190 protein-coding genes and 5 pseudogenes are annotated in these 201,854 nt (G+C 68.0%); 72 read left to right on the forward strand and 123 right to left on the reverse strand.

All coding sequences use genetic code 11. From position 1 onward, the window contains the following. Positions 1-390: 390 nt before the first annotated feature. The 3 genes from ACZ5CR_RS10045 to thyX all read right to left on the reverse strand — a co-directional run bounded on the left by ACZ5CR_RS10045 (position 391) and on the right by thyX (position 4,074). Entirely contained in the window at positions 391-2,076 is a 1,686-nt protein-coding gene (locus ACZ5CR_RS10045; protein WP_468855541.1) for a ribonuclease J, read from the reverse strand. Positions 2,077-2,222: 146 nt separating this feature from the next. Then, complete coding sequence (gene dapA, locus ACZ5CR_RS10050; protein ID WP_468855543.1) at positions 2,223-3,122, reverse strand: 4-hydroxy-tetrahydrodipicolinate synthase; 900 nt, start codon at positions 3,120-3,122, stop codon at positions 2,223-2,225. 211 nt (positions 3,123-3,333) lie between these two features. Further along, entirely contained in the window at positions 3,334-4,074 is a 741-nt protein-coding gene (gene thyX, locus ACZ5CR_RS10055) for an FAD-dependent thymidylate synthase (RefSeq protein ID WP_453538642.1), read from the reverse strand. A 191-nt stretch (positions 4,075-4,265) separates the two neighbouring features. Between thyX and ACZ5CR_RS10060 the strand changes: the two genes are divergently transcribed. Beyond that, positions 4,266-4,505, forward strand: coding sequence for a hypothetical protein (locus ACZ5CR_RS10060; protein ID WP_468855545.1), 240 nt, complete (start codon positions 4,266-4,268; stop codon positions 4,503-4,505). 144 nt (positions 4,506-4,649) lie between these two features. Continuing rightward, complete coding sequence (locus ACZ5CR_RS10065) at positions 4,650-5,210, forward strand: hypothetical protein (protein WP_468855548.1); 561 nt, start codon at positions 4,650-4,652, stop codon at positions 5,208-5,210. A gap of 1 nt (position 5,211) precedes the next feature. Here ACZ5CR_RS10065 and ACZ5CR_RS10070 read toward each other — a convergent pair whose 3' ends face one another. The 5 genes from ACZ5CR_RS10070 to rpsO all read right to left on the reverse strand — a co-directional run bounded on the left by ACZ5CR_RS10070 (position 5,212) and on the right by rpsO (position 10,851). After that, complete coding sequence (locus ACZ5CR_RS10070) at positions 5,212-5,664, reverse strand: hypothetical protein (protein WP_468855551.1); 453 nt, start codon at positions 5,662-5,664, stop codon at positions 5,212-5,214. 30 nt (positions 5,665-5,694) lie between these two features. After that, a complete protein-coding gene (gene dapB, locus ACZ5CR_RS10075) occupies positions 5,695-6,447 on the reverse strand; it encodes a 4-hydroxy-tetrahydrodipicolinate reductase (RefSeq protein ID WP_468855553.1) in 753 nt (250 codons plus the stop codon). Positions 6,448-6,477: 30 nt separating this feature from the next. Next, positions 6,478-7,857: a M16 family metallopeptidase gene (locus ACZ5CR_RS10080; RefSeq protein WP_468855554.1), complete on the reverse strand. Its 1,380-nt coding sequence runs from the start codon at positions 7,855-7,857 to the stop codon at positions 6,478-6,480. Continuing rightward, a complete protein-coding gene (locus ACZ5CR_RS10085) occupies positions 7,854-10,070 on the reverse strand; it encodes a polyribonucleotide nucleotidyltransferase (protein WP_468855557.1) in 2,217 nt (738 codons plus the stop codon). The genes ACZ5CR_RS10080 and ACZ5CR_RS10085 overlap by 4 nt, the downstream gene beginning before the upstream one ends. Positions 10,071-10,563: 493 nt before the next feature. Beyond that, positions 10,564-10,851 carry a 30S ribosomal protein S15 gene (gene rpsO / locus ACZ5CR_RS10090; protein ID WP_383273224.1) on the reverse strand — a complete coding sequence of 96 codons (288 nt, stop codon included), beginning with the start codon at positions 10,849-10,851 and terminating at the stop codon, positions 10,564-10,566. Positions 10,852-11,185: 334 nt separating this feature from the next. Here rpsO and ACZ5CR_RS10095 point away from each other — a divergent pair, with 334 nt between their 5' ends. Continuing rightward, entirely contained in the window at positions 11,186-11,515 is a 330-nt protein-coding gene (locus tag ACZ5CR_RS10095) for a DUF397 domain-containing protein (RefSeq protein ID WP_468855559.1), read from the forward strand. A 158-nt stretch (positions 11,516-11,673) separates the two neighbouring features. On the opposite strand, the gene ACZ5CR_RS10100 is transcribed toward ACZ5CR_RS10095, so the two are convergent. Further along, positions 11,674-13,158 (reverse strand): outer membrane protein assembly factor BamB family protein, encoded by a 1,485-nt coding sequence (locus ACZ5CR_RS10100; RefSeq protein WP_468855561.1) that lies wholly within the window; start codon positions 13,156-13,158, stop codon positions 11,674-11,676. A 567-nt stretch (positions 13,159-13,725) separates the two neighbouring features. Between ACZ5CR_RS10100 and ACZ5CR_RS10105 the strand changes: the two genes are divergently transcribed. The 6 genes from ACZ5CR_RS10105 (at position 13,726) to ACZ5CR_RS10130 (ending at position 23,565) form a co-directional block, all read left to right on the forward strand. Beyond that, entirely contained in the window at positions 13,726-17,121 is a 3,396-nt protein-coding gene (locus ACZ5CR_RS10105; RefSeq protein WP_468855563.1) for an SCO5717 family growth-regulating ATPase, read from the forward strand. A gap of 389 nt (positions 17,122-17,510) precedes the next feature. Beyond that, positions 17,511-19,400, forward strand: a complete 1,890-nt coding sequence (locus tag ACZ5CR_RS10110; protein WP_468855564.1) for an ABC transporter substrate-binding protein — start codon at positions 17,511-17,513, stop codon at positions 19,398-19,400. A gap of 3 nt (positions 19,401-19,403) precedes the next feature. Further along, a complete protein-coding gene (locus tag ACZ5CR_RS10115) occupies positions 19,404-20,486 on the forward strand; it encodes an ABC transporter permease (protein ID WP_468855566.1) in 1,083 nt (360 codons plus the stop codon). Beyond that, on the forward strand, positions 20,483-21,430 hold the full coding sequence (locus ACZ5CR_RS10120) for an ABC transporter permease (protein ID WP_468855569.1): 948 nt from the start codon (positions 20,483-20,485) through the stop codon (positions 21,428-21,430). Before ACZ5CR_RS10115 ends, ACZ5CR_RS10120 begins: the two co-directional genes overlap by 4 nt. After that, entirely contained in the window at positions 21,427-22,476 is a 1,050-nt protein-coding gene (locus ACZ5CR_RS10125; RefSeq protein ID WP_468855571.1) for an ABC transporter ATP-binding protein, read from the forward strand. The genes ACZ5CR_RS10120 and ACZ5CR_RS10125 overlap by 4 nt, the downstream gene beginning before the upstream one ends. Before the next feature lie 54 nt (positions 22,477-22,530). Further along, positions 22,531-23,565: an ABC transporter ATP-binding protein gene (locus ACZ5CR_RS10130; protein ID WP_468855573.1), complete on the forward strand. Its 1,035-nt coding sequence runs from the start codon at positions 22,531-22,533 to the stop codon at positions 23,563-23,565. 82 nt (positions 23,566-23,647) lie between these two features. On the opposite strand, the gene ACZ5CR_RS10135 is transcribed toward ACZ5CR_RS10130, so the two are convergent. The 10 genes from ACZ5CR_RS10135 to ACZ5CR_RS10180 form a co-directional block, all read right to left on the reverse strand. Then, positions 23,648-24,595 (reverse strand): bifunctional riboflavin kinase/FAD synthetase, encoded by a 948-nt coding sequence (locus tag ACZ5CR_RS10135; protein WP_468855575.1) that lies wholly within the window; start codon positions 24,593-24,595, stop codon positions 23,648-23,650. A gap of 115 nt (positions 24,596-24,710) precedes the next feature. Beyond that, positions 24,711-28,457 (reverse strand): serine protease, encoded by a 3,747-nt coding sequence (locus ACZ5CR_RS10140; protein ID WP_468855577.1) that lies wholly within the window; start codon positions 28,455-28,457, stop codon positions 24,711-24,713. A 285-nt stretch (positions 28,458-28,742) separates the two neighbouring features. Next, positions 28,743-29,651 carry a tRNA pseudouridine(55) synthase TruB gene (truB, locus tag ACZ5CR_RS10145; RefSeq protein WP_468855579.1) on the reverse strand — a complete coding sequence of 303 codons (909 nt, stop codon included), beginning with the start codon at positions 29,649-29,651 and terminating at the stop codon, positions 28,743-28,745. Next, positions 29,648-30,109: a 30S ribosome-binding factor RbfA gene (rbfA, locus tag ACZ5CR_RS10150; RefSeq protein ID WP_468855581.1), complete on the reverse strand. Its 462-nt coding sequence runs from the start codon at positions 30,107-30,109 to the stop codon at positions 29,648-29,650. Before rbfA ends, truB begins: the two co-directional genes overlap by 4 nt. Positions 30,110-30,141: 32 nt before the next feature. After that, positions 30,142-30,435, reverse strand: coding sequence for a DUF503 domain-containing protein (locus tag ACZ5CR_RS10155; RefSeq protein ID WP_453538697.1), 294 nt, complete (start codon positions 30,433-30,435; stop codon positions 30,142-30,144). A gap of 139 nt (positions 30,436-30,574) precedes the next feature. Then, a complete protein-coding gene (infB, locus tag ACZ5CR_RS10160; RefSeq protein WP_468855584.1) occupies positions 30,575-33,778 on the reverse strand; it encodes a translation initiation factor IF-2 in 3,204 nt (1,067 codons plus the stop codon). Between the two features lie 145 nt (positions 33,779-33,923). Continuing rightward, positions 33,924-34,214 (reverse strand): YlxR family protein, encoded by a 291-nt coding sequence (locus ACZ5CR_RS10165; RefSeq protein WP_468855587.1) that lies wholly within the window; start codon positions 34,212-34,214, stop codon positions 33,924-33,926. A gap of 184 nt (positions 34,215-34,398) precedes the next feature. Then, positions 34,399-35,397, reverse strand: a complete 999-nt coding sequence (nusA, locus tag ACZ5CR_RS10170) for a transcription termination factor NusA (RefSeq protein ID WP_389908781.1) — start codon at positions 35,395-35,397, stop codon at positions 34,399-34,401. A gap of 2 nt (positions 35,398-35,399) precedes the next feature. Then, positions 35,400-35,900, reverse strand: a complete 501-nt coding sequence (rimP, locus tag ACZ5CR_RS10175; RefSeq protein WP_468855590.1) for a ribosome maturation factor RimP — start codon at positions 35,898-35,900, stop codon at positions 35,400-35,402. Beyond that, positions 35,897-36,091 carry a hypothetical protein gene (locus ACZ5CR_RS10180; RefSeq protein WP_468855592.1) on the reverse strand — a complete coding sequence of 65 codons (195 nt, stop codon included), beginning with the start codon at positions 36,089-36,091 and terminating at the stop codon, positions 35,897-35,899. Before ACZ5CR_RS10180 ends, rimP begins: the two co-directional genes overlap by 4 nt. 107 nt (positions 36,092-36,198) lie before the next feature. Between ACZ5CR_RS10180 and ACZ5CR_RS10185 the strand changes: the two genes are divergently transcribed. The 3 genes from ACZ5CR_RS10185 to ACZ5CR_RS10195 are packed head-to-tail and all read left to right on the forward strand — an operon-like array spanning position 36,199 to position 38,141. After that, positions 36,199-36,732, forward strand: a complete 534-nt coding sequence (locus tag ACZ5CR_RS10185) for a hypothetical protein (protein WP_468855595.1) — start codon at positions 36,199-36,201, stop codon at positions 36,730-36,732. Continuing rightward, on the forward strand, positions 36,729-37,196 hold the full coding sequence (locus ACZ5CR_RS10190; protein ID WP_468855597.1) for a ferritin-like domain-containing protein: 468 nt from the start codon (positions 36,729-36,731) through the stop codon (positions 37,194-37,196). The genes ACZ5CR_RS10185 and ACZ5CR_RS10190 overlap by 4 nt, the downstream gene beginning before the upstream one ends. Before the next feature lie 51 nt (positions 37,197-37,247). Then, positions 37,248-38,141 carry an aminoglycoside phosphotransferase family protein gene (locus tag ACZ5CR_RS10195; protein WP_468855600.1) on the forward strand — a complete coding sequence of 298 codons (894 nt, stop codon included), beginning with the start codon at positions 37,248-37,250 and terminating at the stop codon, positions 38,139-38,141. Positions 38,142-38,303: 162 nt separating this feature from the next. Here ACZ5CR_RS10195 and ACZ5CR_RS10200 read toward each other — a convergent pair whose 3' ends face one another. From ACZ5CR_RS10200 to ACZ5CR_RS10245, 10 genes are all read right to left on the reverse strand, one after another. Beyond that, entirely contained in the window at positions 38,304-39,998 is a 1,695-nt protein-coding gene (locus ACZ5CR_RS10200) for a proline--tRNA ligase (protein WP_468855602.1), read from the reverse strand. 106 nt (positions 39,999-40,104) lie between these two features. Beyond that, complete coding sequence (locus ACZ5CR_RS10205) at positions 40,105-40,650, reverse strand: GNAT family N-acetyltransferase (protein ID WP_468855604.1); 546 nt, start codon at positions 40,648-40,650, stop codon at positions 40,105-40,107. A 61-nt stretch (positions 40,651-40,711) separates the two neighbouring features. Continuing rightward, positions 40,712-41,560 (reverse strand): GNAT family N-acetyltransferase, encoded by an 849-nt coding sequence (locus ACZ5CR_RS10210; RefSeq protein WP_468855606.1) that lies wholly within the window; start codon positions 41,558-41,560, stop codon positions 40,712-40,714. Positions 41,561-41,832: 272 nt separating this feature from the next. Continuing rightward, complete coding sequence (ispG, locus tag ACZ5CR_RS10215) at positions 41,833-42,990, reverse strand: flavodoxin-dependent (E)-4-hydroxy-3-methylbut-2-enyl-diphosphate synthase (protein ID WP_468855609.1); 1,158 nt, start codon at positions 42,988-42,990, stop codon at positions 41,833-41,835. Positions 42,991-43,153: 163 nt separating this feature from the next. Beyond that, positions 43,154-44,455, reverse strand: a complete 1,302-nt coding sequence (locus tag ACZ5CR_RS10220) for a M50 family metallopeptidase (RefSeq protein ID WP_468855611.1) — start codon at positions 44,453-44,455, stop codon at positions 43,154-43,156. Continuing rightward, entirely contained in the window at positions 44,452-45,708 is a 1,257-nt protein-coding gene (gene dxr / locus ACZ5CR_RS10225; RefSeq protein WP_468855615.1) for a 1-deoxy-D-xylulose-5-phosphate reductoisomerase, read from the reverse strand. Before dxr ends, ACZ5CR_RS10220 begins: the two co-directional genes overlap by 4 nt. Positions 45,709-45,965: 257 nt before the next feature. Beyond that, the gene (locus tag ACZ5CR_RS10230) at positions 45,966-47,912 is read right to left on the reverse strand and encodes an acyl-CoA dehydrogenase family protein (RefSeq protein WP_468855618.1); all 1,947 of its coding nucleotides are present in this window, start codon (positions 47,910-47,912) and stop codon (positions 45,966-45,968) included. A 224-nt stretch (positions 47,913-48,136) separates the two neighbouring features. Continuing rightward, a complete protein-coding gene (locus tag ACZ5CR_RS10235) occupies positions 48,137-49,582 on the reverse strand; it encodes an aldehyde dehydrogenase family protein (RefSeq protein WP_468855621.1) in 1,446 nt (481 codons plus the stop codon). 184 nt (positions 49,583-49,766) lie between these two features. After that, positions 49,767-51,368: a PucR family transcriptional regulator gene (locus ACZ5CR_RS10240; protein ID WP_468855622.1), complete on the reverse strand. Its 1,602-nt coding sequence runs from the start codon at positions 51,366-51,368 to the stop codon at positions 49,767-49,769. Positions 51,369-51,574: 206 nt separating this feature from the next. Then, complete coding sequence (locus ACZ5CR_RS10245; RefSeq protein ID WP_468855623.1) at positions 51,575-54,022, reverse strand: ATP/GTP-binding protein; 2,448 nt, start codon at positions 54,020-54,022, stop codon at positions 51,575-51,577. 301 nt (positions 54,023-54,323) lie between these two features. Here ACZ5CR_RS10245 and gabT point away from each other — a divergent pair, with 301 nt between their 5' ends. Both gabT and ACZ5CR_RS10255 read left to right on the forward strand, forming a co-directional pair. Then, entirely contained in the window at positions 54,324-55,658 is a 1,335-nt protein-coding gene (gene gabT / locus ACZ5CR_RS10250; RefSeq protein WP_468855625.1) for a 4-aminobutyrate--2-oxoglutarate transaminase, read from the forward strand. A 550-nt stretch (positions 55,659-56,208) separates the two neighbouring features. Then, the gene (locus ACZ5CR_RS10255; RefSeq protein ID WP_468855627.1) at positions 56,209-56,799 is read left to right on the forward strand and encodes a phosphatase PAP2 family protein; all 591 of its coding nucleotides are present in this window, start codon (positions 56,209-56,211) and stop codon (positions 56,797-56,799) included. On the opposite strand, the pseudogene ACZ5CR_RS10260 reads toward ACZ5CR_RS10255, so the two are convergent. The 8 genes and pseudogenes from ACZ5CR_RS10260 to ACZ5CR_RS10295 all read right to left on the reverse strand — a co-directional run. Next, a pseudogene (locus ACZ5CR_RS10260) lies at positions 56,787-57,794 on the reverse strand (chitinase); the annotation flags it as partial. The gene ACZ5CR_RS10255 and the pseudogene ACZ5CR_RS10260 sit on opposite strands and share 13 nt — an antisense overlap. A 310-nt stretch (positions 57,795-58,104) precedes the next feature. Continuing rightward, a complete protein-coding gene (locus tag ACZ5CR_RS10265; protein ID WP_468855629.1) occupies positions 58,105-58,605 on the reverse strand; it encodes a hypothetical protein in 501 nt (166 codons plus the stop codon). 141 nt (positions 58,606-58,746) lie between these two features. Further along, the gene (locus ACZ5CR_RS10270) at positions 58,747-60,165 is read right to left on the reverse strand and encodes an NAD(P)/FAD-dependent oxidoreductase (protein WP_468855632.1); all 1,419 of its coding nucleotides are present in this window, start codon (positions 60,163-60,165) and stop codon (positions 58,747-58,749) included. Positions 60,166-60,200: 35 nt separating this feature from the next. Then, on the reverse strand, positions 60,201-61,004 hold the full coding sequence (locus tag ACZ5CR_RS10275) for an ABC transporter permease (RefSeq protein WP_389908841.1): 804 nt from the start codon (positions 61,002-61,004) through the stop codon (positions 60,201-60,203). Next, a complete protein-coding gene (locus ACZ5CR_RS10280) occupies positions 61,004-61,936 on the reverse strand; it encodes an ABC transporter permease (protein ID WP_468855635.1) in 933 nt (310 codons plus the stop codon). The genes ACZ5CR_RS10275 and ACZ5CR_RS10280 overlap by 1 nt, the downstream gene beginning before the upstream one ends. Then, the gene (locus tag ACZ5CR_RS10285) at positions 61,933-63,093 is read right to left on the reverse strand and encodes an ABC transporter ATP-binding protein (protein ID WP_468855638.1); all 1,161 of its coding nucleotides are present in this window, start codon (positions 63,091-63,093) and stop codon (positions 61,933-61,935) included. The genes ACZ5CR_RS10280 and ACZ5CR_RS10285 overlap by 4 nt, the downstream gene beginning before the upstream one ends. A gap of 64 nt (positions 63,094-63,157) precedes the next feature. After that, the gene (locus ACZ5CR_RS10290; protein WP_468855641.1) at positions 63,158-64,402 is read right to left on the reverse strand and encodes an ABC transporter substrate-binding protein; all 1,245 of its coding nucleotides are present in this window, start codon (positions 64,400-64,402) and stop codon (positions 63,158-63,160) included. A 62-nt stretch (positions 64,403-64,464) separates the two neighbouring features. Beyond that, complete coding sequence (locus ACZ5CR_RS10295) at positions 64,465-65,967, reverse strand: gamma-aminobutyraldehyde dehydrogenase (protein ID WP_468855643.1); 1,503 nt, start codon at positions 65,965-65,967, stop codon at positions 64,465-64,467. Between the two features lie 205 nt (positions 65,968-66,172). Here ACZ5CR_RS10295 and ACZ5CR_RS10300 point away from each other — a divergent pair, with 205 nt between their 5' ends. Continuing rightward, positions 66,173-66,724 carry an NADAR family protein gene (locus tag ACZ5CR_RS10300; protein ID WP_468855645.1) on the forward strand — a complete coding sequence of 184 codons (552 nt, stop codon included), beginning with the start codon at positions 66,173-66,175 and terminating at the stop codon, positions 66,722-66,724. A gap of 140 nt (positions 66,725-66,864) precedes the next feature. On the opposite strand, the gene ACZ5CR_RS10305 is transcribed toward ACZ5CR_RS10300, so the two are convergent. Then, positions 66,865-67,293: a DUF4190 domain-containing protein gene (locus tag ACZ5CR_RS10305; RefSeq protein ID WP_468855647.1), complete on the reverse strand. Its 429-nt coding sequence runs from the start codon at positions 67,291-67,293 to the stop codon at positions 66,865-66,867. A gap of 436 nt (positions 67,294-67,729) precedes the next feature. Between ACZ5CR_RS10305 and ACZ5CR_RS10310 the strand changes: the two genes are divergently transcribed. From ACZ5CR_RS10310 to ACZ5CR_RS10325, 4 genes are all read left to right on the forward strand, one after another. Further along, complete coding sequence (locus ACZ5CR_RS10310) at positions 67,730-68,818, forward strand: adenosine deaminase (RefSeq protein ID WP_468855649.1); 1,089 nt, start codon at positions 67,730-67,732, stop codon at positions 68,816-68,818. A 33-nt stretch (positions 68,819-68,851) separates the two neighbouring features. Next, entirely contained in the window at positions 68,852-69,550 is a 699-nt protein-coding gene (locus ACZ5CR_RS10315; RefSeq protein WP_468855652.1) for a glycerophosphodiester phosphodiesterase, read from the forward strand. Positions 69,551-69,580: 30 nt separating this feature from the next. Further along, on the forward strand, positions 69,581-69,748 hold the full coding sequence (locus tag ACZ5CR_RS10320) for a hypothetical protein (RefSeq protein WP_468855655.1): 168 nt from the start codon (positions 69,581-69,583) through the stop codon (positions 69,746-69,748). 277 nt (positions 69,749-70,025) lie between these two features. Continuing rightward, positions 70,026-71,288 carry a serine hydrolase domain-containing protein gene (locus ACZ5CR_RS10325; RefSeq protein WP_468855657.1) on the forward strand — a complete coding sequence of 421 codons (1,263 nt, stop codon included), beginning with the start codon at positions 70,026-70,028 and terminating at the stop codon, positions 71,286-71,288. Here ACZ5CR_RS10325 and ACZ5CR_RS10330 read toward each other — a convergent pair. Together ACZ5CR_RS10330 and ACZ5CR_RS10335 are read right to left on the reverse strand one after the other, a co-directional pair. Beyond that, positions 71,254-71,928 carry a class F sortase gene (locus tag ACZ5CR_RS10330; RefSeq protein WP_468855659.1) on the reverse strand — a complete coding sequence of 225 codons (675 nt, stop codon included), beginning with the start codon at positions 71,926-71,928 and terminating at the stop codon, positions 71,254-71,256. The two genes, ACZ5CR_RS10325 and ACZ5CR_RS10330, sit on opposite strands and share 35 nt — an antisense overlap. Next, positions 71,925-72,755 carry a hypothetical protein gene (locus ACZ5CR_RS10335; protein WP_468855661.1) on the reverse strand — a complete coding sequence of 277 codons (831 nt, stop codon included), beginning with the start codon at positions 72,753-72,755 and terminating at the stop codon, positions 71,925-71,927. The genes ACZ5CR_RS10330 and ACZ5CR_RS10335 overlap by 4 nt, the downstream gene beginning before the upstream one ends. A 224-nt stretch (positions 72,756-72,979) precedes the next feature. Between ACZ5CR_RS10335 and ACZ5CR_RS10340 the strand changes: the two genes are divergently transcribed. After that, the gene (locus ACZ5CR_RS10340) at positions 72,980-73,468 is read left to right on the forward strand and encodes a hypothetical protein (RefSeq protein WP_468855664.1); all 489 of its coding nucleotides are present in this window, start codon (positions 72,980-72,982) and stop codon (positions 73,466-73,468) included. A gap of 156 nt (positions 73,469-73,624) precedes the next feature. On the opposite strand, the gene ACZ5CR_RS10345 is transcribed toward ACZ5CR_RS10340, so the two are convergent. The 3 genes from ACZ5CR_RS10345 to ACZ5CR_RS10355 all read right to left on the reverse strand — a co-directional run bounded on the left by ACZ5CR_RS10345 (position 73,625) and on the right by ACZ5CR_RS10355 (position 79,144). After that, positions 73,625-74,815 carry a polyamine ABC transporter substrate-binding protein gene (locus ACZ5CR_RS10345; protein ID WP_468855667.1) on the reverse strand — a complete coding sequence of 397 codons (1,191 nt, stop codon included), beginning with the start codon at positions 74,813-74,815 and terminating at the stop codon, positions 73,625-73,627. An 82-nt stretch (positions 74,816-74,897) separates the two neighbouring features. Beyond that, positions 74,898-77,522 (reverse strand): MXAN_6230/SCO0854 family RING domain-containing protein, encoded by a 2,625-nt coding sequence (locus tag ACZ5CR_RS10350; RefSeq protein ID WP_468855670.1) that lies wholly within the window; start codon positions 77,520-77,522, stop codon positions 74,898-74,900. Positions 77,523-77,704: 182 nt separating this feature from the next. Then, complete coding sequence (locus ACZ5CR_RS10355; RefSeq protein ID WP_468855672.1) at positions 77,705-79,144, reverse strand: gamma-aminobutyraldehyde dehydrogenase; 1,440 nt, start codon at positions 79,142-79,144, stop codon at positions 77,705-77,707. A gap of 161 nt (positions 79,145-79,305) precedes the next feature. Between ACZ5CR_RS10355 and ACZ5CR_RS10360 the strand changes: the two genes are divergently transcribed. The 6 genes from ACZ5CR_RS10360 to ACZ5CR_RS10385 all read left to right on the forward strand — a co-directional run bounded on the left by ACZ5CR_RS10360 (position 79,306) and on the right by ACZ5CR_RS10385 (position 85,202). Further along, a complete protein-coding gene (locus ACZ5CR_RS10360) occupies positions 79,306-79,818 on the forward strand; it encodes an Lrp/AsnC family transcriptional regulator (RefSeq protein ID WP_249592806.1) in 513 nt (170 codons plus the stop codon). Further along, positions 79,803-81,188: an aspartate aminotransferase family protein gene (locus tag ACZ5CR_RS10365; RefSeq protein ID WP_468855675.1), complete on the forward strand. Its 1,386-nt coding sequence runs from the start codon at positions 79,803-79,805 to the stop codon at positions 81,186-81,188. The genes ACZ5CR_RS10360 and ACZ5CR_RS10365 overlap by 16 nt, the downstream gene beginning before the upstream one ends. A 200-nt stretch (positions 81,189-81,388) precedes the next feature. Then, positions 81,389-82,234, forward strand: a complete 846-nt coding sequence (locus tag ACZ5CR_RS10370; protein WP_468855677.1) for an ABC transporter ATP-binding protein — start codon at positions 81,389-81,391, stop codon at positions 82,232-82,234. Beyond that, positions 82,216-83,382 carry a hypothetical protein gene (locus tag ACZ5CR_RS10375; protein ID WP_468855680.1) on the forward strand — a complete coding sequence of 389 codons (1,167 nt, stop codon included), beginning with the start codon at positions 82,216-82,218 and terminating at the stop codon, positions 83,380-83,382. Before ACZ5CR_RS10370 ends, ACZ5CR_RS10375 begins: the two co-directional genes overlap by 19 nt. A gap of 179 nt (positions 83,383-83,561) precedes the next feature. Further along, positions 83,562-83,966, forward strand: a complete 405-nt coding sequence (locus tag ACZ5CR_RS10380; protein ID WP_468855683.1) for a VOC family protein — start codon at positions 83,562-83,564, stop codon at positions 83,964-83,966. A gap of 66 nt (positions 83,967-84,032) precedes the next feature. Beyond that, positions 84,033-85,202: an LOG family protein gene (locus ACZ5CR_RS10385; RefSeq protein WP_468855686.1), complete on the forward strand. Its 1,170-nt coding sequence runs from the start codon at positions 84,033-84,035 to the stop codon at positions 85,200-85,202. Positions 85,203-85,470: 268 nt separating this feature from the next. Here the strand turns inward: ACZ5CR_RS10385 and ACZ5CR_RS10390 are convergent, their stop codons facing one another. The 4 genes from ACZ5CR_RS10390 to rlmN all read right to left on the reverse strand — a co-directional run bounded on the left by ACZ5CR_RS10390 (position 85,471) and on the right by rlmN (position 90,662). Next, entirely contained in the window at positions 85,471-86,499 is a 1,029-nt protein-coding gene (locus tag ACZ5CR_RS10390; RefSeq protein ID WP_468856176.1) for an ABC transporter ATP-binding protein, read from the reverse strand. Between the two features lie 29 nt (positions 86,500-86,528). Continuing rightward, complete coding sequence (locus tag ACZ5CR_RS10395; RefSeq protein WP_468855687.1) at positions 86,529-88,217, reverse strand: ABC transporter permease; 1,689 nt, start codon at positions 88,215-88,217, stop codon at positions 86,529-86,531. Beyond that, entirely contained in the window at positions 88,193-89,287 is a 1,095-nt protein-coding gene (locus tag ACZ5CR_RS10400) for a thiamine ABC transporter substrate-binding protein (protein ID WP_468856180.1), read from the reverse strand. The genes ACZ5CR_RS10395 and ACZ5CR_RS10400 overlap by 25 nt, the downstream gene beginning before the upstream one ends. A 268-nt stretch (positions 89,288-89,555) precedes the next feature. After that, the gene (gene rlmN, locus ACZ5CR_RS10405) at positions 89,556-90,662 is read right to left on the reverse strand and encodes a dual-specificity RNA methyltransferase RlmN (protein WP_468855689.1); all 1,107 of its coding nucleotides are present in this window, start codon (positions 90,660-90,662) and stop codon (positions 89,556-89,558) included. A gap of 344 nt (positions 90,663-91,006) precedes the next feature. Here rlmN and ACZ5CR_RS10410 point away from each other — a divergent pair, with 344 nt between their 5' ends. Continuing rightward, on the forward strand, positions 91,007-91,246 hold the full coding sequence (locus ACZ5CR_RS10410; protein ID WP_468855692.1) for a hypothetical protein: 240 nt from the start codon (positions 91,007-91,009) through the stop codon (positions 91,244-91,246). Further along, positions 91,243-91,464, forward strand: a complete 222-nt coding sequence (locus tag ACZ5CR_RS10415) for a LexA family protein (RefSeq protein ID WP_468855694.1) — start codon at positions 91,243-91,245, stop codon at positions 91,462-91,464. Before ACZ5CR_RS10410 ends, ACZ5CR_RS10415 begins: the two co-directional genes overlap by 4 nt. A gap of 159 nt (positions 91,465-91,623) precedes the next feature. Here ACZ5CR_RS10415 and ACZ5CR_RS10420 read toward each other — a convergent pair whose 3' ends face one another. The 4 genes and pseudogenes from ACZ5CR_RS10420 to ACZ5CR_RS10435 all read right to left on the reverse strand — a co-directional run bounded on the left by ACZ5CR_RS10420 (position 91,624) and on the right by ACZ5CR_RS10435 (position 95,649). Then, positions 91,624-93,600: a restriction endonuclease gene (locus ACZ5CR_RS10420; protein ID WP_468855697.1), complete on the reverse strand. Its 1,977-nt coding sequence runs from the start codon at positions 93,598-93,600 to the stop codon at positions 91,624-91,626. Positions 93,601-93,941: 341 nt separating this feature from the next. Then, entirely contained in the window at positions 93,942-94,586 is a 645-nt protein-coding gene (locus ACZ5CR_RS10425; RefSeq protein ID WP_468855698.1) for a YdcF family protein, read from the reverse strand. Next, a pseudogene (locus ACZ5CR_RS10430) lies at positions 94,583-94,924 on the reverse strand (UTRA domain-containing protein); the annotation flags it as partial. The gene ACZ5CR_RS10425 and the pseudogene ACZ5CR_RS10430, both read right to left, overlap by 4 nt. 338 nt (positions 94,925-95,262) lie before the next feature. Next, positions 95,263-95,649: an ATP-binding protein gene (locus ACZ5CR_RS10435; RefSeq protein WP_468855700.1), complete on the reverse strand. Its 387-nt coding sequence runs from the start codon at positions 95,647-95,649 to the stop codon at positions 95,263-95,265. Between the two features lie 321 nt (positions 95,650-95,970). Between ACZ5CR_RS10435 and ACZ5CR_RS10440 the strand changes: the two genes are divergently transcribed. The 10 genes from ACZ5CR_RS10440 (at position 95,971) to ACZ5CR_RS10485 (ending at position 102,776) form a co-directional block, all read left to right on the forward strand. After that, positions 95,971-96,825, forward strand: a complete 855-nt coding sequence (locus tag ACZ5CR_RS10440; RefSeq protein WP_468855701.1) for a helix-turn-helix domain-containing protein — start codon at positions 95,971-95,973, stop codon at positions 96,823-96,825. An 11-nt stretch (positions 96,826-96,836) separates the two neighbouring features. Continuing rightward, on the forward strand, positions 96,837-97,037 hold the full coding sequence (locus tag ACZ5CR_RS10445) for a DUF397 domain-containing protein (protein ID WP_468855704.1): 201 nt from the start codon (positions 96,837-96,839) through the stop codon (positions 97,035-97,037). A 148-nt stretch (positions 97,038-97,185) separates the two neighbouring features. Continuing rightward, positions 97,186-97,392, forward strand: coding sequence for a hypothetical protein (locus tag ACZ5CR_RS10450; RefSeq protein WP_468855706.1), 207 nt, complete (start codon positions 97,186-97,188; stop codon positions 97,390-97,392). After that, positions 97,376-97,900 (forward strand): DUF6879 family protein, encoded by a 525-nt coding sequence (locus ACZ5CR_RS10455; protein ID WP_468855709.1) that lies wholly within the window; start codon positions 97,376-97,378, stop codon positions 97,898-97,900. Before ACZ5CR_RS10450 ends, ACZ5CR_RS10455 begins: the two co-directional genes overlap by 17 nt. Then, the gene (locus tag ACZ5CR_RS10460) at positions 97,884-98,720 is read left to right on the forward strand and encodes a Scr1 family TA system antitoxin-like transcriptional regulator (RefSeq protein ID WP_468855711.1); all 837 of its coding nucleotides are present in this window, start codon (positions 97,884-97,886) and stop codon (positions 98,718-98,720) included. Before ACZ5CR_RS10455 ends, ACZ5CR_RS10460 begins: the two co-directional genes overlap by 17 nt. 115 nt (positions 98,721-98,835) lie before the next feature. Next, on the forward strand, positions 98,836-99,108 hold the full coding sequence (locus ACZ5CR_RS10465) for a hypothetical protein (RefSeq protein ID WP_468855713.1): 273 nt from the start codon (positions 98,836-98,838) through the stop codon (positions 99,106-99,108). A 49-nt stretch (positions 99,109-99,157) separates the two neighbouring features. Continuing rightward, on the forward strand, positions 99,158-100,234 hold the full coding sequence (locus tag ACZ5CR_RS10470) for a radical SAM protein (protein WP_468855714.1): 1,077 nt from the start codon (positions 99,158-99,160) through the stop codon (positions 100,232-100,234). 4 nt (positions 100,235-100,238) lie between these two features. Further along, complete coding sequence (locus ACZ5CR_RS10475; protein ID WP_468855717.1) at positions 100,239-100,469, forward strand: hypothetical protein; 231 nt, start codon at positions 100,239-100,241, stop codon at positions 100,467-100,469. Between the two features lie 75 nt (positions 100,470-100,544). Further along, a complete protein-coding gene (locus ACZ5CR_RS10480) occupies positions 100,545-101,357 on the forward strand; it encodes an aminoglycoside phosphotransferase (RefSeq protein WP_468855720.1) in 813 nt (270 codons plus the stop codon). A gap of 138 nt (positions 101,358-101,495) precedes the next feature. Continuing rightward, complete coding sequence (locus ACZ5CR_RS10485; protein ID WP_468855721.1) at positions 101,496-102,776, forward strand: VanZ family protein; 1,281 nt, start codon at positions 101,496-101,498, stop codon at positions 102,774-102,776. A 138-nt stretch (positions 102,777-102,914) separates the two neighbouring features. Here ACZ5CR_RS10485 and ACZ5CR_RS10490 read toward each other — a convergent pair whose 3' ends face one another. The 5 genes from ACZ5CR_RS10490 to rpsB form a co-directional block, all read right to left on the reverse strand. Then, positions 102,915-103,982 carry a phosphatidate cytidylyltransferase gene (locus ACZ5CR_RS10490; protein ID WP_468855723.1) on the reverse strand — a complete coding sequence of 356 codons (1,068 nt, stop codon included), beginning with the start codon at positions 103,980-103,982 and terminating at the stop codon, positions 102,915-102,917. Positions 103,983-104,016: 34 nt separating this feature from the next. Beyond that, entirely contained in the window at positions 104,017-104,574 is a 558-nt protein-coding gene (frr, locus tag ACZ5CR_RS10495; protein ID WP_351165429.1) for a ribosome recycling factor, read from the reverse strand. 148 nt (positions 104,575-104,722) lie between these two features. Continuing rightward, positions 104,723-105,484, reverse strand: a complete 762-nt coding sequence (gene pyrH, locus ACZ5CR_RS10500; RefSeq protein ID WP_389908935.1) for a UMP kinase — start codon at positions 105,482-105,484, stop codon at positions 104,723-104,725. A gap of 186 nt (positions 105,485-105,670) precedes the next feature. Continuing rightward, entirely contained in the window at positions 105,671-106,507 is an 837-nt protein-coding gene (gene tsf, locus ACZ5CR_RS10505) for a translation elongation factor Ts (RefSeq protein WP_389908938.1), read from the reverse strand. A gap of 94 nt (positions 106,508-106,601) precedes the next feature. Further along, on the reverse strand, positions 106,602-107,552 hold the full coding sequence (rpsB, locus tag ACZ5CR_RS10510; RefSeq protein ID WP_468855724.1) for a 30S ribosomal protein S2: 951 nt from the start codon (positions 107,550-107,552) through the stop codon (positions 106,602-106,604). 291 nt (positions 107,553-107,843) lie between these two features. Here rpsB and ACZ5CR_RS10515 point away from each other — a divergent pair, with 291 nt between their 5' ends. Further along, entirely contained in the window at positions 107,844-108,506 is a 663-nt protein-coding gene (locus ACZ5CR_RS10515) for a murein hydrolase activator EnvC family protein (RefSeq protein ID WP_468855725.1), read from the forward strand. Between the two features lie 157 nt (positions 108,507-108,663). On the opposite strand, the gene ACZ5CR_RS10520 is transcribed toward ACZ5CR_RS10515, so the two are convergent. From ACZ5CR_RS10520 to ACZ5CR_RS10575, 12 genes and pseudogenes are all read right to left on the reverse strand, one after another. Then, the gene (locus ACZ5CR_RS10520; RefSeq protein ID WP_468856183.1) at positions 108,664-109,221 is read right to left on the reverse strand and encodes a TetR/AcrR family transcriptional regulator; all 558 of its coding nucleotides are present in this window, start codon (positions 109,219-109,221) and stop codon (positions 108,664-108,666) included. Between the two features lie 132 nt (positions 109,222-109,353). After that, positions 109,354-110,196 (reverse strand): RNA polymerase sigma factor WhiG, encoded by an 843-nt coding sequence (gene whiG / locus ACZ5CR_RS10525; RefSeq protein ID WP_468855727.1) that lies wholly within the window; start codon positions 110,194-110,196, stop codon positions 109,354-109,356. 338 nt (positions 110,197-110,534) lie between these two features. Next, the gene (gene dprA, locus ACZ5CR_RS10530; RefSeq protein ID WP_468855729.1) at positions 110,535-111,713 is read right to left on the reverse strand and encodes a DNA-processing protein DprA; all 1,179 of its coding nucleotides are present in this window, start codon (positions 111,711-111,713) and stop codon (positions 110,535-110,537) included. Next, a pseudogene (locus ACZ5CR_RS10535) lies at positions 111,710-112,228 on the reverse strand (magnesium chelatase subunit ChlI family protein); the annotation flags it as partial. The gene dprA and the pseudogene ACZ5CR_RS10535, both read right to left, overlap by 4 nt. Positions 112,229-112,276: 48 nt before the next feature. Beyond that, the gene (locus tag ACZ5CR_RS10540) at positions 112,277-113,500 is read right to left on the reverse strand and encodes a hypothetical protein (protein ID WP_468855732.1); all 1,224 of its coding nucleotides are present in this window, start codon (positions 113,498-113,500) and stop codon (positions 112,277-112,279) included. Between the two features lie 78 nt (positions 113,501-113,578). Continuing rightward, complete coding sequence (locus ACZ5CR_RS10545) at positions 113,579-113,998, reverse strand: hypothetical protein (protein WP_468855734.1); 420 nt, start codon at positions 113,996-113,998, stop codon at positions 113,579-113,581. After that, a complete protein-coding gene (locus ACZ5CR_RS10550) occupies positions 113,995-116,106 on the reverse strand; it encodes a hypothetical protein (RefSeq protein ID WP_468855736.1) in 2,112 nt (703 codons plus the stop codon). The genes ACZ5CR_RS10545 and ACZ5CR_RS10550 overlap by 4 nt, the downstream gene beginning before the upstream one ends. Beyond that, entirely contained in the window at positions 116,103-117,932 is a 1,830-nt protein-coding gene (locus ACZ5CR_RS10555; protein ID WP_468855737.1) for a hypothetical protein, read from the reverse strand. The genes ACZ5CR_RS10550 and ACZ5CR_RS10555 overlap by 4 nt, the downstream gene beginning before the upstream one ends. Positions 117,933-117,979: 47 nt before the next feature. Then, positions 117,980-119,428 carry a tyrosine-type recombinase/integrase gene (locus ACZ5CR_RS10560; RefSeq protein WP_468855740.1) on the reverse strand — a complete coding sequence of 483 codons (1,449 nt, stop codon included), beginning with the start codon at positions 119,426-119,428 and terminating at the stop codon, positions 117,980-117,982. A gap of 107 nt (positions 119,429-119,535) precedes the next feature. Next, a pseudogene (locus tag ACZ5CR_RS10565) lies at positions 119,536-119,661 on the reverse strand (ATP-binding protein); the annotation flags it as partial. A 131-nt stretch (positions 119,662-119,792) separates the two neighbouring features. Continuing rightward, positions 119,793-120,512, reverse strand: a complete 720-nt coding sequence (locus ACZ5CR_RS10570) for a 5-formyltetrahydrofolate cyclo-ligase (protein ID WP_468855742.1) — start codon at positions 120,510-120,512, stop codon at positions 119,793-119,795. A gap of 17 nt (positions 120,513-120,529) precedes the next feature. Further along, a complete protein-coding gene (locus ACZ5CR_RS10575; RefSeq protein WP_468855744.1) occupies positions 120,530-121,696 on the reverse strand; it encodes a helix-turn-helix transcriptional regulator in 1,167 nt (388 codons plus the stop codon). Between the two features lie 222 nt (positions 121,697-121,918). Between ACZ5CR_RS10575 and ACZ5CR_RS10580 the strand changes: the two genes are divergently transcribed. The 5 genes from ACZ5CR_RS10580 to ACZ5CR_RS10600 are packed head-to-tail and all read left to right on the forward strand — an operon-like array spanning position 121,919 to position 123,780. Continuing rightward, positions 121,919-122,245 carry a hypothetical protein gene (locus ACZ5CR_RS10580; RefSeq protein ID WP_468855746.1) on the forward strand — a complete coding sequence of 109 codons (327 nt, stop codon included), beginning with the start codon at positions 121,919-121,921 and terminating at the stop codon, positions 122,243-122,245. After that, positions 122,242-122,616 carry a hypothetical protein gene (locus tag ACZ5CR_RS10585; protein WP_468855749.1) on the forward strand — a complete coding sequence of 125 codons (375 nt, stop codon included), beginning with the start codon at positions 122,242-122,244 and terminating at the stop codon, positions 122,614-122,616. The genes ACZ5CR_RS10580 and ACZ5CR_RS10585 overlap by 4 nt, the downstream gene beginning before the upstream one ends. Next, positions 122,613-123,200, forward strand: a complete 588-nt coding sequence (locus ACZ5CR_RS10590) for an ATP-binding protein (protein ID WP_468855751.1) — start codon at positions 122,613-122,615, stop codon at positions 123,198-123,200. The genes ACZ5CR_RS10585 and ACZ5CR_RS10590 overlap by 4 nt, the downstream gene beginning before the upstream one ends. Before the next feature lie 24 nt (positions 123,201-123,224). After that, complete coding sequence (locus tag ACZ5CR_RS10595) at positions 123,225-123,560, forward strand: hypothetical protein (RefSeq protein WP_468855754.1); 336 nt, start codon at positions 123,225-123,227, stop codon at positions 123,558-123,560. Beyond that, positions 123,541-123,780 (forward strand): hypothetical protein, encoded by a 240-nt coding sequence (locus tag ACZ5CR_RS10600; RefSeq protein WP_468855756.1) that lies wholly within the window; start codon positions 123,541-123,543, stop codon positions 123,778-123,780. Before ACZ5CR_RS10595 ends, ACZ5CR_RS10600 begins: the two co-directional genes overlap by 20 nt. A gap of 231 nt (positions 123,781-124,011) precedes the next feature. On the opposite strand, the gene ACZ5CR_RS10605 is transcribed toward ACZ5CR_RS10600, so the two are convergent. Both ACZ5CR_RS10605 and ACZ5CR_RS10610 read right to left on the reverse strand, forming a co-directional pair. After that, positions 124,012-124,614, reverse strand: a complete 603-nt coding sequence (locus tag ACZ5CR_RS10605) for a TetR/AcrR family transcriptional regulator (protein ID WP_468855758.1) — start codon at positions 124,612-124,614, stop codon at positions 124,012-124,014. A gap of 644 nt (positions 124,615-125,258) precedes the next feature. Continuing rightward, entirely contained in the window at positions 125,259-126,158 is a 900-nt protein-coding gene (locus tag ACZ5CR_RS10610; protein WP_468855761.1) for a helix-turn-helix domain-containing protein, read from the reverse strand. 110 nt (positions 126,159-126,268) lie between these two features. Between ACZ5CR_RS10610 and ACZ5CR_RS10615 the strand changes: the two genes are divergently transcribed. The 4 genes from ACZ5CR_RS10615 (at position 126,269) to ACZ5CR_RS10630 (ending at position 127,759) form a co-directional block, all read left to right on the forward strand. Then, positions 126,269-126,607 (forward strand): hypothetical protein, encoded by a 339-nt coding sequence (locus tag ACZ5CR_RS10615; protein WP_468855764.1) that lies wholly within the window; start codon positions 126,269-126,271, stop codon positions 126,605-126,607. Continuing rightward, a complete protein-coding gene (locus tag ACZ5CR_RS10620; protein ID WP_468855766.1) occupies positions 126,607-126,837 on the forward strand; it encodes a hypothetical protein in 231 nt (76 codons plus the stop codon). Before ACZ5CR_RS10615 ends, ACZ5CR_RS10620 begins: the two co-directional genes overlap by 1 nt. 1 nt (position 126,838) lies before the next feature. Beyond that, a complete protein-coding gene (locus ACZ5CR_RS10625) occupies positions 126,839-127,075 on the forward strand; it encodes a hypothetical protein (protein ID WP_468855768.1) in 237 nt (78 codons plus the stop codon). A gap of 345 nt (positions 127,076-127,420) precedes the next feature. After that, a complete protein-coding gene (locus ACZ5CR_RS10630; RefSeq protein WP_468855771.1) occupies positions 127,421-127,759 on the forward strand; it encodes a histone-like nucleoid-structuring protein Lsr2 in 339 nt (112 codons plus the stop codon). 90 nt (positions 127,760-127,849) lie between these two features. On the opposite strand, the gene ACZ5CR_RS10635 is transcribed toward ACZ5CR_RS10630, so the two are convergent. Further along, a complete protein-coding gene (locus tag ACZ5CR_RS10635; protein WP_468855774.1) occupies positions 127,850-128,269 on the reverse strand; it encodes a hypothetical protein in 420 nt (139 codons plus the stop codon). Positions 128,270-128,414: 145 nt separating this feature from the next. Continuing rightward, a complete protein-coding gene (locus tag ACZ5CR_RS10640) occupies positions 128,415-129,392 on the reverse strand; it encodes a hypothetical protein (RefSeq protein ID WP_468855777.1) in 978 nt (325 codons plus the stop codon). A gap of 156 nt (positions 129,393-129,548) precedes the next feature. Between ACZ5CR_RS10640 and ACZ5CR_RS10645 the strand changes: the two genes are divergently transcribed. The 4 genes from ACZ5CR_RS10645 to ACZ5CR_RS10660 all read left to right on the forward strand — a co-directional run bounded on the left by ACZ5CR_RS10645 (position 129,549) and on the right by ACZ5CR_RS10660 (position 130,693). After that, the gene (locus ACZ5CR_RS10645; protein WP_468855780.1) at positions 129,549-129,875 is read left to right on the forward strand and encodes a hypothetical protein; all 327 of its coding nucleotides are present in this window, start codon (positions 129,549-129,551) and stop codon (positions 129,873-129,875) included. Next, positions 129,875-130,096: a hypothetical protein gene (locus tag ACZ5CR_RS10650; RefSeq protein WP_468855782.1), complete on the forward strand. Its 222-nt coding sequence runs from the start codon at positions 129,875-129,877 to the stop codon at positions 130,094-130,096. Before ACZ5CR_RS10645 ends, ACZ5CR_RS10650 begins: the two co-directional genes overlap by 1 nt. Before the next feature lie 46 nt (positions 130,097-130,142). Further along, on the forward strand, positions 130,143-130,382 hold the full coding sequence (locus ACZ5CR_RS10655) for a hypothetical protein (protein WP_468855785.1): 240 nt from the start codon (positions 130,143-130,145) through the stop codon (positions 130,380-130,382). Positions 130,383-130,567: 185 nt separating this feature from the next. Beyond that, on the forward strand, positions 130,568-130,693 hold the full coding sequence (locus tag ACZ5CR_RS10660; RefSeq protein WP_468855786.1) for a hypothetical protein: 126 nt from the start codon (positions 130,568-130,570) through the stop codon (positions 130,691-130,693). A 26-nt stretch (positions 130,694-130,719) separates the two neighbouring features. Here ACZ5CR_RS10660 and ACZ5CR_RS10665 read toward each other — a convergent pair whose 3' ends face one another. Continuing rightward, entirely contained in the window at positions 130,720-131,271 is a 552-nt protein-coding gene (locus tag ACZ5CR_RS10665) for a hypothetical protein (RefSeq protein WP_468855788.1), read from the reverse strand. Between the two features lie 92 nt (positions 131,272-131,363). On the opposite strand from ACZ5CR_RS10665, the gene ACZ5CR_RS10670 reads away from it, so the two are divergent. The 7 genes from ACZ5CR_RS10670 to ACZ5CR_RS10700 all read left to right on the forward strand — a co-directional run bounded on the left by ACZ5CR_RS10670 (position 131,364) and on the right by ACZ5CR_RS10700 (position 138,158). Beyond that, complete coding sequence (locus tag ACZ5CR_RS10670) at positions 131,364-131,522, forward strand: hypothetical protein (RefSeq protein ID WP_468855790.1); 159 nt, start codon at positions 131,364-131,366, stop codon at positions 131,520-131,522. 2 nt (positions 131,523-131,524) lie between these two features. Further along, positions 131,525-133,714 carry a type IV secretory system conjugative DNA transfer family protein gene (locus ACZ5CR_RS10675; protein ID WP_468855793.1) on the forward strand — a complete coding sequence of 730 codons (2,190 nt, stop codon included), beginning with the start codon at positions 131,525-131,527 and terminating at the stop codon, positions 133,712-133,714. Beyond that, positions 133,707-134,039, forward strand: a complete 333-nt coding sequence (locus ACZ5CR_RS10680) for a hypothetical protein (RefSeq protein WP_468855796.1) — start codon at positions 133,707-133,709, stop codon at positions 134,037-134,039. The genes ACZ5CR_RS10675 and ACZ5CR_RS10680 overlap by 8 nt, the downstream gene beginning before the upstream one ends. Before the next feature lie 155 nt (positions 134,040-134,194). After that, on the forward strand, positions 134,195-134,719 hold the full coding sequence (locus tag ACZ5CR_RS10685; RefSeq protein ID WP_468855798.1) for a hypothetical protein: 525 nt from the start codon (positions 134,195-134,197) through the stop codon (positions 134,717-134,719). A gap of 148 nt (positions 134,720-134,867) precedes the next feature. After that, positions 134,868-135,548 (forward strand): replication-relaxation family protein, encoded by a 681-nt coding sequence (locus tag ACZ5CR_RS10690; RefSeq protein WP_468855800.1) that lies wholly within the window; start codon positions 134,868-134,870, stop codon positions 135,546-135,548. Between the two features lie 313 nt (positions 135,549-135,861). Then, positions 135,862-137,067 (forward strand): hypothetical protein, encoded by a 1,206-nt coding sequence (locus ACZ5CR_RS10695; protein ID WP_468855803.1) that lies wholly within the window; start codon positions 135,862-135,864, stop codon positions 137,065-137,067. Positions 137,068-137,309: 242 nt separating this feature from the next. After that, positions 137,310-138,158 carry a hypothetical protein gene (locus ACZ5CR_RS10700; RefSeq protein WP_468855806.1) on the forward strand — a complete coding sequence of 283 codons (849 nt, stop codon included), beginning with the start codon at positions 137,310-137,312 and terminating at the stop codon, positions 138,156-138,158. Positions 138,159-138,422: 264 nt separating this feature from the next. On the opposite strand, the gene ACZ5CR_RS10705 is transcribed toward ACZ5CR_RS10700, so the two are convergent. The 8 genes from ACZ5CR_RS10705 to ACZ5CR_RS10740 form a co-directional block, all read right to left on the reverse strand. After that, positions 138,423-139,274 carry a hypothetical protein gene (locus ACZ5CR_RS10705; RefSeq protein ID WP_468855808.1) on the reverse strand — a complete coding sequence of 284 codons (852 nt, stop codon included), beginning with the start codon at positions 139,272-139,274 and terminating at the stop codon, positions 138,423-138,425. Between the two features lie 104 nt (positions 139,275-139,378). Continuing rightward, complete coding sequence (locus ACZ5CR_RS10710) at positions 139,379-140,770, reverse strand: tyrosine-type recombinase/integrase (RefSeq protein WP_468855810.1); 1,392 nt, start codon at positions 140,768-140,770, stop codon at positions 139,379-139,381. Then, a complete protein-coding gene (locus tag ACZ5CR_RS10715; protein WP_468855812.1) occupies positions 140,770-140,991 on the reverse strand; it encodes a helix-turn-helix domain-containing protein in 222 nt (73 codons plus the stop codon). The genes ACZ5CR_RS10710 and ACZ5CR_RS10715 overlap by 1 nt, the downstream gene beginning before the upstream one ends. A 78-nt stretch (positions 140,992-141,069) precedes the next feature. Beyond that, entirely contained in the window at positions 141,070-141,894 is an 825-nt protein-coding gene (locus ACZ5CR_RS10720; RefSeq protein WP_468855815.1) for a replication-relaxation family protein, read from the reverse strand. 115 nt (positions 141,895-142,009) lie between these two features. Continuing rightward, positions 142,010-144,235: a type IV secretory system conjugative DNA transfer family protein gene (locus ACZ5CR_RS10725; RefSeq protein WP_468855818.1), complete on the reverse strand. Its 2,226-nt coding sequence runs from the start codon at positions 144,233-144,235 to the stop codon at positions 142,010-142,012. 352 nt (positions 144,236-144,587) lie between these two features. After that, the gene (locus ACZ5CR_RS10730) at positions 144,588-145,067 is read right to left on the reverse strand and encodes a hypothetical protein (RefSeq protein WP_468855820.1); all 480 of its coding nucleotides are present in this window, start codon (positions 145,065-145,067) and stop codon (positions 144,588-144,590) included. Positions 145,068-145,137: 70 nt separating this feature from the next. Further along, complete coding sequence (locus ACZ5CR_RS10735; RefSeq protein WP_468855822.1) at positions 145,138-145,473, reverse strand: hypothetical protein; 336 nt, start codon at positions 145,471-145,473, stop codon at positions 145,138-145,140. A 233-nt stretch (positions 145,474-145,706) separates the two neighbouring features. Continuing rightward, positions 145,707-146,033, reverse strand: coding sequence for a hypothetical protein (locus ACZ5CR_RS10740; protein ID WP_468855824.1), 327 nt, complete (start codon positions 146,031-146,033; stop codon positions 145,707-145,709). Positions 146,034-146,205: 172 nt separating this feature from the next. On the opposite strand from ACZ5CR_RS10740, the gene ACZ5CR_RS10745 reads away from it, so the two are divergent. Beyond that, the gene (locus ACZ5CR_RS10745) at positions 146,206-146,340 is read left to right on the forward strand and encodes a hypothetical protein (RefSeq protein WP_468855827.1); all 135 of its coding nucleotides are present in this window, start codon (positions 146,206-146,208) and stop codon (positions 146,338-146,340) included. A 61-nt stretch (positions 146,341-146,401) separates the two neighbouring features. Here the strand turns inward: ACZ5CR_RS10745 and ACZ5CR_RS10750 are convergent, their stop codons facing one another. The 16 genes and pseudogenes from ACZ5CR_RS10750 to proS form a co-directional block, all read right to left on the reverse strand. Then, complete coding sequence (locus ACZ5CR_RS10750) at positions 146,402-147,898, reverse strand: recombinase family protein (protein ID WP_468855830.1); 1,497 nt, start codon at positions 147,896-147,898, stop codon at positions 146,402-146,404. A 55-nt stretch (positions 147,899-147,953) separates the two neighbouring features. Continuing rightward, positions 147,954-148,937 (reverse strand): annotated as a pseudogene (locus ACZ5CR_RS10755) (YifB family Mg chelatase-like AAA ATPase); the annotation flags it as partial. Beyond that, positions 148,937-149,314, reverse strand: a complete 378-nt coding sequence (locus ACZ5CR_RS10760) for a YraN family protein (RefSeq protein ID WP_468855833.1) — start codon at positions 149,312-149,314, stop codon at positions 148,937-148,939. The gene ACZ5CR_RS10760 and the pseudogene ACZ5CR_RS10755, both read right to left, overlap by 1 nt. Positions 149,315-149,433: 119 nt before the next feature. Then, positions 149,434-149,742, reverse strand: a complete 309-nt coding sequence (locus tag ACZ5CR_RS10765; RefSeq protein WP_003965949.1) for a DUF2469 domain-containing protein — start codon at positions 149,740-149,742, stop codon at positions 149,434-149,436. Positions 149,743-149,797: 55 nt separating this feature from the next. Continuing rightward, positions 149,798-150,295 (reverse strand): NUDIX hydrolase, encoded by a 498-nt coding sequence (locus ACZ5CR_RS10770; protein ID WP_468855836.1) that lies wholly within the window; start codon positions 150,293-150,295, stop codon positions 149,798-149,800. Continuing rightward, positions 150,285-151,052, reverse strand: coding sequence for a signal peptidase I (gene lepB, locus ACZ5CR_RS10775; RefSeq protein WP_468855838.1), 768 nt, complete (start codon positions 151,050-151,052; stop codon positions 150,285-150,287). The genes ACZ5CR_RS10770 and lepB (ACZ5CR_RS10775) overlap by 11 nt, the downstream gene beginning before the upstream one ends. Before the next feature lie 80 nt (positions 151,053-151,132). Then, the gene (gene lepB, locus ACZ5CR_RS10780; protein ID WP_468855841.1) at positions 151,133-152,104 is read right to left on the reverse strand and encodes a signal peptidase I; all 972 of its coding nucleotides are present in this window, start codon (positions 152,102-152,104) and stop codon (positions 151,133-151,135) included. Next, positions 151,989-153,074, reverse strand: coding sequence for a signal peptidase I (gene lepB, locus ACZ5CR_RS10785; RefSeq protein WP_468855843.1), 1,086 nt, complete (start codon positions 153,072-153,074; stop codon positions 151,989-151,991). Before lepB (ACZ5CR_RS10785) ends, lepB (ACZ5CR_RS10780) begins: the two co-directional genes overlap by 116 nt. Then, positions 153,067-153,786: a signal peptidase I gene (gene lepB / locus ACZ5CR_RS10790; RefSeq protein WP_468855846.1), complete on the reverse strand. Its 720-nt coding sequence runs from the start codon at positions 153,784-153,786 to the stop codon at positions 153,067-153,069. Before lepB (ACZ5CR_RS10790) ends, lepB (ACZ5CR_RS10785) begins: the two co-directional genes overlap by 8 nt. 45 nt (positions 153,787-153,831) lie before the next feature. Further along, positions 153,832-154,182, reverse strand: coding sequence for a 50S ribosomal protein L19 (rplS, locus tag ACZ5CR_RS10795; protein WP_351165399.1), 351 nt, complete (start codon positions 154,180-154,182; stop codon positions 153,832-153,834). A gap of 132 nt (positions 154,183-154,314) precedes the next feature. Continuing rightward, positions 154,315-155,136: a tRNA (guanosine(37)-N1)-methyltransferase TrmD gene (gene trmD, locus ACZ5CR_RS10800; RefSeq protein WP_468855848.1), complete on the reverse strand. Its 822-nt coding sequence runs from the start codon at positions 155,134-155,136 to the stop codon at positions 154,315-154,317. Beyond that, the gene (gene rimM, locus ACZ5CR_RS10805; RefSeq protein WP_468855850.1) at positions 155,136-155,699 is read right to left on the reverse strand and encodes a ribosome maturation factor RimM; all 564 of its coding nucleotides are present in this window, start codon (positions 155,697-155,699) and stop codon (positions 155,136-155,138) included. The genes trmD and rimM overlap by 1 nt, the downstream gene beginning before the upstream one ends. A gap of 152 nt (positions 155,700-155,851) precedes the next feature. Continuing rightward, positions 155,852-156,091, reverse strand: a complete 240-nt coding sequence (locus tag ACZ5CR_RS10810; RefSeq protein WP_030361979.1) for an RNA-binding protein — start codon at positions 156,089-156,091, stop codon at positions 155,852-155,854. A gap of 2 nt (positions 156,092-156,093) precedes the next feature. Beyond that, entirely contained in the window at positions 156,094-156,531 is a 438-nt protein-coding gene (gene rpsP, locus ACZ5CR_RS10815) for a 30S ribosomal protein S16 (protein ID WP_383316901.1), read from the reverse strand. Between the two features lie 209 nt (positions 156,532-156,740). Continuing rightward, on the reverse strand, positions 156,741-157,337 hold the full coding sequence (locus ACZ5CR_RS10820) for a hypothetical protein (RefSeq protein WP_468855853.1): 597 nt from the start codon (positions 157,335-157,337) through the stop codon (positions 156,741-156,743). 261 nt (positions 157,338-157,598) lie between these two features. Continuing rightward, positions 157,599-159,029 (reverse strand): proline--tRNA ligase, encoded by a 1,431-nt coding sequence (proS, locus tag ACZ5CR_RS10825; protein ID WP_468855855.1) that lies wholly within the window; start codon positions 159,027-159,029, stop codon positions 157,599-157,601. Positions 159,030-159,256: 227 nt separating this feature from the next. On the opposite strand from proS, the gene ACZ5CR_RS10830 reads away from it, so the two are divergent. Further along, positions 159,257-160,120, forward strand: a complete 864-nt coding sequence (locus tag ACZ5CR_RS10830; RefSeq protein ID WP_468855857.1) for an SAM-dependent methyltransferase — start codon at positions 159,257-159,259, stop codon at positions 160,118-160,120. 98 nt (positions 160,121-160,218) lie between these two features. Here the strand turns inward: ACZ5CR_RS10830 and ACZ5CR_RS10835 are convergent, their stop codons facing one another. Next, positions 160,219-161,127 (reverse strand): LysR family transcriptional regulator, encoded by a 909-nt coding sequence (locus tag ACZ5CR_RS10835; protein WP_468855859.1) that lies wholly within the window; start codon positions 161,125-161,127, stop codon positions 160,219-160,221. Between the two features lie 70 nt (positions 161,128-161,197). On the opposite strand from ACZ5CR_RS10835, the gene ACZ5CR_RS10840 reads away from it, so the two are divergent. Continuing rightward, positions 161,198-161,821, forward strand: coding sequence for a maleylpyruvate isomerase family mycothiol-dependent enzyme (locus ACZ5CR_RS10840; protein WP_468855862.1), 624 nt, complete (start codon positions 161,198-161,200; stop codon positions 161,819-161,821). On the opposite strand, the gene ftsH is transcribed toward ACZ5CR_RS10840, so the two are convergent. From ftsH to nsdA, 6 genes are all read right to left on the reverse strand, one after another. Further along, positions 161,818-163,752, reverse strand: a complete 1,935-nt coding sequence (ftsH, locus tag ACZ5CR_RS10845) for an ATP-dependent zinc metalloprotease FtsH (protein WP_468855864.1) — start codon at positions 163,750-163,752, stop codon at positions 161,818-161,820. The two genes, ACZ5CR_RS10840 and ftsH, sit on opposite strands and share 4 nt — an antisense overlap. A gap of 116 nt (positions 163,753-163,868) precedes the next feature. Next, entirely contained in the window at positions 163,869-165,434 is a 1,566-nt protein-coding gene (gene ffh / locus ACZ5CR_RS10850; protein ID WP_468855866.1) for a signal recognition particle protein, read from the reverse strand. A 381-nt stretch (positions 165,435-165,815) separates the two neighbouring features. Next, on the reverse strand, positions 165,816-168,338 hold the full coding sequence (locus ACZ5CR_RS10855) for a [protein-PII] uridylyltransferase (protein WP_468855868.1): 2,523 nt from the start codon (positions 168,336-168,338) through the stop codon (positions 165,816-165,818). Between the two features lie 85 nt (positions 168,339-168,423). Beyond that, positions 168,424-168,762, reverse strand: a complete 339-nt coding sequence (locus ACZ5CR_RS10860) for a P-II family nitrogen regulator (RefSeq protein ID WP_249587501.1) — start codon at positions 168,760-168,762, stop codon at positions 168,424-168,426. After that, positions 168,759-170,111: an ammonium transporter gene (locus ACZ5CR_RS10865; RefSeq protein WP_468855870.1), complete on the reverse strand. Its 1,353-nt coding sequence runs from the start codon at positions 170,109-170,111 to the stop codon at positions 168,759-168,761. Before ACZ5CR_RS10865 ends, ACZ5CR_RS10860 begins: the two co-directional genes overlap by 4 nt. A 321-nt stretch (positions 170,112-170,432) precedes the next feature. Next, a complete protein-coding gene (gene nsdA / locus ACZ5CR_RS10870; protein ID WP_468855872.1) occupies positions 170,433-171,908 on the reverse strand; it encodes a transcriptional repressor NsdA in 1,476 nt (491 codons plus the stop codon). Positions 171,909-172,332: 424 nt separating this feature from the next. Here nsdA and ACZ5CR_RS10875 point away from each other — a divergent pair, with 424 nt between their 5' ends. Further along, on the forward strand, positions 172,333-172,995 hold the full coding sequence (locus ACZ5CR_RS10875) for a bifunctional DNA primase/polymerase (RefSeq protein WP_468855874.1): 663 nt from the start codon (positions 172,333-172,335) through the stop codon (positions 172,993-172,995). A 148-nt stretch (positions 172,996-173,143) separates the two neighbouring features. Here ACZ5CR_RS10875 and ftsY read toward each other — a convergent pair whose 3' ends face one another. Further along, entirely contained in the window at positions 173,144-174,355 is a 1,212-nt protein-coding gene (gene ftsY, locus ACZ5CR_RS10880; RefSeq protein ID WP_468855877.1) for a signal recognition particle-docking protein FtsY, read from the reverse strand. Positions 174,356-174,566: 211 nt separating this feature from the next. Here ftsY and ACZ5CR_RS10885 point away from each other — a divergent pair, with 211 nt between their 5' ends. Both ACZ5CR_RS10885 and ACZ5CR_RS10890 read left to right on the forward strand, forming a co-directional pair. Next, positions 174,567-176,012 (forward strand): purine-cytosine permease family protein, encoded by a 1,446-nt coding sequence (locus tag ACZ5CR_RS10885; protein WP_468855878.1) that lies wholly within the window; start codon positions 174,567-174,569, stop codon positions 176,010-176,012. 123 nt (positions 176,013-176,135) lie between these two features. Then, entirely contained in the window at positions 176,136-177,116 is a 981-nt protein-coding gene (locus ACZ5CR_RS10890) for an LLM class flavin-dependent oxidoreductase (protein WP_468855881.1), read from the forward strand. 44 nt (positions 177,117-177,160) lie between these two features. On the opposite strand, the gene ACZ5CR_RS10895 is transcribed toward ACZ5CR_RS10890, so the two are convergent. From ACZ5CR_RS10895 to ACZ5CR_RS10910, 4 genes are all read right to left on the reverse strand, one after another. Further along, on the reverse strand, positions 177,161-178,585 hold the full coding sequence (locus ACZ5CR_RS10895) for a sugar porter family MFS transporter (protein WP_468855884.1): 1,425 nt from the start codon (positions 178,583-178,585) through the stop codon (positions 177,161-177,163). Between the two features lie 271 nt (positions 178,586-178,856). Further along, positions 178,857-182,474: a chromosome segregation protein SMC gene (gene smc, locus ACZ5CR_RS10900; RefSeq protein WP_468855887.1), complete on the reverse strand. Its 3,618-nt coding sequence runs from the start codon at positions 182,472-182,474 to the stop codon at positions 178,857-178,859. Between the two features lie 313 nt (positions 182,475-182,787). Beyond that, on the reverse strand, positions 182,788-182,991 hold the full coding sequence (locus tag ACZ5CR_RS10905) for a hypothetical protein (RefSeq protein WP_383270783.1): 204 nt from the start codon (positions 182,989-182,991) through the stop codon (positions 182,788-182,790). Between the two features lie 383 nt (positions 182,992-183,374). Further along, positions 183,375-183,656: an acylphosphatase gene (locus tag ACZ5CR_RS10910; protein WP_383316858.1), complete on the reverse strand. Its 282-nt coding sequence runs from the start codon at positions 183,654-183,656 to the stop codon at positions 183,375-183,377. 131 nt (positions 183,657-183,787) lie between these two features. Here ACZ5CR_RS10910 and ACZ5CR_RS10915 point away from each other — a divergent pair, with 131 nt between their 5' ends. Then, entirely contained in the window at positions 183,788-184,732 is a 945-nt protein-coding gene (locus tag ACZ5CR_RS10915) for a CAP domain-containing protein (RefSeq protein WP_468855892.1), read from the forward strand. A 142-nt stretch (positions 184,733-184,874) separates the two neighbouring features. After that, entirely contained in the window at positions 184,875-185,297 is a 423-nt protein-coding gene (locus tag ACZ5CR_RS10920; protein WP_468855894.1) for a winged helix-turn-helix transcriptional regulator, read from the forward strand. On the opposite strand, the gene mutM is transcribed toward ACZ5CR_RS10920, so the two are convergent. From mutM to ACZ5CR_RS10965, 9 genes are all read right to left on the reverse strand, one after another. Then, on the reverse strand, positions 185,267-186,130 hold the full coding sequence (gene mutM, locus ACZ5CR_RS10925; protein WP_468855897.1) for a bifunctional DNA-formamidopyrimidine glycosylase/DNA-(apurinic or apyrimidinic site) lyase: 864 nt from the start codon (positions 186,128-186,130) through the stop codon (positions 185,267-185,269). The two genes, ACZ5CR_RS10920 and mutM, sit on opposite strands and share 31 nt — an antisense overlap. 93 nt (positions 186,131-186,223) lie before the next feature. After that, the gene (gene rnc / locus ACZ5CR_RS10930; RefSeq protein ID WP_468855899.1) at positions 186,224-187,066 is read right to left on the reverse strand and encodes a ribonuclease III; all 843 of its coding nucleotides are present in this window, start codon (positions 187,064-187,066) and stop codon (positions 186,224-186,226) included. Between the two features lie 7 nt (positions 187,067-187,073). Further along, the gene (rpmF, locus tag ACZ5CR_RS10935) at positions 187,074-187,247 is read right to left on the reverse strand and encodes a 50S ribosomal protein L32 (protein ID WP_003965982.1); all 174 of its coding nucleotides are present in this window, start codon (positions 187,245-187,247) and stop codon (positions 187,074-187,076) included. Between the two features lie 2 nt (positions 187,248-187,249). After that, the gene (locus ACZ5CR_RS10940; RefSeq protein ID WP_468856186.1) at positions 187,250-187,894 is read right to left on the reverse strand and encodes a YceD family protein; all 645 of its coding nucleotides are present in this window, start codon (positions 187,892-187,894) and stop codon (positions 187,250-187,252) included. Between the two features lie 170 nt (positions 187,895-188,064). After that, a complete protein-coding gene (locus ACZ5CR_RS10945; protein ID WP_468855901.1) occupies positions 188,065-189,177 on the reverse strand; it encodes a cell division initiation protein in 1,113 nt (370 codons plus the stop codon). A 130-nt stretch (positions 189,178-189,307) separates the two neighbouring features. Then, the gene (gene coaD / locus ACZ5CR_RS10950; RefSeq protein WP_365824281.1) at positions 189,308-189,787 is read right to left on the reverse strand and encodes a pantetheine-phosphate adenylyltransferase; all 480 of its coding nucleotides are present in this window, start codon (positions 189,785-189,787) and stop codon (positions 189,308-189,310) included. Between the two features lie 26 nt (positions 189,788-189,813). Next, positions 189,814-190,407, reverse strand: coding sequence for a 16S rRNA (guanine(966)-N(2))-methyltransferase RsmD (rsmD, locus tag ACZ5CR_RS10955; protein WP_468855903.1), 594 nt, complete (start codon positions 190,405-190,407; stop codon positions 189,814-189,816). A gap of 46 nt (positions 190,408-190,453) precedes the next feature. Continuing rightward, entirely contained in the window at positions 190,454-192,664 is a 2,211-nt protein-coding gene (recG, locus tag ACZ5CR_RS10960; RefSeq protein ID WP_468855906.1) for an ATP-dependent DNA helicase RecG, read from the reverse strand. A 65-nt stretch (positions 192,665-192,729) separates the two neighbouring features. Next, positions 192,730-194,406 (reverse strand): DAK2 domain-containing protein, encoded by a 1,677-nt coding sequence (locus ACZ5CR_RS10965; RefSeq protein ID WP_468855909.1) that lies wholly within the window; start codon positions 194,404-194,406, stop codon positions 192,730-192,732. A 218-nt stretch (positions 194,407-194,624) separates the two neighbouring features. Between ACZ5CR_RS10965 and rpmB the strand changes: the two genes are divergently transcribed. Then, complete coding sequence (rpmB, locus tag ACZ5CR_RS10970; protein WP_160507429.1) at positions 194,625-194,810, forward strand: 50S ribosomal protein L28; 186 nt, start codon at positions 194,625-194,627, stop codon at positions 194,808-194,810. 132 nt (positions 194,811-194,942) lie between these two features. On the opposite strand, the gene thiD is transcribed toward rpmB, so the two are convergent. Then, positions 194,943-195,755, reverse strand: a complete 813-nt coding sequence (thiD, locus tag ACZ5CR_RS10975) for a bifunctional hydroxymethylpyrimidine kinase/phosphomethylpyrimidine kinase (protein ID WP_468855912.1) — start codon at positions 195,753-195,755, stop codon at positions 194,943-194,945. Further along, positions 195,752-196,720: a thiamine-phosphate kinase gene (locus ACZ5CR_RS10980; RefSeq protein ID WP_389909045.1), complete on the reverse strand. Its 969-nt coding sequence runs from the start codon at positions 196,718-196,720 to the stop codon at positions 195,752-195,754. The genes thiD and ACZ5CR_RS10980 overlap by 4 nt, the downstream gene beginning before the upstream one ends. Positions 196,721-196,929: 209 nt before the next feature. Here ACZ5CR_RS10980 and ACZ5CR_RS10985 point away from each other — a divergent pair, with 209 nt between their 5' ends. Both ACZ5CR_RS10985 and ACZ5CR_RS10990 read left to right on the forward strand, forming a co-directional pair. Next, positions 196,930-197,163 carry an Lrp/AsnC family transcriptional regulator gene (locus ACZ5CR_RS10985; RefSeq protein WP_055698135.1) on the forward strand — a complete coding sequence of 78 codons (234 nt, stop codon included), beginning with the start codon at positions 196,930-196,932 and terminating at the stop codon, positions 197,161-197,163. Between the two features lie 26 nt (positions 197,164-197,189). After that, positions 197,190-197,675: a DUF3515 domain-containing protein gene (locus ACZ5CR_RS10990; protein ID WP_468856188.1), complete on the forward strand. Its 486-nt coding sequence runs from the start codon at positions 197,190-197,192 to the stop codon at positions 197,673-197,675. A gap of 25 nt (positions 197,676-197,700) precedes the next feature. On the opposite strand, the gene ACZ5CR_RS10995 is transcribed toward ACZ5CR_RS10990, so the two are convergent. The 3 genes from ACZ5CR_RS10995 to ACZ5CR_RS11005 are packed head-to-tail and all read right to left on the reverse strand — an operon-like array spanning position 197,701 to position 200,712. Continuing rightward, entirely contained in the window at positions 197,701-198,879 is a 1,179-nt protein-coding gene (locus tag ACZ5CR_RS10995) for a D-alanine--D-alanine ligase family protein (RefSeq protein WP_468855915.1), read from the reverse strand. 34 nt (positions 198,880-198,913) lie between these two features. Continuing rightward, on the reverse strand, positions 198,914-199,924 hold the full coding sequence (locus ACZ5CR_RS11000; protein WP_468855917.1) for an NAD(P)H-dependent glycerol-3-phosphate dehydrogenase: 1,011 nt from the start codon (positions 199,922-199,924) through the stop codon (positions 198,914-198,916). Next, positions 199,921-200,712 (reverse strand): lysophospholipid acyltransferase family protein, encoded by a 792-nt coding sequence (locus ACZ5CR_RS11005; RefSeq protein ID WP_468855918.1) that lies wholly within the window; start codon positions 200,710-200,712, stop codon positions 199,921-199,923. Before ACZ5CR_RS11005 ends, ACZ5CR_RS11000 begins: the two co-directional genes overlap by 4 nt. A 147-nt stretch (positions 200,713-200,859) precedes the next feature. Here ACZ5CR_RS11005 and cofC point away from each other — a divergent pair, with 147 nt between their 5' ends. Together cofC and ACZ5CR_RS11015 are read left to right on the forward strand one after the other, a co-directional pair. Further along, complete coding sequence (gene cofC / locus ACZ5CR_RS11010; RefSeq protein ID WP_468856191.1) at positions 200,860-201,495, forward strand: 2-phospho-L-lactate guanylyltransferase; 636 nt, start codon at positions 200,860-200,862, stop codon at positions 201,493-201,495. Positions 201,496-201,508: 13 nt separating this feature from the next. After that, positions 201,509-201,712 carry a hypothetical protein gene (locus ACZ5CR_RS11015; RefSeq protein WP_361838132.1) on the forward strand — a complete coding sequence of 68 codons (204 nt, stop codon included), beginning with the start codon at positions 201,509-201,511 and terminating at the stop codon, positions 201,710-201,712. Positions 201,713-201,854 lie beyond the last annotated feature (142 nt).

Below are 201,854 nucleotides of genomic sequence, written 5' to 3' on the forward strand. Positions count from 1 at the left end.
CTGGCGTTGACTTTTGGCACGCTGTTGAGTTCTCAAGGAACGGACGCTTCCTTTGTACTCACCCTCTCGGGCTTTCCTCCGGGCGCTTCCCTTCGGTGTTTCATTTTGTTCTTGCTGTTCTTGCGTTTCCGACTCTATCAGACTCTTTCGTGTCCGATTTTCCTCGGTGCCTTTCAGGTTTCCGCTCCGGCCTTTCGGCTTTCGCGTTTCCCTTTCCGGCGGCTCCGACTTTATCAGAGATTCTGAGTCGGAATTTCCCCGCCCTGTTTGGGTTGCTCCGGGCACGTGAGTGCGGGGTGCTTCCCGTTCAGGCGGAGACGTAAACGTACTGGAGCGGGGCTCCCCGATGCAAATCGAGGCGCCCCGCTCCGGAACTGACGCAGTGTCGGGTCAGACCTCGACGACCACGGGAAGGATCATCGGGCGTCGGCGGTAGTTGTCCGAGACCCACTTGCCCAGCGTGCGGCGGATGAGTTGCTGCAGCTGGTGGGGCTCTACGACGCCGTCCTGGGCCGACTTCTCCAGGACCTCCTGGACCCTCGGCATGACCGCCGAGAAGGCCGAGTCCTCGATGCCCGAGCCGCGGGCCTGGATGTGCGGGCCCCCGGTGATCTTGCCGGTGCTGGAGTCCACCACTACGAAGACCGAGATGATGCCCTCGTCCCCGAGGATCCTGCGGTCCTTCAGCGCGGGCTCGCCGACATCGCCCACGGAGAGGCCGTCCACGTACACGTATCCCGCCTGGACCTTGCCGACGATCTTCGCCTTGCCCTCGACGAGGTCGACGACGACGCCGTCCTCGGCGATCACGATGCGGTCGTGCGGGACGCCGGTGAGGGCGCCCAGCTCGGCGTTGGCACGCAGGTGGCGCCATTCGCCGTGCACCGGCATCAGGTTCTTGGGCTTGCAGATGTTGTAGAAGTACAGGAGCTCGCCGGCCGACGCGTGGCCGGAGACGTGCACCTTGGCGTTGCCCTTGTGGACGACGTTCGCGCCCCAGCGGGTCAGGCCGTTGATCACGCGGTAGACCGCGTTCTCGTTGCCGGGGATCAGCGACGACGCCAGGATCACCGTGTCGCCCTGGACGATGCGGATCTGGTGGTCGCGGTTGGCCATCCGGGAGAGGGCGGCCATCGGCTCACCCTGCGAGCCCGTGCAGACGAGCACGACCTGGCTGTCGGGCAGATCGTCGAGCGTCTTGACGTCGACCACCAGGCCCGGCGGCACCTTCAGATAACCGAGGTCCCTCGCGATGCCCATGTTGCGGACCATCGAGCGGCCCACGAAGGCGACCCTGCGGCCGTACTCGTGCGCCGCGTCCAGGATCTGCTGGATGCGGTGGACGTGGCTGGCGAAGCTCGCGACGATGATCCGCTTCTGGGCACCGGCGAAGACGCCCCGGATCACGTTCGAGATGTCGCGCTCCGGCGGGACGAAGCCCGGGACCTCGGCGTTCGTCGAGTCGGAGAGAAGGAGGTCGATGCCCTCCTCGCTCAGTCGCGCGAACGCGTGCAGGTCGGTGAGGCGGCCGTCCATCGGCAGCTGGTCCATCTTGAAGTCGCCGGTGGCGACGACCATGCCCGCGGGGGTGCGGACGGCGACGGCCAGGGCGTCCGGGATGGAGTGGTTGACCGCGACGAATTCACAGTCGAACGGGCCAAGACGCTCGCGGTCGCCCTCGACGACCTCGAGCGTGTAGGGGCGGATGCGGTGCTCCTGGAGCTTCGCCTCGATGAGCGCGAGGGTCAGCTTGGAGCCGATCAGCGGGATGTCCGGCTTCTCGCGAAGGAGATAGGGGACACCGCCGATGTGGTCCTCGTGGCCGTGCGTGAGCACGATGCCGTCGATGTCGTCGAGGCGGTCCCTGATGGACGTGAAGTCCGGCAGGATCAGGTCGATTCCGGGCTGCTCCTCCTCGGGGAAGAGCACTCCGCAGTCGACGATCAGCAGGCGACCGTTGTACTCGAAGACGGTCATGTTGCGGCCGATCTCGCCGAGGCCGCCGAGCGGGGTGACCCGCAGGCCGCCCTTCGGGAGCTTCGGCGGGGCGCCGAGTTCAGGATGCGGATGACTCAAAAGACTCTCCTCACCACACGCGCCACGTACCTCCAGGGCACGTGGCGCGCATGACGTTCGTGCAGTAGCAGTTGTTTGGTGTGGGTGCAGGACCGTGTCAGTCGGTGTCCCGCGGTGTTTCGCGTATTCAGTTGTGAAGTCTGTGGTTAGAGCTGTACCCCGCCGGCGGCGAGATCGATCTTGAGCTGGGCCGTCTCGTCGGGCGACAGTTCGACCAGGGGCAGCCGCAGCGGGCCCGCGGGGCGGCCCTGCAGGGTGAGCGCCGCCTTGGTGGTGATCACGCCCTGCGTGCGGAACATGCCGGTGAAGACCGGGAGTAGCTTCTGGTGGATCTCGGTGGCCTTCTGCACGTCTCCCGTGGAGTACGCGTCGAGCATCGCGCGCAGTTCCGGGGTGACCACGTGGCTCACGACGGAGACGAAGCCGCAGGCGCCCACGGAGAGCAGCGGGAGGTTCAGCATGTCGTCGCCGGAGTACCAGGCCAGGCCGGAGCGGGCGATGGCCCAGCTGGCGCGGCCGAGGTCGCCCTTGGCGTCCTTGTTGGCGACGATCCGCGGGTGCTGGGCGAGGCGCACGATCGTCTCGGTATTGATCGGTACGCCACTGCGGCCGGGGATGTCGTAGAGCATGACCGGCAGCTCGGTGCTGTCGGCGATCGCGGTGAAGTGCCGGAGCAGGCCCTCTTGCGGGGGCTTGTTGTAGTACGGCGTGACCGTCAGGAGGCCGTGGGCGCCTACACGAGCCGCGTCACGGGCGAGCTCGATGCTGTGGCGGGTGTCGTTCGTGCCGACGCCCGCGACGACATGGGCCCGGTCTCCGACCGCTTCCACCACTGCTCGTACGAGCTCGGCTTTCTCCGCGTTACTGGTGGTCGGGGACTCACCAGTGGTGCCGTTGATGACGAGGCCGTCGTTGCCTGCGTCCACCAAGTGGGCGGCGAGCCGCTGCGCGCCGTCGAGGTCAAGTGCGCCGTCCGCCGTAAAGGGCGTGACCATGGCGGTGAGGACCCTCCCGAAGGGGGTCTGCGGAGTGGAGGTCGGAGCCATGGGTAACACGCTACTCGCTGCTCAACGCGTGGTCCCCCCTCGGGGGATGTGTGCGGACCTGACAAGTGAGGAGCCCGGCACTGCCTGCTCGGGGGTTCAAGCAGTGCCGGGTCCGTTTGATCAGGCTAGATGAACTTCCCGAAATGCCGCAATACGGACACCTCGCTCAGCCCACCCGTACATCAGTGCCTTACGGAGCCACACGAGCGCCTTACGGAGCCACACGTCCATTGCCGTTGAAGGCCGCGTGCGTGAGGGGCATGAGCTTGGCCCAGTGCTCCTCCATCTTCTCGCCGACCATCTCGATCTCCCGCTGCGGGAAGGACGGGACCTTGGCGAGCTCGTGCTGCGTACGCAGGCCGAGGAAGTGCATCAGCGAACGGGCGTTGCACGTCGCGTACATCGACGAGAAGAGGCCGACCGGCAGGACCGCGCGGGCGACCTCGCGGGCGACGCCTGCGGCGAGCATCTCCTGGTAGGCCTCGTACGCCTTGACGTACGAGTCCTCCATGACGCGGGTCGTGAGCTCCTGCTGGGCCTGGGTGCCCTCCACGAAGACGTACTTCCCGGGGCGGCCTTCCTGGACCAGCTTGCGGGACTCGTCGGGGACGTAGAACGTCGGCTCGAGCTCCCTGTAGCGGCCCGATTCCTCGTTGTACGACCAGCCGACGCGGTGCCGCATGAACTCGCGGAAGACGAAGATCGGGGCGCTGATGAAGAACGTCATCGAGTTGTGCTCGAAGGGGCTGCCGTGGCGGTCCCGCATCAGGTAGTTGATCAGGCCCTTCGAGCGCTCCGGGTCCTTCTGGAGCTCCTCAAGGGACTGCTCACCGGCAGTGGAGACGCGGGCGGCCCACAGGACGTCGGAGTCGGTCGCGGCATGCTTCACCAGCTCGACGGTGACCTCGCTGCGGAAGCTGGGCTTGAGGTCTTCGGTGGGGGTCTCGCTCACTGGCGGGGGTCCTTCCATGTGCATCACTCGGGCGGCGCCCACTCTATGGCCCGGCACTGACAATCGGCCGTTCGGTGTCTCGCCACGACAATCTTCGGCGAATTTGGCGAAACCGGGCACCATTTGGGTCTTTCGAGCGTCTGTATAGACAACAGAGTTACGTTCGAGTCGCGTGAGGAGAAGCGCACCCCATGTTCCGTCGGCGCGAGCCCGTCCCGTTCGCCTTCATCGCCGAAGCCGACCAGTTCCGCAGCAATGTCACTCCCCCACCCCGAGAGCGCCCGTCGACCTCTCAGGTCGTGGGCCGCACCCTGGTCGGCCTGGTCGTGGTCGCCGGACTCGCGGGTTCCCTGCTGGTCGGCGTGCCCGCCCTGTCGCCCGAGCAGTCACCCGCACAGACCCAGCAGTCCGAAGCCGCGAACGGTCGATGACGACCCCAGCAGGCCCCTGACTCTCCCCCACTGCCCCAAAGGCGTGGGAGGCACCCCCTTGGCCCCCCAAGGGTGGTCGGCCGGAGCCGGGCTCGGTAGCCTCACCGGGCACAGCCCGTGCGTGGATCGAGTGAGGATTCAGTCGTGCCCCTGCCCTTCCTGACGGCGGACCGCGCCTTTGACGAGACGGCGGACGACGTCGCGCTGCCGTTCGACGACCGCGACCACTGGCGCCGGCCCTACCGGCCGGGCCCGTGGCGGGTGGGAGCGGCCGCGCTGCTTCTGCTGCTCGCCGCGTTCGTCCTCGTCGCCGCCGTGATCATCGCGTTCGCGGACTCGCTGGCGGGTGCCGCGATCTGCGCGGGACTCGCGGTGGCCGTCATCGTGAGCGCGCTGCGGCTGCTGCGGATGGGCACCTGGGTGAGCGCACACGGGTTGCGTCGGGTGGCTTTCCTGACGACGCAGACCGTGCCGTGGGCGCAGGTCGTGACGGTGCGTACGACGCAGCAGCCCGTGCGGTGGCTCGGGCTGCCCCGCACCGTGCAGGGGCAGGCGCTCATCCTCGTACAGCGCGATCAGCGGGCCGGGGGCCAGTCTCCGTTGCTCACCGACCGCAATGCCGACTTCCTGGCCCGGCACGCGGCCTTCAACCGGGCGGCCGACTCCATCGAGGTGTGGGCCGACGAGTACCGGCCCACCGCCTGAGTCAGGCGTTCACCGGCCGACCGGCATGCAGCGCGATCGCGCGCTGCATCGCCTGTCGCGCGCGCGGGGTGTCCCGGGCGTCGTGATAGGCGACGGCGAGGCGGAACCAGCACCGCCAGTCGTCCGGTGAGTCCTCGGTCTCGGCCTTGCGCCGCGCGAAGACCTCGTCGGCCGAGTCGCGGTCGATGCGGCCGCCGGGCGTGCGCTTCAACTCGTCGACGGGCAGGCCGCCTTCGGCTTCAAGAACCGCGGCGAGGCGGTTGGCGCGCTGGACGAACTGGGTGTTCTTCCAGAGGAACCAGACGCCGATGAACGGCAGGATGAGCACCGCCACACCGAACGTGATGGTGAGGGCGGTGCCGTGCTGTATCAGGAGCACGCCGCGGCTGCCGACCAGGACGAAGTAGACGACCAGAACGGCAGCCGTGACGGCGTAAGTGATCTTTGCTCGCATGAGGGTCAGTTCAGCTCGGTTCGGCCCGCGTCAGTTCAGGTCCAGGAAGTGTTCCAGGCCGAAGGTCAGGCCCGGAGTGCTCACCACCCGCCGTACGCCGAGCAGGATGCCCGGCATGAAGCTGCTGTGGTGCAGCGAGTCGTGCCGGACGGTGAGGGTCTCGCCCTCACCTCCGAGCAGCACCTCCTGGTGCGCCAGGAGGCCGCGCAGGCGCACGGAGTGCACCGGCACGCCGTCGACGTCCGCGCCGCGGGCGCCGTCCAGCGCCGTCGAGGTGGCGTCGGGCTGCGGGGCGCTGCCCGCCTCCCTGCGGGCCTCGGCGATGAGCTGGGCGGTGCGGGTGGCGGTGCCGCTGGGGGCGTCGGCCTTGTTCGGGTGGTGCAGCTCGACGACCTCGACGGACTCGAAGTACGGCGCCGCGATCTGCGCGAACTTCATGGTGAGGACAGCGCCGATGGAGAAGTTCGGGGCGATCAGGACGCCCGTCTTCGGCGATGCGGCCAGCGAGGCCTCCAGCTGCGCGACGCGCTCGTCCGTCCAGCCCGTCGTACCGACCACGGCGTGGATGCCGTGCCGCACGCAGAAGTCCAGGTTGCCCATCACCGCGTCGGGGTTGGTCAGTTCGACCACGACCTGGGCGCCGGTCTCCACCAGCGTGTCCAGCGAGTCGCCCCGGCCGAGGGCGGCGACCAGTTCCAGGTCGTCGGCGGCTTCGACGGCTCGGACGGCCTCGGAGCCGATCCGGCCCTTGGCTCCGACGACCGCCACGCGCAGCTTGCTCATGTGCCTGATTCCTTAAGGGGTTTAAGGGGTTTAGGAGACCGCGTCGTGCAGACGGGCGGCCTGCTTGTCCTTGAGCGGGCCGATGGCCGAGAGCGACGGACGGTGGCCGAGGACATCGCGGGCGACCTCACGGACGTCGTCCGGGGTGACCGCCGCGATCCTGGCCAGCATGTCGTCGACCGACATCTGTTCGCCCCAGCACAGTTCGCTCTTGCCGATACGGTTCATCAGCGCGCCGGTGTCCTCGAGGCCGAGGACGGTGGAGCCCGCGAGCTGGCCGATCGCACGGCCGATCTCGTCGTCGCTCAGGCCGTTCTGCGCGACCTGGTCGAGTTCGTCGCGGCAGATCTTCAGTACGTCGTGCACCTGGCTCGGACGGCAGCCCGCGTACACACCGAAGAGGCCGGTGTCGGCGAAGCCCGACGTGTACGAGTACACGCTGTAGGCCAGGCCGCGCTTCTCCCTGACCTCCTGGAAGAGGCGGGACGACATGCCGCCGCCCAGGGCGGTGTTCAGGACGCCCATGGCCCAGCGGCGCTCGTCCGTGCGGGCCAGGCCCGGCATGCCGAGGATGACGTGGGCCTGCTCGGTCTTGCGGTTGATGACCTCGACGCGGCCCGCCGTGCGCAGGGCGCGTGAACCCTGGCGCGGGATGACCGGCGTCGCGTCGGTGCGGTGGAGGGCGCCTGCCTTCTCGAAGGCGGCACGGACCTGACGTACGACCTTGTTGTGGTCGACGTTGCCCGCGGCCGCGACGACCAGATGGGTCGGGTCGTAGTGCTTCTTGTAGAAGCGGCGGATCCGGTCCGCGTTGAGGGCGTTGACCGTCTCCTCGGTGCCCAGGACGGGGCGGCCGAGAGGGGTGTCGCCGAGCATCGTGTGCGCGAACAGATCGTGCACGCAGTCGCCCGGGTCGTCCTCGGTCATCGCGATCTCTTCGAGGATGACGCCGCGCTCGGCGTCGACGTCCTCCTGGAGGATCAGGGAGCCCGTCAGCATGTCGCAGACGACGTCGATGGCGAGCGGCAGGTCGGTGTCGAGCACGCGTGCGTAGTAGCACGTGTACTCCTTGGCCGTGAAGGCGTTCATCTCGCCGCCGACCGCGTCGAGCGCGGCCGAGATGTCGAGGGCGCTGCGCTTCTTGGTGCCCTTGAAGAGCAGGTGCTCCAAGTAGTGCGTGGCGCCGTTCAGGGCCGGCGTCTCGTCGCGGGATCCGACGTTCGCCCAGATCCCGAAGGTCGCCGAGCGTACGGAGGGCAGGGTCTCGGTGACGACGCGCAGGCCGCCCGGCAGTGTCGTACGGCGGACCGTGCCGATGCCGTCCTTGCCCTTGAGGAGGGTTTGGGTACGGGCGACGGCCCGCCCCTCCGAAGAGGGGCGGGCCGTCGTCGTGGTGCTACTCGACGTCACTTGTCGGTGTCGTCCTTCGTCTCGTCGCCCTCTTCGCCCTCGACCACGGGGATGAGGGAGAGCTTGCCGCGGGAGTCGATCTCGGCGATCTCGACCTGGACCTTCTGGCCCACGCCGACGACGTCCTCGACGTTCTCCACGCGCTTGCCGCCGGCGAGCTTGCGGATCTGCGAGATGTGCAGCAGACCGTCCTTGCCCGGCATCAGGGACACGAACGCACCGAAGGTGGTGGTCTTGACGACCGTACCCAGGTAGCGCTCGCCGACCTCCGGCATGGTCGGGTTGGCGATGCCGTTGATCGTGGCACGGGCGGCCTCGGCCTGCGAGCCCTGCGCGGCACCGATGTAGATGGTGCCGTCGTCCTCGATCGTGATGTCGGCGCCGGTGTCCTCCTGGATCTGGTTGATCATCTTGCCCTTCGGGCCGATGACCTCACCGATCTTGTCCACCGGGATCTTGACGGTGATGATGCGCGGCGCGTTCGGGGACATCTCGTCCGGAACGTCGATCGCCTCGTTCATCACGTCGAGGATGTGCAGACGCGCGTCGCGGGCCTGCTTCAGCGCGGCGGCCAGGACCGAGGCGGGGATGCCGTCGAGCTTGGTGTCGAGCTGGAGCGCGGTCACGAACTGCTTCGTACCGGCGACCTTGAAGTCCATGTCACCGAACGCGTCCTCCGCACCGAGGATGTCGGTGAGGGCGACGTAGTGCGTCTGGCCGTCGATCTCCTGGGAGATCAGACCCATGGCGATACCGGCGACGGCGGCCTTCAGCGGCACACCAGCGTTGAGCAGCGACATCGTGGAGGCGCAGACCGAGCCCATGGACGTCGAGCCGTTCGAACCGAGGGCCTCGGAGACCTGACGGATCGCGTACGGGAAGTCCTCGCGCGAGGGGAGCACCGGCACGATCGCGCGCTCGGCGAGCGCGCCGTGGCCGATCTCGCGGCGCTTGGGCGAACCGACGCGGCCGGTCTCGCCGACCGAGTACGGCGGGAAGTTGTAGTTGTGCATGTAGCGCTTGCGCGTCACCGGCGAGAGGGTGTCGAGCTGCTGCTCCATGCGGAGCATGTTGAGGGTGGTGACGCCCAGGATCTGGGTCTCGCCACGCTCGAACAGCGCCGAACCGTGCACGCGCGGGATGGCCTCGACCTCGGCGGCGAGCGTACGGATGTCCGTGACGCCACGGCCGTCGATGCGGACCTTGTCCTTGATGACGCGCTCGCGGACCAGCTTCTTGGTCAGCGCGCGGTAGGCACCGGAGATCTCCTTCTCGCGGCCCTCGAACTGCGGGAGCAGCTTCTCGGAGGCGATCTCCTTGACGCGGTCGAGCTCGGCCTCGCGCTCCTGCTTGCCGGCGATGGTCAGGGCCTGCGAGAGCTCCGACTTCACGGCGGCCGTCAGGGCCTCAAGGACGTCGTCCTGGTAGTCCAGGAAGACCGGGAACTCGCCGGTGGGCTTGGCGGCCTTGGCGGCGAGGTCCGACTGGGCCTTGCAGAGCGCCTTGATGAAGGGCTTCGCGGCCTCGAGACCGGCGGCGACGACCTCCTCCGTGGGGGCCTCCGCGCCGTCCTTGACGAGCTGGATGGTCTTCTCGGTGGCCTCGGCCTCGACCATCATGATCGCGACGTCGCCGTCCTCGAGGACGCGACCGGCGACGACCATGTCGAAGACGGCGTCCTCGAGCTCGGTGTGCGTCGGGAAGGCGACCCACTGGCCCTTGATGAGCGCCACGCGCGTGCCGCCGATCGGGCCCGAGAAGGGCAGGCCGGCCAGCTGCGTGGAGCAGGAGGCGGCGTTGATCGCGACCACGTCGTACAGGTGGTCGGGGTTGAGCGCCATGATCGTCTCGACGATCTGGATCTCGTTGCGCAGGCCCTTCTTGAAGGAAGGACGCAGCGGGCGGTCGATCAGGCGGCAGGTCAGGATCGCGTCCTCGGAGGGGCGACCCTCACGACGGAAGAACGAACCGGGGATCTTGCCGGCGGCGTACTGCCGCTCCTCGACGTCCACCGTGAGGGGGAAGAAGTCGAGCTGGTCCTTGGGCCGCTTGGAAGCGGTGGTGGCCGACAGCACCATGGTGTCGTCGTCCAGGTACGCGACGGCGGAGCCTGCGGCCTGCTTGGCCAGGCGGCCCGTCTCGAAGCGGATGGTGCGGGTGCCGAAAGTGCCGTTGTCGATAACAGCCTCGGCGTAGTGGGTCTCGTTCTCCACTAGTGAATTCTCCGTTACTTGTCGTCTTTCGTCCCTGGGCCCGTGTGGCACGGGGACGGTGCGGAGAAGTGCCCTCTGGTGCGGGCCGGTCTTCGATCGAAGCACCCGGGCGGTACTCGATGGCTCGATGCTCGAGTTCTCCTCGACGCTCAAGCTCTCCCTGTACCCCGGGGGCCACTACCGAGGACCGGCGGCGGCTTTCCTGGAGGTGCGCTTCTCCTCGTTCGGTGTGACGTCGTCTCGTCGCCATGTGCGACGCCGTTACGTCGTTGGACCGTGCAGTCCGATTCTGCCCAGTCCGATATGAGTGTGCGTATGACGTTGTGCTACCAGACTACAAAGCGCCGGTGACACTTCGCACGTAGAGCACGTGTCCATCACGTAGAGCATGCATGCATGACGTAGAGCCCGCATGCCTCACGTACGGCACGTTTGCGCATACAGCAAAGGGAGCGATCCCCTCTTGCGTGGGAACCGCCCCCTTCACGATGTCTTACTTAGCGCCCGCCGCACCGCGACGGATGCCCAGCCGGTCCACCAGCGCACGGAAGCGCTTGATGTCCTTGCGGGCCAGGTACTGCAGCAGACGGCGACGCTGACCGACCAGGATCAGCAGACCACGACGGGAGTGGTGGTCGTGCTTGTGGGTCTTGAGGTGCTCGGTCAGGTCCGAGATACGGCGCGAGAGCATGGCGACCTGGACCTCGGGGGAGCCGGTGTCGCCCTCCTTCTGGCCGAACTCGGTCATGATCTGCTTCTTCGTAGCGGCGTCGAGCGACACGCTTACTCCTCGTAGTCTTTTCGTGGCCACCGAGTGCCCCTGGTCTCAATCTCAGGGGAGCTTCCGTAACTCGGGAGGCGTGGTCCGCTGGGGGCTGCCTTCAGATCCTGGTCCTTGGTCGGAGTCTCGATGAGTCTCGACCTCGGGGGTCTGGGGGCGCGTACACATACGGCCGTTAGACAGGGTACCAGTGCGGCCGGGACAGCCCGCACGGCGGTGCTCTTTACCGCATCCACCCCCACAAGTGTGCACGTGATCCGATACCCGGTATCCCGCCGCGGCCCGCCAGTACGCTGAGCCGACAGTTCGTTCGCACGGGAGGGGTCCGCGCACCATGGCCGAGGCAGAGGGCAAGACAGAGGGCAAGAGCGCCCAGGCTCAGGACGAGGACGTCGCAGCACGCAAGGAGCGGGAGAAGAACGAGCTCTACGCTCTCGACATCTCCGGCGTGAAGTGGCACAGCGCGCCGGGCACCGAGGCGCACGAGGAGCGGGTCGAGATCGCGTACCTGCCGGACGGCGCCGTGGCCATGCGGTCGTCGATCGAGCCCGAGACGGTGCTGCGGTACACCGAGGCGGAGTGGCGGGCCTTTGTGCTCGGAGCTAGGGACGGGGAATTCGATCTGGAGTCGGCGCCGCGCGACGGCAGCCGGGCTGCGGGCTGACCCCTCTCCCCCGGAGTCGCGCTCACGCCGTCGTCCGAGCGGACCTCCGGAGTTCCGGTGGATCTCCGGGGTCCCCGCGCATCTCCGGAGTCCCCGTGCATCTCCGGAGTTCCCGTGCATCTCCGGAGTTCCCGTGCATCTCCGGAGTTCCAGTGGATCTACCGCTTCGCTCCCTCGATGCCGACGACCAGCCACGACCATTCCTTCTTCTTCTCGGCACTGGGCCCTGTCGCGTGCCTGCTGCCGAAGAAGATCCGCCCGTTCTGGACCACGATGTCGCTCAGTTCGAGATCGGCGAGCGTCCACCCTTCAAGGGGCAGGCCGAAGAAGAAGTAAGGGGTCTCCTTGGCGGTCCGTGGATTCAGGCTCACCACTCCCATGGGTGTGATGCGGTCGCTGCTCTCCCGGTACGCAAGGAGCTGGTCCCCGCTCATCCGCAGAGGGTAGAGCAACTGGTCACTCCCCGACTCGAACTTCTTGACGGTCTTGCCCGTCGCGAGGTCGAAGGACACGATGCGATTGGCGTTGTTGACCATGTCGCCATGCGGGTCCTCGCGGCTCATGACGAAGACCTGGTCGTCACTGACCACCGTCGAGGGGCAGCTGTCGACCGCGTCGAAGCCCGTCGCGGTCTCGCAATCGACGACGTAATGACCACCTTCGAGCCCGATGGTCGCGCGCCGCTTACCGCGGTCGTCGAGCGAGATCAGGCGCGTCGCCTGGATGTCACCTGCGGCAGGAGCGATGACCGCGGGCTCGGCGGACAGCAGATTGACACCCTTGACTCCATCGGCGACCCGGTACGTCCACTTCGCGTCGCCGGTTCGGGGGTTCAGCTTCTGCACCTGGTACGTCGTGGTCTTGGTGTGGACGCAGTCCAAGAGCATGAGCAGGCCGCGCCCACCCGCCAGGCCGCTGTGCTCGCAGCCTGAGACGCGGGCCTTCTTCCACAGGCGGTGCCCTGTGTCCATGTCGTACGCCGACGAGCCGTTGCCCCACGTCACGGCGACCGTGCCACGAGTCATCGACACGCTCGTCGGATCCTGTCCGAACACGGTCCTGGACGTCGGGAACTCCTTGTCCCAGACCTTTTCACCCGTGTCGATGTCGACGAAGGCCACGTGATCGCACGGTGCTTCGGGATCGTTCTTGGACCTGTGGAGCACCGCGGTGCGGGCTTCCACGGTCACGTGACGGGTGAGCCCGCAGATGGGGCCGGCGAGCGGCGTACGCCAGGTCTCGTCGCCCGTGGAGGCGTCTTTGCCGATCTTGAAGCCCACGAGCGTTCTGTTGATGCCCTTGGCGAGGATCTTGTCCGTCGCCCAGGTGCCCGGCGTCTCGTACTCCTCGCCGGGGCTCATGTCGTCGACCGAGAACCGGAAGGCCATCTGGCCCCTCGTGGTCGCGGGCCGCTCCTCGACCGTCTCCCTGACGTCCAGTCGGCCCTGCGGTGCGGCCTCCGGCTTGTCGTCGTCGGGTGTCGAGCCGCCGGTCCCGAGCCAGAGGAGCCCGCCGCCGGTGCACAGCACCGCGACGAGGACGGCGGTCAGGACGCCGATCAGCCGTCTTCGACGAATCCTGCGGGCTCCGTCCGCCGCCAGCGTGGACTGGGTGAAGGAAGAAGGAGGCGGGCCGAAGCTCACGTCGTGAGGTCCTTGTCTACATCTATGGAGGGGCAAGGGTGCATGGACATCTACCTGAGGACGGGGGGGAGCAAATGATCGATCGTACGTCGAGGCGCAAGCCGTCGATCCACCGCGAGGGCGGAACCATGAGCAACGCCGTTCCGTGGAGCGGGAGTTCCGGGGCTTCGCGCGTGAGCGCTTTAGCGACCCGGGGCACGTTAGGCGCAGGTCACGGACACCGAGACCGGATTGTTGGGTACGGCGCGGAAGGTGGACCCAGCGACGGGTGACGTCGGGCAGCCTCGTGAATTGACGGCCTCTTGTCGCTTGTTGAGGGATTTGTCCGTCATGGTTTCGGATACGTGGATCACTCTCGTGGGGAGCGTGACGGAAAGGACAGCATTCGTGGGGTGGGCTGCCCTGCCGTGCTGGTGGTTTTGGTGATTAGGCTGGTACTGGGCGCGACGCCAGAACCCGCGAGTGGGTGGTGCGCGTCCCCAACGGGGAGAGCCAAGGCGGATCGGACGACAGGAACGGTCGCCCCCCACCACGGCACGAGGGTGCTCGACCACACCAGGAGGCATTGTGAACAGCGATCGGGACGAGATCCGCGGGGGCTGGGACACACCCGTCGATGATCAGTCCGACGCGGAGTCCGCTGCCGAGACGACGGGCGAGTTCACCATCGACTACGCCCCTCCTGCCTGGTACACGCAGAATGCGTCCGGCAGTGCGGGGGAGACCCCTTCGGCGTCGCCTGCGTCTCCGTCGGCCTCCTCGCCTGCCACTCCACCCATCCCTCCGCCCGCGGCTGCGGATGAGCCGGTTACTCCTCCCGTTGCTCCTGAGCCTCCGGCTCCGTCGGTCGGGCGGCCCACCGCTGTGCCGAAGCTGCCTGTGGGGAGCGGGTTCCAGCCTCAGACGGACTGGGCTGCGCCGGTTGCTCCCGCGCCCACGTTCACGCCTGCTCCGGCCTCCCCTCCTGAAGCTTCCCCCTCTCCGGCTCCGGCTGCTCCTGAGGGCGCTTCGCCTTCGGGCGGTGCTGCCGACTGGAGCGGTGCTGTTGCTGGTGTCGCCTCCTCCGTGCATGTGACCGGTGTTGTTCCGAAGCCTGAGGTTGCGCCTGAAGTCGCGCCTGAGCCTGAGGCTGAGGTTGCTCCTGAGCCGGAGGTCGAGCCGGAGCCTGCGCCCGCGCCTCCCGCTTCGGTCGCGCCCATCGCTGAGCCCGTTGCCGACAGCAGTGGCGATCTTGAGAGTGGCGCCACCATGCGGTTCTCGGCTGTCGCCCTGAAGCGGGAGATCGAGGAGCGGGCCGCCGCGGAAGCTCCGCGGGGCGATGCCGAAACCGCGGAAGCGGCAGACGCGGATGCCTCGGACGAGGTTGATGACTCGGTCGCCGAGCCGTCTGTTGTCGCCGAGAGCGACCTCTCCTCCAACGACGGCGATGACAGCCGCGACGACGGCGACGTTTCTGCCGCCGACGATGTGAGCGTCGACTCTGCCGATGAGATCTCGGGCCTTGTTGGTGCGGACGCCGACGATTCCGATGATGTCGACGGCGCCGATGCCGCCGACGCCGTCGATGAGATCGGCGATGTCGCCCCTCAGGACGCTGCGCCTGATGCGCCCGTCGATGACGTGCAGGACTCCGTTCCGCCCTCCTGGACTCCGCCGCCCGCGCCGCACAGTGGGCTTCCGCCGCTGCCGCCCGCCTTCCAGCCCGCAGCGCCCACGTCGGCGCCGCAGTGGCCCGTGCCTGTTCAGGCCTCGATGCCGCCGACCGCGGAGCCGACGCCTGCCGCCGAGCCCGTACAGCCGCCTGTGCCGCAGCAGGCCGAGTCGGCGCCTGAGCCCGCGCCTGCACCTGCACCTGCGCCCGTTCAGCCGCCTGCTCCTCAGATCGCGCCTCCGGCGTGGCCCTCGCCCACCGGTCCGGTGGCTCCGTCACCGGTCACGCCCACGCCCGCGCCTACTGCTGACGCTCCGGTGCCGCCGAGTGGGTACGGGTTCCCCCAGCAAGGTGCGCCTGCCCCACAAGCGCCCGTTCCGCCTGCCGGGTACGGGTTCCCGCAGGCCGGTCCTTCTGCGCCTGGTCCCTCCGCCCCTCCGCAGCAGGGTAGTTACGGGTTCCCTCAGCAGGGTGCCGCCCCGGTGCCGCCGACCGGGTACGGATTCCCGCAGCAAGGCGCTCCCGCTCCGGCCAACCCCAACTCCCCTGCCCCGCAGGGTAGTTACGGCTTCCCCCAGTCGCCCGCACCCCAGGCCCAGCAGCCTCTTCCGGCCCAGCAGCAGCCCCAAGCTCAACCGCAGCCCCAGCCGCCTGCCCCTGTACAGCCGCAGCCCCAGCACCAGCAACCTCAGCAGCAGCCGTTTCCGGCTCAGCAGCAGCCCCAAGCTCAGCCCCAGCCGCAGCCGCAGGCACAGCCCCCGGCTCAGCCTCAGCCGCCCATCGACCCCCGCACCGGTGCCGCCTGGCCGCAGGCCGTGCAGCACGATCAGCGGGAGCGGACCAACCCCGGGGCGCCGCTCGGTTACACCGCCGCCGTCGAGCTCTCCTCCGACCGGCTGCTTCGCAACAACAAGCCGAAGGCCAAGAGCAGTCGGCCCGCTGCCGGTGGGTCCCGGTTCAAGCTCGGCGGCAAGAAGGAAGAGGCCGAGCGGCAGCGGAAGTTGGAGCTCATCCGGACTCCCGTGCTGTCCTGCTATCGCATCGCCGTCATCAGCTTGAAGGGTGGTGTCGGTAAGACCACGACCACCACCGCGCTCGGCTCTACGCTCGCCACCGAGCGGCAGGACAAGATCCTCGCCATCGACGCCAACCCCGACGCGGGCACCCTCGGGCGCCGCGTGCGCCGCGAGACCGGGGCCACCATCCGTGACCTCGTCCAGGCGATCCCGTACCTCAACTCGTACATGGACATCCGGCGCTTCACCTCGCAGGCCGCGTCCGGGCTCGAGATCATCGCCAATGACGTCGATCCGGCGGTGTCGACCACGTTCAACGACGAGGACTACCGACGCGCGATCGACGTACTCGGCAAGCAGTACCCGATCATCCTGACCGACTCGGGTACGGGGTTGCTCTACAGCGCCATGCGGGGCGTTCTCGATCTCGCCGATCAGCTGATCATCATTTCCACGCCGTCCGTGGATGGCGCCAGCAGTGCGTCCACCACCTTGGACTGGCTGTCGGCCCATGGGTACGCCGATCTTGTCTCGCGGTCGATCACTGTCATCTCCGGGGTACGGGAGACCGGGAAGATGATCAAGGTTGATGACATCGTGTCGCACTTCGAGACGCGGTGCCGGGGCGTTGTCGTCATTCCGTTCGATGAGCATCTTGCTGCGGGTGCCGAGGTTGATCTCGACATGATGCGGCCGAAGGTGCGGGAGGCGTACTTCAACCTCTCCGCGATGGTCGCGGAGGACTTTGTGCGGGCTCAGCAGCAGCAGGGGCTCTGGACTTCCGACGGGAATCCGCCTCCGGTCGTGGCTCCGCCGCTGCCAGGGCAGGGGGGGTATCCCGGGCAGCAGGTTCCTGGAGGACAGGGGCAGCAGACGCCCCCGCCTGGGCAGCAGCCGTACGGTGGGCAGGCACCCCAGCCTGGGCAGGCACCCCAGCCTGGGCAGGCACCCCAGCAGCCCTACGCTCCCCAGCAGCCCTACGCTCCTCAGCCTCAGCCGCCGCAGCAACAACAGCCCCAGCCGCAGCCCGGCGGGCAGCCGTATCCGCAGCAGCCAGGGGCTCCGCAGGGGTGGCAGAACGCCGCCCCTCCGCAGGCGCCTGCGGCTCCGGGGCCGGGGCAGCCGCTCCAGGCGCCTGCGCCTCAGGGACAGCCTCAGCCGGGGCAGATGCCTCCCGGTCAGCCTCAGGGCGGGCAGGCGCCGCCGCCCGTTCAGCCTGGGCAGCCGTTCCAGCCCGGAGCGCCGTATCAGCCGCCGCAGCAGCAGCCTCCGGCGCCGGAAACGCCGCAGCAGTAGCCTCCGCCTGTTCCAACTGGGCCCGCACCGACTCCTGGTGCGGGCCCAGTCCCGTTCCCCGGCGTCCCGCAGTCTCCGCTGACGAACAGACTTTCCCGTCCACCCACCCGATTTCCCCGCAGCCTCACCAAGCACCGAGCAAGCAACCCCGCAGCTCAACACTCCCCACCTGCCCCTCCCCCCACCATCACCCCCCGACCAGCCACGCTTCACAGGTCTTGACCAATGCGGATGAAATACGGGTCAACTCGTTATTTCCGCAGGCCACATAGGGTTCACCTGCCGTTGACTGACGCAGACTGGCGCTGGTAGACACACACATCAACCAGCTGGCGTTCCTTGATCAACTAGCCATCTCTGCGCGAGCGATGACGCGAGGTCACCGACCCATGGATACACAAGATCAGCACGGCAGAACACGGTCTCACCCCACCCCGAAGGCAGCCAAGAAGGCGCCCGCGCGCCTCCGTCTCGTCCTGGCCGCCTCAGTCGGCGCCCTCGCCCTGACGGCAGGCCTCGCCACCCCCCTCAACGTGGCGCCCCAACAGGCCGAGGCCAAGGCGGACGGCAAGCAGACCCTCACCGTCGCGGTGGCCCAGAGCGTCGACTCCCTCAGCCCCTTCCTCGCCCAGCGGCTGCTCAGCACCAGCATCCACCGCCTGACGTACGAGTACCTGACGAACTACGACGCCAAGGACAACCACGCGATCCCGGGCTTCGCCACCAAGTGGGAGCCCTCCGCGGACAAGCTGACCTGGACGTACACCATCCGGGACAACTCGAAGTGGTCGGACGGCAAGAAGGCGACCGCCGAGGACGCCTCCTGGACGTTCAACAAGCTGATGTCCAAGGAAGGCACCGCCACCTCGAACTCCGGCTTCGTCGCCAACTTCGAGAAGGTGACCGCTCCCAGCGCCACCAAGCTGGTCATCAAGCTGAAGAAGCCGCAGGCCACCATGGCCGCGCTCGACGTGCCGATCGTCCCGAAGCACGTGTGGGAGAAGGTCGGCGACATCAGCAAGTTCAACAACGACAAGACCTTCCCCATGGTCGGCAACGGACCCTTCATCCTCACCGACTACAAGACCGACCAGTACGTGAAGCTGAAGGCCAACAAGGACTTCTGGCGCGGTTCGCCCAAGTTCGACGAGCTGGTCTTCAAGACGTACAAGGACCAGGACGCGGCCGTCGCGGCGCTCAAGAAGGGCGAGGTCTCCTTCGTGGCCGGCCAGCCCGCCCTCACCCCGGCGCAGGCATCCGAGCTCAAGGGCACCGAGAACGTCAAGGTGAACGACGGGCCCGGGCGGCGCTTCTTCGCGCTCGCCACCAACCCCGGCGCCCAGACCCGCGACCGCAAAAAGTTCGGTGACGGCAACAAGGCCCTCCTGGACAAGAGGGTGCGCCAAGCGCTCTTCCTCTCCGTCGACCGTCAGGCGCTGGTCGACAAGGTCTTCCAGGGGCAGGCCGTCGAGGGCGAGGGGTACATCCCGCCCCGCTTCTCCGAGTACGCCTGGAAGCCATCGGCCGACCAGAAGCTGTCGTACGACCCCAAGAAGGCGGCCCAACTCCTCGACGAGGCGGGCTACAAGAAGAACAGCGACGGCAAGCGCGTCGGCAAGAACGGCAAGCCACTCGACTTCCGCATCCTGTGCCACGCCACCGACCCGAACGACAAGGCCGTGGGCAAGTACCTCAAGGAGTGGTGGGGGGATCTTGGGATCGGGCTCAAGGTCAACTGCCTCGATGACGTGTCCGTGCCCTGGTACGCGGGTGAGTACGATCTCGCCTTCGACGGCTGGTCGGTCAACCCCGACCCCGACTTCGTCCTCGGCATCCACGCCTGCAACGCGCTCCCGGTGAAGGCCAAGGAGAGCGCCGCGACGGACAACTTCATCTGCGACAAGAAGTACGACGAGCTCTACAACAAGCAGCTGGCCGAGTACGACCCGGCCAAGCGCGCGAAGACCGTCAAGGAGATGCAGTCCTGGCTCTACGACTCCGGGTACATGAACATCCTGGCGTACCCGAACGCCGTAGAGGCCTACCGCACCGACCAGATCAAGTCCATCACCACCATGCCGACGGCCGCGGGCAACATCTACGGCCAGGACGGTTACTGGTCCTGGTGGTCAGCGGTGCCCGCGGATGGGAAGAGTTCCTCCAAGGATGGAAGCTCGACCGGTGTCATCATCGGTATCGCCGCCGCCGCGGTGGTGCTCGTCGGCGGTGGAGTCCTGTTCGCCCTGCGCCGCCGTTCGACCGCAGAGGACCGCGAGTAACGCATGACCGCTGACAGCAATCCCGCACTGCTCGACACCGAGGGCGCCGCGGCGACCGACGATCCGGTATTCGCCGGACCGTCGGCCCGCGGCCCCCGGGCCCGGAACACCCGCGCCTATCTCCTGTACGTGGCGGGCAAGCTGGGCGGCGCCGCCGTCTCGCTGTTCGCCGTCCTCGTCACCAGCTTCTTCCTGTTCCGCCTGATCCCGGGCGACCCGGTGAAGCAGATGACGGGCGGAAAGCGCGTATCGGCCGAACAGCTGGCCGCGATGCGCAAGGAGTTCGGCCTCGACCAGCCGGTCATGACGCAGTTCTTCGACTACTGCGGCAAAGCGCTGACCGGCGACTTCGGCACCTCCTACCAGTTCCACACGCCGGTGATGGACAAGATCACCGACGCGCTGCCCGCGACGCTCCTGCTCACCGGCACCGCGTTCGTGCTCTACACCCTCATCGGCATCTGGCTCGGCACCCGCACGGCCTGGCGCAACGGACAGCTCGGGGACCGCGTCCACACGGGCCTCGCGCTCACCCTCTACTCCGTGCCGTCCTTCTGGCTCGGGCTCCTGCTCATCATCACCTTCTCGGTCGGGGTCGGCCCCATCCCCGGGCTCTTCCCGACCGGCGGACTCGAATCGGGGGGTGAGACGGGCGTCGCGTACGTCCTCGACGTCGCACACCACATGGTGCTCCCCGTCATCACCCTGGTGGCGGTCGGATACGCGCAGACACTCCTCGTCATGCGCTCGTCCCTCCTCGACGAGATGGGGAGCGACTATCTGACGACCGCCCGCGCCAAGGGGCTGCGGGACGATCTCGTACGTCGCCGCCATGCCGTCCCCAACGCGATGCTGCCCACCGTCACGCTGATGTTCGTGAACCTCGGCACGGTGGTGGCGGGCGCGATCCTCGTCGAGACCGTCTTCTCCTGGCCCGGGCTCGGCGGGCTCTTCTACGCCGCGCTCAGCGTGCCGGACCTGCCCCTCGTCCAAGGCCTGTTCTTCATCTTCTCCGCCGCGGTGATCCTGATGAACACCCTGGCCGACGTGATCTATCCGTTGCTCGATCCCCGGGTGGGCCGATGACGACCGAATCCGCACCGACCACCCCGCCGACCGCCCAGCCGACGGCCCCGCTGAAGAGCGCGCGGTCCCTCGCCTGGGCCCGCAGGCGGCACTCGGCCGCCCGTTTCTGGCGTGAGTACCGCACCCACAAGGCCGGGCTCTTCGGGCTTGTCGCACTCGTCCTGATCACGCTCGTCGCCGTCTTCGCACCGCTCCTCGTCGGCTCGGACGCGCAGAGCGTGACCGACGCGCCGGGCAAGCCCATGGAGTCACCGAGCGGCGAATTCCCCCTCGGCACCGATCAGTTCGGGCGCGATCTGCTCGGGCTCCTGGTGTACGGCGCACGGATGTCGTTGACCGTCGGGCTGCTCGCCGCCGTCCTCTCGGTGACCATCGGCACCCTCGTGGGGATCACCGCAGGGCACTTCAAGGGCTGGTACTCCACCGTCATCATGCGCGTCACCGACTGGTTCCTCGTGATGCCGACGCTGGTGCTCGCCATCGCGCTCGCCGCGGTGATGTCCGGATCGATCTGGACGATCATCCTGGCGATCGGCGTGACGACCTGGCCGACGACCGCGCGCCTGGTCCGCGCCCAGACACTGGCGGTGGAGTCGCGCCCGTACATCGAGCGCGCACAGGCGCTCGGCGGCGGCCACGGCCACATCATGACCCGGCACGTCCTGCCCAACGTCATGCCGCTCGTCCTCGCGCAGACCACCCTCGTCATCTCCAACGCCATCCTCACCGAGGCGACGCTCGCCTTCCTTGGCCTCGGCGACCCCACGGGCGTCTCCTGGGGCGGGCTGCTCCAGGACGCGCGCGAGGCGGGCGCGGTCAGTGCGGGCGACTGGTGGTACCTCGCTCCGCCCGGACTCGCCATCGCCGTCGTGGCACTCGCGTTCACGCTGTGCGGGCGCGCCGTGGAGTCCGTGCTCAACCCCAGGCTGGGGGTCTCCCGTTGAGCAGCTCGACCGAAGTGACGGAGACGGAGACCCAGGTGACGGAACAGCGCCTCCTCGACGTAAGAAATCTCGAAGTGACGTACGCGTCAGGGGCGGCCGCCGTGCGCGGCGTGAACCTCTCGGTCGACGCGGGCCAGAAGCTCGGCGTCGCGGGCGAGTCCGGCTGCGGCAAGTCGACGCTCGCCCTTGCGCTGCTGCGGCTGCTGCCCGCCGGTACGAAGGTGACCGGCGAGGTCCTGCTCGACGGCGAGGACGTCCTCGCCATGAAGTGGGGTCAGGTCCGGGCGGTCCGCTGGGCGGGCGCGTCGATCGTCTTCCAGGGCGCGATGCACTCGCTCAACGCCGTGCACCGCATCGGGGACCAGATCACCGAGCCGATCCTGCTGCACAAGAAGGCGACACCGGCGGGCGCGCGGAAGAAGGCCGGGGAGCTGCTCGAACAGGTGGGTCTGCCCGCCGCTCGTGCGGAGGCGTATCCGCACGAGCTTTCGGGCGGTCAGCGTCAGCGCGTGATGATCGCGATGGCGCTCGCCTGCGATCCGCGCCTGATCATCGCCGACGAGCCGACGACCGCCCTGGACGTGATGATCCAGGCGCAGATCCTGCGTCTGATCGAACAGCTGGTGGCCGAGCAGGACCTGGGCCTGATCATGATCAGCCATGACCTCGCGGTGCTCTCCGACACCTGCGACCGGCTCGCGGTGATGTACGCGGGCCGCGTCGTGGAGGAGGGCCCGGCCTCCGAGGTCTACGAGAACGCCCGGCATCCGTACGGAAAGGCCCTGTCCGCCGCCTTCCCGCGCATCGGCGACACGGCGTCCCGCTTCGCGCCGCGCGGCCTGCCCGGCGACCCGCCCGACCCCTCCGCGCTCCCCACGGGCTGCACGTTCCACCCGCGCTGCGAGGTCGCCCTTGACTCCTGCACCACGGAGGACCAGGCGCTGCGGGACGCGGGTCCGCGGCACCGCGCGGCATGCGTGCACGCGGGCGCGCAGCTTCCGGCGCAGCCGACATCGGCACCGACGACGGCGGAGCGGACGCCGTGAGCCCCGCGAGCCCTACGCGTCCCCGACAGATCAAGCACCGAGGAGCAGCGACGCATGACCACCGATGATTCCCTGCTGTCGGCTGATCCCCCGCTTTCCGCCGGTCCCCTGCTCTCGGCGGGCGACCTGCACATCACGTTCCCCGGCCGCCGTGGCGCGCCGCCCGCGCGGGCCGTGGACGGCGTCGACCTCGACATCAAGCCGGGCGAGATCGTGGCCCTGGTCGGGGAGTCGGGCTGCGGCAAGACGACCCTGGCCCGCTCCCTGCTCGGCCTGGTGTCGCCCACGTCCGGCAAGGTGACGTTCGGCGGCAAGCCGCTCGACTACTCGGGCCGCGCCCTGAAGGCGTACCGCAAACGCGTCCAGCTGGTCCTTCAGGACCCCAGCGGGTCGCTGAATCCGCGGCACACGGTGTACGAGGCTGTCGCGGAGGGCCTGCGCATCCACGGGTACGGGGGCGACGAGCGGGCGGCGGTCGCGGACGCCCTGTCACGGGCGGGTCTGCGTCCGCCCGATCGGTTCTTCCTGCGCTATCCGCACGAGCTGTCGGGCGGTCAGCGCCAGCGCGTCGTCATCGCCGGCGCGCTCGTCCTGGAGCCCGAACTGATCGTCGCGGACGAGCCGGTGGCCTCGCTCGACGCGTCCGTACGCGGCGAGATCCTCGCGCTGCTGCTCAGGCTCCGCGAGGAACTGGGCCTGTCCGCGCTCGTGGTGACGCACGATCTGGGGCTCGCCTGGAACATCGCCGACCGTGTCGCGGTGATGTACCTGGGCCGGATCGTCGAGACGGGGACGGTGGAGGAGGTTCTGACGTCACCTCAGCATCCGTACACGCAGGCGCTGTTGTCGGTCCTGCCGGAGGCTCCCGGCTCCCCGGTGATCCTCACGGGCGAGCCGCCGGACCCGTCCCGCATCCCCGGCGGCTGCCGGTTCCACGCGCGCTGCCAGGTTCTCGCCTCGGGTGAGGCGGAGAGCGCCGGGGTGGCGGACCGCTGCCGGAGTGAGGACCTGCCGGTGTTGTCCGGCGGGGACGAGACGCAGGTCGCCTGTCACTGGGCGCAGGCGCGTCTCAGCCCGTCCGGCGTTTGAGGACGAGCCCGCAGAGCGAAAGGGAGTACAGGGGTACGGGGTACGGGAGTACGGGGGCCAAGCCAGCCCCCGCACCTCGCCGCTACTCGGCGGCTTCGATCAGCTCCCGCGACCGCTTCACGTCGTCCGCGATGGCGACAAGGAGCGAGTCGATCGAATCGAACTTCGCCTGGCCGCGTACGAAGGCCAGGAAGTCGACGGCGACGTGCAGGCCGTACAGGTCGAGCCCGACGCGGTCGATCGCGTACGCCTCGACCGTGCGTTCCGTCCCGTCGAACTGCGGATTCGTCCCGACGGAGATCGCCGCGGGCATCGCCTCGCCCTGGGCGTGCAGCCATCCGGCGTAGACGCCGTCGGCGGGGATGGCGGTGTGCGGCAGTGTCTCCACGTTGGCGGTGGGGAAGCCCAGTTCACGCCCGCGCTGCGCACCTCGTACGACGACGCCCTCGACGCGGTGCGGGCGGCCGAGGATCTCCGCCGCGCCCTGGACATCGCCCTCGGCGACCAGGCGCCGGGTGAGCGTGGAGGAGAAGGGCTCGCCGCCCCCGGCCTCGCCGCTCACGAACAGGTCGATGACGTCGACTTCGTAGTCGTACGTCGCTCCGAGCTCGGTCAGGAAGGCGACGTTGCCCGCGGCCTTGTGGCCGAAGCGGAAGTTGGGGCCCTCGACGACCAGGCGCGCGTGCAACTTGTCGACCAGGACCTTCACGACGAAGTCGGCGGGCGACAGCTTCGAGAACTCCGTGGTGAACGGCAGGATGAGCAGCGCGTCCACGCCGAGATCGGCCATGAGCTCGGCGCGCCGGTGGTGCGGGGCGAGCAGCGGCGGGTGGCTGCCGGGGCGCACGACCTCGGAGGGGTGCGGGTCGAAGGTGACGACGACGGCGGGCACACCGAGCTCACGGGCGCGTGCCACCGCACGACCGATGATCAGCTGGTGCCCGCGGTGTACGCCGTCGTAGGAACCGATGGTGACGACGCTGCGCCCCCAGTCCTGGGGGATGTCCTCCAAGCCACGCCAGCGCTGCACTGTCTTTGCTCCTCGCCGAACCTGTATACGTCTGGGTACGTCCCATTGCCGATTGCGCAGGTCTAAGACTGCCATGCCCACGCGATCGGGATCGCATCGGAGGGGGTGGCGGGGGTCACGCGGGCACGCGTACTCCGGCGAGGTTCTCGATCATGCGGCGGGCGCTGGGACCGACGAGGGCGGACCACTCCTGCGGGGCCGCGCAGATCCACCTGGCGACCAGGGCGGAGAAGCCCTGCACGGAGCGGGCAAGCTCGACCAGGCGCCGGTCGAAGCAGGTCGCGCCCTCCGGGGTGCGGACGAGCAGCACGCCGGTTCGGTGCACGAGATCGCGGACCCGCTCCTTGTCGTCGCCCACCACCACGGCGCAGAGCACGGCGTCCAGGACTTCGGGCTCCCGCTCCTGGGCCAGCAGCACGTCGAGGAGCTCCGTACGCAGGGCGCGCGAGGCATCGGTGCCCTGCGCGGCGACGGGTGCGGCGAGCGCGGCGCGCACCGGGGCGGGACGGTGCAGCAAAAAACTCGTGACCAGGGGGAAGAGGACGGCGCGGACCCCGGACCCCTGCTCGAACCGCAGGTCGAGGTAGGCGGCCACGTGCCCCGCCAGGTCGGGGCGCAGCTCGAGCACGTCGTGTACGAGATCGGCCACGCGCCGGGCGAGCGCGGGTGCCGTCACCTCGGCCAGGTCGCGCAGTACGTCCCCCGGCGCGGGGCCGGGTCCGTGCAGCCGGGTCCGGAAAGCGGCGAACACCTGCTCCGGGTGGGTGTCCAGGGCGGCGACGAGCGCGCTCGCGGGCAGCTGGGGGTCGCCGGCGGTGAAGCGCTTCAGGGCGGACGTCAGGTGACGTGCGCGGGTCTGCGGGTCGCGTACGAGGAAGGCCAGGGCGGCGCCGTGCAGAGTGTCGTCGGCTGTGCGGGCCAGCAGGGAGAGGGCCGCGTTCCGCAGAAGTACGCGGTCGGCGTCCGTGCCCGCGTGCGGGGCGGCGCGCAGGCCGTAGGCGACGGCGGCGACATGGCGTGCGGGCCGCTCGTCGTGGATCCAGCGGTCGACGGCTCGGCAGATGGCGGAGGGCTCCTCCTCCGCGAGGGCGGCGAGCAGTTCGTCGGCGCGGGGGTGTGCGCAGTCGACCAGGATCTCGATGAGGTCGTCGATCGCGCGGTGGCGGTGGGTGTGGAGGAGGGCCTGGGCGGCCGACGCGACGGTGGCGTGCGGGGTGGCTCGGAGGGGGCGCTCGTCGGTGAACCACCGGGTGAGGTGCGGTTGCACCGCGGCGGGGGCGGTGGCCAGGAGCTCGGCGACGGCGTCCAGGGTGCGGCCCTGCGGGTTGTCGGGCGGGGCGTCGTGGATCACGACCTCCCGCAGCAGGTCGAACCGGTCGCTCTCGGGCAGAGGCAGGCCGAGCCAGAACGTGGCGGGGTGCCTGCTGCCCTGCTGGGCGAGCGCTTCGAGTACGGCGCGATAGGGCCGCGCGTCGGGCACGCGCAAGAGGGTCTCCCTCAACAGATGGGTGGCCCACCACTGGGCGTCCCCCTGCGCGTCGGCACTCGGCGGAACGGGTACACCGCCCACGCCCCTCACCGAACCAGCACCCGACGCCGCCGAAACCCCGCCCGCATCCCCCGCCCAACCAGCACCCGAAGCCACCGGCACATCGCCGACCCCCTCAGGCGAACCAGCACCCGCCTGCAGGCATCGCGCCCGCCCTTCCCCAAGCTCTCGGCCCCGCTCGCGCAGGGGCGGCCCTGCTCGCCTTGCGGAACGACTCGCCACGGCCGGGGCATCCTGCCTGTCGCGCGTCTCGGCCCCGACGCCCGCAACGATGGCGCCCCCGCTGATGGGCACCGGATCACCCGGCGATGAGCACAGCCCCCCGAACTTCGCCAAGTTCCGCAGCCGAGCCCCGAGTTCAGCAGCCCCCCGTTGGCGGCCCAGGAACAGCAAGGCCTGGATCACCGGGCCGATCCGATGCCGGGGTACCGGCAGCGAATCCCCCGTCTCCGGCGCCGCGGGCCCGTGCCGGTACACCAGCGACCACAGCGCCCCGTCCACGTCCAGATGCGTTCCCTGGATCCAGTCCGCGAGCTCCTCGTGCGCGAAGCGGTATCCGTCCCCGGCAGGGACGAGCAGCCCCTCCGTGAGGACCGCGGAGGCCCACCCCGTGCCCCACGGGAACACCGCTTCGAACGACTCCCGGTCGAGCTCCCCCTGCCCTGGCCCCAGGGAGCGCCGCGCGGCCTCGTGCACCTGTCCGGACACCTTCGCCGCGAGGCGCCGCACAGCCGATCCGCGCAGCCCGTTCGCCGCGGCGAGCCGCACCGCCACACGCAGGCACAGCACGTCCACGTACGCCTCGAAGATCTCCTCCCGGTCCGGGCGCCCCGGCGGCGGCTCCTCCGGCAGGGCCGCCCGCACCTCGGCGAGCAGCCGCAGGGCGAGGGGGTGGCGCGCATCGGCTTCGGCGAGGGCGCCGTCCGGGATGTCGTACCTCTCCCGGGCGACCCGTGCCTGCCGCTCGGGCAGCTCACCCAGCCGCACGCACCCCGCCGAAAGCGATGCGGGAAAGTGCGCCCCGGCCACCTCCCAGTACTCCGCCCGACAGGCCACCACGAGCCGCGTTCCCGTCTCCCGCAGCCACTGAGACGTCCCCCCGCTCCACTCCGCGAGGCGGTGGGCGAGGGCCGGCGGCATCTCCTCGGGCCCGTCGAGCAGCAGGAGCAACGCCCGCCCCTCGTCCCGCACGAGCCGCGCGACCCGCCCCGCGGAGATGTCCCCGAGCCCATCGTCCGCGTCTGCGAGCGACTCCCTCGATACCGATGCCGAAACCGATGCAGAAACCGACGCCGACGCCGATGCCGATGCCGATGCCGATGCCGATGCCGATGCCGATGCCTCCAGGATTCGTCCCGCCCGCTCCAGCGCCCGCTCCACCGCATCGCCCACGCACGTGTCCGTGCCCTGAAGGTCGGCGCCGCGCAGCCACAGCGTGGGAGCCGGTTCGGCGCCTCGCGAGCGGCCCGCGGCGAGGGCGGTGAGTTCCGTCGTCCGGCCGGTGCCGGGGGCGCCCACCAGGCCGAGCACATGCGCGGGCCCCGCCGTGAACTGGGCCAACTGCCGCGTGATGTCCGGGCGTTCGACCGGTTCGAGGAGTGCGGGGCGCGGCCCGTCGGAGCCCACCGACGTCGCCGCGAGGTGCAGCGCCCCCGCCAGGTTCAGATCGCACCCGTACGCGGGAACGGTCGCCGCGTTGTGCGCGAGGAGCTCGGCGAGCGGCCCGCCCGGATCGGCGGCGGCCGCCTCCCTCAGCCGCAGGGCGAACCCCGCCGCACTGTGCTCGCCGTGCAGCGCGGTCCCCAGGACGGCGAGCACGGCCCCGGACGAGACGTCGACGACCGGGCTGCCCGCCGCCCCGCCGCCGAGCCGCAGCGCGTCCGCGCCGTCCGTGCCGATCGCCAGCTCCATGGCGGCGTCGATCAGATGGAAGCGGTCCGTCGCCGTGTACGTCACCGACGCCGGACCCAGGACCCGTGCCTGACGCCGGCCGCGCGCGACGAGGTGGACGTACGTCCCGACGGGGACGGCGTCGCGGACCGTGACGGGCAGCGGCCGCAGGCCGAGCCCCTCCGTACGGACGAGGGCCAGATCGGCCTCGGGGAGAGCCACCACGGAATCGGCGGTGACCACACAGACACGCTCCCCCGCCGCGTGCAGCACGACTCGCGCGAGGCCGTCGACCGCTTCATGGCTGGTGATCACCGTGCCGAGGTCGTCGGCGGCGAACCCCATCCCCCGTGGGCGCCCGGCCAGATCGCAGATCCGCACCAGGGCCCCGTCGAGCGCCGTCGGGCCACCCTGTCCCGCCATGCCCGAACCTCCCGCGACGCGCCCCGTACTCCTGACGGTAGGTCGGCGGTGATCAGCGGGACAGAACGCGTAGCGAACGCGCCCCCTTCCGCTCCCTCATTTCACTCCGAGCGCCTGCCCGAAGGGGTGAATCGGCGGGGCGTAGTGGATACATCTTGAGGTGGGGGGTCGGGGTCAGCCGTGGAGCGGCGTGCGGTCACGCACACAACCGCCGCCGCTCCACAGCTGAATCCCCGCATACGCACAAGGCACGGCCGCACAAGGCGCAGCCACACAAGGCACGGCTCAGGCGAAGACGGCCAGGCTCTTGGCCTTGCCCTTCAGCTCCTCGGCCAGGACCAGGAACCGTCCCCGCGGATCGAAGACCGCGACGGGACCGGCCCCCGCGTACTCCCCCGGCATCTCGATCCGTACGCCGTTGAGCAGCAGCCCCGCCCGCTTCTCGTCCACGTCCCAGCGCGGGAACGCGGCGGCTGCGGCGTCCGCCACCGGCATCACCGTCAGCTCCTCCTGGAGCTGGTCGATCGTCCTCGCCGTGTCCAGCTTGTAGGGCCCGACCCGCGTGCGCCGCAGCGCCGTCAGATGGCCGCCGACCCCGAGATCCGCACCGAGGTCACGGGCGAGAGCGCGGATGTACGTCCCCGACGAGCAGACCACCGACACGACCAGGTCGAGTACGGGGGTGCCGTCCTCGGCGACGGCGTCCCTGACGTCGTACACCGTGAAGGCGGAGATCTTCACCGGCCGGGCGGGGATCTCGAAGTCCTCGCCCTGGCGCGCCCGTGCGTACGACCGCTTGCCGTCGATCTTGATGGCGCTGACCTTCGAGGGCACCTGCATGATGTCGCCGGAGAGCTTGGCGATGCCCGCGTCGATGGCGTCCCGCTTGACCCCGGAGGCGTCCGCCGACGAGATGAGCTCTCCCTCGGCGTCGTCCGTGACCGTGTTCTGGCCGAGCCGGATCGTGCCGAGGTACTCCTTCTCCGTCAGCGCGAGATGGCCGAGGAGCTTGGTCGCCCGCTCGACCCCGAGGACGAGAACGCCCGTCGCCATGGGGTCGAGGGTGCCCGCGTGGCCCACGCGGCGGGTCTTGGCGATCCCGCGCATCTTGGCGACCACGTCATGCGAAGTGAAGCCGGACGGCTTGTCGACGATGACAAGGCCGTCCGGCGTCTTGTTGCTGGTGTTGCTCATGCGCGGGCGTCGCCGTCCGTTTCCTCGTCGGAGTCGTCCTCAGGCTTGCGGTACGGGTCGGCCCCGCCGGCGAACTCGGCGCCCGCGGACACCTCGCGCACCTTCTCGTCCGAGAGCCTGGCCCTGTCGAGGAGGTCCTCGATGGCCTTGGCGTTGTCCGGCAGCGCGTCCGCCACGAAGGCGAGGCTCGGGGTGAACTTCACACCCGCGGCCGCGCCGACCGCCGAACGGAGGACGCCCTTGGCGCTCTCCAGACCGGCGGCGGCGGCCGCGCGGTCCTCGTCGTCCCCGTAGACCGTGTAGAAGACGGTCGCCTCCCGCAGATCACCCGTGACCCGGGTGTCCGTGATGGTCACATGCGTACCGAGCCGCGGGTCCTTGATCCCACGCTGCAGCTTCTGGGCAACCACCTCTCGGATGAGGTCTGCCAGCCTCTTCGCCCGCGCGTTGTCGGCCACTGCTCCGTCTCCTTCTTCGCCTTGCTGTGCAATCAGTCTTCGTCGCCGTGGAGCCTGCGTCGAACGGAGAGCAGCTCCACCTCGGGACGGGCGGCGACCATGCGCTCGCACCGGTCCAGTACGTCGGTGAGGTGCCCCGTCTCCCCGGAGACCAGCGCCAGGCCGATCTCGGCCCTGCGATGGAGGTCCTGGTTCCCGGTCTCCGCCGCGCTCACCCCGTACTTGCGGATGAGTTCGGCGACGATCGGGCGGACGACGGAGCGTTTCTCCTTCAGCGAGTGAACGTCGCCGAGGAGCAGATCGAAGGACAGAGTCCCCACATACATGTGTGTCCGGATGTCCCGCCGGTTCGGGGTCGTGCCCCGCCAACCACTTGGCAGGGACAACAGAACCGTACACGGAACGGCCGGGGCCGATCGAAGGGATTTACATCCCCTCGACCGGCCCCGACAAGAGCTGCGGTGATCAGCCTCGCGGCTTCTCGCGCATCTCGTACGTCGCGATGACGTCGTCGATCTTGATGTCGTTGAAGTTGCCGAGGTTGATACCGCCCTCGAACCCTTCGCGGATCTCGGTGACGTCGTCCTTGAAGCGGCGCAGACCGGAGATGTTGAGGCTCTCCGCGATGACCTTGCCGTCGCGGATGAGGCGCGCCTTGGTGTTGCGCTTGACCTCGCCGGAGCGGACAAGAACACCGGCGATGTTGCCCAGCTTGGACGAGCGGAAGATCTCGCGGATCTCCGCCGTGCCGAGCTCGACCTCTTCGTACTCCGGCTTGAGCATGCCCTTGAGGGCCGCTTCGATCTCTTCGATCGCCTGGTAGATGACCGAGTAGTACCGGACGTCCACACCTTCGCGGTCGGCCATCTGCGCGGCACGACCGGCCGCACGGACGTTGAAGCCGATCACGATCGCGTCGGAGCCGGTCGCCAGGTCGATGTCCGACTCGGTGACCGCACCCACACCGCGGTGCAGGACGCGGATGTCGACCTCTTCGCCGACGTCGAGCTGGAGCAGCGAGGACTCGAGAGCCTCCACCGAACCGGACGCGTCGCCCTTGATGATGATGTTGAGGTCCTGCACCAGACCGGCCTTGAGGGCCTCGTCCAGGTTCTCCAGGGAGAACCGCACACCCTTGCGGGCGAAGCGGACGTTGCGCTCACGGGCGGCACGCTTCTCAGCGATCTGACGGGCCGTACGGTCCTCGTCGACGACCAGGAAGTTGTCGCCGGCACCCGGGACGTTGGTGAGACCGAGGACGAGGACCGGAGTCGCCGGACCCGCCTCTTCCACGTTCTCGCCCTTGTCGTCGAGCATCGCGCGGACTCGGCCGTACGCGTCGCCGACCACCATCGTGTCACCGACGCGGAGGGTACCGCGCTGGACCAGGACGGTCGCGACGGCGCCGCGGCCCTTGTCCAGGTGGGACTCGATCGCAATACCCTGCGCGTCCTGCTCAGGGTTGGCGCGCAGGTCGAGCGAGGCGTCCGCGGTCAGGACCACGGCCTCCAGGAGGGCCTCGATGTTCTCGCCCTGCTTGGCGGAGATGTCGACGAACATCGTCTCGCCGCCGTACTCCTCTGCCACCAGACCGAACTCGGTGAGCTGACCGCGCACCTTGGTCGGGTCGGCACCCTCGACGTCGATCTTGTTGACCGCGACCACGATCGGCACGTCGGCCGCCTTGGCGTGGTTCAGCGCCTCGATCGTCTGCGGCATCACACCGTCGTTCGCCGCGACCACGAGGATCGCGATGTCGGTGGACTTCGCACCACGGGCACGCATGGCGGTGAACGCCTCGTGACCGGGGGTGTCGATGAAGGTGATCCTGCGGTCTTCGCCGTTGACCTCGGCGCCGACCTGGTAGGCACCGATGTGCTGCGTGATGCCGCCGGCCTCGCCCGCGATGACGTTCGTCTTGCGGATGGCGTCGAGCAGTCGGGTCTTACCGTGGTCGACGTGACCCATGACGGTGACGACGGGCGGACGCGCCATGAGCGCTTCCTCGCCACCCTCGTCCTCGCCGAACTCGATGTCGAAGGACTCGAGCAGCTCGCGGTCCTCCTCCTCGGGGCTGACGATCTCGAGGACGAAGTTCATCTCGTCCGCGAGGAGCTTCAGCGTCTCGTCCGGCACGGACTGCGTGGCCGTGACCATCTCGCCGAGGTTCATCATCACGCCGACGAGCGACGCCGGGTTGGCGTTGATCTTCTCGGCGAAGTCGGTCAGCGAGGCACCACGGGACAGGCGGACCGCCTGGCCGTTGCCGCGCGGCAGCATGACGCCGCCGACCGACGGAGCCTGCATCGACTCGTACTCCTGGCGCCTCTGCCGCTTCGACTTGCGACCACGACGCGCGGGACCGCCGGGGCGACCGAAGGCGCCCTGCGTGCCACCACGGGCGTTGGGACCACCCGGACGACCGGCGAAGCCGGGACGGCCACCGCCACCGGGACGACCGGCGAAACCGCCGCCACCGCCACCGGGACCACCGGGACGACCGGCGAAACCGCCGCCACCGCCACCGGGACCGGCCGGACGGCCTGCGAAGCCGCCGCCACCGGGACGACCGCCGCCGCCACCCGGACGACCGCCGCCGCCACCAGGACCACGGCCACCGCCGGGGCCACCACCGGGACGCGGACCCGCAGCGGGACGCTGCGGCATCATGCCGGGGTTCGGACGATTACCACCGGCGCCAGGCGCACCGCCACCGGGGCGCGGAGCGCCCCCCTGCGGACGAGGCATGCCGCCGGGGCTGGGGCGAGCGCCGCCCTGACCCTGCGGACGAGGAGCACCCTGGCCGCCGCCCTGGCCCTGCGGGCGCGGGGCGCCGCCGGGACCGCCGGGGCCACCCTGGCCGCCGGGACGCGGGGCGCCGCCCGGACGGGGCGCCTGCGGGCGCGCCATGCCGGTGGAGCCACCAGAGGTGAAGGGGTTGTTGCCGGGGCGCGGTCCTGCCGGACGGCCACCGGGACGCGGAGCGCCACCCTGGCCGCCGGGACGCGGAGCGCCACCCTGACGGTCGTTGCGGTCGCCACGCCCCTGACCGCCCTGGCCCTGGCCCTGACCACCCTGGCCGGGGGCCGGACGGCCCGCGGGCTTGGGGGCACCCGGGCGAGCGCCCGGACGGGGGCCTGCCGGCGCCGAGGAGGCGGCCGGGGCAGCCGGAGCGGCCGGCGGAGCGGTGAACTCCGGGGCGGCCGGAGCCGGGCTCGCCGGTGCGGCGGGCGCGGCCGGGGCTGCCGGAGCCTCCGGGGCGGCCGGAGCTGCGGGCGCCGGCTTGGGCGTCGGCGGCTTCGGGCCCGGACGCGGACCGGGAGCGGCCGGAGAGGCCGCGGGCTTGTCGGCCGCGGCGGCGGGCTTGGCCGCCGGCGGCTTGGGCGCGGCCGGACCCGGACGGGCGGCCTGCGCGGGAGAGGGGGACGCCGAGCCCGAGGGGGCCGGCGGCTTGGGGGCGGCCTGCTTGCGCGGCGCCCCGGGCTTGGCGGCGGCCTTGCCGTTGCCACCACCCGTGTTCAATGCGTCAGTCAATTTCCGTACAACGGGCGCCTCGATCGTCGAGGACGCCGAACGTACGAATTCACCGAGTTCTTGGAGCTTGGCCATGACGACCTTGCTCTCTACGCCGAACTCCTTGGCGAGCTCGTATACCCGGACCTTAGCCACTTCGCTCCTTTTAGGTCCGGGTTACGCCGGACCGTCGCTACTTCATGGGCGTACTCATCGCGTGCTCATCGAGTGCTCATCGCAATCTCGACCTACTTCCAACTCGCGGAATACCAGGGCCGCGCGGGGTTCCGCGCGACCTTCCTTACGGTGTTGCCTGCTGGGCAACTGTCTCGACGGCTCGGCGCAAGTCCGCCGTGTCGAGTGGGCCCGGGGCCCGGAAGGCCCTCGGGAACGCTCTACGTCGGACCGCCAGGTCGAGACAGACCGGAACGGGGTGGATATACGCACCCCGGCCGGGCAGCGTACCGCTTGGATCGGGGGCGCAGACGCCCTCTCTCGCCACGATGCGCAGCAGATCGCTCTTGGCCGCTCGCTCCCGACACCCCACACAGGTGCGTTCAGGGCATGCGCGGGCTTGCGTCCGGCCAGACACGATTAAGTCTACCTCCCCGCACCGACCTCACCCCTTTGGGGCAAAAATCGAACGGTTGTTGTCTTGATCAGAGCTCGATCAGGTCTGGTCCAGGGCTCGGTCAGCACCCGGTCCAGCATCCGATCCAGCGCCTGATCAGCACGGATCGGCACGCATCGGCGAAGTGGGCGCCGATCGGCACCGATCAGGACTCCGGGGAGTCCTGCGGCTGCTCGGTGTCCGGACGGATGTCGATGCGCCAGCCCGTGAGCCGCGCGGCGAGGCGGGCGTTCTGGCCCTCCTTGCCGATCGCGAGGGACAGCTGGTAGTCGGGGACCGTGACCCGCGCGGAACGGGCCGCCATGTCGACGATCTCCACCTTGCTGACCCGCGCCGGGGAGAGCGCGTGGGCGACCATCTCGCCCGGGTCGTCCGACCAGTCGACGATGTCGATCTTCTCGCCGTTGAGCTCGGCCATGACGTTGCGCACGCGCTGGCCCATCGGGCCGATGCAGGCGCCCTTGGCGTTGAGGCCGGAGCGGGTCGAGCGCACGGCGATCTTGGTCCGGTGACCGGCCTCGCGGGCGATGGCCGAGATCTCGACCGACCCGTCGGCGATCTCCGGCACCTCGAGCGCGAAGAGCTTCTTGACGAGGTTCGGGTGCGTACGCGACAGCGTGACCGAGGGGCCACGGACACCCTTGGCGACCCGCACGACGTACGAACGAAGGCGCAGGCCGTGGCCGTACTCCTCGCCGGGCACCTGCTCCTGCACCGGCAGGATGGCCTCGAGCTTGCCGATGTCGACGAGCACGTTCTTCGGGTCGCGGCCCTGCTGGACGACGCCCGTGACGATGTCGCCCTCACGGCCCGCGTACTCGCCGAGCGTCGCGTCGTCCTGGGCGTCGCGCAGGCGCTGCAGGATGACCTGCTTGGCGGTCGTCGCGGCGATGCGGCCGAAGTCCGACGGGGTGTCGTCGAACTCCTTGGCCTCCTGGCCCTCTTCGAGGTCCGCCGGGTCCTCCGTCGCCCACACCGTGACGTGGCCGCTGTCGCGGTCCAGCTTCACGCGTGCGCGACGGAAGCTGCCGTCGGTACGGTGGTAGGCGATGAGGAGAGCGGACTCGATCGCCTCGACCAGCAGGTCGAAGGAGATCTCCTTCTCCCGGACCAGACCCCGCAGGGCACTCATGTCGATGTCCACGGCTACGCCTCCTCTTCCTTCTTGTCCTTGCGGTTGAACTCGACCTCGACGCGCGCCTTGGCGATCGCGTCGAAGGTGAGCCTGCGGGCGGTGGGCTTACGCCCCTTCACGCCCGGTACTTCAAGATCCACGCCTTCGTCGTCCACCTCGAGGATGCGGGCGATCAAGTCGTCGCCGCCCTCGGTCAGCTGGAACTTCACCAGGCGGCCGACGGCGCGCAGGTAGTGGCGGTGCTCCGTCAGCGCACGCTCGGCGCCCGGGGAGCCGACTTCGAGGGTGTACTCGCCGTCGCCCATCGCGTCGCTCTCGTCGAGCTTCTCGGAGAGTTCGCGGCTGATCTCGGCGATCTGGTCCAGATCCACGCCGTCGTCGGAGTCGATCACCACGCGCAGCACCCGCTTGCGTCCGACCGAGGCCACTTCGATCTCTTCGAGATCCAGTTCCTTCGAGCTGACGAGCGGTTCCAGCAGTTCTCGCAGCCTCTCGCTCTGGGTGGTGCTCATCCGGGTGACTCCTCGGCCGCGTGTGCTGTTGTGGGATCGTCGTGTGTCAGGTCAAAGGGTATCCGGTCCGGAGAGGTGTTGCCGCCGCTGCCCGGCTGCCGCCCGGCCGCCGTGCGGCGCAGTCCGACCGCCGCACGCCCGGCTTCGAGCCGCTCACGAGTACGAGGGCCGCGCGAAGGTACGGTGATCACCGGGCTCCCGCCCGGCTTCGCCCGCCCGCCTTCTGACTGCCTGCCTCTTTCTGCCTGCCTTTTTCTGACTGCCTGCCTTTCTGGCCTTCCTGCCGAGGACGTCTGCTGTGCCGTCGTATCCCACCCCCTCGCACGCCCGCTCGGGGCCGCGCCGCAGGAGTCTGCTGACCGGGGCCGCCGGAGCGGCGGGGGCCGTGCTGCTCTCGGGCTGCTCGGGCTCCGACTCCGCGGACGCGGACGAGCGTCCTTCCGCCGCCGCGCGGCTGCGCGCCCTAGCCGCCAAGGACAGCGGTGAGCTGCTCGGGCGGTACGACGCCGTCCTCGCCGCGCATCCCGCGCTCGCCGGACGGCTCGATCCGCTGCGGGCGGAGGTGAAGCGGCACGAGACGGTCCTGGCCGAGGGCTCCACTCCCCCGCCTTCGTCCGGCTCCCCGTCCGCCTCCGCCTCGCCCGCACCGAAGTCCTCCGTCCCCAAGGACGAGAAGGACGCCGTGCGCGAGCTCGCCAAGGCCGAGCGTGATCTCGCGAAGCGGCGCGGGAGCGCGCTGCTCGACGCGCCCGCGGAGCTGGCCAGGCTGCTCGCGTCGGTGGCCGCCGCGGGCGCCGCGCACGCGTATCTGCTGACGGAGGACCCCAAGTGAGCGATTCCAAGGACGAGTTGAAGGCGGTACAGGCCGCCCTCGCCGCCGAGCACGCCGCCGTGTACGGCTTCGGGGTCGTCGGCGGCAGGATCGGCGAGGGCCGCAGGGCCGAGGCGCGCACGGCGTACGACACGCACCGCGCCCGGCGCGACGAGCTGCAGCGCGCCGTGCGCGACCTGGGCGGCGAGCCCGAGCCGTCGGCGGCCGCCTACGCGCTGCCGTTCGCGGTGCCGGACTCCGCGGCGGCCGTGCGGCTCGCGACGGACCTCGAGGAGCGGGTCGCGGGGGTCTACTCGGATCTCGTACGGGCCTCCACCGGCGCCCGGCGCGGGAGCGCCGCCGAGGCGCTGCGGGAGGCGGCGGTCCGCGCGGCGCGGTGGCGCGGCGGGAGCGTAACCTTCCCTGGTCTCGCCGAGCGGGCCACGCGGCCGGACACCTCCGCGTCCGCGGCCCCCAAGGCGTAGCGCGCTCTTGGCAGTAATGCTCTTGGCCGTCAGGAAGGGAACGACTCGCGTATGGCTCTCGAACCGCCCCAGCGCCTTGTCACCGCACTCGGTGAGACGGCGCAGGACGGCGACGACTGGCTGGAGAGGCTGCCCGAGGCGGCCGAACAGGCCGTCGCACTACGCGAGTTGACCGTCGAGCGCGTCCACGTACCCGGTGGACGCAGCGGCCTCGTCATCCTGGTACGTCTCGCCGACGGCACGCCCGCGGTCCTGAAGCTGGTGCCGCCGAGGTCTCGGCCGCAGAGCGAGCGGGCCGCGCTCGCGCACTGGGCCGGGTTCGGTGCCGTACGCCTCCTCGATCCGTCCGCCGCTGACGCCGCCCTCCTCCTAGAGCGGCTGCACCGCGATGTGTCGGTACGTTCGCTGCCCGAGGCCAAGGCCCTCCTGGAGGCAGCGGGCACGCTGCGGCGGCTGTGGGTGGAGCCGCCGTCGGACCACCGCTTCGAGACGGTCGCCGAGCGCACGGGGCGGCAGGCCGACGCGATGCGGGCGTCCGCCGACGGGGAGGTCGCACCGCTGGTCGAGGCCGCACTCGCCGCGCGGGAAGAACTCCTCGGCGCGGACGCGGAGGTGCGGCTGCTGCACGGGACGTTCCGGCAGAGCAAGGTGCTCGCGGGTGAGCGGCTGCCGTGGCTGGCCGTGGGGCCCGATCCGGTGGTGGGCGAGTGCGCGTTCGACCTGGCGCGGCTGGTGCGGGACCGGGTGGAGGACCTGATCGCCTCGCCGTCGGGAGCGTCGATCACCCGCCGTCGGGTCAAGAAGCTCGCCGAGTCGCTGGATGTGGATCAGGAGCGGTTGCGGGGGTGGACGTTGTTCCGGGCGGTGGAGTCGGGCGTACGCGCCCGCCGGGTCGGCCGTGAGCAGGACGCGGAGCTTCTGCTGGAGTTCGCGGGGTGGCTGTAGCGGGCGGGGTCGCCCTGCCCGCCCAAACGCCGGCCGGGCTGAACTCATTCAGCCCGGCCGGCGTTTGAGGACAACTTGCCGGGGTTCCAGGGGCGAAGCCCCATGGTCCGGGGAAGGGGCCGGATCGGGGAAAGCCCCGCAGGGTCCCGGCCCCCGCCTCACTCAGCCCGTAAGCCGCGCAACCGCCTCAGCCACGGTCAGCTCCTCGCGCTCCCCGGTCCTGCGGTCCTTCAGTTCCACGACGCCCTCGGCGGAGCGGCGGCCCGCGACCAGGATCTGAGGCACGCCGATCAGCTCGGCGTCCGTGAACTTCACGCCGGGCGAGACGCCCGCCCTGTCGTCGACCAGGACCCGTACGCCCGCCGCGTTCAGCTGCTCGGAGACGTCGAGGGCGAGCTCCGTCTGGAGCGCCTTGCCCGCGGCCACCACGTGGACGTCGGCGGGGGCGATCTCCTTGGGCCAGCACAGACCCTTGTCGTCCGCCGTCTGCTCGGCGAGCGCCGCCACCGCGCGCGAGACGCCGATGCCGTACGAACCCATGGTCACGCGGACCGGCTTGCCCTGCTGGCCCAGGACGTCGAGCTGGAAGGCGTCGGCGAACTTGCGGCCCAGCTGGAAGATGTGGCCGATCTCGATGGCGCGGTCCAGCTTCAGGCCCGTTCCGCACTTGGGGCAGGGGTCGCCCTCCTCGACGACCACGACGTCGAGGTAGTCGTCGACCTCGAAGTCACGGCCCGCGACGACGTTCTTCGCGTGCGTGTTGATCTTGTTCGCACCGGTGATCCAGGCCGTGCCCGCCGCCACCCGCGGGTCGGCGATGTAGCGGACCTTCTCCAGACCCTGCGGGCCGACGTAGCCGCGTACGAGGTCGTCACGGCCCTCGAAGTCCTCGGCCGTCACCAGCTCCACGACGGCGGGCGCCAGGTGCTCGCCGAGCTTGCCGAGGTCGACCTCGCGGTCGCCGGGGACGCCCACGGCGACGATCTCGCCGTCGACCTTGACCAGGAGGTTCTTCAGGGTCGCCGACGCCGGGACGCCGAGGTGGGCGGCGAGCGTCTCGATGGTCGGGGTGTCGGGGGTGTCGAGCTCCTCGACGGGGCCGTGCGCCGAGCCGTCCGCCTCGGGGGCGACGAAGGACACCGCCTCCGTGTTGGCCGCGTAGTCGCACGCGGGGCAGTCCACGAACGTGTCCTCACCGGCGGGCGCGGGCGCGAGGAACTCCTCGGAGGCCGAGCCGCCCATCGCGCCGGAGACGGCGGAGACGATGCGGTGGTCGAGGCCGAGGCGCTCGAAGATCTTGATGTACGCGGCCCGGTGCAGGGCGTAGGACTCGGCGAGGCCCTCGTCCGTCGTGTCGAAGGAGTACGAGTCCTTCATCTGGAACTCGCGGCCACGGAGCACACCGGCACGGGGGCGGGCCTCGTCGCGGTACTTCGTCTGGATCTGGTAGAGGATCACCGGCAGGTCCTTGTAGGACGAGCACTGGTCCTTGACGATCTGGGTGAAGATCTCCTCGTGCGTGGGGCCGAGGAGGTAGTCCGCGCCCTTGCGGTCCTTGAGGCGGAAGAGCAGGTCGCCGTACTCGTCGTAGCGGCCCGTCGCGTCGTACGACTCCTTGGGCAGGAGCGCGGGCAGCAGGACTTCCTGGGCGCCGATGGCGTCCATCTCCTCGCGCACGACGTGCGAGATGTTCTCCAGGACCTTCTTGCCGAGCGGCAGCCAGGACCAGATGCCGGCGGCGGTGCGGCGGACGTATCCGGCCCGGACGAGCAGCTTGTGGTTGAGCGTCTCGGCGTCCGCCGGGTCGTCGCGCAGTGTCTTGATCATCAATCGGGACATGCGCTGGACCTGGGCCATGGTGAACTCCTGCGTATGGGGGTCCCCCCTGCTCCGGCGAAGCCGAGAGCCTGGGGGAGGGTGATGCCAGGAGGTTACTTGGGGCGCGGGCGCGTGCGGAAATCGGTCAGGTGCCGAGCCGCCTCAGCGGCAGGGGCGCACCCATCACCGCGTACGGCCTCGGGGCGCTGGGGAACTGGACGTTGCGGGCCAGGTCGGCGTAGCCCAGGGAGCGGTAGAGGCCGCGTGCGGGGCTCTCCGTGTCGATCGCGGAGAGGATCGAGCGGGGCTGGTCGGCGGTCTCCGTGATGGTGGTGATCAGGGTGCGGCCGACTCCGCGGTTCTGGTATCCGGGCTGGACGTGGAGCTCGGTGATCACGAAGGAGTCGTCGAGCCAGCCGTCCACGCCTCCGGCGCGCAGATACGGCTCGACGACCGTGGACCACCAGTGGCCGCGATCGTTGGGCATGCCGTAGACGAAGCCGACGAGCCGTCCCTCGGGGGTGGTGGCGCCGAGCGCGCGGGCGCCGGGGTAGGTGATGTGCCGCAGCACGATCTGCCGCCGCACGGTCACCTCGTCGTCGCTGAGACCGAAGGCGTGGGCCTGCACCCGCAGCGCTTCGTCCACGTGCGTGGCGAGGTCCAGCGGCCCGATCACGACGTCGTCAGTCATGCGCCGAACTTTAACTCGCGGACGCGGGTACGCGAGGAGCGCGGTGTGAGACGTGACGGAGCTAGAACAGGACGCTCATGAACGCCCCGACCTCCTGGAACCCGACCCGGCGGTACGCCGCCCTGGCCGCGGTGTTGAAGTCGTTGACGTAGAGGCTGACGACCGGGGCGACGTCCGCGAGGGCGTAGCCGAGGACGGCGGCCATGCCCGGCGCGGCGTATCCCTGACCCCGGTACTCGGGGGCCACCCAGACGCCCTGCACCTGGCAGGCCTGCGCCGTGGCCGCGCCGATCTCGGCCTTGAAGATGACCTTGCCGTCGCGGTCGAGGCGCGCGAACGACCGCCCGGCGCCGACCAGTTCGGCGACCCGCGCCTGGTAGAGGAGGCCGCCGTCGCCTGCGAGGGGCGAGATGCCGACTTCCTCGGTGAACATCGCCACGCACGCGGGCATGATCGTCTCCATCTCGTCCTTGCGGACGCGACGGACGTGGGGGTCGGGGGCGATGTCCCGCGGGAGGCGGTCGGTGACCATCAGGGGCTGCTGGGCGCGGACCTCGCGGGCGGGGCCCCAGGACGGTTCCAGGAGCCGCCACAGCTGGGCGGTGGGTTCGGCGGGGCCGACGATGGAGGAGCAGCGGCGGCCTGCCCTGCGGGCGCGGTCCGCGAAGGCGCGTACGGCTCGCGGGGTCGCGCATATGGGGACGAGGTTGGCGCCCGCGTAGCAGAGGGACTCCAGCATGCCGTCCTGGTACCAGCCCCACATCTCGCCGCCGAGGCGCCATGGGTCCAGGCCTGCGACCCGGACCCTCGAGGCCACGAAGGCGTTGGCCACCGGCTCGCGGTCCAGGACAGCGAGCGCGGCGTCCAGGTCACTCGGTTCGAGGACCCTGGTGGTGGTCTGAGTCAACACGTGCGAGGGCCTCACCATTACGGTCTGCTAGATCTCCGCACTGTACCTGTCGGGGGCGCCTTGTGACTCGGGGTGGCTTGGAGGGGGCTTTGTCGCCTTACTTCTGCGGGCGGGGCTTTGTCGCCTTACTTCTGCTTACTCCTGCGGGCGGGGCTTTCCTTCGCCTCCAGGCAGAACCTGGGCCCGCCACCAAGAGTGGTGGCGGGGCCCAGGGTACGTATCAAGCCACGTATCAAGCCCCACGCTCAACGCAGCGCAGCTCAGCGCAACCGCTAGCCCGCGATGGCGACCGTCGGCTCGCCCGACGGGATTCCGTCCTTCTCCATCTGCTCGGCGATCTTCATCGCCTCTTCGATGAGGGTCTCCACGATCTTCGACTCGGGGACGGTCTTGATGACCTCGCCCTTGACGAAGATCTGCCCCTTGCCGTTGCCGGACGCGACGCCGAGGTCGGCCTCACGGGCCTCGCCGGGGCCGTTCACGACGCAGCCCATGACGGCCACGCGCAGCGGCACCTCCATGCCGTCCAGGCCCGCGGTGACCTCTTCGGCCAGCTTGTACACGTCCACCTGGGCACGACCGCAGGACGGGCAGGAGACGATCTCCAGGCGGCGCGGCTTGAGGTTCAGCGACTCCAGGATCTGGAGACCGACCTTGATCTCCTCGACCGGCGGGGCCGAGAGCGAGACCCGGATCGTGTCGCCGATGCCCTCGGAGAGCAGCGCACCGAAGGCCACTGCCGACTTGATCGTGCCCTGGAAGGCCGGACCGGCCTCCGTCACACCGAGGTGCAGCGGATAATCGCTGGCCGCGGCGAGCTGACGGTAGGCGTTGACCATGACCACCGGGTCGTTGTGCTTGACCGAGATCTTGATGTCACGGAAGCCGTGCTCCTCGAAGAGCGACGCCTCCCACAGCGCCGACTCGACCAGCGCCTCCGGAGTGGCCTTGCCGTACTTCTTGAGCAGACGCGCGTCCAGAGAACCCGCGTTGACACCGATCCGGATCGGCGTACCCGCGTCGTTCGCGGCCCGCGCGATCTCCTTGACCTTGTCGTCGAACTGCTTGATGTTGCCCGGGTTCACCCGCACCGCGGCACACCCGGCGTCGATCGCGGCGAAGACGTACTTCGGCTGGAAGTGAATATCCGCGATCACCGGGATCTGCGACTTCCGCGCGATCGTGGCAAGCGCGTCCGCGTCGTCCTGCGTGGGACAGGCGACCCGCACGATCTGGCAGCCGGACGCGGTCAGCTCCGCGATCTGCTGCAGCGTCGCCCCGATGTCGGACGTACGCGTCGTGGTCATCGACTGCACCGACACCGGTGCGTCTCCGCCGACAGCCACCGTCCCGACCTGGATCTTGCGGCTGACCCTGCGGTCGGCGAGCTTGGTCGGAACGGACGGGATTCCGAGAGAAATGGCAGTCATCTGGCGTGCATCCCCAAGGTGTGGATCATGGTCCCGAGATCGGCGGGCTCCAGGCTTCGAGATTACGGCACCCCGAAGGGCCCGAGCACATCACGCCCCCGAGTCCACCCAATAGTGGGCGGCCAGCCACATACAGTGCCCGGCCGCCGCAAACTTTGCGCAATCAGGAAATTCTGACTGGATTAACCACATCCGCGATCAGGACGAGGATCGTGAAGCAGATGAAGATTCCAGCCACCACGTAGGCGACGGGCATCAGCTTCGCGACGTCGAAGGGGCCCGGGTCGGGCCGCTTCAGGAGCTTGGCCGCGTGGCGTCGCAGCGATTCCCAAAGTGCTCCTGCGATGTGCCCGCCGTCCAGCGGAAGCAGCGGCAACATGTTGAACAGGAACAGGGAGAGGTTGAAGCCCGCCACCAGGAACAGCATCATCGCGATCTGGTTCTCCGGCGGGATGTCAAGGGTGAAGACCTCGCCGCCCACACGGGCCGCGCCCACGACGCCCATCGGGGAGTCCTGTTTGCGGTCGCCGTCACCGAAGGCCGCGTCCCACAGGTCCGGGATCTTGGACGGCAGCGCGACAAGTGACTCGACGCCGTTCTCCATCATGTCGCCCATGCGGCTGACGGAGTCGCCGAAGCCCTGCTGGACGATGCCGGTGGCGGGGGTGAAGCCGAGGAAGCCGGCGCTGACGTACTTCCCTTCCACGTAGCCGCCGTCGCCGTCCGTCTTGCTGACCTGGTTCTTGATGAGGTTGGCGTGCAGGTCCAGCTGCTTGCCGTCGCGCTCGACCGTGATGGTGGCCGGGCCGATGGTCTCGCGGATCTTTCCCTGGAGCGCGGACCAGTCGTCGACGGGCTTGCCCTGGAAGGCGACGATCTTGTCGCCGAGCTTCAGTCCCGCCGCCTTGGCGGGCGCGACCGTGTCGCCCTTCTCGCACTTGGAGCGGTTCTCGCTCTGCTGGATGACGCAGTCGGACACCTTGCCGACGGACGTCGTCTGGGTGCTGATGCCGAACGTCATCATCACGCCGAGGAAGATCGCCACGGCGAGGATCAGGTTCATGAACGGGCCCGCGAACATCACGATCACGCGCTTCCACGGCTTGCGCGTGTAGAAGAGACGGCTCTCGTCGCCGGGCTTGAGCTCCTCGAAGGCGGCCGACCGCGCGTCCTCGATCATGCCGCGCCAGGGGGACGTCGAACGCGCCTCGATGCGGCCGTCAGGGCCTGGCGGGAACATGCCGATCATGCGGATGTAGCCGCCGAGGGGGATGGCCTTGACGCCGTACTCGGTGTCGCCCTTCTTGCGCGAGAAGATCGTCGGGCCGAAGCCGACCATGTACTGCGGCACGCGGATGCCGAACAGCTTGGCGGTCGACAGGTGGCCCAGCTCGTGCCAGGCGATCGAGAACAGCAGCCCGACCGCGAAGACGACTATGCCGAGGATCATCATCAAGGTCGTCATGCGCGGGCCTCCGCGGTCGCCTTCGCCGTCAGTTCACGTGCCCGGGCACGCGCCCAGGTCTCCGCTTCGAGGACGTCCGCGACGGTCAGGGAAGTTCCCGCGGACGGTGTGCCGTGTTCGGCGACGACCTTCGTGACGGTTTCCATGATCCCGTTGAAGGGCAGGGCGCCCTTCAAGAACGCGTCCACGCACTCCTCGTTGGCGGCATTGAACACCGCCGGGGCCGTGCCCGCGAGCTTCCCCACATGTCGGGCGAGCCCGACCGACGGAAAAGCGTCGTTGTCGAGGGGGAGGAACTCCCAGCTCGACGCCTTCGTCCAGTCGAACGCGGGGGCCGCGTCCGGCACGCGCTCGGGCCAGCCGATGCCGATGGCGATCGGGCCGCCCATGTCGGGCGGCGTGGCCTGGGCCAGGGTCGATCCGTCGGTGAACTCGACCATGGAGTGCACGTAGGACTGGGGGTGGACCACGACCTCGATGTGCTCGAAGGGGATGTCGTAGAGGAGGTGCGCCTCGATGACTTCCAGGCCCTTGTTGACGAGCGTCGCGGAGTTGACGGTGATGACCGGCCCCATGGCCCAGGTGGGGTGCGCGAGCGCCTCGTCCGGTGTGACGTTCGCCAGATCGGCCTTCGTACGTCCACGGAACGGGCCGCCGGACGCCGTGACGACCAGCTTGCGCACATCGGCGCGGGTGCCCGCGGCGAGCGCCTGGAAGAGGGCGGCGTGCTCGGAGTCGACGGGGATGATCTGCCCCGGCTTGGCGAGCGCCTTCACCAGCGGGCCGCCGACGATCAGCGACTCCTTGTTGGCGAGCGCGAGGGTGCGGCCCGCCTCGAGTGCGGCGAGGGTGGGCGCGAGCCCGATGGATCCCGTGATGCCGTTCAGGACGGTGTGGCACTGGGAGGCGGCGAGCTGGGTGGCCGCCTCGGGCCCGGCGAGGATCTCGGGGAGCGGCTCAGTGCCGTACTGCCCCTTCAGCGCCTCGCGCAGCGCCGGTACGACGTCCTCGCGGGCCACCGCGACCGTCCGTACCCGCAGCTGCCGTGCCTGCTCGGCGAGCAGCGACACGCGGCCCCCTGCGGCGGAGAGCGCGGTGACGCGGAAGCGACGGGGGTTGCGCAGGACGAGGTCGATGGCCTGGGTGCCGATCGACCCGGTCGACCCGAGGATGACGATGTCCCGCGGTCCGTCCGTGACGACGGGGTCGAAGACGAGATGCGGGTCGGCGAGGGGGGCTGGACTGTCGCTCATCCCCCCATTCTTGCCTGGGCGGCTGTGTATGGGTGCACCGCTCCCCGATCCGGCCGGTCGGAATCGTGTTCCGGGGCGGTCGCCATCGTGTTCCTGGCGGTCTCGATCGTGTGCCGGGCGGTGTCGATCGTGTTCCGGGCAGCCTCTCTCGCGCTTCGGTTTCGGGCGGCCTCCCTCGACTGCGAGGCGGCCCCCCTCGACTGCGGGCGGGACCTTCGGCCGGGGACGGGTCCTGAACCCCGCCCCCGGCCGCCGCTTCAGCGGATCGGGCGGTGGACGTTCTCCCGCTTGGAGGGACCTGGTGTGGCGTCCGCGATCCAGGGGCCTTCCCCGCTGGGGTCGACGACGCCGGATTCCAGCCAGGTGTACGTGCCGGACAGGACGCCCTTGACCACCTTGTGGTCGACGTCGTCCGTGTTGGTCCACAGCCGGTCGAAGAGCTCGTCGACGCGGATGCGGGACTGGCGGCAGAACGTGTCGGCCAGCTGATACGCCTCGCGGCCGTAGTCCTCGGTCGTCCGCAGGAGCTCGGCGCGTACGCACGCCGCGCTCATCGCGAAGAGTTCGGCGCCGATGTCGACCACGCGGCCCAGGAAGCCCTGCTTGGTCTCCATCTTTCCCTGCCAGCGCGACATCGCGTAGAACGTCGAGCGGGCCAGCTTGCGGGCGGCCCGCTCCACGTAGCGCAGATGCGGGGAGAGGTCCGCGTGGCCGCTGGGGTGGAACTCGGCGTACGAGCGCGGGAGTTGGCCCGGACCGGTGACCAGCTTCGGCAGCCAGCGGGCGTAGAAGCCGCCTGCCTTCGCGCCCGCCTTCGCCTTGTCGGAGAGTGACTTGTCCGGGTCGATCAGGTCGCCCGCCACCTTGAGGTGCGCGTCCACCGCCTCGCGGGCGATGAGCAGATGCATGATCTCCGTCGAGCCCTCGAAGATGCGGTTGATGCGCAGGTCGCGCAGGACCTGCTCCGCCGGGACCGCGCGTTCGCCGCGGGCCGCGAGGGACTCCGCCGTCTCGAAGCCGCGGCCGCCGCGGATCTGCACGAGCTCGTCGGCCATCAGACAGCCCATCTCCGAGCCGTACAGCTTGGCGAGCGCCGCCTCGATGCGGATGTCGTTGCGGTCCTCGTCGGCCATCTGCGACGACAGGTCGAGTACGGCTTCGAGAGCGAAGGTCGTCGCCGCGATGAAGGAGATCTTCGCGCCGACCGCCTCGTGGAACGCGACCGGCTTGCCCCACTGCTCGCGTGCGCCCGACCACTCACGGGCGATCTTCAGGCACCATTTGCCCGCGCCGACGCACATCGCGGGCAGCGAGAGGCGTCCGGTGTTGAGGGTCGTCAGGGCGATCTTCAGGCCCGCGCCCTCCGGGCCGATGCGGTGCGCGGCCGGGACGCGGACCTGGTGGAAGCGGGTCACGCCGTTCTCCAGGCCGCGCAGGCCCATGAAGGCGTTGCGGTGCTCGACGGTGATGCCGTCCGCCGCGGCCTCCACCACGAAGGCCGTGATGCCGCCCTTGTGGCCCTCGGACTTCGGTACGCGCGCCATGACGACCAGAAGGTCCGCCACGACGCCGTTCGTGGTCCAGAGCTTCACACCGTCAAGGACGTAGTCGTCGCCGTCCGGCACGGCCGCCATCGCCATGCGCGCCGGGTCGGAGCCGACGTCCGGCTCGGTCAGGAGGAACGCGCTGATGTCCGTACGCGCGCAGCGCGGCAGGAACTCGTCCTTCTGCTCCTGGGTGCCGAACTGCTTGAGCGGCTGGGGTACGCCGATCGACTGGTGGGCGGAGAGCAGCGCACCGATGGCGGGGTTGGCTGATCCGACCAGGGCCAGGGCCTTGTTGTAGTACACCTGCGTGAGCCCGAGTCCGCCGTACTTGGTGTCGATCTTCATGCCGAGCGCGCCGAGCTCCTTGAGCCCGTTGATGACCTCGTCGGGGATCTTCGCCTCGCGCTCGATGCGGGCCGAGTCGATCTTCGTCTCGCAGAAGTCGCGGAGCTTGGCGAGGAACTCCTCGCCGCGCCGGGCGTCCTCGTCGGCGGGCATGGGGTGCGGGTGGATCAGGTCGAGCCGGAAGCGGCCGAGGAAGAGTTCCTTGGCGAAGCTGGGCTTGCGCCAGTCCTGCTCACGGGCGGCCTCGGCGACCTGCCGGGCCTCGCGTTCGCTGACGGACGCCCCGGAAGGGGGTGTGGGTTGTTCGGGCATTGAGGAGCTCACCTCGCCGCGAAGTGGGGCCGATCGGCTCCGGTTGACCCGATCTCGACCCGGTCGGTTACTGACTGGTGCTACTCGATCGTATGGATCGTATGTACCCGATTCGTCCGTAGCCCACCAGTCCTCGCGCAGCGTTCGGCGCAGGGCGTCCTCATGTACGAGAACGGCCGGAGCCCCCGCACAGTGGGCTCCGGCCGTTCGGTTCGAGGTCCGGCTTACAGGTCGAGGCCCGTCATGACCATGACCCGCTCGTACGTGTAGTCGTCCATCGCGAAGCGGACGCCCTCGCGGCCCACGCCGGACTGCTTGACGCCGCCGTACGGCATCTGGTCGGCGCGGTAGGAGGGGGCGTCGCCGATGACCACGCCGCCGACCTCCAGGGCGCGGTGGGCGCGGAAGGCGGTCTGCAGGTCGTGCGTGAAGACGCCCGCCTGGAGGCCGTACTTGGAGTCGTTGACGGCGGCGAACGCCTCCGCCTCGCCGTCCACCTTCCTGATCGTGAGGACCGGGCCGAAGACCTCCTCGACGGCGATGGTCGCGTCCGCCGGTACGTCGGCGAGCACGGTCGGCGCGTACGAGGCGCCGTCACGCTTGCCGCCCGCGAGCAGCTGCGCGCCCGCCTGGACGGCCTCGTCGACCCAGGACTCCACGCGCTTGGCAGCGTCCTCGTTGACGAGCGGGCCGACGTCCGTCTTCGGGTCGGACGGGTCGCCGGTGGCCTGGCCCTCGATGGCCGCCAGGACGCGCGGCACGAGCCGGTCGTACACGGAGGCGTCGGCGATGACCCGCTGCACCGAGATGCAGGACTGGCCGCCCTGGTAATTGGAGAAGGTCGCGATGCGCGCGGCCGCCCAGTCGAGGTCCTCGTCGGAGGAGAAGTCGGACAGGACGACGGCGGCGCCGTTCCCGCCGAGCTCCAGGGTGCAGTGCTTGCGCGGCACCGAGTCCAGGATCGCGTAACCGACCTTCTCGGAACCGGTGAAGGAGATGACGGGAAGGCGCTCGTCCTGCACGAGGGCGGGCATCTTCTCGTTCGCGACCGGAAGGACCGACCAGGACCCGGCGGGCAGCTCGGTCTCGGCAAGGAGCTCGCCGATGAGGAGTCCGGAGAGCGGGGTCGCGGGCGCCGGCTTGAGGATGATCGGCGTGCCGGACGCGATGGCGGGGGCGATCTTGTGGGCGCAGAGGTTCAGCGGGAAGTTGAACGGCGCGATGCCCAGGACGACGCCCTTGGGGAAGCGGCGGGTGAAGGCGAGACGCCCCTGGCCACCGGCGTCGGTGTCGAGGCGCTGGGCCTCGCCGCCGTTGAAGCGGCGGGCTTCCTCCGAGGCGAACCGGAAGACGGACACGGCACGGCCGACCTCGCCGCGGGCCCACTTGATCGGCTTGCCGTTCTCGGCGGAGATGAGCTGGGCGATCTCTTCCGTCCGCTCGACGAGCCTGCGGCTCACGTGGTCGAGGGCCGCGGCCCGCACGTGCGCCGGGGTCGCGGCGAACTCGTCGCGCACGGCGTACGCGGCGGCGACGGCCTCCTCGACCTGGGCGTCGGTCGGAACGGCGGCCTTGCCGACGATCCGCCCGTCCCAGGGGGACGTGACGTCGAGAGTGGTCTCACCGGTGGTCTGGCGACCGGCGAGCCAGAAGGCGTGGATGGAAGTCATGTCGATTCCCGGCCCTTCCGCGAAGGTGTGTCTTGGGGGGTACGTTCCCCACCGTAGGGGCGAGACGGGTCCGGGACGTTTGTCCGACGCGGAGTACTGGCCGGGGGGCCCGCGCCTCTTTGGCAGGGGCGCATTTCGTACGCGGCTACTGCGAACCGCTCGAATACTCCGAACCGCTCGACGTCTACTCCGAACCGCTCGACGTCGCCTTCAGCGAGAGCCACAACTCCATGCGCACGTCCGGGTCGTCCAGCGAACGGCCCAGGATCTCCTCGACCCTGCGCATGCGATAGCGCAGCGTGTGGCGGTGGACGCCGAGGTCCGCGGCCGCCGCGTCCCACTGGCCGTGGCGCGAGAGCCAGGCGCGCAGCGAGGCGATCAGGTCGCCGCGCCCGGTGGCGTCGTGCTCGAACAGGGCGCGCAGCAGACCGTCGGCGAACGCGCGCACCGCGTCGTCGGCGAGCAGCGGCAGGACCGAGCCCGCCGCGAGGTCCTCGTGCTCGACCATCGCGCGGCCCCGGCGCCTGGCGATGGAAAGGGCCTGGTCGGCCTGCTTGTACGCGGTGGCCGCCGCGATCGGTCCCGCGGGGGCGGAGAGCCCGAGGAGGAGGGAGGTCTCCTCGTCCGCACCCTGCTCCGGCGCCTCGGAACGTCCGGCCTCCAACGCCCGCGCGTACGCGACGCACGCCGCCGCGCCCGCGCCGCCGTCCACGACGAGCAGCACGAGCCGCTCGCCGTAGGGAACGACGAGGAGTGCTTCACCGGCGCGTGCGGCGGCGGACTCGACGGCGTCCGTGAGTCCGGCGAACGGGTCGCCCTCCTCCGTGGAGGAGGAGGGCGCGGCGGTGGCCGGCACCTCCGCCACCACCAGACGGAACGGCGCGTCGAGCAGGCTTCCGTACAACTCCCCCGCCGCCGTGCGGGCGTGGTCCGGCTCCCCGGCGAGCAGCATCCGAAGGACGGCGGAGCCGACCCGGGCCTCGGCGGCCTGGAGCGAGCGGTTGCGCTCGGTGGTGAGGGTGAGCAGCGCTATGGCGGAGTGCAGGGCGTACCGCTCGGCGGTGCCGAGGGTGGATGCCGTGCCGACGGCGAGCGCGGCGCGGGGCCGCCGTCCCGTACCGATCGAGTGCAGCTCCACCCGGTCCTCGGCGCCCGCGACGACCGCACTCGCGGGCGCCGCTCTGTCCCGTAGCCGCTCCACGTCGGTGGTGAGCCGGGCGGCCCGGCGCGAGGCCCACTCGGGCGCCGTGGCGACGACGGCGCCGGACGCGTCGTACAGCGCGGCCCAGCCGTCCACCTGTGCGGCGAGCGCGCCGAGCAGCCCCTCCGGGCCGTCGCTCAGCGCCTGCTTGGTCAGCTCGCGCTGGGCCGCGAAGCCCGCCGTCACCGCGCGGTACTGGTCGGCGGCGATGGCGGCGGACACGGCCTTGCTGATGGCGAGGAACGGCGTGCGCCGCGGCACCTCCAGGAGCGGAAGCCCTTCGTCCGCGGCGGCCTCGACCAAGGCCTCCGGGATGTCCTTGTAATGCACGCCGACCGCGAACCCGAGCCCGACGACCCCCGCCGCCGCGAGCCGCTTCACGTAGCGGCGCATCGCCTCCGGGTCCTCCGCGTCCAGCTTGAGCGCGGTGATCATGAGGAGCTCGCCGCCCTCCATGTAGGGCACGGGGTCGGTGAGCTCGCTGGCGTGTGCCCAGCGCACGGGCACGTCCAGATGTTCCTCACCCGCGCGCACGGTGAGCTTCAGCGCGGAGTGGTGGACGAGGGAGGCGAGCGTGGGCGGCATGGGACCTTCAGGTCTGGTCAGCAGGTCAGGGCGGCAGGTCTGGCAGCGGCGATGAGGCACGCGTCCCGGTGTCGGCCATTGAATCCCGGACGAGATGTGGATCTTTTGGCCGGTACGTATGAACGACCTGTGCCGATTCTGCCTCACCGTACGGTAGGTACGGGACCGAATACCCCATACGCATATCCCTGCGTGCGCCCTGTTGACTAACCCCGAAGATCCACGAGGAGGGGAGGCGCGTGCTCCCCCTTCACGTCCGTCAACGAGAGCACCGCGTGGCCGGGTGGCAGGGAGTGGGCGAGGTCGGAGGCGGACCAGCGTTCGCGCTCGACCTTGCGCACGGTGACGGCGTCCGTCGTGACCGCCTTGCCGGTGACGAGCTTGCGCAGCGAGTGCAGCGCCCGCGTCATCGGCTGATCGGCGAAGACCGTGTGCTGGGCGACTTCCTTGGTCTCGATCCACTCGGTGCCCCAGGCCTCGGTGAACCGGCGCCCGTCCCAGGTCGTCACGCCGGAGAAGGCCATCCGGCAGCCGACCGCCGCGTACAGCGGCCCCTGAAGTGACTCCGGCACCTCGCCGATGGTGCGCAGACCGAGCACGACGCCCGCGTTCAGCGACCGCAGCCGCTGGATGGCGCGCACGCTCTCGCCCGTGAGGGTGCGCGCGGCGTCATCGAGGATCAGGCAGGCGAAGTGCGGGCGCCGGGCCGGGTCGCGCACGACGTACGTGAACTGGGCGAGCAGCAGCCGGGCAAGCAGCCTGGACGCCTCCTCGTGTCCCTGCTCGGGCAGGTCCACCCTGACCCGGAGCGGGTGGTTGACGACGGCGCGCATCGAGAAGGGGCGCCCCTCGCCGCTGGGGTCGAAGAAGTCGGCGAAGACGGGCCGGTCGAGCAGGCCGAGCCGGTCGGCCAGGGCGGGGCCCGGGTCGTTGGGAGAGCCCGACTGGCGGATGCGGGCGTCCAGTTCGCGGCGCATGGCGGTGTGCCCGTCCGTGGCGAGGCCCGCCTGGAGTGCGGCGAGCCCGGCGTGATCCCCTTCGAGGAGTTCGCGCAGTACGGGCACGGACGGGAAGCGTCCGTGCAGGGCGCGGTAGGGGCCGAGCAGTTGGGCCAGGGTGGTGGCGGCGCGCCGCGTGTCGACGGCTTCGAGGTCGCCGACCAGGCCTTCGGCGAGGAAGGCGGCGGCCTCGTCCGCGTCGGCGCAGTCCGCGTACAGATCGATGTCGTGCACGGACGCCGGATCGCCCGGCCTGACCACGATGTCGTACGTCTGGTCGGCACCGAGCGACGTGCCCGCCGCGCACACGGCGACGACCGCGCACTGTCCGGTCAGGGCGCCCAGGGCGAGCGACTCCGCCACCGGGCGCATGAGCCTGCCGGTCTTGCCCGCGCCGGACGGGCCCACAGCGAGCAGGGAGGTGCCGAGCACGGCGGGGTCGAGCGCGGCGGCGGCGGCGCGTACGGCGCGGGGATTGCGCTCGTCCTTCGCGAAACGGCCGATCCTGACCTGGCCGACGAGCAGGTCGTGCACGGCGCTGCGAGCGGGCAGGTCGCGCTGGCCCGAGGGGTGGGCCCAGGCGGCTGAACCCTGCCGGGCGACCGTGTCCACGAAGGTGGCAAGGGCGTTCGGGTCGGAACCGGCCGTGCGCCAGGCGTGGGCCACGCGGGCGCAGTCGACGTCGTTCATGCGTCCGCTGACCAGCTCGGCGGAGAGCAGGTCGGCCGACTTGTCGTGTCCCGCCGCGCGCAGTTCGGGCCAGTGGCCGTGCGCGGGGGCGTCGGCGGGACGGGGCGGGGTGACGGTCGGCCGCTGCCGTGCCGTCGCCGCTCTGCCGTCGCGGATCGCCTGCCACCATCCGCCGATGCGGGCGAAGGGCCACAGCACGGCGAGGGTGATCAGGATGTACAGGGTGTCGTTGACCACGCGCGAGTCGAAGATCTCGTAGCCCGCGACGAGCGCGATCAGGGAGAAGACGGGGTCGACCACGGGCAGCGGCCGCAGGTCGAACCCGAGGGCGCTCGGCCAGACGTAGACGAGGGCGCCGACCGCACCGACGGAGGCGATCACGGCACGGGCCGGTTGCGGGCGGCGCGTCACGAAGTGCCGGATCGCGTCGGGCCAGGCACCGAGCCGCCCGACGCTGTAGATCACCGCGCCGAAGACAAGACCGTCGTAGACCATCCGGGCGTCCGTGGCCTGCAACTTCTTGGGCGTGGCGCTGCCCGTCCACCACCAGTCGCCCGGCGTGAACAGCTTCAGCGGGACCCACTGGTAGGGGATGCTGCCCTGCCGCCACAGCGACCAGAACAGCAGACCGAGCAGGGCAGAGATGACCATGCCGACGGCCAGGCGCCGGGTGACTCCTTCGGTCTCGGACTCGGGCGCGGGCGGCCGGTAGCCGTAGCGCCAGATGCCCGGCGCCACCTCGGGGCGGGGCGCGGCGAGCCAGTCGGCGACGGATGAGGGGCGCTCGGCGCCGGGCGCCTTTCGGGGCATCGGCGGCGGCCCGGGGACGGTGGGCTGCGGCCCGGGGACGGTGGGCGGCGCCGCCGGGACCGCGGGTGCCGCCGGGACCGCGGGCGCCGCAGGCCGCGGCACCGGTGTGGCGTGTGTGCCGCGAGCGTCGTGCGTGCCCGTGCCTTCGGAGTCCATGGCCCTTCCCCCCTGACCTGCCGGTCTGTCGGTTCAGCCGTCAATCTAGTGCCCCCGCAGGGGGAGTTCACGAAATACGCGCCCGGGACCTGCGGGAACACCATGCCCCTTACCCGCCGCCGAAGGGGACGAAAGCCGCACCCCGCCCACCCGCCGCTATGTCCATCACGGACAACCGCCACGCCGAACAACTCCCCCGTGGAGCATGCCCGCCCCCACCCTCCGCCCCTAACCTGCGAAGAAAGCAAGCAAGAAAGCAAGCATTCGAGCGTCCGCCTCGCCCCACCCCCAGGAGCACCCCATGACCGCACTTCCGCAGGAGCGCCGCGTCGTCACCGCCATCCCCGGGCCGAAGTCTCAGGAGCTGCAGGCCCGCCGTACGGCCACGGTCGCCGGCGGCGTGGGTTCCGTGCTGCCCGTCTTCGCGGCGCGCGCGGCGGGCGGCATCATCGAGGACGTCGACGGCAACCGCTTCATCGACTTCGGCTCCGGCATCGCCGTGACGTCGGTCGGATCCAGCGCCGAGGCCGTCGTACGCCGTGCGAGCGCGCAGCTCGCCGACTTCACCCACACCTGTTTCATGGTCACGCCGTACGAGGGGTACGTCGCCGTCGCCGAGCAGCTCGCGGAGCTGACGCCGGGTGACCACGCCAAGAAGAGCGCCCTGTTCAACTCGGGCGCCGAGGCCGTCGAGAACGCCGTCAAGATCGCCCGTGCGCACACCAAGCGCCAGGCCGTCGTCGTCTTCGACCACGGCTACCACGGCCGTACGAACCTCACGATGGCGCTGACCAGCAAGAACATGCCGTACAAGAACGGCTTCGGGCCGTTCGCGCCCGAGGTCTACCGCGTCCCGGTGGCCTACGGCTACCGCTGGCCGACGGGCGAGGAGAACGCCGGGCCCGAGGCCGCCAAGCAGGTCATCGACCAGATCGGCAAGCAGGTCGGCGCGGAGAACGTGGCCGCGATCATCATCGAGCCGGTGCTCGGCGAGGGCGGCTTCATCGAGCCCGCGAAGGGCTTCCTGCCCGAGATCGTGAAGTACGCCAACGACAACGGCATCGTCTTCGTCGCGGACGAGATCCAGTCCGGCTTCTGCCGTACGGGCCAGTGGTTCGCGTGCGAGGACGAGGGCATCGTGCCCGACCTGATCACGACCGCCAAGGGCATCGCGGGCGGCCTGCCGCTCGCCGCCGTCACGGGCCGCGCCGAGATCATGGACGCCGCGCACTCCGGCGGCCTCGGCGGCACCTACGGAGGCAACCCGGTCGCCTGCGCCGGTGCGCTCGGCGCCATCGAGACGATGAAGGAGCTCGACCTCAACGCCAAGGCGAAGGCCATCGAGGCGACGATGAAGGCCCGCCTGGCCGCCATCGCGGAGAAGTACGACATCGTCGGCGACGTCCGCGGCCGTGGCGCGATGATCGCCATCGAGCTGGTCAAGGACCGCGCGTCCAAGGAGCCGAACCCCGAGGCGACGGCCGCGCTCGCCAAGGCCTGCCACGCGGAGGGCCTGCTCGTCCTGACCTGCGGCACGTACGGAAACGTCCTGCGCTTCCTGCCGCCGCTGGTCATCGGCGATGACCTGCTGTCCGAGGGCCTGGACATCATCGAGGCGGCGTTCACCCGCATCTGATCGCGCCCCTTCGCGGCCTTTCGCGGTCTTTCGCGGTCTTTCGCGGTCTTTCGTGGTCTTTCAGGAGCGCTCACCGGAGCCGGGATCACCCCAAAGGGGGAAAGATCCCGGCTCCGTATGTATACGCGTGCGCCCTGACGTGTACGTACCTCGTGCGGTGCCAGAGTCGTGACCTGGGGTGACCGTCAGGGCGTGTGAAGAAGGTGTGCGGGCCCCATGTCGGGTTCCTGTTCCGCCTGTCGGCCCGCCCCTACCTGACGTACGGTTTCTGCAGATGAGAGAAACACCCCGCCCACAGGGGACTGTGGGTGACACCGGGACGGAGCCTCCCCAGCCCCGTCTTGGTCGTGCCATCGCGCACACCCCCGGAGCTTCTGGCTTCGGAACTCCTCACCGATCGGATCGCCGCCCGCCCCACACCCCCCGGGGCGCGCGGCACACCGGTCAGGACGGCCGCCCCGGAACTACCCCCCCTGTTCCCGGGCGGCCGACCACTTTCCTCTTCCTCTTCTGCCTCTGCGCGCTGCTCTTCGCGCTCATCACCTGGCAAGTGCTTGCCGACGGCCCCCTCCGCGACGCGGACGAGCGGCTCGGCCCCTGGATCACCGGAAGCCGTCTCCCGGACGGCGCGGCGGAACTCCTCGCCGATCTGGGCGGAGTCACCGTCGCCGTGCCGTTCCTCGCCGTGGTCATCGCCTACGCGGGATGGCGCGCCCGCGCTGCCGGTACGTTCCGCTGGTGGCTGGCCCCGGTGGCCGCCGCCGTGGCCATGGCGGCGGTCCCGGCGCTCGTGATCCCGCTCAAGGAACTCATCGGCCGCACCGCCCCGCCCGGCATGGACGGCAGCGGCTACTACCCCTCGGGCCACACCGCCACCGCCATGGTCGCCTACGGCGGGGCGGCGCTGCTCCTGCTCCCCTACCTGCACGGCACGTACGCACGGCGTGAACTGCTCATCGCCTGCGCCCTGTTGAACTTCGGGGTCGGACTCGGGCTCGTGCGCCGCGGGTATCACTGGCCGCTGGACGTCGTCGCCAGCTGGTGCCTGTTCGGGATGGTGCTCCAGCTGATGGTGAGGGTGGTGGCGCGGTACGGACGCCGCGCCGAGGAAGAGGAGACGGACGCGGCTCAGCCGAAGTAGCCGTCGAAGTTCTTCGAGAACTCCCAGTTGTTGTGGCGGTCCCAGTTGATCGACCAGGTCATCAGGCCGCGCAGCCCCGGCCACGTGCCGTGCGTCTTGTACGAGCCGCAGTTGGTGCCCTTCGTCAGGCAGTCCAGGGACTTGTTGACCTCGGCCGTGGAGACATGGCCGTTGCCCGCGTTCGTCGAGGCGGGCATGCCCATGGCCACCTTCTCCGGAGGCAGCGCAGGGAAGACGTTGTTCGTGTCGCCCGCCACCGGGAAGCCCGTGAGCAGCATGTCGGTCATCGCGATGTGGAAGTCCGCGCCGCCCATGGAGTGGTACTGGCCGTCGAGGCCCATGATCGGGCCCGAGTTGTAGTCCTGGACGTGCAGCAGGGTGAGGTCGTCGCGCAGGGCGTGGATGACCGGGAGGTAGGCGCCGGCGCGCGGGTCCTGGCCGCCCCACTTGCCGGTTCCGTAGAACTGGTGGCCGAGCTGCACGAAGAAGGTCTCGGGGGCCATCGTGACCGTGAAACCGCTGCCGTACTTGGCCTTGAGGGTCTTGACGGCCGAGATGAGGTTCACGATCGACGGCGTCTTGGGGTTCTTGAAGTCCGTGTCGTCGGCGTTCAGCGAGAGGGAGTGGCCCTCGAAGTCGATGTCCAGGCCGTCGAGTCCGTACGCGTCGATGATCGCGGAGACCGACGAGACGAAGGTGTCGCGGGCCCGGGTGGTGGTCAGCTGGACCTGGCCGTTCTGGCCGCCGATGGAGATCAGGACCTTCTTGCCCGCCGCCTGCTTGGCCTTGACCGCGGCCTTGAACTCGTCCTTGGACTCGACGCCCGGGCACTCGGCCTGCGGACAGAGGCTGAAGCGGATGTCGCCGGACGTGGCGGAGGTCGGCTCTCCGAAGGCGAGGTCGATGATGTCCCAGCTGTCGGGGACGTCCGAGAGCCGCGTGTAGCCGGACCCGTTGGCGAAGCTCGTGTGCAGATAGCCGACCAGGGCGTGGCCGGCGGCGGCCTTCGGCACCGGCCCCGTCGAGGGCCCCGTCGAGGAGGCCGTCGAGGTGCCCGCCGACGCCTCGGCGGCGAGCAGGCCGGACGCGGCGAGCGCGCAGGCCGTGGCCGCTGCCACGGTGAGACGTCTGATGCGGCGCGTGAGGGGACGCCTGAGAGAACGCCTGAGGGAACGCGGCGATGAACGGTCCACAACTGCCTCCGGGCATGGGGCGATGGGAGGGTGGGCCGCTCAATTTGGTCCAGACCAATCAAGTTGTCAAGGTCTCGTCAAGGACCGTCCATCAAGAACCGTCCGTCAAGAACTACTCCTCCCTCGGCTCCTCCCTCGGCTCCTCCCGCGACTCCTCCGGCTGCTCCCGCGGCGCCAGCTGCGCCGCCGCCTCGTGCATCGCGAGTTCGAGAAGTGCCGGATCCGTCAGCGTGCCCGACCCATCGGGCGGGACCAGCCAGCGGACGCCGCCCGTGGAACGCCCCGGGTAGGGCACCACGATCCAGGTGCCGAGGCCCGCGCCGCGCACCCCCGTGCCGATCCAGCGGGCCACCGTGCCCGCGGGCACGAAGAACCCCATGCGGGAGTCGCCGAAGTCGGCGAGTACCGGGCCCGGACGGTCGATGCAGCAGGTCAGTACGTCGAGCGTGGGATATCCGAGTTCACCGGGAAGGATCAGTACGTCCCAGAGCTTGCCCGCAGGAAGGAGCGCGACCCCCATGGGGTTGCGCTCCCATTCCCAGCGGCAGGCATCCGGTTCCGGCGCCACCGACACAAGCCATTCGACCGCCGACTTCGCCTCCGAGCCAGTCATGGCGGGGCCTCCCTCTCTCCTGTGCAACAGCTGTGCTTGCTTGTCACAGGAGAGAGGGGGCTCGGACCGGAGCATTACGCGGGTTCCGGGAACTTGTTGACGAACCGTCGATAGAGCGAGCCCCGGGGCCGGTCGAAGTGGTCAGCTGTCGAAGCCCAGGCCCAGCTTGTCCATCGTCTTCAGCCACAGATTGCGCCTGCCGCCGTTCTCGTCCGCCCTGGCCAGGGACCACTTGGTCAGAGCGACGCCCGTCCACGCGAACGGCTCGGGCGGGAACGGCAGCGGCTTCGTACGCACCATCTCCAAGGACGTACGTTCCGTGCGCTCGCCGGAGAGCAGGTCCAGCATGACGTCGGCGCCGAAACGGGTGGCCCCGACACCGAGCCCCGTGTAGCCCGCCGCGTACGCGACCCGCCCCGCGTGGGCCGTGCCGAAGAACGCCGAGAAGCGCGAGCACGTGTCGATCGCGCCGCCCCACGCGTGCGTGAACCGGACCCCCTCCAACTGCGGGAAGCAGGTGAAGAAGTGGCCCGCCAGCTTCGCGTACGTCTCGGGGCGGTCGTCGTGCTCGGCCCGCAGCTTGCCGCCGAAGGGGTAGATCGCGTCGTAGCCGCCCCAGAGGATGCGATTGTCGGCGGAGAGCCGGAAGTAATGGAACTGGTTGGCGCTGTCGCCGAGCCCCTGGCGGTTCTTCCAGCCGATCGCCGACAGTTGCTCCTCGGTCAGCGGCTCCGTCATCAGGGCGTAGTCGTAGACCGGGACCGTGTACGCCCGCACGCGTTTGACCAGCGAGGGGAAGATGTTCGTGGCGAGCGCGACCTGGCGGGCGCGGATCCGGCCGTACGGGGTGCGTACGGCCATCCCGGCGCCGGACGAGACGAGTGCGAGCGCCGGCGTGTGCTCGTAGACGCGTACGCCCTTCTCCAGACAGGCCCGCTTGAGGCCCCAGGCCAGCTTCGCCGGGTGGAGCATGGCGACTCCCTCGCGGTCCCAGAGGCCGCCGAGGAAGGTCGGTGAGTCGACGTGTGCGCGCAAGGCGTCCGCGTCGAGCAGCTCGGAGCCGTCGGCGAGGCCGTGCTCCGCCATCTCCTCGTACACCTCGCGCAGTTCGGTGAGCTGATGGGGCCGCGTGGCCACGTCGATCTCGCCGGTGCGCTCGAAGTCGCAGTCGATGGAGTAGCGCTTGACGGCCGCCTCGATCTCGTCGAGGTTGCGGGCGCCGAGCTCCTCCAGCTTCGCGATCTCGCCGGGCCAGCGGGACAGGCCGTTGGAGACGCCGTGCGTGAGGGACGCGGCGCAGAAGCCGCCGTTGCGGCCGGAGGCGGCCCAGCCCGCCTCGCGGCCCTCGACCAGGACCACCTCGCGGTGCGGGTCGCGCTCCTTGGCGATCAGCGCGGTCCACAGGCCGCTGTAGCCGCCGCCGACGACAAGCAGGTCGCACTGCTCGTCGCCGGTGAGGGCGGGCTCGGCGCGGGGTTTGCCGGGGTCGTCCAGCCAGTACGAGAGGGGCTGGGCGTCGGAGAGCGACTTGGTCCAACGGGTCATGGCGCCTGGGGCCATGATTTCCACTCCTTCAGAATGCGCGGGGTTGGTTCTCAATTGGCTTGCTTGTTGCGGCGCTTCGAGACGATCATCCCGCCGAGCACCAGGATCACGGCGACGAGGAACATCGCCGTACCGATCACATTGATCTGAACGGGCGTACCGCGCTGCGCCGATCCCCAGACGAACATGGGGAACGTCACGGTCGAGCCCGCGTTGAAATTCGTGATGATGAAGTCGTCGAAGGAGAGCGCGAAGGCGAGCAGCGCGCCCGCCGCGATTCCCGGTGCGGCGATCGGCAGCGTGACCCGGACGAAGGTCTGCACGGGGCCCGCGTAGAGGTCCTGCGCGGCCTGTTCCAGGCGTGGGTCCATGGACATCACGCGCGCCTTGACGGCGGTCACCACGAAACTGAGGCAGAACATGATGTGGGCGATGAGAATCGTCCAGAAGCCGAGCTGCGCGCCCATGTTGAGGAAGAGCGTGAGCAGCGAGGCGGCCATGACGACCTCGGGCATCGCCATCGGCAGGAAGATCAGCGAGCTGACCGCGCCGCGCGCCCGGAAGCGGTAGCGCACGAGCGCGAAGGCGATCATCGTGCCGAGCACGGTCGCGCCGATCGTCGCCCAGGCCGCGATCTGCAGGCTCAAGCTGAGCGAACCGCACATGTCGGCGACGCCGCAGGGGTCCTTCCAGGCGTCGAGCGAGAATTCCTGCCAGGCGTAATTGAAGCGCCCCTTCGGCTTGTTGAAGGAGAACACCGTCACGACGACGTTCGGGAGCAGCAGATACGCGAGCGTGAGGAGACCCGCGATGACGACGAATTTGCCGCGGAGCCAGCGGAAGAAGGCAGCCATCAGACGAGATCCTCCGTCCCGGACTTACGGATGTAGAAAGTGACCATGACGAGGATCGCCGCCATCAGGATGAAGGAGAGAGCCGCGGCCGTCGGGTAGTCCAGAATGCGCAGGAACTGCGTCTGGATGACGTTGCCGACCATGCGGGTGTCGGTGGAGCCGAGCAGATCCGCGTTGACGTAGTCGCCCGCCGCCGGGATGAAGGTGAGCAGCGTTCCGGAGACGACGCCCGGCATGGAGAGCGGGAAGGTCACCTTGCGGAAGGTCGTGGACGGCTTCGCGTAGAGGTCGCCCGCCGCCTCGTGCAGCCTGCCGTCGATGCGTTCGAGCGAGGTGTAGAGCGGCAGGATCATGAACGGCAGGAAGTTGTACGTGAGTCCGCAGATCACCGCGAGGGGGGTGGCAAGGACCCGGTCGCCGTCCGTGACGCCGAGCCAGCTGGTGACGTCCAGGACGTGCAGCGTGTTGAGGGCGCCCACGACGGGGCCGCCGTCCGCGAGGATCGTCTTCCACGCCAGCGTACGGATGAGGAAGCTGGTGAAGAACGGCGCGATGACCAGGACCAGGATGAGGTTGCGCCAGCGGCCCGCGCGGAACGCGATCAGATACGCGAGCGGGTAGCCGAGCAGCAGACACAGGATCGTGGCGGCGCCCGCGTACAGCACCGAGCGCAGGAACTGCGGCCAGTAGTCGCTCAGGGCGTCCCAGTAGGTGGCGAAGTGCCAGGTGACCTTGAAGCCGTCTTCCAGGGAGCCGGTCTGGACGGACGTCGACGCCTGGTAGACCAGCGGCAGCGCGAAGAAGACGACGAGCCAGAGGATGCCGGGGAGCAGCAGCCAGTAGGGGACGAGGCGGCCGCGCTTGCGGACCTTGCGCGGAGCCTCGTCCGGCTCTTTCGTCGGCGGCGTCGCGTCGGTGAGGGTCGTCGTCATGCGGAGGCGTCCTCCTCGACCTTCTCGACTCCCGCGTCGATGTCCTGGGCGGGGTCGAGGCCGAAGGTGTGGGCCGGGTTCCAGTGCAGGACGACGTCGACGCCGGGGACCAGGCGGGTGTCGCGCTCGATGTTCTGGGCGTAGACCTCGAACGCGTCGCAGCGCGGGCTGTTGATGACGTACTGCGTCGACACACCGATGAAGCTGCTGTCGGCGATGCGGCCCGTGATGCGATTGCGCCCCTCGGGGATCCGCCCCGCGTCGTCGGCGTGCGTGAGGGAGATCTTCTCGGGGCGTACGCCGAGGATGACCTTGCCGCCGGTGCCGGTGGGCGCCGTACATCGCGCGGCGGGCAGCGTGAGCTTGCCGTCGCCTGCCTTGAGGGTGAGGTCGTCGCCGCTGCGGCCTGCGATCTCGGCCTCTATGAAGTTCGACGTGCCGAGGAAGTTGGCGACGAAGGTGGTGCGGGGGTTCTCGTAGAGGTCGGCGGGTGCGCCGAGCTGTTCGACACCGCCCGCGTTCATCACCGCGACCTGGTCGGCCATCGTCATGGCCTCCTCCTGGTCGTGCGTGACGTGGATGAAGGTGATGCCCACCTCGGTCTGGATGCGCTTGAGTTCGAGCTGCATCTGGCGGCGCAGCTTGAGGTCGAGTGCGCCGAGCGGCTCGTCCAGGAGCAGCACCTTGGGGTGGTTGATCAGGGCGCGGGCGACGGCGACGCGCTGCTGCTGGCCGCCGGAGAGCTGGTGCGGCTTCTTGCGGGCCTGCTCGCCGAGCTGGACGAGGTCGAGCATCTCGCCGACCTGGCCCTTCACCGACTTGATGCCGCGTCGGCGCAGGCCGAAGGCGACGTTCTCGAAGATGTCGAGGTGCGGGAAGAGCGCGTACGACTGGAAGACGGTGTTGACGGGCCGCTTGTACGGCGGCAGCGCCGTGACGTCCTGCTCGCCCAGGTGCACGGTGCCCGAGCTGGGCTCCTCAAGGCCGGCGATCATGCGGAGCGTGGTGGTCTTGCCACAGCCGGACGCGCCGAGCAGCGCGAAGAAGGAGCCCTGCGGCACGGTGAGGTCGAGCGGCCGTACGGCGGTGAAGGAGCCGTACGTCTTGCTGATCCCGGTGAGGCGGACGTCGCCGCCGTGTTCTGTAGCAGTCGTCATGGTGCGTCCAGGGGGTCGAGGGGAAAGTCGAGGGACTGCGGGGAGTACAGGGCCACGGGGAGTGTCAGGCACCGGTCAGCTTGGCGAACTTCTCCTCGTACGCCGTCTCTTCCTTCGGCGTCAGCGAGCGGAACCCGTGGGACTTCGCGGCCATCTCCTTGTCCGGCAGGATCAGCGGGTTCGCCGCGGCCTCCTTGTCGAGCTTCGCCAGCTCGGGGCGCACACCGTCCACGGGGCACACGTAGTTGATGTACGCGGCGAGGCGCGCGGCGGGCTCGGGCTCGTAGTAGTAGTCGATGAGCCGTTCGGCGTTGCGCTTGTGGCGCGCCTTGTTCGGGACGAGCAGGTTGTCCGTGGACGTGATGTAGCCCTGGTCGGGGATGTGGAAGGCGATGTCGGGGTTGTCGGCCTGGAGCTGGACGATGTCGCCCGCCCAGCCGAGACACGCGGCGAGGTCGCCCTTGTCGAGGTCCGACGTGTAGTCGTTGCCCGTGAAGCGGCGGATCTGCTTTTTGTCGACGGCCTTCTGGAGGCGGGCGATGGCCGCGTCGAAGTCGTCGTCGGTGAACTTCGCCGGGTCCTTGCCCAGGTCGATGAGCGTCATGCCGACGCTGTCGCGCATCTCGGAGAGGAAGCCGACGCGCCCCTTGAGCTTGGGGTTGTCCAGGAGCTGCGACACGGAGGTGATGTCTTCGCCGTCGGTCGCCTTCTTGTTGTACGCGATGACGGTGGAGATGCCGGTCCAGGGGTACGAGTAGGACCGCCCCGGGTCCCAGTCCGGGTCGCGGAACTGGGCGGACAGGTTGGTGTACGCGTGCGGCAGGTTGGCCGGGTCCAGTTTCTGGACCCAGCCGAAGCGGATGAGCCGGGCCGCAAGCCAGTCCGTGACGCAGATGAGGTCACGGCCTGTTTCCTGGCCCGCCGCGAGCTGCGGCTTGATCTTCCCGAAGAACTCGACGTTGTCGTTGATGTCCTCGGTGTACTTGACCTTGATCCCGGTGCGCTTGGTGAACGCGTCCAGGGTGGGCCGGCGTTGATCGTCGTCGACGTCCATGTACTCGGTCCAGTTGGAGAAGCTGATCTGCTTCTCCTTGGCCGAGTGGTCGTCGGACGAGACGTCGCCCTGCCCCTTGCTCGCTGCCGGGATCCCGCAGGCGCTGAGTGCGCCGAGACCGCCGACGGCGAGCGCGCCGCCCGCGGAGGCGCGCAGCAGGGAACGGCGGGTGAGAGAGGCCCGGCCGTTCCTGAGGCTGCGGTGCATGGCGGCCAGTTGGGCCGGGGAGAGGGGGTCGGGCTCGTACTGCTCCATGCGCTTGGTTGCCCTTTCGGGAGGATGGGCGGCCACTGGTCGGGCGGCCTTCCAGCTGTCGGCTATCGGTCCCCGAAGATCGTGCGGTGCCAGTCCTTGCGGACGACCGCGGTGTTGTCGAACATGACGTGCTTGATCTGGGTGTACTCCTCGAAGGAGTAGGCGGACATGTCCTTTCCGTAGCCGGATGCCTTGTATCCGCCGTGCGGCATCTCGCTGAGGATCGGGATGTGGTCGTTGACCCACACACAGCCCGCCTTGATCTCGCGCGTCGCCCGGTTGGCACGGAAGACGTCGCGGCTCCAGGCGGAGGCGGCGAGACCGTACGGAGTGTCGTTCGCGAGCCTGATGCCTTCGTCGTCGGAGTCGAAGGGCAGCACGACGAGCACCGGACCGAAGATCTCGGCCTGCACGATCTCGCTGTCCTGCGCCGCGTCGGCGATGAGGGTGGGCTTGTAGAAGGCCCCGGGGTGGTCGGGCGCCTCGCCACCGGTGACCACGCGCGCGTAGGAGCGCGCCCGGTCGACGAAACCGGCGACGCGGTCGCGGTGGACGTGCGAGATGAGCGGCCCGAGGTCGGTGTCCTCGGCGAAGGGATCACCGAGCCGGACACTCTCCATGAGCTCGGCGACGCCCTCTACGAAGGCGTCGTAGAGCGGCCGTTGGACGTACGCGCGCGTGGCGGCCGTGCAGTCCTGCCCGGTGTTGATGAGCGCGCCCGCGACCGCGCCGTGCACGGCGGCTTCGAGGTCGGCGTCGTCGAAGACGACGAACGGCGCCTTGCCGCCGAGCTCCAGATGCAGCCGCTTCACGGTGGAGGTGGCGATCTCGGCCACGCGCTTGCCGACGGCGGTGGACCCGGTGAAGGAGGTCATGGCGACGTCGGGGTGCCCCACGAGCCGCTCGCCCGCGTCGCGTCCGGCGCCGCTGATGATGTTGACGACACCGTCGGGGATGCCCGCATCGGTGGCCGCCCGCGCGAAGAGGAGCGAGGTGAAGGGGGTGAGCTCGGCGGGCTTGAGGACGATCGTGTTGCCCGCGGCGATGGCGGGAAGCACCTTCCAGGCGGCCATCTGGAGGGGATAGTTCCAGGGCGCGATGGACCCGACGACACCGATGGGCTCACGCCGTACGTACGAGGTGTGGTCGCCGGAGTACTCACCGGCCGACTGGCCCTGCAGATGCCGGGCCGCTCCCGCGAAGAAGGCCGCGTTGTCGACGGAGCCCGGTACGTCGAACTCCCGGCTGAGCTTGATCGGCTTGCCGCACTGGAGCGACTCGGCCTGCGCGAACTCCTCGGCGCGCTCGGCCAGCACGCCCGCGAAGCGGTGCATGGCGTCGGAGCGCTCGCCGGGGGTCGCGCCCGCCCACCCGGGGAAGGCGTGCGCGGCGGCGGCGACAGCGGTGTCGACGTCCTTCTCGCCCGCGAGTTCGTAACGGTGGACCTCGTCGCCGGTGGCCGGGTCGACGACGGCGTGCGTGCGCCCCGATGTGCCCTGGGTCAGCCGTCCCGCGATGTACTGCGCGCCTGCCGCGAAGTGGTCCTGCGCCTGGAAGTTGTGCATGACGCTCTCCTCCGCCGTCGTCCCCGTCCCAGGGGTCGGCGTAGCTCCAGATCGATTTGAGTGCCGATCCTGACAGAGCAGTGGTACTCCAACAAGTGATTCCGTTGTTGCCTTTTGGTTACGCGACGGAATCTGTCGACCAGGTGTCGAGTCGTCCTGGAAAACCCAGGACGGAGTGTCAGTGGTGCGTGCCAGACTCGCGTGCATGACGAAGATCGACTCGGTGGACGCGCTGGTCCGCGCGGTGCGTGCGGGGGAACAGGTCGAGTACCTGCACTTCTGGGGTCACACCCCGCGCCGGGACGGGTCGCTCGGCGCGAGCTGCTTCAGCCAGTGGTGGCAGTCGCCGTTCACCGTGGACGGCGTGGAGTACGGGACGGCCGAGCACTGGATGATGGCCGCCAAGGCCCGCCTCTTCGCCGACCCGGAGGCCGAGACCGCGGCCCTCACCGCGCGGACACCCGCCGAGGCGAAGAAGGCGGGGCGCCTGGTGCGGGGCTTCGACGAGGCGATATGGGAGCGGGAGCGGTTCAGGATCGTGGTCGAGGGCAGCGTCCACAAGTTCGCGTCGACCGATGCGCTCCGCTCGTTCCTGGTCGGCACGGGGTCGCGGGTCCTTGTCGAGGCGAGCCCGATGGACCGCGTCTGGGGCATCGGCCTGGCGGCCGACGATGAGCGGGCCCAGGAGCCGGAGAAGTGGCGGGGGCTGAATTTGCTGGGGTTCGCGTTGATGGAGGCGCGGGAGCGGTTGCGCTAGGCGGGGGCTTTGGGGCGGACCCTGCCCGTACGCCCACCAGATGATTACGCGGGGCAATCGGGCGGGTGGGCGGGAGACATCCGCCGCGAAGCGGGCGGTTCAGGCCGACGCAGAAGGCGCCCCCGCCAGTACAAAGCAGGTCAGGGGCTGACGGCCCCGGAGACGGAGGTCGAGTAACCGCCCTCCCCCGAAGCCCCGTCCTCCTCGAACGCGTCGTCCGGCGTCACGATCAGCACCACCAGCAACGCCACCGCCAGGACGATGCCCGCGACACCGCAGATGATCCCGGCCAGCGCCTGCCCGGAGTTCGTCGCCTCGCCGCGCCGCGCCCTGCCGCGCCCGATCGCCCCGAAGATGATCGCGAGGATGCCGAGCACGATCGCCAAGGGCCACAGGCAGAAACCGGCGGCCGCGATGATCCCGAGGACAAGGGCGGTCACGCCCATCCCGTTGGCGGGCGTCATCGGCATCGCGGGCCAGCCGTACCCGGGCGGGCCCTGCCCCTGGTAGCCCTGATAGCCCTGGTAGCCCTGGTGGCCGCCCGGAAACTCGGGGTAGCCGTACGGCATCTGACCCGGCCCCTCGGGCCCGACCGGAGGCGGCGGCACCGGCTCACCACCCGCCGGATGACCCGCCGGAGGACCCACTGGAGGCGCATAGGGCCCGGCACCGGCACCGGCACCCGGCCCCGTCCCCGTCCCCGGAACAGGAGCGGCGGGCGTCGACTGCTCGTGCGCAGACGGCGCGTACGGCGCCGCCCAAGGATTCCGCTTCTCCAGCGGCACCGACCCCGAACCCGGCCCTGGCCCCGCCTCATCCGCCGGCGGAGCCCAAGGGTCCCGCCCCTCGGACGCACCCGACCCCGCCGAACCGTCGGACATGCCGCGCTCACCTCTTTCGTACGTTCCGTCATGCTACGGCCACCGCCCTCGGCCGAAGCCTCCGGCCTAGGATGATCCCGACTTACCCGATCAGCCGATCACATCCGTTCCTGGGGAGGAAACCGTGACCGATCCGAGCAGCGCCCGCGACCAGCCACGCGACCAGCGCGACACGCACGACCGACGCGACCCGCATGCCTTCATCGCCGGACTGCCCAAGGCGGAACTGCATGTGCACCATGTCGGCTCGGCATCCCCCCGCATCGTCTCGGCCCTCTCCGCCCGCCACCCCGACTCCACGGTGCCCACCGACGTGGAGGCCCTCGCCGACTTCTTCACGTTCACGGACTTCGCCCACTTCATCCAGGTGTACCTCTCGGTCGTGGACCTGGTCCGCACCCCGGACGACGTGCGGCTGCTCACGTACGAGATCGCCCGCGACATGGCCCGGCAGAACATCCGCTACGCCGAGCTGACCGTCACCCCCTTCAGCTCCGTGCGCCGCGGCATCGACGACCGCGCCTTCATGGACGCCATCGAGGACGCCCGCAAGGGCGCCGAGGCCGAGTTCGGTGTCGTACTGCGCTGGTGCTTCGACATCCCGGGCGAGGCGGGGCTCGAATCCGCCGAGGAGACGGTGCGGCTCGCGACCACCGACACGCTGCGCCCCGAGGGCCTGGTCTCCTTCGGGCTCGGCGGGCCGGAGATCGGCGTGGCCCGGCCGCAGTTCAAGCCCTACTTCGACCGCGCGATCGCGGCCGGCCTGCACTCCGTCCCGCACGCGGGCGAGACCACGGGGCCCGGCACCATCTGGGACGCCCTCACCCATCTGCGCGCCGAGCGCATCGGCCACGGCACAAGCGCCGCCCAGGACCCGGGGCTCCTCGCCCACCTCGCCGAGCACCGCATCCCGCTCGAGGTCTGCCCGACGTCGAACATCGCGACCCGCGCCGTCGCCACCCTCGACGAGCACCCCCTCAAGCAGTTCGTCGCCGCCGGGGTCCCGGTCACCATCAACTCCGACGACCCGCCCATGTTCGGCACCGACCTCAACAACGAGTACGCGGTCGCCGCCCGCCTTCTCGACCTCGACGAGCGAGGCGTCGCGGACCTGGCGAAGAACGCCGTCGAGGCCTCCTTCCTCGACCCGGCGGGCAAGGCGAAGCTGGTCGCGGAGATCGACACGTACACGCGGACCTGGCTCGCTCCCTAGGTCCGGCACCACGACCGGCACCACAATGGGCCCATGCGCACCGTGACAGCCGTGGCCCACCGAGGCGATCCCTACCGCGTCCGCGAGAACACCCTGCCGTCCCTGCGCTCCGCGCTGGAGCGGGGTGCGGACGCGGTGGAGATCGACGTCCGTCTCAGCCGTGACGGCGTCCCCGTCCTGCTGCACGACGCGACCCTCAAACGCCTGTGGGACATCGACCGCCCCCTTTCCACGCTCTCCGCGGACGAGGTGCGCGGCCTCACCGACGGCGGCGTACCCACCCTGGAGGAGGCCGTCGCGGCGACCGAAGGGCGTCGGCTCATGGTGGATCTGCCGGGCGCGACGCCGCAGTCCGTGCGCGCGGTCGTCGGCGCCGTCGCCGACTGCGGGGCGGCGGAACGGACGTACTACTGCGCGGGCGCCCGGACGATGCTCGCGGTGCGCGCGGCGGATCCCGCCGCCGAGATCGCTCTGACCTGGACGAGTCTCGCCCCGCCGCGCCGCGCCGTGCTCGACGCCGTCAAGCCCCGCTGGCTCAACTACCGCTTCTCTCTGCTCCACCGCGAACTGGCCGTCCAGGTGCGGCGTCAGGGGCTCCTCGTCTCGGCGTGGACCCCGGACACGAAGCGCTCGATGCGCCGCCTCCTCGACATCGGCGTCGACTCGATCACGACCAACCGCGTCGACACGCTGCACGCCTTGCTCGCACGGCCTGGCGGCGCACTCTCGTAGCCGGACGATCCCTCAACTAGCTTGTGGGATATGGGGAACAGCGAGTACGACAAGCACGAAGAGCCGCTCTTCGTGTACGAGCGCGACGAGCGGGGCTACCGCGGCCACCGGCTCAATCCGCGGCATCCCGTCGGCCGCATGCTGACCATCGCTCTGGTGGTCGGCATCGTCCTCGTCATTCTGCTGATGTCGACGTGACGGCCGCCCCTGCCCGAGGGGCGCCTGCGGCATAGCCCGGCGGTGGTTGCTGGACCCGATCGAGGCTTTCGGCACCTGGGCCTGGGCCGGCGCCTGGGCCTTCGACCATGGTGACGAGGTGATGGCGGCACAGGAGCACGCCGACCGTCCGACGGGCGAGGCCCCCCTAGGGGAGGCAGGGCCAAAACCCCTTACGTGTATGGGTGTTGACCCCTCAGGGGGGCACCGGCCCCCGCCCTCCCCAGTGAGGATCCGCCCCGCACGGCCGATCACCAGGATGGACAGCACGAGTTCCGCACCGCAGCCCACCTGGAGTCCCACCGTGCAGTTGCGCACCCGCACCGCCCGCACCGCTCTCGCCACCGCCCTGGTCCTCGGCCTCACCGGCGTCGCGACCGCCCCCGCCCTCGCCCACTCCCACTCCCACGCCCACACGTCGGCCGTGACGGCGTCCACCGATGCCTCCGCGCCCGACGGCAAGGCGCTGCGCGACGCGATCAAGGGGCTCCCGAACGCCGACGCGACCGCCGCTCTCGTCCGTGTCGGTGGCCCGGCGGGGACCTGGCGCGGCAGTTCCGGCGTGCACGACCTGGTCACGGGGCGGAAGGCCGATCCGCACGGGCGCTTCCGCGCCGGGTCGATAACCAAGATCGTGACCGCGGCCGTGGCGCTCCAGCTTGCCGCCGATGGCGATCTCGACCTCGACAAGCCGGTGCAGCACTACATGCCGGACTTGTTCCCGAAGCAGGAGGACAAGGAGAAGGAGTTCAAGCCCATCCCCGTCCGCAGCCTCCTCAACTACACCAGCGGCCTGAAGTCCGGCGACGGCTTCGACGACGAATACGCCCACCGCTACGACACGCTGGAGCCGCAGAAGGTCGTCGCGTCGGCCATCGCCAAGGGGCCCGAGCACGCCCCCGGCGCCCAGCAGCACTACCGCAACATCGGCTACACCGTGCTCGGCCTGCTGATCGAGCGGATCACCGACGACTCGTTCGCCGACCAGGCGGACCTGCGGATCTTCAGACCCCTCCACCTGCACGACACCTACTTTCCCGGCGCCGATCCCCGCATCCGCGGCCCGCACAACCGCGGCTACCAGAGCATGAAGCAGCCGGACGGCACCACGCGCCTGGTCGACGTCACCGAGTGGAACCAGTTCGACCGTTTCGCGGCGGGCGACATGATCTCCTCCACCGCCGACCTGGAGGCCTTCACGCAGGCGCTGTTCGGCGGAGAGGTGGTGCCCGAGGCCCAGTTGAAGGAGATGTTCACCCTGCCGAAGCTGGGGCCGGGCATCCCGGAAGCCACGTTCGGCGCCGGGCTCCAGCGGTTCGAGGTCGGCGGCCAGGTGATCTGGCTCAAGACCGGCTCCCGCTACGGCTATACGAACATCATCGCTTCCACCGAGAACGGCTCACGCACCCTTGTCCACTCGGTCAACGCGACCGACGCCAAGGGCACGGACATGAACCCGATCGCGGAGCGGATCGCCCTGGCCGCCTTCAGCCCACGCCCGTCATCCTCGCGAACACGGTGACGTTGTCGGGGTAGTAATGCCGGTCCGCGTCGAAATCGCCGCCACAGGTGATCAGGCGCAGACCCGCGTGGTCGATGTCCCCGTACACCTTCAGGGTGGGGAATTCCTTCTTCGGGTACTCCTCGACACGGTCCACCGTGAAAGTGACCGTCTTCCCGTCCTCGCGCGTCACCTCGACGGTGTCTCCGGCCTTCATCGTCTTCAGCCCCTTGAAGACCGCGTCCGCGCCGTTCCAGGTCACGTGTCCGGCGATCACCGCGGGCCCCCGAGAGCCGGGGGTGGGGCCGGGCTCGTACCAGCCCGCCAGTTCGGGGTTCTTCGGCGTCGTCATCGCCCCGTCCCCGTTCTGCCCCAGCGTCTCCAGCTCGCTCGACACGCCGAGGGAGGGGATGACAACCCGCTCGGGCACCGACCGGGCCAGGTCGGTGGCAGCTTGACCCGACCCCGTGGCCGGTGTCCTGCCGCCCTCTTCCGCGCCGCCCCCGTCCGCCCCCCGATCAGCGCTCCGATCCGCGCTCCGGGCCGGGGTCGCCCGCGGGGCAGCCGTGTCCTGGCCCGCGCATGCGCTGAGCAGCAGAGCCGTCGCGAAGACGGCGATCACGGGGGCGCAGGTACGCCGGACCGAGCCCGAGCGGCTCACTGGGCATCCCCGTTCTTCGCGACCGTGGCCGTGACCGCGGCGACGGGCGCGGGCGTCATCCGTCGACGCACCAGAACCAGCACACCGGCGGCCGCCACCGACGCGGCCCCGGCGCCACCGATCACGGCAACGGGGTTCGTGCCCTGACCGTTGCCGCCACCGGTCTCGACTCCGCCGACGGGGACGGAACCGACCGCCGCGCCCTTGACCACACCGCAGTCGGTCGGAGCGGTGGCCTCCTGGGGAAGCTTCGGGTCGAGTTCGCTCTTGCCCGCGCCCTCGAAGTCGTACGTGCCGTTGTCGTTGCGGTCGACGCCGTGCTGCACGATGTGCAGGTCCTTGATGTGGTCCACCACGTCCTGCCCGACGGTGATGGTCCGCTTGTAGGAGACCTTGCCCTGCGCGTCGGCCACCGGCATCCGGTCCACGGCGAGTCCGCTGCCCGCGTCGGTGCCCCCGGAGACGGTCAGCGAGATGTTGATGTCGCCGTAGTGGACGGTGGCCTCGGTGTTGTCGAGGATGCCGTCGCCGTTGGTGTCGTCGCCGTCGTCGGGGCACTGGAAGTCGTGCCCGTCGGTGGATCCGTGCAGGTGCTGCGCGGAGGGCTGCCCCGGCACCATGCCCTCGGACTTGATCCACACGGTCAGCGCGTTGCCGCGCAGGCTCAGGAGGGCCGTCCCCGTGGAACCGGAGTCGTTCAGCTGCGCCAGGTCGATCTGGTAGGCCGGGGTGTCCGCCGCGAACACCGGGGACGAGACGGCCACGGTGAGGAGGGCGACGGGCAGAGCGGCGAGCGCCGCGAGAAGGCCGGTTCGCTTGGGCATCACGTTCGTTCCTATTCCGCGGCGCCCGAACGGGACGGCCGCACGTCGCAGTTACCTATGGAACGCAAGGCGACTCCTGGGTGTTCAAAGCGAGGGAGTGCTCACCGGCGGAGGCCGCGCCGCGCGTTGCCAGAGCGATACAGTCGCCGGGCCGGACGGGACGCCTGGAAGGCTGTGCGCCGACGGAGCTGCCAGAGGCGACAGAGCCGACGGAGCCGACAGAGCTGATGGAGAAGAGAGTTGCCATGGCGGCCGGATGGGATTGGGACGGCGACGAGAACCTGCTGCGGTTCCACGCCCCATCCGAATGGGACGCCGCACATGAGCGCGGCAGAGTCCACCGCATGGGCTCCGCGGCGATCGGCCTCGCCTTCAACTGCCCCCTGACCGAGGCCTCGCCCCGCATCGTCAAGGCGATGCGCTTGCCGGACAGGGCGGAGCAAGGCTTCGCGTTCACCGCGGCCGGAGCAGCCGCCCGGCTCAACGGCGAACTGACGCCGGAGCTGTACGAGGCGCTGCGCGCGGAAGGGCACGCGGGCCTCGCCGGAGACGCCATCGACGACACCCTGACCTTCGTACCGTTCCGCGAGCTGCCGCCCTGGCTCAAGTGGCGAAAGGTGTGGACGGGAGTGCGGGACACGCTGGTGGGCCGGTGGATCCGGTCGGTGGAGGCAATCGGGGACGCCTGTCAGTCCCTGCGCCGAAACCGCTCCTGAACGGCGGGCCCGCGATCTGAACAGTGAACGCCGCTCCTGAACAGCGGGCACGCGACCCTGAACAGCGGACGCCACTCCCGGCCAGCGGGCACGCGATCCTGAACAGTGAACGCCGCTCCAGACCAGCGGGCACCCGCTCCCTGACCTGCGGCGTCCCTACAGCCCCGCGATCGCGTTCCACCTCTTCGCGAACTCCGTCCGCTCCTCCGACGTGATGTCCCGCGCGATCGCGAGCCGCTTCCGCATCACGTCGTCCGGGAAGATCAGCGGGTCCTCGGCCAGCTCAGCCAGCTCCTTGTCCTTGGAGGAGGCGAGGATGTCGCGCGCGGCCGGTACGGGGCAGACGTAGTTGACCCAGGCGGCGAGCTCGGCGGCCACCTCGGGTTCGTAGTAGTAGTCGATGAGCCGTTCCGCGTTCCGCTTGTGGCGGGCCAGGTTGGGGATCATCAGGGACTCGGCCCACAGTTCGGCGCCCTCCTGGGGGACCACGAACTCGATGTCCGGGTCGTCCGCCTGGAGCTGGATGACGTCGCCGCTGTAGGCCTGGCAGGCGAGGACGTCCCCGCTCGACAGGTCCTTGATGTAGTCGTTGCCCGTGAAGCGGCGGATGTGCTTCGAGGCCACCAGTTTCTCCACCCGGTCGCACACCGCGTGGAAGTCGTCGGCCTTCCACTTGGTGATGTCGACGCCGTCGCCCTGCATGAGCAGCGCGAACGACTCGTCGAGCCCGGACAGCAGCGTGACCCGGCCCTTGAGGTCGTCGGCCCACAGGTCGGAGACGTGCTTGATCTCCCGGCCGACCCTGCGCTTGTTGTACGCGATGCCGGTGATGCCGGACTGCCAGGGCACCGTGTTCTTGCGGCCGGGGTCGAAGCCGGGGGAACGCAGCAGCGGGTCGAGGTACTTGGTGACGTTCGGCTGCCGGGCGCGGTCCATCTCCTGCACCCAGCCGAGCCGCACGAAGCGGGCGCACATCCAGTCACTGATGACGATGAGGTCGCGGCCGGTCTCCTGGTGGTTCATCAGGGACGGGCTGATCTTGCCGAAGAACTCGTCGTTGTCGTTGATCTCCTCCGTGTAGCGGACGTCGATGCCGGTCCGCTTCTCGAAGGCGTCGAGCGAGGGCCGCTTGGCCGAGTCATCGTCGTCGGTGTCGATGTACAGCGGCCAGTTGGCGAAGGTCAGCGCCTTGTCCCGCCGGGAGCGGTCCCCGGCCGCGCGCTCGCCGGGTCCGATGTACGCGGCGGGCACACCGCAGCCCGCGAGCGTACTGACGGCCGCCCCGCCGCCGATGGCACGCAGCAGGGACCGGCGGGAGACTGAGGAGGCACTGGGGTTCGCTCGCACCCCGGCAGCATGCGCCCGCGTGTCACGTACAGGCAATGGACGCTGCGTCGAGCCGGGCGGTCGGGAAGCGACACCCTGTCGATCACGCGGGCTCCAGCCACCCCGCCAGGTCCCCCGCCGTGATCCGCGCCAGCGCGGCCGCGTCGACCGGCCCCGGGTAGAGCCGGTACACCGTGCCGGACGCGGCGTCCTCCACGCCCTCCAACTCGCCGTGAAGCAGCGCCAGGAGAGCCCGGCGGCCCGCCAGATCCGGCTCCGCGCGCAGCTCGTCCGGCTCCCAGCCGTCCCGTACCCGCAGCGCGAAGTCGGCGCGCGGCTCGTCCTCACCGCGGCGGTAACCCCACAGGACGTGGCCCCGGCCGCGCACGTACACGGGGCCTTCGGTGCGAGCCGCCGCCGTCCAGCAGGCCAGGTCCCACAGGGTGGCCCGGCCGCACGGCTGAAAGGTGTCGAGCAGGTCGTTGCCCATGCGGCCGAGCTGCTTGCGGTAGCGCCACACGTCGTGGTTGCCCTCCCTCGTGGCGAGAGTGACGTCGGTCCACCAGGCGCGCCGCGACCGCAGGTCGACGATCATCGGCACGCGCAGCGCCGCGTCACCCGCGAGGTCGAAGCGCTGCCGGACCGTGCGCGGGTCGTACGTCGCCCGCCCCCCGTTGCCCCCGTTGTCCCCGACCGCCATGAACCCCGCGAAGGCGTCCGGGAGTTCATCGAAAGGGACGTTGTTGTACGACAGGACCGCGGGCACGACGAAGCGCACCCCCGTGTGAGCGAGCCGCGGCAGGTCCAGGTCCAGGTACTCGGTGGCGCCGTGCGGGGCGGGCGCCGACGTCAGGTCCCCGGAGTGCCGGGCGGCGCCGCCCGCGTACGTGAGATGCGTGTAGTCGCACAGGCCGACGAAGCGCCACAGGTCGTCGTAGAGCGCGACGGACAGGTCGAGGTCGACGCGTACGCCCTTGGGCTGCAGCCAGTGCAGGAAGAGCCGCACGGTCTCGCTGTCCGCGGGCATGGGCAGCGAGCTGCCGCGCGGCACCGCGACGAGCGAGGCCGCCGACGCGCGCTCGGCGAACGGCACCGGCAGGTCGGCGAGCGAGGTGTCAAGGACGGCCACGTCGTACCGCTCGCCCTCGCCCGCCCCGTCCCCCTCGGCGAGCCGCCGCACCGCCTCCGCCTCGATCAGCTCACCGGCACGCCCCGCCACCCGCGACGCCAGCGGCGGCCGGTGGTCCTCGACCGCGTACGCCTGGGTGACGCGCCCGCGCGGGAAGAAGACGCGGCGGTGCCCCGGCACGTGACGGACCTTCATACGGCCGTACGCACCGAGCAGCGGCCCGGGTCCCGAGCGGGGCAGGGCCTCCGCGAGCGCATCGCCCACCGCGTCCGGCAGGGTCACCGAGCCCGAACGGGCCAGCAACAGGTCCAGGCGGCGCAGGAGTTCACCGGGGCGCTCGCGAAGGAGCCCGGCCGCCGCCGTGGTGTCCCAGCGGGCGAGTGCCTCCTCGACGCGCCCCTGCCAGGTGACGATCCGCAGCCGGTCGCCTTCGAGGCGCACGTCCTCGTGCCGTGCGGCCTCGGCGAGCAGCATCTCCCCCAGGGCGGACTCGCCGACACGTGTCCCGCGCAGGACGGCGAAGGCGAGCGCCACGCGCGCGTGGCGGTGCGCCTGCTCGAAGGGGTGCAGGATTTCACCGACCCGCTTCCAGGCGCTCGGGTTGCGGGCCATGTCCTCGGCCAGGCGACGCAGGTCGAACCCGTCGAGCAGGCGGAGGAGTTCACGGCGGACGGGACGCGGGAGCCCGCGCAGGCGGGGCAGTTCGAGCAGGTCGGGGTCGCCCCCGGAACGTACGACGAGTATCCGCAGCACATCCGTGGCGGTGTCCGCGTACTGCCCCACGAGCGCGCGCACGTCCGGCGCGTCCAGCAGTGGTACGAGGGCGAGTGCCTTGCTCTCGCGCAGCGGGACGGCGGACGGGAGCCAGTCGGCGGCGTCGGCCGGGTCGAGGTGCCCGAGGAGCAGGACCAGGTCGTCGTGGTCCTGCGGACTCAGCGGCGTACGGCGGGCGAGCAGGGCCGCGAGTTCGGCGGAGGCGTCACCCGGAGCCGCCAGGGTCAGCGCGCGCAGGATCTCACCGCCGTCGCCGCCGAGCCCCGAGCCCGGGTCGATCCAGGGGTCGGTGGGGCCGTCGGTCTCGTAGCGGTTCTCGCAGACGGGGCAGGCGTACCAGACGCAGCACAGGTCGCAGCAACCCGTGTCCAGCTCCTTGCCGTGGCAGTCGTCGCACAGCAGATGCGCGCACGGCGAGAGCGCGCGCACCCGTGCCTTGGTGCCCGCGCAGTTCATGCAGGGCTGATGGGGCTGGGCGGCGAGACGCTCGACGATGAGGGAGGTGTAGCGGTCGTACGCGGGCTGGTACGGGGTGCTGTCGGGGAAGGCCTGGAACAGCGGGGCGTGATGGCGGTCGGAGCCCATCAGCGCGTCGACGTCGGCGAGCAGCTTGCGGCCGGTCGCGGCGAGGTCGGGGACGGGGAGCGCGGTCAGCGCCCGGCGCAGCGGGGCGGTCAGGAGGTGCCCGCGGTCGGCGAGTTCGGCTTCGAGGACGACCACGGCGGCGTCGGTCACGGCGGACCGTTCAGCACCGGCGGGAGAGGGAACGTACACACTCTGCCTGCGGCGCAGCAGCAGGCCCGCGAGGTCATCGGCCGTCGTCATCAGGTCACACCCCCGTAGTACGCCCCCGTGGGGCACAGGCGCGGGGGCGGGGAGTGGGTGCGCTACGAATCTTTTGCAGAGATGAGAAAGAAGGAAGCACACCACGGAGCCGCCCCCGCGTGCCTGACGGTACGCGGGGGCGGCGAGTCCGGGCATCCCAATTAGCCCAGGGACGAGGGGGCTTAACCCTCGATCGACGTCATCACGTGCTTGATGCGCGTGTAGTCGTCGAAGCCGTACGCGGAGAGGTCCTTGCCGTAGCCGGACTTCTTGAAGCCGCCGTGCGGCATCTCCGCGACCAGCGGGATGTGCGTGTTGATCCAGACGCAGCCGAAGTCCAGGACCTTGGCCATGCGCATGGCGCGCGCGTGGTTCTGGGTCCAGACCGAGGAGGCCAGGGCGTACTCCACGCCGTTCGCGTACGACACGGCCTGCGCCTCGTCCGTGAAGGACTGGACGGTGATGACCGGGCCGAAGACCTCGTTCTGGATGATCTCGTCGTCCTGCTTGAGGCCGGAGACGACGGTCGGGGCGTAGAAGAAGCCCTTCTCGCCGACCCGCTGGCCGCCCGCCTCGACCTTGGCGTGCGCCGGAAGGCGGTCGATGAAGCCGGAGACCTGCTTCAGCTGGTTGGCGTTGTTGAGCGGGCCGAAGAGCACGTCCTCGTCGTCCGGCTGGCCGGTCTTCGTGTCGGCGGCGGCCTTGGCGAGCGCCGTCACGAACTCGTCGTGGATGGACTCGTGGACGAGCACGCGCGTGGCGGCCGTACAGTCCTGGCCCGCGTTGAAGAAGCCCGCCACCGAGATGTCCTCGACGGCCTTGGCGATGTCGGCGTCCTCGAAGACGACGACCGGCGCCTTGCCGCCCAGCTCCAGGTGGACCCGCTTGAGGTCCTTGGACGCGGACTCGGCGACCTGCATGCCGGCGCGCACCGAGCCGGTGATGGAGGCCATCGCCGGGGTGTGGTGCTCGACCATCGCGCGGCCGGTGTCACGGTCGCCGCAGACGACGTTGAAGACACCCTTGGGCACGATGGAACCGATGATCTCGGCCATCAGGACGGTCGACGCGGGGGTCGTGTCCGAGGGCTTGAGGACGACGGTGTTGCCCGCGGCGAGCGCCGGGGCGAACTTCCATACGCCCATCATCATCGGGTAGTTCCACGGCGCGACCTGCGCGCAGACGCCGATCGGCTCGCGGCGGATGATGGAGGTCAGACCCTCCATGTACTCGCCGGCCGCGCGGCCCTCCAGCATCCGGGCCGCACCCGCGAAGAAGCGGATCTGGTCGACCATGGGCGGGATCTCCTCGGACCGCGTGAGCCCGGTCGGCTTGCCCGTGTTCTCGACCTCGGCCGCGATGAGCTCCTCGGCGCGCTCCTCGAACGCGTCGGCGATCTTCAGCAGGGCCTTCTGGCGCTCGGCCGGCGTCAGGTCGCGCCAGGCGGGGAACGCGGCGGCGGCCGCCTCCATGGCGGCGTCGACGTCGGCCTGCCCCGACAGGGGCGCGGTGGCGTAGGACTCGCCGTTGGCGGGGTTGACCACCTCGGTGGTCCGGCCGTCGGCGGCGTCCCGGAATTCTCCGTCGATGTAGTTACGCAGGCGGCGCAGCTCGGTGGTCACGTCCGGCCCTCCAGTCAGATGTCCAGTGGATGAGACACCCACCCTAGTCGGTGCACCGACGCTTTCAACATACCCGGGGGCCCGTAGCTGCGAAATCCGTGACTATTGAAGCTTCAGACAACGAATTTCATCGATCTGACCTTGCGGAACTGTCGAGTCCTGTGCACCATGGGGTCGTGGCCAGTCGCAGCGCAGATTCCAGTAGTTCCCGACAGGGGAACGGCTCTTCTTCCATCGACGCCGTCTCCCTGGCGATCATCGAACAGCTTCAGGAGGACGGACGCCGTCCGTACGCAGCCATCGGCAAGGCCGTGGGCCTTTCCGAGGCGGCAGTGCGTCAACGCGTCCAGAAGCTGCTCGACCAGGGCGTGATGCAGATCGTCGCCGTCACGGACCCGCTCACCGTGGGTTTCCGGCGCCAGGCGATGGTCGGCATCAACGTCGAGGGCGATCTGGATCCGGTCGCGGAGGCGCTGACGGCCATGGCCGAGTGTGAGTACGTGGTCATGACCGCGGGCTCCTTCGACCTGATGGTGGAGGTCGTCTGCGAGGACGACGACCACCTTCTCGAAGTGATCAACAAGCGCATCCGCGCCCTCCCCGGCGTGCGCTCCACCGAGAGCTTCGTCTATCTGAAGCTCAAGAAGCAGACCTATATGTGGGGAACCCGATAGCCGTGAGCAAGGACCTCAGCCGAACCGCGTACGACCACCTGTGGATGCACTTCACCCGCATGTCGGACTACGAGAACGCACCCGTGCCCACCATCGTGCGTGGCGAAGGCACCTACATCTACGACGACAAGGGCAAGAAGTACCTCGACGGCCTCTCCGGCCTGTTCGTGGTCAACGCCGGTCACGGCCGTCACGAGCTCGCAGAGACGGCGTACAAGCAGGCGAAGGAGCTGGCCTTCTTCCCGGTGTGGAGCTACGCCCACCCGAACGCCGTCGAGCTGGCGGAACGTCTCGCCGACTACGCGCCCGGCGACCTCAACAAGGTCTTCTTCACCACCGGTGGCGGCGAGGCCGTCGAGACCGCGTGGAAGCTGGCGAAGCAGTACCACAAGCTCACCGGCAACCACACGAAGTACAAGGTCATCTCGCGCGCGGTCGCCTACCACGGCACCCCGCAGGGCGCCCTGTCCATCACGGGTCTGCCCGCCCTCAAGGCCCCCTTCGAGCCGCTCGTCCCGGGCGCGCACAAGGTGCCGAACACGAACATCTACCGCGCCCCGAGCCACGCTCACGCCGATGATCCGGTGGCCTTCGGCCGCTGGGCCGCCGACCAGATCGAGCAGGAGATCCTCTTCGAGGGCCCCGAGACGGTCGCCGCCGTGTTCCTCGAGCCGGTGCAGAACGCCGGTGGCTGCTTCCCGCCGCCGCCCGGCTACTTCCAGCGGGTCCGCGAGATCTGCGACAAGTACGACGTGCTGCTCGTGTCGGACGAGGTCATCTGCGCCTTCGGCCGTCTCGGCACGATGTTCGCCTGTGACAAGTTCGACTACGTCCCGGACATGATCACCTGCGCCAAGGGCATGACGTCGGGCTACTCCCCGATCGGCGCCTGCATCATCTCGGACAAGCTCGCCGAGCCGTTCTACAAGGGTGACAACACCTTCCTGCACGGCTACACCTTCGGCGGCCACCCGGTCTCGGCCGCGGTCGGCATCGCCAACCTCGACATCTTCGAGAAGGAGGGTCTCAACCAGCACGTCCTCGACAACGAGGACGCGTTCTACCAGACCCTGCGCAAGCTGCACGACCTGCCGATCGTCGGCGACGTCCGCGGCAACGGCTTCTTCTACGGCATCGAGCTCGTGAAGGACAAGGCCACCAAGGAGACGTTCAACGACGAGGAGACCGAGCGCGTCCTGTACGGCTTCCTCTCCAAGGCGCTGTACGAGAACGGCCTGTACTGCCGCGCCGACGACCGTGGCGACCCGGTCGTCCAGCTCGCGCCGCCGCTGATCTCCACCCAGGAGACCTTCGACGAGATCGAGGGCATCCTGCGCCAGGTCCTCACGGAGGCGTGGACGAAGCTCTGATCCGTCGCACGATCACCTCTATCGTGTGATCGAGTGATCAACACCGGCCCCCGGGCGCCCGTTCGAGTGAGACGGGCGCCCGGGGGCCGCGTCGTCTCCAGGCAGCGCGGCCCGGATCCCTAGCGTGCCCAGTGACCGATCGGCCTCGCCTTCGTTCCCCCGTACGGGGAGGCAAACTGATCTGAACCGAGGTGTACGTGATGGTGGCCCCGCCGGACAACGACGTGCTGTGGGCACGCGCCCTGCACATCACACACAACGGCTCGCCCGCGCTCACCGGCGTGTCCCTGGGCGTGCGCGAGGGCGAGATCCTCGCCGTCACCGGGCCGCGCGGCAGCGGCAAGACGACTCTCCTGCGCTGCCTCTGTGGCCAGCTCCTGCCCGAGCGGGGCGAGGTCTGGTTCAACAGCGCGCCGGTGCACACGATGAGCCCGGTGGTCCGCGAGCGCCTGCGCCGCGACCGCTTCGGCTGGATCGACCCGGAGCCGCACCTCGTGCCCGAGCTCACCGCCCGCGAGAACGTCGCACTGCCGCTGATGCTGCGCGGCGCGTCGCACCGGGAGTCCAAGAACACCGCCCAGGAGTGGCTCGACCGCCTCGACATCGGCGACTGCGCCCGCAAGCGGCCACACGCGCTGCTCCAAGCCCAGCGCCAGCGCATCGCCATCGCCCGCGCCCTGGTCACGATGCCGTCCGTGATCTTCGCCGACGAGCCGACCGCGCCGCTGTACCGCGCCGACCGCGCCCACGTCCTGCGTACGCTGACGACCGCGGCCCGCTCGCACGGCATCACGGTCGTCCTCGCCACGCACGACGCGGAGGTCGCCGCCCTCGCCGACCGGACGGTCACACTGCTCGACGGGCGGCGCGTCAACACGGTGCATCTGCCGGGGGCGGGCGGCGAGCCTGCCGCGGATGGCGGTGCCGCCGATGGTGCCTCCTCAACCGGTGGCGCCTCCGCCGACGGCTCCTCGGCCGACGGCTCCTCAGCCGAGGGCGACAGCGACGACTCGGAAGGCCGGGCCGCGTGCTCGCTCTCCGTCTAGCCCGCGGGGCCCACCCCATGGTCCAGCTGCGCAGACTGCTCGTCGCCGCCGCTTCGGCGGGCACCGGCTTCCTGCTCCTGTGCACGCTGGGGTACGCGATGGGACACGCGGACGCGTCGGGCGGCGCCCTGCTGCGCCTCGCCTGGTGCGTCGCACCGATCGCCGCCACCGTGTACTTCGCCGTCACCGTCGCCCGCACCGATCCGGCGACCCTGCCGCGCTCCGGGCTCTCGGCGGTGGGCCTCGGCCCGGCCAAGCTCACGGTGCTCGCCGCCATCTCCACGGCCGTCGCGTGCACGCTCGGCTCGATGGTGGCGCTCCTGTTCTTCCTGCACCTGCGCGGCGATCTGACGGGCCTGCCGTTCGACGGCGCCGCGGCCGAGCTGCTCGCCGCCCGGTACCCGTTGCCCCTCGCCGCCGCGCTCACCCTCCTTGCCGTCGTCCCGCTGACCGCCTCCGCGGCGAGCGCCGCCGCGCTGCGGCCCCGGCCGCCCAAGCCACGTGACGAGCAGGACGGAACGGCGCGGCCGGAGACACCGGCCGCGCCGCCGAGCGGGCTTCCCTGGGGGGTCGCGCTGCTCGCGGCGGGACTCGCCGTCGAGTCGTACGCGAGCCGTTCCTCCGGTACGTCGGACCTCGCGATGCCGGGCGGCCTGGCCGGCAGCCCCGCGGGGGTGCTCGCCGGGTGGTCGCTCACGGCGATCGGCCTCGCGCTCGCGGGTCCCGGCCTCACGTATCTGTGCGGACGGGTTCTGCAATCGGTGCGGCCCGGCGCGATGCGGCTGCTCGCCGGGCGAGGGCTGCAGGAGGACGCGCGGCGGATCGGGCGTCCGCTCGGGGTGCTCTGCGCGGTGGGCTCCGGGGCGTACGCGGCGCTCACGCTCTACTCCGGTGACCGGCCCGCCATCGGCCCGCTGACCATGCTCGGTTCGCTGCTCGTCGCGGGCTGCGCGGCCCTGACCGTGATCACCGTCGCGATCGAGGCCAAGCACGCGCGCGCGGACACGACGTCCGCGCTGGTCCAGCTCGGGGCGCCGACGTCGATGCTGCGCGGCACGGCGGCGCTGCGGGCGGGCGCGCTCGCGGCCGTGTTCGGGCCGCTGACCTGGGTGGTCGCGGAGTTGGCGGCGGTACCGCTCACGAGGTGAGAGACGGGGGTCGGTGGCCCTCGCCGAACTCGCGAGAAGTAATTCCGCGACGGGCGATGAGTTCTGCGTCGAACGTACGTCTACCCCTCCGTAAGACACAGACACAGACGCAGGCGCAGGCGCAGGCACCGGCACGAACGCACGCGCCACGCAGAACTCACCGCAACGGGAGACACCTCATGTACCAGCAGATGATCTTCGTGAACCTCGCCGTGAACGACGTCGACAGCTCGCGGAAGTTCTTCACGGAGCTCGGCTACACGATCAACCCGCAGTTCTCGACGGACGACTGCGCCTGTGTCGTGATCAGCGAAACGATCGTCGCGATGATGCTGAGCAAGCCGCGCTACAAGGACTTCACCAAGAAGGAGATCGCGGACTCGACGACGACCAGCGAGACGCTGCTCTGTCTGAGCGCCGAGAGCCGCGAGAAGGTCGACGAGCTGGTCGACAAGGCCGTGGCGGCCGGTGGCACGGCGGGCACGACGCAGGACTACGGCATGATGTACGGCCGCGCCTTCGACGACCTGGACGGCCACACCTGGGAGATCATGTGGATGGACCCGTCCGAGGTGCAGGGCTGAGAGCCGCCGGTGATGGGCTCGCGGGGTGACGACCGGAGCCCGACGCGATCTGCTTAGCATGGGCGGATGCAGCCGACTCCCGAATCCGCGTCAGCGTCAGCATCCGCATCCGCCGCCGAGCCCTCGCCCCGGCTCCCGGGCGGCGACCGCGAGATCGAGTCGCTGGAGGAGTTCGACGAGGTCGCCGCACACGGTTCGCTCGCCGGTTGCCGCATCCAGGCGATAGACCTGACGCGGCGTACGTCCTCGCTGCGGGACCGCGACGCCACGGGCACGGTGTTCCTCGGCTGCGCGATGGAGCAGGAAGCGGTGGACGCGGTCCGGGCCGCCGGGGCACTGGTGTTCCCGCCCGTACCCGGCCTTCCGTTCGACCCGTACCGCGGACTTCTGCACACGCCGGAGGAACTGTTCGCGGGGCTCGCCGAGGGTGGGTACGAGGCGACTCCTGACGCCCGCGCCTACGCCTGGTTCCAGGAGACCAAGGCCGACGGCGACATCTTCTCCTCGATGCTCCGCTCGATCCACGACGACTCGGTCTCGGACGCCCTCGACGAACTCCTTGTCAGCGCCCGGGTGGTGGGCGTCATGGGCGGCCACGCGATGGCCCGCGGGACGCAGGAGTACGAGGGCGCGGCCCGGCTCGGGCGCTCGCTCGCCCGCGCCGGGTTCACGGTCGCCACGGGCGGCGGCCCCGGCGCGATGGAGGCGGCGAACCTGGGGGCGTACGCGTCCGTCTTCCGCGACGAGATGCTGGACGAGGCGCTCGAACTCCTCGGGAAGGCGCCGTCCTTCACCCCCTCGGTCACGGAGTGGGCGCGGGCCGCCTTCGACATCCGTGAGCGCTGGCCGTCCGGCGGCGCGTCGGTGGGCATCCCCACCTGGTTCTACGGCCACGAGCCGCCGAACGCCTTCGCCACCCACCTGGCCAAGTACTTCGCCAACGCCACCCGCGAGGACGGCCTGCTCGCGCGCTCGAACGCGGGCATAATCTTCCTGCCCGGCGCGGCGGGCACGGTCCAGGAAGTCTTCGACGCGGCGACACCGAACTACTACGAGTCGCGTGGCGAACCGGCCCCGATGGTCCTGGTGGACCGCGCGCACTGGACGGAACACCTCCCTGCCTGGCCGCTGCTGCGGGCGCTGGCGCGGGGGCGGTCGATGGAGTCGAGGATCGCCTTGGTGGACAGGGTGGATGAGGCTCCGGGCGCGCTGGCGTCCCTCGCGTCAGGCGGGTAGTTCAGCCCGCCGGGCGGACGTCTCAGCTCGTCCGGCGGACCTCTCAGCTCGTCCGGCGGACCTCTCAGCTCGTCCGGCGGACCTCTTAGCTCGTCTGGCGAGCAGTCCAGCTCGTCCGGTGGGTGGTTCAGCGTCCGGCGGGCAGTCCAGCCCGTCCGGCGTTCGAGGAGAAACCCGGCGGAGCCGGTGATCAACGGTGCGCACGGCCGCGGCGCAATGGCCATCCCGCTCCGCCCCACTCCGCCCGGCCCCGCTCCAGGCCACCTCGTCAGCCAAGCACCACGACATCCCCCGCATCGAACGCGACCCCCACCGTCTCCCCCACTCCGGGTGCGTCCCGCAGCGCACAAGCCGCCTCAAGGCGCGGCCCCGACCGAGGCTCCAGACGCACGGCGACATGGGTACCCCGGAAGGTACGCGCCGTCACCGCGCACGGCAGCCCCTCGTCGGCGGGCACGAGCCGTACCCCGGCCGGCCGTACAAGGAGTCGGCACGGCCCGTCCTCCGCGTCCTGCGGCACCGGAATCTTTCCCCAGGCGGTGTCGGCCGCCTCCCCGACCACCGTCGCGTCGACGACGTTGTCGAAGCCGAGGAACCGCGCGACGAACTCGTCCGCTGGATGCCGCCAGACCTCAAGGGGCGTACCGGACTGGGCGATCCGCCCTTCCCGCATCACCACGACCCGGTCCGCGAGCGCGAAGGCCTCGCCCTGGTCGTGCGTGACCGCGAGCACGGTCGTACCCAACTCGTCGAACAGCTCACGGAGTTCGACGACGAGCCGCTCCCGCAGCGACCGGTCCAGCTGCCCGAGCGGCTCATCGAGCATCAGCAGGCGCGGCCTCGGCGCGAGCGCCCGCGCGAGAGCGACCCGCTGCTGCTCGCCGCCGGAGAGCGAGGCGACGGCCCGCCGCTGCGCCCCCGGAAGGCCGACGAGGTCGAGCAACTCGGCCACCCGATCGGCCTGTTCCCCCTTCGACACCCCGTGCATCCGCAGCCCGAAGGCGACGTTGCCCGCCACATCGCGCTGCGGGAACAGCTGATGATCCTGGAACATCAGGCCGACCCCACGCTTGTGCGCGGGCACGCCCCGCTGGTCGCGGCCGTCGAGCAGGACCTGCCCGGCGTCGAGTTCCTGGAGCCCGGCGACCGCACGCAGCAGGGTCGACTTGCCGCTGCCGCTGGGCCCGAGGACGCACACGATCTCGTGCTGCGCGACCTCCAGGCCCACCTCGTCGAGGACGGCCCGCGCCCCGAACCGCACGGTCGCGTCCGCCAACGTCAGCAGCCCCACACCCACATCCACACCCTTGTTCACGCTCACGCCCATCAGAACTCCCCGGTCGTGCGGTCGGTACGGAGTCGTTCGAGCAGCAGCAGCGACACCGCGCACACCACCATCAAGATCGTCGAAAGTGCCATCGCCTGGCCGTAGTTGAGCTCACCCGCCCGCCCGAGGAGCCGCGCCACGGCGACCGGAAGCGTCGGGTTGTCCGGCCGGGCGATGAACACGGTCGCGCCGAACTCCCCCAGGGACACCGCGAAGGCGAACCCGGCGGCGATGAGCAGGGCCCGTCGCACCATCGGCAGGTCGACCTCCCGCCACGCCCGCAGCGGCGATGCCCCGAGCACGGCCGCCGCCTCGCGCAGACGTCCGTCCACTGCCCGCAGGACGGGAAGCATGGTGCGTACGACGAAGGGCACGCCCACCAGAGCCTGCGCGAGCGGCACCAGGATCCACGTGGAGCGCAGGTCGAGCGGCGGCTTGTCCAGCGTGATCAGGAACCCGAAGCCCACTGTCACAGCGGAGACCCCGAGCGGCAGCATCAGGAGCGCGTCGAAACCGCGCACCAGGCGACCGGCCTTCCGGGTGAGCGCCGCCGCCGCCAGCCCGCCGATCACCAGGGCGATGGCGGTGGCGGCGAACGCGTACTGGAGTGAATTCCAGACGGCCTCGATCGGCGGTACGAGGAAGGCCCCGCCCTCCGCCGATGTCAGCTCCTTGTAGTAGGTGAAGCCGTAGCCGTCGGGGCCGCTCAGTGACCGTTCGATCAGCACTCCGAGCGGCAGCAGTATCAGCACGGCGATCGTGACCATGACCCCGGCGAGCAGCGTCCACTGCCCCGGGCCGCGTGGCCGCCGCGCGACCGTGGAGGCGTCGACCAGCTTCAGCGCGGTCTCCCGCCTGCGCACGGTCCACGCGTGCACGGCGAGGATCAGGCCGACCGCCGCGAACTGCACGATCGTCAGGACGGCGGCCGTCGACAGGTCGAGGAGCTGGGCGGTCTGCCGGTAGATCTCGACTTCGAGGGTCGAGTACGCGGGTCCGCCGAGGATCTGCACGACCCCGAAGGAGGTGAACGTGAACAGAAAGACCATGAGGGACGCCGCGGCGACCGCGGGCCCGAGCGCGGGCAGCGTCACCGTCCGCCAGGCGGTCCACCGCGAGGCGCCGAGCATCCGCGCGGCCTCCTCCTGCCGCGGATCGAGCTGCGACCAGAGACCGCCCACGGTCCGTACGACGACGGCGTAGTTGAAGAAGACGTGCGCGAGCAGGATCGCCCACACGGTCGTGTCGAGCCGCACGCCCCACATCTCGTCGAGCAGACCGCCCCGGCCGAGCAGAGCGAGGAACGCGGTCCCGACGACGACCGTCGGCAGCACGAACGGCACCGTGACGACCGCCCGCAGAACCTGCTTGCCCCTGAACTCGAAGCGCGCGAAGACGTACGCGCCGGGGAGCGCGATGAGCAGCGTGAGCGCGGTCGACGCGAACGCCTGCCAGGTGGTGAACCACAGCACGTGCCGGACGTCGGACTGCCCGATGACGTCGACGATCCGTCCGAACTGCCACTCCCCGCCGACCTTCAGGCCGCGCGCGACGATCGCGGCGACCGGATAGGCGAAGAAGAGCGCGAAGAACGCGACGGGCACGGCCATGAGACCGAGCCGCGCCGCGCCCCCGCGTCCGGCCCTCTCGCGGGCCGGGCTCTTTACTTCAGTACGAGCGAGGTCCACGACTTGACCCACTGCTCGCGGTTGTCGGCGATCTTCTTCGGGTCCATGGTCTCCGGATCGTCGACCTTGACCCCGTGCTTGACGAACAGCTCGGGCAGCTCGGCGTTCTTCCGCACCGGATTCACGAACATGTTCAACGGCATGTCGCCCTGGAACTTGTCACTGATCAGGAAGTCGAGGAGCGCCTTGCCGCCCTTCTCGTTCTTGGCGTTGCTGAGCAGGCCCGCGTACTCGACCTGCCGGAAGCAGGTGCCGGTCGCGACGCCGGTCGGCGCCTCCTTGGGCTGCGGCTTCGCGTAGAGCACCTCGACGGGCGGCGACGAGGCGTACGAGACGACGAGCGGCCGGTCGCCCTTGGCCTTCTTGCCCCCGGCGGACCCGGAGAACTCCTCGTTGTAGGCCTGCTCCCAGCCGTCGACGACCTTGACGCCGTTGGCCTTGAGCTTCTTCCAGTAGCTTTCCCAGCCGTTTTCCCCGTCGCCGTACTCGGCGGCCGTCCCCAGCAGGAAACCGAGACCGGGAGACGAGGTCGCGGCGTTCTCGGTCACGAGCAGGTTCTTGTACGCGGGCTTGGCCAGGTCGGCGAAGGACTTCGGCGGGGCGAGCTTCTTGTCGGCGAAGTACTTCTTGTCGTAGTTGACGCAGATGTCTCCGCTGTCGACGGGCGTGACCCGGTGTTTGTCCTGGTCGACGCGGTACTTCGAAGCAATCTGGTCCGAGCCCTTGGCCTCGTACGACTGGAAGAGACCGTTGTCGAGCGCGCGCGAGAGCAGGGTGTTGTCGACGCCGAAGAAGACGTCCCCTTGCGGGTTGTCCTTCGAGAGAATCGCCTTGTTCACGGCGGCACCCGCGTCGCCGTCCTTGAGGACGTTGACCTTGTAGCCGGAGCTCTTCTCGAACGCCTTCAGTACGTCCTTGGAGACGTTGAAGGAGTCATGGCTGACCAGCGTGACGCTCTTGGAATCGGCGGCCTTGTCGCCGCTGCCCGACGAGCTGCCGCACGCGGAGAGCGCGACGAGCGAGAGGCCGACGGCAACAGCGGTGACCGTGACCTTCTTGGTGGTGCTCACTTGGGTGGTGCTCACTGAATTGATTCCTCCTGGAGTGACCAGGAAGAGACGCGGCCCTGCCCACAGCCTTGAAGGGGCTGCGGGCAGGGCGCAACAGCTTGAGTGATGTCCGAACTTCCTACCCGGAATGACCCGGGCAAGGTTCAGAGGGTCTGCGGCCAACCTGTCCTTGGTGCCGCACTCTCAGCGCTGTGGCGCTCCCCTGTCGGAATATGAAGATGTGTTCCGGCTATGAAGTTGTGTTCCGGCCAGACTAACGCCCGGCAGACTAGCGCTCGGACGCGGCGAGCTGACCGCAGGCCCCGTCGATCTCCTGACCACGGGTGTCACGCACCGTGACAGGCACCCCATGAGCGGCGATGGCGTCCACGAAGGCCTTCTCGTCTTCCGGCCGCGATGCGGTCCACTTCGAACCCGGCGTCGGGTTCAGCGGGATCAGGTTCACGTGCACGGGCTTGTTCTTGAGCAACCGCCCGAGCCGGTCACCGCGCCACGCGTGGTCGTTGATGTCCCGGATCAGCGCGTACTCGATGGAAAGCCGACGCCCCGACTTGGCGGCGTACTCCCACCCGGCCTCCAGCACCTCACGCACGTTCCACCGCGTATTCACGGGTACGAGGGTGTCGCGGAGCTCGTCGTCGGGCGCGTGCAGCGAGATGGCGAGGCGGCACTTGAAGCCCTCGTCGGCGAACCGGTGGATGGCGGGCACCAGGCCGACCGTCGACACGGTGATCCCACGCTGCGAGAGGCCGACGCCGTCGGGCTCGGGATCCGTGAGCCTGCGAATGGCACCGGTCACGCGGTTGTAGTTGGCGAGCGGCTCGCCCATCCCCATGAACACGATGTTGGAGAGCCGGGCGGGCCCGCCGGGAATCTCCCCGTCCCGCAGCGCCCGCATCCCGTCGACGATCTGGTGCACGATCTCGGCGGTCGACAGATTCCGGTCGAGACCGGCCTGCCCCGTCGCACAGAACGGACAGTTCATCCCACATCCGGCCTGCGACGAGATACACATCGTCACGCGGTCGGGATAACGCATGAGCACGGACTCGACAAGCGTCCCGTCGAACAACCGCCACAGCGTCTTGCGGGTGGTGTCGTCGTCACAGCTGATGTGCCGCACCACGGACATCAACTCGGGAAGCAGCGCCTCTTGCAGCTTCTGGCGCGAACCGGCGGGGATGTCGGTCCACTGCTCCGGGTCGTGCGCGTACCGCGCGAAGTAGTGCTGCGAGAGCTGCTTGGCGCGAAACGGTTTCTCGCCGACGGCTGCGACGGCTTCCTTGCGCTCGGCGGGCGTGAGGTCGGCGAGATGCCGCGGCGGCTTCTTGGCTCCGCGGGGCGCGACGAAGGTGAGTTCTCCGGGTACAGGCATGGTTCTTCCAGTGTCGCAGACGGTTGGGGCCCGGTCGGGTCACCGGCTATGGGTGGTGGTCGTTGATGGTCGCCAGTGGTGGGTATGGGCCCTCCTTGGACGGCCCACAGACGGCCCGGCGGCTCCCCGGATGACGTGCGAGAAGAAGCCCATGCACCGTGCCTGGACCTCATGCCGCCACGACCCTCAGACGTACGTCGGGAGCGGCGCCCGTATTGCTGTACGACGCGACTCAAGCGTCTCAACGCAGGTCAGAAGGCACCGCTAGATGACGAATCACGGCTCAGCGCCACGGTGCGCGGCCCACTTGCAGAGACATTCGAACACGTGACCTAATCGCTGTCATGGCGTCGCCCCCCTTCCCCAACGACCTGATCCAGCTCCAGACCGCCTGGACCCGCACGTACGAGGCGCTCGCCGATCCTCAACCGGCCCACCCCGCGAGGCTGCGCCGCGTTCTACAGCAGCTCTCCACTCGGCTGATGTGGCACCCGTTCTGGTCCACAGAAGCAGGCAGGTCGCCAGCAGCCCGCGTGGAGCTGCGCCGCCTCGCCTCCGCACGTTCAGAGGGACACACGTCATGAGCCAGGGACTCACCGAACAGCAAGAGCGCATCCTGCGCTGCATCCAGGAGTGGGTCGCCGAGTACGGCGAGAGCCCCTCGGTCCGGGAAGTCGGCGACCAGGTTGGGCTATCCAGCACCTCGTCCGTCGCCTACCGCCTTCGCCGTATGCAGGAGCGCGGCGTACAGGTTGAAACACACGGCCAGACAAGTAGTCGCTGCGCACATTGCGGAAAATGATCAAGGGCGCCGGGACTGGACCCACGAGCACCCAACCGGGAAGAGGAGAGCGGTTCGAAGCCAACAGCCCTCAGCCCGCGTCGCATCATCCGCCAGTGAGCACAGCCCGTCATGCTCCGCACGCGTCAGCTGGATCTCCAAACCACGCGGCATGAGCTACTACTCGTCATGCGTCGAGAAGTTACTAGCGAGAACCTCAAGACGCCTTGCCGTGATTCGAGAACTCTCCAGGATCGCGTACTGGGAGCCACTCTTCTGTATTGCGTGCACCAAGGATGAAGAAAGGAACGAAAGGACAGACTCGATCTCATCCGGCGAAGGCGCATCTTCCACCTCAGCCCGCAGAATCAAGTAGAGGTCATGAGCGGACAGAGCCCCCGACGTGACCTGGTCCGTATTCTTCGCCTCAGCTTCAAGTTGGCGAATTACGCGATCACACAACAAAAATAGTCGCTTTTCTCGCGCCCATGCTTTATCTAGGGTCGCCGCTTTAACCATTCCAGTGACTTGCATAAATTCACGGAGCTTTGGGAGTGATAAGGGAGCCAGATTATGCTGCCGAATCAACTCGATCAGCTCCGGGACCTCGACCAACCCAATACCGTGCGTTTGCGCTCGATCCGCCATCCTGGAACTCGGGAAACTTGGCCCCACTACCAAGGCGTACTGCGCAGCGTTCTCCGCCCGATGCTCTTTCAGCGTGTCGAAATTTACCTGCGTCTCGGGGATTTTACCCGATGCCGACGATTTCGCGTCCACGATAATGCTGTACTTCATCTCGCCGGAAAGCTTCGCCGAGGCCAAAACGTCGGTCTGCCCGGAGCCGCCTAGAAGCTGACTGTCGAAGCCCAGAAACCTAAACACGTCAGCAACAGCCTTTTCGAAGCGCTCAGGCTTCGAAGAATCACGGGCTGTTGCCGCCAATTCTTCAGAGAGCTCAGCGGAGACGTCAACAGTTTCCTTTAGTAGGCCGCGCTCTGAAGCTTGAGTCGCGTTCCCTCCCTCCAGAGGCGATGCCATTGGGAGTTCCCTAGCAAGCGCGCGACCAAGCGGCAGGAGCTGGTAGCGCCCCCAAGCCACTTCTTCAACAAGGGCGCATTTTCGAAGCATCTGCAGCCGGGTCCGCACCTCAGATATAGCCTCCGTCGGCAACCCGTAACGTGTCCTGCCGATCGCTGCTAGATCCCTAGGGGTGTCGACTTCTTCAAGAGCTTCAAGTATCTCCCCGACGAAAGCGAACTTACAGTGCATGACACGCAGTAGGTCGAGATCATGCGTAGCCTCCGTACAGGCCTTACCGATATCCGTCGACTTGTAAAGGCTAAAGCCGACTTGCTCAACAAGGCCAGCATTCTTGAGATTACTCAGCGCAGCCGCAGATGATGACGGCCGCAAGCCAAGCTCCGATGCAGCAAACTCATCTATATCTTCGCGGCTCGTTTCGTTGCTCAAGGCCTCAACGAACTTGCGAATGGATATGAAAGCATCACCGTCACTTCGAGGGATATAACCAATATTATGTTTGCGCCCACTCAGGTCAGCTTGACTGAGGGCCTCCCTGATCGAAGAATGAGGATCAGGCACGACGGACGAATCTACGTCGACTCGACCCGCACCCTTTCGACGGAAAGTTCCAGGCTGAGCCAGTTCCAAATTATCGAGGAGTTCCAGTCCAGCTCCAGTCGGATGAATCATGTGATTAAAGTCGAGAGTCGCAAAACCGCCTGACCGCAACCAAGCGGTCCGTCGCCTTATCTGATCAAGCGAGTTCCAGGAACAGTTATACTTCTCTTCCGCAATCGCAAGGAGATCGGATTGGGTGACACCCTCCCGGGCCTCACTTAGAAGTTCTCCAATAAATTTTATATGAGCGTGCAGAACGGAAATCAGGTAGCCGTTATCTTTCGTTTGCAACCACTCTTCTGCCGCTTTAGCAAGTACCCAAGAGCGTTGCCCAGTACGCGTAATAAGGCCTGTGGGTTGCAAGCGCTGCCCTACATAGGAGAAGGAAACTTGCGCGTCAGTTTCTCCGGGCAGATCGATCGGGGCATCAACATCGACCCCGGAGGAAAGGGCCACCAGAAGAGTCTCAAGTACCTTGATTTGATTCTCGCCACCCCCCTGCAGCGCAGGCATTGAGAAAGCGCGACTGTTCCAGGGGCGTGGAGTCATGTACGAGCGATCCGGCACAGTGACCCTCACAGGATAGAGATCGATTCGCTCCATCCATTATGCGCCGAGACCAACCACACCACACTAGTTACGCCGAAAGAACTCTGATCTGGGAACTACGGCGAGATGAAGGGAGAACGTGGGTTGCTTCGCCATGGCTCCGCTGGGCTTGAGTGACCGTTGCGTCGATAGAGAGCCGATCGGCTGATCCAGCCGACAGCTTCCGGCGCGAGTGGGGGCAGCGTGACAACTCCGACGCGCTGCACCGGTTAGTCGCGGCCAACGACGACGGCCGTCCCAGACACTCACCCTTGCTTGAGATCCTTGTCCGACCGGTCGCGAATCAAGCAGCTGGTGAACCTTGACGCTCGCAGGCGCTCGAATGCCTCGATGACAGACTGCGGAATCTCGTGGCTGATCATGAATCCCTGCTCCGGATAGACCATGAGCCGCTGTTGTGCCCCAACGAGCATGACGTACTCCGCGAACGTCATGGCCGCAGATGCACTCACCCACGTCACGTCCGGCCAGATCTTGCACGCTGTGGCGTAGGACCGACGCTCTTCGTACGGCTTGCTGACCAATAGCGCAGATTCGACGCACACCCCGCGCTCTTCCAGCAGGGCCCGCGACAGCGCGATGTTCTCGCCTGTGTTCCGAGCCCGCGGCTCAACGAGGATCGCGTCCGCCGGCACTCCAAGCTGCAAGGCCCGCTCACGGTAGTGCTCGGCCTCACCCTTCGGCATGACCTCCCGCGTCGTACGGCTGGTGGCCCCGGTGAAGACAATCAGCGGGGCCAAGCCACGGCGATACAGGTCAGCCGTGACGTCAGCTACCCCGAGGTCGTGACTGCCGAGCCCGATCGCCACCGAGCATCGCCTGGGTTCGTGGCCCATGAGTTGGAAGTCCCAGAGTTCCTGCGCATCGGCCCACGCCTGTACGGAGATCACGCCTTGTCGCCTTCTTCCTGCGCCGAGTCAGGCACCTTGAAGTCGTAGGACCACGCGAAACGCTTAGCCGCATGAACGCCAATGGCGAACTCCACCACGGTGTCATCCGCCGTGTAGGTCGTGCGATGCAGCTCGACAACCCACTCCCCAGCGGGGAGCTGCAGGAGCTTGGATTCGGCAGCGCTCGGGGTCCGGGCAAAGATCTCTTCCCGCATGTGGTCGATCTCGTAGCCCGCGTCGTAGAGCACTCGGTACCCGCCGTCACGGCCTGCGGGACCGGGCGTCGGATCGACGATACGAGTTCCCTCAACGTGCTCAGGGTTGTACCCCTCCGCCAGCCCGCCCCCGAGTGGGACACGTGGGGCTCTGGGCAGACGCAGTGGCGTCATGGCGAGGGGGCGCCTTGAACAAGGTACCGACGAGCCTCCGTGCGTACCGGGCTCCCAGAAGCTGGGATCGACGATTCCCCACATGCCCGTTCGGCATTAAAGGGGCCGTCTCCCCGCGTCGAGCAGCCGACTCTCCAACAGCCTGACATCATCGCCCATTTGATAGGTGGTACACCGGGCAAGGTCAGGAGGCTGTCCGACGAGCAGAGTCATATCGAAGTGGAGCCACAGTTCATCCGGAGCGCCCGTGCGTCCGTTCACGGAGACATGCACCATGCTCGGCGTGGTCACAAGTCGCCCCCGTCGCACTCAACGAGGCGAAACCACACTGCCTTTGATGTCGGCTCTGGTTCGCCGAAGTATGTGATTCCCCAAGCGTCGGCGCAGGCGTCGACGATGGATAGGCCACGGCCGCCCTCGCCGTCTACCACCGACTGGGGCGTCAGGCTGTAGCGCGGCTTGTCGTCGTGCACACAGACCCAGGTTTGGCGTTCGTCGACCGTCACCTCGACGTGCACAATGCGCGTCGCCGTATGGCGATAGACGTTGGTGACGATCTCGCTCGTCAAGAGGCGTGCGGTCTGTGCAAGCGCCTCGTGCCCCGTCGTGCAGAACAGGGTGACAACCAGGTTCCGCAGCACGACAGCGGCTGTCGGTACGTTCGCCGCGGTCAATCGGTAGGTCGTAGAGGACTTTGGTGCGTGGAGCGCAGCAGGTGCTAAGGCTGCAGGCATCTTTTCGTCTCCCAACGCGGTTGTAGTGTGCGCTGCTCGCCACCGTGGCTCTGGCCGCCCCATGGATTGAGGGATGACGCACCCACGAGGGCGTGCGTCAGCGGCTGCACTGCGGGATTACCGGCGTGCTGCGTGGTGCCACTCGGGAACTTAGGGGGCAACTATGCTCCGGAGCAAGGGTGTTCCGTAACTATGGCCCTAATGGGTGGACCAGTGGAGCGATTACGCGACACACTCAGGGCAGACAAGGGGAAAGGGACTATGCCGCCGAGGGACAACCCCACCGCACGTCAGGCCCGTTTGGGCACGGAACTGCGGAAGTTGCGCGACCGCGCAGGCAAGACTGCGCGTGAGTCCGCTGGACTGCTGTCCACCGACCAAGCCAAGATCAGCCACATAGAAGCGGGACGCGTCGGCATCGGCGATGAACGCATCCGCCGCCTATGCACGTTCTATCAATGCGACGACAAGGCGCTGATCGATGCGCTGTGCGCCATCGCACGCGAGCGTCGCGGACAGTACTGGTTCGACGAGTACCGGGGCATCCTTGTCCCTGGTTTCTTGGACATCGCCGAACTCGAGCACCATGCCCTACACCTCCGGTCAATGCAGAGCGTCACCCTTCCCGGTCTGCTTCAGACCGAGCGATACGCGCACGCCCTGTTCTCGGGGGTCCGCCCCAAGCTGCCGCTCGACGAGGTCGAACTGCGCGTCGAGCACCGAATGAAGCGGACAGCCATCTTCGAGCGCGAGTCCCCGCCAACGTTCATGGCGATCATCCACGAGGCGGCACTGCGCATGCGCTTCGGCGGCCGCAAGGTTGCTCGTGAGCAGCTTGAACACCTGATGGCGGCCTCACGCAGCCCCAGTATCACCGTGCGAGTGATTCCCTTCACGAGCGAGGACTTCATCGAGGTCACTCAACCGGTCTTGTACGCCACGGGCGTTGTGTCCCAACTCGACACCGTGCAGCTCGACAGTGCCTCGGGGAACCAGTTCCTAGATGCCGAGGCCGACCTGTTGAAGTACACGACTCTGCTCGACATCGCCGAGCATGCGTCCCTTGATCCAGACGAATCGCGAAGCATCATCCATCACATCGCACGGGAACTGTGAGACACGTAGGCATGAGCGGATCCATACAGTGGCAGAAGTCGTCGTTCTCAGGCGGCGATGGACCCAACTGCGTCGAGATGGCGCAGCACGAGGGCGGGATCGTGATGCGCGAGAGCGACGTTCCCGACAACATCCTCGTCACCAGTCGCGCCAACCTGGCAGCCTTCATCACGGGCGTCAAAGCAGGCGAGTTCGACCATCTCACCGCGTAGCAACGCCTCCTGTCCGCCTCGGCAGGCTGGAGGCCTCTTTATGCGAGTACGCGCATAAACGCGCACTCGCATAGACGCCTTTCAAACCACCCCCGTAGCGTCAAGGGGACCGGCCCGCAGGGGCCCAGGACTAGGGGGTTCGTCGTCCATGGCACGCGAGGAATTGACCCGGCTCACTGGCAACGGCAACGGCACGTGTGGCGAGGAGGACTGCCCGAACGTCTACAGGACAGCAAGCGGCTCGGTCGTCGTTCAAGGGAGCGTCTCAGAGGCATTCACACCACCGTCCGGTGAGGCCCTGGTGGAGATCCCGGAGGAAGTGTTGAGGGAGGCCGTACGTGCTCTTGGATGGTGACGAGTGGCGTCGTCGATTCGCGGAGATCAATCAAGAAGCCTGGCGGCTTGAGACTCTTCCGCAGTACCTCGTACCGCAGGAAGCGGGTGAGTTCACAGCCTTCCGCGAAGGTCGGCCCATGACGCCCTACACCGCATCCTCATACACAGAACGCGTCTCACGGCAGCGCGCCGAGGGCAAGCACAACGGCCGCGTGCACATCGTGACGCAGCCGCTCTCCGACTACCTGCGGTTCGAGTTCGCCCGGTTCTACGAGGTGCATGCTCGGGCAGGGGAAGAAATCCGCATCCTCGATGTGACCAACCGCCCCAACCCTCTTGATGGGGCCCCGGACTTCTGGATGTTCGACCGCGCGGAAGTCGTCCTCATGAACTATGAGGACGACGGCACGCAGATCAATCGCGAGGTGTTCGCAGGGGACGCGTCCCCGTTCCTCGAATACCAGCGGATCGCGATGGCCGAGTCGGTGCCCTTCGAGGAGTACGTGAACGGTGGCCATAGAGCCTGACGAGCTTGACCAGTCTGGCCTCGAACTGGCAGCCATGCTCAAACGCCTCCGCAATCAAGCCGGACTCTCTGGGGTCCGGCTTGCTGCGCGTTGCAACATGTCTCAGTCCAAGATCAGCCGCATCGAAGGGAACAAGCTCCGCCCGTCACTGGTCGACGTCGAGCAGATCCTCAGGGCTCTGAGCGTTTCCCCCGCTGCCGCAGCCGAAGTAATGGCCATGGCTCGCATAGCGCAGACGGAATGGCAGGACCGCAAGGCCCTGCACCGGAAAGGGCTGGACAAGAAGCAGCTAGAACTTGCCGGAATCGAAGCAGCCACCAGAGAGTTCCGGTACTTCCTGCTGTCGATGACCACGGCCCTACTGGCAACACCGGACTACATCCGGGAGAGCATCGCGCACACGCCACCGACTCAACAGGCCAAGGCCGTTGGTATGAAGCTTGAACGGCAGGCAGTTCTACTCGACCGCTCGAAGCGCTTCACATTCCTGCTCACGGAGCAAGCCATCCGATACCCGCTGGTCTCACCAGACGCAATGGCCATGCAGATTGACCGGCTGGCCTCGCTCGCCCTCCAGGCAAACATTCGGATTGGCGTGCTACCCATGGGTAGGAAGTTCAGCAACACTCCCTTGAGTACGTTCACGATCTACGACGACCGTCTAGCAACGATCGAGACAGACCTAGGTGCGGCTGTCTTTCGCGACCCCAAGGACGTTCGCTCACTCCTCGACCGGTTCACCGGCTACGAGGAACACGCCACTTTTGGAGAGGACGCGCGCGAGCAATTGACCGCCTGGGCCTGGTCGTTCCGCCGTTGATCTTTAGTCCTCAACGCGAATAGCGCTAGATCCGCGTCCTCGCCGGGTCGACGATGAAGCCATGCCGACCAATCCGGAGTCGCCGAGACAATCGTCTGCCCCACGGGGTTGGCGCGTGGAGCCGATCCCCAGTCGCACGGCCTACAAGGACAATGCGGGGCGCATTCGGATTCCGGTGTGGCTGTCGAAGAACGGTCTGCATACAGCAGACACAGAGATGGTCCTGCTGCCCTCAGAGGCCGAGCTGCTGGCTGATCACTTGGCCGACGCCATGGGCAGCAAAGCCCGGGCTGTCCTCCACGAACTGATGCAGGGAAGCGCCGCCGCTCGCCCATTCCCCTCGCCGGAAGGGAACCATGCCCCCACCCACGCACGAACTGATCGCTAGTCCGTTCCTCGACGAGTACCTCGTCTTACGCCCCGGCAACGACAACGGGGTGCAGATCCCGCTCGCCCGGTTCCTCGAACTGAGCAAGGCTGCGAGCACCGGCACCGAGGCGCCGCAGTGGCTCCTCGACGGCGCCCGCCAAGCATGGGGGCTCGACCTTCCCGCACATCGGCCCCTGGGCGAAACCGTCCTCGTTCGCGCACCCTCTCCGTACGGCATGGCCCGCGCGTCCTACGAGATCAACAAGGGCTGTGACTACGACTGCTCACACTGCTACCTGGGCCTGAAGCGGTTCGAGGGGCTGCCGTGGGCCGACAAGGTTCGCCTACTCGACATCATGCGCGACGTCGGCGTGCTCTGGCTCCAGATCACAGGCGGCGAACCGCTTATCGACCGCGAGTTCCCCGAGGCGTACTCATACGCCTACGACCTCGGCATTATGCTGACAATCTCGACCAACGGATCGCAGCTCCACAAACAGAAGATCCTGGAAACTCTCGCCGAACGCCCTCCCCACCACCTGTCCCTGAGCGTCTACGGCGCCACCGAAGAGACGTACGACGGATTCACCCGCAACCGGGGCGCATTCGGCCGCTTCATCCGCGGACTCGACGCCGCCCGCGAGGCCGGCCTGCGCTTGCAGTTGAACATCGTCATCACCAAGGACAACGCCGACGAGTTCGCCGCCATGGAACAGCTCAGCGAGCCCTACGGGCAGGTGTTCGTGTTCACGAACATGTCGCCCACGATCCAGGGCGACGCGACCCCGATCCCTGAGCAGGCCGCAAAGTACCTGCGCAAGCGGAAGCCGTTCACCGGCTGCAATGCCGGACACACCTTCTTTCACGCTGATCCGTTCGGCCACGCGTCCATATGCAAGATCGGCCGCGACCCGCACATCCCCCTGCTGCAGGAAGGGATCGAGGGACTAAAACGCCTCGGCGGCATCGCCGACGGCCTACAACTTCGTACCGGGGGCTGCGCCAGCTGCACGTTCGGTCAGAAGGACGCCGACGGCAACCCGGGCGGCTGCACCACCTGCCGCCCCATGGCCAAGCTCTACCAGGAGGCGAAGGCACCTCGAAACATGTACTGCCAGCACCCCGAGCCCGAACAAGTGAGGTAAATCCATGGCAATTGCCGTCGAGCTCCACACCACGGAAGAGACCCGATCCCCCGGCCCCGTGATGCTCGCGATCACGCCCCGCCCGACCGTACCGACTGCCGGACCGCTACCGCTCCCCGTCGCGATCACATCCCGGCCCATCGGCGATCACGAGTTCCGGATCACGCAGGAGATCGGCACGTTCTCCGAGAGCCTCGGCTGCTCGTGCCAGGCCGATGACGACCAGCCGTACTGAACCGACACGCGCACCGAGCCGCCCTCACCCGCCATAAGGTCGAGGGCGGCTCGTCCGTCCACCCAGGAACCCCACATGCCCGTAACCCGTATCCACTGGGACGACCTGCCCCTCACCGCGCGCGAGACCATCGAGCAGCGCACCGGCCCGATTCTGCGCACCCGCACAGCCGAGGCGGGCGCCAACTCCGGGATCGCTGCCACCGTGTACACCGCCGACGCAGCGCTGTTCATCAAGGGCGTGCCCACCGACCACCCACAGGCCCGCACACAGCAGCGCGAGGTCGCCATCAACCCGTACCTCCCCCCGGCCTCCCCGCGTCTGCTCTGGCATGAGCAGGTCGCAGGATGGGACCTGCTCGGATACGAGCACCTCGTCGCCCGGCACGCCGACTACGCACCCGGCTCCCCCGATCTGCCGCTCGTCGCCCGCGCCCTGGTCGAGCTCCAGAACATGCCGTGCCCCGACATCGACCTCAAGCGCGCCGAGGATCGGTGGAGCGGCTACGCGGGCGCCGCCGGCGTCGAGCAGCTCGTCGGTGACACCTTGCTGCACACCGATCTCGCGCCGCACAACGTGCTCGTCACCGAGCGCGCCCACCTGATCGACTGGGCATGGCCGACCCGCGGAGCCGCATGGATCGACCCCGCCGTTCTCATCCCGCGGCTCATGGAAGCCGGACACACCGCGGAAGCCGCGGACAGCTGGGCACGTCGGCAGTTCCCGTCATGGGCAGCGGCCCCGCAGGCATCCGTCGCCGCGTTCTCCGAAGCGAACGCCCGGACGTGGGGCGAGATCGCCCGCAGCGATCCGCAGGATTGGAAGAAGCGCATGGGCCACCTCGCTCACGACTGGGTCGCCTACTGGCACGACCGGGTGGCCTACTGACGCGACTGGGTGGCCTAGTGGCGGTCAAAGACCGCGTAATCCTCTCTTCCTACGCAAAGCCGCAGCTCACCCGCCTATACATGCAATGTATAGAGACTGTGTATAGTCTCCCGCATGCCTTCTGCGTACCTTTTGCCGATGAAGACGGCAGCAGCGCTTTTCCCGCTCCTCGCGCTGGTGCTTTTCCTCCCTACGGCGGTCGTCCTGTACCGCCGCCACGGCACCCTGTCGCAGTGGCGTGTCCTATCGCTCCTCGGCTTCCTCTACTACGCGATCACGGCCCTGTGCATGACGCTCGTCCCGCTGCCCAAGCGGACAGCGGACATGTGCGAAACGTTCGCGGCGGCCGCCCGCCCGCAGTGGATCCCGGGCAACACCTTCAGCGACATCTGGAAGGAGGCGCACCACAAGGTCACGCTGAACGCGCTGGTGCTCCAGAACCCCGCAGTCAGCGGTGCGGTCCTGAACCTGGCCCTGCTGCTTCCGCTGGGCGTCTTCGTCCGCTACCACCTGCGGCGCGGCGTCGCCGCCGCGGCCGTCGCGGGCTTCGGCGCCTCGCTGTTCTTCGAGGTCACGCAGGGCACCGCGCTGTGGGGCGCCTACCCGTGCCCGTACCGTCTGTTCGACGTCGACGACCTGCTGCTCAACACCGCGGGAGCGCTGCTCGGCTGGTACGTGGCCGGGCCGCTGGCCCGACTGCTCCCGACGTGGGAGACGCTGGATCACACGACGCCGGCCCGACAGTCCGTCACCCTCGGACGGCGCCTGGTGGCGCTCCTTGTCGACCTGACTGGAGTCTCGGCCGTCACCGTCCTCGTGCTCCTGGCCACGGCGGAAGACGTGTACAGCGACTCCCATCCCATACCGCAGGTGATGGTCGCGGTCTTCGCCGTGTGGTTCGTCGTACTGCCCTGGCTGACGAGGACAACCCCGGGCAAGTGGCTTCTCCTGCTGAAGCTGGCGCCGACCGAGGGCGACGGACGGCCGGCGCTGTGGCGGATCGGGGTCCGCGCGTCGCTGCTGGGCGTGGTGACTCTCCCGCTGATGGCGACCCTCGTGGCCGCGTCGATGGTCCTGCTGTACGGGCCGTCGTGGGTGGTGCGCCGGGTCCGGGACGCTACGGCGGCGGACACGCGCGCGATCCAGTGGAAGCTGATCGACCACTTTCCGCAGGTGTTGCTGATCGTTCTCGTCGTGGTCCTGATCGGCGGGTACGTGCTGATGGCCCGGAGGCGGAGGCCGGACCTCTGGACCCACGAGCTGGCATCCGGGGTGCGCACGGTGGGCGCTGACGCACACCCGCGCCGACACCGGTTCCACGTCGAGCATGCGGACGCTCCGCGGGCCCCCGGACCGGGCACCGACGCGTCGCAGACCCCGGCGCCCGAATCCACCCGCACGGCGTCGGAGCACCACTGACCCTCGGGCAGGACGCCCGCTGAGAGGCGTCAGCTTCGGGCCTGGCAGCCGAGAGGCGGCATACGGCATACGGCATACGAAAAGGGGCCCGCCGCCCCCATGGACGACGAGCCCCTCACGTACGTACGCACACGCAGGTCAGCCGGACCCCACGAAGACGACCAGCAGCAGCCACACCACCGGAGCCGTCGGCAGCAGGGAGTCGAGGCGGTCCATGATGCCCCCGTGGCCGGGGAGCAGCGTGCCCATGTCCTTGATGCCGAGGTCACGCTTGATCATGGATTCGCCGAGGTCACCGAGTGTCGCGCTCGCGGCGACCGCGAGGCCGATGAGCAGCCCCTGCCACCACGTGCCGCCGTCTATCAGGAACTCCATGCACAGCGCGCCCCCCGCCATCGCGAACGTCACCGCGCCGACCAGGCCCTCGCGGGTCTTGCCGGGACTGATGCGCGGGGCGAGCTTGTGCTTGCCGAAGCGCCAGCCGATCGCGTACGCCCCGGTGTCGCTGACCACGGTCAGGAGCAGGAACGTGAGCACCCGCATCGCGCCGTCGTCCGCGGTGAGCATCATCGCCACGAACGTAGCGAGGAACGGGACGTAGAACGCCGCGAAGACGCCCGCCGTGACGTCCTTCAGATAGCCCTCGGGCGGCTCGGTCATCCGCCAGACGAGCACCGCGAGCGCCGTGAGCGCCATGGCGACCCAGGCGCCCTCGGGCCCGCGGACGTATCCGGCGACGACCATCGCGGCGCCGCCCACCGCGAGCGGGACCAGCGGCGCCTTGATGCCCTTGCGCTCCTCGAGCCGCGAGGTGAGCTCCCAGAGACCGACCACGACGGCGACCGCTATGACGCCGATGAAGACGGCCTTCACGATGAAGAGCGACGCGACGATCACCGCGCCGAGCCCCACGCCGACTCCTATGGCCGCCCCGAGGTCACGGCCCGCGCTCTTCTTCTGCGGCGCGCGAGGCGCTCGCGGCGTCTCAGGGGCGGGCTGTGATGCTGCGCTGGGCATGGGCTCCTGGGGTACTTCAGGCACGTCAGGCATGTCGGGCACGATGGGCATGGGCCGCGTCTCTGATGGATACAGGGCGTCATGCGCATCGTACGCGGGACCTGCCGGGGCAGCCCCTTGAGCAGGGCCCTGGTCGGGCGGCCCCCAGTACCCGGCTCTGGGAGGCGCCCCCCAGGAAGAGTCGTTCACGGATCGGATTCCTCAGTCCTCAGACCACGAGCCCTCAGACCTCGAGCAGCTCGGCTTCCTTGTGCTTGAGCAGCTCGTCCACCTGAGCGACGTACTTCGCCGTGGTGTCGTCGAGCTCCTTCTCCGCGCGACGGCCCTCGTCCTCGCCGATGTCGCCGTCCTTGATCGCCTTGTCGATCGATTCCTTGGCCTTGCGGCGGATGGAACGGATCGAGATCTTGGAGTCCTCGGCCTTGGTCTTGGCGACCTTGATGTACTCCTTGCGGCGGTCCTGCGTCAGCTCGGGGAACGTCACCCGGATGATGTTTCCATCATTGCTGGGGTTGACGCCGAGGTCGGAGTCGCGGATCGCCTGTTCGATGTTGCGCAGCGCGCTCTTGTCGAACGGGGTCACCACGGCCATCCGCGGCTCGGGCACCGAGAACGAGGCCAGCTGATTGATCGGCGTAAGGGCGCCGTAGTAGTCGGCCACGATCTTGTTGAACATCGCCGGGTGCGCACGGCCTGTGCGAATCGCGGCGAAGTCCTCCTTGGCGACCACGACGGCCTTCTCCATCTTCTCCTCGGCCTCGAGGAGGGTCTCTTCGATCACCACTTGCTCCTGGTGTTGTGAGTGGGCTGGGGCGCCCCCACACGGTGAAGTAGGGGGAGTCCATGGGGCGTCGGCTGCGTCGCGTCTCTTTCCCTGCACCGTGTCCGACCGGCAGGGCTTTGTCCATCCCCCGGGGGCGTCCCCGGGATCAGGCGCGGGTACCCCCGTCACCCACGAGTGTGCCGATCTTCTCACCCTTGACGGCACGGGCGATATTGCCGGTGGAGAGCAACTCGAAGACCAGGATGGGCAACTTGTTGTCGCGGCACAGGGTGATCGCGGTCATGTCGGCGACCTTCAGGTCGCGGGTGATGACCTCGCCGTAGCCGAGCGCGTCGTACTTGACCGCGTCCGGGTTGGTCTTGGGGTCGGAGTCGTAGACCCCGTCGACGCCGTTCTTGCCCATGAGCAAGGCCTCGGCGTCGATCTCCAGGGCGCGCTGCGCCGCGGTCGTGTCGGTGGAGAAGTACGGCATGCCCATACCGGCACCGAAGATGACCACACGGCCCTTCTCAAGGTGCCGTACGGCGCGCAGCGGGATGTACGGCTCCGCGACCTGGCCCATCGTGATGGCGGTCTGGACGCGGCACTCGATGCCTTCCTTCTCCAGGAAGTCCTGCAGCGCGAGGCAGTTCATGACCGTGCCGAGCATGCCCATGTAGTCGGAGCGCGCCCGGTCCATACCGCGCTGCTGCAGCTCGGCGCCGCGGAAGAAGTTGCCGCCGCCGATGACGGCCGCGATCTGGGCACCGTCGCGGACGACCGCGGCGATCTCCTTGGCGATCGCGTGCACCACGTCGGGGTCGACGCCAAGGCCGCCCCCGCCGGCGAATGCCTCACCGGAGAGCTTCAGCAGGAAACGACCGGGGACTTTTTCGTCGCCACTGTTTGTGTCGGCCTTGGTGGTCATGGAGTTCTCGCTTCTTTTTGCTCGGCGCACATACGAAGAAGGCCACTGCCGGTGGGGTGTCGTTCGCATCCCATGCTCGGCAATGGCCTCCTCGTCAGATCCTGCGGTCGTACGTCGCGTACTGCGTGAGTACGCGGGCGACCGCTGTCGACCCTAGCGGGGTCTACCGTCGATCGCGGTACTGACTCAGATGCCGACCTTGATGCGCGAGAAGCGCTTCAGGGTGACACCGGCCTCGTCCAGAACCTTCTGGACGGACTTCTTGTTGTCGAGCGCGTACGGCTGACCGAGGAGGGTGGCCTCCTTGAAGAAGCCGTTGACGCGACCCTCGACGATCTTGGGCAGCGCGGCCTCGGGCTTGCCCTCGGCGCGGGTGGTCTCCTCGGCGACGCGGCGCTCGGACTCGACGACCTCGGCCGGGACGTCCTCGCGGGAGAGGTACTTCGGCGCGAAGGCGGCGATGTGCTGCGCGATGCCCTTGGCGAGGTCGGCGTCGGCCTTGTCCAGCTCGACCAGAACACCGATCTGCGGGGGCAGGTCGGGCATGGTGCGGTGCATGTACGCGGTGACGAAGGTGCCCGAGAACTGCGCGAAGCGGTCCAGGACGATCTTCTCACCGAGGTTGGCGTTGGCCTCGTCGACGTACGCCTGGACGGTCTTGCCGGCCTCGATCTCGGACGCGAGCAGCGCCTCGAGGTCGGCCGGGGACGTCTTGGCGATGTGCGCGGCGAGCGAGTTGGCGACAGCCTGGAACTTCTCGCCCTTGGCGACGAAGTCCGTCTCGCACTTCAGCTCGACGATCACGCCGGAGGTGTTGTCGTCGGCGATGAGGGAGACCACGGCGCCGTTCTCGGCGGAGCGGCCCTCGCGCTTGGCGACGCCCTTCTGGCCCTTGATGCGCAGGGCCTCGACGGCCTTGTCGACGCTGCCGTCAGCCTCGTCGAGCGCCTTCTTGCAGTCCATCATGCCGGCGCCCGTGAGCTCACGGAGCTTCTTGACGTCAGCGGCGGTGTAGTTCGCCATGATCCTGAAATTCTCTTTCGAAGGTCTGAAAGATCTACGGGTGAACGGCGGGGGCCTGATCGGCCCCCGCCGTCAACTACCGAACCTGTGAAGGTCAGGCCTGCTCGGTCTCCGTGGCGGGGGCCTCGGCGGCGGCAACCTCGGCGGGGGCCTCGGACTGCTCGGCGTCGGCGGCCTTCTCCGTCTCGGCGGACTTCTGAACCTCGGCCTCTTCGGCCTTCGGCTCGTCGGCCTTGGCCTCGTCAGCCTTGGGCTCGTCGGCCTTCTTCTCGCCCTCGAGCAGGTCGCGCTCCCACTCGGCGAGCGGCTCGCCGGCGGCCTTCTCGCCCGGCTTCTGGTCGCCCGTGGCCACGCCGGAACGGGAGATGAGGCCCTCGGCGACGGCGTCGGCGATCACGCGGGTGAGCAGGGTGACGGAGCGGATCGCGTCGTCGTTGCCCGGGATCTTGTAGTCGACCTCGTCGGGGTCACAGTTCGTGTCGAGGATCGCGACGACCGGAATGTTGAGCTTCCGGGCCTCGCCGACAGCGATGTGCTCCTTCTTGGTGTCCACGATCCAGACGGCGCTGGGCACCTTGGACATCTCGCGGATACCGCCGAGGGTCTTCTCCAGCTTGGCCTTCTCGCGGGAGAGGACGAGCAGCTCCTTCTTGGTGAGGCCGGACGCGGCCACATCCTCGAAGTCGATCTGCTCGAGCTCCTTCAGGCGCTGGAGGCGCTTGTAGACGGTCGAGAAGTTGGTGAGCATGCCGCCCAGCCAGCGCTGGTTCACGTAGGGCATGCCGACGCGGGTCGCCTGCTCGGCGATGGCCTCCTGCGCCTGCTTCTTCGTGCCGACGAACATGACCGTGCCGCCGTGGGCGACGGTCTCCTTGACGAACTCGTAGGCGCGGTCGATGTACGACAGCGACTGGAGCAGGTCGATGATGTAGATGCCGTTGCGCTCCGTGAAGATGAAGCGCTTCATCTTCGGGTTCCAACGGCGGGTCTGGTGACCGAAGTGGACGCCGCTTTCCAGCAGCTCCCGCATCGTGACGACGGCCATGGCCGTACTCCTAGGTGTTCTCGGTTGTGCCGCGTCCGCCGGATGACGGTCGCGTCCTGACGCCCGCGATGCGCCGTGCCACAGAGGACCGAGAGGCGCTGGCACCTGGCTTTTGATGGCCTGGTGTCGGGGCGTGCGAAGTCGACCCGGTGACCCGGATCGCCACAAGAAGTGTACGGGACCCGCGAGGCAGTGGGTGACGCCGCTGTCCACAAGCGGATGGTCGTCCACAGATCCGGTCCATGATCCCCGCGGACCGGCCCGGCGCGGGACCGTTCTGGCATGTCTCACATGCGAAGAAGCCTTGGCCTTGCGCTGCTGACCGTGGCGCTGATCACCGCGGCACTGATCACTGGGGCGGTGCTGCCTGCCGCCGCTGCCGACTCCGTCAGCAAGCCGGTTAGCGAGCCGGTGCCGAAGGTGGGGGGCGCTTGGCCCGTGGGGGTGCGGCCTTCTGTCGTACGGGGCTGGGAGCCTCCGGCGACGGAGTACGGCCGGGGGCACCGGGGCGTGGACCTCGCGGCGGCGCCTGGCGCAGTCGTTCGGGCGGTGGCACCGGGCAGGGTCTCGTTCGCGGGCCGGGTGGCGGGGCGTGGGGTGATCGCGGTGGAGCTGGCGGGCACGGGGGATCCGCCCCTGCGTACGACGTACGGGCCGGTGCGGGCCACGGTCAAGAAGGGCGCCGAGGTGGCGACGGGCGAGGCACTGGGGGTACTGGAACTCTCCATGGGACCTACAGGACCCACGGGGCCTACAGGACCCACAGGACCCACGGCGCCCAATGCCCACTGCCCGAGCAGCTGCCTGCACTGGGGCCTGTTGAGGGCCGACGCGTACCTGAACCCGCTGTCACTACTGCCGCCGTGGCTACTGGGGCGCGGGGCGTCCCGCCTGCTGCCGGTGATTGACGTGCCGCTGCTGGGGTTGCTGCCGTGGTGGCCAGGCGCCCCTTGAGCAGGCATCCCCGGAGCAAGGGTTCCCTGAGCAGGCACCCCCGGAGCAGGGGTTCCCTGAGCAGGCATCCCCGGAGCGGGGGTCCCCTGAGCAGGCGCCCCCGGAGGCGGACCAGGCGGACGCGGCGCCCCGCTGCCGGGCGCCGATGGGTGAGGCCTCAGCCCCGCACACCTCGCAGCGCCATGACGACGGCCGCCTCGGTGATGGCGGACGGATCCTCCGCGGCGCCCAGCTCGATCCGCCGCACAGCCGCGTCCACGACACCCTGCAGAAGCATCGCGGCGAGCCGGGGCTCCGCATGTCCCAGCTCGCGCAACGCCTCGCCGATCATGGCGACAAGCCCACCGTGCGCGGCACGGATCTTCTCCCGCGCCCCCGCGTCCAACTCGGCCGCGGAGATCGCGACGACGGCCCTGTGCCGCCGGTCCCCCACCAGATCGAGCTGCCGCCTGACGTATGCCTCGACCTTGCCCTCGGCCGTCTCCGCCCGCTCCATCGCGACGGAGACCTCCGCCGCCCAGACGGGGAAGTCGACCTCGCACAGCTCCTCGACGACCGCGGCACGCGACCGGAAGTACTCGTACACGGACGACCGCGCGAGCCCCGTGCGCTCGGCGAGGGCGGGGAAGGTCAACGCCTCCGTACCGCCCTCGGACAGCAGGGACCGCGCGGCGTCCAACAGGGCGCCGCGCTGCATCGACCGGTGCTCGGCCACAGAGGCCGCTCGAATCCTTGGCACGCACTCCACTCTACGGACGTGACCGCCGGGACGGGAGTCGTTCCACCTCGGAGAACCCCACACCGGCACCTCACGGCACGGGCCGTGGGCAGGGACGATTCAGCGCCCTCAGCGGCCGAAACTCGCCAGCTTCGCCCGCAGCTGGAGCACCGATTTCGTGTGGATCTGGCTCACCCGGCTCTCCGTCACGCCGAGCACATTGCCGATCTCGGCGAGCGTGAGGCCTTCGTAGTAGTAGAGCGTGACGACGGTCTTCTCCCGCTCCGGCAGCGTGTTGATCGAGCGCGCGAGCAGCCGTCGCAGCTCGCGGTCCTCGGCGACCTCCACGGGGTTGTCGGCCGCGGTGTCCTCGAGCGTGTCCATCAGGCTCAGCCGGTTGCCGCCCTCGCCGCCGACGTGCAGGAGCTCCTCGAGGGCCACCACGTTCGCCAGCGACAACTGGCTGAAAACAGCGTGCAGTTCCTCGATCGCCACCCCCATCTCGTGGGCGACCTCGCTCTCCGAGGGCGTACGCCGCAGCTGGGCCTCCAGCGTGGCGTAGGCCCGCTCGACGTTGCGCGCCTTCTGCCGCACGGACCGGGGGATCCAGTCGAGCGCCCGCAGTTCGTCGATCATCGCGCCACGGATACGCGTGATCGCGTACGTCTCGAATTTGATCGAGCGCTCGATGTCGAACTTCTCGATCGCGTCGATCAGACCGAACACCCCGGACGAGACGAAGTCCGCCTGCTCGACATTGGGCGGCAACCCCACGCTGACCCGGCCCGCGACGTACTTCACCAGTGGCGAGTAGTGCAGGATCAACTGCTCGCGCAGCCGCCCGTCCCCCGTCTCCTTGTACGACCGCCACAGCTCGTCCAGCGACGAGGGTGCGGGGGGCCGCTCCCGCTCGCCGCTACGGGCGGCGGGGGGAACCGCCGCCCGATCGGACCCTGAGGTGTGCTGGGGCATTCGTTGCCTTGAGCCGTTCTGCCGTGAACCGGTGAGGTCGTGCGAGCCGATGGATTCGCCCGCACCCGCGAGGTGGTGATCTTGCGTGAAGTGAATGAGGTTGTCCGTCTGCTTGCCCGTGGTTGCCTGTGGTTGCCTGTCCGCGTCGGAATCCTTGTGAGCGTAGCGTGACTGAAGTGTCGCAGTGTGCGAACAGTAGGGGATCTCGCGTACGCAGATACGTTCCGCTGGACCCCCCACCGAGCCCCCCTCGTCGCCTTCCGTGACGACCGCGGAGCGCCAACTCCGCGTTTTCGCGCGGACATCGGGGGTTCATCCAGACGGCCGAACACGGTCGGTCACGAACCACCTCCCGCCGGGAAGACCGACACGATCGCCTGGCGTGTCAACTGCCATCCGTCGCCATGTCGTTCGACGAACCCAAGTGAGCGCAACTCGTACAGCCGACCGACTGCTTCGTCCACCGTCGTGCTCGCGCCCAGTGCGATGTCTCTGGCCGCCGCGCTCCCCCGGGCGGGCAGCGCCGCCAGGACACGCGCGGCGTCCGGGGCGAGCAGATCGCGCGGCACGACGGGGCCGCGCCGCTCCGGGGCCAGCTCACCCATGTCGCCGACCAGCTCGACGACTTCCGCCGCGTCGGTCACCAGTACACCGTCACCACGCAGGAGTTCATGCACCCCCGCCGAGAGCCCGCTGGTGGCGGGGCCCGGCACCCCCATGGTGAACCGGCCGAGCTCCCGCGCACTGCGCGCCGTGGCGAGGGCGCCACTGCGGTACGCGGCCTCGACAACGACACTTCCCCTGGTGAGAGCGGCGATCACGCGGTTCCTGAGGATGAATCTGCTCGGCGTCGGATGATCTCCCGGAGGCAACTCCCCCACCACAAGACCCTGTTCCGCGATCCTCCTGATCAACTCGGCGTGTCCTCGCGGATAGGCCCGGTCGACCCCGCAAGCGAGCACTGCGACCGTGGCCCCACCTGCCCCCAGCGCTCCCCGATGGGCGGCCCCGTCCACCCCGTAGGCGCCACCCGACACGACCACCCAGCCCCGCTCGGCGAGCCCCGCCCCGAGGTCCGCCGCCATACGCGCCCCGTACTCCGTGCAGGCCCGCGCGCCGACCACCGCCACCGACCGGAGTGCCCATATCCGCAGGCTGGGCCGCCCCCGCACCCACAGCCCCAACGGCCGCGCGTCCCCCAGGTCATCCAACTGGACCGGCCACTCCGCCTCCCCCGGGCACACGAATCGCATCCCCGCGTCCCGCGCCACCGCCAGGTCCTGCTCGGGCCGCGCCTTCCCCGCCCGCGCCCGCAGCCCTTCCCACCGCGCCGGCGTCACCCCGGTCAGCATCTCCTCCCCCTCGGCCAACCGCCGCACCACTTCGACGGCCCCGGCCTCCCGCAACCACCGTCCTCCCACCTCGTCCCCGGGTTCAAGGACCCGGGTCAGGGCGGCCCTCGCCATCCGCTCCTCCTCCGGGACGGAACCCGAACCCGATGCCGAGCCCGAGGTCATGTCAGCGCCCCGATCGCCATCGCCGCGCCCCGCGACACCCCCGTACGCAACTGCAACGCCAAGGCGACATCCTGCGCGGCAGGCCGGTCACGGCCCGCGAGGTCCGCGATGGTCCAGGCGACCCGCGGGACACGGTCGAGCCCTCGGGCGGTCAGGAAGCCTCGCTCCAGGTCGACTTCGGCGGCGTCCAGGGCACCCGGCTCCGCGGGCCATCGCGTCCGCAGGGCGTGCCCCGGCACTTCGCTGTTCGTCCGCCAGCCGGTGCCGGTCAGTCTGGCCGCCGCTCTCTCCCTGGCGGCGCGCACCCGGTCGGCGACCGTCTGCGTGGAGTCACCCCGCGTGCCGTAACCGGCCAGCTCCGATCGCGTGACGGGCTCCACCCTGACCTTCAGGTCGACCCTGTCGAGCAGCGGGCCCGAGAGCCGCGCCTGATAGCGGCGGACGACGGACGCCGGACATTCGCAGCCGTCGCCGAGCAGCGTGTGCCGACCGCAGGGGCAGGGATTGGCGGCGAGCTTGTGGCGGGTGTTTGTGTCTGACCGCTGACCGCTGACCGCTTTCGGCTAATGGTCGTCGGGCGGCTTGGGGAGATAGAAGGGAAGGAAGGCGAGCTTGATCTCGCGCTCGGGATCACTGGTCGCGGTGAAGACGAAGTCGTGTCGTTCTTCGGTCGCGTGCTGGCCGTCATGCTTGTAGTTCGGATGCTCGCGGAACTTGACGACGGCCTTGGTGATGACGTCGCTGGGGGTTCCGGAGCGGATAAACAACAGCAGCGCGGCCTTAGTGTCGCGCCAGGTGAGATAGCTCAGCAGCTGGTCGAGTGTGTTGATGATGGTCTGGGGGCCGCGCCAGATCTTGCACTCGCCGATGAAGATGTGCCGATCCTCAACTCGGATGAGGATGTCGGTCTTGCCTGTGTTGTTGAAGACTTCGCCTGCAGCTTCACCCTTGAAGTGGCCGTTCAGCTGGAGCAGGAGGAGGTCGCGGATCTGCTCCTCGTCCATCTTGGCGCTGGTGCTCGGGGACCGTTCGAGCTGGTTCCTCTGGTGCAGCAGCACTTCAAGGGCTGCCTCGTATTGCCCCTCTGCGAGGGTTGGCTCTGGCCGGAACGGTTGGGAAGCGGGTGCCGCCCGTCGCGGAACGATTGTCTTGCGGGTGATCGGGACCGCGTAGGTGTCAGCATCGGGCCGCTTGCGCATGGGGAAGCCGATGGTTGCTTGCAGGTTGCGGTTGGCCAGTAGCCGGTCCTTCCGTGCCTGGACTTCTGCGGTGATCTGCTGGCCTGCCTCTGCGTTGTAGGCGCTGATCTGGCTGGCGCTTGAGTCCAGCCACTCCTGGATGTCGTCGAGCTGCTTGTTGATGTTCTGCTGGAGCGCACTCGGATCGGGGTTGGGGGGACCACTCCAGTAGAGAAGGAGCTCTCCGTCTCTGACGCTCGCGGTCGGGGGCGAGAGAGTGAAGCGGTCGGGCCGGAGCATGAAGAGATCCCGCTCCCCGGTGTAGGGAACGACCAGGGTCACGGTCGTCACCCTGATGTCGACGGTCTCGCCGAACTGGCGGGTCTGCCTGAAGCCGTCCTCGATCGGTTCGGCGGTAATGCCGTCCCGGTCGAGGACGATCGGCTCGATTTCGAACTGCTCTTTAAGAGCCTCAACAACGTCGCTCAGGGGAAGAGACAGAAGGGCCTCTTCGTTCCATTCGGCGACCGCGTTAACGATCTTTCCCAGCTGCTGATTCAGGGTGTCGGCAAGTTTGCCTTTGCGGAAGAGCGTGCTGCCCGAGTTCATGGACTCAGTGTGGGACGTGCCTCTGACAAAGAACGGGCCAGCAAGCCGTGTTCCCCCGCCGATGCAGCGATGGCTGAACTACTGGGGCGTTCGGCGACTCGGAATGCGGTCGACGAGGCGAGTCACGCCGGTGGCAGCTTCGAGTCTCTGCCGCAGCCGTTGGTTCTCCAAGGCGATCTTCTGGGCCTGTGCAGCGGCGAGGGCAAGGTGGCTGGTGAGCTCGCGGTTGCGCCGTTTGAGCTTGGCATTCCGGGCGACGAGCTTGGCGTGACTACTCGGTTCGCCTGCCGGTGTGGCTTCGGCCGGTGTCGAGCGGATGGTGGAGATCTCCGTGGCGAGCTCGGGGAAATGCCGCCGGAATGTGGTGTTGCTCATCGAGAAGCGACGGGCGAGGGCGAGGACGCTGGGCCGGGTTCCATTGTCGTCGGCCTTCTGGCGGAGCTCGTTGAGGGCAGCGCGGACCTGGACTTCGGAGGGGACTTCAATGCGCCGGCTCATGTCGTCGCCGGGGTGCAGTCATGGCGGCTCAGGAACACGGTGATCTTTTCCTTGCGTGTGCGGAGAACGGCCTCCATGCGTGGTGGCAGTGGCGGTCGGGCGGCAAGTCGGTGGTCGATCCGGTCGAGTGTCTGGCGCCAGGTACTGACGTTGTCGCTGGTCAGGGCAACGTTGCGGCAGTCCAGGGGCTGGCATCCGCTGTGGTCGGCCAGATCTTCGGCTCGGCCCTTGCGGGCTCGCTCGCAGAGAGCCTTCGCGTGGTCGTGAACGCAGGTGATGTATTTGCCGGGATAGACCGCTGGGTCGTCCCGCTTCATGATCCGTTTCAGTCTGCGCTCGTCGTTGGCGACGACGCCCTGGAAGCGGGCCCGGTGCCCAAAGCCTTCAAGTCGGCGGGCGGCTTCCTCTGCGGAGGGGCCTTTGAGCTCAGTGTGCTCGTGGGCGTCGGTCATGGCGAGGTAGTGCTCGCCGCGGGCGAGGGCCTGTTCGCTTTCAACCTCGGCGCGGAAGCCGGAGTCGCTGGTGCCCGCGTAGCCCTCGAACATCTGGATGCTGTGGTGCCGGTATTGCAGGGCGCCGGCGAGGGTGCCGCCAGGACGGCGGGCGATGAACCAAGCGAGAGTGCGACGAAATTGGGAGGTCTTGAGACGGAAAGGGATCTTGTTGTAGCGCGGGATCGCGTCGGTCCTCTGGTGGTCGCGACAGTAATCGTTCACCCAGGTGACGAAGTGGTTGAGGTTGTCGTTAGTGCTGCTGTTGACCATGGCTCGGGCCCCGCGGACCCGATGACGAGTGCCGGGGCCGTGCGGGAGCCGGGTGAAAAGAAGCTCGGTGTCGTGGTTGTGGAGGGCTTCGAGAACGGCGACGGCCCGTGCGACGGGTTCGCCAACGATCCAGGTCGCCGGGGCCCCAGCCGGGTCGTCCTCGCCCTTGAAGGCGAGTCCGTCGACCTTCCAGCGGTAGGGCCGTCCGTTCTCGTCGCGCTCCGTGCGCAAGCATCCGCGCCGCAATTCCTTGACCTCGCAGTCCCTCATTCCGCTCAGGAACGCGATCACGATGTAGGCAGCGGCCTGGAGGTGGCGGGCCAGGGCGGCCAGGCTGTCGGGGCGGTCGGCCTCGGTGAAGATCTCTGCGATCCAAGGGGTGCCATCGAGGTGCTGCTGGATCGGAGTGAAGAACGGGGCGCCCTCGCGGATGCCAACCTGAGCCACTGCCTCGTCGATCATCTCCCGGTAGCGAGGGGCCGCCAGTGACACGCGGTGGCAGCCGGCTTTGCGGGCGAGGATCGTCTGGTGCGGTTCGCCTCGATAGCCCGGCAAGGGGCGGCCGGCTTCGACGTACTCGTCCATCAGCGCCTTGAGCGTGGTGGCCAGGTGGTTGGTGGAGGGGTGGAACGTCCCGGTGGTGGCCATCCCGTGGTGGCCGCGGCTGTCGCGCCATTCCTGGTTGGTGGCGAGGATGTCGACGGAGAAGTTGTCGATGAATCGCCGTGCCCAGACGAACAGCGGTCCCAGGACCTCTTCGGGAATCCGGTCGGTGAGGTTCTCGCGGTTGCGGTTTCGCAGACCCTTCTCGCCCCAGCCGTCGATGTGCCGCGGGTCGAAGGCGGGGCGGTCATCCAGGTTGTGCCGCCAGCGCCAGAACAGCCGAATCTTCGAACGGCAACGCTCCCGCTGGGAGGCCGAGGAGGGGAACAGGGACGCGATGTGCCGCTGATAGGCGAGTAGATCGAGTGTGGTCAGGGTGGCCAACTGGCCGCAGGTGATCGATGGCTGGCCGTCCAGCCAGGTCAGGAAGCGGAAGATCTCCGTGAACGCGCAACGGACTCCAGCCACTTTGGGGTGCTTCTCCCCGGGTGGGAGGGGGCCTGATAGCAGTGCGTAACAGAGCTGCTTGGCGACCAGCTGGAACCGGGGCGGGATGCGCCGGAAGTCCAGGATGAGGTTGCGGCCGCTGGCCTGGTGGATCGCCGGCCGCAACCTCCAGACGTCCTCGCCGAACCGGGCGGTCTCCTCGAGTACGAAGCCGTGTCGCAGGCGGCAGCCGTGTAGGACGAAGGTGTCGTCGCCGGGGGCGGCCTCGGTGGCGGCGGCTGTGGTGGTGGTCATGGTTGTTCCCAGGGTTCTTCGACCAGGTCTAGGTAGGCGTCGACGGGCTTGTCGCGCTCGGCCTGCTGGCGTTGTGCGGGGGTGAACTTCGGGAGGATGTCGTGGCGGATCGCGGCCCAGGCGGGCCCATAGCGGCGCCACCACTCGGCTGCACTCATCGTTCGGCGCCGGTCGGCCAGGGCGTCCATCAGCCCCAGCAGTCCAGGGAGCTGATCGCGGGTGACCAGGCAGTTCCCGCAGTGGAAGCAGGCGAGGAAGGACGCTTCGCAGCCCTCGCCGGTGACCGGGTTGGTCGCGTCGCCGCAGGCGGTCCAGGCGGTGTCCCGTTCGCCCGCGGCCGCCTGGCGGGCGGTCTCCTCGTCCAGGCCGGCCTCGCGCTGCAGGCTCTCGGCGGTGACCGGGCCGGGCACCACTCTCAAGTGCCCGCCCGCTGCCTCCAGGACCCGTTGGTGGGCCTCGGTGGCGGCCTTCTCCGCGTCCGCCAAGGCCTCGCCGAGCACCGTGTGGGCCCAGTCCACGATGATCGGATCGCCGCCCAGGTAGTTGCGGAACAGCACCTGCATGGTGTTCGACTTCGCGGCCGAGGGCAGGTGGCCGCCCAGGCGTCGGGTGCGGCGGACCTCGGCGCTGGTCTTGATCCGGTTGAAGGTGACCTGCAGCGGGCGGGGTTCGTCCTCGCCGACTGCGTCGGCGAGGACGGGCCGCGGGCGATCCGCGGCCCAGGAGGAGAGGTAGATGTCGCCGCCCCAGAGCTTGTCGGCGAAGGGCGGGAAGTGCTCGTCGACTCCGTAGTTGCCGGTCCGGTGCTGGTTGCGCCAGACGCAGAAGAGCTGGTCGGATCCGCAGAACTCCCGGCTTCGGGCGGTGAGTTCTAGCAGGAGGAGATAGAGGCCTCCCGGGGTGTGCAGGGCCCGGTTGGGTGGGCCGATCTCCCAGGTCACGGTCTCGAACCAGCGGCGAGCCCCGCGACGGCGCTTGATGATGGTCACCTCGACCGCCCGGCCTTCGAGGATCTTGTGCTGGGCCGGTAGTTCCTTGATGGTCTCGCTGTTGCGCTCGGAGAGTGCGGCCATGAGGGCCATCAGCGGCTCCAGGTCGTGGCGGATCACGAAAAGGTGCCCGGCCAGGGCCAGCCGTTGGCTCATGAACTGGCGGCCGCTCATCACCGGGACCTCGCCGGTGGCGGCCAGGTCGGTCAGGGTCCTGGCGAGCTCTCTCCGGCCAGGGTCGACGTGCTCGGGGTTGTGCACGTTTTGCTGTACGAGTTCTTCTCCCGCCCTAATCCGATCGCGGATCCGGGCGACGTCGGTGCGGGCTGCGGATAGCAGCCGGTTGAACTCGCCGTCCGAATAGCCGGCCGCGCCGAAGTGCCTGGTCTCAAGGGCACGTCGCTGAAGGGCATCGTGGGCCTCTGCCGTGATCAGCGGGCGGATCGCGTCGGCCTCCAGCAGGTGCCGGGTGTTGCGCAGGTCAACCATCGCGGTGCGCTCGGAGGACGCTGTCGTGCGGAAGGTGAAGAACGCCTTCACGTGTGCCGCGGTGAGCCGCTCAGGGCGGGGCGGTGGAACGGGAAGCGCGGCCAGGAACTTCATCCATCTCGCCAGCGCGAACCACGCGTCCATCGCCGAGGTGAGCGTGCGGAGTCCGCCGCTTGGGCCGGTCCGCTGCCCAAACGCGCCGGCCAGCGCCAGTCGCCAGCCCTCCAGGGGCAGTTCGGCGGTGTCAAAGACATGCCCGCGGCCGTCGTCACCGTGGAAGTGGATCTGTGTCGCTCCGTCGGCGTCGGCCCGGCCGGGCCCCGGCGGGTCATAGATGTCTGTCGGCAAGACAGACGTCCTGCCCGGTCCGGTGCTGCCGCGGCCCCGGCCGGTCACTACGGTCCCTCCATCGCCGGGACGGCGGCGTCTTCCCCGAGCTGACCGAGCGGGGTGTCCCGGGGGTCTTCCCAGGCGTCCGGGACCAAGGCCATGCGGGTATCCATCTCAAGCTCCTGGAGGGCGTGCAGGTAAATCAAGGTCGTGACGACTGACCGGTGACCAAGTCGGCGCCTCACCCAGTCCAGCGGGTCGCCGAAGATCCGGGCGTAATACCCGCGCTGTTCCTGGTTGAGGGCGGCCAGCTGAGCAATGTGCGCTCGCTGCAGCTGTTCGAGAGTGACGACGGCAAAAGAATGACGCAGGAGGTGGGCGTGTGCCGCAGCCTTCTCGCCCGCAGCGAGGCAACGCTGGTTGGCGGCGGTAAAGACGGACTTCCAACCCGAGACCGTCATCGGCATGCCGTCCTCGGTCAGCCAGAGCATGGCCGGCTCCAGGCCCTCCTCGGTCTCTCGCAGCAGCCGTCGACGCTCGTGCGGCTTCAACTCCTCGAGCCTCAAACGGCGAACACCGCCCGCGGTCACCTGGTGAACGACCGAGGGGCGGTCCGGGTCCTCGATGACCAGCGGCCGCCGAATCCTCCGATAGCGGCCCGCCGCTCGGGCCCCGTCGACCACCTCGGCCCGGTCCCACTTCATGTAGGCGCCCAGCTCGCCGACCGTGCTGTGAGGGACGTAGACCCAGCGCGCCGAGAAGTTCTTCGCGATCGCCCCGGGCAGCCAGAACCTTTGGTAACCACTGAGCACCTGGCTGTGCGGAATCTCGAAGACCGTGACGCTGGACTCTTCGCTCAGCCGCAGGCCGGTCCGGACCATGAGGTCAGTGAAGGCTGCGTTCCGCGATGCCCAACGCCCCCGGAACCGGGGCGAGGGCAGTCCGTCCGGGCCGAAGCCGCGCAGCCCGACGTCCCTCCAGAGCCGGTAGGTGCTCGGCGGCATCCACTCGATGCGCTCGCCATTCTCGTCGTGCGCATAGGTCGCCGGAACCGTCACCGCAGCACTGGCCCGCGTCACCGTGCCGGCCGGGGCGGGCCGTCGAACGCGGTGAGGAATCGGGATCGCAGCCGCGAAACGCTGCTGAACCGCCCACTCGTAGAACTGGTTGACCAGCGACACCTCCTGGTTCCAGGTGCCACCGCCGACTCGCGGCCCGGCATCGTCGCGACGGCGCCAGTGGTGGAACGCAAGGTGATCGTCCTCCGTGGCCACCCGCCACGACTTCCCGCCCCGTGCAATATGCAGGAAGTTCAGGAAGCGTGCGATCGCTCGGGCCCGGTTGGCGTTGCTGTTCCACGGTGCGATCAGCAGATTCGCCTGAAAGAAGTACGAGTTGAGGTCAACGTCGTACGCGAATGTCGGTGAGAGCAGGAAGGGCAGGCCGTCCGGTAACCCCTCATCGTCCAGCCACGGGACCAGGTCATCCGACAGTCCCCGCAGGAAGAACGGCACGGTCGCAGGCTCGGGAAGGTCCCGGCTCACGAAGTGCACCGTCCACGCGGCTCTGCTCATCACCCGCGGAAGCTACACCGGTCAGTGACCGCTCATGTACAAATCTGGACCATCAGGAATCTCGCGGGCAGCCGCACCACTCCCGCGCTGCGGGCGATCACCACATGCCCCGACTCGAGGGGCTGACGCAATGAGTCCAAGGTCTGGCTGCTGAATTCCGGGGCCTCGTCAACATCATGGCTACGTATCCCCTGGCGACAGCCAGTCTAGCGCGTGAAAACCCGCTCTGACCAGGGGTGATGCGCGTTCGGCCCGACTTAGGGCCGCGCGCCCGTGCGGCCAGCAGACGGACGCTCGGAGCCTTCTACCGTGCGTGCTGCCGCGCCGCCAACACGGGAATTGCAGCGATCTTGTCAGCCGTTAGATCGTCCCAAACGATGCCGTGCGGACGCCTGGGGTTGGGGCAGGGGATCACCTCGTCGGGCGTGACGATGTAGTCCACCGAGAAGTCGTGCTCGGTCTCGGGGATGTCATCCTCGATCACCTGGAGCGAGTGAACCGGTGCGACAATCACCGTCTGCTCGGTCACGAGACCCGCCTCGATCAAGAGGGCAACCTCAAGGTCGGAGTATCCGGCGCCCTTGCCGATGCGCGCTCCGGATCGGTTCACGGCGACACTGCCGCACACAACGACGTCGATAGGTTCCATCGACTCTGGCGCAAGCCGGCGGGCAACCTGAGCCGCGCCCTTCTTCTCGGCGGCCTCTTCGGGTGGAAGCCCGAGGTCTTCCGGGTCGAGCAGGTAGAAGGGTTCGAGCGACGCCATGCGCGGCACGGCCATGTAGACGCGTTTGCCGTCCTTGAGTGCGCGGACGCGTACCGGAAGCTGCGCCCAGTCAGGGTTGGCCTTCACGGTGGTGGCTCGCTGCCAGAAGTCTTGACCGGCCAGCAGCTCAGCAGTGTCCTGGGCACCGTAGAAGCCAGGGATCTTGCCGTACGAATCGGCGGGTGCACCGCCGCCGTCGATGAGGCGACGCCACACCTTCTCGCGCAGCTCCTGCTTAGCCTGGTCGATGTCGTTCACGCCCACCCCACCCGTACTTAGATCGCTGCCATCAGAGCTAGCAGTCGGTCGTTGATCTCCTGTGCCCAAGGTTCTTGCCGCCACTGCCGAAGCTCGCGCCCAGCAGCAAACGCCAGGTTAAGACCGCCGCCGCCGCGCGTCAGCTCCACCGCATCAATGGTGCGGTGCATGGCGCTGGCAGCCTCGTCGAGCTTGCGTTGCTGGAGGAGAGCAAGCGTCAGGTTGCCCAGCGCGATGGCCTGAGACTTCTTCTTGTTCGCCAGAGCCCGTGTGGTCATACGAAGGATCGGTTCAGCTCGTTCGGGAAGGCCCAAGAACAGGTAGCAGCTTCCGGCCAACCGGTTGTACTCGTTCACGGTGTAGTACGGCGCGGCTACATCATCGGCATGGATGCGGTCGAACTGGTCCTCGGCCTTCCATAGTGCCGCCTCGCACTCGGTAGCCGCGCCGGTCATGGCGTGCCCCTCGGCGACGTGGAGCAGACTCAACCCAGTGAGTGAGGGGCTAGCGACCTTGGCGACCTCGGCCGCCTGCTGCGCCAGCATGACGCCGCGCACCGGGTTCTTCTCGCCGTAGAGCGCCACGTAGGACATGCGCAGGGTCGCGTACGCCTCGATGGATGGATCACGGACGTGTCGGGCTGCCTCGACCGCTTCTTGGAAGTAGCCCAGCGGTGCATGGTGGTCGCGTCGTTGACTGACGTCCCACACCAATTGACCCATGAGCGTGGCTGAGTCGGCTTCGACCTCGTAGAGCGCCCGACGTACGCGTGGGTTGGTGGTGTTCTCCCGGAGGAACTTCACCTGTCCGTGCACCTGCCCGGCTGGACCAAGGAGTCCCGTGGACGACGCTTTGTCGTAGGACTCATCCAGTTGCCGCAGCCGCTCGTGCAGGTAGGCCACGACCATCAAGTCGGCGGAAGCTGGATTTTGAAGCGCGTACGTCATACGTTCGTTCGGCTGCGCTTGAACCACGGCGACATCGGCAAGTGCCTCTTGTAGTTCTTCCGCCGTGATTCTCAGCGCGCGGGCGAGCTTGGGTCGCAAATATGCTTGCGGCTCCGTCTCGCCACTTTCCCAACGACCGACGGTAGATCGCTCGACGCCCAGGTGTTCGGCAAGTCCCTCTTGGGTGAAGCCAGCGGCCTTGCGGCGCTGCGCCAGGCGTATGCGCTTTGCTGGCATCGCCCATCCCTCCGGCTGACGTTGGGCAGGGCAACACCATAGAGGTAGTAGGCGAGTTCGTGCAGGCTAGCCCGCCAAGTGCGGCATGAATGCGGCATCCGTGCGTCACCGCTGCTGTGGGTTTTTGCAGGTCACACGGCTTACCTGGCTGACGGACGATCGGTGGCGGTTGACGCAAGAGCCCGCCACCGATCGTCCGTTCCAGTCCGCCAGGAGGAACGGATGCGACCTGCCATGTTCGGTTATATGCGTCTCGCCGCTACCGGCGAAGACGGTGACGAATCCGAGGTAATCAAGCGGGAATTGTCAGCGCACGCTGACCGCGAGGGTTTTACCTTGCAGCGGGTGTTCATTGAACGACTGAACACCAACGAGTCAGCACTATTCACCTTGACTGAGTCGATTAAGGCCAACGGGGTGAAGCACGTGATCGTGCCGTCTCTCTGGCACTTCGCCTGGCTGCCTGGTCTGCAAGCTGCTATGCGCGAACACATCGAGAAAGAACTCGGCGCGCGGCTGTGGATCGTGCAGGGGGTGAAGGCAGGGTGACCGCACCCGCCCCGCAGTGCGTCGGGTACCTGCGACTTCGGATGTCGGATGACGACCAGTCTGAACAGCAGCACACCGCGGACATGGCGGCCTTCGCTGAACGCGAGGGTCTTGCGCTGTCGATGGTGTTCGTTGAGATGCGGTGGCAACGGACGCTCGCTCTGAACGCCTTGACCGCCTACTGCAAGGGTCACGGCATCCGTCATGTGATCGTACCGAGCAGCGAACATCTGAACACCATGCCGGTCCTCGCAAACCTCGCTAAGGAACTGCTGCAAGAAGACATCGGCGGTCAGGTCTGGATCGTCACTCCGGAGAGCGAAGCGTTACCGTGTTCGCCGAACGTGGCCAAGGATGGCGACGACGAGTGAATGCGACGACTGCGGAAGTGCACATGCTGCACGTGTCGAGGCTTCACCTCGTTGCTGTGCCATCCGCCGTGTCGGTGTCTCGTGCGTTCGTCCACCAGACGCTCCATCACTGGAAACTGGACGACTACGCCGCCGACGCCGCACTCATGATGTCCGAGCTGGTCAGTAACGCGGTCAAGGCGACTGTCTTCAGGAATCGGCAACCGATGCCTTGGGAGATCACTGCCAAGCATGTCATCGCCATCCAGCTCCGCGCCGTGGGCGAAGAACTGTACGTCGAGGTCTGGGACCAGAGCGTGCTAGTTCCCGTGAAGCAAGAGGCCACCGCGGGCGCGGAAGGTGGTCGGGGACTTCATCTCGTCGAGGCGCTGGCCAAGAAGTGGGGCACCTACCGACCGCCGGCCGGAGGCAAGATCGTCTGGGCAATAAACAGGCTGATCCAGTCGCCGAGACCTGCACTCAATGGCTCCACCCTGCAACTGCGCGTGCCAGACGATCTAAAACCGCAGCCGAGCCCCACGAAGGACCAGGTGCCCACCGCTCTGGTGCAGCGCGTCCTTGATGGACTCCGCCAACTCGTCTGACCTCGACGAAGAAACAGGTTTCCCATGACTGACGCACCGAAGGCATATGGGTACGTCCGCCTCCGCCATGACGCCGACGACCAAGAACTTCTGCTGATCGAGGACGGGATGCGCAACTGTGCCGACACCCACGGCTTGCAGCTCGTAGACACTTACTACGAAGAAGGCCCAGGCATTTGGCCTGACCGGTTGATCCGTCGACTCATCCGTGACGACGTACGCCATGTGATCGTGCCGTCTCTCGTGCAGATTACGGATCACCGGCTTCTCGCGCTACTGGTGGAGAAAGCGATCACGATGGATGCCGGAGCGCTGCTGTACGAGGCCAGAGGTGAACGACATGCTTCTTGCTGGCAGTGAGGGTGGTTCGTCGGGAAGCGGCATAGCCGCCGTCCTCTTCGTTGCCTTCGTGGTCTGGCTGCTGTCCCGCCACGACAGACGCAGGGCGGCGGCAGTCGGGCGAGCCAAGCGCAGGGCGGAGATAGCAGCCATCGTGAAGAGTCGCCCTGGTGACGCCGACCTCTTCCAAGAGGTGCTGGACGAACTCAAAGCGAAGGACGCCAAGGGCAAGCCGACGTAGGCGAAGTGCCGCACACAAGCAACGCCCCGCAGCCTGGATGGCTGCGGGGCGTCTTGCGTTGCGGGGTTGGTGCGATGGATCGGCTCAACCAAGGGGCTGGGGCCGGCTGCGGGTTGATCGCTCGGCTCCATTCAGCGTGGGAGTACACCCCTAACATGAAGAACACCCCGCGACCGGCCAGCGGACGCGGGGAGGCGTTCTTCGTTGGGGCTGCGGGGTGGATGGGCTGTGTCAGAGGAGCTGGGACAAGGTGAGCGCGGCGGCTTCCTCTCCCGGACGGTCCGGATGTTTGAGTACCCAGGACAGCAGGCCGGGCAGGTAGAGCTCGGCCACGTCGATCGAGTGGTTGACGCTGCCGTGAAGCTCGCTGGGCCAGTAGATCTTCAGCAGCTTGCCGAGTGCCTCGGCGAGTTGGTCGAAGTCCACCACCACGACTTCCTGCGAAGTTGATCGGGCTTCGTCGCCCATCCTGACAACGTCGCGACTTGCGGGAAGCAGCGCGATGGTCAAGACCGGGTTTTGGGCTGCCACTGCTGCCAGTCCGTAGACGAAGTCCTGCAACGTTACGAACGCCGTCTGGTTGGTCGACTCGGCTTGCTCCACGAGGGGCAGTAGCACCGGGGCGTACGCCGCGAGGGCGATGACCTGCTTGGTAGGAAGATGCCTACCAATTGCGGCTGGACTAACGCCGGATTCTCTGGCGATGTCGTCCAGCGTTACGCCGTACCAGCCGTATGCGTCGAACAGCAACCTTGCTGCTTCGACGGCCTTGCTGATGGTTCGCTTGCGCTTTGTGGCGGCGCCACGCTGGCGATAGTCGAGGTTCTCTGACACACGTCTCTCCTGAGCAGTTCGGATAGGGCGTGCCAGCAACCAAGACTTGCTTGATGGGGCGCCACATCCGACGAGGAGAGAGGACTATTGCCGTATGGGCAATCTATCCTTATTTATAACATATTTGGGTGTATTTTGCAACCACTTCGCACAGCACGACGTCGCCCTTGGTTCTCACAACCTGGGCGGCGTCTTCCCGTGCGCTGACTCCAGCCGACCTAGAGACTGTGGCCGGCGTGCGGTTGGTCGTCCGGCTTCAGTCGGCAAGGAGTACACCCCCAACACAGAAAAACGCCCCGCGACTTGGACGGACACGGGGCGTTTTTCTGTGTTGGACGTGGAGTCCAGTGCCTGAAGCCTAACCTTCGCTGCCCATGGTTGTATCTCCGCTTATATTTTACGTACTCATTTTCTCATGTTGTCCATTTCCACACAAGGCCAGCGTACTCAACGTGCAAGTCGTGAAATTCCCAGAAATACATATCGTTGGAGCTGGAAGGGAGAATTTACAAGACGTTGAACGAAGAACACCCCTCGACCTTAATGGACGCGGGGTGTTTTTTCTGGATACGGAACCCAGTTCGCAGTGTCTAGCTTTCGCTGCCCATGATCACGCCTCCGATTATATTTGCACATCCATTTTCTCATGTTGCCCATTTCCATACAAGGCCAGCGTACTCAGCATGCAAGTCGTAGAACTCCCAGAAATACATACCGTTGGAGCTGGAAGGGAGAATCATCTCCGGCCGCGGATTCATCTCTGCGCTCAACGCGCTAAGGCCCCGAAACCACCAGATTTCACTTGGTAGAGATGGTGGCGTGAATTGAACTCGGATTGCGTAGTGTGCGGTCTCGCGAACCTCGTGATGCCATAGAACTGGGCTCACTGGTGCGTCGCTCTCAACGCAAACCTTGTATGAAAAGGAGCGCGATTTTCGTCCAGTCAAGTTAACGGCGCTGGCAATCTTCAAGTAGACCCGGATGAGCCCGCTGTCTGCTTCGTCAAGCTTAACGATCTCGCAGCCCATCCCGGCTTCTACAGTCAGGACACCTCGCCTTTTATCAGCAAAGTAGCTGAAGTTGTTCGTAAAGAGAGTAGCGTCATCGCCTTGAGGGGTCAGTGTCGTGATGGAGCTCATCTCTGTGATAACGCCTCGGTTGTCTATTCTGTAAGAGTCCTCGCGTTGTTCCACGTTGTAGCTTGCGAGAATTTCAGCAACTGACGAGTTGGCTGTTATATGTGGGCTTTGTTGTTCTCCCGGGAGCACCTTGCCTCGATGGTTGCGTCGCCGAAGCTCACTTCCATCTTTCATGGATGAATAGGCAGTATGTAGGCGCCGCGAATCACCATTGAATGTCGTGATGTAGCGCTCGATCAACTCAAGCGACGGGGACGTGTATCCGTTCTCAACGTTGGAGATATGCCCCGAGGAATATCCCGTCACATCACGGGTCGTCGCGCCTGCACGTTTTCGGGCTACGCGCAACAACGCTCCAAGGTGAACATGAGCCTCACTGAGAGGTTCTCTGCTTGCTTGACTCATGGCGTCCAATTCTTGCTTGCCGCTGCTTGCTTTCCAAATCTTTAGCCTCGGCAAGCGTACGGCAGCCCAGGGATGTTCGTCGTCAACTCAGAAAAGAGAGGACGGCATCAATGGGCAACGAACTGATGCTTGGTGGCAACGGACAACAGGACGGAGGTCGAGGTGGGTGGCTGGCGCGGCCGTCTCGTGAGCAACGAGCACTCCAGGCGCGGGCAGACCGTGACCGGACGGGCCTGCTGTACGAGGCGCAGAAGCAGGAGTTCACCGCTGCTCTGCGCACCCGGATGACCGAGAACGCCTTGCACGACGTCACCGAGGTGGTGGGGCTGGCTCGCCAACTGGCGGGTGACGACCCCTACCTGGCTACGGAGCTGCACAAGATCGTGCAGGAGTTCTCGCGCCAGGCGGGCCGAGATGTCCGGGACTTCGGCAACGGGCTGGCTTCCTGATGAGCGGCGAGGCTATGGCGGGCGTGATCTTCTTCGTGCTTGCGCTGCTCGTCCTGGGTGTCTGCCACCTGCACGACCAGGCGCAGAAGAAGCGAGACGCTCACCGCGACTGGCAGCGGCTCGAAGACGCCGCGATTCAGCAGGACATCTCGCGGCGCACCCGGAAGCACAACACCATGCTTGCCATGCGCCGTGTGGCCAAGCGACGAAGTGCCGAGCGGTGGGACTGACATGCTCCACGCCGTATCTGATGGCGCGCAGGCGGGAAACAGCCTCTCGGCCGTCCTCCTGATCGGGCTTGTGATCTGGGCGCTATCCCGACTTGGCTCCACCAGTGAACAAACCAAGCGGGCACAGCGCAAGCGCGAGATAGAAACCATCGTCCGTAATCGTCCTAGCGATGCCGACCTCTTTCGTGAAGTCCTTGACGATCTTGACAAGGAAGAACGCAACCGGCGTCACCGGTAACCGTCGACGCCCCCGCTCGATCGGTCGCTCGTAGGTGAAGGCAGCTATCCATTGGCCAGCGCCACTCCTACTCGCGCGACCAACAGGGCGGGGGCCTTGTCGTTGAACCGCACCGTTTCACCCGGCGCCGGCCTCGGGATGTAGGTCGGCCTCACCAACCAAGAGAGGTCATCCCGTAGCAAAGGCCCGGAACTTCCTGCTGTTGCTCCTGCTGGCTGCGTTCATCTTGGTTTGGGGTTATCTGCTGATCGTCCATCCACGTTGCGTCAGTAGCTGCCACGCTGATAAGAAGTCAGCAACAAAAGCACGTTGTTCACCTGGAACCCGACGAAGGACGAACCGACGATGGCACAGCAAACCATTATTCAGCTGCTTGATGACCTCGACGGGTCCGAGGCTTCCGAGACGATCGTGTTCGGCCTCGACGGTAGGACGTACGAGATCGACCTGAACGAGAAGAACGCCACCAAGCTGCGCAAGGCCCTGGCTCCGTACGTCGACAAGGGCAGGAAGTTGAACCAGGCGCGTGGTGGCAAGCGCGGAGGTGCAACGCAGGCAGCAGCTGCTAGCGGTGACACTGCCCTGATTCGTGCGTGGGCCAAGGAGAACGGCTACGAGGTCAACGACCGTGGCCGTGTTCCGGCGGAAATCAAGGAGGCGTACGCGAAGGCCAAGGTTGCGTAACACCTGGGCAGCCAAGCGAACCGCAGAAATAAAGAACACCCCGCGACCGACCAACGGACACGGGGTGTTCTTCGTTGGGGTGCGGGGTGGTTATTGATGCCGCCCAGTTGTAATGCTGTCGCATCCGACAATCTTGGCGCGACCAGATGCCACAGCGTCACCAGAGACCTTTGCCCTGCCGGACACCGAAGCCATGCCGTAGAGGCGAGCGCGACCGTTGACCTCGGCATTTCCAAAAATCCGGGCCTGGTCGAAGACAATGGCTTGGCCGGACACTTGGGATTTACCGTAGACCCATGCCTCCTCCTCGACCCTCGCGTTGCCGTAGATCCGAGCTTCGTCGTAGATTCGGGCGTTTCCGTCCACCTGGGCTTCGTCGGATACCCGCGCCTTAGGCCCTACATAGGCAGTATGGGCGACAGTGGCCGTTACGGCCACGAGGCCGCCACCGTTCGGATGCGGGTAGTGCGTAACACCGTCAATCACAGTGCCGTTCTCGCGCTGTTTCACAATGCTAGCCTTTCAGCTCAGTCTCTCCGTATCCCAGATATTTGGGGTGCGGAGGTGCGAGCTGAAAAATTAAAGATTCAACTTAATTAAAACACATTGCCGACTTCTAATCAATGGCCGACTGTACGTATTCACCTATGCCGCTTCACTTGGGCGGCCATTCCCATGCGATTCCATAACGGAAGCCACTCGTAAGCGTCCTGAAATGAATTTCCAATGATCCAGATGCGTCTAGCTGTATGGAGTCGAAGCGACTAGCGTCATGGACATCAGCAATTGGCGTGGAGGCGTCTACTTTCCATACATGCACCGGTAGGGCTCTCTTGTCGAATTGCACACGGAATTCCGCTCGTGCCACCGGCGATTTCGGAGAAGGCGCAAGGATTTCTTTGGGGGTGGCCGTTTCGCCGGAATTATAACGGGCGCGCACGATGTACCGGGCCTCATCACCTGCGCGAAGCGTCCGGTTGAGTTTTAGGAAAACCTGGCGTCGCTGACTATGCGGAGATTCGCGCACATCGGTTACTTCACATCCGAACACGCCTTCAAAAACAACGGTCCCGGGCTCATTCTCTGGATCGGTGATCGCATGTATGACGATCTCGTTTAGTCCGTCTATCTGTGATCGAATGTGTCGGCTGGTGGTTATCTCGCGTCGAGTCATACCCTCGAAGAGAATTACCTTCTCGACGCTTAGATTGTCATACAGGTGTGCAATCCTGGTCGTTTTTGAAAGAAGTCGATGAGCCAGTTCTCTGAAGCCCTGATTCTCCCATTCCTCGATTGTGTCTGAATGTCGTCCCAGCGAGATTGCCATTTGCTCACGTCTCGCTGTTAGCGTTTTTAGGTCTGCGCCAACTCCTTCAACGGCTAAAGCATTACGTACGGCTTCTGCGAACTTGCCCTTGGCGAGGTTGACTAATTCGGCGCGAAACACGACTACTGCTTCTGAAGCCGACAGCTGTGGGTTGGAGGCGCGCTGGCGCAGTACCTCCATAACGAGGCTGTTGTCAGCGAGCCTCCCGAGCCGGAGGCCATCACGCTCACGGAGCCGCCTGAGCGCGAAGTACAGCTCGTCAGGAGTGGAACCCACTGTTTTCTCACCCTTCCACTGTTCGGCCACCCGAGACTACACATCTTCCTGTCAGCCCACTGTGGATCGTCTGGCTTCCCTGGTAGTAGCGCTGTCCACTGAGCTGGTGACTGGGCGTTGACCTTGCAGCGCAAGGTGGGCGACCTGGATGGTCCTTCCCTCTCTAACGCGAAGGAGATGATCAATATGGGCAACGAACTGACCTTGGGTGGCTTCGGCCAACAGCCGGAACGACGTGGACGACTCAGCCGAGATCAACGGGCCTTGGTGCAGCGGGCCGAGCATGACCGTGACGCCTTGCTGTTCGAGGCCAAGAAGCAGGAGTTCACGGCAGCCCTACGGAAGCGCCAGACGGACAACGCCATGTACGACATCGCGGACGTGACCCACCTGGCACAGGAGCTTGCGGTGGGTAATCCCTATCTGGCCCAGCAGCTCGACATCATCGTCAAGTCGTTCACCCACGAGACGGTGCGGGATCATCGCAGTTTCGGCAACGGGCTCGGCCTCTGATGAACGCCGGAACCGCCGCGCTCGTCGGCACCCTCTTGATCGCCTTCGTCATGCTGGTTGGCTGCCACCTCCACGACAAGGCGGAGGAAAAAAGGGAAGCCCAGCGCAGGTGGCAGCGGGCCCAGGACGCCGCGATGCAGCAAGAGGTTGCGATGCGCGTCCGCAAGTACAACACCATGCACGCGATGCGCCGAACCGCTCGACGGCACCGTGAGCGCTGATCTGAGATCAGCCACCTTCCAACCGATCGCCAGGAGGTGATCCCCCATGTTCCAAGCAGCTAGCGATGGCGGCCAAGCGGGAGGTGGCGCAACTGCGTTCCTCCTGATCGCGCTCACCATCTGGGCACTGTCCCGGCTCGACGGCGATTCGGCAGGACGTGCCAGGCGGGCCAAACGCAAGCGTGAGATAGACGCCATCGTGCGCAGTCGACCCGAGGACGCCGCCATCTTCCGCGAGGTGCTGGACGAACTGGGCCACGAGGACCCGATGAGCAAGCGCCCGTAGCACCGGTCCAGCCTCCCTCTGCATTCGTCCCTGTAAGAGAAGACAGCCAAGTTTCTTGGCCAGCGTCACCCCTGCCTGGCGATCACGACGAAGAGGTCGGGCCGTTGATCCGTCCCTTCAACCCGCAGCCGGCTCCGCCTGGTGAGTCGGCGGATTCCATCAGCGAGCCCAAGGGGGTGATGAACATGAAGAACGAAGTGTGTCCCGAGTGCGACGGCAACACCATGGTCGTTCCTGACGGAGCCGACGAACCCGTTGATTGCCCGACGTGTGGCGGTGACGGCTGGATCGAGGTTGAGGACGACGAGTAGCCGTTCCTCTACGCCACCCCGAGCGCTCAGGCCGCTCGGGGTGGGGCGTCGTCCAACGCCGAGAAGAACTCGGCCTTCAAGAACTCCGTGAAGGCGTCGAACTCTTGGCGCTGCTGTACCAAAAGCTTGCGGTGATCGTCCTTGGTGGCGACGTACGCCAGGTCGGCGCTCTGGGTCGTGAGTCGATAGCCAATGACACCGAAGCCCTGACAGATAAGTCGCTGCGTCGACGGAACATCCCGGTCGGCGTAGAAGCGTTCAAGGTAGCCAAGCAGTCGGGCCAGCTCCGCGGCGTTGTGCTGGATCGCCCGCTTCTTCCAATGCTGCTTCGCCTTCGGGGTGTTGGCCTCTTCGATGCGTTGACGGTCGTGCTGGTTGCTTGGTGAGCGGAACGTGACGTACGGACAGAGCAAGCGGCCGACATGTCCTCCGCACGACGCGTCGGTGTGGATACCGATCAGACGAAGTGCCGTCACCGTTTCCTCGATGTGGCGGTCAACCCGCTTGCCCAGGCCGTCTCGAAACCTGCGGACCGCCCGCTTTTCCTGTTCCCAGATGTTCTTTTGATCCTCTTTCATTCCTTAGAACCATTTTACGACGAGATGCCCAGCTTTACGATCCCCGCCGGCCTCGACGCTGGGTCGGCAGCATCCACCCGAGAGGACACTCCGTGGCAAAGGCCCGGAACTTCCTGCTGTTGCTCCTGCTGGCTTCGTTCACGATTCGCGTGGCTTGGCTGGCCGTTGAACCTCTGCTCCCCTTTGTTGTGAGCGGCCTGGCCGTGCTCCTGGTGTTGGGCTTCATCTACCACCGCATGACGAGGTGGTGACGGTGACGACCCGGATCTACCGTCTGAACTTCCCGTCGAACCTCGGCGCCGACCAAGTGGGTACGTGGCTGCATGCTATTTCCGGCACACTCACCACCGGACCGCGGCGGCTCCTAAACGTCTCGTCCATGGTGTTCGAGGTCGAGGCGCGTGAGACGGGCATCCAGTACCGGTTGGTGGTCCCGGAAGGTACGGCCGATTTCCTGACCGCTCAGCTGCGGGCATTGGTGCCTGGTTCTACCGCCACGCCGGCAGGCGCGGATGATCCGACCCACCAATGGACGGCCGCGGTGGAGCTGGGTCAGACGAACTCACGGCGCGGCCTCGGCACCACGAGCCCCGAGGCCATGTCAGCAAGCCTGCTCGCTTCTTTTCAGGGGCTCGGTCGGAGTGAAGCGCTGCTTCTTCAGTGGGTGGTGTCACCGGCACTTCGACAGCGACCACCGCAGCAACGCGAGGCGGCGGTGCCGACTGGTGTTGGTGGTCGTCTCTTCGGCGGCCGGGTCGACCGCGACCAGATCACCGACCGACGAGCCAAGCTGTCCGAGCCCAACTTTCTCGCTGTCCTCCGTGTGGCCGTGAAGGCGTCGAGCAAGCAACGCAGCGGCCAGCTCGTATCACGCGTACGAACCAGCCTCGCCAGCCTTGGCCATGCCGACAACGGACTCAAGAAGCGGTTGACGACCGCAGGACGCGTGATCTCACGCGTCCACGAACGGGCGGTGCCAACCCTCTTTCCAATGCAGCTGGCCGGCTCCGAGTTGGTCGGCCTGATCTGCTGGCCGGTTGGCAGTCCGCATGTGGCGGGGCTTCCTCGTTCCCGGACACGACAGCTTGCCGCCACGGGGGCGATCCCCCGTACGGGGCGGGTAGTCGCCAGATCCAACTTTCCGGGCAACGAGCGGTTGTTGGCCTTGTCGCCGCTGGAATCGACATGGCATCTACAGGTCGTGGGGCCAACCGGCAGCGGTAAGACGGCGCTGCTGACGAACCTCATCGCACAGGACATGAACGCCGGTCGTGGCGTCATCCTCATCGAGAGCAAGGGCGATCTGTTCAAGGAGGCATTGGCGCGGGTGCCAGAGCACCGGCTCCATGACGTCGTCCTCCTGGACGTGCGCGACACGGATTACCCGCTGGGCTTCAACGTCTTGCAGGGGTCGCCGTACGTGGTGGCCGCCGACATCCAAAGGCTCTTCGACCACCTGTACCCGCAGGACGCCCGAGGTGTAAGGGTTCGACAGGGTTTCTACCACCTGATCCTGACGCTCATGTTGAGCGCTGGGACTGCTGCCCCGATGACGTTCGCGGACATCGGGGCGCTAGCCGTGCCGAGGCCGGATCAGGAGGAGTTCAGCAAGCGGCTGGTTCGAGGTGTCGCGCATATCGAGGAGCTGGCCGCTTGGTGGCAGGGGTTCGGTGACGCGCGGGTGCGGGCAACGCACTTCCAACCGATCCTTGACCGCATCTGGCAGCTCAACAACCGGCCGAGCATCCGGAACATCATTGGGCAGAGCGTGAGCACGGTGAACCTTGGCGACATCATCCGAGATGGGAAGATCCTGCTCGTTAACCTCGGCCGGGCCACCGAGGGCAAGGACACGGCCGGGCTTCTCGGCTCGCTGCTGCTGAACTCGGTGTGGAGTGCGGTACAGGCCGGGGCGGCGAACCCGGCTCAACCAACGATGCTGTACCTCGACGAGTTCCAGGACATGATCAACTTACCGATCTCGCCCGCAGATTGGTTCGCTCAGGCGCGTTCGCTTGGTCTCGCCGTGACCGTGGCGCACCAGTACCTTGGGCAGCTCACTCGTGAACTGCAAGACGCTACCCGGAACAACGCACGGTCGACCGTCGCCTTCCAGACCTCTGCCGATGAAGCCCGAGATTTCGCGCGCCAGTTCGGCCACAGTGTCACCGAGGAGGACTTCACCAGCCTGGGTCGATTCGAAATCCTGGCCCGTCTGGCGACGAGTGACGGAGTGAGTGCACCCGTAACTGGCCTCACGCTGCCACCTGTTGATGCGACGGGCTTTGCCGACGACGCACGGCGCCGGTCGAGAGCGGCTTACGGCCGTTCCGCGGCAGCGGTGAACGAGGAGATTAAGCAGCGGCGTGGCGGTCAGCCGGCCTCAGCGGCACCTACCCGCCGACCGCGCTTCGGTGGACCGAGGAGTTCAAGCGATGCGTAGCGTACAGAACCTGCTGTCGGAACTGGCCTACTTCAGCCGGAGCATTGAATACCTCGGGGATGTTCTGAGCGACATCGAGGCAGTGGCGGAGCGGCTTGGTCGACGCCAAGGAGATGACCCACTCCTTGAAGGAATGGTCGAGCACGAAACCAACGTGTGGGGCCGCCGCCATAAAGCACCAGTGCGATGCCGCGACGCGTACCGCCGAAGCCTGGCGCGAACGGATGGAAGGGCTGGAGACGTAGGCGAAACCCGGGAGTTACCTTTCCAGCCGAACGCCCATTCGACAGATGACTTCCTGTCAGGCAGTTTTGTCACCAGATAGCAACGGGTCAAAGCGCTAGGAGTGATCATGTAGGGCTCTGGCGAACATGAGTACAAACATCATCCCGCAGACCGAGCGGGACCATAGTTCTGGGGGGAACCGTGAGTACTGACACGCGACCAGTATGGGCAAGCGTCGTCATCGGAGGAGTCGCTGTGATCGTTTCCATCGCCGGTCTGGGTGTGGCCTGCAAGGCGAAGAACGACACCGATGAGCTGCGAGCCAAGGACACTCGCGAGGCTCAGATCAAGCAGATCTACTACTCAATTGAGGCCAGCGAAAAAGGAATTACCGTAACCAACCCAAGCGGCGCGGCCATCAAAAACCTCGTCGTTCGCCTGTCTTACTCGCAGAATCAATATCGCTACGTTACCCTCACAGTCCTCGAAGCATGCACGCGCTGGGAACTCACAGACGCCAACCTCAAAGTCTCCGTTCCCAAACTGCCCGCGCTTCCGGGTGGCGCGTCTGGGTTTATCAGCAGCAGTAACCGCGATGCTTTGGAAATTTCACTCAAGGATTCCCGAGGGGTGGTTTGGACTCTTTCGGAGCGACCATATCGATCCGGCGGCTACTGGAAAACAAACTACAAGACCGATCACGAGTCGGGTTCATTCGTACAGAACAAGACGACACTCCCCTCCACTAGTTGGAAAACTCTAGAAGGCTGCACTGTCTGACCGGTGACTTCCGCTTCCGTTCCTCATGAAGTATCCGACGTAGGCGAACCCCGTAGCTCAGGGGTAGGCGAACCGTAGGTCTACCCCTATACCTGTAGCCAGTCTGACCAGCGAAGACACCGTGGCCTATCCGGACGGAGGACGGACGTTGGAACTGACCGACCGCGACCTATCCGTACTCAGGCTCACGCACGTCTTCTCTCAGGTGGCTTCAACCCACGTCACTGAGCTGCTGTTTGGGGATCGGTCGCACTCGGTTCCCGACAAGGTGCTCGGCCGGTTGGTGCGGCTTGGCTACCTGTCACGGGTTGGTCGGAGAGCCACCGGCACCAAGGGTGGGGCAGGGGCGTTCGTCTACCAGCTCGGCCGCGCTGGCCGCTTGCTCCTGGACGTCGACGGGCGCTTATCGCCCAACGTCAACAACCACGCCCTCATGATTGCCGACACCTACTTGGAACTACGGCGAGCGGAGAAGGCTGGCGTCCTCACGGTCACCGCTTGGGAGGTTGAACGGCCCGTTCCTCCAAGCGTCCGCGCTGATTTGTACGTAGCGCTGGACTTCCCTCAGCAGGGACGCAGCAGCTCATTCTTCTTAGAGATCGACCTGAGTACCGAACAGCCAGCACGTATCCGGGAGAAGGTGGCGGGGTACTGGCGGGCCGTCGAGGCAAGCACCGCCGACTACTTCCCGTACGTCGTGTTTGTAGTACGGCAGCAGATACGCAAGAACGAACTCACCCGCATCTTCCGGCAGTTCCCAGAGGAGCAACAGGAGATGATGCGGGTGTTTCTCATGGGAGAGCTGATATCTGAGTTACTACACCTCTAAGGTGTTGTCGATAGTACGACGCTAACGGAGGTGAAGAGTGTTGATCAACAGAGGTAGAAGGAGGATAATGGAAGTAGAGATAAAGAGGATTCAGCCATGGCTCGACGAGCAAGAAAACCGCTACTGCCACAACTTATTTGGGGACCACGAAGGCGAATTTTCCGACGCAGAGCCCATGTGGTGGTTGTGCGAATCCCGGCTGAACCTGCCATACAGGCCAGGCTCCAAGGGGACGTGTTTTTAGCGTCGACCATCGGGGGAATAATCACAGCTATATTTTGGCTTGCCGGATAGCCTCACTCTGGAGGAGAAAATGTCAGCAGTTCTGGACCAAGAGATTCAGCGCGTCAACGATGCTACTCGCACAATGATCGATGCGTACTGTCAATGGAACGGGAAGATCGGCACTGGCGAGATTGAATACTCCTTGTATGGAGATCTTTTCGATTTCGTGAACTTTCGAATCGAAACAGCAGACAGTTGTCTCTTGCTCCTGGAGCGTGACAGGGTGGCCGACTCTCTCGGGCTGAGTAGGCCACTGCTAGAGAATTACCTCATCTTCATGCTTATGTGTCGCGGTCACAAGTTCTTCCAATTGCAGGACTTGTCAGCCGAGTCCCTGACCGAAGGACAGTTCAAGGCACGAGTCAAAGAAGCGCAAGAGGAGTTGGAAAGACTTAAGTCCGCCGACACTGCCCCTTACATTGATGTAAAGAGATACCCGCGGGCCAAGCATAGGATCATGTATGTCTTTGAGGGGTTGAAGGACAAGGATGACCCTACCCACATGGTCCCTGTTCACTTTTTCCAGTTCCAAGAATTCCAGCCTGAGCTGATGCGCCTCAAGGATAACAAGTACTTCCAGTACTACGAGCACAGTAAGGACACAAAGAAGGCTATTCAAGGGCACGTAGACGCCGAGGCGTGGCGATACAAGCACTACCTTGCCTACGATGCGCTGCTCCACAACCTTGAGATCAACGACATCATCGATGCTGGAGTGAATGCCAGAATCGAAGCCCACTACACCTTCCTCGGCAAGTTTGTTCATCCAACGAAGGATGCCGCCCGCGACTTGCATGAGAGGAGTAACTGGCATAGCCGTAGTACTGGAATCGGTATTGATCAACCTTACGAACGTCAGGCCAAGCTGCTTGCGTCGCTGTACCTATGTCACCTCGTGGCTGGCCTTCTCGATGAGATCGCAGGTCTCATCGAGAAGGCACCTTCCAAGTACATCGCTGATGCAGGTACTGAGGACCTCCGTCGCGCGACGGCGCGTGTCCCCGAGGAGTTTGGCTACTTCTGGTTCCTATTCAACGAGCCGCCGCGCTACGACCGATTCAACTACTGCGTGCATCATGCCACCCGGCAACAGGTAGAGGGATGGGGTGGATACGCGAATGTGCCGATCGAACTGGTTCCGTTCAATAAGAACATCTACAGAAACTTTAAGAACGCCCTCAACAGTCAGCGAACTGTTCTCTACGCCTACCAGTCACCGCTACCCGGCATGTAGCTCTATTCGACGGCGTCTCTGCTCATCCAGGTGGGGCAGGGCGTTCATTGTTCCCACCGGAGTGGGTCCATCGCCGGTCCTTCCGTTGCTCGCGGTGACGTGGTGGGCGTGTCCACTTAAGCGGCACCAGGAAAGCGAGCAGGAGGTAGGGAACTCAACCTGTCCGATCACAGAGGAGGCTGCCGACTTCGAGGTGTGGATACCCACTGGTTCACGCCACTCCAGCGCCGTAGCCTGCTGGGATGAAGCCCAGAGACGTGGTCGCCATCCTCAACGTACCTAAGGCTGAGCGGTTCGAACTCATCGCTGAGGGTCTTGGGTTGCTTGCCGAACATGTCGGCACGCTTCGGGATGACCTCATTCACCTCCAAGAGGCTGGGCGCAGTCGAGGTGCGGCAGTGATTGATGGCCTCGCCAGCGAGGAGGCGGCGAAGATGCTGATTCTCCTCGATGTCGTGCGTATGGGCTGGTCTGACGCCGAGGCGGTACGAGACCAGATGCGGCAGTTCTACAGTCACCTGGCTCGTGGCATCTATGTACGCGTCATCGCGGGACGCCCGGCGGATCGTGCTGAGGTGCGGAACTACACGGAGACTCTGCGTCGCAGCCTCTATCTTGACGGCCCAAACGACGTCGACTGGATCTTTCGGAACAGTATTGAGGCTGACCGTGAAGAGCGGCTGTACGTCGACTACGTGACGAACGAGGGTGACAGTGCGTGGATCACCCCGGCCGCCGTCGATGACCAGTGGCTGTCTCACTGGCCCAGTATGGTGATTGACCTGGCTCTTGCTCTCCATCGCTTCGGCTGTACGACGAAGAAGGGCTTGGAGATCATCGCTAAGGAGTGGTCAGGCGTGACTCTGACAGACGACACGCACTGGGGTGTAGTGGAGACGACCAACCAGAGCATCTTGGAAAAGCTCGAAGCTGCCGGTCTCTTTAGTGCTGATCTGACACAGCGGGACCTACGCCTTGCTCGCGAGCAGTGGACGTTCCCGCTCGGTGGGATCGACCTCAGCGCGATCAAGGTTACGAAGACGGAACTCGTCGCTGAGCGAGACCGTTGGGCTGCCGATCAGTGGTCATAAGTCCTGCCGGTCTCTGATCGCGATAAGCCAGGTACTTACGCGAGTCCTCACGTCTTCACACGTGGGAGGTGCCCCCGGCCTAGAACAACGCCCCGCCCCGTCGGGCGCGCGGCATCACGAGCTGGTGCAGGTAGCAGGTCGGATCGATTACATCCACAACGAGGGCGCGATAGCTGATGGTTGTGCAGATCCATCACCGATAGCAGGCATGGTGGCTCCTGCTGTTCTTGGGCCTCAGGCCGGCGCAGCATTGAACAGCTCGAACTACGCTGGCGTGGGACGGTCACCTCGTAATCGAACCACCTTGAATACCGCCATGCTCACTAGCATCGGTGAAGGGCCACCACCGATGGGGTGGTTATCGATGGTGCCCGCGTAGACGGCGAGTCCCTTGCCGTTCAACTCGTCCAGGAGGCCGGTGATACCTCGTTGAGCGTCCCGCACAGAAGAGCGAGATACTTCAATGTCCTCAGAAATCTCAAGGCAGTCCGTGAAGGTCTGCACGGCAGCGTCGATGAGGTCCTCCTCTTCCTCCGTGCAACCGTCTGGCTCGACTGCTGGCATCCAAGCCTCGGAGATGGAGAGGATCGGCCAGAGATCACGTCCCGTCTTGATGTGGATGAGCCGTACGGCTTGAGGCTTATCCGAAGACTTCGGCTTGGTGGTCGTCGTGATGACGTCGATGATCTTGTCGACCTGCCCCTGCTTGAGCTTGCTGATCTCATCGGCAAGCCTCTTGAGTCCCCAGACCTCGATGGTGACGTCGGGGTACAGGGGGCGAAGCGTGTTGTCGACGAACTGGTCGACCTCGCCGGGCAACGTGTCGTTCGTGAGGAAGCGCCACACCTTCACCTCCCGGTGCTCCTTGAGGCAGCCCTCCAAGTCACCGCGGATCTTGCCCTTGGTCTTGGCGAACGTCTCACCGCGAGTTGCGTGCGCCGCGAAGAACACCCGGGCCTTCGGGCAGTAGCCGTCGTTCTTGGTGTCGCCCCTCGGCCCAGCCGCCCGCACGGGCTGGTAGTCGCCGGGGTAGAGCTCCAACCCGAGTCGATCCATGCAGTCTTGGAAGGCATTGCCCTCAAGTCGAAGGAGCTGGCCTTCCACGAGCTTCCGCAACGAGTTTTGATCCACAGCAGCATTACCGCACAGCTCACGTGTGCCGCGCAGCTAGGTGGGGCGGATCAACTGACCGTGGCCGGCGTCAGATTGGTCAGCTCGATCTACGCGGCAAGCTCCGGCTCCTCGCCCCTGGTTTCTTTGACGGCAGCGCTGACGGCAACGACACCCATCAACCACCGTCTGCGGCTTTCCTGCAAGAAGCTGTCCACCTCTATTACGCGCTCCTGCACTCCACCCCGAACTGGCATGTTCCGAGTTAGAGTCCCTGTACCCGCACCAAAGAATGACCCCAGTAGAGATGCTGGGTTTTTTCTTGTTTGACGGCTACTTTGACGGCTACCACTGCCGTCAACCACATCCGGTGACGCCCGCAGCAAAGCGACGGACGGAAGCACGCTCTTCCCTACGCGTTGCATGGCGCTGCGGCGTGAGTCCATTGTGTCGTGCTGATAGATCTGTTGTGTGATGGAGATGTTGCTATGGCCGAGTATGAGCTGAGCATCGCGTGCTGGTACACCTAGATCTTTAAGAATTGTCGCGGCAGTGTGACGCAAGTGGTGTAGCTTAATCTTCCTTAGGTTGTACTGAGTGCAGACGGCAAAGAAAGCTTCCGTGAGCTTGTTTGGTTCGATTGAGTTCCCGGTGGAGGTAGTGAAGACAAGATCGTCCTCCGACGTGTTCAGGTGATGGGCTCCGTATCCCGCTAACTCCGCGAGTACGGCTGGAAGTAACGGTAGATCTCGTCGTCCGGCCCGCGTTTTAAGCGGACCTATATAGATAGTTTTGTTTGCGCGAACTACTTGTTGGCGAATCCGTATGACGGATGTTTTAGTGTCTATGTCCTTCCAGCGCAGCCCGAGCACTTCACCACGACGCAAACCATAGAGTGCGACGAGCAAGAACGCCGGATACCACCTATGACCTTTGGCGGCATTAAAGAATTGCGTAACCTCGCTGGGAGTCCACGGTTCAATGTCGTCACTCTCACGACCAGGGAGCTTTACGAGCCGCGCCACATTCCGAGTCAATAGCTCTTCATGCATTGCCTGGCTGAGTGCCGAGCTGAGTGTTTCCTTGAGCATTTGTACTTTGCGGACCGAACGGCCATTCCCTAGTTCCCGATTTAAGAACTGCTGGAGTACGGGTACGGTTATTTGGGTGAGTCGCAATGCACCGAGGCCAGGCTTAAGATAGTTCCGTACATTACCCTCGTACGCCTCATAAGTTGTTGGTCGCCGATTGGGCTTGATGACGGATTCTAGCCAATAGTCGAGGTAGTCCCCGAGCAGCCAGCTCCTCTCTGCTGCCGGTACCCCCTGATCGTTCTTTGCTTTGGCTTCTGTCAGTTTTGTGTGTACCTCGGCGCGGGTCGCGCCATAGACGCGTACCCGCTTTTGTGTACCAGCGGTTGTGAGGACGTAGACGGCACCTTCGTACCGTCCGTCCTTCCGTCGGTAGATCGTGCCCTCGCCGTTTGCATTACAGCGAGCCATCAGGCAAAGGACTCCCGCTGCTCTAGCTGCTGGATGTACGACCGTATAGCGCCAGTCGGTATGAACCGGCGTCTTCCGATCTGCACCGACCCCAGGAGGTGGGAGCGGATCAGGTCGTACAGCTTCCATTTACTGATCCGAAGACGCAAGTACGCCTCGCGTACTGTCAGAAGTTCAGGGGTCTCAACCCCCATGTTGGTCCGTGTGATTTCATCTCTCATAAGTTTCTCCTTCCAGTTAAACGCTTTTGGTTCGGTTTGTTAAGACTCAGGGTGGGCTGCGGCATTGTGGTTTCGTCATCATGCGGCCGCTCCTTGAGTACCTCCGCTCAGCAGCTTCGCGCTGTTGCCGAGGATGCCGACAGCAAACAACTGTTGTGCGTCAGTGGCGAGCTTCTTGATGACGCTGGTAATGCGCTCGGCTCGGTGCTCGTTCTGCACCAGCCACACGACTTTCGGGAAGACGCCGTGCCACTGTTGCTCGACGCCGCTACGCCAGTAGTCGATGTACCGCTGACTCTTGCGCTGGATGGTCGGTAGCGTCTCGGTGGTCATGTCGACCTCGATGAACGCGCTGTGCTCGATGGCCGCCGTGCCTATCCGTACGAAGGCGTCAGGCTTGACCTGAACCAACTCACCACCGGGGCCGGTGAAGTGGCGCCAGGCGGCTGGTTCAGCGTCGTACGTCAGGAGGTCACCGTGACCTAGCCGGTGCTGCTCGACCAGTTGGACGTACAGTTCTGAGACTTCGAGCATGTGGTCTTGGAAGTACGGCTTCGACTCCCAGACGCGGCGACGCTTGCCGCCGAGCGGGCCGCTCGTGTCGAGGACGGCTTGTCCCAGGCCACTCAAGCCGTAGATGTAGCCGGATGACCCCGCCCGGATGCCGCCGATGGTTCGAGAGAACCGCGTCACGAGGCCAAGCTCCGTAAGTCGGGTGAGCAAGAGCTGAGCTCGACGTGTCCTTGCTGCTGGCGATCCATCCGTCACGAGCAGGCGTTGCAGTTGTCGAAGACTGGCCAGTCGCACCCTCTGCAAGATGCCGAGGACGGCAAAGTCACGCTCGCTGAGCCGCTTGCGCAGCCGAGCCACCCGCGCCGTCGGGATCGAGGACGGTCTCACCATAAGGAGACTCCTGTAGGTGAGATATTCGCTGGCGCTCGTTCTTCCGGAACAGAGAGGAGGTGACCAGCGCGACCAACACGGAGCGAAGGCCGACGCGAACCACGGAGCGAAGTCCTCATGACTGCCTCCGTGGCTGCTGGCCAATCGGCGCGTTGGACGTCGAGGGCTCTCCTTGCCAGCGCCGTTGTAGTTCGTCGTCCAGGTCGGAGCCGACCACCCCGTACCGTGACGCGCTCTCGCGTCGTAGGTCGGTGGGATCACTGAACACCTGGCTGTCCGGTGGGAGCGTGCGGATCAGGAACGGAGCGCTCGGCGCTCGGTTCACCAGGACTTCGGCGTACGCCTCGTGCGCTCCGAGTAGTGCGAGGTCATCCGCCACCAGCCCGCCGCCAAGGACGTTTGCCAGTCCGGACGCGTCGTCAGTGCTTGGACGGAAGGCGACACGGTTACGGGCGTTGGCGGTGATCCCGGCCCGCATCTTGGGCGTGAGCTGGCTCATGTGCTGATGTGCCACGGTGAGGCCGACACCAAGTCCGCGTGCCTGGGCGAACAGGTCGCCGAGGTCTACCGGGAGTCGTAGGTAGTTTTGGACCTCGTCGATGACCACCATGGCCGGCTGACGGTGGTTCGCAGGAACCAACGCCCGGCGCTGCATCGCCTGCCAGAGCTGCATCACCAGGAGCGCGCCGAGGAGTTGCGCTGTCTCCGCGCCGATGACCCCGGTGTTCAAGTTCACCAGCACGATGCGCGGACGGTGGAACAGTTCGTCCAGGTTGAACCGCGGGCGCGCTTGACCGAGCAGTCTTCGGATCGGCGTGCGGGTCAAGAAGGCACGCGTCTTGTTGAGGACGGGCGCGACGACTTGTTGCCGCTCGGCTTCCGAGAGGCCGTCGTACCAGGCGAAGAATGGTGCCAGGACGAGCGGGTCACTCACGGCTGCGAGCATGCGACGCCGGAGGGTTGCGTTGGTCAGCAGGACTGGAAGGTCGGCAAGTGTCCCTTGGTTGCTGCGGGCAAGCGCAATGAAGCCGTGCAGGAGAACGTCGCTGCTACGTGGCCCCATGCTGTTGCCGTAGAGCTCGCGGAACAAATGCAACAGGTGGTCGGCACGCTGCTCGGCGTCCTCGGATGATCCGGCTAGCGGGTTGAAGCCGACGACCTTCTCGGCCTGGCCCGGCTCGATGACCACAACATCCTTACGTCGCTCCGCGGGCACGCCGGCCAGGATCGCTTCTACGAGGTCGCCTCGGGGTTCGAGAACGAAGACACTTCGACCGGCGCGGACGTCGGCTTGGATCAGCCGATCCAGCAGCGTTGATTTGCCGCTTCCTGTCGGCCCCACGACATGCAGGTGGTGGAGTGCACTTTCTATCGGTAGCGTGACCAGTTGGTCGCGCTGACTTGGCTGTAGGCCGGCGCCGAGGACACGCTCGCTCCGTTGATGGCGTCCTTCTACCGGCGCGACGATCTGTGGTGGCGCTGGGTACTGACGACCGCGACGCGTGAGCCGTGACCCAGCTCCATCTACCGGCCAGCCGATCACCCCAGCAAGCTCAGCCACGTTGAGGACGCCCGACCACCGGTTGTTCGCGGTGGCGTGGTCGAGCTGGTGGACGCTGCGGGAGGTAGGTCGAGTAATCCAGAGTTCACCGTGACTGCTACTGGCAAGCTGGAGCGCTTCGCCCAGGCGTTGTATCAAAAGGCGAGCGGCTTCACCGTCACGAGCTCGGGCACCGATCCGGCCCCGAACTAAAAGAAGCGGCTCCAGAGCTTTCTGCTTCCAGAGCCGCTTGTCGTCGGCTGTCTCGTGAGCCACGGCGACCAGGCCGAGGGCACGAGCGATGTTGAACTGCTGCGGTTTCCTACGCCTCGTCTGGGCTGGCCCGATGACCCACTGGATGACGACGGCCTGCCTCTTAGGCAGATGATTCATGATGTCGAGGAGTCCGGCCGTGATGCTGGCGGCCATGTCCGTACGGACAGGCTGCGCGAGATTCGACAGCCGGACATCGGCCGCGACCACGGGCACGGGTCGCAACGGCTGATCCAAGGGAATCAACACCAGGCCGGGAAGCTGCGCCTGCATCTGACCGGGCAGCGCACCGGCAATGCGGTGGTCGAGCCCGACCCACCAGCGGATGTCACCACCGGATGATGCCCGCAACTCAAGGACGGTCGCCGGCGTCTGCTTGAGCCAGCCGACCAAGGGTCGGTAGGCCAGCGGCTGAAGAGCCTTGACTCCGTCGGCCGCGGTCAGCTCGTGAGGGAAATGAAGCTCGAACCAGTGCAGGTTCGTTGCTGGCTTCGCTTTAGGGTTTCTGTTGTTCTCTTTTATAGGCACCCCTCCTTTCAGTTACACACGAAATCTCCAAGTCGAGAGACACACAAAATAAGATCAACGCTCGGTGAGTGCTGGACTAGCGCAGTGATACTGCTCGGCTTGTTGCGGGATTGGGGCGACCGTCTATGATCGCGCTCACTCCTACATCTCACTATGGGGAGGGTGCTATACAAATACAAGTATCTAGGCGGGGATTACAACACCGGTGCGAATAATGTCAACGGGGGTAGGGGTGTTGGTGAGACGTGAGAAAGTATCACAGTGCAAGCCCTAAGCAAGGCGGAATTAAGGCGCTTCACAGAAACGTTGCACATTCGTCGCAGGGGGGCTAGGGGGCGCAGTGATTGTCGTTCTAATGAGATTCTTCAAGTAGCGAACGTTCTTGAAGCAAGCGACTCACGCTTGTTTCTAATAGGCCAACAGGCATACCGGTTGCGCGAAGATTATCCATGTACTGCTCAAGGGTTACTATATTTACACTCTGGTCCGGCTCGTGAGGCACGTCCCGCACCGTACGTTCGACTAGGACGTAAATGCAGACAATATCTTCTACTCTTCCTGGCGTGTCATCCGCATAACTAAAGATTGCGAGACTTTCGCGGACCAATTCGCGGTAACTCACTAGCTCCAAGTTGTTGTTATGTAGCGCTTCGGCTAGCTGTAACGTCAGATCCTTGTGACGATCTAACTTGATAGTTAATGTGTCGGCATAAAAAGCGTCGAGTTCGTCTTCTGTGATGAGCTGAAGGAAGCCATCTTTAGTCACCTCAATCAATAAGGTGACAGCGCTTGTGTTCGATTTCTCAAATGGTTGGGTGAAGTTCTTTTTCATAATCTCTCTAATTTTACGCGGTTGCCCGTCATCTCACAATGAGATGACGGGCAACCTTGGTCGGCACTTTTTAGGCGCCGGGGCCGCTATACATCCCGCGGTCCTTCACGTTGGCGTTGGGTCCTCGCCCCTTGCCATAGTGGTTGTGGCCGGAGCTCCTCCAGAACAGTGACATGCTTCGATTGCTGGCGTCGATATGACCGTCAGCCAGAAGCACTTCACCCTCCTTCGATCCCCATCCGAGGGCGAAGGTCACCGGCTTGTTGTCGATGTAGCCGTGTTCTGCGTCCTGCCAGCCACCGCTGTGACCGCGCGTCTGCTGGTCCTCGTCGTCCCGGGCGATCTTCTCGATCTCGGCGTTCGACAGCCGATGTCCTGCGCCACGTCCTCCGCGCCCACGTCCCATAGGAATCTACTCCTCAGGTAATGCCATACTCGACAGTCGAGTAAGTCCGGGTTTCTCCCGTCCTGCAATTAGTTATGACAGATATCTACAATTCTGCAAACCGTAGAATTTACAACATCTACTCTCTGTTGGAGCTAGTAAAAAGCCCCCGTTCCAACATCCTTCAATGTCAGAACGGGGGGTGTTCCGTCTCAACTGCCGGGAGCGTTGGCAGGAGACGAAAATAGGGGGGGTTACCCGTTGCCGTTACCGACACGGGTTCCAGGGACACGACCACGGGTACCGCGTGCTTCCTTGAGCACCTTCGGCATATCCGGTGCAGCCTTGTTGAACTCCTCCAGCGGGACGTACACGTCACGCTTGGTTCCGTCGGGCATCGTGACCTCACAGATCACGAGGTCATCGCTGATGTCCGAGAACGACTTGAGTTCGGGGACGAGGACGTCCAGCGCCTTGGGCTGGTCAATGTCCGGGTGCTGCCGGACGACGACCGCAGCAAACTGCTTGTCATCGCCTTCTTTTCCGGTCAGGTCGGAAACCTTCTTACTGACGATTGCCATTTCTGCTCCACTCGGGTTGGGTAGGTTCCGGGCCGGCTTGTTCCTGGCCCTATATCCATTTATGCACTTTCAACAGGGGTATTAATAGAGAGTTTGACGTAACCACAACACCGAAACGAACACAGAAAACGGGGGTTGTCGTACAATGGAAAAGTAAGCGGAGAACGAGAAGATGAACGACGATCCAGCTATGAGCGAGTGGCTAGAAAAATCCACACAAGCAAGCGGCGTGCCCACTCAGATAGAAGACCAGGTCGTGATTGCCCAAGTCAATCAACTGGTCCAAGGGCAGCAAATAGAAGAGTAGGCGAACGCGCAAAGGAGCCGCACCCAAGAGGTACGGCTCCTTTTTTGGTGCTAGGCGAACGCTAGGCTCGCCAGATTATCTCGACGTGATCCGGATTGAAGCGGTGCCCGTTCCACGTTCGGCCGCCTGGACTTCCGGGGTGCACGATGATGCGCTCGATCACCAGCTTGATGATGTCTCGCTTCCACGGCATGGTTGCGGTCTCCCAAGTCGCACGCATCGGCTGAGTGGTAGGAAGCAGCGTCTTAGCGCTCCCGAGGTGAAGCTTGCTGAGCTTCTTCTCTGTCTCACCGATCGCGTTCATGATGGTGGCGCGCATGATGTCGTAGTCCTCGTACGGCTTGAGCGCATGTTCAGCGGCGAGCTGCTGGCGTCGTAGGTTGAAGCCGGCCAGTTCCTTGACCAGCTCGTCTACCTTGGTCGCGTCTTCTTGCGGCGTCAGCACCCGTGCGATGTCCGGCGAATCAAACCGCCGCAGCACTGCTTCCGTGACGAACTCATCCAACGCCGCTGCGTCCCGGAAGACCTTGCCGCATCCGACCTCACGAGCGAAGTTGTCACGACCCTTGCACCTGTAGCGCCGTTGACTCGTGCCGTTCTCCCGCTTCCGTGCTTGGCCGTACATCGCGGCCGTACACGGCTCACCAGTGGCCAAGGAGCTGCCGCAGCGGGTAAGACCACTCAGCAGGTACCGACGGCCGTTAGATAGCCCGTGAGCCCACGGCTGACTGTCCTTCTTGAGTTGAGCCATCATCAGCCCGTGCGCTGCACGGGTGACGAAGCCTTCCCACTCCGCGCGGTACGTACCGGAGCTGTGTTCGCGGGTACCTCGGCGCTCTGGGTCGTTGTCGTCAAAGATGACGTACCGAAGCTTGGTGACCGTGCGCTTGAAGTTGCCGACTGCCCACAAGCCGCCGTCAGCCGTCTTCGTGCCCCGGTCGTTGAAGCTGCGGATCACCGACGCTTGACTCTCTCCGGCGCCGATGCGACGCACGGCCTCCATGACGACCTTGATCTCACAGAGGCGCGGTGTCTTGCCATCCTTCTCGTACCCGTAGGGGCGACCGCCCCCATGGAAGCCACCCGCTTGGGCACGCTCCAGCTTCTTGCGGGTGATGAGTTCGGCCGTTGTCTCTGCCGTACCTGCATCATTGGCAGCGAGGATGCGAGCGATCATCCGACCGTTGGCGGTGTTCAGGTCGAAGGCGGGTGAGGCGACGTACTGAAATACGACGCCGTGCTGTTCACCGAGGTCGATGAGGTCTTCGTTCTCGCGCGGCCGACGCGTGATGCGGGCGCTTGTGTACGCGATGATGACCTTGATGCGACCCATCTCGGCGTCGCGCAGCATCCGGCGGTAGTCGGGACGCTTCTTCTTTGTGCGGGTACTGGCGGAGATGTCGTTGTCCTTGTAGACCTCGACAACATTCACGCCCAGCCTGTCGGCAAGACGGCGGTCATCTTCCTCCTGACGAGCAACACCAAGCTCACGACCTTCTTTGTCGTCGCTGATGCGGAGGTAGATTCCGGCCGGTTGTCCCTTCAGCTCGTTTCGCACGTTTGTTCGTATCCCTTATGTCCGTATTGTACGGGATACGTAACAATGTTGTCAACTCATCCAGAAAAAGCACCCCGCGGTGAGCCAGCGAAACCGCCCCCGGCCGCGCGACTCCCTTGCCGCCGCCCACCAGCGACTGCATCGTCGCGGAGTGGTGCGGCGCGCAGTACGGCGCGACGTCCACCAGGGGCTTGCCCGGTGGGAGCATGCCCGCCACGGAGTGGACGGCGGTCACCTCCAGGGACTCCTCCCGGGTCAGCCGGGGCAGGATCGCCGGGAGCCGTTCCGCGAGCATGGTCTTTCCCGCGCCCGGTGGGCCCTGCAGAAAGAGGTGGTGGCCGCCTGTCGCCGCCACCTCCACGGCGGTCCGGGCCGACGTCTGTCCGACGACATCGGCGAGGTCCAGGGCATGGGCGTCCTCCAGACCGCCGCTGAGGCCCGCACCCATGCCCGTTCCGGGCACACAGAGCCCCGCGAGCATCGGGTCGGGCCGCCCCGGCTCGTCCGGTTCCTCCTCAGGGACCGGCTCATCGGTCAGCACGGCGATCAGCTGCCGCAGGCTGCGCACCCCGAGCACCGAGACCCCCGGCACCAGTGCCGCCTCGGCCGCCGTGCACTCCGGGACCACGACCTGCTCATAGCCCGCGTCCACCGCGGCGAGGACCGCGGGCAGCACTCCCCGGACCGGCCGCACCCGCCCGTCGAGCCCCAGCTCGCCGATCATCACGATGTCGGTGAGGGTCCGTGGATCGATCCGCTCCGCCGCGCCGAGCACCGCGCAGGCGATCGCGAGATCGAAGCCGCTGCCTCCCTTGGGCACCGACGCCGGGCTGAGGCCCACCGTGAGCTTCTTCTGGGGCCACTCCCCACCCGAATTGACCACCGCGGCCCTGACCCGGTCCTTGCTCTCCGTCAGGCTCTTGTCCGGGAGCCCCACCAGGGTGAACGCCGCGACGCCCGGCTCCAGATCGGCCTGCACCTCGACGACCACGCCCTCGACTCCCACGAGGGCCACGGAACACGTACGCGCGAATCCCATCAGGCCACCCCCCGCGCGTGCTCCACGACGGGGGCGCCGCGGCGCGGGACGAGCACGCCGACAAGGTCGATCCGCACCCCGCCCGGCGGTGGGCCGCCACGCTCCTCGATCCAGCGCTGGGCCAGGCGCCGCAGCCGCTCCGCCTTGGCCCGGTCCACGGCCGCCATCGGATGCTGATACAGCCCCGCGCCCACCGGACCGGCCCTGCGCGTCTTGACCTCACAGACGACCAGCGCTTCGCCGTCCATGGCCACGATGTCGATCTCGCCGGTTCTTCCACCGCGCCAATTGCGCTCCAGAACCGTCATTCCGGCTTCGCCGAGCCGCCGTGCGGCCAGATCTTCGCCGTACCGCCCGAGTGCCCCCCGTGCGTTCATGTCGGCACCACCTCCGACATCCACACTGGGGCTCGGCCCCGAACCTTGTGGATCTTGGTGGACGAGTCACACGTTGTGGATAACTCGCTCACCCGCGCCGGTGAACCCAGCCTCGGGGCTCAGCCTCCCGGCAGCTCGAGGTCGCTCTTGTTGAGCTCCTCGATGTTTACGTCCTTGAACGTCAGGACACGTACCTGCTTCACGAACCGTGCGGGCCGGTACATGTCCCACACCCAGGCGTCCGCCATGGACACCTCGAAGAAAACCTCACCCTGGACCGAGTGGACCTGCATCTCGTAGTCGTTGGTGAGGTAGAAGCGCCGTTCGGTCTCGATCACATATTTGAACAGACCGACGACATCGCGGTACTCCCGGTAGAGCTTCAGCTCCATCTCGGTCTCGTACTTCTCGAGGTCCTCGGCGCTCATGGCATGTTCCCCTTCAGCCGTGCGTCCCCCTATTGTGCGTCAGCCCCTGAAGCCTCTACACGATTTCCGTGTCGAGGGTTTCGGGCCGGCTCGGAGGACCCTCGTCGAGCAGCCTGCGAAGCAGCTCGGCGAGCCTGGTCGGATACACCGTCTCATGTGCCTCGGTCAGTTCCTGGCACGTCCACCAACGCGCTCCCGCGACAGTCCGCCGTTCCAGCTCCGTCAGCCCTGTGGCCTGCGTGGACGTCTGCGACGTACGCGCAAGGAAGTACCGCTCGTCCTGGTCCCAGCGCCGTCCGGCGAAGGGGAACGAGCAGATCCGCTGCCACAGGGCGGGGCCGAGCTCGACCTCGGTGATGCCCGTCTCTTCCATCAGTTCACGCAGTGCGGCCTGTTCATGCGTCTCGTCGCCCTCCAGACCGCCACCCGGCGTGAACCACCAGTCGTCCGCCGTGTTCTCCGGCTCGTGGCCGTGCAGCAGCAGGATCCGGTCCCTCGGGTCGAGCAAGATGACCCGCGCGACCTTGCGCAGCGGCTGCGCCTCAGCCGGCACTGGCGCCCGCTCCAGCGCGATCGCGGTTCTGTGGACGCTCACGCCGACGCCCCAGCCGCTTGGCCACCGGGCCGTACGCGGCACCGCCGAGGACCAGGACCGCACCGGCCACCACCGCCCACACCACGAGCCGTACGGGCCCCGGCTCTGAGATGCCGCCCGGCATGTCGGCGAAGCCCACCGGGCGCTCAAGGGTCCCGAACTTGTCCAGCGGCCAGGCCACCGCGTCGACCCGCCCCTCCACCGCGCCGCGCGGCACGGAGCCATGGTTGGAGTCGCCCAGGTGCACGCTGGAGTCCAGGGAGCCGCTGCGCTCGTCACCGAGCAGGAAGAGGTTGCCCTTGGGGACCGTGGTGGCCGGGATTCCGGTGGCCGCGGCGCCCTCCCCCTCGGGCAGATACGGTTCTGCGACCTGCTTGCCGTTGACCATCAGCTTGCCGTCCGTGCAGCAGGAGATCCGGTCACCGCCGACACCGACCACACGCTTGACCATCGGCAGGTCGCCCCAGCTCGACTGCCTGAAGACGACGACATCGCCCCGGCGCACCTCGCTGCCGTCTATCCGCTCGGCAAGGACGCGGTCGCCCGCGCCGATCGTCGGCGTCATCGACCCGGTGGGAACGGTGTACGGCTGGTACAGGACGGCGCCCCAGACGAAGCCCCCCAGGAAGAGCACACAGCCGAGGGCCACGGCAAGGCCCGACAGCACGCTGCCGAGCCGTCCGTGGCCCTCGTCCGTACGTTGTGTCCTGCTCATCCCAGTGCTCCCCCATATCGGAGACGACCCCGCGCGCCTACGAACAGGCGCGCGGAAGATCGGTGATCTGGGACGGCACCCTACCCGGCGGTACCTCCGCCAGAAACCCTCGCGGCCTGGGCGGCGGCCACCGTGAGCCGACGCCTGCGCCAGAGCACGACCGGAACCGCTCCCGCGAGTCCGAGGGCCGCGGGCGCCGCGCTCATCGCGGTGTTGATGCCCTGCTGGTCGAAGGTGTCGGGCTTGGGCAGCGTCGCCCAGCGGGTGGGCGGCCAGGCGATCACGATGGCGCGGCCCACGACGTTGTCCACGGGGACGGCGCCGCCGCCGGCCTGGTTCTGGTGGTAGCGGGAGTCCAGTGAGTTCTGCCGGTGGTCACCCATGACCCAGATTTTGCCCGCGGGAACGGTGACCTTGAACTGGCCGCCCTGGTCGTCGACGCTGCAAGGGGTGTTGCCCTCGAAGACGTACGGCTCGTTCAGTGCCTTGCCGTTGACCTTCACCGGACCGGTGCCCTTGCACTCGACCGTGTCGCCGCCGACCCCGATGACCCGCTTGATCAGGTCCTTCTCGTCGGCGGACGGCATCAGGCCGACCCAGCCGAGGACCCGCTGGATCGCGTTCGGGTCGGGTGTCGGCTCACCGTCGAGCCAGTGACCGGGGTCCCTGAAGACGACGACCTCGCCGCGCTCGGGCTCCGAGCCGAACCACGGTGTCAGCTTGTCGACCAGTACGCGGTCGCCCTTCTGGAGCGTGTTCTGCATCGAGTCCGAGGGAATCGAGAACGCCTGCACCAGGAAGGTCTTGATCACCAGTGCCAGGACGAGCGCGATACCGATGAGGAGCGGCAGCTCCTTCCAGAAGGAGCGGGGCTTCTTCGGCCCCCTCGCCGGCTTCTCGTCCTGCTCACCGGGTGCGGGACTGGCGCCCGCGGTGTCACTCCCGGGGTTCACGCCCTCCGCCGCGGCCGAACCCTCCGGCTCGTCTGACCGCTCTGGCTGCTCCTCGGGCCCACCGTGTCCGGACCGTGCGCCGACCGCCACATCCCCCACATCCACTCCTCAGTCCGTGCCGCTGCCCGCTCCTGATGCGATGCAGGCCCACCACTCCCATAACGAGCGGGAGTTCCGCAGGGGTCGGGAGTCCGGTCGATCCGTATCGATCGCCGAGTGCCACCCTATGCGACGGCCCGATGGCGGTGTCCGACCCCGCACGCGCGTCGGGCACGGTCGCGTACGTATCGGGCTCCTCCAGCTTGCGCCAGTGGCCGAAGGGCCAGGCGATCACGAGCGCGCGCCCCACCACGCTGTCCTCGGAGACGGTGCCGCTGAACTTCTCGGTGCGATGGAACCGGGAGTCGGCCGAGTCGGAACGGTGGTCGCCCATGACGAAGAGGCGCCCCTCGGGGACCTTCACCTCGAACTCGAACGACGAGGGATCGTCACCCGGATTGATGTACGGCTCGGTGAGCGGGACGCCGTTGACCGTGAGTTTCTTGTTCTTGTCACAGCACTTCACGGTGTCACCGCCGACACCGACCACGCGCTTGATCAGATCCCGTTCGTCGTCGGACGGCAACAGTCCGATGAAGGTCAGGCCTTCCTTGATCTGCTTGACGCCCACGGGGTCGTTCTTCTTCTTGGACTTCTCGTTCTCGAGCCAGTTGCCGGGATCCTTGAAGACGACGACGTCGCCGCGCGCGGGCTTGGCACCGAACCACGGGGTGAGCTTGTCCACGAGGACGCGGTCGCCGATCTTGATCGTCTGCTCCATCGAGCCCGAGGGGATCACGAAGGCCTGCACCAGGAAGGTCTTCAGGACCAGGGCTATGAGGAGCGCGACGCCTATGAGGAGAGGTATCTCCTTGATCGCCGAGCGTCGCCTGCGCCGCTTGACCTTCCGCGCGAGCTTGCGCCGCTCGGCCCTTCCGGGCAGTACGGGGCCACTGGTGGGCCGGGATCCGGTGGGCAGCCGGGTGTCGGACCGGTGGCTTGCGTCGCGCGTCCGCCCGCGGTTACCCATGCGCGCCGCCTGGTGCCGGCACGCGCGCGTAGCCGTCGGGACGCTCCAGGGAGGTCCAGTGGCCGATGGGCCAGGCGATCCAGTCGGCCCTGCCGATCACGGAGTCGACGGGGATCATGCCGCCGCCGGGCTGACCGAGATAGTCGCGGGAGTCACGGGAGTCGCTGCGGTGGTCGCCGAGGAGGAACAGGCTGCCTTCGGGGACGACAGCGACGAAGCGCACCTTCGAAGGGGCGTCCCCCGGGTACAGGTACGGCTCGTCGACGGGCTCGCCGTTCACCTTGATCCTCCCCCGCTCGTCGCAGCAGACCACCCGGTCTCCTCCCACCCCTGCGACCCGCTTGATGTAGTCGGCGTCCCCGAAGTAGCCGCTGCCGTCGAAGACGACCGCGTCACCTCGCTGCGGCTCGGAACCGAAACGGTACGCCAACTTGTTGACCAGTACCCGGTCTCCGACCCGGAACGCGGGCTTCATGGAGCCGCTGGGGATCTGGAACGGCTGCATCACGAAGGTGCTGACGACCAGCAGGGACAGCATGCAGATCAGCAGCGTCAGGGTGACTCTGCCGCCGGGCACCCTGGACACGAGCGACATAAAAGCGGAGCGCGACCTCTCCTCCGCCCCCTCGGACTCACCCTCGCGCTCGGCGCTCGGGGAATCGGTGGGTGGGGAGGAGCGGTCGCGCTCCGTGTGCTGTGCTTCGGTGTCCATCGGGGCCAGATGCTATCCGGCCCCGCTGTGGACCCGTGCGCGAGCTCAGTTGTCGCGCTTCTCCTTGATCTTCGCGGCCTTGCCGCGCAGCTCACGGAGGTAGTACAGCTTCGCGCGACGCACGGCGCCGCGGCTGACGAGCTCGATCTTCTCGACGATCGGGGTGTGCACCGGGAAGGTGCGCTCCACGCCGACGGAGAAGGAGACCTTGCGGACCGAGAAGGTCTCGCGCACGCCGGCACCCTGGCGGCGGATGACTACGCCCTTGAACTGCTGCACACGGGAGCGGTTGCCCTCGATGACGCGCACGTGGACGTTGACGGTGTCACCCGGGCGGAAGGCCGGGATGTCGGTGCGCAGCGAAGCGCTGTCGACGGAGTCGAGCAGGTTAGCCATGATCGTCTGCTTTCTTCACTGATGCCACAGGTCATCAGCGGTAAGTTCGTGATGAGGATTCGATAGCTGTTCACATCGGGCGGGCGACTGTCCCCCTGTGGCAGGGGCGCACGCTGGACGTACAGCAGCGGCCTATTCTTCCACGGCCTCGGGGTCCCGCCCAAATCGGCCGTCGGGACCCGGCCGCCACCCCAGGATCGAGAGCATCTCGCGGTCCTTCTTGTCGAAGGCCGCGGGGTCGCAACGCTCGATCAGATCGGGCCTGTTGCGGACGGTGCGCCGCAGCGCCTCGTCTCTGCGCCAGCGCGCGATCTTGCCGTGGTGGCCGCTGATCAGCACGTCGGGAATGCCGTGACCGCGCCACTGCGGCGGCTTGGTGTAGACGGGGCCTTCGAGGAGGTTCGCCATGGCGCCCGGCGCGAAGGAGTCGTCGCGGTGGGACTCGGCGTTGCCGAGGACTCCGGGCAGGAGCCGGGCCACTGCCTCGGTGACGACCAGGACGGCCGCCTCGCCGCCCGCGAGGACGTAGTCGCCGATCGACACTTCGTAGACCGGCATCCGGGTCGCGTACTCGTCCATGACGCGGCGGTCGATGCCTTCGTAGCGCGCGGGGGTGAAGACGAGCCAGGGCCGCTCGGAGAGCTCGACGGCGAGTTCCTGGGTGAAGGGACGCCCGCTGGGCGTGGGCACGACCAGGACGGGCCCGTGGGCCCCGGCCTCGTACCCCTCGGCGAGTACGTCGTCGAGCGCCGCGCCCCAGGGGTCGGTCTTCATGACCATGCCGGGGCCGCCGCCGTAGGGGGTGTCGTCGACCGTGTTGTGGCGGTCGTACGTCCACTCCCTGAGGTCGTGCACGTTCACGTCCAGCTGGCCACGCGCGCGTGCCTTGCCGACGAGGGAGACGTTCAGGGGCTCCAGGTACTCGGGGAAGATCGTGACGACGTCGAGCCGCATCAGGCGTCGTCCCCCGAAGGAGCCTCGTCGTCCCTGGCGGAGGCGACCTCCGCGCGGTCGTCGATCAGGCCGGGCGGCGGGTCGATGATCGCCCGCTGCTCCTCCAGGTCGATCTCGGTGACGATCTCCTCCACGAAGGGGATCATCACCTCGCTGCCGTCGGGCCGCTCCACGATGAACAGGTCCTGCGAGGGCAGGTGCGAGATCTCCGTGATCCGGCCGACCTCGAGCCCCTCCGTGGTGACGACGTCGAGGTCCATCAGCTGATGGTCGTAGTACTCGTCCTCGTCCTCCGGAAGCTCTTCCGGGTCGACCTCCGCGATCAGCAGCGTGTTGCGCAGCGCTTCGGCGCCCGTGCGGTCGCGTACGCCTTCGAAGCGAAGGAGCAGGCGGCCACTGTGCACACGGCCGGTCTCGATGGTCAGCGGTCCCGTGGATGCGGGGTCGGTGGCGAGGACGGCGCCGGGGCCGAGCCGCAGCTCCGGCTCGTCGGTACGCACCTCGACGGTGACCTCGCCCTTGATGCCGTGGGCGCGGCCGATCCGCGCGACTACCAGCTGCACTGCTCTCTCCTGTCGTGTGCCTACGGAAGGGTCCCGTAGGCGTCTGCGGGCGCCTGGGACGCCTGCGGACGTCTGTGGGGATGCCCGCAGACGACTACGGGCCGAGGAAGGCCCAGAAGCCCTCCCCGGCCCGTGCCGGTGCTACCTGTGGTTCAGTGAACCTGGTCCACGTCGACGAGGTCGACGCGGACACCGCGGCCGCCGATGGCGCCCACGACGGTCCGCAGAGCGCGCGCGGTACGACCGTTGCGGCCGATCACCTTGCCGAGGTCATCCGGGTGGACCCGGACCTCGAGCACACGCCCCCGGCGCAGGTTGCGCGAGGCGACCTGCACGTCGTCGGGGTTGTCGACAATGCCCTTCACGAGGTGCTCGAGAGCCTCCTCGAGCATGCTCAGGCCTCGGTCGACTCGGTGGGCGCGGCCTCGGCCGCGTCCGCCTTCTTGTCAGCCTTCTTGGCCTTCTGGGTGATGGCCTCACCCTTCGCGTCGTCGCCCTCGAGGCCCTTGGTGAAGGCCTCGAACGCGGCGCGCTTGTCCTTGGGCTCAGCGACGAGCAGCGGCGCCGGGGCCGGAAGGCCCTTGTGCGCCTGCCAGTCACCGGTGAGCTTCAGGATCGCCATGACCGGCTCGGTCGGCTGAGCGCCGACGGAGAGCCAGTACTGCGCGCGCTCCGAGTTGACCTCGATGCGCGAGGGGTTCTGAACCGGGTGGTACAGACCGATCTCCTCGATGGCCCGACCATCACGGCGGGTACGGGAGTCGGCGACGACGATGCGGTAGTGAGGCGCGCGGATCTTGCCCAGACGCTTCAGCTTGATCTTGACTGCCACTGGAGTGGTGTCTCCTGGTCTTGACGTGGTTGGGCACAACGAGATGCCACGTGGGGTTGCGGTACTCGGGGTGCCCGATGGACGCGTCAGCCGGAGGCGAGAGGGTTCCTATGCGGCTGTCGAGTACAGCGACCTATTGTGCCATACGTCGCCGGGGCGCCTTGACCCGGTCCGGACGCCCCGACCGACACCGCGCAGGCTCGGCCCCGTCATCCGGCGGCGACGGCGACCGCTTCCGGGATACGGAAGGGCTTGCCGCAGCCGCCGCAGACGATGGGCGCCTGGGCGAGCACCGACGGGACCACGCGGACGTTGCGCCCGCAGTCGCAGACCGCCTTGACGCGGACGCCGCCCCCGGAGGAGCCGTGCCGGGCGGCCGGGCCTCTGAAGCTGCGTGCCGTGTCGGCGGCGGTCGCCGCCGTGTGCGCCTTGAGGGCGCGCTGGAGCCGCTCGATCGTCGGGCGGTAGCGCTTCCTCGCCTCGGGGTTGAGCGTGACCAGCGAGAAGCCGCTGCTGGGATGCGGCTCCTCGGGATGGTCAAGACCCAGCTCCTCGGCGATCGCGAGGAATCTGCGGTTGTGATAGCGGCCCGCGCGTGAGGTGTCGCGTACGCCGCGTGACGCGGCGATGCCATGGACTGCCTCATGGAGCAGTCGCTCGAAGGAGAGCTCGGCGCCGCAGGCGGACGACGACTCTCCGATCAGGGATTCGGGCGCGGCAAGATCGGGCAGCTCGGGGTGGTGCCGCTGAATATCGGCCCACGCCTGTGCCAGCTCTGCGGCGAGAACAGGTGGTGTCGTGCTCACGTCGTGAACAACGAGCCGGGGCGCCCAGGGGTTCCATTCCGGGGCATCCCAAATAATTTGCACGTACCCGTCAGTTGCCGTTGATGCGTCCGGACGAGGGCGGGTGCGCTGATCTGCCCAGAAGCCTCGCAGCTCGTAGCAAGCCGGTACGTAGTGGCGCGTACGCCCCGGCGCGTAGAAGAACCACGCGCACCGGAGCTTGTGTTGCCTGGGCAGGCGTACGAGCCGGGAACGAGCGCGCTGGCACCGGAGGCTCGCTCGTCAGTAGGCGCGGGCCACCAGAGCGACGTTACCCGGGGTCTCATCGGCGTCCGGCACCGCCCCGTCCTCCGCGACCAGACACCGTACGGACACCGAGTGCTCGGCGAGCCGGGCCTCGCCCTCCGGACCGAGCGTGGCCCAGGGGATGCGCGCCCAGCCGCCGGCGGCCGTGGCCTCCACGGCCTGCTCGACGGTGGTGACGTCCGAAGTGCGGGACTCCCGGCGCTCGCGAGCCTGGTCCAGGAGCAGCTTCTGGTCCTCTTCGAGGACGGCGGGCAACAGCGCCGCCAGGGAGTCGATCGCCACCGGCTCCTTGCCTCCCCCGCTGTGCTTGTCCCGGATCCGGCGGGCCAGCATCGCGGTGCCGTTCGCCAGGTCGCGCGGGCCGACCTCGACGCGGACCGGCACTCCCTTGAGCTCCCAGTCGACGGCGCGGCGCCCGAAGGGGGTGTCCGTGCGGTCGTCGACCTGGACGCGCACCCCCGCGGCCTTCAGTCGGTCGCCGATCTCGCGGACCTTGGCCAGCACGGCGTCGTCGCCCTTCACGGCGAGGACGACGGCCTGGATCGGTGCGAGGCGCGGCGGTACCCGCAGGCCGCTGTCGTCGCCGTGCATCATCACCAGGGCGCCGATCATCCTTGTCGTACTGCCCCAGGAGGTCTGCCAGACGAGCTCCTGCTTGCCCTCCTTGGAGAGGTACTGGGTGTGGAAGGCCTTGGCGAAGTTCTGGCCGAGCTCGTGGCTCGTGCCGAGCTGGAGGGCCTTGCCGTCGCCCATCATGCCTTCGAGCGTGAGGGTGTTGATGGCGCCCGCGAAGCGCTCCCGGGCGGTCTTGCGGCCAAGGACGAAGTCCATCGCGAGGACGTCCCGCATGAAGGCGCCGTAGACGTGCCGGTGGATGCGGGCGGCGAAATCGCGTGCTTCTTCGTACGTCGCATGGGCCGTGTGTCCCTCCTGCCAGAGGAACTCCGACGTACGCAGGAAGAGCCGGGGACGCAGCTCCCAACGGACCACGTTCGCCCACTGGTTGATCAGGAGCGGCAGGTCGCGGTAGCTCTGCACCCACTTGGAGAAGTACTCGTTGACGATTGTCTCCGAGGTGGGGCGGATGACGACCGGCTCCTCCAGCTCCTTGCCGCCGCCGTGCGTGACCACGGCGAGTTCGGGGGCGAAGCCTTCGACGTGCTCGGCCTCCCTGGTCAGATACGACTGGGGGATGAGGAGAGGAAAGTACGCGTTCTGGGTACCCGTCTCCTTGATGCGCGCGTCCATGTCCTGCTGCATGCGTTCCCACAGGCCGTAGCCGTACGGCCGGATCACCATCGTGCCGCGCACCGGGCCGTTGTCGGCCAGCTCGGCCTTGTTGATCAGGTCCTGGTACCAGCGCGGAAAGTCTTCCGCCCGGGGCGTGAGAACGGGTGCCTTAGCCATGACGCGCATGGTACGGCGGGCCCCCTGAGCGCGTGAATTGAATTGTTCCGGGACTCCTCCAGGGGGCGCACGACGGTGGCACGCAAGCATTGCCCCACAACCTCTGGACGCCGCGACGGATGCGGAGTTCTCTGGCATACGGGGGGAGTGCGAGCGCACTGCACGGGGGCGGACGAAACGTTTGAATACGACACTCCAGCAACTCTCGGCGGATTGGGGCGCTTTCGATGACACCTACACTCGCGCAGCCGCACCTCCCCCTCGCGGGCACGACCCCCCGTGGTGTGGACAGGTGCGCACGCGCGCGTGACTGGGCGGAGATCCAGGAACGGATGCTGGTTCCCCTCTATGAAGCGGTGTACGAACGACTCGAAATAGGCAGCGGGACAAGGCTTCTCGGCCTCGGCTGCGGTTCCGGACTCGCCCTTCTGATGGCGGCGTCACGGGGCGCGTCGGTCACCGGTGTCGACCCCGCGGCCCCCGAACGGCTCGCTCTGGCACGCGAACGCCTGTCGCCCGACGCGAGCTGGGGGGAACAGCCGGACGGCGCCGCCCGGCTCGTGGAAGGCGGCCCCGCAGACGTCGCGGGGCCGGACGTAGCCGCGTTCAACACAGTCACCGCGTTTCAGCCGATCGGCTGTGTGGCGGGCGACTCCGAAGGCCTCTCCGGCCTCCTGGAGTCCACCGTCCCACTGGCCGGGCGCGGCATCCCCGTGATCCTCGTCGGATGGGGCCCTCCGGAGCGCTGCACGACCTCTTCTGTACTGAAGGTGGCGACCAAGCTCGCCGACCCACTCCGTAGTACGGGAAGTTGGCGTCCCGCGCTCCGCGACGATCTGGAGGAGGTCGCCCAGCGGGCGGGCCTCAAGCCGGACGGCTCGGGACGCGTCGCCTGCCCCTTCGGGTACGCGGACACGGACAGCGCGGTACGCGGTCTGCTCTCGACGGGCCTTTTCGACGCGGCGGTGGGCGCGACGGATCAGGTACAGGTCGACAAGGAGCTGACGGAGGCCCTGCACCCGTACAAGCGGCGGGACGGGACCATCTGGATGCCGAACGTGTTCCGGTACTTGATCGCGCGTACCCGGTAGCGCCTCGGTTCGTGGACTTCGGTTCTTGATCGCGTGTAAGCGGGAGCGGGCCTCGGTTCGTGGACTTCGGTATTTGATCGCGCGTACGCGGCAGCGGGCTAGCTTCCGCCAAGGGCTGTCCGCAGCCGGTCGAGCAGCACTCTGGCCGCCGGGCTCGCGGGTCCGTCCGTGCGCCAGGTCAGTGCGATCCTGCCCCGGGGCCGGGGATCCGTGATCTCCAGTGTCCGCAGCCCGTACGCGGCAGCGGTGCGGGGCTCGAGCGCAGGCAGGACGGCCACGCCCAGACCGCGGACGACGAGTTGCACCAGGACCTGCGGGGCGGCCGCCTCGAAGGCGATACGGGGCCGGATGCCCGCCTGCGCGCAGGCACGGTCGAGCACCCCGCGCAGGCCGGTGCCGCGCGGCAGGCTGATCAGCGGGCGGTCGCGGAGCTCGGCCAGCGGGACGGTCGTACGCCCCTCGGGTCTGAGGAGGGCGTCGCCCGGCAGGACGACGGCCACCAGGGGCTCGTCGACCACCAGGTGCAGGGAGACGTCCGGCGGTGGCTGCTCCCCCGTCAGGCCGAGGAGGGCGATGTCGAGCTCGCCCCGGCGCAGCGCTGCCAGCATCCGGTCCGAGCTGTCCTCGGTGAGGGCGATCTCGACTCCGGGGTGGTCGTCGTGGAAGTCGGCGAGGACGGAGACCACGTCGAACTCATGAGTGGTCGCCCCTGAGACCAGGCCGAGCGCGATCTGGCCGCGGAGCAGTCCGGTGAACTCGTCCACGGTGTGCCGCACGCCCTCGACGGCGGCGAGCGCGGCCCGCGCGAACGGCAGGACGGCCTCGCCCGCCTCCGTCAGCGTCACCGACCGCCCCGAGCGGTCGAGGAGCGGCTGTCCGAGCTCCCGTTCCAGTTGCCGTACCTGGGCGCTGACTCCCGGCTGGGCCAGGTGCAGGCGTTCGGCGGCGCGGGTGAAGTTGGCCTCCTCCGCCACGGTGACGAAGTACTGGAGCTGTCTCAGTTCCATAACTGAGCATGCTAGCCAGCAGAAGATTCAGCTCTTGGACTTATGGCGAGGCGGTCGACAACCTGAAGGAGTGGACATCAAAAGCGCTGTCGCCGCCGAACGCCGTGAGCTCGCCGCCCTGCTCGACGATCTGTCGCCCGCGCAGTGGGAGGAGCCGACTCTCTGCGCCGGGTGGCGGGTTCGGGAAGTGGCGGCCCATATGTCGCTGGGCTTTCGGTACTCGCTTCCCAAGACGCTGGCCGAACTCGTCAAGGCGCGCGGGAGCCTCCACCGGATGACCGACCGCTGCGCCCGCAGGGACGCCGCCGCCCACTCGACCGGTCGGCTCGCCGCGTTCCTGAGGGACAACGCCGACCACCCCTGGCAGCCGCCCATGACCGGGATCGAGGGAGCCCTGGGCCATGACGTGGTGCACGGCCTGGACATCTCGGTCGCTCTCGGCCTCGAACGCAGGGTTCCCGTAGACCGTGTACGCGTCCTTCTTAAGAAGGTCACGCCCAAGAGCACCAAGTTCTTCGGGGCCGATGTCGGCGGCGTCGAGCTGCGCGCCGACGACCTCGACTGGAGCTACGGCACCGGCACTCCCCTGACCGGCTCCGCGCAGGACCTTCTCCTCGTCCTGTACGGCAGGAAGCTCCCCCCGGGCCGCCTCCGAGGGGAGCTTCAGAGCCGCTTCGCCGCGCGAGAGGTCTAGTCGACGTCCTTCGTGAGCCGGGTGATGCCCGCGATCCTGTACGCCGCTTCCTCCTCCAGCGTCTCGTTCTCCAGGAGCGCGGCCGCAAGGGCGTCCAGCTGTCCCCGGTGGTCCCTCAGTTGCAGGCACGCGCTCTCGTAGCAGGCGTCGACGATCCGCCGCATCTCGTGGTCGATCGTGTCGAGTGTGACCGGGGCGGCCGAGAGCCCGTAGGCCTGCTGGGCGTCGCTCGGCAGCGCGGAGAGACGGCCCACGCGCTCGCTCATGCCCCAGCGGCCGACCATGCCGCGGGCGATGTTGGTGACCTGTTCGAGGTCGCTCTCCGCGCCCGTGGTGATGACGTCGAAGACGACGTGTTCGGCCGCCATGCCGCCCAGGGCCCCGACGATCCGGCCGCGCAGATAGTCCTCCGTGTACGCGTACTTGTCGGAGTCCGGAGTCGAGAGCGTGACGCCCAGGGCACGCCCCCGGGGCACGATGGTGATCTTCCGGACCGGGTCGGCGCCGGGCTGCAGCATGCCGAGCAGGGCGTGCCCGCTCTCGTGGTACGCCGTGCGCCGCCGCTCCTCGTCGGGCATGACCAGCGGCCGCTCGGCGCCGAGCTGGACCTTCTCCAGAGCCTCGGAGAGGTCGGCCTGGGTCACTTCCTTCTGCTTGCGCTTGACCGCGAGCAGGGCGGCTTCGTTGGCGAGGTTGGCGAGATCCGCGCCGGTCATCCCCGGTGTCGTACGGGCGACCTGGGCGAGGTCGATGTCGCCCGCCATCGGGATCTCACGCGTGTGGATCTTGAGGATGGCCTCGCGTCCGCCGCGGTCGGGCGGGCTGACGGTGACCACCCGGTCGAAGCGGCCAGGGCGGGTCAGGGCGGAGTCGAGGATGTCGGCGCGGTTGGTGGCCGCGAGGACGATGACGCCCTCCGCGCCCGAGAAACCATCCATCTCGGTGAGGATCTGGTTCAGCGTCTGCTCACGCTCGTCGTGCCCGCCCATCCCGCCGCCGCCACGCGCTCGCCCGATGGTGTCGATCTCGTCGATGAAGATGATGGACGGCGCGACCTTCCTGGCCTCGGCGAAGAGTTCGCGTACGCGCGAGGCGCCGACGCCCACGATCATCTCGATGAACTCCGACGCGGACGCCGAGAAGAAGGGCACCCCGGCCTCACCGGCGACGGCGCGCGCGAGCAGCGTCTTGCCGGTCCCGGGCAGTCCCGCGAGCAGCACGCCTCGCGGCATCTTGGCGCCCATTTCGCGATAGGCGTCGGGGTTCTTCAGGAAGTCGACGACGTCGCTCAGCTCGCCCTCGACCTCGTCGATGCCCGCCACGTCGTCGAAGGTGGTGCGCTGGTCGCCGGGTTCGAGCTCCACCGGCTTGGGCGGGGCCTTGCGGCCCAGCATGCCGCCCGCGCCGCCCATGCCCGAGCTCATCCGCCGGGCGATGAAGATCCACAAGAAGACCAGGAGCAGCATCGGGGCGAGCGAGATGAGCAGGTTGGAGAGGAAGCTGCGCTCCTGGACGACGGGCTCGGCGGTGACGGTGACGTCGTGCTTGGTGAGGTCGTCCCAGAGCTTGTCGTCGGCGAAGGCGGGCCGCTGAGTGGTGAACTTGGTGTAGTTCCCTTTCTCGTCGCCCGGCTTCTCCTGCTCCTTCTTGAGCTGCCCCTGGATCGCGTCGCCCTTGGCGTAGATCTTCGTGACGTTTCCGGAGTCGACCTGCTTGCTGAACTCCGTGTACGAGATCGTCGGCTCGTCGCCCTCGTTGAAGAAGGAGAGGACGAGGTTGGCGATGAGATAGACGATGAGCGCGGTGAGGATGAGCCCGCCCCATCCGCCCGGCATCTTCTTCTTCGGCGGTGGCGTGGGCGCGGGCGGGGGTGCGCCCTCGGAGCGCCATGGCTTGTCGGGCGCCCGGCGCGGCGGCACAGGGTTGCTCATATGCGGACGTTACGACACAAACAGGGGCGGGGCACCTGCTCGTATCCGCTACGAAAACGCCTGGGGCGCCCCTCTCCACAGAGGGGCGCCCCAGGCGGCGTACGCGATGTGAGGCGTCAGCCCATGAACTTCTTGAACTCGTCCGGCAGCTCGAAGTTCTGCCCCTGCTGCCCCGCGGGGAGGCCGAAGGCGCCGCCCTCCTGACCTGCCTGACCCGCCTGCTCACGGCGGGCGGCGGCCTCCTGCTCCTCCTGCTGGCGCTTCATCGGGTTGCCCGACTTCCGCTTGCCCTTGGCCTGCTTCTGCTTCTTCTTCTGCTTGCCGGGGCCGCCACCCATGCCGGGCATCCCGGGCATACCCGGCATTCCACCGCCCTGGGCCATCCGCGACATCATCTTGCGGGCCTCGAAGAAGCGCTCGACCAGGTTCTTGACGGCGCTGACCTCGACGCCGGAGCCCTTGGCGATACGGGCGCGGCGCGAGCCGTTGATGATCGCCGCGTCCGCCCGCTCGGCGGGCGTCATCGACTTGATGATGGCGGCGGTGCGGTCGACGTCCCGCTCGTCCAGGTTGTTGATCTGGTCCTTGATCTGCCCCATGCCGGGCATCATCCCGAGCAGCTTGCTGATGCTGCCCATCTTCCTGACCTGCTCCATCTGGGCCAGGAAGTCGTCCAGCGTGAAGTCCTTGCCGCCCTTGCTGCCCTGCAGCTTGGCGGCCATCTTCTCGGCCTCTTGCTGGGAGAAGGTCTGCTCGGCCTTCTCGATCAGCGTGAGCATGTCGCCCATGCCGAGGATGCGGGACGCCATGCGGTCCGGGTGGAACGCGTCGAAGTCGTCCAGCTTCTCGCCGTTCGAGGCGAACATGATCTGGCGCCCGGTGACCTGGGCGATCGACAGGGCGGCGCCACCGCGGGCGTCACCGTCGAGCTTCGACAGGACGACGCCGTCGAAACCGACGCCGTCGCGGAAGGACTCCGCCGTGTTGACGGCGTCCTGACCGATCATGGCGTCGACGACGAAGAGGACTTCGTCCGGGCTCACGGCGTCGCGGATGTCCGCGGCCTGCTGCATCAGCTCCTGGTCGATGCCCAGGCGCCCCGCGGTGTCGACGATGACGACGTCGTACTGCTTGGTCTTGGCGAACTCGATCGAGTCCTTGGCGACCTTGACCGGGTCACCGACGCCGTTGCCCGGCTCGGGGGCGTACACGCCGACGCCCGCACGCTCACCGACGACGGAGAGCTGGTTCACGGCGTTCGGCCGCTGCAGGTCGCACGCCACCAGGAGCGGCGAGTGGCCCTGCCCCTTCAGCCAGAGGCCGAGCTTTCCGGCGAGGGTGGTCTTACCCGCACCCTGGAGACCGGCGAGCATGATGACGGTCGGCGGGTTCTTGGCGAACCGCAGGCGCCGGGTCTCGCCGCCGAGGATGCCGATGAGCTCCTCGTTGACGATCTTGATGACCTGCTGGGCGGGGTTCAGGGCCTGGGAGACCTCGACCCCCGCGGCGCGCTCCTTGACCTGCTTGATGAAGGCCCGGACGACGGGAAGGGCGACGTCCGCCTCGAGCAGGGCGATGCGGATCTCGCGCGCGGTGGCGTCGATGTCCGCCTCGGACAGGCGGCCCTTGCCCCGGAGGTTCTTGAATGTCGCTGCGAGGCGGTCGGAGAGAGTGTCGAACACGGCGGTCGCGAATCCTCGGGTCGAAGGGGGCGCCCCCTGCTCGATCGAAGCCGAGAACTTGGGGGAGGGCGGATAGGTCGCCCTCCAGGGTATCTGGCCCACTGGGGCCGTGGGCCCGCAGTCCTCGCCCTGGTGTTCAGCGGCCGGGCCCGCGGTGGGGAGCGCCGCCTCTTCCGCCACTCCCCCGGCACGGGGTTCACCGAAATGCCTCGCGCATCCACCCGCCCGATTGCCCCCCCCACCCACCTCCGCCCGAACAAGCCTTTCTGTCCGAACAGGCCTTTCCGCCCACCCGCCCGACAGCCCCGCGTCGCCAGAAGGTGGGTGGCCATCCGCGTGATGGGCGGGTGGGAACTGCACGGCCCGGGGGGGGCGGGGCAACTACCCCCTCAGCGCCTCCTCCACAGCCCGAGCCACCCCCACAGCCCGCTCCCCCGACAGGGGCGACGGCGTAGGCGTCGACGCCTCCGGCTTCGGCTCCGTCACGTAGAACGCGTCCACCGCGTTCGCACCCAGCGTCGACACATGCGCACTGCGCACCAGCACCCCCGCCGACTCCAGCGCCCTGCCGATCCGGTGCAGCAGGCCCGGTGCGTCCTGGGCCCGCACCTCGATCACCGTCGCGAGGCGTGAGCCCGCCGACGCCACCGTCACGCGCGGCGGCGGCGCCACCGTTCCCCGGCGCCTCGGGTACGCCGCGTCCCGTTCCGCCAGCCTCGACGCGATGTCCAGTGAGCCGTCCAGCGCCCGCACCAGATCCGCCCGCAGCCGCGCGGCCTGCGGCAGCGAGCCGTACTCCGCAGCGACCCGCCAGTTCAGGAGCAGGACCGAGTCCTCAAGACCGGACGGCAACCCGACACCCCGGAGCTCAGCCGTCCGTACAGCGAGCCGGTGCATGGCGAGGACTCCCGCGACAGCGGACAGAACACCGGGCTGATCCGGCACCGCGATCACCAGCTCCACGCCCAGCGGCTCGGGATCCCCGGCCGCCTCCTGCCCCGAACCAGAACCAGAATCGGAATCGGAATCGGAGCCGGAACCAGAAGGAGAAGCACCGACCCCCTCCGTCTGCGCCCGCAGCGCGAGCACCGGCCCACCCGTACGGAACGCCTCCACGGCCAGCCGCTCCTGCTCGGCGGTGGGAGCGGCGTCCTCCCCTCCCTCCGGCTCGTCCCCGGCGAGGACAGCACCCACCCGCTTCACCAGGTCGGCCACGAGCGAACCCCGCCAGGCGGACCAGGCCGCGGGCCCGGTGGCGAGCGCGTCCGCCTCCGTCAGCGCGTGCAGCAGTTCCAGCGTCCCCGTCGACCCCACCGCGTCCGCGACGGACCGCACCGTGGCCGGGTCGTCGAGGTCGCGCCGCGTCGCCGTCTCGATCAGGAGCAAGTGATGGCGTACGAGAGTGGCCAGCACGGCGACGTCCGCCCGGTCGAAACCGATCCGCGCGGCGACGTCCCTGGCGATGATCTCCCCGGCCACGGAGTGATCCCCCGGCCAGCCCTTGCCGATGTCGTGCAGCAGTCCGGCCACCAGCAACAGGTCGGGCCGTCCCACACGCCGGGTCAGCTCGGAGGCCTGCACCGCCGTCTCCACCAGGTGCCGGTCGACCGTCCAGGTGTGCACGGCGTTGCGCTGCGGCCGGCACCGCACCCGCTCCCAGTCCGGCAGCAGCCGGGTGATCAGCCCCTCGGCCTCCAGCGCCTCCCACACCTCGACCGTCGGCCGCCCGGCCCCGAGGAGCGTCACCAACTGCTCCCGGGCCTCCGCGGGCCACGGCGTGGGCAGCGGACGTACCGCGGCGGCCATCCTGCGCACCGCGTGCAGCGAAAGCGGCAGCCCCGCCTGGGCCGCGGCAGCCGCGGCCCGCAGCGGCAGCACCGGGTCCCGCTCGGGGCGGGCCGCGCGGGCGAGGACGACCTCCCCGTCCTGCTCCACCACTCCCTCGGCCAGCGGCGACCGCTCGGCCGTCGCCCCCTTGCCGCCGCCCAGCATCGCCCGCAGCCGAGGCCGTACGGCCCGGGACCGCAGCACCCTGCCCACCTCGCGCCACGTCACGTCACTCGCGTACGAAACGGTGCGGGCGGCCTCGTACACCTGCCGCAGCAAGGTGTCCGCGTCGAGGAGCCCCAGCTCGGCGGCGACCTGGTCCTGCTCCTGGAGGGCGAGCCGGTCCGTGGCACGCCCCGTGGTCAGATGCAGCGCGTCCCGCACGTCGAGCAGCCGCCGCCGGGCGTCGGAAAGGCCCTCACGCGGCGCGTCCGCGAGCCACGAGGCGGCGACGGCCCGCAGCGCGGTCGCGTCCCTGAGCCCGCCCCTTGCCTCCTTCAGGTCCGGCTCAAGGAGATAGCTCAGCTCCCCCTGCCGCTCGGCCCGTTCCTCGCACAGCTCCCGCAGCTCGGGCAGCTTCTTCGGCGCGAGGTTGCGCCAGTCCGCGAGCACCGCGGTGCGCAGCCCGGCGGTGAGCCCGAGGTCACCCACCACGTGCCGCGCGTCGAGCAGCCCCAGCTGCACCTTGAGGTCATCGCCCGCCGTCTTGCGGGCCTCCGTCGGCGTCCGTACGGAGTGGTCGAGCGCGAGCCCGAGATCCCAGATGGGATACCAGACGCGGTCCGCGAGGGCCGCCACCTCCCCGGCGTCCGCGCTGCCGTCGTGCAGCAACAGCAGATCCAGGTCGCTGCGCGGCGAGAGCTCGCCCCTGCCGTAGCCGCCCACGGCGACGAGGGAGGTCCCGCGCGGCGCGCCCGCGGCCATGAAGAGTCCGGTCAGCCAGTCGTCCGTGAGGTCGGACAGGGCCGAACGGCGCGGCGGCCCGGACTGCGCCTCCCCTTGAAGGAGGCGCAGCCGGGCCGCCGCATAGCCGCTGGGTCCGGATTCTTCCGAGTCCGATTCAGTACGTTCGTCCATACTCGTCACCCAGCAGCTCCTGTCAGTCCCGCTCAGTCCCGCTCGTCCCGCTCAGTCCCGTTCAGCTCAGCTCGGCCGACCCCGCTCACAGCGCGTCGGGCCCGCGCTCGCCGGTCCGCACCCGCACCGCCGTCTCGACCGGGACGCTCCAGACCTTGCCGTCCCCGATCTTGCCGGTTCGGGCGGCCTTCACCACGACATCCACGAGTTGTTCGGCGTCGTCGTCCTCGACCAGGACCTCGATCCGGATCTTCGGTACGAGATCGACGGTGTACTCCGCGCCACGGTAGACCTCGGTGTGGCCGCGCTGCCTTCCGTAGCCGCTGGCCTCGGTGACGGTCAGGCCCTGGACGCCGAAGGCCTGGAGGGCTTCCTTGATCTCGTCGAGCCGGTGCGGCTTGACGACCGCGGTGATGAGCTTCATGCGTCCACCTTCTTGTTCTTACCGGCGTCCTGGACCGGCGGGCCCGGCGCGGCGGCGGTGCGGGGCGCCGTGCCACCGCCCGCTCCGCTGTAGTCGTACGCGGTCTCTGCGTGCTGCACCTGGTCGATGCCACCGACCTCCTCGTCCTCGCTGACCCGCATCCCGATGGTCTTGTCGACCAGGAAGGCGAGGATCGCGGAGGCGATGAGGGAGTACGCGAGGACCGCGCCGACACCGGCGGCCTGCTTGCCCAACTGGTCGAGGCCGCCGCCGTAGAAGAGGCCCTTGGCGTCGGACTGGACGCCGCCGGTGGCGAAGAAGCCGACGAGCAGCGAGCCGACGACACCGCCGACGAGGTGGACGCCGACGACGTCGAGGGAGTCGTCGTAGCCGAACTTGAACTTGAGGCCGACGGCCATGGCGCACAGCAGACCGGCGATGGCTCCGACGGCGATCGCGCCGAGCGGCGAGATGGAGCCACCGGACGGAGTGATCGCGACGAGCCCCGCCACGGCACCGGAAGCGGCGCCGAGCGTGGTGAACGCGCCGTGCCGGATCTTCTCGTAGGCGAGCCAGGCCAGCATGGCCGCGGCGGTGGCGACCTGCGTGTTCAGGAACATCATCGCGCCGACGCCGTCGTCGTTGCCCAGCCACGATCCGGCGTTGAAGCCGAACCAGCCGAACCAGAGCAGTGCGGCGCCGAGCATGACGAGCGGCAGGCTGTGCGGCCGCATCGGGTCCTTCTTGAAGCCGACGCGCTTGCCGATGACCAGGATCACGCCGAGTGCCGCGGCTCCGGCGTTGATGTGCACGGCCGTACCACCGGCGAAGTCGATGACGCCGAGCTCGAAGGCCCAGCCGCCCGTGCCCCACACCCAGTGCGCGACGGGGAAGTAGACGATCGTGGCCCAGAGCGTGACGAACAGCGCCCAGGCGGTGAACTTCACGCGGTCGGCGAGCGCACCGCTGATCAGCGCGGGCGTGATGATCGCGAACATCAGCTGGAAGACCGCGAAGACATAGACCGGGATGGTGTAGCCGTCCCAGAGCTCGGTCAGGCCTATGCCGCTCAGCCCGACGTAGTCGGACGACCAGCCGAAGAGGCTGCCGTGGTCGGTGCCGAACGCGATGGAGAAGCCGTACAGCACCCAGAGGATGGTGACGATCCCCAGACTGATGAAGCTCATCATCAGCATGTTCAGCGTGCTCTTGACGCGGACCATGCCTCCGTAGAAGAAGGCGAGTCCCGGCGTCATGAGCATCACCAGGGCGGAACAGATGAGCATGAACCCGGTGTTGGCGGCAGACAGCTGCGGGGCGTCTGCGGCGATCGTGATGCCTGGGGGCATCGGCGTCTCCTCGTCGTCGTATGCGGCCCGTGCGGGCGGGCAAGAGGCGGTGGGCCGTTATGCGCCACGAGATTGGCGCAGCGCCGTTTCCGGGGGTGCCCCTAGGTGTTTCGCCGCAGTGACGAAGAGGTCGTACGTGTTACGCGTCCATGAACTGCCGGGTCAGGCCGGGCGCGTTTTCATACCCTGCGCACAGCACGCGAACCGGCCGCGGCGGCCATCCGATGGGCCTGGCGCGGGGGAGCCGAGTCGGGCAGTTCGGGATGGGCCGGCCACGGCCGGAGTCTTGGTGGGGCGCTGTCGGACCGCCCGCGGATTTCGTCAGACCGCCTCCGCGGTTTCCGGCATGTCGACGGCGAGCTGGTCGGTGAGCTGCACGACCTCCGCGGTGTCGCCGAAGTCCCGCACGGCGGTGTCCACTGTCTTGCGCAGGCGCGTGTTGACCCGCTCGGAGCGGACCTTCTTGGCGATGGTGAGGGCCTGGCCCGCCAGGATCGTGCTCTGCTCGGGCTCGCGCTGGAGCAGATGGACGGTGGCCATGCCGATGAGGTTCAGTGCGTACGAACGCTGGTGCTCGGGGTCCTTGCCGAAGAGGTGGACCGCGCGCTCCATGACGGGCTCGGCGAGCGAGGCGTAGGTGGGGCTGCGGCCCGCCACATAGGCCAGGTCGCGGAACGAGTGGGCGTTCTCGCCGTTCAGCTCGGCCTCGGAGAAGAAGCGGATCCAGTCGGGCTCGGGCTCGTCGCAGTCGTCGGCGTCGGCGAAGGTGTCCTCGGCCATGCGCACGGCCCGTTTGCACTTGCCGGGCTGGCCCATGCTGGCGTAGGCGCGGGCCTCCATCGCATACAGCATGGCCTGGGTCCGCGGGCTGGCGCAGTCCCGACTGCCGTACTGCGCGAGGTGGATCAGTTCGAGCGCGTCGTCGGGCCGCCCGAGGTGGATCATCTGGCGGCTCATGCTGGAGAGGATGTACGAACCGAGCGGCTTCTCGCCCGCTTCCTTCGCCGCGTGCAGGGCGAGCACGAAGTACTTCTGGGCGGTGGGCTGGAGTCCGACGTCGTAGCTCATCCAGCCCGCCAGCTCGGCCAGTTCGCCCGCGACCTTGAAGAGCCGCTTGGACGTGGCCTCGGGCTGGGGCTCCTGCAGCAGGTCCGTCACCTCGTGAAGTTGGCCGACGACCGCCTTGCGCCGCAGGCCTCCGCCGCACTGCGCGTCCCACTGCCGGAACATCACGGTCGTGGACTCCAGGAGGTCCAGCTCCGGTTTGGAGAGCCGTCCCGGCCTGCGGGACGGCGTGGCGGGCTCGGGGTCGCCGACCGGGGTCGTCGGTCCCGGGACCAGCCAGCGCTGCATCGGTTCGATGAGGGCGGTGCCCGCGGAGAGCGCGAGCGAGGTGCCGAGGAAGCCGCGCCGGGCCAGCATCAGGTCGCTGCGCGAGAACTCACTGATGAGCGCGACGGTCTGGGGTCCTGTCCAGGGCAGGTCGACACCCGAGACGGACGGCGCCTGGTGCGCGGCGCGCAGCCCGAGGTCCTCGACCGCGACGACACAGCCGAACCGCTCGGAGAACAGCTCGGAGAGGATGCGCGGGATGGGCTCGCGGGGGTTCTCGCCGTCCAGCCACCGCCGCACCCGCGAGGTGTCCGTGGAGATGTGGTGCGCACCCAACTGCCGCGCCCTGCGGTTCACTTGGCGCGCCAGCTCGCCCTTCGACCAGCCGCTTCGCACGAACCAGGAGTTGAGCAGTTCGTTGGGGCGCTTCTCAGCGTTCGCACCACTTTCGCCGTTGCCGCCCACTAGAACGCCCCCATCCCTCAAGACACTTACGCGCGGTCTCACGCCAAGCCTTACCAGAATGCCGCGCGTTGCGGCTCTCCGCCCGGAGAACGTCACCCATCGAACAGGGGACCTACGTTGCCTCCGGCATACCCACGATTGCACAACACTTAGGGTCCGTGCACTGAAAGTAATCCTACGATCACCCCTCCGGCGAGGGCGATCGCGTAAACGCCACCATTCGCCACCCCTTCGAATGAACTCCCGCCCGGCCACAAGCGATTGACTTGACAGTGGACGTCCGAAGGTGGGCGGAAGGGAGCACTTCGGGGGCGCGCATGGCCGCGCACACCCCCCTCGCACCCCCGGACGCCCGCACAAAAGCACAGGGTCACGATCCGATTCCCTCACGTAACCACACCGCGCTCGACCCGTTGGAGGGGGCATGGGCTTCACGATCGGCGGCATCCGGGGAACTAGAGAGCTCCGCACCGGTTCACGTCGGCGCGGCCGCACCTCGGAGTGCACGGCGGTGGCCGAGTACACCGGACTGTGGGGATGGGCGGCGGTCCCCGGCGCGCGCGCCCTGGACGGCCGCTGCTCCTGCGGCGCGAACGACTGCGCGGCCCCCGGCGCCCACCCCCTGGAGTTCGCTCCCGAGGTCCCCGCCGGGGCGACGCTCGACGAAGTGACCGAGGCCTGGTCGCAGTTCCCCGGCGCCGCCGTGCTGCTGCCCGTGGGGCGCGCCTTCGACGTGATCGAGGTGGCCGAGACCGCGGGACGCAGGGCGCTGGTCCGCCTGGAGCGCATGGGCCTGCCGCTCGGCCCCGTGGCGGTCACCCCGGACGGCCGCGCGCACTTCTTCGTGGCCCCCGGCGCCGCCGCCGAACTCCCCCAGCTGCTCTACCGCATGGGTTGGGACGACACCGACATCGACCTGCACGGCCTGGGCGCCGGCACCCACATCACGGCCCCGCCGTCCGACCGCGGGGGCCTGGGCCCGGTCCGCTGGCTCCGCGCGCCGGACCTGGACTCGGCGACGCATCCGCCGCAGGCGCGGCTGATTCTGGGGACCTTGGCGTACGTGGCACACCGCTCCCCGGCGTAACGCCCGCACAGCGAAATGCCCGTCCCGGCTGCACCCCGGGACGGGCATTTCTTTCGTACGCGGCACACGAAGCACTGCGCGGTGAAGCGGTGCGCACCCGCAGGTGCGCCGTGGCTGGTCGCGCAGTTCCCCGCGCCCCTTAGGGGCGCTACTCGACGCCGATGAGCGCGTCCACGAACGCCTCCGGCTCGAACGGCGCAAGGTCGTCCGCGCCCTCGCCGAGCCCGATCAGCTTCACCGGCACGCCCAGCTCGCGCTGGACCGCCACGACGATGCCGCCCTTGGCCGTGCCGTCCAGCTTCGTCAGGACGATGCCGGTGATGTCGACGACCTCGGCGAAGACCCGCGCCTGCACCAGGCCGTTCTGCCCGGTCGTCGCGTCCAGGACGAGCAGCACCTCGTCGAGCGGGGCGTGCTTCTCGACGACGCGCTTGACCTTGCCGAGCTCGTCCATGAGGCCGGTCTTGGTGTGCAGTCGGCCCGCGGTGTCGATGAGGACGACGTCGGCGCCCTCCGCGATGCCTTCCTTGACCGCGTCGAAGGCGATCGACGCGGGGTCGCCGCCCTCGGGGCCGCGGACCGTGCGCGCGCCGACGCGCTCGCCCCAGGTCTGGAGCTGGTCGGCAGCGGCGGCTCGGAAGGTGTCCGCGGCACCGAGGACGACCGAGCGGCCGTCGGCGACGAGGACGCGCGCGAGCTTTCCGGTGGTGGTGGTCTTGCCGGTGCCGTTCACGCCGACGACCATCACGATGCCGGGCGTCTCAAGGCCCGACTCGGTCTTCACGACGCGGTCCAGGTCGGGGCCGAGGAGCGTGAGGAGTTCCTCGCGCAGCAGGGTGCGCAGATCGTCCGGGGTGCGGGTGCCGAGTACGCGGACGCGCTCGCGAAGGCGCTCGACCAGTTCCTGGGTGGGGGCCACGCCGACGTCGGCGGTGAGGAGCGTGTCCTCGATCTCCTCCCATGTGTCCTCGTCCAGGTGCTCGCGGGAGAGGAGCGTGAGCAGCCCCTTGCCGAGTGCGTTCTGCGAGCGCGAGAGCCGCGTGCGCAGACGGACCAGGCGACCTGCCGTGGGCTCCGGGGTCTCGATCTCCGGTGCGGCCGGTTCTTCGACGACCACGGGGGCCGACGCCGACGGCTCGGCGAGCGGGAGTTCCACCTCCTCGATCGTGCGGCGCGGTTCGTCGCGCGGCGTCTCGGCCTCGTCGCCGACATGCGGCTCGGCCGGAGGAGCGGTGATGGTGGGCGTGGACGACGGGGCCTGCGGCGGCAGCTGCTTCTTCTTGCGGCTGCCGATCACGAGCCCGCCGAGCGCGCCGATCACGACCACGGCGATGACTACAGCAAGGATGACGATTTCCATAACTCACCCAGTATCAGCCATGGGGGCAACACGGGCCCAAGCTGTAGCTTCCTCCAAAGAACATAAGGCAATAGAGGGCACTACTCGGACTAAAGTACGATGGAGCTCTCCGCATCAACGCGCGTAGAGTCCAACCCGATCACCCCCACACGGACGGATCACGGACGGATCGCGGCGTTGCGATCCGAGCGAGAGGCACGGACCCCACCCCATGAGCACCACCGCCACCGCCGAAACCGAAGGCGCCCTGGAGACACGCGGCCTCGAGCCCGTCCCCGACTCCGAGCGCACGGGCCGGACCCGCGAGCTGTTCCCCACCTGGGTGGCGGCCAACATCAGCGTCCTGCTGCTCACCATGGGCGCGGGCCTCATCGTGACCAACGGCCTCAACTTCTGGCAGGCCCTGGTCGTCGCCCTCGTCTCGCCCCTCCTCAGCTACGGCCTGGTCGGTCTGATCTCGATCGCGGGCAAGCGCGGCGGCTCCCCCGGCATGACGCTCTCGCGCGCCGTCTTCGGCCAGCGCGGCAACCTCTTCCCGGGCGCGCTGATCTGGGTCGCACGCTGGGGCTGGGAGACGATCAACGCGGTGACGGGCGCCTACGCGATCATCACCGTCCTTGACATCTGCTTCGGCGTGAAGTCCAGCACGTGGCTGACGGTCGTGACGCTGGTCGCCTTCGTCTCCTGCACGTTCCTGATCAGCGGCCTGGGCCGCAAGGTGCTGCACATCTGCAACACCTGGGCGACGTACCTCTTCGGCGCGTTCAGCGTCCTCGTCCTGGTCTACCTGGTGGCCAACACCCCCTGGTCGGACGTCTTCTCGCGGTCCGCGGGCTCCACCGCCGCGATGATCGCGGGCATCGGCACGATCGCCGCGGGCGGCATCAGCTGGGTCCCCACGGGCCCGGACTTCACGCGCTACCTCCCTCGCAGGGCCTCCGGCAAGGCCCTGGTGGGCAACGCGATCGGCGGCGCCGGCATCGTGGTCGTACCGATGGTCCTGATGGGCGCGGTCATGGCGGTCAGCGTGCCGAGCCTGTCGAAGGCCTCGGACCCGGTCTCCTTCGTCGGCCAGCTGCTTCCGACGTGGATCGCGGTGCCGTACCTCCTGATGGCACTGATCGGCATGCTCCTGATCAACTCGATGTCGATGTACTCCGCGGGCTTCACCGCGATGACGCTCGGCATCAAGGTCCCGCGCGCCTGGGCCGTGAGCATCAACGCCGTCATCAGCCTGATCTTCGGCTACCTCCTGATGAACGTGGCCACCAGCTTCATCAGCTCGTTCGTCTCCTTCCTGACCCTGCTCGCCGTCGCGTTCTCCGCCTGGATCGGCGTCTTCGGCATCGACATGCTGAGCAGGAAGACGTACGACGCCGAGGCGCTGATGGACACCAAGCGCACCAGCGCCTACTGGTACCGGGCGGGCTTCGCCTGGCAGGCCATGACCGCGTGGGCGATCGCCCTGGTGGTGGGGCTGCTCTTCACGAAGGTCGACTGGTTCAGCGGCCCGCTCGCCACGTCCTGGATCGGCCGCAACGGCCTGGGCTGGCTGGCCACGATCGTCATCGCGGCGGCGCTGTACGCGGTACTGCCGAGGAACCCCGCCGTCGAGACCCCCGAGGACAAGGGCGAGACCGAGCTGGTCTCGGCCTGATCCGGTCCCGGCCCGCTTCCGGACCGGCTCGATCCGGAACAACTACCCCCGGACACTGTTCATCTGACAGCGCGTCATCTAACGTCCCTCTTCGCCCGCCCATGGTGAAGGGGGACGTTTTCCATGCCCGTGACAGTCGTACGATTCAACCTCGTCGAACCGGATGCCACGCCCACCTCGCTGAGCGATCGCTACAAGGCCGCCCTGGAGATGGCCTCGTACGCGGACGACCGGGGCATCTCCACCGTGCAGACCGAGGAGCACCACGGCGTCGACAACAACTGGTTGCCTTCGCCCTTCACTTTCGCGGGCGCGGTGTTCGGCGCGACCCGGCGCATCGCGGTCACGGTCTCCGCGATCATCGGCCCGCTGCACGATCCGCTCCGGCTCGCCGAGGACATCGCCGTACTCGATCTGCTCAGCGGCGGCCGTCTGGTGACGGTGGCGGGGATCGGCTACCGGCCTGCCGAGTACGAGGCGTTCGACGTCGAGTGGAAGCGGCGCGGCAAGCTCCAGGACGAGCTGCTCGAAACGCTCCTGAAGGCGTGGACGGGTGAGCCTTTCGAGTTCCGCGGCCGCACCGTGCGCGTCACCCCGCGCCCGTTCACCCGGCCCCACCCGCTGCTCCTGGTCGGCGGTTCGTCCGAGGCTGCGGCCCGCCGCGCGGCCCGGCTCGGCCTGCCGTTCTTCCCCAGCGCCCATCTGCCGGACCTCGAGGCGTACTACAACGAGCGCCTCACCGAGTACGGCACCGAGGGCTGGACCATGATGCCCGCCGCCGAGACCCCGCTCCTGCACATCGCCGACGACCCCGACCGCACCTGGGCCGAGCACGGCGAGCACTTCCTGCACGAGGCCCGCACCTACGCCTCCTGGCAGTCCAAGGACATCCGCTCGGCGGTGAAGTCCGGCGCCACGACGGTCGATGAGCTGCGCGCCGAGGGCGTCTACCGCGTCCTCACGCCCGACGAGTGCGTGGCGTACGTGCAGGGCGGCGCCGCCAATCTCGTACTGCACCCGCTGGCGGGCGGGATGCCGGTCGACGAGGGATGGCGCAGCCTGCACCACTTCTGCGAAAACGTACTGCCCCGGCTCAAGGAATAGGTCCTTGAACCGGGGCAGCTTCCTCAGAGGAGGGGCAGCGGGGACTAGCCCATCTCCTCCAGGGTCTTGCCCTTCGTCTCCTTGACGAACTTCATGACGAAGGGGATCGAGAGCACGGCGAAGGCGCCGTAGATGATGTACGAGCCGGTCAGGCTCCACTCGGACATGCTCGGGAAGGTCTTGGTGATCGCGAAGTTGGCGAGCCACTGGGCCGACGCGGCGACACCGAGGGCCGCCGCACGCAGCCGGTTCGGGAAGATCTCGCCGAGCAGGACCCAGACCACCACGCCCCAGGAGAGGGCGAAGAAGAGCACGAAGGCGTTGGCGGCGATGATCGCGGTCAGGCCCTGCGCGTTCGGCAGCGAGACGTTGTCGCCGGATCCTGTGCGGTACGAGAACGCCCAGGCGCAGGTGAAGAGCGCGAGCGCCATACCCGCGGAGCCGATGATGGCCAGCGGCTTGCGGCCGATGCGGTCGACGAAGATCATCGCGATGACCGTGCCGATGATGTTCACGATCGACGTCTCGAACGAGTACAGGAACGAGCTGCTCGGGTCCTTGCCGATCGACTGCCACAGCTGGTTCGAGTAGTAGAAGATCACGTTGATGCCGACGAGCTGCTGGAACACCGAGAGTCCGATGCCGATCCAGACGATCGGCAGGAAGCCGGCCTTGCCGAGCAGGTCCTTGAACGAGGACTTGTGCTCGCTGCGCATGCCGTGCTCGATCTCGGCGACGCGAGCGTCCAGGTCGATTGCGGTGCCCTCGACCTCGCCGAGCACCTTCTTCGCCTCGGTGTTGCGGCCGACCGAGATCAAAAAGCGCGGCGACTCGGGGATGGCGAAGGAGAGCAGGCCGTAGATGACGGCCGGAATGACCATGACGCCGAGCATCAGCTGCCAGGCCTCCAGGCCGAGGAGCTTGCCGCGCTGGTCGCCGTCGGCCATGTTCAGGATGCCCCAGTTGACCAGCTGGGAGACGGCGATGCCGGTGACGATCGCGGCCTGCTGGAACGAGGCGAGGCGGCCTCGGTACGCGGGCGGCGCCACCTCGGCGATGTAGGCCGGGCCGATGACGGAGGCCATGCCGATGCCGATGCCGCCGATGAGGCGCCACATCGTCAGATCCCAGGCGGCGAACGGCAGGGCTGAGCCCACGGCGCTCGCGGCGAAGAGGACGGCGGCGATCTGCATGCAGCGGATGCGGCCGATGCGGTCGGCGATGCGCCCGGCGATCGCGGCACCGACGGCACAGCCGAGCAGTGCGGTGGCGATGATCCAGCCGAGCATGTTCGCGTCTACGTCGAAGCGGTGCTGGATGGCGACGGTGGCGCCATTGATCACCGAACTGTCGTAGCCGAAGAGGAAGCCACCCATCGCGGCGGCGGCCGTAATGAAGATGACATGGCCGAGATGGTCCGGGTGGGCCTCTCTGCCTCCGGGCTGCGGCGCCTTCGTTGTGCTGGTCACATGGACTCCTCGGGCCACCGGCAACATCGCCGGGGGTGGGGGTGAGCACTTCAAGTGGCGCACAACTTCGTGCCGCCCACCACCTGAAGGTAAAAGCAACGTTGCAGAGACTATGCCTTCAAGTTTCGAAGTCAATACCTGGGTTCTTGTGAACTTGAGGCACGTGTGGGGCTCGCTTCGTTCAAGACTTGAAGTTAATGAGGTGAGCCGGTGAAGGTCACCGCCGGAGAGCCGCGGCGAGCCGCAGAGAGCCGCCGAAAGCCGCCGAAAGCTATCGAAGCCGCTGGCTGATCACCTTGGAGACGCCGTCACCCTGCATGGACACGCCGTACAGCGCGTCCGCGACCTCCATCGTCCGCTTCTGGTGCGTGATCACGATGAGCTGCGACGCCTCCTGCAACTCCTCCATGATGCGGATGAGCCGCTGCAGGTTGGTGTCGTCGAGCGCGGCCTCGACCTCGTCCATCACGTAGAAGGGACTGGGCCGCGCCTTGAAGATCGAAACGAGCAGCGCCACGGCCGTGAGGGACCGCTCACCGCCGGAGAGCAGCGAGAGCCGCTTGACCTTCTTGCCCGGCGGGCGCGCCTCGACGTCGACGCCCGTGGTGAGCATGTTGTCGGGGTCGGTCAGGATGAGCCGCCCCTCGCCGCCCGGGAAGAGCCGCGAGAAGACGCCCTCGAACTCACGGGCCGTGTCCCGGTAGGCCTCGGTGAAGACCTGCTCGACGCGCTCGTCGACCTCCTTCACGACTTGCAGGAGATCGGTCCGCGTCTTCTTCAGGTCCTCGAGCTGCTCGCTCAAGAACTTATGGCGCTCCTCCAACGCGGCGAACTCCTCAAGAGCCAGCGGGTTCACCTTCCCGAGCTGCTGATACGCCCGTTCGGCTGACCTCAGCCGCTTCTCCTGCTCACCGCGTACGTACGGCACCGGCCTGTTGCGCGGGTGCTCCGGGTCTTCGGGGAGCTCCTCGCCCTCGGCGGCGGGCGAGGGCGGCACGAGCTGGTCGGGGCCGTAGTCGGAGACGAGCCCTGCCGGTTCCACACCGAGTTCCTCCAGTGCCTTGGACTCCAGCTGCTCGATCCGCAGCCGCTTCTCGGCACCGAGTACCTCGCCGCGGTGAACTGAATCCGTCAATGTGTCGAGTTCGGCCTTGAGGTCACGCCCCTGGCCCCGCTCGGCGGCGAGATCCCGCTCCCGCGCCTCCTTGGCGCGCTCGGCGGCGGCACGTTCCTCCTGGGCCCGTACGAGGGAGACCTCGACGTGCGCGAGCAGCTGCCGCGCACCACGGGCGACGGCCTCGGCGACCGCCGCCTCGTGCCGCATCCGGGCCTTGCGCTGCTCGGCACGCGCGCGTGCCTCGCGTTCGGCGCGTGCGCCCCGGTCGAGCGAGTCGGCACGTCCCGCGAGACCCTTGACCCGCTCCTCGTGCGTACGCACCTGGAGCCTGGCCTCCATCTCGGTCTGCCGGGCGTTGGCGCCGTCGGCGGCGAGCCTGTCCCGCACGGAGGCGTCGGGCTCCTCGTCGACCGGAGCCTCCTGCGCCACGGCGAGGCGCTCGGCCAGCTCTTCGGCGTCCTCGACCGCCTTGTCGAGCGCCTCCTGCGCCTTGGCCGCGGCGGCCGCACTGCGCTCGGCCTCGCCCACGGCACCGCGCGCCTGCCCGGCGAGCGCACCGAGCTGCTGAGCCACGGACGACTTCTCCCGGTCGGCGGCGCGCCTGCGCTCGCCCAGCTCCTCGACGAGCGCGGCCGTCTCCTTGCGCCGCTCGCCCGCCTCCTGTTGCGCCTGCGCCAACTCATCGCACTGTCCGGCGAGTTGCTCCAGCTCGGCAGCCGCCTCGTCGACGGATGCCTGCACTTCCAGAAGGCTCGGCGCCCCGGCGGACCCACCCTGTGCGAAGTGCGCCCCGAGCAGGTCGCCTTCGGCGGTGACGGCGGTGAGCTCCGGGTGGGAATAGACGAAGTCCTCGGCGTCCTCCAGCGTGCCGACGGCGACCATCCCCCGCAGCAGCCTTCGCACCGCGGGCATCAACTCCTCGGGCCCGCGCACCAGTTCGGCCACAAGAGGCGGCCCTTCAGCACCTTGGGAGCCCTGAGATCCCTGAGAGCTCTGAGAGTCCTGAGAGTCCTGAGGCCGTACGTCACCGGGGGCATCGCCCGTTCTCTCCGGCGCCCCCGCGAGCAGCAGCGCGGCCCGGCCCGCGTCCTGCTTGCGCAGCAGCCGGATGGCCTGTGCCGCCGACGCCGGTGTGGTCATCGCGATCGCGTCCGCCGCCGCGCCGAACGCCGCCGAGATCGCCACCTCGTGCCCCGGAGCGATCGAGAGCAGCTCGGCCGCGGGACCGAGCAGCCCCGTGAGGCGGTCCTTGGCGGCGAGCAGCGCGCCCGTTCCGTCCTTGCGCCGCAGGCCGAGCGCGAGCGCCTCGTGCCGGGCGGCGACCGCGGCCCGCTTGCGCTCGGCGGCGGTGGCCGCCTCGCGGGCCGCGGTCAGCGCGGCCTCGGCCTCCGCGAGGAAACGCTTCGCCTCGTCGTGCCGCTCGCCGAGCTCCGCGTCACCGGCGTCGAGGCCGTCGACCTCCGCCTTCAGCTGCTCGTACTCCTCCTGGGCGGCGACCGCCCGCTCCCCCGCCTCGTCGCGCGCGACGGAGAGCCGGTCGATCTCGGCCTGTGCGGAGCCCGCCCGCGAACGTGCCGCGTTGACCTGGCCGTTCAGCCGCGCGAGCCCCTCACGCCGATCGGCGATGGCCCGCGCCATGTCCTTGAGGCGGCGCTCCTCGACCGCCAACTCCCGCTCCAGTTCGGCGCGGTGGCCCACCGTGTCCTCAAGCGCGTGCTCCGCCGCTTCCAGAGCGGCTTCCAGCTCCGCCTCCTGCTCGCGGATCCGGGCGGCCTCGCGCTCCATGTCCTCGGGGTCACGGCCGCGCCGCTCCTCGGGGGGCGCGGCGGTCGCGCTCCTGACCCGGGCGTCGGCGAGCGACACCGTGCCGCGCACCCGCTCGGCAAGCTGCGAGAGCTCGTACCACGTCTGCTGCGCCCGCTGGAGCCGTGGCGTGAGGCGCCGCACCTCGTCCTCGAGCTCCGCCTCGCGGTGCAGCGCCTTCTTCAGCTCGGCCTCGGCGCTGTCCTTGCGCTGCTTGAGCGCGGCTTCGTCGGCGACCTCGGTCTGCAGCGCGCCCCGCAGGCGTACGAGATCGTCGGCGAGCAGCCGCAGGCGGGTGTCGCGCAGGTCGGCCTGGATCACGGCGGCCCGGCGCGCGACGGCGGCCTGCCGGCCGAGCGGCTTGAGCTGGCGCCGCAGCTCGTCGGTCAGGTCCTGTACGCGCGCGAGGTTGGCCTGCATCGCGTCGAGCTTGCGCAGCGCCTTCTCTTTGCGCTTGCGGTGCTTGAGGACGCCCGCGGCCTCCTCGATGAAGGCACGGCGTCCCATGGGGTCGGCGTGCAGTACGCCGTCGAGCTGCCCCTGCCCGACGATGACGTGCATCTCGCGCCCGATGCCGGAGTCGGAGAGCAGTTCCTGGATGTCGAGCAGGCGGCAGGTCTCGCCGTTGATCTGGTACTCGCTGCCGCCGTTGCGGAACATGATCCGCGTGATGGTGACCTCGGCGTACTCGATGGGGAGGGCCCCGTCGGAGTTGTCGATGGTGAGGGAGACCTCGGCGCGGCCGAGCGGCGGGCGTCCGGTGGTGCCGGCGAAGATGACGTCTTCCATCTTGCCGCCGCGCAGCGACTTGGCGCCTTGCTCGCCCATGACCCAGGACAGCGCGTCCACGACATTGGACTTGCCGGAGCCGTTCGGTCCGACGACGCAGGTGATGCCCGGTTCGAACTTCAGCGTCGTGGCAGACGCGAAGGATTTGAAACCGCGCAGTGTCATGGCCTTGAGGTGCACGCGGACCGACTTTACCTGCCACCCGTCGCACACCAGCGCCCTTCCAACGGGGCGCTGCGCGCCGCACCTCTTCCTTCTCCGTTTCGCCCATGAAGATGCAGGGCACATCAGACGGTGAAGGAAGCGGCGCACGCGGCGACAAGAGAGAAGGGACGCCGAAGCGTCCCTTGCAGTTATGGACAAGCGGCTGACTTGGTCAGCCCGACCACGTGCGTGAAAAGGCTGCTCACACGAGGGGCAGAGCGCGACGAGGAATGATCGCTACGCAGAACCCTGCGGGTGAGGTGAGCCCGTTACTCGGTGATGGCAGTGGTCAGGTGAGCGCAGGCTCCGCCTGGGGTACGTCGATGCCCTCGAGGAGCGATTCGTGAGAAGCGGCGACCGCAAGCGCGTCGTTCTCGGCCTGGATCTTTACGAGCTCAGATTCCAGGTCCTGGACACGCTGCTGGAGCCGTCGCATCTCGGCGAGAAGTCGCGGGTCAGAGCCGCCGACGTAACCGAGAAGCGCCTTTGCCATGATGGATGGTCCTCCACAATGAGTGACCGACCGAAGCGGTGTGGGTCGTGAGGGATTCGCACCCGCGGTGCTTGGCACTCGTTGTTCTTGCTAGGTCTTGCTGGCCGTTCTCACATGCCAAACAGCTAAGGTGCGCGGGGCTTTCAGAGTCTCACCAAAAAGTTTGACGGTCAACACGATCACGCCCCGTATTGGCGGGCAACCCGGGGGCCTGCGGCCGTACGAACGGCGGCGCTGCCTCTGCTGCGGGGCCCTGGGGGCGTGTCGATCATCCTTCACCCGGGAGCCTGCCACGACGTACCCTTCTTGGCAACCACCAGGGCTTTCCTGCCCCGGGCAGTTGCCACAGCCGCACCCGCACCCGCCCGTCGGGCAGCTCTTCGTCAGCGAATCGCGAACGTGTCGTAGATGCCGCGCGGAGTGTCCCAGATCTCAGTGACGCCATCGACGCGGCCGGGTGTGTCGCCCTCCCGCAGCCAGTCGAGCAGTCCCTGGGCGCCCGCTCGGGCACCTTCGGCGACGACTTGCACGCGGCCGTCGTCCAGATTGAGAGCAAAACCACTCAGGCCCCCGATCTCCAGAGCCTTGGCCCGCGTGAACCAGCGGAAACCCACGCCTTGCACCTGGCCACGCACCCAGGCCGTGACTCTGACTTCTTCGTTCATGGGTGCACGCTAACCGGCCAATTGCTCTCGGAGCACTTCGTCCCCATGCGCCATCGCGTACAGTCCCGACTCGATGAGCCTCACCCGTACGGGTGCGCCACTTTGACCGCCAGGACGAGGAAGGCCAGGAGATGGGACGCCACCGACGCTCCGGCGCAGGGGCAGCCGCCACCGGCCGCGCCACCGGGGTCTCCGACAGATACGCGGGCGAGCACGCCGGCGTCCCGGAGTCCCGCCCCGCCACCGTGTCACACCGCCGCAGGGGCCGCGCCACACCGGTGCGCACCGGCCTGCTCGGCGTGTCGGCAGCCGTCGCGATGGGCGCCGTGGCGGTCGCCTCCGGCCTCGTCCCCGGCGCCGACACCTTCTCCCTGGGCGGTGGCGGCGACTCGAACAAGGTCCGCTCCGCGGGATCCCCCACCGAGGTGGCTCCCCAGGGCGGCGAGAACGGCACCGCCGACCGCGAGTCGGCCCCGCCGAGCCGTGGCTCCGAGCGCGCCGAAGCCCCGGACCCCTCGCCCTCGCAGTCCACCCCCGCCGAGAAGCCCTCGGCCGAGCCGTCGAAGAAGCCGTCGCCCAAGGCGCCCGCGCCCGAGACCGGCGAGAAGAAGAAGAAGACGGCGACGCCCCCGAGCCCCTCGCGCACCCCCTCCGAGAAGCCCAAGGCTCCGCCGGCCGGCTCGCAGTCACCGTCCGCCGAGAGCGCCGCCGAGGCCGCGGTGCTCACGCTGGTCAACGAAGAGCGGGCCAAGGTGGGCTGCTCCCCCGTGCGCGCGGACGCCTCCCTGGCCTCGCTCGCCGGAGCGTTCAGCGAGGACATGGCCGAGCGGGACTTCTTCGACCACACCGACCCGGACGGCGCGACCCCGTGGGACCGCGCCGAGAAGGCCGGGATATCGGACCTCGGCGGCGAGAACATCGCCCGCGGCCAGGCCAACGCCCAGTCCGTGATGGACGCCTGGATGAACAGCGCGGGACACCGGGCCAACATCCTCAACTGCGACTACAAGACCCTGGGCGTCGGTGCGCACTTCGCGCCGGGCGGCCCCTGGTGGACGCAGGACTTCGGCTTCTAGGAAGCCCGCGGGGGCTGTGTGACCCGGCAGCCCAGGTGCTCGGCCGTGGCGATGTCCCCGGATCCGCGGCGGCCGAAGGAAAGCGCTAACCCTCAGTTAGCGCAACCCGTCGGCTAGCGCTGTGCAGGAGTATGCTACGTGCATGGATTCGTGTACCGCAGGCGCCCAGGACATGGCTGACACGGCCGCGCAGGACTTGGCGTACGACGTGTTCTCCAAGCAGTGCCCCTCGCGCGGCACCCTGGAGCACGTCACCGGACGCTGGGGCGCGCTCACCCTGGGCGCGCTGCACGACGGCACGTTCCGGTTCAACGAACTGCGCCGCCGGGTCGACGGCGTGAGCGAGAAGATGCTGTCCCAGACCCTGCACGCCCTTGAGCGCGACGGCCTGGTGCACCGCGAGGCGCAGCCCACCAATCCGCCGCGCGTGGAGTACCGACTGACCCCGCTGGGACGGGAGATCGCCGACCGCCTGATGAACCTCGTCCACTTCGTGGAGGGCAGGATGGACGGCGTGCTCGAAGCGCGCGAGCGCTACGACAGCGTGGCGACCGGCGGCCGCTGACAGCGCGGGCAGAAGTAGCTGGAGCGGTTCATCCAGGGGCGTCGACGCATCGCCGTACCGCAGCGGCGGCACGGCTCGTCCTCACGTCCATAGGCGTCGAGCGAGCGCTCGAAGTATCCGGACTCGCCGTTCACGTTCACGTACAGGCTGTCGAAGCTCGTGCCGCCGACGGCGAGGGCCGCGTTCATCACATCCCGTACGTGGCCCAGGAGTTCGGCCGTGCGCGGGCGCGTGAACGTGGCGGTGGGCCGCTCGTAGTGCAGCTTCGACCGCCAAAGAGCCTCGTCCGCGTAGATGTTGCCGACCCCGCTGATCAACGACTGGTCGAGCAGCGCGCGTTTGATCGTCGTACGACGGCGGCGCAGCGCGGCGTGGAAGGCCGCGTCGTCGAACTCGTCGTCGAGCGGGTCGCGCGCGATGTGCGCGATGACGTCCGGCAGCCCGTCCGCAGTGTTCGCGTGCAGCGAGAGCCCGCCGAAGGTGCGCTGGTCGACGAAGCGCAGCTCGGTGCCGAGCTCGTCGGCGAACCGGACCCGGATCCGCAAGTGCTTCTCGTCGGGGGCCTCTTGGGGCTGCACGAGCAGCTGCCCGCTCATGCCGAGATGGGCGAGGATCGAGGTGCCGCCGTCCTCGACGGGCAGCCACAGATACTTCCCGCGCCGCATCGCCGTACCGACCCGGTGCCCCTTGAGGCGGTGCCCGAAGTCCTCACCGCCCGCGATGTGCCGCCGCACGGAGCGCGGATGCAGGACCTCGACATCGGCGACGGTGCGATGAGCCACCCACCGCTCCAGGCCACGCCGGACGACTTCGACCTCGGGCAGCTCGGGCATTGACTACTCCGGGTGATCACATGGGTGAGTGCGGCGAAAAAGGCTGGTGCCGGCCACCCGAAGGGCGACCGGCACCAGCCGGTGAATCAACTGTCAGGCGGACGGGGCGTCGGCGCCCCCGTCATCCTCCACAGCGGTGGTAGCGACAGCAGCAGCACCCGCGGCGGCTTCCGCCGCCGCGATCCGCTCATCCGCGGCAGCGCGAATCTCGCGCCATGCGGACTCCGCGGCCTGCTGCTCCGCTTCCTTCTTGCTGCGGCCGGTGCCGGTGCCGTACGAGACGCCTCCGACGCGGGCGGCAGCAGTAAAGGTCTTCTCGTGGTCCGGGCCGCTCTCCGTCACGAGGTACTCGGGAACGCCGAGGCTCTCGGTCGCGGTGAGCTCCTGGAGGCTGGTTTTCCAGTCCAGGCCCGCGCCCAGGTTCGAAGACTTCTCGATCAGCGGGTCGAAGAGCCGGTGTACCAGCTCGCCCGCCGCGTCCAGACCCTGGTCCAGATAGACCGCGCCGATCACCGCTTCAAGGGTGTCGGCGAGGATGGATGCCTTGTCCCGGCCACCCGTACCCTCTTCGCCCCGGCCGAGCCGGATGAAGAGGCCGAGTTCGAGGCCACGACTGACCTCCGCCAGCGCACGCGAATTGACCACCGCGGCCCGCAACTTGGCCAGCTGGCCTTCGGGCAGGTCGGGGTGGGTGCGATAGAGCGTGTCCGTGACGACGAGTCCGAGCACCGAGTCCCCGAGGAACTCGAGCCGTTCATTCGTCGGCAGACCGCCGTTCTCGTACGCGTACGAACGGTGGGTCAGTGCACGCACCAGAAGGGCGGACTCGAGTTTGTACCCGAGCCGCCCTTCCAAAAGCGTGTGGGACGAGGCCGTGTTTTCCGCCTGCTTCTTGGCGTCATCCGCCGTTTTGTGGCTAGACACGGTGCCTCTCACCAGCCGCTCAGACCTCGAGGACCTGGCGCTTGTTGTACGTGCCGCAGCTCGGGCACGCGATGTGCTGCAGCTTCGGCTCCTGGCAACGCTCACACGAAACCAGAGTGGGGACCGCAGCCTTCCACTGCGACCGGCGGTGGCGCGTGTTGCTGCGCGACATCTTCCGCTTCGGAACAGCCACGGCTACTTCTCCTGCTTCTCGTCGACGCCGGCTTCGGCGCCGCTCACGTCGTCCTTCTCGCCGTCCTGGATGGTCCCGGCGAGTCCCTGCAGTGCCGCCCAACGAATGTCGGCGACGTCGTGATGATGCTCCGGGTCGTCCGCGAGCCGTGCTCCGCACTGGGAACACAGGCCCGGACAGTCGTCCCGGCACACCGGCTGCATCGGCAGTGCGAGCACTACCGCGTCACGCAGCACAGGCTCGAGGTCGAACAAGCCGTCCTCGAGATAGAGCCTGTCCTCGTCTTCCTCGGCGTCGTCGGCCGGTTCCGCGGTGCGGCTCCGGTCGTCGGCGTCAGGGTACGAGAACATCTCCTGGAAATCCGCGTCCACATCAAGCTTCAGCGGCTCCAGACACCTTACGCACTCCCCCTCGGCCGTCGCACGGGCGGTGCCTGTGACAAGCACCCCTTCCATGACCGACTCGAGGCGGATCTCCAGCTCGACCGGAGCGCCGACCGGCACTCCGATGACCCCGTCGATGCCGAAGGCACCCGGAGAACCGGGGGCCTCGACGGAACGGGTCAGCCGCTGCAGCGCACCAGGACGCCGACCCAGCTCGTGTGTGTCGAACACGAGTGGGTTTCGGTGGTCAAGGTGAGTGCTCAGGGCTGGTCCTGCTTTCGAATCCTGGAAGTTCAAGGAGGGCCGCCCCCTTCGTGAGCTTCGCTCACTAGCCGGGCAGCCTGGATCGCGGACGTACGCGCGACCGAACAGCCAGGATACTGGACCATTCGCTCTCGGCCCAATCCGGTCCCGGGCCGCCCCCCGAGCAGGCTCTAGCGGCCCTGTTCGTACTGGCGCAGCTGCTCCGCCGTGATCATGCCGGTGTCGAAGAGACTGGTCTCGTCGAGCACACCGGGGGCCTGCTGCTGCTGTTGTTGGTGCTGGTGCTGCTGGTTCTGCTGCTGCTGCTGCTGCGGATCCCCGTACCCCTGCTGTTGCATCTGGTCGTACCCCTGCTGCGGGTAGCCGTACGGATCCTGCTGCTGATAGCCGTACGGGTCCTGCTGGGCGTACTGCTGCTGGTAGCCGTACTGGTCCTGCTGCTGGTACGCGTACGGGTCGGGCTCCTGCTGGGGCGGGGCGTACGGCTGCTGTGCGGGGATCTGGGGGGCCGCCTGGGGCGGCTGCGGGGCGGCGGGCGCGGGGGCCATCGGCGCCGCGGGGGCTGCCGCCGGGTCGGTGAGGCCCGCGAGGTACTCGGCGTCCGTGGTGTGTCCCTGGGGGCCGAGGCCCTCGGCGAGGCCCGCGAGGTCGTCCGCGGGCGCACGGCCGTGCAGGGTCTGACGGCCGCGGCCGACCGCTTCCAGGGTCTTGGCGAGGACGGCCTCGAAGGCGCCGAGCTTGGCGTCGACGTACGCGTCCGCGTCCCGGCGCAGGGTCTCGGGATCCTGGCTGCGCTGCGGGGCGTCCTCGTCCTCGTAACCCTGCTCGTCCAGGCCGGGACCGGTGCCCAGGAGCTTCTCGCGGCCGCGGCCGACCGAGCCGAGGGTCTTGGTGAGGACGACCTCGAAGTTCGCGAGCTTGCTGTCCACGTAGTCGTCGGCCTCGACGCGGACCTCGTCGGCGGCCTGCCGGGCCTCCGCGAGGATGCGCTCGGCCTCGCCCTGGGAGTTGCGAGCGACCTCCGTGTCGGAGATCAGCGAACCGCGCTCGGCGTGCGCCGTCTCGATGATCCGGTCCGCCTCCTGGCGGGCCTGCTCGACCAGCTGCTCCCGGCCGCCGATGAGCTCCTGGGCCTGGGCGAGGGAGCCGGGCAGCGCCTCACGCACCTCTTCGAGCATCGACAGGAGATCGGCGCGGTTGACCACGCACGAGGCCGACATGGGCATCGACCGGGCGCTGCCGACCGCCTCGACGATCTCGTCGATCTTCTTCTGTACGTCCACCGTGCGCTCGCCACTCTCTACAGCTGATTGGAGACGGACGGCACGACTGTAAGGCCAGTCGGCTGCCGCACGACACCGGATGACGGGCCATCAGGCCGAGCGACGATCCGACAGCGACCCGTCCGGGACGTCACTTCTTGCCGATGCGCTCCGTCAGCGCCTCGTGGACCACCGGCGGCAGCAGGTGGGCGACGTCGCCGCCCCAGGCTGCGACCTCCTTGACCAGCGAGGAGGAGAGGAAGCTGTAGGTGGGGTTGGTCGGCACGAAGAGGGTCTCGACGCCCGAGAGGCCGTTGTTCATCTGGGCCATCTGCAGCTCGTAGTCGAAATCGCTGACCGCGCGCAGGCCCTTCACGATGGCCGGAATGTCGCGCTGCTTGCAGAAGTCGACGAGGAGGCCGTGGAAGGACTCGACCTCGACGTTCCCGAAGTCCGCGGTGACCTCGCGGATCAGCTCTATCCGCTCGTCGACGGTGAACAGGCCCTTCTTCGACTGGTTGATCATCACCGCGACGTGCACCACGTCGTACAGCCTGGAGGCGCGGGCGATGATGTCGAGGTGTCCATTGGTGATGGGGTCGAATGACCCCGGACAGACGGCGCGGCGCAACTGAAGTCCCTCGCTCTCCGGTCCGGTCATGGCGCGATCACTGAGTCGTCGCACGTAGAGGCGGCGCGACCGTACCAAAACGTGGCTTCGCCGTACCGACGGGACCTCAGTGCGTCGAAGCCGTCGGGCCAACCGAATTCTCCGCCCCTGGTACTGCGCTCAACGGTGACGAGCGCATCGCCGGTGAGCCAGCCCTCCGCACGGAGTGTGAGCAGGATCTCGCGAAGATCGTCATCGGTGACGGCGTACGGAGGGTCGAGGAAGACCAGGTCGTACGGGGTCGTGGGGGCGCCGCCCTGGATGATCTGGGTGGCTTTGCCCGCCCTGACCTCGGCGCCGGGCAGGCCGATGGCCTTCACGTTCTCCCTGATCGTGCGCACCGCGCGGGCGTCGGTCTCGACGAGCAGGGCGTGGCTCGCGCCGCGCGAGAGCGCTTCGAGGCCGATGGCTCCGGACCCGGCGTACAGGTCGAGGACGCGTGCCTCGTCCAGCGTGCCCTGCAGGGCCTGCCAGGTGGAGAACAGGCCCTCGCGCGCCCGGTCGGACGTGGGCCGTGTGCCGGTTCCCGGCGGGACGGCGAGGAGACGTCCGCCGGCCACACCGGCGATCACGCGGGTCATCTGAGTCCTTGTCGGTGTACGTACGGGAAGATCCGGCCTCAGTCTCTCAGCCCTTGTCGAGGTACTGCTCGCGCTCGTCGTCCAGGAGGGCGTCGAGGGCCGTGCGCAGCTCGGGCAGGTGCTCCAGGTCAGGGTCGCGGGACACGACCGCGACGGCCTCCTCGCGGGCCTCGGCGATGATCTCCTCGTCCTCGATGACCGCGAGCATGCGCAGGCTGGAGCGGACACCGGACTGCGCCTGGCCCAGTACGTCGCCCTCGCGGCGCTGCTCCAGGTCGATCCGGGAGAGCTCGAAGCCGTCGAGCGTCGCGGCCACGGCTCCGAGGCGGGCGCGGGCGGGGCTCGCCTCGGGCATGTCGGTGACCAGGAGGCAGAGGCCGGGGGCCGAGCCACGGCCGACGCGGCCGCGCAGCTGGTGCAGCTGCGATACGCCGAAGCGGTCCGCGTCCATGATCACCATGGCGGTGGCGTTCGGGACGTTCACGCCGACCTCGATGACCGTCGTCGCGACCAGGACCTGGGTCTCGCCCGCGGCGAAGCGGCGCATCACCGCGTCCTTGTCGTCGGGCTGCATGCGGCCGTGCAGGATCTCCACCTTGAGGCCGCTCAGCGGGCCGCGGGAGAGCTGTTCGGCGACCTCGATGACGGCGAGCGGTGGCCTCTTCTCGGCGGTGGCCTCTTCTTCGGCCTTCTTCTTGGCCTTCTTCGGGTCGTCGTCCTCGTCGCCGATCCGGGGGCACACCACGTACGCCTGATGGCCGTTCTCGACCTCCTCGCGCACGCGCTCCCACGCGCGCGCCAGGAAGTGGGGCTTGTCCTCGGCCGGTACGACATGGGTGGCGATCGGCGAACGGCCCGCGGGGAGCTGGTCGAGGACCGAGGTCTCCAGGTCGCCGAAGACCGTCATCGCGACCGTGCGCGGAATGGGTGTGGCCGTCATGACGAGGAGGTGCGGGGGCTGCTTGCCCTTGCCGCGCAGGGCGTCGCGCTGCTCGACCCCGAAGCGGTGCTGTTCGTCGACGACGACGAGGCCCAGGTCGTGGAACTGGACCTTGTCCTCGATCAGCGCGTGCGTGCCGATGACGACCCCGGCCTCGCCGGTGACCAGGTCGAGCAGGGCCTGACGGCGGCCCGCCATGCCCATCGAGCCGGTGAGCAGCGTGACCTTCGTGCCCTGGTCCGAGCCGCCGAGCATGCCACCCTCGGCGAGCTCGCCCATCATCTCGGTGATCGAGCGGTGATGCTGCTGGGCGAGGACTTCGGTGGGCGCGAGCATCGCGGCCTGCCCACCCGCGTCGACGACGGCGAGCATGGCGCGCAGGGCGACCATCGTCTTACCGGAACCCACCTCTCCCTGGAGGAGGCGGTGCATCGGGTGCTCGGTGGCGAGGTCGTCGAAGATCTCCTTGGAGACCTTCTCCTGGCCCTCGGTGAGGGTGAAGGGCAGCTTGGCGTCGAACGCGTCGAGCAGGCCTCCCTCGCGGGGGCGGCGGGCGATCGCGGGGAGTTGCGCGTCCGCGTAACGGCGCCTGGCCAGGGCCACTTGAAGGACGAAGGCCTCGTCCCACTTCAGGCGGTCGCGGGCGGATTCGACGTCCGCCTTCGTCTGCGGCCGGTGGATCTTCAGGAGCGCTTCGGGGAGCGGGATCAGGTCCCGGCCGTCGCGCAGGCTCGGCGGCAGCGGGTCGACGGCCTCCTGGGCGCTGGGCAGGACCGCGTCGACGGACTTGGCGATCTTCCAGGACTCCAGCTTGGCGGTCGCCGGGTAGATCGGGATGAGGGCGCCCGCCCAGGAGCCGACCGCCTCGTCCGCGTCGGCCGGGTTGTCGGGGTCGCCCTTCAGGAGTTCGTACGCGGGGTGCGCGAGCTGCATCTTGCGGTTGAAGACGGACGCCTTGCCCGCGAACATCGCGCGTGTGCCGGGCAGCAGGTCCTTGTGCGGCTTGTGGATGCCGCGGCCGAAGAAGACGAGCTGGAGCTGGCCGCTGCCGTCGGTGATCGTCACTTCGAGGCGCTGGCCCCTGCCGCCGTTGAACGTCAGGATGCGCGCCGTCGCGACCTGGGCGACCACGGTGACGTGCTCGTCGAGGGGCAGGTCGGCGAGTCGGGTCAGCTCACCCCGCTCCGCGTACTTCCGCGGGTAGTGGTGCAGCAGGTCGCCGACCGTGTGCAGGTCGAGGTGCTCGGCCATCACCTTCGCGGTGGCGGGACCGACCACTTTCTTCAGGGGTTCTTCGAGCGCGGGCACGAGATCCATTGCACACCACCGCACTGACAATTCGGCGCACGTCTGTGAAATCCGCTGGTCAGGGCTGCTTTCTGCTATTCCACGCCGATCAGCAGCAGGGCTGACTGCCCGCCACCCCGATAGACCACCGTGTCGACCGCCATATGCACCTCGCGCACATGCTTCTCCAGCTCGTCACCGAGGCTGTCCGGCACGGTCTCGCCGAGCACCAGCGTGACCATCTCGCCGCCCGCGGCCAGCATCCGGTCCAGGACGGAGCGCGCGGTGCGTGAGGTGTCGTCGCCGATCACCGCGACGTCACCGTCGATCAGACCGAGGACGTCACCGGCCTGGCAGATGCCCGCCATGGTCCACGACTGCCGCTCGGCGACGGTCAGTTCGGCGTACCGGGCCGCCCCGGCCGCCGAGGTCATCGCGACGACGTCCTCGTCGAAACGGCGGTCCGGCTCGTGCACGGCGAGCGCCGCGATGCCCTGGACCGCGGACCGGGTGGGGATCAGCGCGACGCGCACCCCTTCGGTGCGGGCCTGCTCAGCGGCGGCGGCAGCGGTGTGGCGCAGTTCGGCGTCGTTCGGCAGGAGCACCACCTCGCGCGCGTGGGCGCGCCGGATGGCGTCGACGAGCTCTCCGCTGGCGGGCGGCTCCCCGGGGCGCGTGGGCACCGTGGTCGCCCCCGCGTCGGCGTAGAGACCGGCGAGCCCCTCCCCCGGTACGACGGCGACGATCCCGCGCTGCGTCCGTTCCCGGGGCGGCTGCGCGACGCCCGCGGTATGCGCGTCGCCCACTCCGAAGTGGGTGATGCGGATGCGGTGGGGCCGCCCCGCCTCGACGCCCGCCTCGACGGCGGCCCCGGCGTCGTCGACATGGACGTGGACGTTCCACAGTCCGTCACCGCCGACGACGACGAGCGAGTCACCGAGCCCGTCGAGCCGCGTCCGCAGCCGCGCCACGGCCTTGTCGTCGGCCTCGAGGAGGTAGATCACCTCGAAGGCGGGGGCCGTCGCGTCGGGTGATGTGTCCTGGCACTCGATGGGCTCCACGCGCGCGTGGCCGCCCGGAGCCGTCGTCTTCAGGCGCACCGTCTCCCCCGACAGGGCCCCCACCAGCGCCCCGAGCACCGCCACGAGCCCGCGCCCCCCGGCGTCCACCACTCCCGCACGGCCGAGCACCGCGAGCTGCTCCGGCGTCGCGTCGAGGGCCCGGCACGCGCTGTCGTAGGCGGCCCGTGCCACCACCCCGCAGTCGCCGTCGCCCTCGGCACCGCAGGCAGTGTCGGCGGCGGCGGCTGCGGCGGCGGCCACCGTGAGGACCGTGCCCTCGACGGGGTGCGCGACCGCTTGGTAGGCCGACTCGGCGGCCCTGCGCAGCGCGAGCGCGAGGGCACGGCCGTCGGCGTGATCAGTGTCACGGTCGGCGCCGAGCACCTGCGCCATCCCGCGCAGCAGCTGCGACAGGATCGTGCCCGAGTTCCCGCGGGCCCCGATCAGGGCGCCGTGCGCCATCGCCCGCACGGCCTCGGCCAGCGAGGGGCGGGACGGCTCCAGGCCCGTGAAGACGGCGTCGACGGCCTGGGACGCCGATTCCACGGTCAGATAGAGGTTGGTTCCGGTGTCTCCGTCCGCGACCGGGTAGACGTTGATCGCGTCGATCTCCTCGCGGGCCCCTCCCAGGGCGTCCAGAGCGAGGCCGCACCAGGCGCGCACCGCGACGGCGTCGAGGTTCTGCGGCACCTGCTCGCCTCCTAAGGGCATCCGGAATGGACGCAGCGTAGACCGGGAAGGGCGAAAGGCCCGGGGCGGGGCCGGGGCGAGACATGGTAGTTTCGTTCTATCGAAGCAGTCGTTGTATGCTGCTCCGGTTGCCCGATACCCATCGGGACATTCCTCCTGGCAACGCCACCCACGATCATTGCACTGATCCCGGCATGCCGGGATTACCCGTAAGTGCATCTGAAGTCTTGGAGTGACCCGTGGCTGCCAACTGCGACGTCTGCGGCAAGGGGCCGAGCTTCGGCAACAACATCTCGCACTCTCACCGCCGTACGTCCCGTCGCTGGAACCCGAACATCCAGCGCGTTCGTGCCGTGGTCAGCGGGACGCCGAAGCGGCTCAACGCCTGCACCTCGTGCATCAAGGCCGGCAAGGTCTCGCGCTGACGCATGTAAGCGCGGCCACCTAGCTGGTTGCTGAAAGAGCCGGTCCCCTTCGGGGGGCCGGCTCTTTCGTGCGCCCATAAATACCCGCCAGTACTTACTGCTCCCTGATTCCTGCTTCCTGATTCCTGCTCCCTACTTCCTGAACCGCCACCCGTGATCCACGGGCCCGATCCCGCCGCCGAGCGCGAACCCGGCCTCGATCGCCCCGGTCACGTACTCCTTCGCCGCCGCGACGGCCTCCGGCACCGGCAGGCCCTTGGCCAGGTGCGAGGCGATGGCGCTTGCGAGGGTGCAGCCCGTGCCGTGTGTGTGGCGGTTGTCGTGCCGTGGCGCTCGCAGCCAGTGCTCGTCGGAGCCGTCGGTGAGCAGGTCCACCGCGTCACCCCGCAGGTGGCCGCCCTTGATGAGCGCCCACCGCGGCCCGTACGCCAGGAGGGCCGCAGCCGCTCGCCGCATCCCGTCCTCGGACTCGACCCGGACGCCCGTGAGCTGTGCGACCTCGTCGAGGTTCGGGGTCGCGACCGTGGCGACGGGGAGCAGCTTCGTGCGGACGGAGTCGAGCGCGGAGGCGGCAAGGAGTGAGTCGCCGTGCTTGGAGACGCCCACCGGGTCGACGACGGAGGGGGCGTCCGTGTCCGCGATCAACTCGGCGACGGTCTCGACCAGTTCGGCCGATGCCAGCATGCCGGTCTTGACGGCCTGGACGCCGATGTCGTCGACGACGCTGCGGTACTGCGCGCGCACCGCCTCCACCGGCAGCTCCCAAAAGCCCTGTACGCCAAGGGAGTTCTGCGCCGTGACGGCCGTGACGACGCTCATGCCGTGCGTGCCGAGCGCCAGCATCGTCTTCAGGTCGGCCTGGATGCCCGCGCCGCCGCCGGAGTCGGATCCGGCGACGGTCAGGATGCGGGGCGGGGCCTGGGCCGCGCCGAGGGCCGGGCTCACTCCATGTCCCCGTTGTCGCCGAAGTGGTCCCAGCCCTTGCTGGTCCAGGGCGCTCCGTCCACCGTCACCTGCGGCAGGGCCGAGGGGTTGAGGACCTCGCCGATGACCTTCCAGCGGGCGGGCAGCTTCACGTCGGGCGGGAACGTCGCCACTATGGCGTGGTCCTCTCCGCCGTTGAGCACCCATTGCAGCGGGTCGACGCCGACGGCCTGGCCGATGTCGTTCATCTGGGTGGGCACGTCGACGTCTCCGGAGCGGATGTCGATGCGCACCTTGCTCGACTCGGCGATGTGGCCGAGGTCGGCGATGAGGCCGTCGCTCACGTCCGTCATCGAGGTCGCGCCGAGGCCGGCGGCCGCGGGGCCCGCGTGGTACGGCGGTTCAGGCCTGCGGTGGGCCTCGACGAAGGCACGGGGCGAGCGGAAGCCGCGTGAGAGGACCGCGTGCCCGGCGGCGGACCAGCCCAACCAGCCGGTGACGGCGACGACATCGCCCGGCTGGGCGCCCGCGCGGGTGACCGGCTCGTGGTTGCGCAGATCGCCGAGCGCGGTGATCGCGACGGTGATCGTGTCACCGCGTACGACGTCGCCGCCCACGACCGCCGCTCCCGCGACCTGGCATTCGTCCCGCAGGCCGTCCATGAGTTCGGTGGGCCAGCTCGCGGGGAGTTCGGCGGGCACGACAAGGCCGAGGAGGAGCGCGGTCGGCACGGCGCCCATGGCGGCGATGTCGGCGAGGTTCTGTGCGGCGGCCTTGCGGCCCACGTCGTACGCGGTGGACCAGTCGCGGCGGAAGTGGCGCCCTTCGAGGAGGATGTCGGTGCTCGCCACGACCCTGCGGTCGGGAGCCGACACGACGGCGGCGTCATCGCCCGGGCCGAGCCGGACGGCCGGCGTGGAGGTGAGCCGAGAGGTGAGTTCCCTGATGAGTCCGAACTCCCCCAACTCGCCGACGGTTCCCTTCACCGGGACTCACCATGCCCTTTCACGCTGCTCGGCTTGCGGTCGCGAGCCGTCACTGTCATAGGTACGGTCGAGACGACCGTCAACTTCTGTTGTCCGTCCACCGCGAAGTGCGCGCCACAGCTGCCTCGGGTCTCCCCGCGGGAAGCGGCGACGCGGTACCGTGGCGTCCCTTCTCCCCACATGATCCTCGTGGCCGCCCTGGAGGTTCCGTGGTACAGGCGTACATCCTGATCCAAACAGAGGTCGGCAAAGCGTCGACCGTCGCCGAGCTGATCGGCAAGATCCCAGGAGTGATCCAGGCCGAGGACGTGACCGGACCCTACGATGTCATCGTGCGCGCCCAGGCGGACACGGTGGACGAACTCGGCCGCATGGTGGTCGCCAGAGTCCAGCAAGTGGACGGCATCACGCGGACCCTGACCTGCCCCGTCGTGCACTTGTAGCCCCCGTCTACCCTTGGCCGGTGAAGATTTCCCCTCGCCGGCGTCGCTGCCTGGTATCAGCCCCCGCTCTCGCACTGCTGATCGCTTCAGCGGGCTGCTCCTCAGCAGACGAAGGGGTTGACGCTGCGGTTCCCACCCCGGACAGCAAGGTCACCGAACTGTGCCGGAACCTGGACAAGCAGCTGCCGAAGAAGGTGGACGGTCTTGAGCGGGTTGATCCCGAGCCGAAGTCGGAGCTGACCGCCGGGTGGGGAGACCCGGCGATCATACTGCGCTGCGGTGTCGCCAAACCGCCCAAGATGAAGGACCCGGAAGCGGACGGTGTGACGGCGGACGGCGTCAACTGGCTGCTCGAGGAGCAGGACGACGGCTCGTTCCGCTTCACCTCCACGCTGCGCAAGGCGTACGTGGAGGTGACCCTGCCCAAGGAGCGCGCGGGAAACGGCGTGAGCCCGCTCACGGACCTCGCCGCCCCCATGAAGAAGGCGATCCCCGAGGGGATCGCCTCCTAGCTCCGCAGAGCCTTCGCGGGAGGCGCTAGCGCAGCCCCGTCGACCGGTTGAGGGCCGCCTGGACGAGGCGGTCGACCAGTTCCGGATAGCTGACGCCGCTCGCCTCCCACATCTGCGGGTACATCGAGATGGGCGTGAAGCCCGGCATCGTGTTGATCTCGTTGATCACGAACCCGTCCTCGGTGAGGAAGAAGTCCGCGCGCACCAGGCCCTCGCAGGACGTGGCCTCGAAGGCGTCGACCGCGAGCCGCTGGATCTCGGCGGTCTGCTCGGGGGTCAGCGGGGCGGGCACGATCCCGGGTGTCGAGTCGATGTACTTCGCCTCGAAGTCGTAGTAGTCGTGCGACTGCACCGGCGGGATCTCGGCGGGCAGGCTGGCGCGCGGCCCGTCCTCGAACTCCAGGACCCCGCACTCGATCTCTCGGCCGCGCAGGAGCGACTCGACAATGATCTTGGGGTCGTGGCGGCGCGCCTCCTCGATGGCCTCGTCGAGGCCTTCGAAGGAGTCGACCTTCGTGATGCCCATCGAAGAGCCCCCGCGCGCGGGCTTGATGAACAGCGGCCAGCCGTGGTCACCGGCGAACTCCGCGATCTTCTTGCGGGCGCCCTCCTGGTCGCGGTCCCACTCGCGCGGGCGGATCACCAGGTACGGGCCGACGGGAAGACCGAAGGAGGTGAAGACCCGCTTCATGTACTCCTTGTCCTGGCCGACGGCCGACGCGAGCACTCCGGCGCCCACGTAGGGCACTCCGGAGAGCTCCAGAAGTCCCTGGAGGGTGCCGTCCTCGCCGTAAGGGCCGTGCAGCATCGGGAAGACGACGTCGACCTCACCGAGCGCCTTGGGCACGGAGCCGGGCTCGCTGTAGACGACCTCGCGGTTGCCCGGGTCCAGGGGCATCACCACGCCCCCTTCGGCCGACTCGGCAAGCGCGTCGACGTTGGGCACCTGACGGTCGGTGATCGCCATGCGCTCGGGATCGTCGGCGGTCAGCGCCCATCGGCCGTCCGTCGTGATGCCGATGGGCAGGACGTCGTACTTGGTGCGGTCGATGGCACGTAGTACGGCGCCCGCCGTGACGACCGAGATGCCGTGCTCCGAGCTGCGGCCGCCGAACACGACGGCCACACGCGGTTTGCGGAGCGGCAGCTCAGAGCTCTGCTCGGGGCGCGGCTCGGGGCTCTGGGGGAGGTTCTCGCTGCTCATATCGGGTTGAGGGTACCCGCTGGTCCTCGGAGAGTCAGCGTCGCTCGGGCTTGGCGCTGCGCGACATCAGCTCCTTGAGGGCGACCACCGGCGGCGTGCCCTCGTGCACGATGCCCACGACCGTCTCGGTGATGGGCATGTCGACGCCGTGCCTGCGGCCCAGTTCGAGGACGGACTCGCAGGACTTGACGCCCTCGGCGGTCTGCTTGGTGACCGCGATGGTCTCCTCAAGGGTCATGCCCTTGCCGAGGTTCGTGCCGAAGGTGTGGTTGCGCGAAAGCGGCGATGAGCAGGTGGCCACCAGGTCCCCGAGGCCCGCGAGTCCGGAGAACGTCAGCGGGTCCGCGCCCATCGCCAGGCCCAGACGGGTGGTCTCGGCGAGGCCGCGGGTGATGAGCGAGCCCTTGGTGTTGTCGCCGAGGCCCATGCCGTCCGCGATGCCGACGGCGAGGCCGATGACGTTCTTGACGGCACCGCCGAGTTCGCAGCCGACGACGTCCGTGTTCGTGTACGGGCGGAAGTACGGCGTGTGGCAGGCGGTCTGCAGGCGTTGCGCGATCGATTCGTCGCGGCAGGCGACCACGGCGGCGGCGGGCTGCCTCGCGGCGATCTCGCGGGCGAGGTTGGGCCCTGTGACGACGGCGACGCGGTCGGCGGCGACCTTCGTGACGTCCTCGATGACCTCGCTCATCCGCATCGCGGAGCCCAGTTCGACGCCCTTCATGAGGGAGACGAGCACGGTGTCGGGGGCGAGCAGCGGCGCCCACTCGGCGAGGTTGGCGCGCAGCGTCTGCGAGGGCACGGCGAGCACGGTGAAATCGGCGCCGGCCGCGGCCTCCCCCGGGTCGGTGGTCGCCCTGAGGTTCGCCGGGAGTTCGACGTCGGGGAGGTAGTCGGGGTTCCTGCGCGAGGAGTTGACGGCGTCCGCGAGTTCGGCGCGGCGGCCCCACAGGGTGACGTCGCACCCCGCGTCGGCGAGCACCATGCCGAAGGCAGTACCCCAAGAGCCCGTTCCGAAGACGGCGGCCTTCACCGGGTTCGTCACTTGCTGTCCTCCGTGGTGTTCTCAGGGGTGTTCTCGGCAACGCCGGAACCGATGCGTTCCGCTGCCTTGCGTCGTTGTGCGAGCCGCGCCTTGCGCGGGTCGTACGGGGTCTCGGGGGCCTTCTCCTCCCGGATCTCCTCCAGGAGTTCGGTGACCGCGCCCATGATGGTCTCGGTCACCTCCCGCAGGATCTCGGGGGTGGGCTCCTTGTCGTAGAAGCGCGAGAGGTCGACCGGGCTGCCCGCGAGGACCTGGAGCTTCTTGCGCGGGAAGAGGCTGAGCTTCTTGCTGTACGGGGGAAGCGCGAGGTTGGCGCCCCATTGCGCCACGGGGATGACGGGGCACTTGGTCCGCAGGGCGACCCGCGCGGCACCGGACTTGCCGGTCATCGGCCACACTTCGGGGTCCCTGGTGAGGGTGCCCTCGGGGTAGAACGCCACGCACTCGCCGCGCTCGATCGCGTCGACCGCGGCACGGAAGGCGTCGAGCGCGTTCGTGGTCTCGCGGTAGACCGGGATCTGGCCCGTGCCCTTCATGACCTTGCCGACGAACCCGTCCTTGAAAAGGCCGTCCTTAGCCAGAAAACGAGGGACTCGTCCGCTGTTGTACTGAAAATGGGCGTACGAGAGGGGGTCGATATATGAGTTGTGATTCACCGCGGTGATGAATCCACCGTGGGCCGGAATGTGTTCCATTCCTCGCCAGTCCCGCTTGAACAGAACCACCAGCGGCGGTTTAGCGATGACCGCCGCCAGGCGGTACCAGAAGCCGATTCTGCGGCGGGACACTCGGACACCTTCCTCCATGAACCTGGACGGCCGCTCAAGTGTCGCCCCGGGCTGCCTGTCTGTCGAGAACACCGTACGCCCGCCCTCGCGGCCTGGAACTCCCAGCAGGCCACAATGGGCGCTGACGCGAAGGACGGAGCCGCCCCCGTGCAGTGGACCCTGGTAATACCCCTGAAACCGCTGGAGCGCGCCAAGAGCAGGCTCACCGCCAGCACCGGCGACACCTTGCGCCCGGGCCTCGCTCTCGCCTTCGCACAGGACACCGTGGCCGCCGCGGTGGCCTGCGCGGCGGTAAAGGGTGTGGTGGTCGTCACGGACGACGTCCTGGCCGGTCGCGAGCTGACGTCCCTCGGGGCCCGGATCGTGCGGGACGAGCCCGCGGGGGGCCTCAACGCCGCGCTGCGGCACGGAACGGCGGCCGTGCGCGCCGGGCGGCCCCAAACGGCTGTCGCGGCGCTGAATGCCGATCTCCCCGCGCTGCGTCCCCTGGAATTGGCACGGGTACTCGACAGCGCCGCACATTTTCCCCGTTCTTTCCTCGCGGATGCCGCCGGAATCGGCACGACTCTGCTCTCCGCCACTCCCGGCATGGAATTGCTTCCCGCTTTCGGCGCGGCGTCCCGTTCCCGGCACTCGGCATCGGGCGCGATGGAACTTCCGCTCGCCGACGTCGATTCCGTACGCCAGGACGTGGACACCGGCGAGGATCTGCGGACCGCTCTCGCGCTGGGCGTCGGACCGCGCACCGCGGCGGCTGCCGCGCGGCTCCTGATCGCCGACTGAGTAGGCTTCCCCCATGCAGGCGACCGCGTACACGTACGACTCCGAGACCCGCAGCGGCAGCGTGCTGCTCGACGACGGCACTCCGGTGCCCTTCGATCCCCCGGCGTTCGACGCGGGCGGCCTGCGGTTGCTCAGGCCGGGCCAGCGGGTGCGGATCGAGGTCGAGGGAGAGGGCGAGCAGCGCCGCGTCACCCTGGTGACGCTGCAGACGTTCTGAGCCACCCCTCCTCGGGGCCAGATCCTCCACGGGGCTCCACCCTCCGCAGGGCCCCGCACACGCCGCGGGGGGGGGGGGCCGGGGGGGGGGGGGGGAGGGGGGGGGGGGGGGTTGGTGTTCTCTTTCTTTTTGTGGGGGGGAT

It is taken from the genome of Streptomyces sp. NPDC031274, assembly GCF_055570235.1.

What these genes read in the sequence shown, in the direction of transcription:
- dapA (WP_468855543.1), bottom strand. Translation starts at nt 3,122, where the DNA reads ATGGCTCCGACCTCCACTCCGCAGACCCCCTTCGGGAGGGTCCTCACC.
- ACZ5CR_RS10060 (WP_468855545.1), top strand. Translation starts at nt 4,266, where the DNA reads ATGTTCCGTCGGCGCGAGCCCGTCCCGTTCGCCTTCATCGCCGAAGCC.
- ACZ5CR_RS10070 (WP_468855551.1), bottom strand. Translation starts at nt 5,664, where the DNA reads ATGCGAGCAAAGATCACTTACGCCGTCACGGCTGCCGTTCTGGTCGTC.
- dapB (WP_468855553.1), bottom strand. Translation starts at nt 6,447, where the DNA reads ATGAGCAAGCTGCGCGTGGCGGTCGTCGGAGCCAAGGGCCGGATCGGC.
- ACZ5CR_RS10095 (WP_468855559.1), top strand. Translation starts at nt 11,186, where the DNA reads ATGGCCGAGGCAGAGGGCAAGACAGAGGGCAAGAGCGCCCAGGCTCAG.
- ACZ5CR_RS10110 (WP_468855564.1), top strand. Translation starts at nt 17,511, where the DNA reads ATGGATACACAAGATCAGCACGGCAGAACACGGTCTCACCCCACCCCG.
- ACZ5CR_RS10115 (WP_468855566.1), top strand. Translation starts at nt 19,404, where the DNA reads ATGACCGCTGACAGCAATCCCGCACTGCTCGACACCGAGGGCGCCGCG.
- ACZ5CR_RS10120 (WP_468855569.1), top strand. Translation starts at nt 20,483, where the DNA reads ATGACGACCGAATCCGCACCGACCACCCCGCCGACCGCCCAGCCGACG.
- ACZ5CR_RS10130 (WP_468855573.1), top strand. Translation starts at nt 22,531, where the DNA reads ATGACCACCGATGATTCCCTGCTGTCGGCTGATCCCCCGCTTTCCGCC.
- ACZ5CR_RS10140 (WP_468855577.1), bottom strand. Translation starts at nt 28,457, where the DNA reads ATGGCGGGACAGGGTGGCCCGACGGCGCTCGACGGGGCCCTGGTGCGG.
- truB (WP_468855579.1), bottom strand. Translation starts at nt 29,651, where the DNA reads ATGAGCAACACCAGCAACAAGACGCCGGACGGCCTTGTCATCGTCGAC.
- ACZ5CR_RS10155 (WP_453538697.1), bottom strand. Translation starts at nt 30,435, where the DNA reads ATGTATGTGGGGACTCTGTCCTTCGATCTGCTCCTCGGCGACGTTCAC.
- rimP (WP_468855590.1), bottom strand. Translation starts at nt 35,900, where the DNA reads ATGAGCACCACCCAGAGCGAGAGGCTGCGAGAACTGCTGGAACCGCTC.
- ACZ5CR_RS10195 (WP_468855600.1), top strand. Translation starts at nt 37,248, where the DNA reads ATGGCTCTCGAACCGCCCCAGCGCCTTGTCACCGCACTCGGTGAGACG.
- ACZ5CR_RS10200 (WP_468855602.1), bottom strand. Translation starts at nt 39,998, where the DNA reads ATGGCCCAGGTCCAGCGCATGTCCCGATTGATGATCAAGACACTGCGC.
- ACZ5CR_RS10205 (WP_468855604.1), bottom strand. Translation starts at nt 40,650, where the DNA reads ATGACTGACGACGTCGTGATCGGGCCGCTGGACCTCGCCACGCACGTG.
- ispG (WP_468855609.1), bottom strand. Translation starts at nt 42,990, where the DNA reads ATGACTGCCATTTCTCTCGGAATCCCGTCCGTTCCGACCAAGCTCGCC.
- ACZ5CR_RS10220 (WP_468855611.1), bottom strand. Translation starts at nt 44,455, where the DNA reads ATGACGACCTTGATGATGATCCTCGGCATAGTCGTCTTCGCGGTCGGG.
- dxr (WP_468855615.1), bottom strand. Translation starts at nt 45,708, where the DNA reads ATGAGCGACAGTCCAGCCCCCCTCGCCGACCCGCATCTCGTCTTCGAC.
- ACZ5CR_RS10230 (WP_468855618.1), bottom strand. Translation starts at nt 47,912, where the DNA reads ATGCCCGAACAACCCACACCCCCTTCCGGGGCGTCCGTCAGCGAACGC.
- ACZ5CR_RS10235 (WP_468855621.1), bottom strand. Translation starts at nt 49,582, where the DNA reads ATGACTTCCATCCACGCCTTCTGGCTCGCCGGTCGCCAGACCACCGGT.
- ACZ5CR_RS10240 (WP_468855622.1), bottom strand. Translation starts at nt 51,368, where the DNA reads ATGCCGCCCACGCTCGCCTCCCTCGTCCACCACTCCGCGCTGAAGCTC.
- ACZ5CR_RS10245 (WP_468855623.1), bottom strand. Translation starts at nt 54,022, where the DNA reads ATGGACTCCGAAGGCACGGGCACGCACGACGCTCGCGGCACACACGCC.
- gabT (WP_468855625.1), top strand. Translation starts at nt 54,324, where the DNA reads ATGACCGCACTTCCGCAGGAGCGCCGCGTCGTCACCGCCATCCCCGGG.
- ACZ5CR_RS10265 (WP_468855629.1), bottom strand. Translation starts at nt 58,605, where the DNA reads ATGACTGGCTCGGAGGCGAAGTCGGCGGTCGAATGGCTTGTGTCGGTG.
- ACZ5CR_RS10270 (WP_468855632.1), bottom strand. Translation starts at nt 60,165, where the DNA reads ATGGCCCCAGGCGCCATGACCCGTTGGACCAAGTCGCTCTCCGACGCC.
- ACZ5CR_RS10275 (WP_389908841.1), bottom strand. Translation starts at nt 61,004, where the DNA reads ATGGCTGCCTTCTTCCGCTGGCTCCGCGGCAAATTCGTCGTCATCGCG.
- ACZ5CR_RS10280 (WP_468855635.1), bottom strand. Translation starts at nt 61,936, where the DNA reads ATGACGACGACCCTCACCGACGCGACGCCGCCGACGAAAGAGCCGGAC.
- ACZ5CR_RS10285 (WP_468855638.1), bottom strand. Translation starts at nt 63,093, where the DNA reads ATGACGACTGCTACAGAACACGGCGGCGACGTCCGCCTCACCGGGATC.
- ACZ5CR_RS10290 (WP_468855641.1), bottom strand. Translation starts at nt 64,402, where the DNA reads ATGGAGCAGTACGAGCCCGACCCCCTCTCCCCGGCCCAACTGGCCGCC.
- ACZ5CR_RS10295 (WP_468855643.1), bottom strand. Translation starts at nt 65,967, where the DNA reads ATGCACAACTTCCAGGCGCAGGACCACTTCGCGGCAGGCGCGCAGTAC.
- ACZ5CR_RS10300 (WP_468855645.1), top strand. Translation starts at nt 66,173, where the DNA reads ATGACGAAGATCGACTCGGTGGACGCGCTGGTCCGCGCGGTGCGTGCG.
- ACZ5CR_RS10305 (WP_468855647.1), bottom strand. Translation starts at nt 67,293, where the DNA reads ATGCCGTACGGCTACCCCGAGTTTCCGGGCGGCCACCAGGGCTACCAG.
- ACZ5CR_RS10315 (WP_468855652.1), top strand. Translation starts at nt 68,852, where the DNA reads ATGCGCACCGTGACAGCCGTGGCCCACCGAGGCGATCCCTACCGCGTC.
- ACZ5CR_RS10320 (WP_468855655.1), top strand. Translation starts at nt 69,581, where the DNA reads ATGGGGAACAGCGAGTACGACAAGCACGAAGAGCCGCTCTTCGTGTAC.
- ACZ5CR_RS10325 (WP_468855657.1), top strand. Translation starts at nt 70,026, where the DNA reads ATGGACAGCACGAGTTCCGCACCGCAGCCCACCTGGAGTCCCACCGTG.
- ACZ5CR_RS10340 (WP_468855664.1), top strand. Translation starts at nt 72,980, where the DNA reads ATGGAGAAGAGAGTTGCCATGGCGGCCGGATGGGATTGGGACGGCGAC.
- ACZ5CR_RS10350 (WP_468855670.1), bottom strand. Translation starts at nt 77,522, where the DNA reads ATGACGACGGCCGATGACCTCGCGGGCCTGCTGCTGCGCCGCAGGCAG.
- ACZ5CR_RS10370 (WP_468855677.1), top strand. Translation starts at nt 81,389, where the DNA reads ATGGTGGCCCCGCCGGACAACGACGTGCTGTGGGCACGCGCCCTGCAC.
- ACZ5CR_RS10380 (WP_468855683.1), top strand. Translation starts at nt 83,562, where the DNA reads ATGTACCAGCAGATGATCTTCGTGAACCTCGCCGTGAACGACGTCGAC.
- ACZ5CR_RS10385 (WP_468855686.1), top strand. Translation starts at nt 84,033, where the DNA reads ATGCAGCCGACTCCCGAATCCGCGTCAGCGTCAGCATCCGCATCCGCC.
- rlmN (WP_468855689.1), bottom strand. Translation starts at nt 90,662, where the DNA reads ATGCCTGTACCCGGAGAACTCACCTTCGTCGCGCCCCGCGGAGCCAAG.
- ACZ5CR_RS10410 (WP_468855692.1), top strand. Translation starts at nt 91,007, where the DNA reads ATGGCGTCGCCCCCCTTCCCCAACGACCTGATCCAGCTCCAGACCGCC.
- ACZ5CR_RS10415 (WP_468855694.1), top strand. Translation starts at nt 91,243, where the DNA reads ATGAGCCAGGGACTCACCGAACAGCAAGAGCGCATCCTGCGCTGCATC.
- ACZ5CR_RS10420 (WP_468855697.1), bottom strand. Translation starts at nt 93,600, where the DNA reads ATGCCTGCGCTGCAGGGGGGTGGCGAGAATCAAATCAAGGTACTTGAG.
- ACZ5CR_RS10440 (WP_468855701.1), top strand. Translation starts at nt 95,971, where the DNA reads ATGCCGCCGAGGGACAACCCCACCGCACGTCAGGCCCGTTTGGGCACG.
- ACZ5CR_RS10445 (WP_468855704.1), top strand. Translation starts at nt 96,837, where the DNA reads ATGAGCGGATCCATACAGTGGCAGAAGTCGTCGTTCTCAGGCGGCGAT.
- ACZ5CR_RS10450 (WP_468855706.1), top strand. Translation starts at nt 97,186, where the DNA reads ATGGCACGCGAGGAATTGACCCGGCTCACTGGCAACGGCAACGGCACG.
- ACZ5CR_RS10475 (WP_468855717.1), top strand. Translation starts at nt 100,239, where the DNA reads ATGGCAATTGCCGTCGAGCTCCACACCACGGAAGAGACCCGATCCCCC.
- ACZ5CR_RS10480 (WP_468855720.1), top strand. Translation starts at nt 100,545, where the DNA reads ATGCCCGTAACCCGTATCCACTGGGACGACCTGCCCCTCACCGCGCGC.
- ACZ5CR_RS10485 (WP_468855721.1), top strand. Translation starts at nt 101,496, where the DNA reads ATGAAGACGGCAGCAGCGCTTTTCCCGCTCCTCGCGCTGGTGCTTTTC.
- pyrH (WP_389908935.1), bottom strand. Translation starts at nt 105,484, where the DNA reads ATGACCACCAAGGCCGACACAAACAGTGGCGACGAAAAAGTCCCCGGT.
- tsf (WP_389908938.1), bottom strand. Translation starts at nt 106,507, where the DNA reads ATGGCGAACTACACCGCCGCTGACGTCAAGAAGCTCCGTGAGCTCACG.
- rpsB (WP_468855724.1), bottom strand. Translation starts at nt 107,552, where the DNA reads ATGGCCGTCGTCACGATGCGGGAGCTGCTGGAAAGCGGCGTCCACTTC.
- ACZ5CR_RS10515 (WP_468855725.1), top strand. Translation starts at nt 107,844, where the DNA reads ATGCGAAGAAGCCTTGGCCTTGCGCTGCTGACCGTGGCGCTGATCACC.
- whiG (WP_468855727.1), bottom strand. Translation starts at nt 110,196, where the DNA reads ATGCCCCAGCACACCTCAGGGTCCGATCGGGCGGCGGTTCCCCCCGCC.
- dprA (WP_468855729.1), bottom strand. Translation starts at nt 111,713, where the DNA reads ATGACCTCGGGCTCGGCATCGGGTTCGGGTTCCGTCCCGGAGGAGGAG.
- ACZ5CR_RS10540 (WP_468855732.1), bottom strand. Translation starts at nt 113,500, where the DNA reads ATGAACTCGGGCAGCACGCTCTTCCGCAAAGGCAAACTTGCCGACACC.
- ACZ5CR_RS10545 (WP_468855734.1), bottom strand. Translation starts at nt 113,998, where the DNA reads ATGAGCCGGCGCATTGAAGTCCCCTCCGAAGTCCAGGTCCGCGCTGCC.
- ACZ5CR_RS10550 (WP_468855736.1), bottom strand. Translation starts at nt 116,106, where the DNA reads ATGACCACCACCACAGCCGCCGCCACCGAGGCCGCCCCCGGCGACGAC.
- ACZ5CR_RS10575 (WP_468855744.1), bottom strand. Translation starts at nt 121,696, where the DNA reads ATGCCAGCAAAGCGCATACGCCTGGCGCAGCGCCGCAAGGCCGCTGGC.
- ACZ5CR_RS10580 (WP_468855746.1), top strand. Translation starts at nt 121,919, where the DNA reads ATGCGACCTGCCATGTTCGGTTATATGCGTCTCGCCGCTACCGGCGAA.
- ACZ5CR_RS10595 (WP_468855754.1), top strand. Translation starts at nt 123,225, where the DNA reads ATGACTGACGCACCGAAGGCATATGGGTACGTCCGCCTCCGCCATGAC.
- ACZ5CR_RS10600 (WP_468855756.1), top strand. Translation starts at nt 123,541, where the DNA reads ATGCTTCTTGCTGGCAGTGAGGGTGGTTCGTCGGGAAGCGGCATAGCC.
- ACZ5CR_RS10610 (WP_468855761.1), bottom strand. Translation starts at nt 126,158, where the DNA reads ATGAGTCAAGCAAGCAGAGAACCTCTCAGTGAGGCTCATGTTCACCTT.
- ACZ5CR_RS10615 (WP_468855764.1), top strand. Translation starts at nt 126,269, where the DNA reads ATGGGCAACGAACTGATGCTTGGTGGCAACGGACAACAGGACGGAGGT.
- ACZ5CR_RS10620 (WP_468855766.1), top strand. Translation starts at nt 126,607, where the DNA reads ATGAGCGGCGAGGCTATGGCGGGCGTGATCTTCTTCGTGCTTGCGCTG.
- ACZ5CR_RS10625 (WP_468855768.1), top strand. Translation starts at nt 126,839, where the DNA reads ATGCTCCACGCCGTATCTGATGGCGCGCAGGCGGGAAACAGCCTCTCG.
- ACZ5CR_RS10630 (WP_468855771.1), top strand. Translation starts at nt 127,421, where the DNA reads ATGGCACAGCAAACCATTATTCAGCTGCTTGATGACCTCGACGGGTCC.
- ACZ5CR_RS10645 (WP_468855780.1), top strand. Translation starts at nt 129,549, where the DNA reads ATGGGCAACGAACTGACCTTGGGTGGCTTCGGCCAACAGCCGGAACGA.
- ACZ5CR_RS10650 (WP_468855782.1), top strand. Translation starts at nt 129,875, where the DNA reads ATGAACGCCGGAACCGCCGCGCTCGTCGGCACCCTCTTGATCGCCTTC.
- ACZ5CR_RS10655 (WP_468855785.1), top strand. Translation starts at nt 130,143, where the DNA reads ATGTTCCAAGCAGCTAGCGATGGCGGCCAAGCGGGAGGTGGCGCAACT.
- ACZ5CR_RS10660 (WP_468855786.1), top strand. Translation starts at nt 130,568, where the DNA reads ATGAAGAACGAAGTGTGTCCCGAGTGCGACGGCAACACCATGGTCGTT.
- ACZ5CR_RS10665 (WP_468855788.1), bottom strand. Translation starts at nt 131,271, where the DNA reads ATGAAAGAGGATCAAAAGAACATCTGGGAACAGGAAAAGCGGGCGGTC.
- ACZ5CR_RS10680 (WP_468855796.1), top strand. Translation starts at nt 133,707, where the DNA reads ATGCGTAGCGTACAGAACCTGCTGTCGGAACTGGCCTACTTCAGCCGG.
- ACZ5CR_RS10695 (WP_468855803.1), top strand. Translation starts at nt 135,862, where the DNA reads ATGTCAGCAGTTCTGGACCAAGAGATTCAGCGCGTCAACGATGCTACT.
- ACZ5CR_RS10700 (WP_468855806.1), top strand. Translation starts at nt 137,310, where the DNA reads ATGAAGCCCAGAGACGTGGTCGCCATCCTCAACGTACCTAAGGCTGAG.
- ACZ5CR_RS10710 (WP_468855810.1), bottom strand. Translation starts at nt 140,770, where the DNA reads ATGGCTCGCTGTAATGCAAACGGCGAGGGCACGATCTACCGACGGAAG.
- ACZ5CR_RS10715 (WP_468855812.1), bottom strand. Translation starts at nt 140,991, where the DNA reads ATGAGAGATGAAATCACACGGACCAACATGGGGGTTGAGACCCCTGAA.
- ACZ5CR_RS10720 (WP_468855815.1), bottom strand. Translation starts at nt 141,894, where the DNA reads ATGGTGAGACCGTCCTCGATCCCGACGGCGCGGGTGGCTCGGCTGCGC.
- ACZ5CR_RS10730 (WP_468855820.1), bottom strand. Translation starts at nt 145,067, where the DNA reads ATGAAAAAGAACTTCACCCAACCATTTGAGAAATCGAACACAAGCGCT.
- ACZ5CR_RS10735 (WP_468855822.1), bottom strand. Translation starts at nt 145,473, where the DNA reads ATGGGACGTGGGCGCGGAGGACGTGGCGCAGGACATCGGCTGTCGAAC.
- ACZ5CR_RS10740 (WP_468855824.1), bottom strand. Translation starts at nt 146,033, where the DNA reads ATGGCAATCGTCAGTAAGAAGGTTTCCGACCTGACCGGAAAAGAAGGC.
- ACZ5CR_RS10745 (WP_468855827.1), top strand. Translation starts at nt 146,206, where the DNA reads ATGAACGACGATCCAGCTATGAGCGAGTGGCTAGAAAAATCCACACAA.
- ACZ5CR_RS10760 (WP_468855833.1), bottom strand. Translation starts at nt 149,314, where the DNA reads ATGAACGCACGGGGGGCACTCGGGCGGTACGGCGAAGATCTGGCCGCA.
- ACZ5CR_RS10765 (WP_003965949.1), bottom strand. Translation starts at nt 149,742, where the DNA reads ATGAGCGCCGAGGACCTCGAGAAGTACGAGACCGAGATGGAGCTGAAG.
- lepB (WP_468855838.1), bottom strand. Translation starts at nt 151,052, where the DNA reads ATGAGCAGGACACAACGTACGGACGAGGGCCACGGACGGCTCGGCAGC.
- lepB (WP_468855843.1), bottom strand. Translation starts at nt 153,074, where the DNA reads ATGGGTAACCGCGGGCGGACGCGCGACGCAAGCCACCGGTCCGACACC.
- lepB (WP_468855846.1), bottom strand. Translation starts at nt 153,786, where the DNA reads ATGGACACCGAAGCACAGCACACGGAGCGCGACCGCTCCTCCCCACCC.
- rplS (WP_351165399.1), bottom strand. Translation starts at nt 154,182, where the DNA reads ATGGCTAACCTGCTCGACTCCGTCGACAGCGCTTCGCTGCGCACCGAC.
- trmD (WP_468855848.1), bottom strand. Translation starts at nt 155,136, where the DNA reads ATGCGGCTCGACGTCGTCACGATCTTCCCCGAGTACCTGGAGCCCCTG.
- ACZ5CR_RS10810 (WP_030361979.1), bottom strand. Translation starts at nt 156,091, where the DNA reads ATGCTCGAGGAGGCTCTCGAGCACCTCGTGAAGGGCATTGTCGACAAC.
- proS (WP_468855855.1), bottom strand. Translation starts at nt 159,029, where the DNA reads ATGGCTAAGGCACCCGTTCTCACGCCCCGGGCGGAAGACTTTCCGCGC.
- ACZ5CR_RS10830 (WP_468855857.1), top strand. Translation starts at nt 159,257, where the DNA reads ATGACACCTACACTCGCGCAGCCGCACCTCCCCCTCGCGGGCACGACC.
- ACZ5CR_RS10835 (WP_468855859.1), bottom strand. Translation starts at nt 161,127, where the DNA reads ATGGAACTGAGACAGCTCCAGTACTTCGTCACCGTGGCGGAGGAGGCC.
- ftsH (WP_468855864.1), bottom strand. Translation starts at nt 163,752, where the DNA reads ATGAGCAACCCTGTGCCGCCGCGCCGGGCGCCCGACAAGCCATGGCGC.
- ACZ5CR_RS10855 (WP_468855868.1), bottom strand. Translation starts at nt 168,338, where the DNA reads ATGGACGAACGTACTGAATCGGACTCGGAAGAATCCGGACCCAGCGGC.
- ACZ5CR_RS10860 (WP_249587501.1), bottom strand. Translation starts at nt 168,762, where the DNA reads ATGAAGCTCATCACCGCGGTCGTCAAGCCGCACCGGCTCGACGAGATC.
- ACZ5CR_RS10865 (WP_468855870.1), bottom strand. Translation starts at nt 170,111, where the DNA reads ATGCCCCCAGGCATCACGATCGCCGCAGACGCCCCGCAGCTGTCTGCC.
- ACZ5CR_RS10875 (WP_468855874.1), top strand. Translation starts at nt 172,333, where the DNA reads ATGGGCTTCACGATCGGCGGCATCCGGGGAACTAGAGAGCTCCGCACC.
- ftsY (WP_468855877.1), bottom strand. Translation starts at nt 174,355, where the DNA reads ATGGAAATCGTCATCCTTGCTGTAGTCATCGCCGTGGTCGTGATCGGC.
- ACZ5CR_RS10885 (WP_468855878.1), top strand. Translation starts at nt 174,567, where the DNA reads ATGAGCACCACCGCCACCGCCGAAACCGAAGGCGCCCTGGAGACACGC.
- ACZ5CR_RS10890 (WP_468855881.1), top strand. Translation starts at nt 176,136, where the DNA reads ATGCCCGTGACAGTCGTACGATTCAACCTCGTCGAACCGGATGCCACG.
- ACZ5CR_RS10905 (WP_383270783.1), bottom strand. Translation starts at nt 182,991, where the DNA reads ATGGCAAAGGCGCTTCTCGGTTACGTCGGCGGCTCTGACCCGCGACTT.
- ACZ5CR_RS10910 (WP_383316858.1), bottom strand. Translation starts at nt 183,656, where the DNA reads ATGAACGAAGAAGTCAGAGTCACGGCCTGGGTGCGTGGCCAGGTGCAA.
- ACZ5CR_RS10915 (WP_468855892.1), top strand. Translation starts at nt 183,788, where the DNA reads ATGGGACGCCACCGACGCTCCGGCGCAGGGGCAGCCGCCACCGGCCGC.
- ACZ5CR_RS10920 (WP_468855894.1), top strand. Translation starts at nt 184,875, where the DNA reads ATGGATTCGTGTACCGCAGGCGCCCAGGACATGGCTGACACGGCCGCG.
- mutM (WP_468855897.1), bottom strand. Translation starts at nt 186,130, where the DNA reads ATGCCCGAGCTGCCCGAGGTCGAAGTCGTCCGGCGTGGCCTGGAGCGG.
- rsmD (WP_468855903.1), bottom strand. Translation starts at nt 190,407, where the DNA reads ATGACCCGCGTGATCGCCGGTGTGGCCGGCGGACGTCTCCTCGCCGTC.
- recG (WP_468855906.1), bottom strand. Translation starts at nt 192,664, where the DNA reads ATGGATCTCGTGCCCGCGCTCGAAGAACCCCTGAAGAAAGTGGTCGGT.
- ACZ5CR_RS10965 (WP_468855909.1), bottom strand. Translation starts at nt 194,406, where the DNA reads ATGCCCTTAGGAGGCGAGCAGGTGCCGCAGAACCTCGACGCCGTCGCG.
- ACZ5CR_RS10995 (WP_468855915.1), bottom strand. Translation starts at nt 198,879, where the DNA reads ATGAGCAGCGAGAACCTCCCCCAGAGCCCCGAGCCGCGCCCCGAGCAG.
- ACZ5CR_RS11015 (WP_361838132.1), top strand. Translation starts at nt 201,509, where the DNA reads ATGCAGGCGACCGCGTACACGTACGACTCCGAGACCCGCAGCGGCAGC.